Origin of the sequence: Streptomyces sp. NPDC088387 (assembly GCF_044753385.1) — a bacterium.
In the GTDB taxonomy this organism is placed as follows: domain Bacteria; phylum Actinomycetota; class Actinomycetes; order Streptomycetales; family Streptomycetaceae; genus Streptomyces.
Window position 1 is genome coordinate 57,672 of record NZ_JBIVNC010000007.1, and the last position, 226,803, is coordinate 284,474.

The window sequence follows — 226,803 nt, forward strand, 5'->3', positions numbered from 1 at the left end:
GAAGGTCCTCCAGGGCGCCCTGGACGGCACGGGTCAGCCAGGGTTCGGGCGCGGGCAGTGCCGCGCAGCCGAGGTCGATCATCGAGCCGAGCGCCTCGGGCGGGAGCGGTTCGAGTCCCCGCGCGGGAAGTGGGTTACCGGCAGGTACGGCGGTCCAGCTGCCGGCGCCGCGCCGGGACTCCAGGAAGCCCTCGCTGCGCAGCGCCTCGTAGGCGGCGGCGACGGTGGTGCGGCTGACGGAGAGGGACAGGGCCAGTTCCCGCTCGGCGGGCAGCCGGGCGGCGACCGGGACGCGGCCTTCGAGGACCAGCAGCCGGACACCGTCGGCCAGCGCCCGGTAGGCGGGCGGGCGGCGGGTGCCGGGTCCCGCTGGGCGGTCCTGTTGCGACTGGAGCAGCCGGGCCAGCTGTGCCGGGCCCACCGCCGAGGTCCACTGCGCCATGACGACCAGTCCACCTTCCTCGAATTGGCCATGGATGGCCGTACTTCTCAAGCCACAGAGTGGCACGCGGCAGTCCACGAGCACCACATCAGGGGGAAAAATTGTCCGCAAAACCGCCCGAAGCGCCGGATCGGACACCAGTCGACCCGCCTCCCGCGCGGCGGCTCACCCGGCGTCTGTTCCAGCTCTACGCCGGTCTCGCCCTGTACGGCGCGAGTTCCGCGCTGCTGGTCGAGGCGGGCCTCGGGCTCGAACCCTGGAACGTGCTGCACCAGGGGCTCGCCGAGCGGACAGGGCTGACGATCGGTGTGGTGTCGATCGTCATCGGCGCGGCCGTACTGCTGCTGTGGATCCCGCTGCGCCAGCGCCCCGGTCTCGGCACGGTCTCCAACGTCTTCGTGGTCGGCGTCGCCATGGACGGCACACTCGCCGCGCTGCCCGCCGCGCACTCGCTCACCGCGCGCGTGCCGCTCATGCTGGCGGGGATCGTGCTCAACGGGGCCGCCACCGGCCTGTACATCGCCGCGCGGTTCGGACCGGGCCCGCGGGACGGCCTGATGACCGGCCTGCACCGGCTCACCGGACGCTCGATCCGTCTGATGCGCACCGCGGTCGAGGTGGCCGTGGTCGGCACCGGTTTCGCGCTCGGCGGCACGATCGGTGTGGGCACCCTGCTGTACGCGGTGTCGATCGGACCGCTCGCGCAGCTCTTCCTGCGGGTGTTCGCCGTCCCGTCGGCATCGAGCGGCAGCACGGTCGTTGCCGAGGGGTCACCGGGGCGGGCGATACTGCGGCGGTGAGCACGCTGATACGCCACCCCTACCTCGACCACCCGGGCCCCATCGCCTTCGCCCACCGGGGCGGCGCGGCGGACGGCCTCGAGAACACCACGGCGCAGTTCCGGCGTGCCGTGCAGACCGGCTACCGGTACATCGAGACCGATCTCCACGCCACGCGGGACGGCAGGCTGGTCGCCTTCCACGACTCCACCCTGGACCGGGTGACGGACGGCGCGGGCCGGATCGCGGACCTCGCCTGGGACGACGTACGGCAGGCGCGGGTGGCGGGCAAGGAGCCGGTGCCGCTGTTCGAGGAGCTCCTGGAGACCTTCCCCGAGGTGCGCTGGAACGTCGACATCAAGGCCGAGCCGGCCCTCCACCCGCTGCTCGGCCTGCTGGAGCACACGGGCGCCTGGGACCGTGTCTGCGTCGGCTCCTTCTCCGAGGCGCGGGTGATACGCGCCCAGCGGCTGGCGGGACCGCGCCTGGCCACCTCGTACGGCACCCGGGGGGTGCTCAACCTGCGGCTGCGCTCCTGGGGTGTGCCCGCGGCGCTGCGGGCCTCGGCGGTCGCCGCGCAGGTCCCGGAGACGCAGTCCGGCATCCAGGTCGTCGACCACCGCTTCGTACGGACCGCCCACGCGCGCGGGCTCCAGGTGCATGTCTGGACGATCAACGAACCGGAGCGGATGCACCGGCTCCTGGACCTCGGTGTCGATGGCATCATGACCGATCACATCGACACGCTGCGCAGGGTCATGGAGGACCGGGGCGTCTGGGTCTGACGGACCCGCGCCGGCGCCGCGGCCGCACGGGAAGACGAGGGCACGGGTGGGCACCGACACCCTGCGGGAACAGCCGGCCGACGAGGCCGCAGGGCGCCGCCGCGAACAGCGCGCCTGGTACATGTACGACTGGGCGTGCTCGGTCTACTCCACGAGTGTGCTCACGGTGTTCCTGGGGCCGTATCTCACCTCGGTGACGGAGTCGGCCGCCGACGCCGACGGCTTTGTGCACCCCCTGGGCATTCCGGTCCGCGCGGGCTCCTTCTTCGCGTACTCGGTGTCCCTGTCGGTGGTCGTGGCGGTGCTCCTGATGCCGGTGGTCGGCGCGATCGCCGACCGCGCGGGCAACAAGAAGCGGCTTCTCGGTGTCGCCGCCTACGTCGGCGCGGCGGCCACCACGGGCATGTTCTTCCTGGACGGCGACCGCTATCTGCTGGGCGGGCTGCTGCTGATCGTGGCGAACGCCGCGCAGTCCGTGGCGATGATGCTCTACAACTCCTACCTCCCGCAGATCGCCCCACCCGAGGAACGCGACGCGGTCTCCTCGCGCGGCTGGGCCTTCGGGTACGCGGCGGGCGCGCTGGTGCTGGTCGTGAATCTGGTGCTGTACCTGCGCCACGACGACTTCGGCGTCTCGGAGTCGACGGCCGTGCGGATCTGTCTGGCCATGGCGGGCCTGTGGTGGGGCGCGTTCGCGATCATTCCGCTGTGCCGGCTGCGCGACCGCAGGAGACCGCCGGGCGAGGTGACGGGCCCGGGTGGGCTGCGGCAGCTCGCGGCCACCGTCCGGGACATGCGCCGCCACCCGCTGACCCTGTCCTTCCTGCTCTACAACGACGGCATCCAGACCGTGATCAGCCAGGCGTCGGTGTACGGCTCGGAGGAGCTGGGCCTCGGTCAGGCCACGCTGATCGGCGCGGTGCTGCTGGTGCAGGTGCTCGCGGTGGCGGGCGCGCTGGCGCTCGGCCGGCTGGCCGCGCGGTACGGGGCCAAGCGCACGATCCTCGGTTCGCTGGTCGCGTGGACGCTGACGCTGTCCGCCGGGTACTTCCTGCCCGCCGGGGAGCCGGTGTGGTTCTTCGCACTCGCCGCGGCGATCGGTCTGGTCCTCGGCGGCAGCCAGGCGCTGTCCCGGTCGCTGTACTCCCATCTGGTGCCGCCCGGCAAGGAGGCGGAGTACTTCTCCGCGTACGAGCTGAGCGACCGGGGCATGAGCTGGCTCGGACCGCTGCTGTTCGGTCTGACGTATCAGCTGACGGGGAGCTACCGGGATGCGATCATCTCGCTCGTCGTCTTCTTCGTCCTGGGATTCACCCTGCTCGCGCGGGTACCCGTACGGTGTGCCGTCGCGGACGCGGGCAACGCGGTTCCGGAACGGATTTAGCACTGACGGCGAAAGGGCTGTAGTGTACGCGTTTGGCCTGCCAGGCGTACCGTTACTGCGCGTCAAAGATGCACAAACGCTGGGTGACATCTCCTAGCAGAGGTGACAAACCGGGCGACGGTGGGTACTGCACTGGTTGACAAGGCTGCGGCTACGACGGCGACGCACGACCCTGAACGGGACACGGGACGGGAATCTTTACCGCCGACCGGACGTTGACCGGATGACGACGACAGCGACACCTGTCCTGTGGGCGACAAGCCCGGGAGGCACGATTCATGAGTGAGCGAGCTCTTCGCGGCACGCGCCTCGTGGTGACCAGCTACGAGACGGACCGCGGCATCGACCTGGCCCCGCGCCAGGCCGTGGAGTACGCATGCGAGAAGGGGCACCGCTTCGAGATGCCCTTCTCGGTCGAGGCGGAGATCCCGCCGGAGTGGGAGTGCAAGGTCTGCGGTGCGCAGGCACTCCTTGTGGACGGCGACGGCCCGGAAGAGAAGAAGGCCAAGCCTGCGCGTACACACTGGGACATGCTGATGGAGCGGCGCACCCGAGAGGAACTCGAAGAGGTCCTTGAGGAGCGGCTGGCCGTTCTGCGCTCGGGGGCGATGAACATCGCGGTTCACCCCCGGGACAGCAGGAAGTCCGCATAACAGGCACCAGAGCACACAGCACGCACATGACCGCGGGCGCCGTACGTGAGAGTTACGTACGGCGCCCGCGGTCGTTCGCGTGTCAGCGGTTCAGCGGCGGTCGCGGGCCCTGTGGGTCCTGCGGGGTGTCGCCGGGCTCGTCCCGGACGACCTCGCCCTGGACGACCTTGCCGTCCGGGCGGTGCATCCGGGCCTGCTGGAACGCATCGCCGAGACTTCCTGGGTTCGCGGCGCGCAGCCTGCGCTCGAAGGTGCGCTCCGCGTAGTTGCTGAGGGCCTTCTGGACCGGCGGGATCAGCAGGAGCAGTCCGATCGCGTCGGAGATCAGACCGGGGATCAGCAGCAGCAGACCGCCCAGCATCAGCAGGCCGTTGCCCCCGCCGCTGGTCGGGGTGCCACCCCGCTGCATCGCCTCGTTGAGGTTCTGGAAGGCCCGCCGGCCCGCCTTCTTGATGACCGCGGCGCCGAGCACGAACCCGGCGACCAGCAGCAGGAACACGGTGAGACCGCCGGCGCTGCCCGCGACCACGGTCAGCAGCCAGATCTCCAGCACCACCCAGGCGGCGACACCCAGCGGCAGGAAGGTCCGCAGCCGGGAGCGCCTGGGCCGTGCGGGGTACGAAGGGGTCGATGCGCCAGTCGTCATACGTCCAGTGTGCCTGGAGCAGGCTCAGCGCGGGATAAGCCCACGGTCAGCCGGACCTGTGCGGCCCCGTGGGACTGCCGAAGGTCCGTACGGCGGGCTAGGGACGGGACGGGCGGTCGCCGCGGCCGATCACCTTGCCGACCCGCTCCCCCACACCCCAGGTCGTCACCCGCCACAGCGCCTCTACGAGGATGTCCCGGCTCATCTTGGAGTCGCCCAGCTCGCGCTCGACGAAGGTGATGGGGACCTCGACCACGTGGTAGCCGGCCTTGACCGCGCGGCGGGCGAGGTCGACCTGGAAGCAGTAGCCCTGCGAGGAGACCTCGGTCAGGCCGAGGCCCTCCAGCGTCTCGCGGCGGAAGGCGCGGTATCCGCCGGTGACGTCCCGGATCGGCACGTCCAGCAGGACACGGGAGTACATGCTGCCGCCGCGCGAGATGAACTCCCGGGTCCGCGGCCAGTTCACCACGCGCCCGCCGGGCACCCAGCGCGAGCCGAGCACGAGGTCGGCCCCCTTGAGCGCGGTGAGCAGCCGGGGCAGCTCCTCGGGCTGGTGGGATCCGTCGGCGTCCATCTCGATCAGTACGCCGTAGTCGCGCTCCAGGCCCCACTGGAAGCCCGCGAGATAGGCGGCGCCGAGGCCTTCCTTGCCCTTGCGGTGCAGTACGTGGACCCGGTCGTCCTCGGCGGCCAGCTCGTCGGCGAGCTTGCCCGTGCCGTCGGGGCTGTTGTCGTCGGCCACGAGGACGTGCGCCTCGGAGACCGACTCACGCACCCGGCCGACGATGGACTTGATGTTCTCGGCCTCGTTGTAGGTCGGGATGATCACCAGGGCCGTGCCGATTGGGCCGAAACGCCCGCTCTGGGCCGGTGTGCCCAGCACCCCGTCGCCGTCGTTCACTACTGCCCCTTCGAGTCCCGTACGCAGACGTCCACCATAGTGGCCGCGGCCTGCGATGACGTGACAGCACGTTCGTATGCTCGTCCCGATTGCACAAGAGAGGGGCAAGAGTCCGTCGTAAATTCTCGACAGGAATCCGCGGAATCTGCGGATGGGGGCCCGGCGCCCTTCGGGCCGACCTGGGACCCGCTGGCTGCGGATCGACCAAAAGCCGTTGTCTACTGAGCACCCGGGCCCCATCCGGGTCACACCTGCCGACCGGCTGGAACGTTCCCTCGCCGTGGCGCGGGCGCTGAGCCTGGCTCCCAGTGGCGGTGCTCCGGTGCGGTGCACCGTCCCTGACCCAGCAGCGCCGCGACGAGCGCGCGGACGTTCGCCGGTCGGGCGTCCGGTGGTGGACTCGGCCGAACCTACCGGCCCCGGACCGCCGCGTGTCAACACTTCGCCCGACCTGCGGGTCCGCCACGATTCCGGCGGCCGTGGCGGAGGATGCCCAGGTCGCGAGACGGGGCGGCGGGCGGGGACCGGCGCCGCGCCGCCCCGGGAGATCACTCGCCCGGCCGTACGAACACCGTCCGTCCGCCCACGACCGTGCGCAGACAGACCGGAAGGCCGTTGCCCGGGGTCAGGTCGGGCAGTCCCGGGGTGCCGGAGCGCGGGTCGGTGGACCAGCGCGCGACCCGGTCGTCGGGGGCCTGGACCACCAGTTCGCCGGTGCGCCACACGGCGTAGTCGGCGGGTGCTCCGGGGACCAGGACGCCGGCGTCGTCCCGGCCGACGGCCCGCCAGCCGCCCCGCGTGTGCGCCGTGAACGCGGCGCGGACGGAGACCCGGTGCTCGGGCGTGTGATGGAACGCGGCGGCGCGGACGGTGCCCCAGGGGTCGACCGGGGTGACCGGGCTGTCCGACCCGAGGGCGAGCGGGACGCCGGCCTTCAGCAGGGCCGCGAAGGGGTTGAGCGTCCGGGCCCGCCCGGCACCCAGGCGCCGCGCGTACATACCGTCCTCGCCGCCCCACAGGGCGTCGAAGGCGGGCTGCACGGACGCGGTCAGGCCGAGTTCGGCGAACGCGGCGACGGTGTCCGGGGTGAGCATCTCCGCGTGTTCGACGCGGTGCCGGGCGGCGCGGACGCGGGCGAGCCCGACCTTCTCGGCGGCGGCGCGCACGCCCTCCACCACGGTCGTCACGGCGGCGTCGCCGATCGCGTGGAAGCCCGCCTGGATCCCGGCCTCGGTGCAGGCCACGACATGGGCCGCCACCGCGTGGGCGTCGTGGTAGGCGATGCCGGTGTGGTCGGCGTCGGCGTACGGCTCGCGCAGGCACGCGGTGTGCGAGCCGAGGGCGCCGTCGACGAAGAGGTCACCGGCGGCGCCCGCCGCGCCCAGCTCGCGCGCCCTCGCGACCCCCTCCTCGGCCCACTCGGCCCAGTACCCGACGACCCGCGGGCCGGCCTCCTCGGCGGCGAGCCGCAGCAGGCCGGCGAAGTCGTCCTCGGAGGAGATGTCGGGTCCCGCGCACTCGTGCAGCGAGCCGATGCCGAGCGAGGCGGCGTGCGCGAGGGCGGCGCGCTGCGCCTCGGTGCGCTGGGCCGGGGTGACGGCGCCCAGGGCGGCGGCGCGGACGGCGTGGTGGGCGTCCGCGGTCAGCGGGGCGTCGCCGCGCGGGACGGCGCCGCCGACGAGGTCCAGGAGGGCCGTGCTCACCACCGCCGAGTGGACGTCGATCCGGCTGAGGTAGAGCGGGCGGTTGCCGGTCGCCTCGTCGAGCTCCGCGCGGGTCGGGGGGCGGCCGCCGGGCCAGCGGGCCGCGTCCCAGCCGTGGCCGAGCAGGACCCGGTCGTCCGGGCGGGCGGCCGCGAAGTCCCGTACGAGGGCGAGGGCCGCGTCCAGGGTGGGGGCCGTGGTCAGGTCCAGGCCGGTGAGGGCGAGGCCGGTGGCCGTGGTGTGTACGTGGGCGTCGGTGAAGGCCGGGGTGACCAGGGCGCCGTCGAGGTCGACCACCTCGTCCGCGCCGTCCGCGAAGGCGTCTGCGGCGCCCTCGGAGCCGACCCAGGCGATGTGGCCGTGTTCGACGACCATCGCGGTGGCGAAGGGGTCGGCGGGGCTGTGGACCTCGCCTCGGCGGAGGAGGACCGTGTGGTCGGGGGCGGGGCGGGCTGTCATGCCGACAGTTTCTCGTGTCGTCCACTCTGCGTTGCGCCTGGGGCCGGTTTCGCCGCGCCCGGCGTTGTGGGCTGTGCCCGCCCTCCCCCGTCGCACTGCGGAACGCCTGCCCACAGCCAGGCGGGGTCAGATGCGTGGGGGGCGGGACTCGTACGGGGTGGAGAGGACGACTGTGGTTCTGGTGGAGACGCCGGCCAGGGAGCGGAGGCGGGCCAGGAGTTCTTCCAGTTCGTGCGGGGTCGAGACGCGGACCTTGAGGATGTAGTTCTCGTCGCCGGCGACGCTGTGGCAGGCCTCGATCTCGGGGACGTCGGCCAGCCGGTCGGCGATGTCGTCGGGGGCGCTGGGGTCGAACGGCTTCACCGAGATGAAGGCGGTCATCGGCAGCCCCACGGCCTCGGGGTCCACCACCGCGGCGTACCCGCGGATGACGCCACGCTGTTCCAGCCGCCGCACCCGCTGGTGCACGGCCGACGTGGACAGGCCGGTCGCCTTGCCCAGGTCTGTGTAGCTCATCCGCCCGTCCTTGACGAGCAGCTGCACGATTTGACGGTCCAGCTCCTCCATGAAGTTGAAACTACCGTGCTCTTGATCTCCACGGATACCTCGAAGGCCCGGTGAGTCACCCGGAGGTCACCCGTGGGTCGTTTCCGCGGGTTCGGGCACCTGCGGACGGCATGTGACGAACGCCACAACACCTGGGCGGCCTTCGTGATGGTCTCGTGATTACCCCGGAGAGCGGACGGGAAGTGCTTGCTGTGGTCGAGGCCGCAGTGCCTTCACGGCCCAGCCCTAGGGGGAGTACCCATGCAGAGTCTTAAGCGCCCAGGTCGCACCGCGTCCAAGCGGCAGCCGGTCGTCGAACTCGTTCCGGAGGGCGTCGAATCCGACGACCTGACCGCCGAGGAGTTCGACGCGTACGACACCTTCGAGATGTACCGGGTCTTCTGCCCGGACTGCGCGCAGCCCATCGCCCTGCTGGCGGACGAGGAGTTCCTGCCGGAGCACGCGCTGTGCGCCTCGCCGTGGAACCCCTTCGGGCTCACGGTCTGTGCCGGCACCGGCCGGCAGGCCGTCGACGCCCGTCCCGCCGACGAGTCCGTCGAGCCCCAGGAGCAGGACACCGCCCTGCTGTTGACGCTCCCTCAGGGCCTGGACTGGCGGACGCAGCCCTTCTCGCACGTGGGCGGTCCGGGCTCGCGCCCGATGCGCGTCCCCGTGATGCGCGGTCACGCCGCCTGAGGGCTCGGACGCGGCGTCCCGCCGTAGGAGCGGGCGTTGTGTTGGCCGTCGCTCAATCCCAGTAGCTGCCCTGCACCATGGCTCGCAGGCTGCCGTGGTGCAGGATCAGTGTGTCCGGGTCCGCCGGGACGGCGACCTCGCCGAAGTGGACCTGGCGGTAGGCGATCCGCAGCATGACGATCGCGTGCCGCAGACAGGCGTAGAGCGTGTAGAAGTCCATGTCGCGGGGTGTGTGTCCGGTGAGTTCGGCGTAGCGGGCCTCGATCCGGTCCCGGCGCAGGAACTCGGGCAGTCCTGGCTGTCCGGTGGAGGCGGTCAGGTCCTGGAAGAAGCGGTGCAGGTAGACCGTCCAGCCGAGGTCGACCTCGCGCGGGGCCGGTGCCGCCATCTCCCAGTCGAGGACGGCGGCGGGGCGGAAGCCGTCGTAGACGATGTTCCCGATGCGCGCGTCGCCCCAGTTGAGCACCGGTGTGCCCGGGTCGTCCGGCCAGAGTTCCTCCAGGTGGTCGAAGGCCGTCTCGATGAGCGGTGAGCGGGCGAGTCCGTCCACCACCCAGGCGTAGTAGGCGCGTTGGGCGGTGACATGGCGGCGCAGTGCGTCGCCGGGGCCCGGCAGGGAGAGGAACTCGGCCTCCTTGACGGGCACTTGATCGTGGAGGCGGGCCAACAGACCGATGCTGGCGGCCTCCAGCTCCTCGCGTTCGGCATCGGTCGCCGCGTGCAGCCAGTTGCCCTCGTAGGTGTACGGCATGACGTCCGGCGGGACGCGGCCCTCGACGCGCTCCATGACGAAGAAGGGGGCGCCGAGCGGCTCCGGATCCTCCTCCAGCCACAGCACGCGCGGTACCGGTACGTCGGAGTGCTCGGCGACCAGCCGCAGGGTGCGGTACTGGCGGGTCATGTCGTACTCGGGGAAGACCGTGTACGCCGCCGGGTCGGCCGCGAGCCGCAACACGCAGGCGCGCAGCGGGGGTTGTGGGTGGTCGACGGCGAAGAGCAGGGTCTCGCTGGACAGGCCGTTGGAGGCGGGCACGGTGACATCGACGGCGCGGGCGCCGGGCAGCCTGGTGTCGAGCCAGGCGGTGAGCCGGTGGGTGAGATGCTCAGGGATGGGGGTGCCCCCGCGCGAGCGAAGCCGAGCGTGGGGGAGGTTTGTCGTACGGGGACGGGGTGCCGTGGCCATGGTATTCCCCCCTCTTGGGCGTGCCGTCAGGGCGCGACGGAGTCGAAGGCGCTGAAGCCGCTCGGGTCGTGCCGGCCGAAGCTGCCGTGCTCGAAGATGCCGTGGCCGACGCGCCCTTCGAGGCGGAAGCGGGCCGCGTGGTCGGTGACGCCGTATCCGGCGAGGGGGTGGGCGGCCGGGTCGGAGAGGTCGTAGGTGCGGCGGTCGGTCCAGCCGCGGCCGCGCCAGGTGCCGTGCTGCCAGTCGTCGGCAGGCGGATAGCCGGCGCCGATCGCGAGTGGTGAGGAGATGAGGATCTCCGCCTCGAGCTCGACGGGTTTGCGCAGGTCGCCGAGGAGGATCAGGGCGCGTTCAGGGTGCCGGGTGCCGGAGCGGTAGGCGATCTCCGGCTGGGGCCAGCCGAGTTGGCGGTCGCGGTGGCCGGGACGGACCAGGGTGGCGTCGTTGAGGGTGCGGTGGCCGTCGGCGTCCTCCTGGACGACGACCATCAGGAACCGGTCCTCGAACCGCACCGGGCACCAGATCCAGTGGAAGCCCTCGGTGGGCCGCTCCTCGGCGAACCGTCCGCCCTCCTCCCCCGGCACCGGCCGCACACCCCAGCTGCGGTCCCGGGTGCCGGTCCAGCCGTCCGCGGTGACGTCCAGCTCGCGGCCCGCCGCCCGGATCACCCCGCTCACCCCGCCCGCCTGGACGAACCGCCGCCCCTCCAGCGTGAGCCGGTCGCCGCGCCGCTGGACGTGGTGGGGCTCCCAGAGCGCGGGGAACTCCGCGGTCCAGGTGAGGTCGTACGACAGCAGGTCGTCGGTGCAGCGCAGGTGCAGCCGGCGCAGGGGTTCCTCGACGTCGATGGTCAGCGGACCGACGGTGAGGCGCATGCGGTCGTCGCCGAGGGCGTCGGAGGCGCGGACGGCGTGCAGGGGGTCGCCGAGGCGGAGGGTGGCGTAGGCGTCGATGACCCCGAGGTTGGGGTAGACGCCCAGGCCGAGGATGAGCAGTGCCTCGCCGTGGTGGTCGAGGACGTGGAAGATGCAGCGGTCGTAGGCGTTGCGGTCGCCGGTGGCCACGTGCTTCATCGACAGGGGCACCTGGTGCACGGGGTACTCGTCGAGCGGTACGGGACGGTCGTCGGCCACGGCAGCCCTCCCTGGAGACGGAGTGGGCTGACGGTACGTCAGATGCCGTGAGTCGGCCAGAGGCGCGGCGCGAACTCACGGTCGAATCCGGCAGGGGGTGACCTGTCCGCGGGCGGGCGCGTTGCCCTGGTATGACCCCCACATATTCCCGCACCGGGCGTCAGCGCCAGCTCTATGTGCCGGCCCCCGCAGAATCGGTTCGGCCCGCGCCGCCCGCGTACCAGGACCCGCCCATCTATCGGGAGTTGATGCGCGCGTGGGCCCACCGCGGGCGCACCCTGCCGGGGCGCCACGACCCGGAGTGGGTCCGGCTCGCGGCGCCGATGGTGAGACCCGGGCAGTTCAGCGCGTCTCTGGACCCGCTAGGTGGCGGGCGATGACCATCCGCTGAATCTGGTTGGTGCCCTCCACGATCTGTAGCACCTTGGCCTCGCGCATGTAGCGCTCGGCCGGGAAGTCGGCGGTGTAGCCGTAGCCGCCGAGGATCTGTACGGCGTCCGTGGTGACCTTCATGGCCGTGTCCGTGCAGTGCAGTTTGGCCATGGCCGCCTGCTTGGCGAACGGGCGTCCGGCGTCACGCAGCCGCGCGGCCGCCAGATACAGGGCACGGCCCGCCTCGATCTGCGTCGCCATGTCGGCGAGCATAAAACGCAGCCCCTGGAAGTCGGCGATCGGCCGCCCGAACTGCTGCCGCTCCCGCGCGTACCCCACCGCCTCGTCGAGCGCGGCCCGGGCCAGGCCGATCGCGCAGGCCGCGATGCCGAGCCGCCCGGAGTCGAGGGCGGACAGGGCGATCGCGAAGCCCTGGCCCTCCTCGCCGATCCGGCGGGCGTCGGACACCCGGACGCCGTCGAGATGGATCTGGGCCGTCGGTGAGCCCTTCATGCCCATCTTCCGCTCCGGCGCCGCAGCGCTCAGCCCCTCGGCGTCGCCGGGCACCAGGAAGGCGGTGATCCCGCGTGAACCCTCCTCGCCGGTGCGGGCCATGACGGTGTAGAAGTCGGCGACCCCGCCGTGCGTGATCCAGGCCTTGGTGCCTGTGATCACCCAACCGTCGCCCTCCCGGACGGCCTTGGTGCGCAGGGACGCGGCGTCGGAGCCGGAGGACGGTTCGGAGAGGCCGTACGCGCCGAGCAGGCCGCCGCCGAGCATCCGGGGCAGATGCTCGACCTGCTGCTCCTTGGTGCCGTAGGCCGCGACGGCGTAGGAGGCGAGGGTGTGGACGCTGACACCGAGACCCACGGTGAGACGGGCCGCGGCGAGCTCTTCCAGGACCTGGAGGTAGACCTCGTAGGGCTGGTCCCCGCCGCCGTACTCGCTGTCGTAGGGCAGGCCGAGCAGTCCGGCGCGGGACAGGAGGGTGAAGACGTCGCGCGGGAAGCGGCCGGCGTCCTCCTCCTCGGCCGCCTTCGGGGCGATCTCGCGCTCGGCGATGTCGCGGACGAGCGAGATCAGCTCCCGGGCCTCGTCCGTGGGCAGTTGCCGGTCCACCGGCTGCGGGGCGCGGTCGGGCATGCGACGCTCTCCTCCCTTTCGGGCGCTGCGGCCGGGCCGCCCTCGGGTGGTGGCGGCTCTGCCGGGGTCGTTCCTGTGCGCTCGCCAGGGGCAGGGCTTCCGGGTCTCGGAAGCGGCTGACCAGCGGCTGCGCGCTGTGAGTATGCCCGATCGGACAGAGCAAGTCACTTGTTAACGACCGCTTACTTCAATAAATCATCTCACGCGGAAATTGGTCCGAACCATTGACCGAAGTGGTCTAGTCCTCCTAATCTTGCCGACCAGTCGACGCATCATCGCGTTCATGCCAATTGGCGCGCGGTCCCTTCCCCCACCAGGAGACACCCGATGCGAACTCTCCCCCGTCCCCGCGCCCGGTTCCGGGCGCTCGTGGCAGCGGTGTGTACCACCGTGCTCGGTGCCGGTCTGCTCGCCGGCGCGGGTACCGCCACCGCCAAGGCGGAGCCGGACGCCGCGAAGGCGCCGGCCGCCCAGGCGGCCGCCGGTTCCAAGGTGCTCGGTTACTTCACCGAATGGGGCACGTACGACCGCAAGTACCTCGTCAAGAACATCGACACCTCGGGCTCCGGGTCGAAGCTCACCCACATCAACTACGCCTTCGGCAACGTGACCGGCGGCAAGTGCGCGATGGGTGACGCCAACGCGGCGACCGACCGGATCTACACGGCCGCCGAGTCGGTGGACGGCGTCGCGGACACGTGGGACCAGCCGCTGCGCGGCAACTTCAACCAGCTGCGCGAGCTGAAGAAGAAGCACCCGAACATCAAGGTGCTGTGGTCCTTCGGCGGCTGGACCTGGTCCGGCGGCTTCGGCGAGGCCGCCAGGAACCCGGCCGCCTTCGCCCAGTCCTGCTACGACCTGGTCGAGAACTCCAAGTGGGCCGATGTCTTCGACGGCATCGACATCGACTGGGAGTACCCGAACTCCTGCGGCCTGTCCTGCGACACCAGCGGCCGCGAGTCCTTCAAGAACCTGATGCAGGCGCTGCGGGCCAAGTTCGGCACGGGCAACCTGGTCACCGCGGCGATCACCGCCGACGCCAACCCCGGCGGCAAGATCGACGCGGCGAACTACGCGGGCGCCGCCCAGTACGTCGACTGGTACAACCCGATGACGTACGACTTCTTCGGCGCCTGGGACGCGGCCGGACCGACCGCCCCGCACTCCGCGCTGAACTCGTACAGCGGCATCCCGATCGCCAACAACTACTCCTCGGCGACCATCGCCAAGCTGAAGGGCCTTGGCATCCCGGCCTCCAAGCTGCTGCTCGGCATCGGCTTCTACGGCCGCGGCTGGACCGGTGTGACCCAGTCGGCGCCCGGTGGTACGGCGACCGGCGCGGCCGCCGGCATCTACGAGGCCGGCATCGAGGACTACAAGGTGCTCAAGACCAAGTGCCCCGTGACCGGCACGGTGGCCGGTACGGCCTACGCCAAGTGCGGCAGCAACTGGTGGAGCTACGACACCCCGTCGACCATCGCCACCAAGATGACGTACAAGAACCAGCAGGGCCTCGGCGGCACCTTCTTCTGGGAGCTGAGTGGTGACACCGCGAACGGTGAGCTGATCAAGGCCATCAACTAGCGGTAGCCGCGAGGGACTTGGGGCGGGGATCGGCGGATCCCCGCCCCTTGGTCATGTCCGGACCGGTCGGGTCACGCCCGGTCCGGCCCGGTCAAGTCCGGTCGGGTGCCGTGGGGTCGTCGCGGCGGGCGGGCGCGGGGGCCGGGTGGGCGGGGTCCATCTCCTCCACCGCGCGCATGGTTCCGCCGAGTGTCTTGACCAGCAGCAGGCACATCGACTCGCGGTCGAGGCCGGGCCGGTCGATCCATTCGAGGACGGCTCCCTCGACCCCGCACACCCAGCTGAACAGCCCCATCCGGGCCACCGGTGAGATGTCCCGGCGGCCGTAGGCGCCGTCCGCGATGGTGTCCACGATCGCCTCGCGCACCCCGGACCGAATGGCCTGTACCTCGGTGTCGAAGCCGACGCCGCCACTGACGACCGTCCGGTACGCGGCGTGGTTGTGCTCGGCGTAGCGCAGATAGCCGTCGATCGTGCGGTGGACGCGGTCCACGGGGTTCAGATCGAGCCCGCCGGACGCGAAGGTGATCAGGTCGACGACCGAGTCCTGGACGATCGCCAGGTAGTAGCCGCGCTTGGACTGGAAGTAGTAGTAGATCAGTCCCTTGGCGACCTGGGCGTGGCGGGCGATGTCGTCCATCGACAGCGCGTCGTAGGACGTGTCGGCGAACAACCTCCGCCCGATGGCGATGAGTTCGGCACGACGTGCCACCGAGCGCTCCGTGCCGCGCGCCCGGGGACGGGTCGCGGCGTCGCGCTGTTGACTGATACTCACATTCGACCCTGGTCTCCGGCGGGCGGGAGTTGGCAGTATGCCAGGTCGGTGCATGGGTGGGGCCGCGGAGGCCGAATGGGGCGGATCACACGTCCCGGACGGGCAACCGCCGCTCAGAGGCCCCGCGACGCCGGCGGGACGCGCCGGACGAGAGGGGCGGAACGGTTCCTCACCCGGGCGACCGGAGCCGCGCGGCGGGTCCGGCACCGGCGGAGCGCCGGGCGGCGAATGGCTGGATCAGGTCGGTCGGACCGAGGCGGTCAGACCAGTCCGAGCTGGGTGATCAGCATCGCGACGACCACCACGAGCGTCCAGCCCATGAGGTGCTCGACGAGCTTCGGGCCGTCTTCCTTCGGGCCGCCGGTGCGGACGCGGGTGGCGGTGGCGGAGTTCGTGGTCATAGGTGTCTCGCAGAGGTCGTGCGTGCGGTGGATCCCCCTCGGCTGCTCGCCGACCCGTCCACCTTGCCACCGGTCGCGGCTTTTGCGGCCGAGACCTTGGTCACAGGCACCGGGGCACAGGCACGGGGTCATCGGCACCGGGTCATCGGCACCGGGCCACTAAGGAACGGCCCCCGACCGGAGCCGGGGGCCGTGGGAGTGCGCGGTCGGCGCGCGCCGCCGTCAGCGCACGCCGACCGCCGTGAGTGCCGCGCGCTGGCGCGCGGTCGGAGCGGCCGGGAAGTAGAGGTAGCAGACGCCGCCGGTGCCCGAGGCCACCGCGCCGGAGGCGTTGTACCGCTTGGTCCGCAGCCAGATGTTCTCCCACTCCCGCCGCTTGTAGACCCGCCGCACCGCCGCGTTGCTGGGTGAGTTCGGGTCGTTGGCGATCACGTCGCCCGCGGCCGTGAAGCCGATCACGGTCATCAGGTGCCCGGCCGTGCCGTACCCGGCGCCCGTCAGCTCCTTCTCCAGGAACGACTGGGACGTGATGACCGGGATGCCGGCCGCGATCAGCGTCTCGACGTCGGTGAGGGAGCCCAGCCGGGTCACCACACCCTGGAGGTTCTTGAAGGTGGCCGCGTAAGCCGCGTTGAACGGCCAGTTGCCGCAGCCGGAGTACTGGTAGTCGAAGGTATGGCGGGCCGCGTGGCACACCTGCGGGTCCGCGAAGGCCGGGTCGACCCAGGCCAGCTGGTCCTCGGTGAGCCGGCCGCCCCAGTACTCGATGATCATCTGCGAGGAGGTGGGGCTGCACCAGGCCTCCCCGCCGTTGTCGTACTCCGGGTACTGGCCCTTGTGGATCTCCTGCGAGTACCTCGGCACACCCAGCTCCGCGGTCACGCCGGGCGTGGAGGCCGGGACGGTGAAGCGGTCGGGGACGTCGGAGCCCATCGCGCCGGTGCGCCAGACGGTCGGGGTGAGCTTGGTGCCGGGCTTCCGGTGGAGCGTGAGGCGGAGCCGGTAGGAGGCGAGGCGCAGCCCGGACGCCGGGTCGTCGATCGCGAACGTGTCGGTCCAGACACTGCTCTTGTCGTCGCTCTGGTCGTCGACCGAGGTCCGGCGGATGTCCCCGTCGCCGGCGGCCCAGCGGCCCATGACGTACCAGGGTGTCGCGGTGCCGTCCGAGTAGGTGCCGTTCAGCTCGATCTGGAGCCAGGTGCCGGCCGGGGTGTGCGCGTTCCAGGAGGCGATGACCTCGGTGGCGGGCACGGTGAGCCGGTGGACGGGCGAGGTCCAGGTCCCGTACTCCCAGGCGGCGGTCGTGCCGGTGTGCGGGTCGGTGTAGTCGCGGGTGCCGGTGGGGGTCGCGATCACCACGCCCGGCCGGGCACCCGCCACGGCCTTGGTGCCGCGTGCCGTTCCGCCGCACCAGTCGGTGTACGAGGTCCAGGCGCGGTTGTCGACGGGGCGGGCCGGGGCCCGGCCGCGGCGTCCGGTGCCGGTCACGGGCGCGGCGTCCGCGGGCCCCGCGCCGCCCACGACGGCGGCGGCGACGGTCGCGGCCAGCAGCGTGCGGCGGGACGGCTGATCGGCTCTGCTCATGGGCGTGGAACCCCCCAGGTGTCCGGGTCGGGCGGGCGGATACGTGGCTGTGTGGGCCAACTATGGACGCGGGCGCGTGGTCCTGCCAGCACTTGCGCCCGTGCCGCGGAAAGCAATATTGGTCCACTCCATTGGCACGGCCCGCTCCCCCGGCAACCCTGCCACCAGCGCCCTCGCCACGATCCGCTCCCCCGGCAACCCTGCCACCTGCGCCCTCGCCGCGATCCGCTCCCCCCGGCAACCCCTGCCACCTGCTTCCTTGCGCGGACCGGCGAAGATGGAGGGATGTCCAGCAACCGCGCCGCCGGCTCCGGCGCCGACGCCCTGTCCGCCCTCGCCCGTGGTCTGCGCGCCCTGCCGCCGTCCTGCGGTCCGGTGCGGCTGGTCGCGGTCGACGGGCACGCCGGCTCGGGGAAGACCACGTTCGCCGGGCGGCTGGCCGCGGAACTGGGCGGTGCGCCCGTACTCCACCTCGACGACCTCGCGAGCCACGCCGAGTTGTTCGCCTGGACGGGGCGGCTGCTGGAGCAGGTGGTCGCGCCGCTCTCGCAGGGCGAGGACGCCCACTACGCCCCCTACGACTGGCGGACCCGGCGCTTCGGCGCGCCCCGGGTGCTGCCGTCCGCGCCGACGGTGCTCGTCGAGGGGGTCGGGGCGGGGCGGGCCCGGCTGCGGCCGCATCTGGCGGGGCTGCTGTGGATGGACGTACCGCGGGAGGAGGCCTGGGCGCGCGGGAGGTCGCGGGACGGCGCGGAGCAGCGGGAGTTCTGGGAGGGGTGGGTCGTCGAGGAACGCCGACACTTCGCCGTGGACCCCTCGCGGCCCTTCGCCGACGTGTTGGTGCAGCAGGGCGCACAGGGGTACGTGATGCTCCCGGGGCCCTCGGGAATCGCAGGTACAGACCAGCCCGTGACACACGGTGACGGGCCATCGGCAATGTGCTGAACCTGTGAAGACCCCTGCACGCCAACTTAACCGAGTGCCTCAACTCGGCTTGACCCGGGGGCCGTACAGGACTTACGTTCTCAATGTGCGGCCAATCGAGGCCGCCCCAGGACGCGAAGCCCCCGGTTGTTCCCCCGTGATCGGGGGCTTCGTTCTGCCCTCAGCCCCCTTTTTGTGGCGCCCAGAGACGCTGTTCGCTCACCCTCGGTCACCGTGCCGCCGTGCGCCCCGTCTGCTCCCACCTCGTCAAACGGCCTGTGCGGCACCCTTCGGTGCGCCCCACCGCCGCAGGTACGATGCCCTCGGTGCGAACCTACGGACGGCTGCTTCGCGCACCTTTCAACTCCGGTCCGCGGCCCAGTGGTTGACGAAGGCGGCCGCCGGGCACCGGCCCGGTGGGACACCGACGGGGGCACGGTTTGTGGGGGGACGCGATGGACTTCGGCACGCAGGGCCCCGAGGCCCCGGCCGACCTGGCCTGGCTGCGAGGTGTGGACGCCTACACGATGGGCGCCTATCCGCAGGCGGAGGACGAGTTCCGCACCGCGGTGCGGATCGACCCCGGGATGGCCGACGGCTGGCTCGGACTGCACGCGCTGCGGGTCGACACCACGACCGCGCTGCTCAGGATGTTCCGGCACCGCGACCGCTTCGGGGAACAGCGCAGCCGACACCGGCGCACCCTCAACTCCTGGTACTGGCTGGGCTGGTGGGTCCAGCCGGTGCTGGAAAGCCCGCGTGATCTGCTGCTCGCGCACGCCTCGCACTGGCTCGACGGGCGGCACGTACCGGAGTTGGACCGCGCGCTCGCCGGTCTGCCACCGGTCGACGCCGACGCGCAGGTGCGCTTCCTGCACGCGTGCCGCTCCTATCTCGTCAAGGACTGGGAGCAGTTGGTACGGCACACCGACCCGCTGCTCACCGATCCGCTGCTCGGTATCGAGGCGGGGCTGTTCGGCGGGATGGCCCGGGTCCGCCTGGAGATGTACGGACAGGCCGAACCACTGCTGTCCGGCGCCCTGATGCGCTGCCGCAGCGAGCAGCCGCAGCGCAAGGAGCTGCGGTACTGGCTGGCGCGGGCGCACGAGGGCACCGGCCGCAGTGCGGCGGCGCTGCCGCTGTACCGGGCGGTGCACCGCGTCGACCCGGCCTTTATGGACACCTCGGCCCGGCTCGCCGCGATCTCCGAGGGCGACGGCTACGACGACGCCGACGGCCTCACCGCCCTCACCCTCGCCGGCGCGGCCGGGGACGGTATCGACGGGCCGGACGGCCTCGACCCGCTGTTCGACTCCGAGGACCGCAATCTGAAGCTGTCGGAGCCCGGCCTGCCGCCCACCGGGCCCATGCCGTCCGTACCCGACCCGACGGTACGGATGAAGACCGTGCCCGAGCAGTCGCTGCCGGCCGGTCCGACCGATCCGGCGCTCCTTGAGGAGGCGCTCGCCGAACTGGAGCGCATGGTCGGCCTTGAGCCGGTGAAACGCCAGGTGAAGGCGTTGTCGGCACAGCTGAACATGGCGCGGCTGCGGGCCGGTCAGGGGCTGCCGGTGCAGCCGCCCAAGCGGCACTTCGTCTTCTCCGGCCCCTCCGGGACGGGCAAGACGACCGTCGCCCGGATCCTGGGCCGTGTCTTCTACGCCCTCGGGCTGCTCGGCGGCGACCATCTCGTGGAGGCGCAGCGGGCCGATCTGGTCGGCGAGTATCTGGGGCAGACCGCGGTCAAGGCCAACGAGCTGATCGACTCCGCGCTCGGCGGGGTGCTCTTCGTCGACGAGGCGTACTCGCTGTCCAACTCGGGCTACGGCAAAGGGGACGCGTACGGGGACGAGGCGCTCCAGGTGCTGCTGAAGCGGGCCGAGGACAACCGGGACCATCTGGTGGTGATACTCGCCGGGTATCCGGAGGGCATGGACCGGCTGCTCGCCGCGAACCCCGGGCTGTCCTCGCGTTTCACCACCCGCGTGGACTTCCCGTCCTACCGGCCGCTCGAACTCACCTCGATCGGTGAGGTGCTGGCGGCGGAGAACGGGGACGCGTGGGACGAGGAGGCGCTGGACGAACTGCGGTCGATCGCCGGGCATGTGGTCGATCAGGGGTGGATCGACGAGCTCGGGAACGGGCGGTTTCTGCGGACGCTGTACGAGAAGAGCTGCGCGTACCGAGATCTGCGGTTGTCGGCGTATCCCGGGGCGTTGTCCCGCGACGACCTCGCCACGCTCCGGCTCCCCGACCTGATGCAGGCCTACGGCGAGGTCCTCTCAGGCCGAGGCCCCCAGGACCCCTCACCGATGTGACCTGCCGGTACGGCGGTGGTGCGGGCGGGGGACGTTGCGCAACCCGGCGCGACGGGGCGCCGCCACGCCCACCCGTGCCGCCCCAGGCGGCACGCATGCCCGCGGCGGCGGTGGGTGAGAGCGAGCAAGCTTCGCGCAGCGGCACACACGCCCGCGGCTGCGACACGTGGGAGGGCAGCACCCTGCGGCACGCCTGCCCGCGGCGGTGGGTGAGGGTGCGTGGGTGGGCAGCGTGCCGCGGTGCGCTTGCAGCGTGGGGGAGCCGCAAGGCTTTTAGGGGCGCGGGGAACTGCGCGACCAGCCCCCACCGGGCCGCAGCCGAATCCGCGCCCCCGCCGGTAGGCGTTACGTGGCCAGGGCCTGTTCCGGGACCTTCACCTCCCGGTGGGCCGGGTCGGTTACCTCGCCGACCAGGAGTTCGAGGACGTCCTCGAGGGCGACCAGGCCCAGTACCTTGCCGGAGGCATCCGCCACCTGGGCGAGATGCGTCGCCGCACGCCGCATGACCGTCAGGGCGTCGTCCAGCGGCAGATCCGGACGCAGCGTCGTCATCGGGCGCCACACATGCTGCGGCACCGCCCGGCCCGACTCCTCCAGATCGAGTACGTCCTTGACGTGGACGTACCCCATGAAGGCACCGCTGTCCGCCGCGACCGGAAAGCGGGAGTACCCGGTCCGGGCCGTCAGCTCGACGATACGGCCGGGCGTGACCGACGGGTCGACCGTCACCAGCGACTCCCGGCCCAGGAGCACGTCGGTGACCGGACGCGACCCCAGTTCCAGCGCGTCCTCCAGCCGCTCCTGCTCCTCGGGGTCGAGCAGTCCCGCCTGCCCGGAGTCCTCGACGAGCCGGTTGAGCTGCTCGCTGGTGAAGACCGCCTCGACCTCGTCCTTGGGCTCGACCCGGAAGAGCCGCAGCACCCCCTGGGCGCAGGCGCCGAGGGCCACGGTGATCGGCCGGCACAGCCGCGCGAACGCGACCAGACCGGGGCTGAGCCACAGCGCCGCCCTCTCGGGCGCGGCCATCGCGAGGTTCTTCGGAACCATCTCGCCGATGACGAGGTGGAAGAAGATGACCGTCGCGAGGGCGATGACATAACCCAGCGGGTGGATCATCGCGTGCGGAAGATGCACCCACTCGAAGACCGGCTCCAGCAGATGCGCCACCGTCGGTTCGGCGACCGCGCCGAGCGTCAGCGAGCACACCGTGATGCCGAACTGGGCCGCCGCCATCATCTGCGGCAGCCGCTCCAGGCCGTACAGCACCTGGCGGGCCCGCGCGGTGCCGAGCGGTTCGATCTGGCTGCGGCGGACTGAGACCAGGGCGAACTCGGCGCCGACGAAGAACCCGTTGGCGAGGACGAGCAGCGCGGCGAACAGGAGTTGGAGCACGCTCATCGGGCCGCCTCCAGGACGGATGCGGTCCTGACCAGCCGTACCCGCTCGGCGCGGTAGTGCCCGACCTGGCGCACGGCCAGCTTCCAGCCGGGCAGCTCGGTGCGGTCGCCGACGGCCGGGATACGGCCGAGCAGGTCGGCGACGAGTCCGGCGACGGTCTCGTAGGGCCCCTCGGGCACGTCCAGGCCGATGCGCCGCAGGGTGTCGACGCGGCAGCTGCCGTCGACGTCCCAGGCCGGCCTGCCGTCCTCGGGCGGCGCCGGGGAGAGTTCGGGCAGGTCGTGCCCGTCGTGCTCGTCACGGACCTCGCCGACGATCTCCTCGACGATGTCCTCCAGGGTGACGACCCCGGCCGTGCCGCCGTACTCGTCGACGACGACGGCGATGGGCTGCTCCTTGCGCAGCCGGGCGAGCAGCGGCCGTACCGGCAGGGTCTCCGGGACGAGCAGTGCCGGGCGCGCGATGTGCGAGACCGGGGTGCGCAGCCGCTCGTGCGCCCGTACCGCGAGGGCGTCCTTGAGGTGCGCCATGCCGACGATCTCGTCGATCTTCTCCCGGTAGACGGGGAAGCGGGACAGGCCCGTGGCGCGGGTCAGGTTGACGACGTCCTCGGCGGTCGCCGAGGCCTGGAGCGCGCTCACCTTCACGCGGGGGGTCATGACGTGCTGCGCGGTGAGCTCACCGAGGGACAGGGTGCGTACGAAGAGGTCCGCCGTGTCCTGTTCCAGGGTGCCGGCCTGCGCGGAGTGCCGGGCCAGGGAGACGAGTTCGCCGGGGGTGCGGGCGGAGGCCAGCTCCGCGGTGGGTTCGATGCCCAGGGCGCGGACCAGCCGGTTGGCGACCGCGTTGAGGCAGGCGATCACCGGCCGGAACACCCGCGCGAACACATGCTGCGGGCCGGCCACGAACCGGGCGACCTGGAGCGGGCGGGAGACCGCCCAGTTCTTGGGCACGAGTTCGCCGACCACCATCTGCACGGCCGAGGCCAGCAGCATGCCGACGACCACGGCGACGCCCGACACGGCGCCCTCGGGCAGTCCGGTCGCGAGCAGCGGGCCGTCGAGGAGCTGGGCGAGGGCCGGTTCGGCGAGCATGCCGACGACGAGGGAGGTGATGGTGATGCCGAGCTGGGTGCCGGAGAGCTGGAAGGACAGCTCCTTGAGCGAATCGACGACCTTGGCGGCTCGTCGGTCGCCGTCGGCGGCGGCCCGTTCGGCGTCGGGGCGCTCGACAGTCACGAGGCCGAACTCGGCGGCGACGAAGAAGCCGTTGGCGAGAATCAGCAGGAACGCGGCTGCGAGCAGCAGCAAGGGGATGGTCATGATGCCGCCGCCTCGACGCTGTGTCGGCAGGGGGCGGCGCAGGTACTACAGGACGATCCGTCCATCGCCGGAGGGGGTCACTCCTCGGGTAGCAGGAACCCCCGTGCGCCGGGCGGCGCCACAGGGGCGGAGGCGCAGCGACACACCTCCGCCACCAGATTAATCAAGACACCGGCGACTGCGGCAGGGTGGACGCCCCCGAGTCAGTCGCGGTCTTCTCCGGCGGCCCGTCCGGAGCGGGCCTCGACGAGGGCGCGCAGGGCGCGCGCGTCGGCGATGGCGTGCTGCTTCGCGATGCCCGGCTGGATTCCGATGACGGCAAGGCTGGTGCCGTCGCTCAGGTCGAGGAAGACCCAGGGATCGCCGACGCGCAGATTGACCCGGACGATCTGGGCCCAGTCCAGCCGGCGGCTGCTCGCGAAGTTGGTGACGGTGACCCCGGACTCCTCGGCGACGACTTTCGGCCGCGCGAGGACCAGCACCACCCCGGACAGCAGCAGCGCCGTGAAGACGAAGCTGATCCGCTCGGGGGTGCTGAGCCGGTCGAGGAGCAGCGCCATCACCGACACGACCACGAAGATCGCGGCCGCGGCGGTGAGCAGCACGGCCCGGGTGCGGCCCGGTCGGAAGGTGACGGGCAGTGTGGGCGGTTCGTCCGGTACGGACGCTTCCGGTGCGGGCGTCGGCACGGTGGTCTCCTCCGGCATCGGTACGTCCCTCAGAGCCGGCAGGCGTGGATGGCGGTGGTCAGGATGGCGCGGGCGCCGATCTCGTAGAGGTCGTCCATGAGCCGCTGGGCGTCCTTCGAGGGCACCATGGCGCGTACGGCGACCCAGCCCTCGTTGTGCAGCGGGGAGATGGTCGGGCCCTCCAGGCCGGGTGTGATGGCGACGGCCTCTTCGAGGTGCTCGGCGCGGATGTCGTAGTCCATCATCACGTAGGTCCTGGCCACCAGGACTCCCTGGAGTCGGCGCAGGAACTGCTGCACCTTGGGCTCGTCGGCCTCGGCCCCGCTGCGGCGGATGACCACGGCCTCGGACTTCATGATGGGTTCGCCGATGACCTCCAGGCCGGCGTTGCGCAGGGAGGTGCCGGTCTCGACGACGTCCGCGATGACCTCGGCGACGCCGAGTTCGATGGCGGTCTCGACGGCGCCGTCGAGGTGGACGACGGAGGCGTCGATGCCGCTGTCGGCGAGGTGCTTGGCGACGATGCCCTCGTAGGAGGTGGCGACCGTCATGCCGCCCAGGTCCTCGACGCCCTGGGCGGTGCCGGGCTTGGTGGCGTAGCGGAACGTGGAGCGGGCGAAGCCGAGCGGGAGGATCTCCTCCGCGTTGGCGGCGGAGTCGATCAGCAGGTCGCGGCCGGTGATGCCGATGTCGAGGCGGCCGGAGGAGACGTAGATCGCGATGTCGCGGGGGCGGAGGTAGAAGAACTCGACCTCGTTGACCGGGTCGACGATCCGCAGTTCCTTGGACTCGCGGCGCTGCTGGTAGCCGGCCTCATGCAGCATGTCCGCCGCAGGGCCGGAGAGGGAACCCTTGTTGGGGACGGCGATGCGCAGCATGAGGTCGGCTTCCTTTGTTCGGAGGGGCGTGCGGGGGGAGTGTGCCGGCTTACAGGTGGGCGTAGACGTCGTCGAGGGAGATCCCACGGGCGACCATCATCACCTGGACGTGGTACAGCAGCTGGGAGATCTCCTCGGCCGCGGCGTCCTTGCTCTCGTACTCGGCGGCCATCCAGACTTCGGCGGCCTCCTCGACGACCTTCTTGCCGATGGCATGGACGCCCTTGTCGACCAGTTCCGCGGTACGGGAAGTGGCGGGGTCGGCGTGGGCGGCCTTGTGCTGGAGCTCGGTGAAGAGCTCCTCGAAAGTCTTCTTGGGCATGGTGAGGACCACCCTATGACAAGAGGTGCTGTCCCTATCGCCACGGTTCGGATACTGAGCGGAGGGTGGCCGCGGTGGCCACCGCGGCGGTCACCGCCTCGTGTCCCTTGTCCTCGTTCGAGCCCGGCAGGCCGGCGCGGTCCAGGGCCTGTTCCTCGGTGTCGCAGGTCAGTACGCCGAAGCCGATGGGGACGCCGGTGTCCACGGAGACCTGGGTGAGGCCCTGGGTGACGCCCTGGCACACGAACTCGAAGTGCGGGGTGCCGCCGCGGATGACGACACCGAGGGCGACGACCGCGTCGTAGCCGCGGCCCGCGAGGACCTTGGCGACGACCGGGAGCTCCCAGCTGCCGGGGACCCGGAGCAGGGTCGGCTCGTCGATGCCCAGGTCGTGCAGGGCGCGCAGGGCGCCGTCGACCAGACCGTCCATCACCTTCTCGTGCCACTGCGCCGCGATCACGGCGACCCGCAGGTCGCCCACGTTGCGTACGGACAGTTCCGGTGCGCCCTTGCCGCTCACGTTCTTCTTCTCCTCGGGGAATCGCTGTGTTCGGTGTACTGGATGGCTGTGCGGTGACTACTGGTTTCCGCAGCCGGCCGGGGTGGCCGGTGTGACGGTCTCGGCGGCGGGGGTGTCGAGCCACGGCAGGTCGTGGCCCATCCGGTCCCGCTTGGTGCGCAGGTAGCGGAGGTTGTCCTCGCCCGCGGTGACGGGCATCGGCTCGCGTCCGTGGACGTCCAGGCCGTGCCGGACGAGCGCGTCGGTCTTGTCGGGGTTGTTGGTCATCAGCCGTACGCTGCGCACGCCCAGGTCGCTGAGGATCTGCGCCCCGGCCGCGTAGTCGCGGGCGTCGGCGGGCAGGCCGAGTTCGAGGTTGGCGTCCAGGGTGTCGCGGCCGCGCTCCTGGAGCTCGTAGGCGCGCAGCTTGGACAGCAGGCCGATGCCGCGGCCCTCGTGTCCGCGCAGGTAGACCACGATGCCCCGGCCCTCGGTCCGGATCCGCTCCAGGGACGTCTGGAGCTGGGGGCCGCAGTCGCAGCGCAGGGAGTGGAAGACGTCGCCGGTGAGGCATTCGCTGTGCAGGCGGACGAGGACGTCCTCGCCGTCCCCGATGTCACCGTGGACGAGCGCGACGTGCTCGACGCCGTCGACGGTGGAGCGGTAGCCGTACGCGGTGAAGGTGCCGTGCGCGGTGGGCAGCCGGGTCTCCGCCTCGCGGCGGACGGTCGGCTCGGCGGTGCGGCGGTAGGCGATCAGGTCCTCGATGGAGATGATCGTCAGGCCGTGCTTGCGGGCGAACGGGATCAGCTCGGGCAGTCGCAGCATCCTGCCGTCCTCGCCGGCGATCTCGACGATCGCGCCGGCCGGGCGCAGCCCCGCGAGACGGGCGAGGTCGACCGCGGCCTCGGTGTGGCCGTTGCGGACGAGGACGCCGCCGGGCCGGGCGCGCAGCGGGAAGATGTGGCCGGGGCGCACGAAGTCGCCGGGCCCGGTGTCACCGCTCGCGAGCAGTTGGAGTGTGGTGGCGCGGTCGGCGGCGGAGATGCCGGTGGTCACGCCGTGCGCGCCGGAGGCGTCGACGGAGACGGTGAACGCGGTCTTCATCGACTCGGTGTTGTCGTCGACCATCTGCGGCAGCCGCAGCCGGTCGAGCTCCTCGCCCTCCATGGGCGCGCAGATCAGACCGCGGCACTCGCTCATCATGAAGGCGACGATCTCGGGGGTCGCCTTCTCGGCCGCGATGACGAGGTCGCCCTCGTTCTCGCGGTCCTCGTCGTCGACGACCACGACCGGGCGGCCGGCCGCGATGTCGGCGATCGCCTGTTCGACCGGGTCGAGTGCCAGGTCCTCGTAGCCGTCGGTGCTGTAGAGGGTCGGTGCCGTGGTCATGCCGGCGCTCCTTCCAGGACGGGCCGCGTGTCCCTGCGGGAGCGCAGCCACCAGTCGCGCATGCCCCACAGGACGAGTGCGCCGTAGATGACGTAGACGAAGCCGGAGAAGGCGTAGCCGTTGGCGAAGTTGAGGGGGACGCCGACGAGGTCGACGAGCAGCCACGCGAACCAGAACTCGACCATGCCGCGGGCCTGCGCGTACATGGCGACGACCGTGCCGACGAAGATGTAGGCGTCCGGCCAGGGGTCCCAGGACAGGCTGGGGTAGGCCGTGAAGAGCAGGGCGACCGCGACCGTGCCGGCGGCGGCCGCCGCGACCATGGCCGCCCGCTCGCGCCGGCTGGCGAACCGGACGGATATCCGGCCGTCGGCGGCCCGGCCCCGGCCGCGGTTCCACTGCCACCAGCCGAAGAGGGCGACGGCCATGACGACGGCCTGCTTGCCGGCGCTGCCGGTGAGGTGGCCGTAGAACGCGCCGAAGAGGATCAGGCCGGACAGGAACTGGACGGGCCAGGTCCACAGCGAGCGGCGCCAGCCGAGGGCGAGCGCGATCAGGCCGAGGGTGTTGCCGATCATGTCCGACCAGATGATGTGCTGGCCGAAGAGGACGAACGCCTCGGAGTTCAGCGAGTTCACCGGTCCGCTCCCCGGCCCGACGCGAGCAGCCGCTCGACGTACTTGGCGATGATGTCGACCTCGAGGTTGACCGGGTCGCCGGGCTGCTTGCGGCCGAGCGTGGTCAGGTCGAGCGTGGTGGGGATGAGGCTGACCGTGAAGTAGTCGGCGCCCGCCTCCACGACCGTGAGGCTGATGCCGTCGACGGTGATGGAGCCCTTCTCGACGACGTAGCGCGTGAGGTCGGCGGGCAGGGAGATCCTCACGATCTCCCAGTGCTCGGAGGGGGTGCGGTCGAGGACCGTGCCCGTGCCGTCCACGTGGCCCTGCACGATGTGGCCGCCCAGGCGGGCACCGACGGCGGTGGGGCGTTCGAGGTTGACGCGCGAGCCGACGGCGAGGGCGCCCAGGCTGGAACGCTTGAGGGTCTCGGCCATCACGTCGGCGGTGAACTCGTCGCCCTCGTGGTCGACGACCGTGAGGCAGACTCCGTTGACGGCGATGGAGTCGCCGTGCTGTGCGCCCGCGGTGACGACGGGGCCACGCAGTCGGAAGCGACAGGCGTCGTCGAGGTTCTCGACGGCGGTGATCTCGCCCAGCTCTTCGACGATTCCGGTGAACACTTCCCGGGTCCTCCTGCCTCTTCGGGCACGGACTCCGGGGCTGTCGATGACGACAGGATCTACGGACGAGAACACCGCTGGCGACGCCGGAAGCGACCCGTCCGTCGATCATGGACGAGCCCGAATACGGCGACGCGCACGAATGCCCGTCCGCCGCGCACTGCCTCCCATCCGGACTTTAACCGTCGGTCCAGGAATTTCACCTGGTCAACCGGTCGCTGGAGGCGACCGGGTCGCGGACTGTAACCGCCGGTTCGGACTTTCACCGACCCCGGAGTGCGCTGCTATTGGTACACGGCCAGTGTGCCACGGCCGCATGCGGTCCATACGGGTGAACGATGTGTCGTGACTCACAAGAGGGTGGGCTGGACTTCGCGGGGCCCGTGTTCTGGGGGTAACTCCCCCGCGTTGGCCTTGTGTTCAGAAAGGTCCATACCTATTGACTCAGTGGTCTAGTCCTCTTTATCGTCGGCGCACTGGTTCCATGACCGGTCCGGCGGCGGTGACGACGGCCCTTGCCCGCCGCCGGGCCTCCCAGGTGGGCCTGGGGTCTCTCTTCGGTGGGGGGCCACTGGGCCCGGGGTGGGCGGCTTTCCCGTCGTCGTGGCTTGTCGCGCAGTTCCCCGCGCCCCTTCACCGGGTTGCTCAGCCCGGTGTTTCTATGTGCCGGCTTTCGGGGCGAAGACCTCGTTCTGGGCGTGGGTTCTTGCTGTGAGGAGGGCTCCTCTCAGGACTGCCGTGCCGCCGAGGGGGCTCGGGCGGACCTCCGTGGGGAGCGGGGAGAGGGCGCTGATACGGGTGGCCACCCGGGTCGCCAGTTCCGTCGCGCCGGCCTGGCCCACTTCGCCGCCCAGCACCACACAGCCCGGGTCCAGGACGGCCACGACCGAGGCGACTCCGACGGCGATACGGTCGGCCAGCGTGTCGAGGAAGGCGCTCGCGGAGGCGTCTTCCGGGTGCTGCGCGGCGGCTCTGACCAAGGTCGCCGCTTGTGGCTCACCCGGGACCAACTCGGTTGTCGCCAGGCCGTGTTCGCGGGCCAGCCGCTCGATCGCCGCCGCTCCGGCCAGGGAGTGGAAGCCGCCCTCGCAGTCCGTCGCCGCGGGCAGACCGCTGGTGCCCGGGACCGGGAGGAAGCCGATCTCTCCGGTGCCGCCCGAGGCACCGCGACGCAGGACGCCGTCGAGGACCACCGCGGCGCCGGTGCCGTGGCCGAGCCACAGCAGGACGAAGGTGTCGCGGTCGTGGGCGGCGCCGTCGCGCTGTTCCGCGAGTGCGGCGAGATTGGTCTCGTTCTCGACCGTGACACGAGCCTGCGGCAAGCGGTCCTGGAGTACCGCCACCAGCTGACGGTGCCACTCGGGCAGACCGCTGGAGCCGCGCAGTTCGCCGGTGGCCGGGTCGATGAGACCGGGCGCCCCGATCCCGACGGTGTGCAGCCGCCCCTCCGCGCCCGCCTCCTTCGCCGTCCGCTCGACCAGCGCCGCCGCCTGCTCCACCGCGGGCCCGGTCCCCCAGTTGCCGTCGACCGGCATCGCGGCCTCCGCGAGCACCCGCCCGACCAGGTCGGAGACGGTCACGGAGACGCTCTCGGTACGCACGTCGACCGCGGCGAGATGGGCGAGGTCGGCGACGATCCCGTACAGCCGGGCGTTCGGGCCGCGGCGCTGCTCCCCCGCCTCCCCCACCACGTCGATCAGTCCGGCGGCGGTGAGCCGCTCGACGAGGTCGGCGACGGTGGGCCGGGAGAGTCCGGTCAGCTGCTTCAACTGCCCCGCCGTCAACGGGCCTTCGTCCTGTAGCAGACGCAGTGCGAGCCGGTCGTTGATGGCTCGGGCGGTGCTCGGGGATGCGGGCATGCCGGGATCCTCCCAGACGGCGGGGCCGCGCCGATCGCGGCCGCCGGTAGCCTCTATCTATCAGGAAGGGACCCTGATAGTTTACGGCGGCGAAGCGGGACCATCACCGACCGGGAGGGGCCGGAGCATGAGTGGGGCGGAGACGAAGGTCCTCGATCAGCGCACGTTGCGGCGCGCCCGGTACGCGGTGGCCGCCGCGTTTATGGTGCACGGTTCCGTGACCGGCTCGTTCGCGACCCGGGTGCCCTGGATCCAGGACCATGCCGGGGTGAGCGCGGGCCAGTTGGGACTCGCCCTCGCCTTCCCGGCGCTCGGCGCGTCCCTGGCGATGCCGCTGGCGGGCCGCCTCAGTCACCGGTACGGCGCCAGGACGGCCCTGCGTACGCTGCTCGCCCTGTGGACGCTCTCACTCACGCTGCCGTCCCTCGCGCCGAACCTGCCCACCCTGTGCTTCGCCCTGTTCGTGTTCGGCGCCACCTCGGGCATGGCCGACGTCGTGATGAACGCGCTGGGTGTGGAGGTGGAGACGCGGCTCGGCCGGTCGATCATGTCCGGCTTGCACGGCATGTGGAGCGTCGGCGCCCTGCTCGGCTCGGCGGGCGGCACCCTCGCCGCGCACCTCGGTACGGACGCCCGGCTGCATCATGTGATCGTGGCCGCCGTCCTGACCACGCTCGGGCTGGTCTGCTGCACGTGGGTGCTGGATGTGCAGGCCGCCGAGGACGAGGAGCCGCCGCCGCGGTTCGCGCTGCCGCCGAAGTCGGCGGTGCTGATCGGCGCGGTCGGGTTCTGCGCGGTGTTCGCGGAGGGCGCGAGTCTCGACTGGTCGGCGATCTATCTCAAGGACGAGCTCGGCACCTCCGCCGGGCTCGCGGCGGCCTGCACGACCGGCTTCACCCTCACCATGGCCCTGGCCCGGATCGCCGGCGACAAGGTCGTGGACCGCTTCGGCTCGGTCCGCACGGTCCGCCACGGCGGTGTGCTCGCCGGGTTCGGCGGGCTGCTGATCGTCTTCGGCGGGCATCCGGCGGTCGCCATGACGGGGTTCGCGCTGATGGGTCTCGGCATCGCGGTGGTCGTGCCGCTGTGCTTCGCCGCGGCCGGGCGCAGCGGGCCCAACCCGAGCCAGGCCATCGCGGGTGTCGCGACGATCACGTACACCTCGGGTCTGGTCGCGCCGAGCGCGATCGGCGGCCTTGCGCAGGCGACCAGCCTGGTCGTGTCGTTCGCTCTGGTGACCGTGCTGTCCGGCGGCCTCGCCGTGTTCGCGGGCGTGCTGCGCTCCGGCGACCGCGACCGCCCACGGGTGACCGCCCCGAGCCCGGCGGTCTCCGAGCCGCGGGTCTGAGCCGGAGCTACAGCTCGCCGGCGCGCCAACTTGCCTCCTCGGCGGCCAGGTTCACGGGGTCCGGCAGCCGGTCGCCGGTGGTCGCAAGCCAGTTGAGGACCAGGGCCGCCCACTCCTGCGGGCAGTGGGCGGCGAGCACGCGCCTTCCCGCCGGGTCGCAGGTACCGCACAGCAGCGACTCCCTGACGCCATGGACCGGGGTTCCGGCACGGTTGTGCCAGGTGTGCGGACGGGTGACGGAGAGGACGGCCGGGGCGCGGCAGCTCGGGCACACGGCCCTCCGGGAGATCCCCGTCACGTGAGACCCACCCATGCCTCCGCTCCGAAGGTGCCCTTGACGTCGGAGGCGAGGGCCGTGGCGTCGACGGTCGCGGGGAGGGCGTAGACCGTGGTCCTGCGGGCGCCGCGGACGGTGAGGCGGACGGGGCTGTCGCCCGGATGGTCGGCGAGCAGCCGCTTCAGCTCGACGACGGACCGTTCGGTGATCCGGTGCGCGGGGAGGGCGAGCCGGACCGGTGGCCGGCCGCCGTGTTCGGCCGCCGAGACGTCCAGTACGGCGATCTCCTTGCCGAAGACGCCGAGTGTGCCGTCGCGGTCCTCGATCCGGCCGGTGACGGAGACGACGGCGTCCTCGGCCAGGGTGTGCTGGACGAGCTGGAAGACGGCCGGGAAGAACAGCACCTCGATCGTCGCGTCCCGGTCGGCGAGCTGGACGACGGCCCAGGCGTTGCCCTGCTTGGTGAGTTTGCGCTGGACGCCGGTGATCAGGCCCGCGAGGCGGACGTCTCCGCCGGTGCGGCCGGAGGTGAGCAGGTCGGTGACCGTGCGGTCGCGGGCGGCGGCGAGGAGGTGCTCGGCGCCGTCCAGCGGGTGGGCGGAGACGTAGAGGCCGAGCATCTCGCGTTCGATGGACAGGAGTTGGCGGCGTGGCCATTCGGTGCTGTCGTCCACGGGGAGGTCCAGGCCCGCGACGGTCTCGCGTCCGGCGCCGAGCCCCGAGAACAGGTCGTCCTGCCCGAAGCCGGCCGCCTTCTTCACCGGGGTCACGGCGTCGATCGCTGCCTCGTGGACGGCGGTCAGGCCCTTGCGGGTGTGGCCGAGGGAGTCGAAGGCGCCGGCCTTGATCAGGGACTCCACGGCCCGCTTGCCGAGGGCGGGCAGCCCGGCCTTGTCCAGGAAGTCGGCGAACGACGTGAAGCGCCCCCTGGCGCGGCGGGCGTCCACGATCGCCTCGATCACCCCGTCGCCGACGTTGCGAACCGACCGCAGTCCGAACCGCACGTCGTCGCCGACGGCCGTGAACTCGCCGACGGACGCGTTCACATCGGGCGGCAGCACCCGTACGCCGTTCTTGCGGGCGTCGGCGAGATAGACGGCTGCCTTGTCCTTGTCGTCGCCGACCGAGGTGAGCAGCGCGGCCATGTACTCGGCGGGGTGGTTGGCCTTGAGGTAGGCCGTCCAGTAGGAGACGAGGCCGTATCCGGCGGTGTGGGACTTGTTGAAGGCGTAGCCGGAGAACGGCAGCATCACGTCCCACAGCGCCCTGACCGCCTCGTCGGAGAAGCCGTTGGCCCGCATTCCGGCGTGGAACTTCTCCCACTCCGCGGCCAGTACCTCGGGCTTCTTCTTGCCCATGGCCCGGCGCAGCATGTCGGCGCCGCCGAGGGTGTACCCGGCGAGCTGCCGGGCGATGGCCATGATCTGCTCCTGGAAGACGAGGAGTTGGTGGGTGGAGCCGAGGATCGGGTCGAGGGCCTCCTTCAGCTCGGGGTGGATCGGGGTGGGTTCCTGCTTGCCGTTCTGCCGCAGGGCGTAGTTGGTGTGGGCGTTGGCGGCCATCGGCCCCGGCCGATAGAGGGCGTTGGCGGCGGCAATGTCCTCGAAGCGGGTGGGTTCCATCAGCCGGAGCAGGGCGCGCATGCCGCTGCCGTCGAGCTGGAAGACGCCGAAGGTGTTGCCGTCGGCGAGCAGCCGGTAGGTGCGGGCGTCGTCGAGCGGGATGACGACGGTGTCCGGGTCGCCGTCCAGGGGGTCGACGGTGGCGAGCCGGATGCCCCGGTTCTCCCGGACGTTGGCGAGCGCCTGGTCGATGACGCCCAGGTTGCGCAGGCCCAGGAAGTCCATCTTGACCAGGCCCATCGCCTCGCACGACGGGTAGTCGAAGCCGGTGATCCGCACCCCGTCGGCGGCCCTCATGTGCAGCGGGATCCGGTCGGTGAGGCGGGTCTTGGAGAGGATCACCGCGGCGGCGTGCACGCCGGTGCCGCGGGTGAGTCCCTCGACTCCGCGCGCGGTGTCGACGACCCGGCGCACGTCGGGCTCGGTGTCGTAGAGCCGGCGGATCTCGCCGGTCTCGGCGTGCCGCGGGTGGGCGGGGTCGAAGAGGGCGTCCAGCGGGGCGGAGTTGCCGTTCTGGTCGGGCGGGAGGGCCTTGGTGATGCGCTCGCCGTGGGCGTAGGGGTAGCCGAGGACGCGGGCGGAGTCCTTGATGGCGTTCTTGGCCTTGATCCGGCCGAAGGTGTTCACGAGGGCCGTGTACTCGTCGCCGTACTTCTCGGTGACGTAGCGGACCATGCGGTCGCGTCTGCGGTCGTCGAAGTCGAGGTCGACGTCGGGCGGGTTGATGCGCTCGGGGTTGAGGAACCGCTCGAAGAGCAGGCCGTGTTCCAGCGGGCAGAGTTCGGTGATGCGGGTGGCGTAGGCGACGAGGGAGCCGGTGGCGGAGCCGCGTCCCGGGCCCACCGGGACGCCGTTCTCGCGGGCGTACCGGCAGATGTCGGCGACGACCAGGAAGTACGAGCTGAAGCCCATCGGCCCGATGACGGACATCTCGGTCTCGAAGCGGTCCATGACCCGGTCCGGGACGGGGTCGCCGTAGCGGAGCGCGAGGCCCTTGAGGACCTCCTTGCGCAGCCAGGACTCCTGGGTCTCGCCCTCGGGCACGTCCGGGAAGCGGGGCATCTCGTCGACGTGGTCGAAGACCTCGTCGTAGGACTCGACGCGCTCGGCGATCAAAAGGGTGTTGTCGCAGGCCTCGGGGAGTTCGGCGAACAGGGTCCGCATCTCGGCGGCCGAACGCAGGTAGTAGCCGGAGCCGTTGAAGCGGAAGCGGGCGGGGTCGTCCTTGTTCCTGCCGACGCCGATGCAGAGCAGGCTGTCGTGGGCGTCGGCCTGGTCCTCGGTGATGTAGTGGGCGTCGTTGGTGGCGAGCAGCGGGATCGCGAGGTCGCGGGCGAGGCGCAGCAGGTCCGCGCGGACCGTGCGCTCGATGTCGAGGCCGTGGTCCATCAGCTCCAGGAAGTAGTTCTCGTGGCCGAAGATCTCCTGGTAGGCGCCCGCCGCCGCCCTGGCCTCGGGGTACTGGCCGAGCCGCAGCCGGGTCTGGATCTCGCCCGAGGGACAGCCGGTGGTGGCGATGATGCCCTCGGGCCGCTCGGCGATCAGCTCCCGGTCCATCCGCGGTTTGCCCGCCGGGAACTGGCCCTCGTAGCTGGCCCGGGTGCTGAGCAGGAAGAGGTTGCGCAGCCCCTGCGCGTCGCGTGCCCACATCGTCATGTGGGTGAAGCGTCCGCCGCCGGAGACGTCCTTGGAGCCCTCGCCGTCGTCGCCGGTCGCCCGGCGTCCGCCCAGCCCCCAGAACTCCCGCTTGCGCGCGAACCGCGACGACGGCGCCACATACGCCTCGATGCCGATGACCGGCCGCACTCCGGCGAAGTCCTTGGCGACGCGGGCGAATTCGTGGGCGCCGAACATGTTGCCGTGGTCGCTCATCGCGATCGCGGGCATACCCTGCCGGGCGACCTCGCCGAACATCGGCCGCAGCTTCTGCGCGCCGTCGAGCATGGAGTACTCGGTGTGGTTGTGCAGATGGACGAAGGAATCCGGCACGGGACTCATCACCTCCGGGGACGTACAACCAGGGGTTGACCGGAGAGCGGATCGTTCCGGTCGCGCTCATCAAAGACGCTGGTGGATGGTGAGATCAAACAACCGGTCCCCCGTCGTGCCACAACCACCTGTTGTACGTCTAGGGTGGGCGCCGTGGATCTCAACGCCGTGCGCACCTTTGTCGCCGTCGCCGACGCCGGGCAGTTCCAGAAGGCGGCCGTCGACCTGGAGCTGACCCAGCAGGCCGTCTCCAAGCGGATCGCCGCGCTGGAGCGGGAGCTCGGGGTGCGGCTCCTGACCCGGGCGCCGCGCGGCGCCGAACTCTCCATCGACGGGCAGGCGTTCCTGCCGCACGCCCGCGCCCTGCTGCTCGCCGAGGAGCGGGCCGCGGCGGCCGTACGGCCCGGCAGCCGTGCCCTGCGGGTCGATGTGATCGGGCGCCGGATCTCGCTCGCCGGCGCGCTGCGCGCCTTCCACCGGGACCGGCCCGAGATCCCCCTCGACGTGGTGACGCTGTCCGGCGCCGAGGCGGCCGTCGCCGCGTTGCGGGACGGGTCCATCGACGCGACCTTCCGGGCGGTGACCATGCCGGGGATGCGGCTGCCGGACGAGATCGAGACCGAGCCGGTGCTGGACGAGCCGCTGCATCTGTTCACGGGGCCGGACCACGAGTTCGCGGGACGGCCCTCGGTGCCCCTCGCCCAGCTCGCCGGGCACCGGATCTGGATGCCCGGCAACGCGCCCGGGACCGAGTGGACCGCGTACTACGACGCCCTCGCCGCGGACTTCGGGCTGACCATCGACACCATCGGCCCCAACTGGGGCGTCGAGGCCCTCATCGACACCATCGCGAGCTCCTCGACGCTGGCGACCTTCCTCGGCCCGCAGACCCCGCTGGTGTGGCCCGCCGGCTACGACATGCGCCTCGTGCCGCTGCGCGACCCGGCCCCGGTCTACCCGCACTCCCTGCTCTGGCACAGGGACAACCCCCACCCGGCGCTGGCCGCGCTGCGCGCCCATCTCGCCACGGTCCAGCCGGACCGCGACGAGACGGGGACGTGGCGCCCGGCATGGGCCCGCCGCCCGCGCGGCTCGCGGGGCTGATGGTCCGGATCACGCCACCCCACCCCGGACAATGGTCCGGACCCGCACGCTCGACGAAAGCGACACCCCATGGATCTCGGCGTCCGCTGGAAACTGCACGGCGACGGACGCACCCCGGCCCCCGGCGCGGTGGTCCGGCCCGACGAACGGCTCTCGTGGCCGCGTACCGCCGGACTCGGCGCGCAGCACGTGGTGGCGATGTTCGGCGCCTCGTTCGTGGCGCCGGTGCTGATGGGTCTCGACCCCAACCTGGCGATCATGATGTCGGGTGTCGCGACCGTCGTCTTCCTGCTGGCGACCCGCGGCAAGGTGCCCAGCTACCTGGGCTGTTCCCTGTCGTTCGTCGGCGTCGCCGCGGTCATCCGCGCGCAGGGCGGCAGCAGCGCCACGGTGACCGGCGCGGTCTTCGTGGTCGGTGCCGCGCTGTTCCTGGTGGGGCTCGCGGTGCAGCGGTTCGGGGCGCGGATCATCCACGCGGCGATGCCCCCGATCGTCACGGGCGCGGTCGTGATGCTGATCGGCTTCAACCTCGCCCCGGTGACCGCGTCCACGTACTGGCCCCAGGACCAGTGGACGGCCCTGCTCGTGATGGCCTTCACCGGTCTCGCGGTGGTCTGTCTGCGCGGCTTCTGGTCCCGCATCGCGATCTTCCTCGGCCTGCTCTTCGGCTACGGGATCTCCTGGGCGTTCGACAGGATCTTCGGCCGCATCCACTCGGTCGACGCCTCCGGCAAGCTGACCGATCACTGGCGGCTGGACCTGACCGCCGTCGGCGACGCCGACTGGATCGGGCTGCCCTCCTTCCACGGCCCGTCCTTCGAGTGGTCGGCGATCCTCGTCGCGCTGCCGGTGGTGATCGCGCTGGTCGCGGAGAACGCGGGACACGTCAAGGCGGTCGGCGAGATGACCGGCGACAACCTCGACGGCAGGCTGGGTACGGCGATCTCCGCGGACGGCGTCGGTTCGATGCTGTCCACCGCGCTGGGCGGGCCGCCCAACACCACGTACTCCGAGAACATCGGTGTGATGGCCGCGACCCGGGTCTACTCCACCGCCGCCTACTGGGCCGCCGCCGGTTTCGCGCTGCTCTTCGGTCTGTGCCCGAAGTTCGGCGCGGTGGTGGCCGCGATCCCGGGCGGCGTCCTCGGCGGCATCACGGTCATCCTCTACGGCATGATCGGCCTGCTCGGCGCGCAGATCTGGATCAACGCCAAGGTGGACCTGCGCAATCCGCTCAACCTGGTGCCGGCCGCCGCGGGCATCATCATCGGCGTCGGCAACGTCTCCCTGGAGATCACCGACACCTTCTCCCTCAGCGGCATCGCGCTGGGCACGCTGGTCGCCGTCATCGGCTACCACACCCTGCGCGCCTTCGCCCCGGCCCACCTCAGAACGCAGGAGCCCCTGCTGGACGAGGGCACCAGCTCCTACGACGGCGATGGTTCCGGCGCCGACGACGGCACCGGCTCCGGCGCCCACGACGATCAGACGCCGCGCGCCAGGTCGTAGGCGTAGGACGGGGTGAAGGTGCCCGGTGTGCCCTTGCAGCCGTCGGACTCGCCGGGCAGCTTCACCCACAGATAGGCGTCGATCCGGTCCTCGCCGGTGTCGAGGGTAGGCGCCCGCCCGATCCGCCGCCCGGCGGGATCGCACCACTCGCCGTCCGGCGGGGCGCCGTTGCCGTTGCGGCTGGTGTCGATCACCGCGCCGAGGGAGTCCGGGCCGCCGAGCGCGTCCAGTACCCGGCGGTCGTAGGCGATCTCGTCGGCCGTGTGGTGGAAGTTGGAGACGTTGCTGAAGATTCCGTCGGAGGAGGCGGGTGAGGCGGCGCCCGCCTGCCGCAGCAGGGCGGCCTGTTCGGCGGGGGTGTGCCAGCCGGAGTGGCCGGCGTCGTAGTAGACGCGGGCCCTGGGGTTGGCGGACTTCAGCACCCGGCCCGCGCGGGCCAGCGCGGCGAACCGGTCGGCCCGCTGCCCTTCGCTCAGACAGTCGGACTGGGCTATCGAGTCCGGCTCCAGGATCACCACGACCTCGCCGGAGCCGAGTCCGGCCGCGAACGCGTCGATCCAGGCACCGTAGGCCGCGAGGTCCGGTGCCCCGCCCTGGGAGTGGCCGCCGCAGTCGCGGTCGGGCACGGCGTAGGCGACAAGGACCGGCACCCGGCCCGCCCCGGCGCCGCCCGAAGTCACCGCGCGCACACGGCCGGTGAGGGTGTCCGGCGAGTGGTCGGCGAACCAGACCGCGGCCGGACGATCCGCGATCCGGGACGCGATCAGGTCGCCCCGCGGGTCGTCGGGGTGGTCGCGGACCCAGTCGAGGACCTGGGACTCGGGGTGGCGGTAGAGCCGGCCGCCGGCCGGGGCGGAGCGCGGCCGCGGCTCGGTCGTGCGCGGCGCGGGCGTGGGAGTCACCGTCCTCCTCGGGGTGGGCCGGATCAACGGGGAGGCGGTCGGGGACGGTGTGGCGGAGGGCGCCGGGAGGACCGGGAGCCGTTCGACGCGCGGGGTGCCGGTGACCTCGGGCCTCGCCCGGTCCGAGCCGCGGTCCCGGTCGCCCGCGGCGACCAGCCCGGCCACCGTCGCGACCGTCACCACCACGGACGCGACCGCCACCATGGCGCCCCGTCCGACGGCGCGTCTGCGCGCGGACCTGCGTGCGGCGAGCCGCCGCGCACGTAGCCCTGCCACCGTGCTGTTCCCCCCCCCAAAGGCCGTCCGGCACGACCGCGGCTCACCCCACCGCGGTGACCCGTTCCCCCGTTCTGGGGAAGCGACGGGCTCGCCGGCACCCGGGCCAGCCTAGGACTGGGACCCTGCCTCCATGGCGCAGTTGGAACACTTCACCACCCCCGTCGACACCGTCGTCGCCCGGATGCGCACGCTCGACGAGACCCTCCCCGCACGTGACGGGGTCGCGGTCTTCAACCGTGTCTACCTCGCCGTCACCGAGGCCGTGGACCGGCGTATCGACAGCGGCCGGTTCGCCGACCCGCGGGCCGCGATCACGCTGGACGTACGGTTCGCGGAGCGCTATCTGGCGGCGGTCGACGCGGCCGTGCGCGAGGGCCGCCCGCCGGCCTGCTGGCGCCCGCTGTTCCAGCTGCGCAGGCATCCCGGCGTACGACCGCTTCAGTTCGCGCTGGCCGGTATCAACGCGCACATCGGCCACGACCTGGCGCTCGCCGTGGTGGACGCCTGTCGTACGCTCGACTGCGAACCCGCCGACCTGGAGGACGAGTTCGACCGCGTGGGTGATCTCCTCGTGACGCTGGAGGAGCGGGTCCGCGAGGAGCTGATGCCGGGGCCCGATCTGCTCCAGATCGCCGACCCGCTGACCCATCTGCTCGGCGCGTGGAGCCTGGACCGGGCGCGGGACGCCACCTGGTCGGCGGCCCGGGCCCTGTGGGCGCTGCGCCGGATGCCGGACGTGGCGGGCGAGTTCACCGACCGGCTGGACGCGGCCGTCGGCTTCGCGGGCCGCATGATGCTCACCCCGCTGCCGGACTGAGCGGGGCCCGTGGGCCGGGCCGTAAGCCGGGCCGTGGGCGGGGTGAGCAGTGAGCGGGGCCGTGGGCCGGGCTCAGTCCTCCGGCAGTTCGACCGGTGCGATCTCGTCGTAGACGTCACCGGGGCCGGGGTTGGTCCGGTCGGTGGCCCCGCCGAAGTGGTGCATCACGCCCCAGACGGCGTTCAGCGCGGTCTGCACGGCGCCCTCGGCCCAGCCCGCCGTCCAGGAGATGTCGTCGCCGGCGAGGAAGACGCCCCGCTTGTCCTCGGGCAGCCGGTCCTGCATGAAGTGCGTGAACAGGCGCCGCTGGTAGCGGTAGTGGCCGGGCAGGTTGGCCTTGAACGCGCCCATGAAGTAGGGCTCGTTCTCCCAGGACACGGTCACCGGGTTGCCGATGATGTGCTTGCGGATGTCGACCCCGGGATAGATCTCGCCGAGCGACTTGAGCATGACCTCCATCCGCTCGTTCGCGGACAGCGGCAGCCACTTCAGACTGTCGTCGCACCAGGTGTACGAGAGACAGATGACGGCCGGCTTGTCGGGACCGTCGTCGAGGAGGTAGGTCCCGCGGGTCATCCGGTCGGTGAGGGTCATCGACATCACGTCACGACCCGTCGGATTTCCCCTGTCGTCGACGGCCTTGTCCAGCCAGAACGGCCGGTCCACGGGGACGAACAGCTTCGACGACTCCATGTAGTGGGTGCGCTCGATCGCCGTCCAGTGGTCGATCGGGAAGAGCGAGTCGTCGCACTGGATCTTGGAGAGCAGCATCCAGGACTGGGCCGTGAAGACCGCCGCCCGGTAGGTGCGGATGTCGCCGTTCGCGTCCGTCACCGTGATGTGGTCGCGGGCGGTGCGGTGCAGCCGGGTCACGGCCGGGCGCGGCTCGCCGCCCTCGTGCAGCGCGGCCAGCGACGTGCCGAGCGCCCAGTGCACGATCTTCTGCGGCTCACGCTCCCACAGACGCAGCGGCAACTGCTGGGAGCCGCCGACGATACCGCGGTGGTGGTCGTCGGCCTCGGTGTAGACGACCCGCAGGATCTCCAGGATGGAGTTGGGGAAGTCGGTGTCCCAGCCGCCGGTGCCGAAGCCGACCTGGCCGAAGATCTCGCGGTGCCGGAACGACTTGAAGGCCTCCGAGTCGCAGAGGAAGCCGTAGAAGGTCTGGTTGTCGAGCTTCTCCACGAGCCGGGACCAGATCTCGCGGATGCGGGGCACGTCCCGCTCGCGCAGGGCACGGTTCATGTCGGTGAAGTCGGCGCCCTCTTCGAGGCACCGGTTCCAGGCGTCGGCGACATCCCGGTAGACCTGCGGGAGGTCGCCGACCGTCTCGGCGTAGTGCGACTCGCCCTTGAGGTCGACGACCGTCGAAGGGGTGGTCTCGGCAAGGGGGTTGGGGAACGGGCTGGTCTCCAGTCCCACCAGGTCGATGTAGTGCTGGAGGGCCGTCGAGGACGGCGGGAAGCGCATCGCGCCCATCTCGGCGGTGAGTGAGGGGTCGCAGCCGTCGAAGCCGACCGTGCGCAGCCGTCCGCCGATCCGGTCGGCCTCGTACACGACCGGCTTGAGGCCCATCTTCATCAGCTCGTACGCGGCGACGATGCCGGAGAGTCCGCCGCCGATGACGGCGACCTCGGTGCCGTGCTCGGTGGCGGGTATCTGGCCGAGGCCCGCCGGGTGCGCGAGGAAGTCGTCGTACGCGTAGGGGAAGTCCGGGCCGAACATGGTGATCGGCGGCTGCTGCCCGTCGGCGTGCTCGACGGCGTTGGGCACGGTGGACGTCATGGGGTACGGACTCCTTGCGCAATGCGGAAGATCAGGGGGCGGGTGTCAGACCAGGGACCCGTAGAGGCCGGGGCGACGGTCCCGCAGATACGGGTTGGCCTCGCGCGAGGCGGCGAGGAAGGCCGGGTCGACGTCGGCGAGGACCAGCTCCTCGCCCCGGCCGGCGCGGGTGCGCGCGATGCCGTCGGGGCCGGCGAGGGTGGACAGGCCGACGAACTCGAACTCGCCCTCGGGACCGACCCGGTTGACGTACGCGACGTACATCTGGTTCTCGAAGGCGCGCACCGGCACCAGGGACTCGGCGACGAACTGGAACGGGTGCATCTGCGCGGTCGGCACCAGCAGCAGATCGGTGCCGGCGAGGGCGTGCGCGCGGACGTTCTCCGGAAACTCCACGTCGTAGCAGATCATCAGGCCCACGGTGAGGCCGTGCAGCCGCGCCTGGACGACCGGCTGCTCGCCGGGGGTGAAGTGGTCGCGTTCGAAGCAGCCGAAGAGATGGGTCTTGCGGTAGTTCGCGAGCCGGGTGCCGTCGGCGGAGATCAGCTGGGCGGAGTTGAAGACGGCGTCGCCCGCGCGCTCCGGGTAGCCGTAGGCGATCGCCAGGCCGTGCCGTGTCGCGATGTCGGCGACCGCGTCCGCGCCGTCGCCGTCGGCGGGCTCCGCGAGCCGGGCGATGTCGTCGCCGATCGCGTAGCCGCTGAGGAACATCTCCGGCGCGGTGAGCAGCGCGGTCCCGGCCGCGGCGGCGCGGCCCGCGGCCTCGTCGAGGACCTTGAGGTTCTCGACGGTCGAGCCGGGGCGGCCGGAGCTCTGGAGCAGGGCGGTGCGCATGCGGGGTCCTCGCCGGAGGGGTGGGTGGGTGTGGGGGCCACCTAGACGGTACGGGGGGTTGTCCTGGGCGGACAAGGAGGAGCCGTTGCGCGTCGGCGGAGCGTTTGTTGCGCTCGGGGCGCGGGGGGCGACGATTCGTTGCGTGCGATGGTCGGGGCGCTTGGCCGGGGTGCTTGGCCGGGCCAGGAGGGGGTTCGTCGTCGTGTGCGGGACGGTGGGGGCCGATCGCGCAGTTCCCCGCGCCCCTGAGGGGGTGCGGGTGGGGTCTCGCCCTGGAGGTGGACGGGGCTGCGAGGCCTCCCCCCGCGCGGCGGAGGACGGGTGACGTCCAGGGTGCGATGTGGTGCGGGGTCCCGGGCGCGAGAGTGAGGGATGTCCGTCCGACCTGCTGAAAGGAACGCGATGAATCGCCGTACGAAGATCGTCGTGCTGGGCTCCGCCGTGCTGCTCACCGCCGGAGCGGCCGCCACGGCCTCCGCCGCCGGGTCCCACGGGCCCCGCGAGGGCGCGGCCCTGACCGGTACCGCCAAGCTGTACCGCTCCGCCGGGGACGACATCACGTTCTCGTTCGACGCGCATCTCGCCGCCGCCGACAAGGCCGACCCGATGAAGGCGACCGGCACCTTCGAGTGGAGCCACTATCTGGACGGCGAGGGCGCCTACGGGAAGGCGAAGGTCGACTGCCTCGTCACCGGCGGCAAGGTCGCCGTGGTCTCCGGCATTGTCACCGACACGGACCTGCCCGGCGAGAAGGGCAAGCGGGTCGGCATCTCGGTGCACGACCTCGGCCGCTCCGACCGGCTGGGCTACAGCTGGGCGACGACCGAGGACCTGGGCCCGAAGGACCTGCCGAAGTGCATCAGCTCGGCGCCCTTCGAGAAGGTGAAGAAGGGGACGGGGGACTTCAGGGTCGTCCCCTGGCAGCCGGAGTTCTGAGCCCCCCGCACTCCCCCGCACTCCGCCCGCGCTCCGCACTCCGCCCGCACCCCGCGAGCCGCCCGTCAGCCGGCGCCCGGCAGCGCGAAGGTCGTGACCACCGCCGCGTGGTCCGACGGCCAGTCGTTGCCGGCCACGTCGGGCCAGGCACGCGGTGTACCGGCCACATGGGTGCGGGAGTCCAGCGTCCGCAGGCCGCGGTGCAGGACGTAGTCGATCCGGTCCTGCGGCTCGACGCGGCCGCCGGCGTCCTCGTGGAGGGGATGGATGGGCGACCAGGTGTGGCCGGGGGCCTCGGCCGGGTCGGGGTGTGCCTCGCGGTAGGAGTCGCACAGGCCCGCCTCCTCGGCCGCCTCCGTCACCGGCCACCGGACGTCCGGCCAGTCCAGGTGGGAGGGGCAGTTGAAGTCGCCGACGAGCACCACGGGGACGCCGTCGTCGCCGGACCGCGCGATCCACCGCAGGGTCTCCCGCATCTGGGCGAGCCGGACCTCCTCGTGGGCGATCAGCGCGGGGGCGGCCAGCCCGTCGAAGGCGGACTCGTAGGGCCCGTACGGCGTGTAGTGCAGATGGGCCGTCCATACGTCGATCTCCAGGCCGGGGCCTACGAGGATCCGGGCACCGGCCGCCCCGTAGAAACCGACGTCCGGGTCGCCGTGGCGGGCGGTGATGGGGTGGCGGCTGATGATGCCGAGGTTCTCGCCGGCGGTGTGGTGGTGCCAGCCGAGGGCCTCGGCGAGTTCCCGGGTCGCGGTACCGGCGGTCTCCTGGAGTCCGACGACGTCGACGCCCGTGTCGAGCACGGCCTTGACCTGCTTGGCCCGGTGATCCTCGACGGGACTGCCACCGAGCCAGAGGTTCCAGCTCATGACACTGAGTTGGGGGGTGGTCGGTGTCTGCTCTCGTACGACCATCGCCTTGAGCTCCTCCGTCGTGACGCCGACGAGGCTGGACCGTACCCGGCGGCCCGGGGCCGGTGCTATCGGTGCCAGTGACGGTACCGCGAGGACCGCGCAGCCGGCCGCCTCGGCGGAGGTGACGCCGGTCTGGGTGTCCTCGACGGCGACGCAGGCGGCGGGCTCGGCGCCGAGGGCGTAGCAGGCGGCGAGGTAGGGGTCCGGGGCGGGCTTGCTGCGGGCGGTGTCGTCGGCGGTGACGGCGACCGCGAACCGGTCGGCGCCGAGCACGGCGAGGACACTGCCGGCGACCGCCCGTGGGGAGGCGGTGACCAGCGCGGTGGGGACACCGTCCCGGGCGAGCGCGTCCAGCAGGTCGAGGGCGCCGGGACGGGGCACGATGCCGGTGCGCACCCGCTCGGCGAACTCCCGGTGCAGCGCGGCGGACAGGTCGTCGAGCGGACGGCCGGTGGTGTGTGCCAGCCAGTCGGCCGTGTACTCGACGGGCCGGCCCAGTACCTCGGGCCGGTCGGCGTCGGTGAGCGGCCGCCCGGCGACGTGCTCCACCGCCTCCCACCACAGCCGCTCGGTGTCGACGAGCGTTCCGTCCATGTCGAACAGGACGGCCTGGAGCGGGAGTCGGGGGTGGGGGGTCACGTGTGGTTCTCTTTCGGTCGTGGGTGGATTGCCGGTGCGGGGAACCGGACCAGGAGGGTGCCGCGGTCCGCTCAGTCGGCCTTGCGCCCGGCGACCAGCACGGCCCGCTCCGGCAGCGACACGCCGACGGGGGCTCCGGTGCCGAGCCCGGCCGCCTCGTGCGTGGGCAGGTCGGCCTTGACCTCGGTGCCGTCGGCGAGCCGTACGCTCACCCGGACGACGGCGCCGAGGAAGGCAGTCGCGACGATCCGCGCCGTACCGCCCGCGTCGGCCGTGACCCGCACGGCCTCGGGCCGCACCAGCACGTCGACGTCCGTGGCGCCGTCGGCCGGCAGGGGCCCGTCGACCGGCAGCCTTTGCCCGAGCACCTCGACGTCCGTGCCCCGGAGCGTGCCCGGGATCCGGCTCATGGTGCCGACGAACTCGGCGACGAACGGCGTCGCGGGACGGCCGTACAACTCGGCGGGCTCGGCGCACTGTTCGAGCCGTCCGGACCGCATGACCGCGACCCGGTCGGAGACGGAGAGCGCCTCCTCCTGGTCGTGTGTGACGAACAGTGTGGTGATGCCCAGCTCCTGCTGGAGCCGCCGGATCTCCTCGCGCAGCGACAGCCGCACCTTGGCGTCGAGCGCGGACAGCGGCTCGTCGAGGAGCAGGACGCGTGGGCGCAGGGCGAGGGCGCGGGCCAGCGCGATGCGCTGCTGCTGGCCGCCGGACAGCTGGTGCGGGAACCGCTCGCCCTTGTCGGCGAGCCCGACCAGCTCCAGCAACTCGGCGGCGCGGGCCCGGCGTTCAAACGTACGGACCTTGCGCATCCGCAGTCCGAAGGCCACGTTGTCGAGCGCGCTCAGATGCGGGAAGAGGCTGTACGACTGGAAGACCATGCCGGCGTCCCGGCGGTGGGCGGGGACGCGGGTGACGTCCTGCCCGTCGACGAGGACGGCACCGGAGTCGGGATGCTCGAACCCGGCGAGCATCCGCAGGGCGGTGGTCTTGCCGCAGCCGGACGGGCCGAGCAGGGCGAGGAACTCACCGGGACGCACGGTCAGGCCGAGCCCGTCGAGGGCGACGGTGGGCCCGAACTCCCGGCGCAGGTCCCGGAATTCGACGGTGGCGGCCTGGTTGGCGGCGGCCTTCTCAAGGGTGGAGGCGGTCATGGTCATCCCCGGGATGCGGTACGGGTACGTCCGCCGGCACCGGCGAGCGCGAGAAGCAGGACCCATGTCACGAGCAGACTGAGCACGGACACGGCGACGGACAGCTGGGCCTGGGAGCCGCTGATGTTCACGATCCACACGGCGAACGGCTGGAAGCCGAGCAGCTGCGCCACCGTGAACTCGCCGAGGACCAGGGCGAGGGTGAGGAACGCGGAGTTGAGCAGCGCGCCCCGCAGGTTCGGCAGGACAGCCTGGACCAGGGCCTGCGGCCAGCCGGCCCCGCAGGAGCGGGCGGCCTCGACGAGGGTCGGTACGTCGACGGCGCGCAGTCCGGCGTCCAGCGCCCGATACACGAACGGCAGTGCCATCACGACGTACGCGAGCACCAGCACGAACGGGAAGTCCGGGTTCTGGATCGCCACGAACGTCTGGAACAGCGGGGTGGTCGACAGGTGTTCGGGTCCCCACTTGAGGACGGTCCCGATGCCCGCGACGAACGCGATCGGCGGGACGACCAGTGGCAGCGAGCAGACCACCTCGACCACCGGCCGCAGCCGGGGCGCGCCGAGCCGCAGCGCGACCATGGCGGGCACCATGAGCAGCAGCACGATCGCGATGGTGGCGGCGGCCAGGCCCAGCGAGAGCAGCAGGCTGGTGGTGAAGCCCTCGGTGGAGAAGATCTGTGTGTAGGCGTCGAAGGTGACGCCCTGGCCGGGCACGTCGACGGTGAAGACGACCGACGCGGCCAGCGGCACCAGGAAGTACAGTCCGGCGAGGCCGAGCACGCCCCACCGCCACAGGACCGGGCGGGCGGCGGCCCGCGGTCCGGCCATCGGGTTCAGGCGAGCCATCGGGCACTCCGGCGTTGCAGGGGCAGGTACACGGCCATGACGAGTCCGGCGACGAGGACCATGTCGAGGCTGAGCGCGAGCGCCACGTTCTCCTGGCCGACCAGGACGTTGCCGGAGATGGCGTCGGCGATCTGAAGGGTGACGAGGGGGACCGAACTGCCCACCATGGCCGCGGCGGTGGCGTACGCGGCGAACGCGCTGCCGAAGAGCAGCACCAGGCCGCCGAGCAGGGAGGGCAGCAGTACGGGCAGGGCGACGTGGCGCCAGTACTGGACGTTGGTGGCGCCGTTGTTCTGGGCGGCCTCGCGCCACTGGGAGCGCAGTCCGTCCAGCGCCGGGGTGATGGTGAGCACCATGAGCGGGATCAGGAAGTACAGGTAGACGAGGACGAGTCCCCAGAAGCTGTACAGGTTCCAGCCCGTGCCGCCCAGGCCGAAGTGGCGGGTGAGCACACCGGCGTTGCCGAGCGTGGCGACGAACGCGAAGGCCAGCGGGACGCCGCCGAAGTTGGCGAGCACCCCGGACGCGGTGAGCACGGCCTCGCGCAGACCGCGGAACCGGGAGGTCACCACGGCCTGCGCGATGGGCAGGCCGAGGAGCGCGCCGAGGGCGGCGGTGACGGCGGACAGCTTGACGCTGCCGAGGAGCGCGGTGAGGTAGGCGCCCTTGAGGGACGCCGACAGGTTCTCGCCGCTGTAGCCGGTCGCCCCGGTCGCCGGGTCCTTGACGGTGAAGGCGCCGTTCAGCATGGCCACGGCGGGCAGTCCGAAGGCGACCGCGGTGAAGACGAGCAGCGGGAGGACGGCGAGCCATCCGGGGGCGCGGCGCCGCCGCTTCTGGGAAGCGGCGGGCACCACGTCCGCCCGCGTGAGGGTGGCGGTCATCCGGAGACGGCCTTCGCCCAGCCCTCGGCGAGCACGGTCTTGGCCGTGCTCTGCTGCTCCTCTGTCGGGAAGGTCGGCGTGCCGGAGACCTCGGGCAGCTTGGCGGCGGCCGTCTTGTCGAGGGTGCCGGCCTTCTCCATGGAGGTCATCAGCGCGGGCCGGGCGTAACCGGCGAGCCACAGGTTCTGGCCCTCGGCGCTGTAGAGGTACTCCTGCCACAGGCGGGCGGCCGCGGGGTGCGGGGCGTCCTTGTTGATGGCCTGGGAGTAGTACTGGGAGAACTGGCCGTCGGCCGGGACCGCGACCTTCCAGTCGACGCCCTTGGACTTGAACTCCTCGGCGTAGCCCGCGTTGAGGTAGTCCCAGTCGATGCTGATCGGCGTCTCGCCCTTCTCGACGGTGGCCGGGGTGGACTCGACGGGCGTGTAGTTGCCGTTCTTCTTCAGCTCGGCGAAGAAGTCGAGGCCGGGCTGGATGTCGTCGAAGGAGCCGCCGTTCGCGAGGGCGGCCGCGTAGACGCCGCCGAAGGCCGCGGCGGACTTGGTGGGGTTGCCGTTGAGCGCGACCTGGCCCTTGTACTCGGGCTTGAGGAGGTCGTCGAAGGTGGTCGGGCACGTCTTGACGCGGGCCGCGTCGCAGCCGATGGAGATGTAGCCGCCGTAGTCGTTGTACCAGCGGGCCTGCGCGTCCTTCTGCGACGCGGGAATGTCGTCGAACGCCTCGACCTTGTAGGGCGCCAGCAGGTCCTGCTGGGCGGCGCTGATGGCGAAGGAGGAGCCGAGGTCCAGGACGTCGGGGGCGCGGTCCTGGCCCTTGCGCGAGGTGACGGCGTTGATCTCGTCCTGGCTGGAGCCGTCGGGGTTCTCGACCTCGATCTTGATGCCGTACTTCTTCTGGAAGCCGTCTATGAGGGCGCCGTAGTTGGCCCAGTCGCGGGGCAGCGCGATGGCCTGGAGCTTGCCCTCCTTCTTGGCGGCTTCGACCAGCTTGTCCAAGCCGCCGAAGTCGGCGGCGGAGCCGGCGGTGGCCGCGGACTTGCCGTTGGCGGTGGTGGACGCGTTGTCGGGAGCGGCGCCGCAGGCGCTGAGGGCGAGCGCGGCGACGACGGCGAGGGAGCCGCCGAGAACGGCTGATCGCGGCAGGGGGACGGACACGGTCTCTCCAGGGGTGCGCACGAGGGTGGGTGCTGCGGAGTATGGGGCCGCGAAGCAGTCCGCGGCAAGAACTTGTCTGAACAAGTCGGCCCCAGTACGCCCGGCCCGTATGACGCGAAGGTGAACGTAAACCGAATGAGAGCCCGCTGTTGCCTGCACAATTTCGGCCCGCCCGATCCGCTGCGGATATCGATTAGGCTGCTCACGCTGTGCACACCAATCAATGCAGAGGGGCGGCATGACGGCGCGACACGAGGAGATCGCCGAGGCACTGCGACGGGCGATCGACCACGAGGAGTACACAGTCGGCAGCCGGCTGCCCTCCGAGACGGATCTCGCCGCGCAGTACGCCGTCTCGCGCGGCACCGTCCGCCAGGCCGTCGCGAGCCTCACCGCCGAGGGTCTGATCGGTTCCCGGCAGGGCGCGCGCCGGGTGGTGCTCGCCAGCCGCCGCAGCCAGAGCTTCGCCGAGCTGCGCAGCTTCGCCCAGTGGGCGCGCGCGATGGGCCGCGAGGCGACCGGACACGTGGTGGAGCAGGGGTACCGCCCGGCCACGACGGAGGACGCGGTCCGGCTGCAACTCCCCTCGGGTTCAAGGGTGTTGCACGTCCTGCGGGTGCGCGGGCTGGACGGCGAGCCGGTGTTGCTGGAGCGGACGGTGTACGCCGACTGGATCTCACCGGCGGTCGAGGACATCGAGCCCGACTGTCCCTCGGTCACCCAACGCCTTTACGAGGCCACCGGGTTGGTGTTCGCCTACGGCGAGCATCTCATCGACGCGGTGGCGGCGGGCGCGCAGGACGCCGAGTTGCTGGGGATCCGCCGGACCGGTCCGCTGCTGCGGGTCCGCCGGGTGACGACCACGCACGAGGGGCGCCCCGTGGAGTGGTCGGACGACCGCTACCGGTCGGACGCGGTGAGCTTCAGTGTGCACAATTCGATAGGCAACAACGCGCTGGCCCGGAAGACGGCGGAGTAGCGCTTCGGGGGCCGCGGCACGTGGAGCGCCGGTTCAGGTGGGCGAGCCCGACGAGAAGCGCCTGAGCAGCGGGGACAGCACCAGCACGGACTTGGTGCGCTCCACGAACGGCTCCCCCGCGATGCGCTCCAGGACCTGCTCGAAGTGGCGCATGTCGGAGGCGAAGACCTGGGCGACCGCGTCCGCCTCACCGGTGACGGTGGAGGCGGCCACGACCTCCTGGTAGCGCTCCAGGCCCCGCCGGATGGTCTCCGGCGAGGTGTTGCGCCGGCAGTGGATCTCGACGAACCCCTCGGTCTCCCAGCCGAGCGCCGACGGGTCGACCCGTACGGTGAAGCCGGTGATGGCGCCGGTGGCGCGCAGCCGGTCCACGCGCCGTTTGACGGCCGGCGCGGACAGGCCGACGAGCTGCCCGATGTCCGCGTAGGAGCGGCGGGCGTCCTCGGCGAGGGCGTGCACGATGCGTTCGTCGAGATCGTTCAGCACTGCGGGTGGTTCACTTCACTTCTGGTGTGGCAAGGGCGTCCGGCGCGTTGAGCCGGGAGCGGCGATGGCCGTACAGGAAGTAGACCACGAGACCCGCGGCCATCCAGCATCCGAAGACCACCCAGGTCACGGTGTCGAGGCTGAACATGTTGTACGCGCAGAAGGCGAAGCCGAGCAGCGGCAGGACCGGTCCGAACGGCACCCGGAACGTCCGTTCCAGCTCGGGCCGGCGCCGGCGCAGCACGATCACCGCGATGTTGACCAGGGCGAACGCGAACAGCGTGCCGATGCTGGTGGCGTCGACGAGCTTGCCGAGCGGGATCATCGCGGCGAGCACACCGCAGAAGAGGGACACGATCACGGTGTTGAGCCGGGGCGCGCCGGTCCTGGGGTGGACCTTGCCGAGCGCCTTGGGCACCAGTCCGTCGCGGGACATCGCGAAGAGGATGCGGGTCTGGCCGTAGAGCACGGTGAGGACCACGCTGGCGATGGAGATGACCGCGCCGAGCGCGAGCAGGGTGCCCCAGAAGCTCTGGCCGCTGACGTCGTTCATGATGGCGGCGAGGGAGGCCTCGGAACCCTCGAACTTCGTCCAGTTCCAGGCACCGACGGCGACCGCCGCGACCAGCACGTACAGCGCGGTCACGATGACCAGCGACAGCATGATGGCCCGCGGCAGGTCCTTCTTGGGGTTCTTCGCCTCCTCACCGGCGGTGGAGGCGGCGTCGAAGCCGATGTACGAGAAGAACAGCGTGGCGCCCGCGGCGCTGACCCCGGCCATGCCGAGCGGCATGAAGTCCGCGTAGTTGCCGGACTTGAACCCCATGAAGCCGACCGAGCAGAACAGCACCAGCGCGGCGATCTTCACGGCGACCATCACGGTGTTGGCGCGCGCGGACTCGCGGACCCCGCCGAGCAGAAAGACCATCGCGAGCAGTACGACGATCAGGGCGGGCAGGTTGATGATGCCGCCCTCGCCGGGCGCCGACGACAGCGCACCGGGGATGGTGACGCCGATCGTGCCGTCGAGCAGTTCGTTGAGGTACTCGCCCCAGCCGACGGCGACGGCGGCCACGGACACGCCGTACTCCAGGACCAGACACCAGCCGCACACCCAGGCGACGAGTTCGCCCATCGTTGCGTACGCGTACGAGTACGAGGAGCCGGCGACCGGGATGCTGCCGGCCAGCTCGGCGTAGGACAGGGCCGAGAAGAGGGCCGTGAGTCCGGCTATGACGAAGGCCAGCGTGACGGCGGGACCGGCCTCCGGGACGGCGTCGCCGAGGACGACGAAGATGCCGGTGCCGAGCGTGGCACCAATGCTGATCATCGTCAGCTGCCACATCCCGAGGGAGCGCCGCAGCGAGCCTCCCTCCCCCTGGCCACCCTCCGCGACCAGGAGTTCCACGGGCTTGCGGCGCAACAGGCGCGCGCCGACACCCGGGGGCGCGGGGGCGGTCGGCCTGTCGTCGTGCGGGGGTGCGCCTTGGTCGAGCACGCGCTGGCTCCTTCATCGCTGCCGGTCGGGGCGACGGGGACCGGCAGCACCCCTTCGGACAGGGGACCCACCGAGCGGGGTCCCCGCCACGCCACGTACGAGGCGACAGCCTACGAGCTCTGACGTTGCCGCTGTAATGCAGCAACCTTGCGTATGCCCGCAAGATCATTGCGTTCCGGGGGTACGGGCGCGTGATCGTTGCACAACGGCTGTGGACCGTTGCGCGAGCCGTCCCGGAAACGCCGAAAGCCCCCGTGCTGCCCGGCGGGCGGGCAGCGGGGGCTTCGGAGAGGGGGACGGCGGCGGGGAGCGCGTCAGCTCCAGCTGGCGTGCAGTGGCTTGCCCTCGGCGTAGCCGGCCGCGCTCTGGATGCCGACGATGGCCTTCTCGGCGAACTCCTCCAGGGAGCCCGCGCCGGCGTAGGTGCACGAGGAGCGGACGCCCGCGATGATCGAGTCGATCAGGTCCTCGACGCCCGGGCGGGCCGGGTCGAGGAACATCCGGGACGTGGAGATGCCCTCCTCGAACAGCGCCTTGCGGGCCCGGTCGTAGGCCGACTCCTCGGACGTGCGGTTGGCCACCGCGCGGGCGGACGCCATGCCGAACGACTCCTTGTAGTAACGGCCGTCGGCGTCCTGCTGGAGGTCGCCGGGCGACTCGTAGGTGCCCGCGAACCAGGAGCCGACCATCACGTTGGAGGCGCCGGCGGCCAGCGCCATCGCGACGTCGCGCGGGTGCCGGATGCCGCCGTCGGCCCACACGTGCTTGCCGTACTTCTTCGCCTCGGCCGCGCACTCCAGGACGGCCGAGAACTGCGGCCGGCCCACGCCGGTCATCATGCGCGTGGTGCACATCGCGCCGGGACCCACACCGACCTTGATGATGTCGGCGCCGGCCTCGATCAGGTCCTTCACACCCTCGGCGGAGACGATGTTGCCGGCCACGACCGGCACCCGCGGGTCGAGGTCGCGGACCAGCTTGACCGCGCTGATCATCGACTCCTGGTGGCCGTGCGCGGTGTCGATGACCAGTGTGTCGACGCCCGCCGCGAGCAGTTGCTCGGCCTTGCTCGCGACATCGCCGTTGATACCGACGGCGGCGGCGATGCGCAGCTTGCCGTCCGCGTCGACGGCCGGGGTGTACAGCGTGGCGCGCAGGGCGTTGGTGCGGGTGAGGATGCCGGCGAGCCTGCCGTCCTTGTCCACCGCGGGCGCGTAGCGCCGGTTGGCGGCGTCCAGGCGGTTGAAGGCCTCGCGCGGGTCGATGTCCGCGTCGAGCAGCAGCAGGTCCCTGGACATGACCAGGGCGAGCTGTGTGAAGCGGTCGACGCCGGTCAGGTCCCGGTCGGTGACGACCCCGACGGGCCGGTCGTGCTCGTCGACGACGACACCCGCGTTGTGCGCGCGCTTGGGCAGCAGGGCCAGCGCGTCGGCCACGGTCTGGTGGGGGGCCAGCACGATCGGGGTGTCCAGGACGAGCGGGCGGCTCTTCACCCAGGAGACGACATCGGTGATCACGTCGATCGGGATGTCCTGCGGGATGACCACGAGCCCGCCGCGACGGGCCACCGTCTCGGCCATCCGCCGGCCGGCGATGGCGGTCATGTTGGCGACCACGAGCGGAATCGTGGTGCCCGTGCCGTCCGGGGAGCTGAGGTCCACGCCCTGCCGCGAGCCGACCGCGGAACGCCGCGGCACCATGAACACGTCGTCGTACGTCAGGTCGTACGAGGGCTGGATGTCGTTGAGGAAACGCACGTGCTGCACATCCCAGTCGATCAGAGGTGGCCCCCGGACAGGTCAGCCAGGGGGAAGAGCACGTACTTCATTGTCCCACGCCACCCGGAACGCGCTGCCCGGTCACATCGTCCAGGCTGGTCAGGGGCGTCTTAGGAGGTTCCTCCAAGGGCCAGTGCCACGGTCAGCGCGGGGGCCGTGTCGGCGGACTGCCCGAAGACCTCAAGTGCGGTCTCCCACTCGGCGGGACGCGCGGCGGCGTACGCCCGCCAGTTCCGTACGACGACGAGCAGCCCCCGTTCGACGGAGTCGCCGGGCCACAGGTCGTGGTCGGTGAGGCTGTCGGCGAGCGCGTCCCAGTTCCGGCCGAACCAGTCGGGCAGTGCCAGGTTCGTGACGCAGCGGTCCATCAGTCCCGCCTTGTCCGTCACCCCGTCGAGGTCCAGCGTGACCACGACTTCCGTCATCTCAGTACCGCCCTGAAGGATTCGTAGTGATCGTCCGTGTAGTAGATCTCGCCGCCGTCCCCGGTGACGATCCGCCGGGCCCCGCGATCGCGCGAGCCGGGCGTGGGGACGGTGTACTCGTGGTAATACCCACGATCGCGCGCGGGCAGCAGTCCTTCGAGGTTCCCGAAGACCGCTCCGTCCTTGGCGTACGGGAACGGCCCGCCGGCATCGATGAGCCGGAGCGTCTCACGCGCTTCGGCGGGCAGGTCGGCCACCGGGACGGTGGCCGTGTCGCGGGCCCACGAGGGCGTCGCGGGACCCGACGCGGCACCGGCCGTCTCCGTGACGTCGGCCGCGTCCGTGGTGGCGCATCCGGCCACGAGGACCAGGACCGCACAGGCGAGCATCCGGAGGACCCACCGCAGCAGCATGTCGCCCACGCTGCCACGGCGGCCCCCTCATGACCCGCTGTCAGGGGCCGTCCGGGTCCGCCCGGTTCAGCGCCGGCCGCGGCGCGGGGCCGGCCGTCATCAGGTAGTCGGCCGCGGAGGTGTCCGTGACCAGGCTGGTGACGAGACCCGACCGCAGTACGGCGTCGATCGCGGCCGCCTTGCGCTGTCCGCCGGCGATCGCGACGACCTCCGGTACGCGGCGCAACTGGTCGGTCTTGACCGTGATGCAGCGTTCCCCGAGGTCCCGCCCGACCCGGCGGCCGTCGGAGTCGAAGAGGTGCGCGGACATCTCGGCGGCGACACCGAGCGAGGCGTAGTGCGCGCGCTCCTCGTCGCTGAGCATGTCGTGCACGGTCGAGATGCCCGGCTCCCAGGAGCCGATGGAGACACAGGCGACCGTGACCTTGTCGAAGTAGCCGAAGGCGCGGGCGATGCCGGTCTGGTTGCGCAGCGCCGCCGCGGTGGCCGCGTCCGGCAGCAGCATCGGCGCGTAGATCGGGTGGGCGTCCCCGCCGGACACCTCGGCCGCGCGCCGGACGGCCTCCACCGAACCGCGCTCGGCGGTCCCGGCGTCGTACACACCCGTCAGCTGCACCACCGTGCACGGCGGCAGCTTGTCGAGCGCGGCGGCCATGTGGATCGTCGACCGGCCCCACGCGAGGCCCAGTACGTCGCCCTCGTCGAGGAGTTCACCGAGCAGGTCCGCGGCGACCTCGCCGAGGTTCTCGGGATCGGGGGTCTCCTCCGCGTCGGCCGGGGACTCCACGACCACGGCGTGCCGCAGTCCGTACCGGGCCCGGAGCGCGTCGGAGCGATCCGCGTCCAGTTCGGCAGGGACCCGGATCTCGATACGTACGAGATCCCGTTCGAGGGCGGTCTCCAGGACGCGGGCCACCTTGAAGCGGCTGACGCCGAACTCCTCGGCGATCTGGATCTTGGACTTGCCCTCCAGGTAGAAGCGGCGGGCCATGGCCGCCGCCTGCACCAGCTCAGCGGGTCCCATCCGCATGGCTGACCGGCCCGCCGACATACCCGACACGGCGATCTCCTCACTGCTGTTCACACTCTGGATTCGCCGTTCATCCTTGCAGATACGGCGGACTTGATCGCCCCTGATGGGAGCCGTTCACGTTCCCTTGGCCCGGTGTCTGCCCGCTCGGGCAAGCCTTGGCCGAAGGCTTCGACCTTAGTGATCTCAGGCCAAAGAAGCACGGACCGTTGCCTCCTCCGCCTGTGTGCGCAATGCACGTACCGCCGCTGCCGGGTCCGATGCGCCGTACACCGCCGATCCGGCGACGAAGACGTCGGCGCCGGCCTCGGCGCACTGTTCGATGGTGGCCGCCGAGACCCCGCCGTCGACCTGCAACCACAGCTCCAGACCGTGCTTGCTGATCAACTCGCGGGTCCGGCGAATCTTCGGGAGCATGATGTCGAGGAACGCCTGGCCGCCGAAGCCCGGCTCGACGGTCATGATCAGCAGCATGTCGAGCTCCGCGAGCAGATCCTCGTACGGCTCGATCGGGGTCGCGGGCTTGAGCGCCATCGAGGCGCGGGCGCCCTTGGCCCGGATCTCACGGGCCAGCCGGACCGGCGCCGCGGCCGCCTCGACATGGAAGGTGACGGAAGAGGCACCCGCCTCTACGTACTGCGGGGCCCATCGATCGGGGGCCTCGATCATCAGATGGCAGTCCAGCGGAGTGTCCGTCGCACGGGCCAGCGACTCTACGACCGGCACCCCGAGCGTGAGGTTCGGGACGAAATGGTTGTCCATCACGTCGACGTGGAGCCAGTCGGCTCCCTCCACCGCCTTGGCCTCGTCGGCGAGACGGGCGAAGTCGGCGGACAGAATGCTGGGGTTGATCTGCGCGGCCATGCCCTAAGCGTCCCATGCCGCCCGGGGGTGGGCCCAATGGGTCCCGGATGCGGGCGCCCGCGCCAAGGGGAAGCACCACCCACCCGCGCCGCAGGGCCCCTCCGTACCGACCCGGCACGGCCCCCGCGTACCGGCACCGCACAGCCGGACAGTTCGACGCCCCGCGCCCCTGTCGGCCCGGCCCGCGGCATGCCATGCTTTTCGGCCAACCGGCTACGGGGGTGGCCATGACCGGCAACAGAGGCATCGGGCATCTGGTCTGCGGACGGCGGGCCAAGTGGGTCGTACTCGCCCTGTGGGTCGCGGTGCTCTTCGTCGCCGCGCCCTTCGCGCAGAAGCTCACCGACGCCCAGGACAACGACGCGGCCTCCTGGCTGCCCGGTTCGGCCGAGTCCACGCAGGTACTGGAGATCTCCGAGGACTTCCGGCCCGAGCAGATCCCGGCGATCGTCGTGTACGCGCGCGAGAGCGGACTGACGGCCGCCGACCGGGAGCGGATCGCCGACGACGTACAGGCACTCAAGGAGCTGCGGGACCACGGGATCCGCGGCACCGAGACCCGCGGCCCCGTCTTCGACCGCGAGGCCGACCCTCGCGCGGCCCAGGTCTTCGTGCCGATCACCATGGACGAACAGGGCTGGGAGCGGATCGGCCCGGCCGTCGACTCGATCCGCGAGGACGTCGGGGACAGCGAGGGCGGCCTCGCCGTCCACATCACCGGCCCCGGCGGCACCTCCGCCGACTTCGCCGAGGCCTTCGAGGGCATCGACTCCACCCTGCTCCTCGCGGCCATGGGCGTCGTCGTCGTGATGCTGCTCATCACCTACCGCAGCCCGACCCTGCTGCTGGTCCCGGTCCTCGCCGTGGTCTGCGCGCTGTTCACCGCCCAGGCCCTGATCTATCTGCTGGCCGAGCACGCGGGCCTGACGGTCAACGGGCAGAGCGCCGGCATTCTCACCGTGCTCGTCTTCGGCGCGGGGACGGACTACGCCCTCCTCCTGGTCGCCCGCTACCGGGAGGAGCTGCGCCGCCACGAGGACCGGCACGAGGCGATGGCCCTCGCCCTGCACCGCGCGGGACCGGCCGTGATCGCGTCCGGCGCCACCGTCGTCCTGAGCATGCTGGTGCTGCTCGCCGCCGAGATGAACTCCACCAGCGGCCTCGGCCCGGTCGCCGCCATCGGCGTCGCCGTGGCCCTGCTCGCCATGATGACCCTCTTCCCGGCCCTGCTGGTGATCTTCGGCCGCTGGATCTTCTGGCCCGTGATCCCGCACAACGGCTCGCCCGACCCGACCGAACGCGGCCTGTGGGCGCGTGCCGGGCGGCGTATGTCGCACCGGCCCCGCATGGTCTGGGGTGTGACGGCGCTGATCCTGGCGGTCTGCTCACTGGGGCTGATCCAGCTGCGCGCGGAGGGCATCGGCAACGCGGACGCGTTCACCGGGAAACCGGACTCGATCACCGGCCAGGAGATCTCGGCCCGCTACTTCGCGGCGGGCAGCGGCGACCCGCTCGTCGTCATCGCCAACCAGGCGCAGGCGCAGGAGGTCGGCCGGGCGGTCGCCGGCACCGACGGTGTGGTGCCCGAGTCGCTCGGGCTGCCACCTGGCGCAAAACCGTCGTTCGAGGGCCGGGTGATGTTCGAGGCGACGATGTCCGACCCGGCCGACAGCGAGGCGGCGAAACAGACCGTGGAGCGGGTCCGTGACGCCGTGCACGCGGTGCCGGACGCCGACGCGCTCGTGGGCGGCGGAACAGCGGCGCTGCTCGATATGGACGAGGCGACCACCCACGACAACATCCTGATCATCCCGCTGGTGCTGGTCGTGGTCCTGCTGATCCTCTGTGTGCTGCTGCGCGCCCTGATCGCCCCGCTGCTGCTGATCGGGACGGTGATCCTGTCCTTCGCGGCGGCCCTGGGCATCAGCGCGCTCGCCTTCCGGTACGTGTTCGACTACGCCGGCGAGTCGACGGACTTCCCGCTCTTCGTCTTCGTCTTCCTGGTTGCCCTGGGCATCGACTACAACATCTTCCTGACCACTCGCATCCGGGAGGAGGCGGCCCGTCTGGGCACCCGCAAGGGCGTGGTCACCGGCCTCGCGGCCACCGGCGCGGTCATCACCTCGGCCGGCCTGGTCCTGGCCGGCACCTTCGCCGCCCTGGGCACCCTCCCCATGGTCGCCTTCGCGGAGATCGGCTTCGCGGTGGCCCTGGGCGTACTCCTCGACACCTTCGTCGTCCGGTCCGTCCTGGTCACGTCCCTGTTCCTGGACGTCGGCCCAAAGGTGTGGTGGCCACACCGGCTGGCACGGGAGGACGGCGAGGGCGTGCCCCGGGAGCCCGAGCCGGCGGGCCCACCGGACACCTGACGACCGGGAAGCGCCCCTCGGCGCGCGCCCGGGCCCCCGGACACCGCCTCCGGGCCGGCCGGCCGGCCCGAGGGACGGTGCGTGGGCGGACAGCCGACCCGACCGACGGTCCGTGGGCGGACAGCCGACCCGACCGACGGTCCGTGGGCGGACAGCCGGCCCGACCGACGGTCCGGGAGCGGACAACCGGTCCGAGGGACGGTCCGGGAGCGGACAGCCGGCCCCGAGGGACGGTCCGGGAGCGGACAGCCGGCCCGACCGACGGTCCCGCGGCGGACTGCCGGTCCGACGGACAGTCCCGGAGCGGACTGCCGCTCCGCCGGACCTCCGGGCCGTCAGGCGGTGCGGCGGAAGTCCAGGCCGTCGGGCGGTGCGGCGGAAGTCCGGGCCGTCGGGCGGTGCGGCGGAAGTCCGGGCCGTCGGGCGGTGCGGCGGAAGTCCGGGCCGTCAGGCGGTGCGGCGGAAGTCCGGGCCGTCAGGCGGTGCGGCGGAAGTCCGGGCCGTCAGGCGGTGCGGCGGATCAGGGCCAGGTACATCGCGTCCGTGCCGTGCAGATGCGGCCACAGCTGGATGTCGGGACCGTCGCCGAGGTCCGGTACGCCGGGCAACAGGGGCCGCGCGTCGAGGAGTTCGGCCTGCGGGAACTGCTTGAGCGCGTCGGCCACCACCGCACGCGTCTCGGCTAGATGCGGCGAGCAGGTCGCGTAGCCGACGACCCCGCCGACGCGCACGGACTCCAGCGCGGTCCGCAGCAGCCCCCGCTGAAGCGGCGCGAAGCCCTCCAGGTCCTCGGGACGGCGGCGCCAACGGGCCTCGGGACGGCGACGCAGCGCACCGAGCCCGGTGCACGGTACGTCCATCAGGACCCGGTCGAAGGTGCCGGGCCGCCACGGCGGCCGGGTCCCGTCGGCGGTGATCACCTGATACGGACCGGGGTTGCCCGCGAGCGCCTTGGCGACGAGCCCGGACCGGTGCGGCTGCCGCTCGGCGGCCAGCAGCGTGGCGCCCCGCTGCGCGGCGAGCGCGGCGAGCAGCGCGGCCTTGCCGCCGGGACCCGCGCAGCCGTCCAGCCACTTCTCGTCGGGTCCGTCGAGCGGCGCGGCGGCGAGCGCCAGCGCGACGAGCTGACTGCCCTCGTCCTGCACCCCTGCCCGGCCCTCGCGCACGGCACCGACCGCGCCGGGTTCCCCGCCCTCGGCCATCCGCACGGCATACGGCGACCAGCGCCCCGGCACGGCGGACTCGACGTCCAGCAGCTCCTCGGTCGTGGCCCGCCCCGGCCGCGCGACCAGCGTCACCTCGGGCCGCTCGTTGTCGGCGGCGAGCAGTTCCTCGATCCCGGCGCGGCCACCGCCGAGCGAGTCCCACAGCGCGGAGACGACCCAGCGCGGATGGGAGTGGACGACGGAGAGATGGTCCTCGGGGTCCTCGTCGTAGGGCGGCGCGACCTTGGCCAGCCATCCGTCGAGATCGTCCTGCGCGACCTTCCGCAGCACGGCGTTGACGAACTTCGCCCGCCCGTCACCGAGCACCACCCGGGCCAGCTCCACGGTCGCGGACACCGCCGCGTGGGAGGGGATCCGGGTGCCGAGCAGCTGGTGCGCGCCGAGACTCAGCACGTCGAGCACCGGCGGGTCCACCTCGCGCAACGGCCGGTCCACACAGGCCGCGACGATCGCGTCGTACGTCCCCTGCCGGCGCAGCGTCCCGTACACCAGTTCCGTCGCCAGCGCCGCGTCCCGGTCGTCGAAGTCGCCCTTCGCGCGCGCCTTGCGCAGCAGCGGCGGCAGTACGAGGTTGGCGTACGCGTCCCGCTCGTCCACCGCCCGCAGCGCGTCGAACGCGAGGATGCGGACGGGGTCCTTCTTGGGACGGCGATAGGGCTTGTGGGGCCGGCGGGCGGTCTCGCTCACGAAAAGGTGCTCCGGATGTCTGAAAAACAGTGTGCGTTCAGCGTACGTCGGGAGGCGCGGACCGGGGTCCCGGCGGACACCCGGCTGCCGTACGCCGGCGGAGGGCCCCTGCGGGCTCCCGCGGGCTCCCCGCTCAGCTCCCGAGAACCTCGGCGTCGGCGATCCGCACCCCGCGTGCCCAGTCCGCCGCCCGCATCGGCTTCTTGCCCTGGGCCTGGACCCACAGCAGTTCGACGGCGTGCGACCCGGTGCCGACATGAACGGTGTTCTTGCCCACCGCCAGGTGACCCGGCGCGAGGTCCTTGCGGTCCGGTGTGAGGGTGACCTGGATCAGCTTCAGCCGCTCACCGCGGAAGACCGTCCAGGCGCCGGGCGCCGGCGTGCAGCCGCGCACCACACGGTCGACGCGCAGCGCGGGCGCCGCCCAGTCGACGTGCGCGTCCTCGACGGAGATCTTGGGTGCGACGGTGACGCCGTCGGCGGGCTGCGGTACGGCGGTGAGGGTGCCGTCCTCGATGCCGTCCATGGTCGCGGCGAGTAGCCCGGCGCCCGCGAAGGCGAGCCGGGTCAGCAGGTCGCCGCTGGTGTCGGTGGGGCGGATCTCCTCGGTCACCGTGCCGTACACCGGGCCGGAGTCCAGCCCCTCCTCGATGAGGAAGGTGGACGCGCCGGTGATCTCGTCGCCGGACATGATGGAGTGCTGCACGGGCGCGGCACCGCGCCAGGCCGGCAGCAGCGAGAAGTGGAGATTGACCCAGCCGCGCGCGGGCACGTCGAGGGCGACACGGGGCAGCAGGGCGCCGTACGCCACGACCGGGCAGCAGTCGGGAGCGATCTGCCGCAGCCGCTCCAGGAAGTCCGGGTCCCTCGGCTTCGCCGGCTTCAGCACCTCGATACCGGCCTCCTGCGCCCGCTCGGCCACCGGTGAGGCGACCATCCTGCGACCCCGCCCGGCCGGTGCGTCCGGCCGCGTGACAACGGCGGCGACCTCGTGCCGCCCGGAGGCGAGCAGGGCGTCCAGGGCGGGAACGGCGACCTCGGGGGTACCGGCGAAGACAAGCTTCATAGGTGGGTTCGGGCCTCTCGGGCGGGGGTTGCTACGGGCAGCGCACCAGTCTATGGGGCGGTACCGCCCGCGCGCGCGGCGCCATCGGGGGCGTACGCATATGCCCTTACGCCCCTGGAGCGTGACCCGGGGCCCGAAGACGCGTTGGTCAAGAAAGAGTTGACTCAACGGGCCGCGGTCGCGGCCCGGTCCTTTCTCCTCAACGCCGGTTCGAGAGGCTTGTTCATGGCCGACCACGCAACCCACGACGCCCAGGCTCGGGCCAGCCTGCACCTGCTGGTGCGGGACATCGAGCGGGTCCGCCGGCAGGTGGACGCGCTGCGCACGCTCACCGCCCAGCTGGGCAACGTCTACCGCCCGCGCCGCTCCGGCTCCTCCACGGGCTTCGTCGTCTACGGACGCGCTCCGGCGCCGACGGTCCGTCTCGCCCAGGAGCTGCGGGACAGCGTCGAGACCCTGGTCACGGCAGCGGTCGACTTCGACCGCTCGCTCGGGTTCTCGTGGGACGCGGTGGGCTCCGCGCTCGGCGTCACCAAGCAGGCCGTCCACCGTCGTTACGGGTCGCGCCGGGCCACCGCCCAGGCGGCCGCCGAGGCCGAGCGCGCCACGGACACGTCGGGTACGCGCGCGGTCAACGTCCCCGCCGGTCTGCCGACCGTACCGGCGGCCAGGACGATGCCGACGCAGCCGACGGGCAGCCCGACCCTGCGCGAAGAGGTCCGCCCAACGGCCTTCCCCGGCCCCCGCAACGGCTGACAGCCCCCTCCTGCCCTCCCGCCCACCATCCGGGAGGGCAGACATCTGTCCACACCCGGCCCGGCCCACATCACCCGCCCCGCGCAGCCCGCACCACGCGCGCCCCTCGCACACCACACCCACCAAGCCGCGAGCACGCACGCCACACCCACCAAGCCCGCGGGCACCCGGACGCCGCCGCTCCGCGTAGACCGCGGGCATGCGTGCCGCCTGGGGCGGCACGGGTGGGCGCGGGCGGCACCCGGCCAACGCCGGGCAGTGCAACACCCCCCAGCACAACGCCGGGCACCCGACACCCGACGGACGCGAAACGCCGACGCCCCGTCAGCCGATGTCCCCGGGGTCCACCCGCACCCGTACCGCCCCCGCGTCCCCACCCCCCCGAGCCATCCGCGCAGCCTGCGCAGACTTCAACGCGGCAGCCAACGCCGCCCCACTCCCCGGCGGCACCCGCACCAACGCCCGCTCCCACCGCTCCCCCGCCGGCGGCGCCCCCGTCCGACGCGGCCGGCCGGTCGGCGTCACCGGCAGCGGCACCGGCCCGAGCACCTCGGCATCCCCCGGCAGCGAGGCCGTACCGAGGAACTCGGCAACCGCCTCCGGCGGACCGGACACCGACGCCATCCGCGACACCGGCGGAAACCCCAGCTCGGCCCGCTCGGCCAGCTCGCGCACCGCATGCCCCACGGGATCCCACCGCACCAACGCCTGCACGGGCCGCAGCGTCGGCTCGGCGACGACCACGACCGTCCCCCCCGACGGCTGATCCCGGACCAGCGCCGCAGCCGCGATCCAACGCCGCAACGCGTCCTCCCCCGCCCGCAGATCGGGCCGCCCCACCATCGCCCACCCGTCGAGCAGCAACGCCGCCGCGTACCCGCCCTCGGCGACCGGCTCGGCCCCCGGCGTGCTCACCACCAGCGCGGGCGCCCCCGGCACGGTGTCCAGCACATGCTCACGCCCCGACGTCCGCACCGGCACCGCCGGAAACGCCCGCCCCAGCTCCTCCGCGGTCCGCCGCGCGCCCACCACCTGCGCCCGCAGCCGGAACGACCCGCACTCCGGACAGTGCCAGCCGGTCTCCTCCCGCCCGCACCACCCGCACGCCAACGCCCCCGCGTCGCGCCCCTCCAGCGGCCCGGCACAGTGCCGGCACCGCGCGGGCTCCCGGCACTGCGCACACGCCATCCGCGGCACATACCCGCGCCGGGGCACCTGCACCAGTACCGGCCCGTGCTTCAGCCCCTCCCTGACCACCTGCCAGGCGAGCGTCGGCAACCGGGCGGCACGCGCGGCCTCGTCACGGGCCAGATCGCCGTCCCCGACGGTCCGTACGAGCGGCGCCGCGGCCCGCACCCGTTCCCTGGACGCGACAATCGGCCGGGCCCAGCCACTCTCCACGAGCTGCGCGGCCTCGACCGTGCAGCTCCAACCGCCCAACAGGAACGCACACTTGTCCTGCGCCGCCCGCAGCAGCAGCACCTCGCGCGCGTGCGGCTGCGGGGCATGCAGTTCGCTGTGGCTGTCGTCGCCGTCGTCCCAGATGGCCACCAGCCCGAGATCCCGGACCGGCGCGAACATCGCGGCCCGCGTCCCGACCACGGCCCTTACGGAGCCGCGCCGCACGGCCAGCCACTCCCGGTACCGCTTCTCGGGCCCGGCCTCAGCCGTGAGCACCGCGTGCCGCCCCGCCCCCAGCAGGTCGGTCAGCGCGGCGTCGACCCGGGCGACCGCCCGCCCGTCCGGTACGACGACCAGCGCGCCGCGCCCCGAGGCGAGCGTGGCGGCGACGGCCCGGGCGATCTCCTCGCTCCACAGCGGGCCCGGCAGCGCGTTCCACACGGCGCGCGGGGAGCCGCCCGAGGCCAGTGCCTCGACGAACGCCGTCCCGTTCTCGTACCGCCCCCAGGACCCCGCCTCCGGCGCCTCCGGCGGGGGCAGCGGCTCGGGTGACGGCCGGCCCTCCGCCCGTGCGTTGCGCGGCGGTACGGCGAGCTGGAGTACGTCGGCGAGGCTTCCGGCGTAGCGGTCGGCGACGGCACGGGTCAGTGCGAGCAGTTCCGCGTCGAGGACGGGCTCGGGGGAAACGACCTGTGCCAGTGCGGCCAGCGGCCCGGAGTAGTCGGACTCGGCCCGCCGCTCCACGAGGAACCCGTCGATGAGCCCTCCGCCCTCGCGGCGCCCTTCCCGCACCCGGTGCCGTCCGGCCCCGAAGCGCACGCGCACCCGCACGCCGGGCTGCGCGTCGGCGTCCAGCTCCTGCGGGACCGCGTAGTCGAAGTACCGGTCGAGGTGGAGTACGCCCTTGTCGACGAGCACGCGCGCGACGGGCAGCTCCTCGGCGAGATCCGCCCCACGCCACGTCCGTGGCTTCGCTTTCGGCGTTTTGGCCTGTCGCACGCTCTCCCGAATGAGCGCGAGCTGTTCCGGCGGCGCCCCCGCGGCCCCACCGTCCACTGACTCATCCTCGCTGCTCACGCCAACATTTCTACCAAACCCCACCGACAACGCCCCCGCCCACAGCCGCGTAGCCCAGTAGCCGCGCGGCCGCACAGCGGCGGCAGCCGCACAGCCGCGGGCAGTCGTGCCGCTGGGGCGGCACGGGTGGGCGCGGCGGCACCCCGCCAACGCCGGGCCGCGCAAACGCCCCACCCCGCACCCCCACGCCGTGTGCGGCCCCAGTGGGGGCTGAGCGCGCAGTTCCCCGCGCCCCTCCCGGGAGACCGCCGTCGTCACAGCCCGGGCCCGGTGGGGGCCAAGCGCGCAGTTCCCCGCGCCCCTCCCGGGTAACCGCCGCCGTCACAGTCCGGGCCCGGTGGGGGCTGAGCGCGCAGTTCCCCGCGCCCCTCGGGGGTGACCGTCGTCGTCACGGCTTGGGCTCTGCGGGGTTGGGCGCGCAGTTCCTCGCGCCCCTGGCGGGGTTGCCCATGGGCGGCACAAGTTCGGCCCGCGAGGGGGCCGGTGCCGTGTCGGTCGGGGCGGCGTCGCGGATCGCACCGCGCCCCACGCCCCGCACCCCGCACCCCGCACCCCGCACCCCGCACCCCGCACCCCGCACCCCACAGGGATCCCCGCACGGGTGCCACCCACACACAGACCCCCCGCCCGGAGGGCTGACGCAGTGAGGCCCGGCTCCCCACCAGGAAACCGGGCCTCGACCAACTCGCGCGGGCTCGCCCGCGAACGTCCCTACAGGCCCGCGGCCTTGCGCAGCGCGTCCACCCGGTCAGTCCGCTCCCACGTGAACTCGGGCAGCTCACGCCCGAAGTGACCGTACGCGGCGGTCTGGGCGTAGATCGGGCGCAGCAGGTCCAGGTCACGGATGATCGCGGCCGGGCGCAGGTCGAAGACCTGCTCGATGGCCTTCTCGATCTTCTCGGTCTCGACCTTGTGCGTGCCGAAGGTCTCGATGAAGAGGCCGACCGGCTCGGCCTTGCCGATCGCGTACGCGACCTGCACCTCGCAGCGGGAGGCCAGACCGGCCGCCACCACGTTCTTCGCGACCCAGCGCATCGCGTACGCCGCCGAACGGTCCACCTTGGACGGGTCCTTGCCCGAGAAGGCGCCGCCGCCGTGGCGGGCCATGCCGCCGTACGTGTCGATGATGATCTTGCGGCCGGTGAGGCCCGCGTCACCCATCGGGCCGCCGATCTCGAAGCGGCCGGTCGGGTTCACCAGCAGGCGGTAGCCGTCGGTCTCCAGCTTGATGCCCTCGTCGAGCAGCGCCTTGAGCTCCGGCTCCACGACGAACTCGCGGATGTCGGGGGCGAGCAGCGACTCCAGGTCGATGTCGGAGGCGTGCTGCGAGGAGACGACGACCGTGTCGAGGCGGACGGCCTTGTCACCGTCGTACTCGATGGTGACCTGCGTCTTGCCGTCGGGGCGCAGGTAGGGGATCGTGCCGTTCTTGCGGACGTCCGACAGGCGCTTCGACAGACGGTGCGCGAGGAAGATCGGCAGCGGCATCAGCGTCGGCGTCTCGTCCGAGGCGTAGCCGAACATCAGGCCCTGGTCGCCGGCGCCCTGCTTGTCGAGTTCGTCATCCTTGTCCCTCTGGGAGGCACCCTCGACCCGGGACTCGTACGCCGTGTCGACGCCCTGCGCGATGTCCGGGGACTGCGCGCCGATCGACACCGACACACCACAGGACGCGCCGTCGAAGCCCTTCTTGGAGGAGTCGTAGCCGATCTCCAGGATCTTCTCCCGGACCAGCTGCGGGATCGGCGCGTAAGCCTTGGTGGTGACCTCACCGGCCACATGCACCAGACCAGTCGTGATCAGCGTCTCGACCGCGACCCGGGAGGTCGGGTCCTCGCGCAAGAGCGCGTCGAGAATGGTGTCACTGATCTGGTCAGCGATCTTGTCGGGGTGGCCCTCGGTCACAGACTCCGAGGTGAACAGACGACGGGACACAACGCTCCCTGGGGTTGCAGCGGCTGCTGGCTGATCATTGGATGATCATTGGCGGACGGGCCGGGAGCTGCGCCCGGCCCGCGTCCGAGAACAGTTTATCGGTCGCGCTCCACCACAGGCCCATCCGTCTCGCCTCTCGGGAGCGCTGTGACCTGCGGCACGGGCATTCTGCCCAATGGCGGGCGGCATTGGCCAGGGGCGCCACGCGTCAATGTGCGAGGGACGAAGATCCCGCAAAACGCCTGAAACATTCAGCGCAGGCGTCCCACGACCAGATCCCACACGATGTCGGCCAGGGCTTCCTTGGGCCCGTGCGGCACCGGGGTCTCCGAGCCGTCGGCGCCCAGCACCACGGCCTCGTTCTCCTCGGAACCGAAGGTCTTGCGCTCCCCCACCTCGTTGACGACGAGCAGGTCGCAGCGCTTGCGCTCCAGCTTGGCGCGGCCGTGGGCGAGGACGTCGTCGGTCTCCGCGGCGAAGCCGACGACCACCTGGCCGGGCCGGGCGCGGTCGGCGGAGATCTCCGCGAGGATGTCCGGGTTCCGTACGAGCACGATGGGGTCGGGCTCGTGGTCGTCCCGCTTCTTGATCTTCCCGGCGGCGTAGGCGGCCGGGCGGAAGTCGGCGACGGCGGCGGCCATGACCACCGCGTCGGCGTCCGCTGCCGCCTTCAGTACCGCTTCACGCAGTTGTACGGCCGTGCCGACCCGGACGACGTCCACGCCGGCCGGGTCGGGCAGGGAGGTGTTGGCGGCGAGCAGCGTGACGCGGGCGCCGCGGGCGGCGGCGGTGCGGGCGAGGGCGTAGCCCTGCTTGCCGGAGGAGCGGTTGCCGAGGAAGCGGACCGGGTCGAGGGGTTCGCGGGTGCCGCCGGCGCTGATCACGACGTGCCGTCCGGCGAGGTCGGGCCCGGCAACGCCGCGGGCGAGCACCCGGCGGCAGACCTCGAAGATCTCCGCGGGGTCGGGCAGCCGGCCCTTGCCGGTGTCGACGCCGGTGAGGCGGCCGACGGCGGGTTCGACGACGACGGCGCCACGGCGGCGCAGTGTGGCCACGTTCTCCTGGGTGGCCGGGTGTTCCCACATCTCGGTGTGCATCGCGGGTGCGAAGACGACCGGGCAGCGGGCGGTGAGCAGGGTGTTGGTGAGCAGGTCGTCGGCGAGGCCGTGCGCGGCCTTGGCGAGCATGTCGGCCGTGGCGGGGGCGACCACCACCAGGTCGGCGTGCTGGCCGATGCGGACGTGCGGGACCTCGTGGACGTCGTCCCAGACCTGGGTGGAGACGGGGTTGCCGGAGAGCGCGGACCAGGTGGCGGCGCCCACGAAGTGCAGCGCGGAGTCGGTCGGGACGACGCGGACGTCGTGCCCGGACTCGGTCAGTCTGCGCAGCAGCTCACAGGCCTTGTACGCGGCGATGCCACCGCTGACCCCCAGCACGACCTTGGGCTTGGACACCGTCTCTCCCCGGACTCGACCAGTTTCGCGTGCGCGGCGACGACACCGCGTACGGGTCTATGACACACCACAGGCCCGGCGGACGCGCCGCCGGGCCTGTGGACAAGTCTGCTGCGAGCGGAGAAGCACGCAGAGAGAACGACTACTGCGCCGGGCCCTCTACGGCCTCGGACGTCAGCAGCCCCGCGTTGATCTCGCGAAGGGCGATCGACAGGGGCTTCTCGTGCACGTGGGTGTCCACGAGCGGACCGACGTACTCGAGGAGGCCCTCGCCGAGCTGCGAGTAGTACGCGTTGATCTGGCGAGCCCGCTTGGCCGCGTAGATCACGAGGCTGTACTTCGAGTCGGTGGCTTCGAGAAGCTCATCGATCGGCGGGTTGATGATGCCCTCGGGCGCGGAGATGGAAGAGGACACGCTCTACCTTCCGATGGGTGGGAAAAGATCGGTCGTGATCACATCACTCGTGATCACACAACATCCATCAAGGCTAGCAGCTCGCGCGACACATCCTCGACGGAGGTGTTGACCAGGGTCATGTCGAACTCCGGCTCGGCCGCCAGTTCGATCTTCGCGGCGTCCAGCCGGCGCTCGATCACCTCGGGCGGCTCGGTGCCCCGCCCGGTGAGTCTGCGCACCAGCTCCTCCCAGGAGGGCGGGGCCAGGAACACCAGCTGGGCCTCCGGCATGGAGTCACGGACCTGCCGGGCGCCCTGGAGGTCGATCTCCAGCAGGACGGGCTCGCCCGCCTCAAGACGCTGGAGCACGGCCCCGCGCGGCGTGCCGTACCGGTTGCCGGCGAATTCCGCCCACTCCAGCAGCTCGCCGTTGGCGATCAGCTTGTCCATCTCCTCGTCGCTGACGAAGAAATAATGGACCCCGTGCTTCTCACCGGGGCGTGGCCTGCGGGTCGTCGCCGACACCGAGAGCCAGACCTCGGGGTGTTCCTTGCGCATATGAGCGACGACCGTGCTCTTGCCGACCCCTGAGGGGCCGGAGAGCACGGTCAGCCGCGGACGTACGTCCGGGGGCTCGGGGGTCGTCCCCCGGAATGTTGCAGCCATGCAGCGATTATTCCAGCAAACCCGGAGTGGTCCGGACTCAGCTGCCGGTGCTGCCGAACTCGCGCTCCAGCGAGGCGATCTGGTTGGAGCCGAGGCCGCGCACGCGGCGGCTCTCGGAGATGCCGAGTCGCTCCATGATCTGCTTGGCACGGACCTTGCCCACGCCGGGCAGGGATTCGAGCAGGGCGGAGACCTTCATCTTGCCGATGACGTCGTTTTCCTGGCCCTGCTTGATGACCTCGTGAAGGGAGGCGCCGGAGTGCTTGAGTCGATTCTTGACCTCGGCCCGCTCCCGGCGAGCCGCGGCGGCCTTCTCGAGCGCGGCTGCGCGCTGTTCGGGGGTAAGGGGCGGAAGAGCCACGCCTACGTCACCTCGGATGTCGAACTGTCGGATACGGACCGGTGAGGAACCTAGTCGCCCCACACCTGGGGAGCCACGAGCAACACGCTCTGCCCGTTGACTCTCGTCGGAGACTAGCGGTCAAGTCCGCCAGAGTCAGCGAGAACAGCGGAAAAGTCCTGGTCAGCCTTGGCCAGCACTGGACATTTCAGTCATATTGCCCCGGATTTGAGAATGTATCCAGCCTCAAGCGCGTTATCGGGCAGTCGTCGGAGGTTTATTCGGCCCTCACAACGGCTGCCTGGACCTCCTTCGCGAACCGCTCCGCGGCCGTCCGCAGGGCGCCCGTGTCCGGCCCGTGCCGCAGCACGCCCCGGCTCACGTTCGGCACCACGTTGTGCACGGCGGCGCCGAACACGTTCGGCAGATCGGCGGGCGTGGCGCCCTGGGCCCCGATGCCGGGCGCGAGCAGCGGACCGTTGACGGCGAGGTCGTACGAGGAGAGGTCGCCGAGCGTGGCGCCGACCACCGCGCCGAAGGAGCCGAGCGGCTCCTCCCCCGCGTTCTCGGCCGCCAGATGGGCCAGCATCGTCGCGGCCACGTCCCGGCCGTCCGCGCGGACGGCGTGCTGGACCTCGCCGCCCTCCGGGTTGGACGTCAGGGCGAGCACGAACAGTCCCGCGCCGTTCTCGCGCGCGAGCGCGACGGCCGGGCTCAGCGAGCCGTAGCCGAGATACGGCGAGACGGTCAGCGCGTCCGAGAACAGCGGCGCGTCCTTGTGCAGGAAGGTCTCCGCGTACGCCGCCATGGTGGAGCCGATGTCGCCGCGCTTGGCGTCCATCACGACCAGGGCGCCGGCCGCGCGGGCCGCCGCCACCGTCCGCTCCAGCACCGCGACACCGCGCGAGCCGAACCGCTCGAAGAACGCGCTCTGCGGCTTCAGCACGGCGACCCGGTCGGCCATGGCCTCCACGACCGTGCGGCTGAACCACTCCAGGCCCGCCACGTCGTCGTTCAGTCCCCACTCGGTGAGCAGCGAGGCGTGCGGGTCGATGCCGACGCAGAGCGGTCCGCGTTCGTCCATGGCGCGGCGCAGCCGGGCACCGAAGGGTTCGGGTGAGCTCATGCGGCCTTCCTCACGTCGGCGCCGACCGCGTCGGCGAGGGTCTTGTACGGGCTCGTGCGCAGCCGGGCGGCCAGGCCCTTGTGGATCGCGCGGGCGTAGAAGGGGCCCTCGTAGACGAAGGCGCTGTAGCCCTGGACCAGGGTGGCGCCGGCCATGATGCGCTGCCAGGCGTCCTCGGCGTTCTCGATGCCGCCCACGCCGACCAGGGTGATGCGGTCGCCCACGCGCGCGTAGAGGCGGCGCAGCACCTCCAGGGAGCGGGCCTTGAGGGGGGCGCCGGAGAGGCCGCCGGTCTCGGCGACCAGAGCGGGTTCGGACGTCAGACCGAGTTCCTCGCGCGCGATGGTGGTGTTCGTGGCGATGATGCCGTCCAGGCCCAGCTCCACGGCGAGGTCGGCGACGGCGTCGACGTCCTCGTCGGCGAGGTCGGGTGCGATCTTGACCAGCAGCGGGACCCGCCGTGCGGTGACTGTGCGGTCGGCGGCCTCGCGGACGGCGGTCAGCAGCGGTCGCAGCGCCTCGGTGGCCTGGAGGTTGCGCAGGCCGGGTGTGTTCGGCGAGGAGACGTTCACCACGAGGTAGTCGGCGTGGGGCGCGAGCCGCTCGGTCGACTTCACGTAGTCGGCGGCGGCCTCGGCCTCCGGTACGGCCTTCGTCTTGCCGATGTTGACGCCCACGACGGTCCTGAAGACGGCCGTGCGGGCCGCCAGCCGGGCCGCCACGGCGAGCGAGCCGTCGTTGTTGAAGCCCATGCGGTTGATGAGCGCGCGGTCCGGCACGAGGCGGAACAGCCGCGTCCTGGGGTTGCCGGGCTGTGCCTCGCCGGTGACCGTGCCGATCTCGACGTGGTCGAAGCCCAGCATCGACATGCCGTCGATCGCCACGGCGTTCTTGTCGAAGCCGGCGGCGAGCCCGAAGGGGCCGTGCATCCGCAGTCCGAGGGCCTCGGTGCGCAGCTCCTCGTGGCGGGGGGCCAGCGCGGCGGCGAGGAAGGTGCGCAGCACGGGCACCCGGACCGCGAGGCGGATCCAGCGGAAGGCCAGGTAATGGGCCTGCTCGGCGTCCATGCGGCGGAAGACGAGCCGGAAGAAGATCTTGTACATGGTGTCCTTGACCGAGAGGGGTCCTTCGCGCCGGAGCGCGAAGGGTGTGCTCAGCAGGAGGGGAACACCGTTTCCGGTGTCCCCCTCGGGACTGCTAGTCGCGGGCCGCGGTCAGATGTTCCGCGTGTTCCTGGAGGGAACGCACGCCCACGCCGCCGTGGTTGAGGGCGTCGATGCCCTGCACGGCCGCGGCGAGCGCCTGGACCGTGGTCAGACAGGGCACGGACCGGGCCACCGCCGCCGTACGGATCTCGTAGCCGTCGAGGCGGCCGCCGGTGCCGTAGGGGGTGTTGACGATGAGGTCGACCTCGCCGTCGTGGATGTACTGGACGATGGTCTTCTCACCGTCTGGGCCGGGGCCCTCGGACTGCTTGCGCACGACGGTGGCGTTGATGCCGTTGCGCTTGAGGACCTCGGCGGTGCCGGAGGTGGCGAGCAGCTCGAAGCCGTGGGCGACCAGCTCGCGGGCCGGGAAGATCATCGACCGCTTGTCGCGGTTGGCGACGGAGATGAAGGCGCGGCCCTTGGTGGGCAGCGGGCCGTAGGCGCCGGCCTGCGACTTGGCGTAGGCCGTGCCGAAGACCGAGTCGATGCCCATGACCTCGCCCGTGGAGCGCATCTCCGGGCCGAGGACGGTGTCGACGCCGCGCCCGTGGATGTCCCGGAAGCGGGACCAGGGCATCACGGCCTCCTTGACGGAGATCGGCGCGTCCAGCGGCAGTTCGCCGCCGTCGCCGGTGGCCGGGAGCATGCCCTCGGCGCGCAGCTCGGCGACGGTCGCGCCCAGCGAGATACGGGCCGCTGCCTTGGCGAGCGGCACGGCGGTGGCCTTGGAGGTGAAGGGGACCGTGCGGGACGCGCGCGGGTTGGCCTCCAGGACGTAGAGGATGTCGCCGGCCATCGCGAACTGGATGTTGATCAGGCCGCGCACTCCGACGCCCTTGGCGATGGCCTCGGTCGACGCCCGCAGCCGCTTGATGTCGAAGCCGCCGAGCGTGATCGGGGGCAGGGCGCACGCCGAGTCGCCGGAGTGGATGCCGGCCTCCTCGATGTGCTCCATGACCCCGCCGAGGTACAGCTCCTCGCCGTCGTACAGGGCGTCGACGTCGATCTCGATGGCGTCGTCGAGGAAACGGTCCACCAGCACCGGCCGGGAGGGGCTGATCTCGGTGGACTCGGCGATGTAGGACTCCAGCCGGGTCTCGTCGTAGACGATCTCCATGCCGCGTCCGCCGAGCACGTAGGACGGCCGGACCAGGACCGGGTAGCCGATCTCGTCGGCGATGGCCTTGGCGCCGGCGAAGGTGGTGGCGGTGCCGTGCTTGGGGGCCGGCAGACCCGCCTCGGCGAGGACCTGGCCGAAGGCGCCGCGGTCCTCGGCGGCGTGGATGGCCTCCGGGGGGGTGCCGACGATCGGTACGCCGTTGTCCTTGAGCGCCTGGGCCAGGCCCAGCGGGGTCTGGCCGCCGAGCTGCACGATCACGCCCGCGATGGGGCCGGCCTTCGCTTCCGCGTGGACGATCTCCAGCACGTCCTCCAGCGTGAGCGGCTCGAAGTACAGCCGGTCGGAGGTGTCGTAGTCGGTGGAGACTGTCTCCGGGTTGCAGTTGACCATCACCGTCTCGTACCCGGCGTCGCTCAGCGCGAAGGAGGCGTGGACGCAGGAGTAGTCGAACTCGATGCCCTGGCCGATCCGGTTCGGCCCGGAGCCGAGGATGATGACGGCCGGCTTCTCTCGCGGCGCGACCTCGGTCTCCTCGTCGTAGGAGGAGTAGAAGTACGGCGTGCGGGCGGCGAACTCGGCGGCGCAGGTGTCGACCGTCTTGTAGACCGGGCGGATGCCGAGCGCGTGCCGCACCTCGCGGACGACGTCCTCACGCAGCCCGCGGATCTCGCCGATCTGCTGGTCCGAGAAGCCGTGCCGCTTGGCCTCGGCGAGCAGTCCGGCGGTCAGCTCGGGCGCCTCGGCCAGTTCGTCGGCGACCTCCTTGATCAGGAAGAGCTGGTCGACGAACCAGGGGTCGATCTTCGTGAACTCGAAGACCTCCTCGGGGGTGGCACCCGCGCGAATGGCCTGCATGACGGTGTTGATCCGGCCGTCGGTGGGACGGACCGCCTCCGCCAGCAGGGCGCCCTTGTCTCCGGGCTCGCCGACGAAGGTGAACTGGCTGCCCTTCTTCTCCAGCGAGCGCAGCGCCTTCTGGAAGGCCTCGGTGAAGTTGCGGCCGATGGCCATGGCCTCGCCGACCGACTTCATGGTGGTGGTCAGCGTGGAGTCGGCCTGCGGGAACTTCTCGAAGGCGAACCGCGGCGCCTTGACGACGACGTAGTCCAGGGTCGGCTCGAAGGAGGCCGGGGTCTCCTGGGTGATGTCGTTGGGGATCTCGTCGAGCGTGTAGCCCACGGCCAGCTTGGCGGCGATCTTGGCGATCGGGAAACCGGTCGCCTTGGACGCCAGGGCGCTCGACCGGGACACGCGCGGGTTCATCTCGATGACGATGACACGGCCGTCGACCGGGTCGATCGCGAACTGGATGTTGCAGCCGCCGGTGTCGACGCCGACCTCGCGGATGATGGCGATGCCGACGTCGCGCAGCACCTGGTACTCGCGGTCGGTGAGCGTCATCGCGGGCGCGACGGTGATGGAGTCGCCGGTGTGCACGCCCATCGGGTCGAAGTTCTCGATGGAGCAGACGACCACGACGTTGTCGTTCTTGTCGCGCATCAGCTCCAGCTCGTACTCCTTCCAGCCGAGGATGGACTCTTCCAGGAGCACCTCGGTGGTCGGGGAGAGCGTGAGGCCCTGGCCGGCGATGCGGCGCAGCTCGTCCTCGTCGTGGGCGAAGCCGGAGCCGGCGCCGCCCATGGTGAAGGAGGGACGGACGACGACGGGGTAGCCGCCGAGCGTGTCGACGCCCGCGATCACGTCGTCCATGGTGTGGCAGATGACCGAGCGGGCGGACTCGCCGTGCCCGATCTTGGCGCGGACGGCCTCGACGACGTCCTTGAAGAGGTCGCGGTCCTCGCCCTTGTTGATGGCCTCGACGTTGGCGCCGATCAGCTCGACGCCGTACTTGTCGAGGGTGCCGGACTCGTGCAGCGAGATCGCCGTGTTGAGGGCCGTCTGGCCGCCGAGGGTGGGCAGCAGGGTGTCCGGCCGCTCCTTGGCGATGATCTTCTCGACGAACTCCGGGGTGATCGGCTCGACATAGGTGGCGTCGGCGATCTCCGGGTCGGTCATGATCGTCGCCGGGTTGGAGTTGACGAGGATGACGCGCAGGCCCTCGGACTTGAGCACCCGGCACGCCTGGGTGCCGGAGTAGTCGAACTCGGCTGCCTGGCCGATGACGATCGGGCCGGAGCCGATGACCAGGACGGACTGGATATCGGTGCGCTTAGGCACGCTGGCCCTCCATGAGCTTCACGAAGCGGTCGAACAGATAGGCGGCGTCGTGCGGACCGGCCGCCGCCTCGGGGTGGTACTGGACGCTGAAGGCCGGCCGGTCGAGCAGCCGCAGCCCTTCGACCACGTTGTCGTTGAGGCAGACGTGGGAGACCTCGGCACGGCCGTAGGGGGTGTCGGAGACGGCGTCGAGCGGGGCGTCCACGGCGAATCCGTGGTTGTGCGCGGTGACCTCGACCTTGCCGGTCGTCCGGTCCTGCACGGGCTGGTTGATGCCGCGGTGGCCGTACTTCAGCTTGTAGGTGCCGAAGCCGAGGGCGCGGCCCAGGATCTGGTTGCCGAAGCAGATACCGAACAGCGGGGTGCCGCGGTCCAGTACGGCCCGCATGACGGCCACCGGGTGGTCGGCGGTGGACGGGTCGCCGGGCCCGTTGGAGAAGAAGACGCCGTCGGGCCGGACCGCGTAGACGTCCTCGACGCTCGCGGTGGCGGGCAGCACGTGCACCTCGATGCCGCGCTCGGCCATCCGGTGCGGGGTCATGCCCTTGATGCCGAGGTCGACGGCGGCGACGGTGAACTTCTTCTCGCCGACCGCGGGGACGACGTACGTCTCCTCGGTGGCGACCTCGGCGGAGAGGTCGGCGCCGGTCATCTCGGGCGCCTGGCGGACCTCGGCGAGCATGGTGGCGTCGTCGGGCAGGGCGTTGCCGGAGAAGATGCCGACGCGCATGGCGCCGCGCTCGCGCAGATGGCGGGTGAGGGCGCGGGTGTCGATGCCGGAGATCCCGACGACGCCCTGCTCGGTCAGCTCGTCGTCCAGCGAGCGCCGGGAGCGCCAGTTGGACGGCACGCGCGCGGGGTCGCGCACCACGTAGCCGGCGACCCAGATGCGGCGGGACTCGGGGTCCTCGTCGTTGACGCCGGTGTTGCCGATGTGCGGGGCGGTCATCACCACAACCTGGCGGTGGTACGACGGGTCGGTGAGGGTCTCCTGGTAACCGGTCATGCCGGTGGAGAACACGGCCTCGCCGAAGGTCACCCCCACGGCCCCGTAGGCACGGCCGCGGAAGATCCGGCCGTCCTCAAGGACGAGTACGGCGGGATCCGCCTTTGTCCTCTTCGAGGGGCTCCCCGGATTGGAGGTCGTCATCGCTCGGCGCCTTCCGTGCTGCTCGTGTTGATCATGGAGTTGAGTGCCTCGACCCAGTCGGTGTGCTCGGCCGCGTGGTCGGAGCGGAAGCCGGAGTCGATCAGCCGGTCGCCGTGCGCCCAGGTGACGATCAGCAGACCGCCCTCGGTGAGCACCTTTCCGGCGATGCCCTTGTCGAGCCGGGCCTCGCGCAGCCGGTCGGCCGGGACGAAGAAGTCGGTCGCGCCGGGGCGTACGACGTCGAGTCCCTCGTCCGTCAGCGTGAGCTCGACCCGGCTGCGGGAGCCGAGGCCGTGCGCCACGATGCGGTCGAGCCACTGCCCGGCGGTGGTGGAGCCGTGGTAGCGGCCACTCAACACGGCCAGTTTCGCCGGGCCGGTCCCGTCCGGCGCGGTGGGCAGCTCGGGGAGGTCGCCCTGGAGGGTGCCGCGCCACTTCCAGCCCTCGCGCATCAGCCAGTAGACGAGCGCGATGAACAGGGCGAGGCCCACGACCCAGCCGACGCGGGCGGCCCAGTCGGTCACTTCGGCCGACTTCTGGTCGGCGGCCAGAACTTGCAGAGTTGTCACGTGAGCTTCCCGTCGACGAGCGTCGCCTTGCCCCGGAGCCAGGTGTGTGTGACACGGCCCGGCAGCTCGCGTCCCTGGTAGGGGGTGTTGCGGCTGCGCGAGGCGAAGCCCGCGGGGTCCACCTGGCCACGGTATGCCGTGTCGACGAGCGTGATGTTGGCGGGCTCACCCACCGAGACGGGACGGCCCTGGTTCTCCGCCCGGCCGATACGGGCGGGCGCGAAGGACATCCGGTCGGCGACTCCGGCCCAGGTCAGCAGGCCGGTGTCGACCATCGTCTCCTGGACCACCGACAGCGCGGTCTCCAGACCGACCATCCCCATGGCGGCCGCGGCCCACTCGCAGTCCTTGTCCTCGTGCGGGTGCGGGGCGTGGTCGGTGGCGACGATGTCGATCGTGCCGTCGGCGAGCGCCTCGCGCAGGGCGAGCACGTCGCGCTCGGTGCGCAGCGGCGGATTGACCTTGTAGACCGGGTTGTACGACCGCACCAGCTCGTCGGTGAGGAGCAGGTGGTGCGGGGTGACCTCGGCGGTGACCTGGATGCCGCGGGACTTGGCCCAGCGGACGATCTCGACGGACCCGGCGGTCGACAGGTGGCAGATGTGCACGCGGGAGTCGACGTGCTCGGCGAGCAGGACATCGCGGGCGATGATCGATTCCTCGGCCACCGCGGGCCAGCCGCCGAGGCCCAGCTCGGCGGAGACGACCCCCTCGTTCATCTGGGCGCCCTCGGTCAGCCGCGGCTCCTGGGCGTGCTGGGCGACGACCCCGCCGAAGGCCTTCACGTACTCCAGCGCGCGGCGCATGATCACGGCGTCGTCGACGCACTTGCCGTCGTCGGAGAAGACGGTGACACCGGCCGCGGACTCGTGCATGGCGCCGAGCTCGGCGAGTTTGCGGCCCTCCAGGCCGACGGTGACGGCGCCGATGGGCTGCACGTCGCAGTAGCCGTGCTCCTGGCCGAGCCGGTAGACCTGCTCGACCACGCCGGCGGTGTCGGCGACGGGGAAGGTGTTGGCCATGGCGAAGACGGTGGTGTAGCCGCCGGAGGCCGCCGCGCGGGTGCCGGTCAGTACGGTCTCGGAGTCCTCGCGGCCCGGTTCGCGCAGGTGGGTGTGGAGGTCGACGAGGCCCGGCAGCAGCACCTTGCCGGCCGCCTCGACGACCGTGGCGCCCTCGTCGGACAGCCCCTCGCCGACGGCGGCGATCTGGGAGCCGTCGATCAGCACGTCCTGCGCGTCGCCGCCGAGCACCTTCGCACCACGGATAAGGATCTTGCTCATCTGTCTTACTTCTCCTCGGTGGTGCGGGCGGGGGTGACGGCGGGCTCGTTGCCGCCGAGCAGCAGATAGAGAACGGCCATCCGGATGGAGACTCCGTTTGCGACCTGCTCGATCGCGGTGCAGCGGTCGGAGTCGGCGACCTCGGCGGTGATCTCCATGCCGCGGACCATCGGACCGGGGTGCATCACGATGGCGTGCTCGGGCATCCGGGCCATCCGGTCGCCGTCGAGTCCGTAGCGGCGCGCGTACTCGCGCTCGGTCGGGAAGAAGGCCGCGTTCATCCGTTCGCGCTGGACGCGGAGCATCATCACCGCGTCGGACTTGGGCAGCGTGGCGTCGAGGTCGTAACTGACCTCGCAGGGCCAGGCCTCGACGCCGACCGGCAGCAGGGTGGGCGGGGCGACGAGGGTGACGTCGGCGCCGAGCGTGTGCAGCAGATCGACGTTGGAGCGGGCGACCCGGCTGTGCAGGACGTCGCCGACGAGCGTGATCCGCTTGCCCGCCAGGTCCTGGCCGAGCCCGGCGTCCCGGCCGACGAGCCGGCGCCGCATGGTGAAGGCGTCGAGCAGCGCCTGCGTCGGATGCTGGTGGGTGCCGTCCCCGGCGTTGATGACGACGGCGTCGATCCAGCCGGAGTTGGCGAGCCGGTACGGGGCTCCGGAGGCGCCGTGCCGGATGACGACGGCGTCGACGCCCATCGCCTCCAGGGTCTGGGCGGTGTCCTTGAGGGACTCGCCCTTGGAGACGCTGGAGCCCTTGGCGGTGAAGTTGATGACGTCCGCGGACAGCCGCTTCTCGGCGGCCTCGAAGGAGATCCGGGTCCGGGTCGAGTCCTCGAAGAACAGGTTGACGACGGTGCGGCCGCGCAGGGTCGGCAGCTTCTTGATCGGCCGGTCGGCGACCCGGGCCATCTCCTCGGCGGTGTCGAGGATCAGGACGGCGTCGTCGCGGGTGAGGTCGGCGGCCGAGATGAGATCACGCTGCATCTTTCAGGCTCCGTAAGGCAGTTCAGTATCGGGAGAATCCGGGCAGGCCGGGGCGCAGTCGCGCGGGCGTACGACCGGGTCGTACGCCGTCGGCTTCGCTACTGCTGCTCGCCCGGGGAGGCCGGCTTGACGCCGAGCAGCACGGTGTCGCGACCGTCCTCCTCGGCGAGCTGGACCTTGACCGTCTCCCGCAGCGACGTGGGGAGGTTCTTGCCGACGTAGTCGGCGCGGATGGGCAGTTCGCGGTGGCCGCGGTCGACGAGGACCGCGAGCTGTACGGCACGCGGGCGCCCGATGTCGTTCAGCGCGTCGAGCGCGGCACGGATGGTGCGGCCGGAGAACAGCACGTCGTCGACGAGCACCACGAGTCTGCCGTCGATGCCGTCGCCGGGGATCTCGGTGCGGGCCAGCGCACGCGGCGGGTGCATCCGCAGGTCGTCGCGGTACATGGTGATGTCCAGCGAACCGCAGGGGACTTTGCGCTCGGTGATCTCTTCGAGCTTGGCGGCGAGGCGCTGGGCGAGGAAGACGCCCCGCGTCGGAATGCCGAGGAGCACCACGTCGTCGGCGCCCTTGGCGCGCTCGACGATCTCATGTGCGATACGGGTCAGAACCCGCGCGATGTCGGGGCCCTCGAGAACGGGCCGGGCATCGGAAGCTGCTGTGTCCATACGAAACGGACCTCCTTCTCCGCCTCACGGGACGGACCTTAAAGGACGTCGAGATTGCGCCATACACGTTAGCAGGCCCTGGAGACACCCCCGATCGCCCCCCTGTCACTCTTCTGGCTCAACGGGTCGCCACTACCACGGAAGAGTCGGTGCGGACCATTCGGCTTGACGCGCCGGAGTAACGCTGCGTAACCTCACAGTGAGTTACCAGCCGCGCGGCATGGCACCGAGCCAGTCGCGTCGACACAGTGCCGGGGAGCTATATGTCCAGCGAATACGCCAAACAGCTCGGGGCCAAGCTCCGGGCCATCCGCACCCAGCAGGGCCTTTCCCTCCACGGTGTCGAGGAGAAGTCCCAGGGCCGCTGGAAGGCCGTGGTGGTCGGTTCGTACGAGCGCGGTGACCGCGCCGTCACCGTGCAGCGCCTCGCCGAGCTTGCGGAGTTCTACGGCGTGCCGGTTCAGGAGCTGCTTCCGGGCACCACGCCCGGCGGTGCCGCCGAGCCCCCGCCGAAGCTGGTCCTCGACCTTGAGCGGCTGGCCACGGTGCCGGCCGAGAAGGCGGGCCCGCTACAGCGCTACGCGGCGACGATCCAGTCCCAGCGCGGCGACTACAACGGCAAGGTGCTGTCGATCCGCCAGGACGACCTGCGCACACTGGCCGTCATCTACGACCAGTCCCCCTCGGTCCTCACCGAGCAGCTGATCAGCTGGGGCGTCCTGGACGCGGACGCCCGCCGAGCGGTCTCCCACGTGGAGGACTGACCCTCCACAGGCCAAGCAGAAACGTGCCGCCGCCGAGCGGCCAGGCACATGGAAGGGCCCCCAGCGACACGCTGGGGGCCCTTCGACGATCAGGCGTGGCTCCTGGCAGCCCCGGGTACGGCAACGCCGCCAGGGGCGCGGGGAACTGCGCGAGCAACCCCCACGAACCGCCGGCCGACCAACGACCCGTTCCGCCCCTTGCCGCGAAGCCGTACGCGCTACACCTCGCGGCGAAGCGAAGGCTTCAGCTCCTTGAGGCGGCCGAGCAGACCGTTGACGAACGACGGTGAGTCGTCCGTCGAGAACTCCTTCGCGAGCTGCACCATCTCGTCGAGCACCACGGCGTCCGGGGTCTCGTCGACCCAGATCAGCTCGTAGGCCCCGAGGCGCAGGATGTTGCGATCCACGACCGGCATCCGGTCCAGCGTCCAGCCGACGGCGTACTGCGCGATCAGCTCGTCGATCCGGGTCGCGTGCTGCGCGTACCCCTCGACGAGCTGCATCGTGTACTCGCTCACCGGCGGCTGCCGCGTGTCGGTCCGGGAGTGCCGGATCCAGTCCGCGAGGACCGTCTGGACGTCGGCGTCGCGCTGGTCGCCCTCGAAGAGGATCTGGAAGGCACGCTTGCGGGCCGTGTTGCGGGCAGCCACGGTTAGCTGTTCACCCGGCCGAGGTAGTCGCTGCTGCGCGTGTCGACCTTGATCTTCTCGCCGGTGGTGATGAAGAGCGGGACCTGGATCTGGTGGCCGGTCTCCAGGGTGGCGGGCTTGGTGCCGCCCGTGGAGCGGTCGCCCTGGACGCCGGGCTCGGTCTCCTGGACGACGAGCTCGACGGCGGCCGGCAGCTCCACGAAGAGCACCTCGCCCTCGTGCTGCGCGACGGTGGCCGTGAAGCCCTCGATCAGGAAGTTGGCGGCGTCGCCGACGGCCTTGCGGTCGACCATGAGCTGGTCGTAGGTCTCCATGTCCATGAAGACGAAGTACTCGCCGTCCATGTAGGAGAACTGCATGTCGCGCTTGTCGACAGTGGCCGTCTCGACCTTGACACCGGCGTTGAAGGTCTTGTCGACCACCTTGCCGGAGAGCACGTTCTTGAGCTTGGTGCGCACGAAGGCCGGGCCCTTGCCGGGCTTGACGTGCTGGAACTCGACGACGGACCAGAGCTGGCCGCCTTCGAGCTTGAGCACCAGGCCGTTCTTGAGGTCGTTCGTGGAAGCCACGGTTGCGGAATCTCCTGGACTGACGTGGACGACCCCGGGGCACGCCGCTTCCTAGAGGGCGAGCAGCTCCTTGGTCGTGATGGTGAGTAGCTCGGGTCCGCCGTCCGCCTCGGGGCGGACGACGAGCGTGTCATCGATCCGGACGCCGCCCCGCCCGGGGAGGTGGACCCCCGGTTCGACGGTGACCGGCACGCAAGCGTCCAGTTTACCCATGGCCGCGGGGGCAAGCTGCGGGTCCTCGTCGATTTCGAGTCCGACCCCGTGTCCGGTGAGGCTCGGCAGCCCCGCTCCGTACCCCGCGGAGTCCAGTACCTGGCGGGCCGCGCGGTCCACGTCACGATAGGCGGCACCGGGCATCAGCATCTCCCGGCCGGCCCGCTGAGCGGCGAAGACGAGGTCGTACAGCTCGATCTGCCACTCGGCGGGCGAGGTGCCGATGACAAACGTACGACCGATCTCGCAGCGGTATCCGCGGTACGTCGCGCCCAGGCAGACGGAGAGAAAGTCGCCCTCCTCGACCCGGCGGTCGGTGGGCCGGTGGCCCCGGCGCCCGGAGTTGGGGCCGGTGGCGACGGAGGTCGCGAAGGCGGGGCCGTCGGCGCCGTGGTCGACGAGCCGGCGCTCCAGCTCCAGCGCGAGGTGGCGTTCGGTGCGGCCGACGAGGATCGACTCCAGCAGTTCGCCGAGGGCCTGGTCGGCGATCTCGGCGCCGATGCGGAGGTACGAGATCTCCTCCTCGTCCTTCACGACCCGCAGCTGCTCCACGGCTGCGCCGACGTCGGCCAGCCGCAGCCGGGGCGCGACCGAGCGGATGGCGCGGTGCCGGGAGACGGTGAGGTGGTGCTCCTCCACGGCGAGGGAGTCGGCGCCCTGGCCGACGGCGAGGTCGGCGGCCGCTACGGCGGGGTCGCCGCCGGGGCCGGGCAGGGTGTGCAGGGACAGGTTCTCGTCGGGGCGTCCGTCGCCGGCTCGCTCGTCCGGTGGACCGGCGCAGACCAGCAGGTCCTCGCGCTTGCCCAGCAGCAGCACGGAGCCCTGGGGGGCCGCGCCGGCGAGGTAGCGCACGTTGGCGGGGCGGGTGACGAGCGCCGCGGCGCTCCCGCCGGCGTTGCTGCGTTCCCTCAGCCGGTTTCGCCGGCTCGCGTACACCTCTGACATGAGACGAGCGTAGGAGCGTTGGGGGGATCGTGCCGTTCGACGAGGGCCGAATGGCTCCGCCGGTCAGCGAGGTCGAGCGCGGGCCGGTGGGGGCTGGTCGCGCAGTTCCCCGCGCCCCTGAGTGGGCTGAGGTGGGTGGTGCTGGTGACGCGTGGCGATATGGACACCGCGCAGTGGACCCACCTGAGGGGCGCGGGGAACTGCGCGACCAGCCCCCACGCACCCGCACCCGGCGATGGCGCTCTTCAGACCCCCGACACGGCCCACCTCAGGGGCGCGGGGAACTGCGCGACAAGCCCCCGCCGACCCGCGCGTCACCACTTCGGCGGGCTCGCGATCGACCGTGCCAGCACCTCGTCCAGCACCCGCGCCGTCTGCGCGACATCAAGCTGCGAGTTGTCGATGATGGGCAACCCCGACCCGTACCACCCGGCCATCCGGCCGTGGATCCGGGCGACCTCCTCGTCACTGAGCCGGCGGTTCCCGCTGCGCTCTGCGTTCCGCTCCAGGACGATCTCGAGCCCCGGCAGCAGCACGACCGGCAGCAGACCGGGCCCCACGTGCCGCTTCCAGCCGCCGAGGCCCACCACGGGCCGGTCGGGGAAGACGGCGTCGTCGAGGATGCACGAGATGCCGTTGGCGAGGAAGTTGCGCGCGGCGAACCCGCAGGTGCGGCGCGCCAGCCGGTACTGAGCCTCCGAGTGGTCGTTCCACCCGGACTGCGGGTCGGCGAAGCCGGAGCGGACCCATTCGCGGACGTCGTCGAGGCTGATGTGGGCGGTGGGCACACGGCGGTGGTCCGCCCAGTACTTGGCGACGCTGGTCTTGCCGGCTCCGGCGGGGCCGATCAGGAGTATCGCGAGTGTGGTGATCCCGGGATCCGGCAGGGCCGCGGCGGGCGGTGCGCTGGGCATCCCGACGGGCCCGCCGGGCGGCAGCGTCATGTGACCGGTGGTCTCCGGCGCGGGCGGGGCGTGGTGCGGGGCCGGCCGGTGCGAGGCGGGCGGCACCGGCCCGGGCGGCGGCGCGTTGAACCCCGGCGCGGGCGGTGGCGGAGGTACCGGGGCGGGCGGTGGCGGCGGCACGGGCGCGGACGGCGGCGGGGGTACGGGCGCGGCCCCGGTGCCGTGTGGCGGGTGCGGGGGCACATGAGGCGCCCCCTGCGGGCCGCTGCCTGGACCGTGCGGAACCGGGTGGTGTGCGGACGGCGGCGACCATGCGGCCGGCCCCTGCCCCGGCCGGGGTCCTTCTCCCGGCTGATGGGGCGGCAGCGGAGACCCCACTGCGTGCTGCATCCGGTGCCACTCCGTCTCGTCGTTCTCGGCTCGCTCGCCTCCGGGCGGTTTCCGTCGCCCTCCGGCTCACTCGCGACAGGCAATTGGCGCTGGCGGCGGGGCGCGAACCCCGTCGCTACCGAACGGTACCGTCCCCGGCCACCGTTTGGTGAACGGCCGGGGACGGCCCCGAGTGCCCATCGCCACAAGGAGAAACGGACGGAAGGAGCACGCGAGGACTTACTGCCCCACCTCGCCGTACGCGGCGAGCAGCACGGCCGGATCGGGCCCTTCCAGCACGGTCGGCTTGGCCAGTCCGTCGAGCACGATGAAGCGCAGCAGGTTGCCGCGCGACTTCTTGTCGACCTTCATGGTCTCCAGCAACTTGGGCCACTGGTCGTGCCGGTAGTACAGAGGCAGCCCGACCGACTCCAGGACCGTGCGGTGCCGGTCGGCCGTGACGTCGTCAAGGCGGCCCGCGAGCCGCCCGAGTTCGGCGGCGAAGTGCAGGCCGACGGAGACGGCGGCGCCGTGCCGCCACTTGTACCGCTCGTTCTTCTCGATGGCGTGGGCGAGCGTGTGACCGTAGTTGAGGATCTCCCGCAGGCCCGCTTCCTTCAGGTCGGAGGAGACCACCTCGGCCTTGACCTTGATGGACCGCTCGATCAGTTCGGCGGTGTGCGGTCCGGCCGGGGTGCGCGCCGCCTCGGGGTCGGCCTCGATGAGCTCCAGGATCGCCGGGTCGGCGATGAAACCGGCCTTGATGATCTCGGCGAGCCCGGAGACGTAGTCGTTGACCGGGAGGGAGTCCAGCGCCGCCAGGTCGCACAGCACTCCGGCCGGCGGATGGAAGGCGCCGACGAGGTTCTTGCCCTCGGCGGTGTTGATGCCGGTCTTGCCGCCGATGGCCGCGTCGACCATGCCGAGCACGGTGGTCGGTACGGCGATCCAGCGCACCCCGCGCAGCCAGGTCGCGGCGACGAAGCCGGCCAGGTCGGTGGTGGCGCCGCCGCCGACGCCGATGAGGACGTCGGAGCGGGTGAAGCCCGACTGCCCGAGCGCCTTCCAGCAGTAGGCGGCGACCTCGGCGGTCTTGGCCTCCTCGGCGTTGGGCACCTGGACGGCGATGGCCTCGTAGCCCTGTCCGGCCAGGTCGGCGCGGAGCGCCTCCCCGGTCTCGGCGAGTGCCTCGGGGTGCAGCACGGCCACCCGCTTGGCCTGCTCGCCGATCAGCCCGCCGAGTTCGCCGAGCAGCTGACGGCCCACCAGGACCTCGTAGGGCTCGCTGCCCGCCGTACCGCCGACCTGGATCCGTGTGACCGACTCGCTCATGCTTCCTTCAACTCCAGGACGTTCAGCACCTCTTGGGCGACTTCTTCGGGCGTACGGTCGTCGGTGGCCACGACACAGCGGGCCACCTCCTCGTACAGATGGCGCCGGGCGTCCATCAGTTCCCGCCACTGCTTGCGCGGGTTCACGGCGAGCAGCGGCCGCGCGGTGTTCAGGCCCGTGCGCTTGACCGCCTCCTCGACGTCCATCGCCAGGTAGACGACCTGGTGGCCCGCGAGCAGGGCGCGGGTGCCGGCGTCGAGGACGGCGCCGCCGCCGAGGGCGAGGATGCCGGTGTGTTCGGTGACAGCGGTGCGCACGGCCTGCTTCTCGATCGCACGGAAGGCGGCCTCGCCCTCGTCGACGAAGATGTCGGCGATCTCCCTGCCCTGCGCGGCGACGATGTCCGCGTCGCTGTCGCGGAAGGCGGTACCGAGCCGCTCGGCGAGCAGCTCGCCGACGGTGGTCTTGCCGACGCCCATGGGGCCGACGAGCACCACCAGGGGGCCGCTCACCGGATCGCCAGGTGCTCGAGGTACGAGGTCACGTTGCGGCGGGTCTCGGTGACGTTGTCGCCGCCGAACTTCTCGGCCACCGCGTCCGCGAGGACGAGCGCCACCATGGCCTCGGCGACGATGCCCGCGGCCGGCACGGCGGAGACGTCGGAGCGCTGGTGGTGCGCCTGCGTCGCCTCGCCCGTCGACACGTCCACCGTCTGGAGCGCGCGCGGCACGGTCGCGATCGGCTTCATCGCGGCCCGTACCCGCAGCAGCTCACCCGTGGTCAGACCGCCCTCGGTACCGCCGGAGCGGCCGGAGACCCGGCGGATGCCCTCGGGTGTGTTGACGATCTCGTCGTGCGCCTTGGAGCCCGGCACCCGGGCCAGCTCGAAGCCGTCGCCGATCTCGACGCCCTTGATCGCCTGGATGCCCATCAGGGCACCGGCCAGACGGGCGTCCAGCTTGCGGTCCCAGTGCACGTGCGAGCCGAGGCCGACCGGCACGCCGTACGCCAGCACCTCGACCACACCGCCGAGGGTGTCGCCGTCCTTGTGGGCCTGGTCGATCTCGGCGACCATCGCCTTCGACGCGTCGGCGTCCAGGCAGCGCACCGGGTCCGCGTCCAGCTTCTCCACGTCGGCCGGGATCGGGTACACGCCGTACGGGGCCTTCGCGGAGGCCAGTTCCACCACGTGGGAGACGATCTCGATCCCCGCGGTCTCCTTCAGGTACGACCGGGCGACCGCGCCCAGCGCCACCCGGGCCGCCGTCTCGCGCGCCGAGGCCCGCTCCAGGATCGGCCGGGCCTCGTCGAAGCCGTACTTCTGCATCCCCGCGAGGTCGGCGTGGCCGGGCCGGGGCCGGGTCAGCGGGGCGTTGCGGGCGAGGCCGGCCAGGACCTCCGGGTCGACCGGGTCGGCCGCCATGACCTGGTCCCACTTCGGCCACTCGGTGTTCCCGACCATGATGGCGACGGGCGAGCCCAGCGTCAGACCGTGCCGGACCCCGCCGAGGAAGGTGACCTCGTCCTTCTCGAACTTCATCCGGGCACCGCGCCCGTAGCCGAGCCGGCGCCGCGCCAGGTGGTCCCCGACCATCTCCGTGGTGATCGGCACGCCGGCGGGAAGGCCCTCCAGCGTCGCGACGAGTGCGGGACCGTGGGACTCCCCCGCGGTCAGCCAGCGCAACCTGCTCAACGGTGCTCCTCAGTGCTCGCGCCTGGTACTGCCCTGCGTACACGCGTCCTCGCGTACGGCGACGGCGCGTCCGGGTGCGCGGCCCGAGCCCGCCACCCCGATCCTCCCATGTCCGGGAGGCGATCCCGGCCGCCGGTCCATCTGGCGGACGGACAATGTCAGGTGCGGCACACCGGCCGCGTCACCCCGCCCCCTCAGACCGCCCCGTCCCGCCGGGCCTCCGGCGCGTAGGACCCGAGGAAGTCGGCCCCGCTCGGCTGCGGCTGTGCCGGTGCCTGCGTGCGCTGCGGGGCGTACTGCCCCAGGTGGTCCGCGCCGCTTCCCTGCCCGTACTGGGCCGCCGCGTTGACCGGCTGCCCGCCGCGCACGGCACGGCGGCGGACGATCCTGCGCCTGATCTTGAGAACCCAGGACGCGACGACGGCGAGCACGATCAGCCCGAGCACCGCCATCTGCACCCAGTCCGGCAGGAACCACAGGACCGCTTCGAGTATCTCGCCCTTGCCGGACGCCACGGACATGCCCATGGACATGAAGATGTTTCCCCTCCCGAGCCCCGCCCCCTGCGGAACCCAGCGGATCTTAGCGTTCGGCGAGCGCCCGTTCTCCCGCTTTTCGCATCGCCGCCAGCGGGGCCGGGGCACGGCCCGTCATCTGCTCGACCTGGAGTACCGCCTGGTGCACGAGGAGGTCGAGGCCGCTGACGACGGCGCCGCCGTACGCCGACCAGCGGGCGGCGAGGGTGGTGGGCCAGGGGTCGTAGAGAACGTCGAAGAGGGCGGCGGGGCGTTCCGGGAGGGCTGGGGCCAGTTCGTCGGTCGCGCCGGCGGGGGTGGTGGCGATCACCAGGGGGGCGCGCAGGGCCTCGTCGGCCTGGGACCAGTCCGCCGTCCGTACGTCCACCTGGAGCCGCTCGGCCCATTCGCGCATCTCGGCGGCGCGGGCCGCGGTGCGTACGTAGACGGTGATCTCGCCGGTGCAGATCCGGGCGAGCGCGGCGAGCGCGGAGGAGGCGGTGGCGCCGGCGCCGAGGATCGCGGCGGAGTCGACCGTGTTGATGCCGTGCTCGGCGAGGGCGGCGATCATGCCGGGGATGTCGGTGTTGTCGCCGGTGCGGCGGCCTTCCTCGGTGAGGACGACGGTGTTCACGGCGTCGACCGAGGCGGCGGTGTCGCTGATCTCGTCGAGCAGGGGTATGACCGCGCGCTTGAGCGGCATGGTCAGCGAAAGACCCGCCCACTCGGGACCGAGGCCGTCGAGGAAGCCCGGCAGCGTCGCCTCGTCCACCTCGAAGCGGTCGTACGTCCACTCCTCCAGGCCCAGCTGGGCGTACGCGGCACGGTGCAGCACCGGGGAGAGGGAGTGGGCGATCGGAGAGCCGAGTACGGCGGCCCTTCGAGGTGCGGTCATCAGTTGTCGTCCCTCGACGCGTTGAACTCGTCGACCAGCCGCTGGTGTTCCTCGATCGTCTTCGCGAACTCGGTGTTGTTCACACCGTCGGTGGCGACGAAGTACATCCAGCCGTCCTTCGTCGGGTTCAGCGCGGCCTTCAGGGCGTCCGCGCCGGGGTTCCCGATCGGTCCCGGCGGCAGTCCCGTGTTGGTGTACGTGTTGTACGGGTCCTGGTTGCTGTTGATCTCCGACTCGGAGATGTCGATGTTGCTCTGGCCCTTGAGGTAGTTGAACGTCGAGTCGAACTGGAGCAGCTGGTTCGTCTCGGTGTTGGTCGGCTTCAGCCGGTTGTAGACGACCTCCGCCATCTTGCGGTAGTCGTCGTGCGTCTTGCCCTCGGCCTGGACGAGGCTGGCGACGGTGATGACCTGGAGCGGCGTCTTGAGTTTCAGCGTCTTCGCCTTGGCCGCGAAGTCGTACTTGTCGTACTCCTCGTTGGCCTGCTCGACCATCGCCTTCAGCACCGCCTCGGGCTTCATGCCCTTGGCCGCGGGATAGGTGCCCGGATAGAGGAAGCCCTCCAGCGGGTCCTTGATCTCGTCGTTGTCGTCGGCCCAGTCCGGGAGTCCGAGACTGCCGCTGCGCTCCTCGGCCACGTCCGCGGTGGAGCCGTCGTCCAGGCCGAGCTTGGCGTCGATCGCCGCGTAGACGCTCGCGTTGCGCTCGCCTGGCCTGACCAGCACGTTGTTCTGGCTCTTGGGGTCGAGCATCATGTCGACCGCGCTCTCGGCGGACATCTCTTTCTTGAGCAGGTAGGCGCCGGCCTGGATCGACTCGCCGTCGGGATTCTGCACCTGCGCGGCGACGAACGCGTCCACGCTCTTGACGACGCCGGCCTCCTTGAGCCGGCGGCCGATCTCGGCTCCGCTCGCGCCCTTGGGTACCTCGATGGTCACCTGCTGGCTCGTGCCGTCGCCCGCGAAGTCCGGGGCCTCGCCGAAACGATCCTGGTAGAACTGGTAGCCGAAGTACGCGACGCCCGCGAGACCGCCGCCGAAGACCAGCACGACCACCAGGCACGCGGCGCCGTTGCGGCCCTTCTTGCCTTTGCCCTTGCCGCCTTTGCCGCCGGCGCGCCCCCGCCGGTCGCCACGGCCGCGCCGGTCGCCCGGACCGTCGTCATCGTCCTCGGCGTCGTCGTCGGAGAAGAACGCGTGTTCGCCCTGGTCGGGGCCCGGGTCCCAGTCGGTCTCCGGTTCCGGTTCCGCGCGCCGCCTGCTCGGCGGCTCGGGCGGCGGATAGGCGTCCGGCGTGTTGTAGAAGTCGGGCTGTTCACCGCCGTACGCCGGCGCCTGCTGCCCGTAGGGGTCGACGGGGTCGGCGGGATACGGCATCTGCTGGTGGTTGCCGGTGCCCCACTGGGGGTCGTACTGCTGCTGGTGCTGCTGGCCCTGACCGGCGTACTGCTGCTGCTCGTACTGCTGCTGGTACTGCTGTTGCTGGTGAAGCTGCTGGTCGTACTGCTGCTGCGGGTACTCGCCCTGCTGCTGGGCGTAACCGTTCCCGCCGTCGTTCCACTCGCCGTACTGCTGCTGCGGCTGCTGCGGATAGTGCTGCTGCTGGCCGCCGTAGGCAGGCTGCTGGGCCACATGGGCCTGCTGCTGCTCTCCCCATCCGCCGTCCCCGTACAACGGGTCCTCCGGATGCCACGGTTCGGAGCCTTGGCCCCGGCCATACTCAGTCATCAAACCCCTTGAGCCGCGAGGTGGTGGTGGCGCGGCCCGAAGGCCCCGGTCCCGTTCCGCCTCTTGCTGTGCGGAGGCTGTTCGAATGCCGCCGCCCGCGCGGAACGTTACCGTATCGCGATCAGATGACCACTTCGACGCCCTCGCCCGGGGCTTTACCTGACACCCGTTCGGATTCCAAGGCCTGCTGGAGGATGATCACGGCGGCTGCCTGGTCAATGACCGATCTGCCCTTTTTTGTCTTCACCCCGGAAGCGCGCAGTCCCTGACTGGCCGTCACCGTGGTCATCCGCTCGTCGACCAATCGGACCGGGACGGGCGCGATGCCCTTCGCCAGCTCCCCGGCGAAGCCGCGGACCTTGACCGCCGCCGGACCCTCGCCCCCCTTGAGGGAGCGAGGGAGGCCGACGACCACCTCGATCGGTTCGTACTCCTCGACCAGCTGCTTCAGCCGACGATGGGCCGCCGGGACGTCCCGGCCGGGGACCGTCTCGACCGGTGTGGCGAGGATCCCGTCGGGGTCGCACGAGGCGACCCCGATCCGGGCGTCCCCGACGTCGATCGCGAGGCGGCGTCCTCGTCGCATTACTTGGCGGTCTCCGCGACCAGGCGCTCGACGGCGTCGACGGCGTCACCGACGGCGGCCGCGTTCTGGCCGCCGCCCTGGGCGACGTCCGGCTTGCCGCCACCGCCGCCGCCGAGGGTCTTGGCGGCCGTACGGACCAGGTCGCCGGCCTTCAGACCGCGCTCGCGGGCGGCCTCGTTGGTGGCGATGACCGTGAGCGGCTTGCCGTTGGCCACGGTGAACAGGGCCACCACGGCGGCCCGGCCGCCCTGGATGCGACCGCGGACGTCGAGCACCAGCCGGCGCAGGTCGTCGGGGGTGGTGCCGTCCGGGACCTGGCCGGTCACCAGGGCGACACCGCGGACGTCCTTGGCGGACCCGGCGAGCCCGGCGGCGGCCTGGAGGACCTTCTCCGCGCGGAACTTCTCGATCTCCTTCTCGGCGTCCTTCAGCTTGCCGAGCATGGCGGAGACCTTCTCCGGAAGCTCCTCGGGACGGCCCTTGATCAGCTCCTGGAGCTGGGCGACGACCGTGTGCTCGCGGGCCAGGAAGTTGTAGGCGTCCACACCGACGAGGGCCTCGATACGGCGTACGCCCGAACCGATCGACGACTCGCCGAGCAGCTTCACCAGGCCCAGCTGGGAGGTGTTGTGCACATGCGTGCCGCCGCACAGCTCCTTGGAGAAGTCGCCGATGGTGACGACCCGCACCCGGTCGCCGTACTTCTCGCCGAACTCGGCGATGGCGCCCTGCTTCTTGGCGTCGTCGATGCCCATGACCTCGGCGTGCACGTCCAGGTCGCGGGCCAGCACCTCGTTGATCTTCTGCTCGACGTCGGTCATCACGGCCGTCGGGACGGCGGCGGGCGAACCGAAGTCGAAGCGGAAGCGGCCCGGCTGGTTCTCGGAACCGGCCTGGGCGGCCGTGGGGCCGAGGGCGTCGCGCAGGGCCTGGTGGGTCAGGTGGGTGGCCGAGTGGGCGCGGGCGATGGCCGTGCGGCGCCGGTTGTCGATCGAGGCCTGGGCCTTGGCGCCGACGGTGACCTCGCCGACCTGGACGACGCCCTTGTGGACGTACACCCCGGGGACCGGCTTCTGGCAGTCGCGGACCTCGATGACGGCGCCGGTGTCGACCCGGATGCGGCCGGTGTCGCCGATCTGGCCGCCGCCCTCGGCGTAGAACGGGGTGCGGTCGAGGACGATCTCGACCTCGTCGCCCTCGGTGGCGGCGGGCGAGGAGAGACCGTCGACCAGGATGCCGACGACCGTGGACTCGCCCTCGGTGTCGGTGTAGCCGATGAACTCGGTCTCACCGGCGCTGTCGGCGATCTCCCGGTAGGCGCCCATGTCGGCGTGGCCGGTCTTCTTGGACCTGGCGTCGGCCTTGGCGCGCTCCCGCTGCTCCTTCATCAGACGCCGGAAGCCGTCCTCGTCCACGGACAGGCCCTGTTCGGCGGCCATCTCCAGGGTGAGGTCGATCGGGAAGCCCCAGGTGTCGTGGAGCAGGAACGCCTTGTCGCCGGCCAGGACGGTGCCGCCGGCGGACTTGGTGTCGGTGACGGCGGTGTCGAGGATGTTGGTGCCGGCCTTCAGCGTCTTGAGGAAGGCGTTCTCCTCGGCGACGGCGACCTTCTCGATGCGCTCGCGGTCGGTGACCAGCTCGGGGTACTGCCGGCCCATCATCTCGATGACGACGTCGATGAGGTCCTTGACGACCGGGCCGGTGGCACCGAGCAGGCGCATGTTGCGGATGGCGCGGCGCATGATGCGGCGCAGCACGTAGCCGCGGCCCTCGTTGCCGGGGGTGACGCCGTCGCCGATGAGCATCACGGACGTCCGCATGTGGTCGGTGACCACGCGCAGGGAGACGTCCGAGCCGTGGGCGGCGCCGTAGTGGACACCCGTCAGTTCGGTGGCCTTCTTGATGACGGCCATGGAGGTGTCGATCTCGTACATGTTCTGCACACCTTGCAGAATCATGGCGAGCCGCTCCAGGCCGAGGCCCGTGTCGATGTTCTTGCTCGGCAGGTCGCCGAGGATCTCGAAGTCCTCCTTCGAGGTGCCCTCGCCCCGCTCGTACTGCATGAAGACGAGGTTCCAGATCTCCACGTACCGCTCGTCGTTGACGGCCGGGCCGCCCTCGACACCGAACTCGGGACCGCGGTCGTAGTTGATCTCGGAACACGGGCCGCAGGGGCCCGGGACGCCCATGGACCAGTAGTTGTCCTTCTTGCCGAGGCGCTGGATGCGCTCCTTGGGCACGCCGACGACGTCGTGCCAGATGCGCTCGGCCTCGTCGTCCTCCAGGTACACGGTGATCCAGAGCTTCTCCGGCTCCAGACCGTAACCGCCCTTGTCCTGGGGGCTGGTGAGCAGCTCCCAGGCGTACTTGATGGCGCCTTCCTTGAAGTAGTCGCCGAAGGAGAAGTTGCCGCACATCTGGAAGAACGTGCCGTGCCGGGTGGTCTTGCCGACCTCTTCGATGTCCGGTGTGCGCACGCACTTCTGCACGCTGGTGGCGCGGGCGTAGGGCGGCTTGACCTCGCCCAGGAAGTAGGGCTTGAAGGGGACCATGCCGGCCGGGACGAGGAGCAGAGTCGGGTCGTCCGCGATGAGCGACGCCGAAGGGACGACGGTGTGCCCGCGCTCCTCGAAGAAGCTCAGCCAGCGACGGCGGATCTCAGCCGACTCCATCAGTGGTCCTCATTCCGGTTGTACGAGTTCTTCTTGTACGCGTACGACGTGCTGTCGATGACGTACGTCTTGGGGTTGCTGCGGTTCTCGATGGCGGGGTAGCGCCGGGGTGCGGGGAGTTCGGGGTCCTCGCGGATCCCCAGGGCGTCGCCCAGCTCGGCCTCGCGCTGGGCCATGCCGTCGCGGACGTCGAGCGCGAATCCCACCGCGCGGTCCTTGAGCTGACGGCCGGTCTCCAGCGCCTTGTTCGCCGCGGACGCGGCGAGGTTCTCCGGCGTGAGCTGCTTCAGCTTGCGGTTGACCTTGGTGGTGGCCCACACACCGGCGGCGACGCCCGTGGTGAACCAGAACGTACGACGGAACATCGCTGGGTCTCAGTCCTTCTTGTCGCGGAGGTCTCGCCTGCCCCACCGCGAGGCCGAAACCGTGCGGCCCACGATGACGGTACGCCGGGACGCCCTGGCGGGCGCCTCGTCCTTGCGGCCGCCCAGTGCGCGCCGCACGCCGTACCCGAACGCGGCGACCTTGACCAGCGGGCCGCCGAAGGTGGAGGCGACGGTGGTGGACAGCGCGGAGGCGTTGGAGGTGACCTCCTGGACGTCCGAGGCGATCGCGTCGACCCGCTCGATCTGGGTCTGTGCGGAGCGCACCGCCGCGGAGGCGTCGGCCAGCAGCGGGACCGCCTGGTCGGTCACGTCCGCCACGAGCTTGGTGGTCGCCCTGAGCGTCTGGGCCAGCCTCGCGAGTGCCACCGCGAGGAAGGAGACCAGGATCGCCCAGAAGACGGCCACCAGGATCCCGGCCACCTCTCCACCGGACACTGCGCACCCGCTCCCTAAACGTGCCTGAACATCGAAAAAGTCGTGCACCGAGCCTATCGCGCCGGGCGCGCGGCTCCGTACCGGATTACGGCCCGCCGTGCAGGGGAGTTCGCGAAGCGATTGTACGCAGTGAATACGGTTCAGTACGCTCCGTGTCTCATGCGACCCGATCAGTCCGGCGGTGACCGAGTGGACGGCAATCTTCCTCTGGAGGTCGACGCGTTCGTGGGGCGCGCGGCCGAACTCGCCGGGCTGGCGCAGGCGCTCGCGGACACACGGCTGGTCACCGTGACGGGGCCGGGCGGGGTCGGCAAGTCCCGGCTGGCGGCCCGCGCCGCGCCGCTGTCGGCGCCGCGCGACGGGGTCTGGCGGGTGGAGCTGGCGACGCTGCGCGATCCGGAGTTCGTGGAGTACGCGGTCGTGGAGGCGCTGGGCCTGACCGACCACACGACGCGGCTGCCGCGCGAGACGCTGCTGGCCCGGCTCGCCGACCGTCAACTCCTGCTGGTGCTGGACGGGTTCGAGCATCTGGTGGACGTGTGCGCGCCGCTGGTGACCGAACTGCTGCGCCGGCTGCCCGGACTCCGGGTGCTGGCCACGGGGCGCAGGCCGCTGGGCGTCGCGGGCGAGCGGCTGTTCCCGCTGGCGCCGCTCACCGAGGACGACGCGGTCGCCCTGCTCGTCGACCGGGCCGCGCAGCGGGCAGCGGCTCCGGACGACGAGACGGTCGTACGGGAGGTCTGCCGGCGTCTTGAGGGGATTCCGCTGGCGATCGAGCTGGCGGCGGGGCGGCTGGGGGCGCTGTCGGCCGGGCAGCTGCTGGAGCGGCTGGACGACCGGTTCCGGCTGCTGACCGGTGGTGGGCGGGACGCGCTGCCCCGGCACCGGGCGCTGCGGACGGCGGTCGGCTGGAGCCACGAGCTGTGCGCGCCGGAGGAGCGGCTGCTGTGGTCGCGGCTCTCGGTGTTCGCCGGGTCGTTCGACCTGGAGGCCGTCGAGTACGTGTGCAGCGGCGACGGCCTGCACGCCGACGACGTCCTCGACGTCCTGACCCAGCTGGTGGCGCAGTCGCTGGTGGGCCGGGAGGAGACGCCGGCCGGGACGCGCTACCGGATGCTCGACACGGTCCGGGCGTACGGCGCCGACTGGCTGGAGGCCATGGGCGACGCGACGCGGATGCGGCGGCGGCACCGCGACTGGTATCTGGGCCTGGCGACCTGGTGCGAGCTGGACTGGTTCTCGCCGCGCCAGGCCGAGGTGGCCGCCCGCGTCGAGGCGGAGCTGCCGAATCTGCGCTGGGCGCTGGAGTACTGCCTGACCGATCCGGAGGACGCGCATCTCGCGCTGTGTCTGGCGGGCTGCCTGTGGTTCTGCTGGGTGGGCTGCGGCCGGCTGTCGGAGGGGCGGCGCTGGCTGGAGCGGAGCCTGGAGCTGCCGCCGGAGGACCTGGTCCATGAGCAGTCCCGGCTGAAGGCGCTGTGGGTGCTCGGCTATGTGGCGGTGCTCCAGGGCGACCGGGTGCCCGCGCTGGCGGCGCTCCAGGAGTGCCGGGACGAGGCGGAGCGGCTCACGAGCGCCACGGCCGTGGCGTACGCGGAGCACCGCACCGGCTGTCTGGCGCTGGTCACCGACGACATGCCGCGTGCGGAAACGCTGCTGCGCTCGGCGCTCGAGCGCTATCAGAAGATCGGGGAGCTGAACAGCAACGTCCTGATGGGCCAGGTCGAACTGGCGATGGCCCGCGCCTTCCGGGGCGACCTGGCGGAGGCGGTGCGGCTGTGCGAGGACGTGCGGCGGGTCTGCGAGGACCACGGCGAGCGCTGGGCGCGGGCGTACGCGCTGTACGTGCTCGGCTACGCCGCCTGGAGCGAGGGCGATCTGTCCGTCGCGCGGAGTCTGCTCAGCGACTGTCTCGGCACCGCCCACACCTTCCACGATCTGCTGGGCTCGGTGCTCGCGATGGAGCTGCTCGCGCTGATCACGGTCACGGAGGGCGATCCGGCGGAGGCGGCGGTGCTCCAGGGCGCGGCCGCCGCCGTCTGGCCGTCGGTGGGGCTGCCGCTGTTCGGCTCGGCGTACTACAACCGGCCGCACGAGCTGTGCGAGGCGGCGGCCCGGGAGCGCCTGGGCGACGAGCGGTACGAGGACCGCGTACGGCTCGGCGGGCGGCTGGACCGGGAGGCGGCGGTGGCACGCGCGCTGGAGCGGTGTCCGGCGCGCTCGCCGGAGCTGCCGCCGGCCCCGCGCGGTCCGGCCCGGCACACGCGTGGCGCCGCCGACATGCACAGACCCGCCGCCTCCCCCACCCGGAAGGGCGGGGAGACGGCGGGCTGAGTACCGCGGGAAGTACTGCGTCCGGCTGGGGTCAGCGGGCGTAGTACTCGACGACGAGCTGCTCGTCGCAGATCACCGGGATCTCCTTGCGGTTCGGCTCACGGTCCAGGCGGAACGCCAGGGCCTTGAGGTTCACCTGGAGGTAACGCGGGGTCTCGCCGTCCGGGGCGAAGCCGCCCTCGCGGGAGATCTGGAACAGCGTCTTGTCCTTGCTGCGGTCACGGACCTGGACGACGTCGTCCGGGCGCACGACGAAGGACGGCTTGTCGACCTTCGTGCCGTTGACCTGGATGTGACCGTGCACGACCATCTGGCGGGCCTGGTAGATCGTGCGGGCGATGCCCGAGCGCAGGACGAGGGCGTCAAGACGCTTCTCGAGCTCGACGATCAGGGCCTCACCGGTCTTGCCCTGCACCTTGGACGCGCGGTCGTAGGCGCGGACCAGCTGGCGCTCGGAGATGTCGTACTGCGCGCGCAGACGCTGCTTCTCCAGCAGACGGACCTTGTAGTCCGAGTTCTGCTTGCGGCCACGGCCGTGCTCACCCGGCGGGTAGGGACGGGCCTCGAAGTACTTGACGGCCTTCGGGGTCAGCGCGATGCCGAGGGCACGCGACTTCTTGACCTTGGGGCGGGACTGGTTCGCCATGAACCAAACACCTCGTTCTGTGTACGAATACGGCTTCACCAGGGTTAAGGGAGGTCGCATCCGCAGCCGGGGAAACCCCGCGGGTCCGTGACGGACCTGCCGGGCAGCCGCTCCCTGGTCTGGGCACATACGTGCAGCACGCGAGTTGCCCACCGCCGGTCCCGGGAATCCGGGGGGTGGTGGGCTGCCCGCGACACCTATCGACGGTGCGCGACGCTCCTGGAATCCTGCGCCTTGCGGCGACGGGGTTCCGGCTGGATGTCCCGTTCTGGTGGTGCCGGCTGCCCTTTCGGGTGCCGGACACGGGACTCAGCGCTTCGAGGGATTCTACAGGGTGCTCAGGACCGCTTTCGACCGAGGTGCTTTCTGGTCCACTCCACGGCGTCCGCGTACCGCGCCTCGGAGCCGTGCCGGGTCGGGGTGTAGTACTCGCGGTCCTTGAGGGCGTCCGGCGCGTACTGCTGCTCGGCGATGCCCTCCGGCACGTCGTGCGGGTACACGTACCCCTGCGCGTGGCCCAGCTTGGCGGCGCCCTTGTAGTGACCGTCGCGCAGATGCGGCGGCACGGACCCGGCCAGCCCCTTGCGTACGTCCTCCAGGGCGGCGCCGATCGCGGTCGTCGCGGCGTTGGACTTGGGGGCGAGCGCGAGGGCGATGGTGGCGTGGCTGAGGGTGAGCGCGGCCTCCGGGAAGCCGATCATCGCGACGGCCTGGGCGGCGGCGACGGCGATCGGCAGGGCGGTCGGGTCGGCGAGGCCGATGTCCTCGCTGGCGGAGATCATCAGACGGCGGGCGATGAACCGGGGGTCCTCGCCGGCCTCGATCATCCGGGCCAGGTAGTGCAGGGCGGCGTCGACGTCGGAGCCGCGGATGGACTTGATGAGGGCGCTCGCCACGTCGTAGTGCTGGTCGCCGTCGCGGTCGTACTTGACCGCCGCGCGGTCCACGGTCTCTTCCAGCGTGGTGAGCGCGATCTCCGCCTCGCCCTTGTCGAGGGCGGCTCCGGCGGCCGCCTCCAGGGCGGTGAGGGCGCGGCGGGCGTCTCCGCCGGCGATGCGCAGCAGATGGTCCTCGGTGTCCTCGGGGAGGGTCACCGTGCTCTTCAGCCCGCGCTCGTCGGTGAGCGCGCGGCGGAGCAGGCCGCGCAGGTCGTCGTCGGTGAGGGGTTCGAGGGTGAGCAGCAGGGAGCGGGACAGCAGCGGCGAGATGATCGAGAAGTACGGGTTCTCGGTGGTGGCCGCGATGAGGGTGACCCAGCGGTTCTCGACGGCCGGGAGGAGGGAGTCCTGCTGGGCCTTGCTGAAGCGGTGGATCTCGTCGAGGAAGAGGACGGTCTCCTTGCCGTACCCGCCGGTCGCGCGGCGGGCGCCGTCGATGACCGTACGCACCTCCTTGACGCCGGCGGTGATCGCGGAGAGCTCCACGAACCGCTTGTTGGTCGCCTTGGAGACGACGTAGGCCAGGGTCGTCTTGCCGGTGCCGGGCGGGCCCCAGAGGATCACCGAGGACGGGCCGGCCGGGCCGCCGGCACCCTCGCCGACCAGCCGGCGCAGCGGAGAGCCGGGCTTGAGCAGGTGCTGCTGCCCCACGACCTCGTCGAGGGTGCGCGGGCGCATGCGCACCGCCAGGGGACTCGCGGAGGGGTCCTTCTCCTGGCGTTCTTCTGCTGCGGCGGTGAACAGGTCGGGTTCCACTCTGAAACCCTAAGTCACGGCACTGACAACGCCGGACGGGTGCCGGTCCGCGGGGCTCAGGCCCAGAGGTCGGCGCCCCAGCGGGTGAGGATCAGCATGGCGATGATGCCGATGTGCGTGGCGGGCAGGACCCAGGTGAACTCGGCGAGGAACCGCTTCACGGCGCCGGGGGCGCGCAGGAATCCGTTGCGGATGTTGAACGACGTGACGTACCAGAACATGACGATGGTGGCGACCCACGCGAGCGAGCACCACAGGCACAGGGCGTTGATCCGGTACAGCGACTGGAACTGGAGCCAGGTGCAGAAGCCGACCCCGAAGAGTGTGCCGAAGTTGAAGGTCAGCCAGTACCAGCGCGGGAAGCGGGCGCGGGCGAGCAGGCTCATGCCGACGCAGATCACGATGCCGTAGGCGACGAGACCGAGCATCGGGTTGGGGAAGCCGAAGGCCGAGGCCTGGTCGCTCTCCATGACGCTGCCGCAGGACACCACGGGGTTGACGCTGCACCCGGGGACGAAGGTCTCGCCGGCCACCTTCGCTTCGAGGATCTTGAACTTGTCGATCGTGATGACCCAGGAGGCCAGCAGTCCCAGGGCGCCCGTGATCACCAGCAGCAGCGCGAAGGCGCGGCCGCCGCCGAGGGTGCGCGGCTCGGCCGACGACGGGCTCAGCGGTTCGGGCTCGGGGTCCGTCGAGACGTCCTTCACTGTCGTCTTGCTCATCACGCCGATCCGTCACTTGAGAGTTTGACCATCTTCGGGCAGGGCCATTGTGCCGCACCCGCACGCGTGCTCACCGTTCACTTTGCATAAGGTTGTCCAGGCTCTCACCCGGGAGCATGGGGTTCCGGACACGTCTTCGATCACGCTCTGCGGCCCGCCGCCAAGACAGCGGGGCGCCCGGTGCCGTACGACACCGGGCGCCCCTCGCACTGTCCGGCACGTCAGCCGAGCCGGGACTCCAGCTCCGCGACGATCTCGCCCACGCCGATCGCCGACTGCTCGCCGGACTCCATGTCCTTGAGCTGCACGACGCCCTCGGCGAGATCGCGTTCACCGGCCACGATCGTGTACCGGGCACCACTGCGGTTGGCGCTCTTCATCGCGCCCTTCAGACCCTTGTGCCCGTACGAGAAGTCGGCGGCGACGCCGACCTTGCGCAACTCGGTGACCTTGGCGAACAGCACCCGTCGGGCCTCCTCGCCGAGCGGCACCGCGAACACACTGGTGGTGGCGGGGAGTTCGAGCTCGACGCCCTCCGCCTCCAGGGCGAGGACCGTGCGGTCGACACCCAGCGCCCACCCGACGGACGGCAGCGCGGGGCCGCCGATCATCTCGGAGAGCCCGTCGTAGCGGCCGCCGCCGCCCACCGCGGACTGCGCGCCCAGACCGTCGTGGACGAACTCGAAGGTCGTCCGCGTGTAGTAGTCCAGGCCGCGGACCAGCTTCGGGTCGTCCTCGAAGGAGACGCCCGCCGCCGAGATCAGCTCACGGACCTCCTCGTGGTACGCCTTGCAGGCGTCGCAGAGGTAGTCGCGCAGCAACGGGGCGTCGGTGAGCTGCTTCTGGACGTCCGGGCGCTTGTCGTCGAGGACGCGCAGCGGGTTGAGCTCCGCGCGGCGCAGGGTCTCCTCGTCGAGGTCGAGGCCGCGCAGGAAGTCCTGGAGCGCGGCCCGGTAGACCGGACGGCACTCCTGGTCGCCCAGGCTGTTGAGCAGGATGCGGAAGTCGCGCAGGCCCAGCGAGCGGTACGCCTGGTCGGCCAGGATGATCAGCTCGGCGTCGAGCGCCGGGTCCTCGGCCCCGATCGCCTCGGCGCCGACCTGCGAGAAGTGGCGGTAACGGCCCTTCTGCGGGCGCTCGTAGCGGTAGTAGGAGCCCGAGTACCAGAGCTTGACGGGGAGGTTGCCCGCCTTGTGCAGGTTGGCCTCCAGGGCGGCGCGCAGGACGGACGCGGTGCCCTCGGGGCGCAGCGCCAGCCGGTCGCCGCCCTTGGTCTCGAAGGCGTACATCTCCTTGCTCACGATGTCGGTGGACTCGCCGACCCCGCGCGCGAACAGCTCGACGTTCTCGAAGCCGGGTGTCTCGACGTAGCCGTAGCCGGAGTTGCGCAGCGGGGCCGCGATGGCCTCGCGGACGGCCAGGAACCTGGCGCTGTCCGGCGGGATCAGGTCGTACGTGCCCTTGGGGGCCTGAAAGGTACTCACGGAAGGTTCTCTCGTCACATTCCTCGTCGGGGAGCGTCGACGTCCGCTCCCTGGCCGGGCGCCGCCACCTGCCGCAGATACGGGTTGGTGGCGCGCTCCTGGCCGATGGTGGTCTGGGGGCCGTGTCCGGACAGCACCACGGTCGAGTCGTCGAGCGGCAGGCACACGCGGGCCAGCGAGTCGAGCATCTCGGCCATGTCACCGCCGGGCAGGTCGGTGCGTCCGACGGAGCCGGCGAACAGCAGATCCCCGGAGAAGAACACCGACGGCACGTCGGAGGTCTCGGGCATCCGGAAGGTCACCGACCCCTTGGTATGCCCCGGCGCGTGCGCCACGGAGAAGTCCAGGCCCGCCAGCCGCAGTCTCTCGCCGTCGGCCAGTTCTCTGACGTCGTCCGGTTCCCCCACGGTCAGTTCGCCCATCAGCGGCATCCCGATGGAACGCCCGATGCCCTTCTCGGGGTCGCTCATCATGTAGCGGTCCGCGGGATGGATCCAGGCGGGCACGTCGTGCGCGCCGCACACCGGGACGACCGAGGCGACATGGTCGATGTGACCGTGGCTCAGGACGACGGCGACGGGCTTGAGCCGATGCTTCTTGAGCGTTTCCTCGACTCCGGCGGTGGCCTGGTGGCCCGGATCGATGATCACGCACTCCTCACCGGCGGCGGGGGCGACGAGATAACAGTTCGTCCCCCAGGCCCCGGCGGGGAACCCGGCAATGAGCACGATCGTCCTTCGTTGTGTCGGTTTCGGGAGGGGTCGCGAGCGGCTGCGCCCGCGGTCAGAGCCTACCGGCGCTGCCGATTCCTCAGGTAACCCATATACGGTACGGGGCACACGCAGGCGGTCGGCTCACCAGACGCACGTGCACCCGCGCCGACGTTCGAGACGTATGAGGAGAAACCCGGTGGTCAGCCAGGAGCAGCGGCGGCGTCAGCTCGCCCGGGAGAAGTTCTTGCGCCAGCAGCAGAGGCGCACGGACGCACGACGCAAGACACGTACGCGCACCGCGGCCATAGCTTCGGCGGTCGCCGTGGTGCTGATCGGCAGCTTCGCCCTGTACACGACGGACGCCTTCAAGAGCGACGACGACAAGGCGAACGCGAGCTCGGAGACGACGCCCAGCGCGACGCCCACGAGCAAGGCGCCCGACCCGTGCGACAAGCCGGCGGACGGCAAGGCGAAGACGGAGACATGGAAGAAGGAGCCGGCGATGTCCATCGACAAGTCGGCCGACTACACGATGAAGCTGGCCACGACCTGCGGCGACATCGACATCGACCTGAAGGCGTCGGCGGCACCGCGCACGGTGAACTCGTTCGCGTTCCTCGCCGGCAAAGGCTACTTCGACCACACGAACTGCCACCGGCTCACCAACAGCGGCATCTTCGTGCTCCAGTGCGGCGACCCGCAGGGCACCGGCATGGGCGGTCCCGGCTACACGATTCCGGACGAGAACCTGAAGGACACGACCCTCAAGGGCGACGTCTACCCGGCCGGCACGGTCGCGATGGCCAACCAGTACAACTCCCAGACGAAGGAGGGCCGCAACACCGGCGGCAGCCAGTTCTTCCTCGTCTACCAGGACAGCCCGCTGCCGCCCGACTACACACCGTTCGGGACGGTCACCGAGGCCGGCATGAAGGTCCTCAAGAAGATCTCGGACGCCGGCGCCCAGGCGGCGGACCCCACGACCGGCAACACCGCACCCAACGCGACGGTCGTGATCAACAAGGCAACGGTCGCGAAGTCCTGACGACCAGGGCGGCCAACTGCGAAATTTCGGTCGTGCGGGATGCGGACAGGCAACCCGCTGGTCGCCTATGTTGGCCGTGACGAAACTGTGGACGATGCCCGGGGGCGCCGAAGCCTCACGGCGGCATCATGTGGAGGAGGCGCTGTGAGCAGCGACCCGTGGGGCCGCGTCGACGAGACGGGGACCGTGTACGTGCGTACGGCCGACGGCGAGCAGGTCGTCGGTTCCTGGCAGGCCGGCTCTCCCGACGAGGCACTGGCCTACTTCGAGCGCAAGTACGAGGGCCTGGTTGTCGAGATCGGCCTCCTCGAGAAGCGAGTCAAGACCACCGATCTGTCGGCCAAGGACGCCAAGCTCGCCGTGGACCATCTGCGCGAGCAGGTGGACGCGCACCACGCGGTGGGTGATCTGGACGCGCTGCGGGGCCGCCTCGACAAGCTCGTGGAGCAGGTGGAGGCCCGCCGCGAGGAGCGCAAGGCGCAGCGGGCGAAGCAGACCGACGAGGCCCGGCACGCCAAGGAGGCCCTGGTCACGGAGGCCGAGGAGCTGGCCCAGTCCGACCAGTGGCGGGCGGCCGGTGAGCGGCTGCGCTCGCTGGTCGACACCTGGAAGGGTCTGCCCCGGCTCGACCGCAAGTCGGACGACGAGCTGTGGCACCGCTTCTCGCACGCGCGGTCGGCGTTCTCCAAGCGGCGCAAGGCGCACTTCGCGCAGCTGGACGCGCAGCGCGAGGACGCCCGCAAGACCAAGGAGCGGCTGGTCGCCGAGGCCGAGGCACTGTCGAACTCGGTCGACTGGGGTCCGACGGCGGCCCGCTACCGCGAGCTGATGTCGGAGTGGAAGGCGGCGGGCCGCGCCCAGCGCGAGCACGAGGACGACCTGTGGAACCGCTTCCGCGGCGCCCAGGACGTCTTCTTCGCCGCCCGCAGCTCGGTCTTCGCCGAGCGGGACGCGGAGCAGACGGAGAACCTCAAGCTCAAGGAGGAGCTGGCCGGGGAGGCCGAGAAGATCCTCCCGGTCACCGATCTGCGCACCGCGCGGGCGGCGTTCCGTACGGTCAACGAGCGCTGGGAGGCCATCGGCCACGTACCGCGTGACGCGCGGCCGAAGGTCGAGGGCCGGATGCACGCGGTGGAGCGGGCCATCCAGGAGGCCGAGGAGGCCGAGTGGCGCCGGACCAACCCGGAGGCACGCGCGCGTGCCGAGGGTCTGACCGGTCAGCTCCAGGCCGCCGTGGACAAGCTCCACCAGCAGATCGAGCAGGCACGCGCCCAGGGCAACAACTCCAGGGCCGACAAGCTCCAGCGGGAGCTGGACGGCCGCCAGGCGCTGCTCGACCAGGCGCTGAAGGGCCTCCAGGAGTTCGGCGGCTGACCCAACGGCCGGCCGTCGCCTGTCGCACGTGAAAGGGGCTCCCCGCGCGGGGAGCCCCTTTCGTGTGCGGCCGTGGTGTGCCGGCTACGACCTGCTGCGCGCCGACGTCACGCGGTACACGTCGTACACGCCCTCCACTCCCCTGACCGCCTTCAGGACGTGGCCCAGGTGTTTCGGGTCGCCCATCTCGAAGGTGAAGCGGGACGTGGCGACACGGTCGCGGGACGTCTGGACGGCCGCCGAGAGGATGTTGACGTGCTGGTCGGACAGGACGCGGGTGACGTCGGAGAGCAGCCGCGAGCGGTCCAGCGCCTCGACCTGGATGGCGACGAGGAAGACCGACGACTGGGTGGGCGCCCACTCGACCTCGAGGATGCGCTCGGGCTCCCGGGACAGTGACTCCACGTTCACACAGTCGCTCCGGTGAACCGATACACCACTACCGCGGGTGACGAACCCGATGATCGGGTCACCGGGTACGGGCGTACAGCAGCGGGCCAGCTTGACCCAGACGTCGTCGACGCCCTTGACGACCACACCCGGGTCGGCGTTGGAGCGGCGTTTGCGGCTGCGTCCGGTGGTGGGCGGGACGCTCTCGTCGATCTCCTCGGTGGCGGCCTCCTCGCCGCCGAACGCCTGGACGAGCTTCTGCACGACGTTCTGCGCGGAGACATGGCCCTCGCCGATCGCCGCGTACAGCGCGGAGATGTCCGGGTAGCGCATCTCGTGGGCGAGCGTGACGAGCGAGTCGCCGGTGAGGATCCGCTGGATCGGCAGGTTCTGCTTGCGCATCGCGCGGACGATGGCGTCCTTGCCCTGCTCGATCGCCTCGTCGCGGCGCTCCTTGGAGAACCACGCCCGGATCTTGTTGCGGGCACGCGGCGACTTCACGAACCCGAGCCAGTCCCGGGAGGGTCCCGCGCCGGCCGCCTTGGAGGTGAAGACCTCCACCAGGTCGCCGTTGTCCAGGGTGGATTCGAGGGGTACGAGCCTCCCGTTGACCCGTGCTCCTATGGTGCGGTGGCCGACCTCGGTGTGGACCGCGTAGGCGAAGTCCACCGGAGTGGCGCCCGCGGGCAGCGCTATGACGTCGCCCTTCGGGGTGAAGACGAAGACCTCGTTGCGCGACAGGTCGAAGCGCAGGGACTCCAGGAACTCGCCGGGGTCCTCGGTCTCCTTCTGCCAGTCGAGTAGCTGGCGCAGCCACGCCATGTCGTTGAGGTGGTCGTCCTTGCCGGTGCTCCTGGGGGCGTCCGAGCGCACCTTGGAGGCGCCGGCGACGGCCTCCTGCTTGTACTTCCAGTGCGCGGCGATGCCGTACTCGGCGCGGCGGTGCATGTCGAAGGTGCGGATCTGGAGCTCGACCGGCTTGCCGTTGGGTCCGATGACCGTCGTGTGCAGCGACTGGTACATGTTGAACTTGGGCATCGCGATGTAGTCCTTGAACCGGCCGGGGACCGGGTTCCATCGCGCGTGCACGGTGCCGAGCGCCGCGTAGCAGTCGCGGACGGTGTCCACGAGGACGCGGATGCCCACCAGGTCGTAGATCTCCGCGAAGTCACGGCCGCGGACGATCATCTTCTGGTAGACGCTGTAGTAGTGCTTCGGGCGGCCGGTGACGGTGGCCTTGATGCGGGCGGCCCGCAGGTCCTGCTGGACCTCGTCGGTCACTATGGCCAGGTACTCGTCACGCTTGGGTGCCCGCTCGGCCACCAGCCGGACGATCTCGTCGTACATCTTGGGGTAGAGGATCGCGAAGGCGAGGTCCTCCAGTTCCCACTTGATGGTGTTCATGCCGAGGCGGTGGGCGAGCGGCGCGTAGATCTCCAGCGTCTCGCGCGCCTTCTTCTCCTGCTTCTCGCGCTTGAGGTACCGCATGGTGCGCATGTTGTGCAGCCGGTCGGCGAGCTTGATGACCAGGACGCGCGGGTCCTTCGCCATCGCTACGACCATCTTGCGCACGGTCTCGGCCTGCGCGGCCTCGCCGAACTTGACCTTGTCCAGCTTGGTGACACCGTCGACGAGCAGGGCGACCGAGTCCCCGAAGTCGCGGCGGAGCTGGTCGAGGCCGTACTCGGTGTCCTCGACGGTGTCGTGCAGCAGGCCGGCCATAAGAGTCGCCGGGTCCATGCCCAGCTCGGCCAGGATCGTCGTCACGGCGAGCGGGTGCGTGATGTACGGGTCGCCGCTCTTGCGCTTCTGGCCGCGGTGCCAGCGCTCGGCGACCTGGTAGGCCTTCTCGATCTGGCGGAGGGTGGCGGTCTCGATCTTCGGGTCGTTGCTGCGGACTATCCGCAGGAGCGGTTCCAGGACCGGGTTGTACGGGTTGGAGCGCTGGACACCGAGGCGGGCGAGGCGGGCACGGACGCGGTTGGAGGAGCCGGTGCGGGCGGGCTGGGGCGCGGCCGGGCGGATCGCGGGGGTCGCCGGGCGCTCGGCCGGGTCCGGCTTGGGGCGGGCCGCCTCCGCGGGCCGGTCGGCCGGCGCGGACTGGGCGTGCTCGACCGCCCCACGCGTGGTGTTCTTCGTGTCCGGCGCGGGCTTGGCCGCGGGCTCCGAGGGCTCCTCGGGCTTGGCGGCGGTCAGGTGCTGGGCCTCGTCTGGCAAGAGGGCTCCTCGTGCGCGATCCGGGTCCCCCGGTCAGGCTCCGGAGCCCCCATGGTAGCGATCCTGGGCTCCGGGATCGTCTTCAGGACGATCTGTGAACCTTTGCACGGAAAACACCGGCGGCCCGCCGCGGATTCCTGCCGGGCCCGCGGGGGCGGCGCACATCACCCGCCGCACATGCGAGAACGGGCGCCCCGGGCCGAAGCCCGGGGCGCCCGTCAGGTTCCGCGATCGCGCTCAGACCGTGAGCAGGACCTCCAGCGGAGCCCCCTGGAGGGAGGGCTCCAGGCGCCGGCGGCCACCGAGGAACGACAGCTCCATGAGGATCGCCACACCTGTCACCTCGGCTCCGGCACGGCGGATCAGCTGCACGGACGCCTCGGCGGTGCCGCCGGTGGCCAGGACGTCGTCGACGATCAGGACCCGGTCGTCGGCGGTCAGGTCCTCGGCGTGCACCTCGATCTCCGCCGAGCCGTACTCCAGCTCGTAGGACTGGCTCAGGGTGGCTCCGGGGAGCTTGCCCGCCTTGCGGACCGGGATGAAGCCGAGGCCCGCCCGGACGGCGACGGGGGCGCCGAGGATGAACCCGCGGGCCTCCAGACCGACCACCTTCGTGGCGCCCTGGCGGACGGCGATGTCCGCCAGGGCGTCGGTGAGGGCGCCGAACGCGGCGGGGTCCGCCAGGAGCGGGGTGATGTCCTTGAACACCACACCCGGCTCCGGGTGGTCCATCACGTCACGGATACGGCTGAGCAGCAGCTCCTTGAGGTCCGTCATCGGCGCTTGCCGGACGGGCGGCCCCGGCCGCGGTTGCGGGACGCCGGCTGGTTGCGCGGGCCCACCACCGCGGGAGTCGCGTCCTCCGGCACCTCGTCGTCGTAGGACTCCTCCTCGACGCGGGTCTCGGGGGCCTCGTTCTGGTCGGCGCCGCCCTGGGCCCGCTTGGCGAGGACCCGCTTGCGCAGCGCCTTCATCTGCGGCTCGAGCTCCTTGAGGTCGGCGACGAGCGGCGTGGCGATGAAGATCGACGAGTACGCGCCGGCCGCGAGGCCGACGAACAGCGACAGCGAGATGTCGTTGAGCATGCCGGCGCCCAGCACACCGCCACCGATGAACAGCAGGCCGCCGACCGGCAGCAGCGCGACCACCGTCGTGTTGACCGAGCGGACCAGGGTGCTGTTGATGGAGCGGTTGGCGATGTCGCTGTACGTCCAGCGGGTCTGTTTGGTGATGTCCCTCGTCTGTTCCTTGAGACTGTCGAACACCACGACCGTGTCGTAGAGCGAGTAACCGAGGATCGTCAGCAGACCGATGACCGTACCGGGCGTCACCTCGAAGCCGACCAGGGCGTAGATGCCGACCGTGATGGTGATGTCGTGGATCAGCGCGACCAGGGCCGCGATGGCCATCCGCCACTCGAAGGCGATGGCCAGATAGATCACGACGAGGACCATGAAGATCGCGAGGCCCTGCCAGGCCTTGGTGGCGATCTGGTCACCCCAGCTGGGGCCGACCAGATCGGCGCTGATCGCCTCGGCGTTCATGCCCAGGTCCTTGGCGATCTCCGTCTTGATCTCGCTCGCCTGAGCGGTGTCGATGTTGGAGATCTGGATGCGCAGCGCACCCGTGCCAAGACCCTGCACGATCGCGTCGTGGCCGGCCGCCCGCTCGGCGACCTCCTCCGCCTCGGACGAGGAGACGCTCGTCTTCGGGGTGGTGAAGACGGCTCCGCCCTGGAACTCGATGCCCATGTTCAGGCCGCGCACCGTCAGGCCGACGATGGCCGTGATGGTGATCAGGATGGAGATGCCGTACCAGAGCTTGCGGTTGCGGACGAAGTCGTAACCGACCTCGCCGCGGTGGAGCCGGGCGCCGAGGTTGCCGAGTTTCGACATCTCACGCCTCCTTCGGGTCGACAGGGGCGGCGGGGCGGCGGGTGCGGCGAAGCGGGGGCTTGGCGCCGAGCCTCTTCGGATCCAGGCCCGACCACTTGTGGCCGCTCGCGAAGAACCTCCTGCGCGCCAGCAGCGTGAGCAGCGGCTTGGTGAAGAGGAAGACCACCACGACGTCGAGCACGGTGGTCAGGCCCAGCGTGAACGCGAAGCCCTGGACCTTGCCGACGGTGACGATGAAGAGCACCGCGGCGGCGAGGAACGACACGAAGTCGGAGACCAGGATGGTGCGCCGGGCACGCGGCCAGGCACGCTCCACCGCGGGGCGCAGCGAGCGGCCCTCGCGGATCTCGTCCCGGACCCGTTCGAAGTACACGATGAACGAGTCCGCCGTGATGCCGATCGCGACGATGGCACCACAGACCGCCGGCAGGTTCAGCGCGAAGCCGATGGCCGGGCCGAGCAGCGACATGATCACGTAGGTGAGGGCCGCGGAGACCAGCAGCGAGGCGATCGCGATGAGCGCCAGGCCCCGGTAGTAGGCGAACAGGTAGATGATGACCAGCGCGAGGCCGATGGCGCCCGCGATCAGGCCGGCCTGGAGCTGCTCACCGCCGAGCGCCGGGTCGACCGTGGTGATGCTCGACTCGCGGAACGTCAGGGGCAGCGCGCCGTAGGACAGCATGTTCGAGAGGTCCTGGGCCTGCTGCTGGGTGAAGCTGCCGGAGATCTCGGCGTTGCCGCCCGTGATGGCCGTGCTGACGTACGGGTGGGAGACCACCTGGTCGTCCAGGACGATCGCGAACTCGTTGAGCGGGGAGGTCTGCGTGGCGAGCTGGCCGGTGATGTCGGCGAACTTCTTGGCTCCGGCGGAGTTGAAGTCCATCACGACCTTCCACCCGGCCGCGCTCTGCGTGTCGAAGATCGCCTCGGCCTTGTCGACCTCGGTGCCGTCGACGGCCACCGGGCCGAGCAGGAACTTCGTCCACACACCGCCGTCCTGGCCACAGGCGACCGTGGAGTCGCCGGGCTTGGCGGCCTTGCCGGCCTCGGACCGCTGGTCCGGGTCGGCGCAGTTCAGCGCGGCGTACTGGGCCTGGAGCTCGGTGTCCGACGCGGCGGCGTCACCGCTCGCGGAGGGCGAGGGGCTCCCGGAGGGGGTACCCGACGCGGAGCTGCTCGCGGACGGGGTCTCGTCGGCCTTGAGCGCGTCGGTGACGGCACGGCCCTGCGAGGTCGCCGAGGACGACGGGGACCCGGAGGAGCTGGGCTCGTCACTGCCGGACGCGGAGGTGCTGGCCGACGGGCTGCCGCTCGCCGAAGGAGAGGGGCTGCCGCTTCCCGAGGAGCTGGAGCTGGTCTCCGGCGTGGGCGCCGAGGCCTCACGCTGGAGCAGGGGGCGGAAGTACAGCTTGGCCGTGGTGCCGACCTGCTCCCGCGCCTGCTCGGAGTTGGTGCCCTTGGGGATGTTGACGATGATGTTGTTGTTGCCCTGCGTCTGGACCTCCGCCTCGGAGACACCGAGGCCGTTGACACGGCGCTCCATGATCTCGACCGCGGTGTCCATGTTGGTCTTGTTGATCGCGTTGGGCTGGCCCGGTTCGTTGACCGCCGTGAGTGTGATGCTGGTGCCGCCGGCGAGGTCGATGCCGAGACGCGGAGTGGTGTGTCCGGAGAGGAACATTCCTCCCGTGAGCGCCACGATGGCGATCAGGATCAGGACCAGCGAGCGCCCCGGCTTGCTCTGGGCGCTCGCGTTACGGCCCTTTTTAGGTGCTGCCACCTTCTCGTACTCCCTCTCGGGCCGCCTCGCCACGGGTCAGGGTGCGGGCGGCCATGACATGGTGTCGGGATGCCGTGCGAGCTGGGCGTACTCCAGGGTGTGAGGGCCGCGCCCGCACGCCCCGGCGCACGACTACTTCGCCTCGGACCCGCCGTCGGACTTCTTCGGCTCCGCGTCCGTCTTCGCCTCGGCGGCGACGTCGTCGGAGGTCTCCTCGTCGGCGTCCTTCTTGCCGAGGTCGACCGGCTTGTCGTCCTGGTCGGCGTCGGCGGCGGGCTCGTCGGTCTCCGTGAGGGAGGAGGCGTCGTCCGGGACGATGTCGGCGTCGGACTTCAGGTCGTGCTCGACACCGTGGACGATGCGGTTGTACTCGTCGTCGGTGAGAACGGCACCGATCGAGTTCTTCGCGAAGAGCAGTTCGACGCCGGGACCGGCGTCGAGGAGGACCGTGTCCTCGCCGACCTCCTTGACCGTCGCATACATACCCCCGATGGTGCGGACGCCGGAACCGGGCTGCATCTGGTTCCGCATGTCGGCGGCCTGCTGTTGCTTCTTCTTGGCCGACCGGGTCATCAGGAACATGGCCCCGATGAGCACAATGAACGGGAGGAGGGTCAGGAGACTCACGGGTCGGAACTTCCTTCGCGCGACCGCGATGTTGAACGGCCTGATGGTTGGGGGATTGTCGCCGCCGAGAATGGCGGCATCGGCGGAGTCTAAGCGAGTCCGCGCGCATGGAACAACGCTCAGCATGGCACTCGGGTTCCTGAGCGGGCCAATGCGCTCGCCGTCACGTCCCGAACAGGTCCCCTTGTCCGTTTCCCACAGGCCCCGTGCGGGGCGGTGTGAGGCCGAGATGCGCCCATGCCGCCGGGGTCGCGACCCGGCCGCGCGGCGTACGGGCCAGCAGGCCCTCGCGGACCAGGAAGGGCTCGGCGACCTCCTCGACGGTCTCGCGCTCCTCCCCCACGGCCACGGCCAGCGTCGACAGCCCGACCGGTCCGCCGCCGAACAGCTTGAGCAGCGCCTCCAGCACCCCCCGGTCCAGTCGGTCCAGGCCCCGGGCGTCGACCTCGTAGACCTTCAGCGCGGCACCGGCGATCTCGCGGGTGATGCTTCCGTCGGCCTTGACCTGCGCGTAGTCCCGGACGCGGCGCAGCAGCCGGTTGGCGATACGGGGGGTGCCGCGGGAGCGGCCGGCGATCTCGGCGGCGCCGTCGGTGTCGATCTCGACGTCCAGCAGGTTCGCCGAGCGGTGGATGACCCGCTCCAGCTCGGTGGGCTCGTAGAACTCCATGTGCGCGGTGAAGCCGAAGCGGTCGCGCAGCGGGGGCGGCAGCAGGCCCGCGCGGGTGGTGGCCCCGACCAGGGTGAACGGGGGCAGCTCCAGGGGGATCGCGGTGGCGCCGGGGCCCTTGCCGACGATCACGTCGACGCGGAAGTCCTCCATCGCCATGTACAGCATCTCCTCGGCGGGCCGGGACATGCGGTGGATCTCGTCGAGGAAGAGGACCTCGCCCTCCTGGAGGGAGGAGAGGATCGCGGCGAGGTCGCCGGCGTGCTGGATGGCGGGGCCCGAGGTGATGCGGATGGGGGCGCCCATCTCGGCCGCGATGATCATCGACAGGGTGGTCTTGCCGAGGCCCGGGGCGCCGGAGAGCAGGACGTGGTCCGCGGTGGCGCCCCGCGCGCGTGCGGCACGCAGCACGAGGTCGAGCTGCTCGCGGACCTTCTCCTGGCCGATGAACTCGTCCAGGTCCTTGGGGCGCAGCGCGGCCTCGACGGCCTGGTCCTCACGGTCGGCGACAGAGCCCACCAGCCGCTCCGCGTCGGAGCTGTCGGTCGGTTCGTCCCAGTTCACTGAAGGTCTCCTAGCAAGGGCGTGCCGGGCGGGGCCTGTCGGCCGGGTGCCGCCGCGCGGCGCCGGGTCCACGGTGGGCGCCGGGTCCCTGGTGAGCGGCGGGGCGCGCGGCGGGTGGTCAGCGGGCTCTGTTCAGGGTCTGGAGGGCCGCCTTGAGCAGGGCTCCGACCTGGGGTGTTCCCTCGGCGGCTTCGGCCTGCGGGGTGACGGCGGCGACCGCCTCGTCGGCCTCCCGTGTGGCGTAGCCGAGGCCGATCAGGGCGGCGTGCAGCTGGTCGCGCCAGCCCGAGGTGACCGGGGCGCCGATCGCGGGGGCGCCGATCGGCTCGCCGAGCCGGTCCCGCAGTTCGAGGAGGAGTTTCTGTGCGCCCTTCTTGCCGATGCCGGGCACCGCGGTGAGGGCCTTCTCGTCGGCGGTGGCGACGGCCCGGCGCAGTCCGTCGGGGCTGTGCACGGCGAGCATCGACTGGGCGAGCCGGGGGCCGACGCCACTGGCGGTCTGGAGCAGCTCGAACACCTGCCGCTCGTCGTCGTCCACGAAGCCGTAGAGCGTCAGGGAGTCCTCGCGGACGACCAGGGAGGTGGCGAGCTTGGCGGGCTTGCCGAGGCGGAGTGTGGACAGCGTGTTCGGCGTGCACTGGACGGCCATGCCGACCCCGCCGACCTCGACCACCGCGGCGTCCGGAGCGAGGGCGGCTACCGTGCCACTGACGAAGGCGATCATGCCGTACGGCCTTTCGATGCGGTGGTTGATGCGGTTGATGCGGTGTTTGATGCGGCGGCCGACGCGGCGGTGGCCGCGGCTGCCTTCGCGGTGTGCTGGGCGACGGCCTGCTGAAGGCGGTTCTGCGCGGGGGCGCGCCAGATGTGGCAGATGGCGAGCGCGAGGGCGTCGGCGGCGTCGGCCGGCTTGGGCGGTGCGTCGAGCCGCAGCAGGCGGGTGACCATGGCGCCGACCTGCGCCTTGTCGGCGCGGCCCGAGCCGGAGACGGCGGCCTTGACCTCGCTGGGCGTGTGCAGCGCCACGGGGATGCCGCGCCGGGCGGCGCACAGCATGGCGACCGCGCTGGCCTGGGCGGTGCCCATCACCGTACGCACGTTGTGCTGGCTGAACACACGCTCCACCGCGACGACTTCGGGGTGGTGGCGATCCAGCCATTCCTCGATGCCCTGCTCGATCGCGACGAGCCGGTGGCCGAGGTCGGCGTCCGGGGGTGTGCGGACGACGCCGACACCGAGCATGGTGAGCGGCCGGCCCGCGACCCCCTCGACGACACCAACACCGCACCGTGTCAGACCGGGGTCCACCCCGAGTACCCGCACCGGCCCCTCCCCTCTTCGCGGCTGAGCCGCCGCCGCTCTCGCGGACCTGGCTGAGCACCGCCAGGGTTCCTCCATCGACGGCTGGGGTCCGTGGGCGGTGATCTTCTGAGTCACGCCAGGCTATCTGCTGGCACTGACAACAGCGGCGGGCCGTGGGGACGTGTTGTCCCTCCGGCCCGCCGGATCCGCTCAGCCCGCGGCAGCGTTACGCGTCGACCTTCTCCATGACCTCGTCGCTGACATCGAAGTTGGCGAAGACGTTCTGCACGTCGTCGCTGTCCTCGAGAGCGTCGATCAGCTTGAAGATCTTCTTGGCGCCGTCCTCGTCCAGCTCGACCTGCATGGTCGGGACGAAGTTGGCCTCGGCGGAGTCGTAGTCGATGCCGTTGTCCTGGAGCGCGGTGCGGACCGCGACCAGGTCGGTGGCCTCGCTGATCACCTCGAAGTTCTCACCGAGGTCGTTGACCTCCTCCGCGCCCGCGTCCAGGACGGCACCGAGGACGTCGTCCTCGGACAGCTCGCCCTTGGGGACGATCACGACGCCCTTGCGGTTGAAGAGGTACGACACCGAACCGGGGTCGGCCATGTTGCCGCCGTTGCGGGTCATGGCGACGCGCACGTCGGAGGCGGCACGGTTGCGGTTGTCGGTGAGGCACTCGATGAGCACCGCGACACCGTTGGGGCCGTAGCCCTCGTACATGATCGTCTCGTAGTCGGCGCCACCGGCCTCAAGACCACCGCCGCGCTTGACCGCGGAGTCGATGTTCTTGTTCGGGACCGACTGCTTCTTCGCCTTCTGGATGGCGTCGTAGAGCGTCGGGTTGCCCTCGATGTCGACGCCCCCCATCCGCGCAGCGACCTCGATGTTCTTGATCAGCTTCGCGAAGAGCTTGCCGCGTTTGGCATCGATCACGGCCTTCTTGTGCTTCGTCGTGGCCCATTTAGAGTGGCCGGACATCTGCCTGTCTCCTTCGCGTAACCAATCTCTGTAGGAACGCCTGAGATCCTACAAGGACTCTGCCACCCGCTTGCCGCGCACCATCTCGACGAACAGCGCGTGCACACGGTGGTCGCCGGTCAGTTCCGGATGGAACGACGTGGCGAGCGCGTGGCCCTGGCGGACCGCGACGATGTGCCCCTCGTGCTCGGCGAGCACCTCGACCGCGGCGCCCACGGACTCCACCCAGGGGGCCCTGATGAAAACGCCCTCTACAGGATCGCCCCCGACGCCCCGGACGTCGACCGCCGCCTCGAAGGACTCGTTCTGGCGGCCGAAGGCGTTGCGGCGCACGATCATGTCGATGCCGCCGATCGTCTCCTGGCCGGAGCGCGGATCGAGGATCTTGTCGGCGAGCATGATCAGGCCGGCGCAGGTGCCGTAGACGGGCAGACCCTCCCGCACGCGCGTGCGCAGGGGCTCCATCACGCCGAAGAGCACGGCCAGCTTGGAGATGGTGGTCGACTCGCCGCCGGGAACGACCAGGCCGTCGACCTCGGCGAGTTCCTCGGGGCGCCGCACCGGCCTGGCCACGGCGCCGGCCGCGGCCAGGGCCAGCAGGTGCTCCCGTACGTCGCCCTGGAGGGCCAGGACCCCGATCACGGGTGTGCTCATCAGGGACTACCAGCCGCGGTTGGCGTAGCGCTCGGTCTCGGGGAGGGTGTCGCAGTTGATGCCGACCATGGCCTCGCCGAGGTTGCGCGACGCGTCCGCGATGATCTTCGGGTCGTCGTAGAAGGTGGTGGCCTTCACGATGGCGGCGGCGCGCTTGGCCGGGTCGCCGGACTTGAAGATGCCGGAGCCGACGAAGACGCCCTCGGCACCGAGCTGGCGCATCAGCGCGGCGTCGGCCGGGGTGGCGACACCGCCGGCGGAGAAGAGGACCACCGGGAGCTTGCCCAGCTCGGCGACCTCCTTGACGATCTCGTACGGGGCGCGCAGCTCCTTGGCGGCGGCGTACAGCTCGTTGTTGTCGTAGCCGCGCAGGCGGGCGATCTCGTTCTTGATCTGGCGCAGGTGGCGGACCGCCTCCACGACGTTGCCCGTGCCGGCCTCGCCCTTGGAGCGGATCATCGCGGCGCCCTCGGCGATACGGCGCAGGGCCTCGCCGAGGTTGGTCGCACCGCAGACGAAGGGGGTGGTGAACGCCCACTTGTCGGAGTGGTTGACCTCGTCGGCCGGGGTCAGCACCTCGGACTCGTCGATGTAGTCGACACCGAGGGACTGGAGGACCTGGGCCTCGACGAAGTGGCCGATGCGGGACTTGGCCATCACCGGGATCGAGACGGCCTCGATGATGCCCTCGATCATGTCCGGGTCGGACATCCGGGCCACGCCGCCGTCCTTGCGGATGTCGGCCGGGACGCGCTCCAGGGCCATGACGGCGACGGCGCCCGCGTCCTCGGCGATCTTCGCCTGCTCCGGCGTGACGACGTCCATGATCACACCGCCCTTGAGCTGCTCGGCCATCCCGCGCTTCACACGCGCGGTGCCGGTCTCGGGGGTCTGGGCGGAGTCGGGAAGCGTGGTGGACACGGGTATGACCTCACTCGGCGAAGTAGGACTGTGCTGGACCGAGGAAACGTGAGGCGAGCAGTCCACAGCAAGGGCCAATGAGGAGGCGGTGGATCGTTTTCCCGCGTGTCGCGCCGAAGTGGCCGCCCGTTCCGGTCAGGCCGCGCGGTCCACCAGTGCCGCCGGAGGCTCGTCGTCCATCTCGAAGGCCATCGGGAACGGGGCGTGGCCCGCCAGCCGGAACCAGCGCACCTTGCGGTGCTCCCGCAGCCGCCGCGCGGCGCCCACGGCGTCGTTGTGGAACCGGCGCGCCATCGGGACCCGCCGTACGGCCTCCGTCAGTTCGTGCGCCGCGGACTCCCCGCCGGGGGCCTCGCGTACGCCCTCGACCTGCTGCGGCTCCGCGAAGACGGCCCGCAGGGCCTGGCTCAGGTCGCTCTCGGCGACCTCGCGCTGTTCCTCCTCGGCCTGCCGGGCCGCGTGCGCGGACTCGTACAGGACGATCGACGCGGCCGGGTCGAGGACGCCGGACGTGGCCAACTCCTGTGCCACGGAGGCCCGGCGCAGCAGCTGGGCGTCCAGTGCGGCGCGGGTGGCGTCGATGCGCGCGTGCAGGCGGTCCAGCCTGCCGGCGGTCCAGCTCAGGTAGAGGCCGATCGCCACGAGGGCTACGAGGATCCAGATCAGGGTTGCCGTCACGGGCGGTTAGCCTATGCGCTGCCTGGGCCCTGGCGGTGCGGGTGATGTTGGCGGTGCCCTCGCCTCCGTCCGGGGGCTGCCGCCCCCGGGCCCCCGCCTCGGCCCTGGACGGGCCTCGTCCTCAAACGCGGGACGGGCTGGAAGTACCGCCCCCGGCCCGAGAAGCGGCGCCCTAGGTCTCGGTAGCGGCGCCCTCGGTCTCGGAAGCGGCGCCGTCAGTCTCGTACGAGGCCCAGCCGTGCCCTCAACCCCGTCCCCGGCGCCCGCTCGTCCGTCGCCACCGCCGCCGCGCCCGCCGTCACCGTCTCGTACACCGACAGGATGTCCGCGCCGACCGTCGACCAGTCGAAGCGGCGGACGTGGGCGCTGCCGCGTTCGCGGAGTTCGGTGCGGCGGGCCGGGTCGGACAGCAGGCGCAGGGCGTTCTTGGCCAGGGCCTCCGGGTCCTCGTTGGTGAAGAGTTCGCCGGCCGCGCCCTGGTCGAGGACCTGGGCGAACGCGTCGAGGTCGGAGGCGAGGACCGGTGCGCCCGCTGACATGGCCTCGACGAGGATGATGCCGAAGCTCTCGCCGCCGGTGTTGGGGGCGACGTACAGGTCGACGCTGCGCAGGAAGCGGGCCTTGTCCTCGTCGCTGATCATGCCGAGGAACTCGACGCGGGAGCGGAGTTCGGCCGGCAGCCCGGAGACGGCCTGCTCCTCGTCGCCGCGGCCGGCCACCAGCAGCCGGGTCTGCGGGCGCTCGGCGAGTATCCGCGGCAGGGCACGCATCAGCACCGGCAGGCCCTTGCGGGGTTCGTCGATCCGGCCGACGAAGCCGATCGTGTCGCCCTGCCAGGCGGGATTGGGCTCCGCGCGGGCGAAGAAGTCGACGTCCACGCCGTTCGGGATGACCACGGCGTCGCCGCCGAGGTGCTCGACGAGGGTGCGCCGCGCGTACTCGCTCACGGCGATCCGGGCGCTGATCTTCTCCAGCGCCGCCTGGAGGATGGCGTAGGCGGCGATCATCGCGCGCGAGCGCGGGTTGGACGTGTGGAACGTGGCCACGATCGGGCCCTGGGCCGCCCAGCAGGTGAGCAGGCCGAGAGAGGGCGAGGTGGGCTCGTGGATGTGCACGACGTCGAACGCGCCGTCGTGCAGCCAGCGCCGCACGCGCGTGGCGGACAGGAAGCCGAAGTTGAGCCGGGCCACCGAGCCGTTGTACGGCACCGGGACGGCGCGGCCCGCGGAGACGACGTACGGCGGCAGGGGGGTGTCGTCGTCGGCCGGGGCGAGGACGGAGACCTCGTGTCCGAGGCGGATGAAGTACTCGGCCAGATCGCGGATGTGGAACTGGACGCCGCCCGGCACGTCCCAGGAGTACGGGCAGACGATGCCGATTCTCACGTGCTCTCCCCGCCCGACGTACGGGGTTCGAGATCCTTGACCCACAACCGCTGAAGCATGTGCCAGTCCTCCGGATGCTCGGCGATCCCCGAGGCGAAGGCATCGGCCAGCGCCTGTGTCATGACAGACGTCTTCTCGGTGCGGGTACCTGACTCGGGTACCTCGATCGGGGGATGCACCTGCCCCCGCATGATGGGCGAGCCGTCGTACCAGAGGGTGACGGGCAGCAGGAGACAGCCTGTCTGCTGGGCGAGCAGTGCGGGTCCCGCGGGCATCCGCGCGGTCTCGCCGAAGAAGTCGACCTCGACACCGGACGCGGACAGGTCGCGGTCGGAGACCAGGCAGACCAGGCCGCCGTCGCGCAGCCGCCTGGCGAGCGTGCCGAAGGCCGTGCCGCCGCTGTGCGGCAGGACCTCCATGCCGAGGCCCTCGCGGTAGGCGACGAAGCGGTCGTACAGCGTCTCCGGCTTGAGCCGTTCGGCCACCGTGGTGAACGGGGTCTTCAGTTCGGTGGTGACCCAGGCGCCGGCCAGGTCCCAGTTGCCCAGGTGGGGCAGCGCGAGGATGACGCCCCGGCCGGAGGCGAGGCCGTCGGTGAGGTGGTGCACGTCCTTGACGGCGAAGCCGGTCCTGATCCGCTCCGGGCTCCAGGCGGGCAGCCGGAAGGACTCCATCCAGTAGCGCAGGTACGAACGCATGCCCGCGCGGGACAGTTGCGCGAGCCGCTCGGGGCCCGCGTCGGGCACCACGCGCGCGTAGTTGCTCTCCAGGCGCCTGACGCCCTTGCCGCGCCGCTTCCAGGCCAGGTCGGCGACCGCGTTGCCGAGCCGGACCGCGACGGGCTCGGGGAGCTTCTTCACGGTGCTCCAGCCGAGGCCGTACAGCGCGTCGGTCAGTCGCTCCCGTGTGCTCATTTCGCCGCCTCGCTCCCGTGGGAGGCGTTCTCCTGGGCCGTGGCGCCGGGCGCGGCGTCCTCGGCCGCCTCCGCCTCCGCCTCGGCCGACTCGCGGCGGACCGTGACGACCCGCTGGACGAGTGTCACCAGGCTGCCGACGGCCACGATCCACAGGGCGATGGGCAGCAGTACGTGGATGCCGGGCACACCGAACGTCTCGAAGCCGGCGAGACCGGCCGCGACCAGCGAGATCACCAGGCGCTCGGCGCGCTCGACAAGACCGTTGACGGCGACCGGCAGGCCGATCGACTCGCCGCGCGCCTTGGTGTACGACACCACCTGGCCGCTGGCCAGGCAGAAGATGGACACCGCGCACAGGACGTTGTTGTCCCCGTTGCCCGCGTACCAGAGGGCGAAGCCGCCGAAGACGGCACCGTCGGCGACCCGGTCGAGGGTGGAGTCGAGGAACGCGCCCCAGCGGCTGGAGCGGCCGAGCTGGCGGGCCATGTTGCCGTCGACCAGGTCGGAGAAGACGAAGAGGGTGATCACGATCGTGCCCCAGAAGAACTCTCCCCTGGGATAGAAGACCAGCGCGCCCGCCATCACGCCGGCGGTGCCGATCAGCGTGACCGTGTCGGGGCTCACGCCCCGCCGGATCAGAAACGCGGCGAAAGGAGTGAGGACACGCGTGAAGAATGCACGCGCGTACTTGTTCAGCATGGCCTTCCCGAGGGTCTCTGGCGCCGCCCGGCCCTGCTGGCCGCCGGCTGGCCCATCGTAGCCACGCGCGCGCTTGTACGACCGCCGGGCACCCACAGCGGGTGACGGTGTGCGGCGAGTGGCCCGCAGGGGGCGCCCGGAGGCGGGTTCGCGTCGCTTGTATGGACGCACCGTGACGGGAGTGGAAAGCTCGAAGGACCGCGGGCGTCGAAGGAGCCGCCACCGCACGCGGCCCCGCGTGTCCGCGCCCTCGACGACCTCACCGCGCACGGGAGGCAAGGCCATGGGCGACAAGGCGAACGCACATCCCGGAGCCGCCGGCAGAGCAGCGGCGGCCGACCACCCCACATCCGTACGGAATGTCGTGCTGGTCGGCCACTCCGGCTCGGGCAAGACGACTCTGGTGGAGGCTCTCGCGCTGACGGCGGGGGCACTGAACCGGGCGGGCCGCGTGGAGGACGGCGCGACCGTCTCGGACTACGACGAGATCGAGCACCGTCAACAACGCTCGGTACAGCTCTCCCTGGTGCCGGTCGAGTGGAACGGCATCAAGGTCAACCTCCTCGACACACCCGGATACGCCGACTTCGTCGGGGAACTCAGGGCCGGTCTGCGAGCCGCGGACGCGGCCCTTTTCGTTGTCTCCGCCTCGGACGGCGTGGACGGCTCGACCCGCATGGTGTGGGAGGAGTGCGCGGCCGTCGGTATGCCGCGCGCCATCGTGGTCACGCACCTGGAGTCCGCGCGGGCGGACTTCGGGGAGATGACGCGGATCTGCGCGGAGGCCTTCGGCGCGGACGACCCGGACGCCGTACTGCCGCTGTATCTGCCCCTGCACGGCCCCGCCGGTCCCGACGGACACGCCCCGGTGACCGGGCTGATCGGGCTGCTGTCACAGACCCTGTTCGACTACTCGTCCGGCGCGCGTACCGAGTCCCAGCCGGGCGCCGACCAGCTGCCGCTGATCGAGGAGGCCCGCAACCGGCTGATCGAGGGAATCATCGCCGAGAGCGAGGACGAGACCCTCATGGACCGGTACGTCGGCGGCGAGCCGATCGACGTCAAGACACTCGTCGACGATCTGGAGCGGGCCGTCGCGCGCGGCATCTTCTTCCCCGTCCTCGCCGCCGCCCCCGCGGCCGCCGGCGCCCGTCAGGGCCTCGGCACGGTCGAGCTGCTCGAACTGGTCACCGGCGGGTTCCCGACGCCGCTGGAGCGGCAGGCGCCCCGGGTCACCACGGTCGACGGCAGGCCGCGCGAGCTGAAGCTGTGCGATCCGGGCGGTCCGCTGGTCGCCGAGGTCGTGAAGACGGCGTCCGACCCGTACGTCGGCCGGGTCTCGCTGGTGCGGGTCTTCTCCGGGACGCTGCGGCCCGACGAGACGGTGCACGTCTCCGGGCACGGGCTCGCCGACCGCGGACACGAGGACCATGATGTCGACGAGCGCGTCGGCGCCCTGTCGGCCCCGTTCGGCAAGCAGCAGCGGGTGCTGTCGCACTGCATCGCGGGCGACCTGGCGAGCGTGGCGAAACTCAACCGCGCGGAGACCGGCGACACCCTGTCGGCCAAGGACGACCCGCTGCTGATGGAGCCCTGGCAGATGCCGGACCCGCTGCTGCCGCTGGCGATCCAGGCGCACAGCAAGGCGGACGAGGACAAGCTCTCGCAGGGCCTGTCCCGGCTGGTCGCCGAGGACCCGACCATGCGCCTGGAGCAGAACCAGTCCACCCACCAGGTCGTGCTGTGGTGCCTGGGCGAGGCGCACGCGGACGTGGCCCTGGAACGGCTGCGCACCCGGTACGGCGTCCAGGTGGACCTCGTACCGCACAAGGTGTCGCTGCGGGAGACGTTCGCGGACCGGTCGGCCGGGCGCGGGCGGCACGTGAAGCAGTCCGGCGGGCACGGGCAGTACGCGATCTGCGAGATCGAGGTCGAGCCGCTGCCGAACGGCTCGGGGATCGAGTTCGTCGACAAGGTGGTCGGCGGGGCGGTGCCGCGGCAGTTCATCCCGTCCGTCGAGAAGGGCGTACGCGCCCAGGCCGGCAAGGGGGTCGCGGCCGGCTATCCGCTGGTCGACGTACGGGTCACGCTGCTGGACGGCAAGGCGCACTCCGTGGACTCCTCCGACGCCGCGTTCCAGACGGCCGGCGCGCTGGCGCTGCGCGAGGCCGCGTCCGACACGAGGATCCATCTCCTGGAGCCGGTCGCCGAGGTGACCGTGCTGGTCGGCGACGACTACGTGGGCGCCGTGATGAGCGATCTGTCCGGGCGGCGCGGCCGGGTGCTGGGCACGGAGCAGACCAGCGGCGGGCGGACGCTGGTCCGGGCCGAGGTGCCCGAGATCGAGATCGGCCGGTACGCCGTCGATCTGCGCTCCCTGTCGCACGGCACGGCGCGCTTCGACCGCGCGTACGCCCGGCACGAACCAATGCCCCCGCAGGTCGCCGAACGGGTCCGCGAACAGGCCGGAGACGGCTAGGAGTTGGGCCCGGACGGGCACAAGTCCCTCTGGGGCGGGGGCTCGCGGCCCCACGCCACGGGGCGCGTTCCGGAACGCTCCGCTCCTGACCGGCGGGCGGCTTCGGTCGTCCGCCGACGGATGTCAGTGGCTGGGGATACGCTGATCACGTGATCGGGTGGGGTGATCGTGCGGAACGTACGACCGGCCAACAGGTGTGCGAGGCGCGGAAGTCGGGAAGTGCCGCAGAGGCGACAGTGCGCGGCGATCGGGGGCGGGAATGACCGTTGACGGCGGTTACGCGGACATCTTCGGACCACAGGTGCCCCGCACGGGCGACGGCGGGCAGGCACCGACGTCGGCGCTGGCCTCGGCCGCCTACCGGGACGGCCCGGTGGAGGACATCAAGAAGGCCGACAACGACTGGCACCAGTCGACGGTGAAGCCGGGCCGCAAGTGGGCGGCGATCTTCCGGCCCAACCTGGGCGAGGCGTTCTCCCGCGCGGTGGTGGACCGGATGCTGGGCAAGGGCCGTGCGCCGCTGATCCAGTCCTTCGGCGCCGAGCCCCAGGTGGTCGTCGAGCACTGCCTCGCGGCCAACCGGATCCGGCGCGAGCGGGACAACAGGCTGACCGCGATCACGGTGGTCTGCGGGCTGCTGTTCCTGCCCGGCATGCTGCTGTGGCTGCTGGTCTTCCAGATCCGCGCGACCATCGACCGGCGGGACGACAAGCGGGCGTCCGCGCTCGGCACCGCGTTGCTGGTGGCCGTGGGCGTGCTGGCCGTGATCTTCCTGGTCCGGATGCCGTTCGACGGCTTCTGGGGCTGGTACGCGCGGGCGACGGTCGTGATGCCGGTGATCGGCTGGTTCTGGGCCAAGCGGATCTGCGAGTACACCGCGAAGGACCTCCGCGAGCGCTGGGACAGCCTGCTCTCCGGCGGCAGCGTCGGCGCCAAGGTGCCCGAGGCGGTGCCGACCAACCCCGGCGAGACCGCGGCCGAGCAACTGCGCCAGTCGCTGGCCCGGCTCAGCGCCGAGCAGCAGTCCAACTCCGTGTTCTACGCCGGCCCCAAGGGCATACTCGGCATGGGCACCCGCTGGGGCGCCTGGCAGCTCGCCGAGGACCTGGTGCCGAAGGACTCCGACCGGGAGATCCACCCGTTCCGCAGCTGGGACGTCATACGCTCGATCCACGACCAGCTGCGCATGCTGGAGCGCGGCCCGCTCAACACCGGCGGTTTCCCCAAGCCTTCGATACGCCACTGGATCGTGACCCCGATCGGGGAGAACGCCAAGGGTGTGTCCCGCCCGGAGGGCACGGACGTCGAGGCCTTCCAGATCAAGCAGCACGCCATACAGGACATCTGCAACAAGCAGCAGTTCGGCGCCGGCGACCGGCACTACCTCGGTGTGCAGTGGACACTGTGGGACGGGCAGTTGGTCATCACCATGCTGATCACGGTGACCGTACTGCACGCGACCCTGCGCATCGAGGTGACCGGGCACGCGCTCGGCCCGGTGAACTCCCTGTTCACGACCAAGTCCGAGGCGCCCACCAAGCAGGTCCAGAAGTCGCTCAAGCCGTGGGAGAACCGCACGGTGAAGCTGCCCCTGGTCTCGACCAACGAGGTGGTACGGCTCGCGGTCCGCGCGCCCCTGACCTGGTATCCCCCGCTGCTGAACTGGCTGGGCGGCTCGGTGGGCCTGCCCGAGCCCTTCGGCCTCCGCCACGCCTGGGCCGACCAGCCCTGGCGCCACCGCTTCATGGCCGACGACGCGCTGCGCGCCGCGACCCCGGTCCTGCGTGTGGTCCACTCCGCGGCGATCCGCGTCCTGGAGGAGAACGGCGTGGACACCGACAAGTTCGGCGCCCGCTCGGCGTTCCTGTCCTCGGCGGTCCAAGACCCGTCACCGCGGAAGGCGGACCTGTACGACGCGTAGCACGAGGGGGCCCGGCGACCGCGCCGGGCACCGGCGTACCACGGTTCGCCTCAGGCCGCGGAGGGCCAGGCATCCGCCAGCATCTTGCGGGTGTCGGCCAGCAGTTGCGGCAGCACCCGCGTATGCCCCACGACGGGCATGAAGTTCGTGTCCCCACCCCAGCGCGGCACGATGTGCTGATGCAGATGCGCGGCGATCCCGGCCCCCGCCACACTCCCCTGGTTCATCCCGATGTTGAACCCGTGCGCGCCGGACGCCGTCCGCAGGGCGGTCATCGCCTGCTTCGTCAGCTCCGCCAGCTCCGCGGTCTCCTCGACCGTCAGATCGGTGTAGTCGGCGACGTGACGGTAGGGCACGGTCATCAGATGGCCGCCGTTGTACGGGTACAGGTTGAGCACCGCGTACACCTGCTCGCCGCGCCTGACGATCAGCCCGTCCTCGTCGGATTTGGCCGGCAGCGAGCAGAAGGGGCAGCCGTCCTCGGCACCCGGACCGCTCGGCTTGTTCTCGCCCTGGATGTAGGCCATCCGGTGGGGCGTCCACAGGCGCTGGAACGCGTCCTGCGTCCCCACTCCGATCTGCTGCTCCGGCTCACTGGTCATGCAGGAGAGCATATGGCTTCGCCCGTTCGCGGCGTGTCGCCGGGGCTCGCGGAAAGCCACCCCGGCCAAGCTGGCCCGATGGACGACACCGGCCGCGCGGCCCGCTGGGAGGACCGTACCGAGTTGCCGCTCGCCGTGGCGTCACTCGTCTACCTCGCCGCGTACGCGATCCGCGTTCTGGCGCCGGGTCTGGCCCCGGTGTGGCGGGACCTGTGCCTGGCCGTGCTGCTGGCGGCCTGGGCGCTGTTCGCCGTCGACTACGCGGTGCGCTGGCGGCTGAGCGGCCACGGCCCGGGCTTCGTACGGACCCATGGCCTGGACACCCTGGTCCTGCTGTTGCCGCTGCTGCGCCCGCTGCGGATCGTCCGGGTCTACGACGCCGTACAGCGCCGGCACGGCAGACCACGCCTCCCGCTGTACGGGCGGGTGATGGTCTACGCGGGCCTGGCCACCGGCCTGGTCGGATTCGCCGGCGCGCTCGCCGTCTACCACCAGGAGCGCGGCGCCCCGGGCGCGACGATGCGGACGTTCGGGGACGCGGTGTGGTGGACGTGCTCGACGCTGGCGACCGTCGGCTACGGCGACATCGCGCCGGTGACTCCGCTGGGCCGGCTGATCGCGGTCGCCATGATGGCCTGCGGCCTGGCCCTGCTGGGCACGGTCACGGGGTCGTTCTCGTCGTGGCTGATCCAGCGTTTCGCGCGCGGGAACGAGGAGAGGCCCCCGGGACGCTGACGTCCCGGGGGCCTGCTTCCCACCGGTGGCGGATCAGACCTGCGTCCGCTCCTCCACGACCTTCGCGATCTTCTCGATGGCCGCCTCGACGGGGATGCCGTTCTCCTGGGAGCCGTCGCGGTAGCGGAAGGACACCGCGCCGTTGGCCATGTCCTCGTCGCCCGCGATGACCATGAACGGCACCTTGGCCTTCTGGGCGTTGCGGATCTTCTTCTGCATCCGGTCCGAGGAGGAGTCGACCTCGATCCGCAGGCCCTTCTTCTTCGCGGCCGCGGCGAACTGCTCCAGGTACTCGATGTGCGCGTCGCCGATCGGGATGCCGACCGCCTGCACGGGCGCGAGCCACGCCGGGAACGCGCCCGCGTAGTGCTCGAGGAGCACCGCGAAGAAGCGCTCGATGGAGCCGAAGAGCGCGCGGTGGATCATCACCGGACGCTGCTTGGTGCCGTCGGCGGAGGTGTACTCCAGGTCGAACCGCTCGGGCAGGTTGAAGTCGAGCTGGATGGTCGACATCTGCCAGGTGCGGCCGATGGCGTCCTTGGTCTGCACGGAGATCTTCGGCCCGTAGAAGGCGGCACCGCCCGGGTCGGGCACCAGGGGCAGCCCCTGCTTCTCGGCGACCTGGCGCAGCGTCTCGGTCGCCTCTTCCCAGGCCTCGTCGGAGCCGACGAACTTCTCCGGGTCCTTGGTGGACAGCTCCAGGTAGAAGTCGGTCAGGCCGTAGTCCCGCAGCAGGCCGAGGACGAAGGTGAGTGTCTTGTCGAGCTCCTCCGACATCTGCTCGCGGGTGCAGTAGATGTGCGCATCGTCCTGCGTGAAGCCGCGGGCCCGGGTCAGGCCGTGCACGACGCCCGACTTCTCGTACCGGTACACGGTCCCGAACTCGAAGAGGCGCAGGGGCAGTTCACGGTAGGAACGGCCGCGTGCGTCGAAGATCAGGTTGTGCATCGGGCAGTTCATGGGCTTCAGGTAGTAGTCCACGCCCTCGTCGAGCTGCATGGGCGGGTACATGCCGTCGGCGTACCAGTCGAGGTGGCCCGACGTCTCGAAGAGCTTCCCCTTCGTGGCGTGCGGGGTGTAGACGAACTCGTAGCCCTCCTCCTCGTGGCGGCGGCGCGAGTAGTCCTCCATCACGCGGCGGACGATGCCGCCCTTGGGGTGGAAGACGGCGAGGCCGGAGCCGATCTGCTCCGGGATGGAGAACAGGTCCAGCTCGCTGCCCAGCTTGCGGTGGTCGCGCTTCTCGGCCTCGGCGAGGAAGTCCAGATACGCCTTCAGCTCGTCCTTCGACGGCCAGGCGGTGCCGTAGATGCGCTGGAGCATCGGGTTCTTCTCGCTGCCGCGCCAGTAGGCGGCGGCGTTGCGCATCAGCTTGAACGCGGGAATCAGGCGGGTCGAGGGCAGGTGGGGACCGCGGCACAGGTCCTTCCAGCACAGCTCGCCGGTCTTGGCGTCCAGGTTGTCGTAGATGGTCAGCTCACCGGCGCCGACCTCGACGTCCGCGCCGTCGTCGCTGGACGCCGAGCCCTTCAGCCCGATCAGTTCGAGCTTGTACGGCTCGTCGGCGAGCTCCTCGCGGGCGGCCTCGTCGGTCACCACACGACGCGAGAAGCGCTGCCCCCGCTTCTGGATCTCCTGCATCTTCTTCTCGACGGCCTTGAGGTCCTCCGGCGTGAAGGGCTTCTCGACGTCGAAGTCGTAGTAGAAGCCGTCCTTGACGGGCGGGCCGATGCCCAGCTTGGCCTCGGGGAAGAGCTCCTGCACGGCCTGCGCCATGACGTGCGCGGTGGAGTGCCGCAGGATGTTCAGCCCGTCCTCGGAGGTGATCTCGACGGGCTCGACCTCGTCGCCGTCGGCGACCACGTGGGCGAGGTCCTTCAGCTCACCACCGACCCGCGCGGCGATGATCGAGCGCTCGCCGGTGAAGAGGTCGGCGGCCGTGGTGCCCGTCGTCACCGTGCGCTCTTCCCGCTCGGAATCGCGTTGGATGATCACACGGACGTCTGACACCGGTCTCTCCTGACTGAAGGGGTCCCGCGCACACACGCAGGCACGGCAATGCCTACGGATCCTACCGACCCCCCACCCGCTACCGCGAAACGGTTAGCAGGCAGCCAAGTGGCCCCCCACCCCCAGGGGCGCGGGGAACTGCGCAACAAGCCCCCACCCACCCGCACCCTCAAACCGAAGCCCAGCCCCCACCCCCCAGGGGCGCGGGGAACTGCGCGACAAGCCACAACGCACCCGCACCCGACAACGCACCCCCCGCCGGCAAACCGCTCAGTCCCCTCCGCAGGCCTCCTCGAAAAACTCCAGGTTCTCCTGAAGCGACTTCATCAGCCGATCCCGCTCCGCCTCATCCACCTGCACCGGCACCACCCCACCCGCCCCACTCAACCGCCGAAACCCACCCCGACTCTCCAACCGCCCGTGCACACGAATCGGCAGCCCCACCAGATGCGCCTGCCCGGCGATCCGGTAGTCCTCCTCGTCCAGAGTCAGCCGCACCTGCGGAATCTCGGCACCGGCCAGCACTCGCAGCCGCACCATCCCGTCCCCCCGCGGCTCCGACCGCCGCATCCGCACCACGGTCCCCGTGATCCGCACCGGCACGGACGGTTCCTCCCGCAGATACCGCGCGCCGGCCTCCCGCAGCACGGGCAGGTCCCCGGGCGAGAACTCGACGGCCTCGGCCTGCGCGACCGCCCCTTCGGGCGCCCCGGCGGCCGGCGCCCACTCGACGGCGATACGCGCCCCCTCCGTACCCCTGACCAGCGCGATGAGCGCCTCGGTGAGCTCACGGCTCACACCCGCCTCGACGGCCCCGTCGAAGGCGTCCATGCCGCCGGTGGCCCGCTGGTAGTCGATGGCCTCGCGAGCCGCGTACAACGCCTGGTGCAGCCGTTCGGACAGCGCCCGCCCGCTGTCGACGGGCACAAACGCCGTCAGCCGACGGCCGCCCGCCGCGGCCCCGACCAGCACGTTGTCGAGCATCGTGGCGGCGGGCCGCTTGTGCCGGCTGCCGTAGTAGCCCGCACGCGCGCGCGTGGCGAGCGCCGCGGCCAGCAGGGTCTGCCGGGCGGCGCCCCGCAGCTGTTCCTCGACCGTCCAGGGCGCGGCCCCGGCGGGCCCGGTCGGTACGTCGCGCCACCAGCGGATCTCGTCGCTGGGCACGCTCAGCCCGACCAGCACCTCGCGGGCCGACGGCGACGCGCTGCGGGACAGCGCGACGAGCGCCTCGCCGAGCAGGTCGTCGCTGTCGGGGAAGGCGCGGCTCTCCGGCACCAGGAGGCTGGTGCCGTGGCCGCCGGGCCCGGGCGGGGTCCACCGGCCGTAACGTCCGGCGGCGCCGCCGCGTCGCTGCCAGCCGTGCCGGTGCAGCAGGGCGCTGAGCACGGCGGGGTCGACCTGGTCCGGCTCCGGCGGACGGTGCCAGGACGGGTCGACCGGGTGTGGTCGTACGGGGCGTACGGGCTCGTCGAGCGGACGGTGCGTCATGGTCTGCCTCCCGTCCCGACGCGCGTCATGATCTCGCACAGTGCCCGGTCGTCGAAGATCCTGGCGGTCGGTATCCGTACGTTGGTCCGGTGCCGGCCCGTGATGGGGTGTCCGGCCAGGTTGACCCAGTAGCAGCAGTGGCGCAGGTCGAGCCGGTCGTGGCTGGCGCGCAGCCAGTCGTCCTGGGACCGCGGCACCAGCATCACGACGAGGATCTTGTGCACCGAGACGGGTGTGCGCGCCAGCTTCCGCAGGTGCTCGTTGTCCAGCGTGAAGGAGAAGGAGCGGCCGGGCGGGTTGGGCGGGATCTGGTACGTCGCCTTGAGCTGCACCTTGATGGTGACCTCGTCGTCGACCGTGTGCCCCGGCGCGCTGTGACTGACGTGCCAGTCGATGCCGTTGTCCGGAAAGGGCTGCGAGAGCGAGCAGCCGGAGGCCGCCGCCACGGCGTGCAAGTAGCCCACCTGCAATGTCTCCATGCAGGCGGTGGTGGCGAGTGAACCGCGAGAGAGGCCCGTGCGTTCGGGCAGCAGCCCGCCCCGCTCGGGCTGCGCTATCGCCATGACCAACAGCCTTCCAGGCAAAGTGAATGTCCCCGCGTCGGGTCGCCGACCGCGTCGCTGAACTGCGGTGACCCGTACTCCTGTTGTCTCCTTCCGGCGTAGTGCGCAAACGGCCCGGGTATCACCAAACGGGCAGAAGACGGGACGTCAGCTGCCGCGGGTGAACGAGGAGTTGTGTACGTATGACGTACTGGTACGAGGGCCCATTGGCGGCATTCGACACGGAGACAACAGGCGTGGACGTCGAGACCGACCGCATCGTGTCGGCCGCCCTCGTCGTCCAGGACGGCCCGGGGAGCCGGCCGCGGCTGAGCCGCTGGCTGGTGAATCCGGGCGTACCGGTGCCCGAAGCCGCCACCGCGGTGCACGGGCTGACGGACGATCATCTCGCGCGCAACGGCCGCTGGCCTGCGCCGGTGATGCACGAGATAGCCACGGAGCTGGCCGAACAGGCCACCGCGGGACGCCCGCTGGTGGTCATGAACGCACCGTTCGACCTGACGCTCCTCGACCGCGAGCTGCGGCGCCACCGCGCGTCGTCGCTCGCCCACTGGTTCGAGGCCACCCCGCTGCTTGTGCTCGATCCGCGGGTCCTCGACAAGCATCTGGACCGCTACCGCAAGGGCCGCCGCACCCTGACGGACCTGTGCGCGCACTACGGCGTCGAGCTGGACGGCGCGCACGACGCGGGCGCGGACGCCCAGGCGTCACTGGATCTCGTACGGGCGATAGGGCGTCGTTTCGCCGCGCGCCTGGAGCGGCTGTCGCCCGCCGAGCTGCACCCGTTGCAGGCGATGTGGCACGCGGCTCAGGCGCGCGGCCTCCAGGCGTGGTTCGCGCGCAACGGCACCGAGGAGGCGGTGGATCCGGCATGGCCCCTGCGTCCGGGCCTGCCTGCGGCGGCCTGAAGTCCCACCGGGCACACCGGGGTCGCGCGCGAACAGGTCGCACAGTGGTCGCACTGTGGCCGCACACAACAAAAGAGCGACGTGGCCCGCACTGCTGCGGACTCACGTCGCTCTCCCGGACGTGGGCGATACTGGGTTCGAACCAGTGACCTCTTCGGTGTGAACGAAGCGCTCTCCCACTGAGCTAATCGCCCGGGAACGCACTGAACAATACAGGCCTGCGCACGGTTCCTTCAAACCGCTTCGAGGTGCGCGAGCAGTCCGCGCCGCCCCGACCGCATCATCAGCGCGTGGTTGGCCCGGAACACCGGCCGCCCCGGCACCGCGAGTCTCCGCAGCAGCGGCTTGCGCACATCGACCACCTGCTCGTACCGGGCGAGCGCCCCCGCCCCCGCCCCCTGTCCATGCCCCTGCCCCTGCCCCTGCCCCTGCCCGGTGACCGTCCACCGCGCCCAGCCGTCGATGTCCCCGGCCATGGCGATCTCCAGCACCCCGGCGTCCCGGTCGCGGCGCGTCTCCCGCGCGGTGAAGACCATGTCGTACGGCAGCAAGGAGCGGATCCTGATCACTCCCGAGGTGTCGTCGACGCGGTCGACCTCGCGGACCTGGCGCCACCAGCGCGGATACTCCTCGGCGTTCTCCAGCACGTCGTAGACCGTGCCGGGCGGCGCGGGCAGCGCCCAGAGGGTGCGGAAGCGGTAGTGGGTCCAGTCCACGGCGCACGTCTCCGTCCATCGGTGGAGGTCCACCGGTCGAGGTCCACCGGTCGAGGTCCACCGGTCGAGGTCCGGCGATCGAGGCCCGGCGATCAGGGTCGGTCACGCGGTCCGGATCTGAGTACCTCCTCTGAGTATGTGCGCTCATGCCGGGTGACGTGACGCGGACCACACTCCAGGGCATGACACGGATCCCGCCCCCGGCCGAGGAGTTGCGACTCCTGGACGCCGAGCTGTCGTGGCTCGACGCGCGCCGGACCCAGTTGCTGGTGCGCCGCGCCTGGCTGGTCGCACAGCTCACCCCGGAGAAGCGGCCGCACCCGGCCGCCGCCCCGTTCCCGCAGGCCGCCGTCGCACCGCGCCCCGAGGCCACCGCACCGCGCGTCCAGAACGTGCTGCTGCTCCTCGGCGGCGCCCTGCTCACCCTCGCCGCGGCGGCCTTCACCCTGGTCAGCTGGGGCGACCTGGGCATCGCGGGACGAGCCGCGGTGCTCGGCGTGATCACGGCGGCGACGCTCGCCGTGCCGGTCCCGCTGCTGAAGCGGGGCCTGCGCTCGACGGCCGAGTCGGTGGCGGGCCTGGGCCTCGCCCTGACCGTCCTGGACGCGTACGCGCTGCACGAGGCGGCGCTCGCGGACACGGACGGCACGGCGTACACGGCGGTCGCGTCCGCCGTACTGGCGGCCCTCTGGTCGGCCTACGCGCTGGGCCTGGCCCGGGTCGCGGAACCGGCGCTGCGCCTGCCGCTCCCCGCGGCCCTGGGCGCGGCCCAACTCCCCCTGCTGCTCGGGGTGGTGGCGGCCGGCGCGGATCCGTACGGCATCACGGCCGCGCTGCTGGTGACGGCGGGTCTCGACACAATTGTGGCGCTCCGCAAGACCGCCGCGTCCGTACGCATCGTCGCGGCGGTGGGTGCGTACGGCATGGGCGGCTGGGGCGTTCTGGCGGCCGGCTGGTTGTCCCTGACGGCCACCGGCCCGAGCGCCGCCGCCCGTGCGGCGGCGCTCCTCCTCCTCGCGGCGGCGATCGCGCTGGCCGCCGCCTGGTATTCCGCGACGCCCGGCCTGCCCCTGGCTCTCTCGATCGCCGGGGGCCTGCTGACGGTCTCGGCGCTCGCCGCGGTGCCGCGCGTGACGCTGCCGGAGATGTGGACGGTCCCGGTCCATCTGGTGTGCGGAATGGCCCTGTTGGCGGTCTGGCGGACCGACCGGATCCCCGCCGCGATCCGCGGTGGCCTCACCTGGGCCTCTGGTGCCGTCCAGGGAATCGCCCTGCTGTGGACCCTGCCGATGCTCGTCCTGGTGCTCCTGGGACCGGCCGGCTGGGTGGCACGCGCGTGGGAGGGCGCTCCGGCGGACGCGCGGGCCGCGGTGACGGAGGACGTGCCGTGGCCGTCGGACACCGCGACGGCACCACTCGTCCTGCTTCTGGTCGCCGCCCTCCTCGCCCTGACGGTCCGCGCCGAGCCCTGGCGCCCGCGCGCCCTCGACACCGCACTGGCCCTCACCTGGGCGGCCCTGCTCCTGACACCCGCCACCCTGCAACTTCCGTACGCCGCCGCCCTGCTGACCCTGGCCGCGGCCACGGCGGCCCTCCTCACCCTCAAGCGGGTCACACCGGTCACGCTCGCGGTGGTCACCTCGGCGAGCCTCGCCCTTCTCTCACTCGCCTCCGAGGCGGCGACCCTCGCGGTACTCGCCTTCCTGACGGTCCTGTTCGCCCTCGGCGCCCGCCGGCCGCTCCCGGCCGTCACGGCCCTGGCGTACGCGACCGGCCTCGTCTGCGCCACCGGCGCCTCGCTGGGCTGGGAGCCGCACCACATCGCACCGCTCGTGCTGCTGGTACCGGCGGGCGCGGCGCTGTCCGCCCCGCGCGTCGAGGGCGCGACGCGTCTCGCGGTGGAGATCGCGGGCGGTACGGCGGGACTGGTCGCCGTCGGACTCGCGGTCACCGACCCGCCGATGCTGGCGCTGGTCCTGGCCCTGTGCGGGGTGATCGTCGCGGGCACGGCCGTACGCGCGGACCGGCGCTCCGCCGGATATCTCGCCGTGGCCCTGTTCGTCCTGGCCTCCTGGGTGCGCCTCGGGGCGTCGGGAGTCGACACGCCCGAGGCGTACACGCTGCCGGTCAGCGTGCCGGCGCTGCTGGTCGGCGCCCTGCGCAGGCGCCGCGACCCGCAGGCGTCGTCCTGGACGGCGTACGGCCCGGGGCTCGCGGTCACGCTGGTGCCGAGCCTGCTCGCGGCCTGGGGCGACGCGCACTGGCACCGCCCGCTGCTGCTGGGCGCGGCGGCCCTGCTCGTCACCCTGCTCGGCGCCCGTCACCACCTGCTGGCGCCCCTGGTCGTGGGCGGCTCGGTGCTGCTCCTGGACACGCTGCACGAACTCGCCCCGTATCTGGTCCAGGTGGCCGGCGTCCTGCCCCGCTGGGTGCCGCCCGCGCTCGCCGGGCTGCTGCTGCTCGCGCTGGGCGCGACCTACGAGCAGCGGCGCCAGGACGTGCGACGGGCACGGGAGGCGCTGGGGAGGATGGAGTAGAGGTGACGCCGTTTCAGATATCGGGGCGCCGATCCGATACCTGACGTTCAGTAGGATGCGACGCCCGTCACACTTCCGAAGAAATGCAACGGAGTTCCGGGGAATGCCCGGGGATTTCCGTCGGCCGCGCAAGTCCGGAAGCCTTACGGAATGAAACGGAATACCGGAAGTCCGCCTTCCCTTTGATCTTCGCGTACTTCTTCTCGAAGAGCCGGATGTCCGATTGATCAGCTTTGATCGGCCACTGGCGGGTTGCTACACCTAACGGACCGTCACCATCCGTTTCAGCGACACCGAGCGGATGGTGTGAGATGCCGACCGGATGCCGTGAGACGTCCGGCGGATGCCGTGAATCGTTCCACGCGACCGCCCCCCACACACGCCTGCGGCCCGTCTGCATCTCACAGACGGGCCGCAGGTCCGGGTGGGCGATACTGGGTTCGAACCAGTGACCTCTTCGGTGTGAACGAAGCGCTCTCCCACTGAGCTAATCGCCCGGACGCAGAGAGAAGATTACCCCATGTCAGACGGTGCCCGTGACCACCGTCGGCCGGTCCCGCGCCCCCCGGGCCCGGCTCACTGGTCCTTGATGTCCCACGGCATCGTCAGGCCGAACTTCCACAGGTAGAAGCCGCCGATGGCCGCGACGATCACCAGGCCGATCGAGGTCAGGATGATGTTCCGGCGCCGCACCTTGGGGTCCAGCGCACGCTGCGCGGCCTCGGTGACCTTGCGCTTGGTCCAGCGCAGCACCAGCTGGGCCCAGACGAACTCGGTCGCCCAGATCGCCATGCCACCGAAGATCACCACCCAGCCGGGTCCCGGCAGCGGCAGCATCACGATGCCGGCCCCCACGACCGCCAGGCCGATCACGAAAACGCCGACCTGCCAGCTGACGTGCAGCAGCCGACGCGCCTTGATGAATTCCGGCGCCCTGGACCCGAGGGCCTGCTCGCCCTTCGCCCCGCCCGTCCCGATGTCGTCAGCGGCCACGGCAACCTCGCCCGGCTCGTCACTCCCCGTATTCATACAGCCAAACCTTACCCGAGCGAAACCGGTCACCGGAATGGTCGTACCCGGCGAAGAGGTTCTCGGCCGGAAGAGTTACGTAAAGACACGCAAAACACGCAGAGGGGTTTACAACGGCACCGTAGGTGGCATGTCGATTTCGCCGACGTGCGAATCCCCGAGCGCACACTGAGCGAAAGGCCCTGGCGCTTATGAACACCACGGTCAGCTGCGAGCTGCACCTGCGCCTCGTTGTGTCGAGCGAGTCCTCCCTGCCTGTCCCCGCAGGCCTGCGGTACGACACGGCCGACCCCTACGCCGTGCACGCCACCTTCCACACCGGAGCCGAGGAGACCGTCGAGTGGGTGTTCGCCCGCGACCTCCTCGCGGAGGGGCTGCACCGCCCCACCGGCACCGGCGACGTCCGTGTCTGGCCCTCGCGCAGTCATGGCCAGGGCGTCGTGTGCATCGCCCTGAGCTCTCCGGAGGGCGAGGCACTGCTCGAGGCGCCCGCGCGGGCGCTGGAGTCGTTCCTGAAGCGAACCGACGCCGCCGTGCCACCGGGCACGGAACACCGGCACTTCGATCTGGATCAAGAGCTCTCGCACATCCTGGCGGAGAGCTAGGGGCGAGACGCACACAGAGCCGCCCGGCGCCGTCCACTCGGGGAGACGGCTCGGGCCCGGACAACCGCATACGGCACACACCGGCGTCGTCGCCGCGGGTTTCCGCGGCGACGACGCCGGTTCACTGTGTGTGTCCGGGGAACGCATCCCGGCCGCTCGGCGTTGTAGAGCCAGGCCGTAGGTGGATCCGAGGCCGCCGGTCCCGGCGGCGGAGCCACTACCATCGGCCAGCATCGGCGGGCGCCCGCCCGACCACAGGCCAGGGAGCGAAACGTGCTGATCACCCACGACACCCGGTGTGCCCTCGACACCGTGGTGGATCTGGTGAACACCGCCCCGGACGACGACGGGACCTCGGACGGACTGTCCGACATCGCGTCCCTCGAGGAGTTCGTACGAAAGCACGACATGAGCGATGTCGGTGTGCTCTCCGCGTTCGACCTCGCCGCGGTCCGCAGGATCCGTGGCCGCTTCGCCGCGATCTTCTCGGCCCCGGACTCCCGGTCCGCCGCCGCGCTGATCAACGAGCTGGTCGCCGCCGCGGGCACCACCCCCCGGCTCACCGACCACGACGGCTACGACTGGCATGTGCACTACTTCGCACCGGGCGCGTCCGTCGCCGATCACCTGGCGGCGGACTGCGGGATGGCCCTTGCCTTCTTCGTGGTCGCCGGGGAGCAGGAGCGGCTGCGGCGCTGCGAGGCGCCGGACTGCCGGCACGCTTTTGTCGACCTGTCCCGCAACCGCTCGCGGCGGTACTGCGACAGCCGCACCTGCGGAAACCGGCTGCACGTGGCCGCGTACCGGGCCCGGCGCAAGGAAGCGACCGGCTGAGGACGGGCCGGCGGCCGGAAGGAAATCGCCGCCCGAGCGGAAACTGACCGAAAGTCGACGGACGGAACCGGCGACGCGGGCCGCCCGCGCGGAGGCCGCTGACGCTCCGTCTCCGCGCCGCGATCGGGGTGGATGCTTGTCGTGGCCCCCGGCGGGTGACGCCGGAGACCACGGGTACGGCTCACAGCAACAGCAGGTCGTGCAGCGCAGCCATGAGGAACAGACACCCGATCACCGCTAGGAAGATCATCAACGGTGGCTGGGAAAGGGCGAAAAGGCACCCGCGCGGCTCGTCCTGAGGCGGCTTGGTGTCGCTCTGTGTCGTGTCCAGCATCTCGCGGCCGATGATGGCGCAATCGCCACCTTGACACACCCAACATGCCCAGATCGAGCGGTAGTTCGTCGGAAACCGTGACGCCTCGCTCCGGCCGACGTTATGCGGCGGAGAACCGGCCGGTCACCGCCGCTGTGACGTTTCAGTCGGTCATGCGGGCGTCATATGCCGTGCTTCTTCAGGATGGCCTCGATGTCACTGAAGTCCTCCGAGGTCTCACCCCGCCCGGCGTTCCTCGGCTGTGCGGCGGGCCGGGAGCCCTGCCCCAGGGAGGGTGCCGAGGCGCGCGGCGCCACGGCGTCGGTCTGCGCGGCCGCGGCGGCGGCCTTGCGCTCCTTGCGCGTACCGCCCCGGCGCCGCTCCACCGCACGGGTGGTCATGAACAGCAACCAGGCGCCGCCGAGCACACCGAAGCCGATCCAGGCCGTTGGGCTGAACGCGGTGTCGGCGGCCCATTCGACGATGCCGGTCATCACCAGACCGAGCGGCACCAGTGAGTACGCGGCGATGCGGGTGGCCGCCAGGAAACGCTTGCGGTACGCCGTGACCGCGGCGATGCCGAGGCCGGCCGCGGCGACGGCGGAACAGACGGTCTCGGCAATCATCCGGTCCTCCAGGCAGGCCGAGTCGAACAGGAGTGGTTCGTCCCTTCCATCCTGCACCGCCCGCACCCCGTGCGGCCATGCTCTGGCCGGACATCAGGGACATCTCCGGGTCGACTCCTCCGAAGGTCCCGGTCAGCGCGCACGGAAGCGGTACGGCGGCCGCCGCCCCGATACCCGCAGTACCGGGGCGGTCACAGCCCGGCGCGACCGCCACCGCCGTAGCACCGCACTTCCCGCGTGGGCCCGGATTGGGTCGCTCCGCTCCCGGCTGGGAGACTGATCGCATGAGCGACTCCCCCGCCCCGGCGACCGCGCCCGTCCTCGAGTTCTGGTGCGACCTACAGTGCCCGGACTCCCGTGCGGCCCTGGACGACGTCCGCGCCCTGCGGGCCCGCTACGGCGACCGTCTGGAGCTGCGGCTGCGGCACTTCCCGCTGGAGAAGCACAAGCACGCGTTCGCCGCCGCCCAGGCCGCCGAGGAGGCGGTCGAGCAGGGCCAGGGCTGGCCCTACGCCGAAGCGGTGCTCGACCGTGCCGAGGAACTGGGACGCCGGGGCGAGCCCCTGCTGGTCGAGGTGGCCCGTGAACTCGGCATGGACGCCGAGGAGTTCGACACCGCGCTGATCGACGGCCGGCACATCCTCGTGGTCGACGCCGACCAGGCCGAGGGCAAGGCGATCGGGGTGACCGGCACCCCGACGTATGTCATCGGCGGCGAGCGGTTCGACGGCCGCAACAGCCCCGGTGGTCCGCGCGAGCGCGTCGAGGAGATCGCCGACCGGCTGCTGGCCGGGCGGGGCTGACGGCCGGTCCGGCACCCGTTCCCGTCAGAGCAGGCTCTTGTAGAGGAAGTGTCCCGTCGGGACGTAGCCGAGGGACTCGTACAGCCGCTCGGCCGGGGTGTTCCCGGCGAAGACGTTGAGGCCGACCGCGGGCCTGCCCGCCGCGAGGGCCTGCGCCTCCGCCAGGAGCATCAGGGCACGGCCGTGGCCCCGTCCGCGATGGGCCTCGTCGGCCTCGACGCGGTAGACGAACGCCCTGTCCTCCTGGATCGCCAGCCAGAGCATGCCGACCGGGGTGCCCTCGTGCTCCAGGATGCTGAGCAGTGTGTTCTCCGTGGCACGGCCCTGGGGCAGCAGCCGCTCGTGGTCCCGTACCGACTTGCGCCGCGCCTCCTCCTCCGACACACCGCGCTGGGTCCAGCTGAGCGCGTACTCCGCGATCGCGCTCTCGACCCAGGGGCCGAACTCGGCCTCGGTCATGGGCCGTCCGACGCTGCCGGCGGGCAGTTCGGGTGCGGTGGCGCCCAGCGTCTTGCTCATCAGCCGGTTGCGTTCGACGTAGCCGAGGGACGTGACCATGCGCAGCCCGTGGCCCTCCGCGGGCACCGAGATCTCGATGCGCCGGCAGCCCCAGCCGCGGGCCACCTCCTCGGTCGCCAGCGCCGCCACCGTGCCGCGTCCGCGTCTGCGGTCGGGCTCGTCGATGCGCAGGTCGCGGATCTCGGCGACGGACGGCCCGAAGACGGCGTGGGTGGCGAGGTGGACCGCGCCGACGGGACGGCTGTTCACGCACACCCGGAAGTGGCGGGACGGCGCCCCGTCGGCGTCGCGCTGAAGCGGCTCGGTCGGCCGCAGGGTGGTGGTCATCACCGTTGTTCTACCCGACCACGGCCTCGGGCTCCGCGGAATTTTCCGCGGTCGATGCGGTCGATGCGGTCGATACGGCCGGTGCGGTGGGTCAGGGATCGAGGTCGTCGCCCGAGCGCTCCTCGAAGACACGCATGGCCTTGGCGGTCACCGGGCCCGGGGCGCCCGGCAGTTCACGGTCGTCGACGCGGTGGACCGCCTGGACGTCGCGCAGTGTGGAGGTGAGGAAGACCTCGTCGGCGCGCTCCAGCACGTCCAGCGGCAGGTCCGTCTCCCTGGCGCCGGTCCACTCGACGGTCAGGGCGCGGGTGATGCCGGCGAGGCAGCCGGAGGCGATCGGCGGGGTGTGGATCTCGCCGTCGAGGACAACGAAGACGTTCGAGCCGGTGCCCTCGCAGAGCTGTCCGACGGTGTTCGCGAACAGCGCCTCGCTGGCGCCCCGTTCACGGGCACGGGCCAGCGCGACGACGTTCTCGGCGTACGACGTGGTCTTCAGGCCGGTGAGCGCGCCCCGCTCGTTGCGGGTCCAGGGCACGGTGATCACCGCGGTGGAGTCGGGGCGTGGGGCGGCCTCGCCGACCGCGACCACCAGGGTCGGGCCGTGCTCGCCGCGGTCAGAGCCGAGCGGGCCGTGGCCGCCGGTGTAGGTGATCCGCAGCCGGCCGAGCGGCATGGGGTTGGCGTCGAGCACGGCGGCGCAGGCGCGGCGGAGTTCGTCGGCGTCCGGGTCGGGCAGGCCTAGGCCGCGCGCGGAACGGGTGAGCCGGTCGAGGTGGCGGGTGAGCGCGAAGGCCCTGCCGTCCACCGCCTTCACCGTCTCGAAGATGCCGTCGCCCACGGTCAGTCCGTGGTCGAAGACGGACACACGGGCGGACTCGGTGTCCTGGAGCCCGCCGTCGAGCCAAAGCTTCACTGGTGCCTACCTCGTATGGAGAATTCCGGGGCGTCCCCTTCGTACTCCCCCGACGCTACCGCGAGCAGCCGGGACGCCTTCAGTTCGGTCTCCCGCCACTCGTGCTGTGGATCCGAGCCCCAGGTGATGCCCGCGCCCGTGCCGAAGCGCAGCAGCCCGGCGGCTCGGTCGATCCAGAACGTACGGATACCGACGGCCAGCTCAGCGGTGCCGCGGTCGGCGTCGACCCAGCCGATGCCGCCGCAGTACGGTCCGCGCGGTGCCGTCTCCAGCGCGTCGATGATCCGCAGGGCGCTGGACTTGGGGGCGCCGGTGACGGAACCGGGCGGGAAGGCGGCGGCGAGCAGCTCCGGCCAGCCGGTGTCCTCGGCGAGTTCGCCCCGGACGGCCGACACGAGGTGGACGAGGCCGGGGTGCTTCTCGACCGCGCAGAGGTCGGGGACGGTGACGCTGCCGGTGGCGCAGACGCGGCCGAGGTCGTTGCGGACCAGGTCCACGATCATCACGTTCTCGGCGTAGTCCTTCTCCAGCAGGTCCGCCTCGGTCCGGCCGGTCCCCTTGATGGGCCCGGACTCGACGGTCCGCCCGTCCCGGCGCAGGAACAGTTCGGGGGACGCGGTGGCGATCTCGACGCCGTGCGCGGGCAGGCGGATCGTTCCGGCATACGGCGCCGGGTTGCCGCGCGCGAGCAGTGCGGTCAGGGCGTCGACGTCGGCGCCGGGCGGCACGGGCGCGGACAGGACGCGGCAGAGGTTGGCCTGATAGACCTCGCCGGCCGCGATGTGCTCCCGTATCCGCCGCACACCCGCCGTGTACGCGGTGTCGTCGAGCGACGACGACCAGTCGCCGGCGGCCGGACCGCGCCATGCACCCGGCACGGGGGCGGGCACCGGCTCCTCGCGTACGTCAGCGAACCGGGCACAGGTCAGACGGCCCTCGAAGTCGGCGCAGACCGCCCAGAAGCCGGCGGACTCCAGGGCCGCCGGATCGCTGGTCACGTCGAGGAGCCGGGTGGCTGTACGGTCGCCGAAGCGGGCGAGGGGTGGGAGGTCGAGCACGCTGTCGAGTCTAGGGTGGGTGTCCTGCGGGTGGCATCGCCGTGACCTTTCGGGTGATCGCACCCGCGCCCTGACCAGGTGCAGGGCAGCACGCTGCGCAAACGCGTTTTTGTGCTGGCACCGGAATCCGCTAGAGTTCAACACGTCGCCGGGACGTGGGAGCGGACCGAAACGACAAGCGGACGTAGCTCAGTTGGTAGAGCGCAACCTTGCCAAGGTTGAGGTCGCCAGTTCGAACCTGGTCGTCCGCTCGCAGGAACAGGGGACTTCCCGGTCCCCTACACTCCTGGTGGAGTGGCCGAGAGGCGAGGCAACGGCCTGCAAAGCCGTCTACACGGGTTCAAATCCCGTCTCCACCTCCAAGGACGATTAGCTCAGCGGGAGAGCGCTTCCCTGACACGGAAGAGGTCACTGGTTCAATCCCAGTATCGTCCACTGGTCCGCAAGGACCTGATCCGCGAGGATCTCCGCGCGATTAGCTCAGCGGGAGAGCGCTTCCCTGACACGGAAGAGGTCACTGGTTCAATCCCAGTATCGCGCACGCAGTGCCCATGACCGGCTTCGGCGAGTGAGGACGGTTCTGGTCCCGAGGACGATTAGCTCAGCGGGAGAGCGCTTCCCTGACACGGAAGAGGTCACTGGTTCAATCCCAGTATCGTCCACACAGATCGAAGCCCCCGGCCGTCTTGAACGGCCGGGGGCTTCGTCGTGGTGCGGGGCGGGTCAGCTGGAGAACAGCATGTGCCCGAAGCCCTTGTTGCGGTGGCCGTGGCCGCCGTAGTGACCGCCGTGGCCGCCGTGCTGCGGGGCGCCCCAGGCGGGCGCGGGCGCGACCGGTGCCGCGGGGTACTGCGGGGCGGCCGGCGGGGGCGGCGGGCCGGGCTGGCTCCACTGGCCCTCCAGGCGGGTCAGGGCCTCCAGCTCGCCGTAGTCCAGGAAGATTCCACGGCAGTTGGTGCACTGCTCGATCTGAACGCCGTTGCGGTTGTACGTCTGCATCTGCCCACGACACTTCGGACACTGCATGGTCGGCTCAACTCCTCGCCGGTCGGTCCTGCTTCACGTCTCGCCAGGACAGACTCCGTCCGCCTGCCGTCGGTTGCACCCTACTTCGCGGAGCTTGCACCCAACTCCGTGGGGATGTCGCCCATTCTCGCCACGGCGTCCACAACCGACTGCTCCACCTCGTCCAACGGCCGGTCCGCGGTCAGGGCCTTCGCCAGCGCGGTCGCTGCGGTCTGGACGGTGAGGGCACGGGCCGGTACGTCGAGTACGGGCCAGGGGTCGCCGTCGGGCGGGACCGCGGGGCCGCGGGCGGTGCGGTAGGCGGTGAGGAAGCGGGTCCACTCGTCGGGGGTGAGCAGTCCGCACGCGTACCAGGCGGCCGGGCGGGCCAGGTCCCAGGCCGGGACGCCCACGCCGAGATCGTCGACGTCTATCAGCCGCCACGGGCCGTCCGGGGCGGGGTGCCGGACCAGCTGGCCGAGGTGGAAGTCGCCGTGGCAGAGGGTGGTGGTGTCGGGCATGGGGGTCTCGGCGCGGGTCCAGGGCGGCAGGGCGTGCCAGGCGTCGAGGATCGCGGGGGTGGCGGGGTGCGCGTCCGCCTTGGGGGCCTGGTGGAGGCGGGCGATCGCTCTTGCCGACTTCGCGGGACCGCGCATGGGGAGGTGAGTGCCGGATGGGGCGGGTGTGCGGTGCAGGTGGGCGAGGAGGGTGGCCGCGGCTTCCCAGGGGGCGGCGTCGGGGGCTTCCGGGTCGACGGGGGTGCCGTAGGGCCAGAAGGTCACCAGTCGCTTGTCCAGGGGGACCGGGTCCTGGCGCAGTGGGGGGACGAAGATCTCGGGGAGGTGGGCGGCCGTGGCGAGGAGGGTGGTGAGGTGGGCCTCGTCGGTGGCGGGGGCGTGGGCCTTGGCGACCGTGCCGGCGTGGCGGACGACTGTGGCGTCGGGGCGGTCGGCGAGGGTTGCGGCTCCGCAGGCGCAGCGGGGGTGGGGGGTTTGGTGGGCTGCGGTTCTGACCTTCGCGGTCAGGGCGGAGAGCAGGGTCACTGGGCGTGGGCCTTTGCGGAGGGTACGTGGGTGGGAGTGGCCGGTGTGCCGCCGCGCTCGGGCTGCGGCACGCCTGTCCTCGGCTCGGGTCAGTCGCCCGAGACGCCCCAGAAGTAGATCTCCCGCGGGGCGCCCTCCGCGGTGTGGAGTACCACGCACCTGCCGTGCCAGCGGTCGTCGGTCAGCGGAGCCAGGGCCGGGACGTGCGCGCGGGTGAGGCGGTCGGTGCCCACTCGCTCGGTTGCCTCGGCGGAACCGAGTGGCCGTACGGTGCCGTAGGTCGGCGGCTCACCCGGACGCCCGATTCTGTCCATGTCCAGGATCGAGTGCGTGCCTTCCTCCTGGGTCTGCTCGTCCTCCCAGAGCTCGTCGATCGTCGCCGGACGAAAACGGGGCTCGCCGTCGTCGTCGGCGGGGTCCCAGTAGTAGTCCTGCTCCTCGAAGATCTTCTCGCGGAGGGCGGTCAGCGCCGCTCCGAGATCCTCTTGGTAGGGAACGTAGTACTCCCAGCCCGACGCACCCATGGCAGCCCGCTTCCGCATCCGGTTCCAGCTCTGGATGCGGAAGCTAGCAGCAGCCACTGACAGGGCCCTCCCGGGCCCGTCAGGGAAAAGCAATGCCGGCGCAGCTCCCCAGCTGCGCCGGCATTTGTGCCGTCCGCCGCACCCCCGTCCCCACGGGGTTATGGGTGGATGTCCCCGCCCGGACCGCTCTTCCGGGCCTGGGGTCGCCGCTCAGCGCCCCAGCATCACGCCCACGGACGACGCCTGAGTGGCCACTGTCTCCCAGCCGTCGAAGACGACCAGCAGCAGGACCGCCAGAGGAAGGGCCATCGCCGTCGCCACCAGCGGGTGGCGCCGGCCGGTACGGCGCGGGCGGAACGCTGCAGCATGTGCCCTGCGTCCCTGTTCACGGATCATCGTCCGCGGTGCCGTGTAGGCCATGGTCCCTCTCCTGACCGTTCTCAGTTGTCTTGGCAGCGGCGGGTGTCTGACCTCGGGGGACGAGTGCTGCACCCGCCGCTTGACCTCAAATCTAGGTGCGCGGCGCTGTGCGGGCGTCATGCCCTCGTACCGATTGCCGGGCCTCCCGGAGGATGAGCCACCACCTGGGGCGTACTCCTCTGGGTGGAGACCACGTCCTACGTCTCGGGGTCTTCCCGGAGGGGGCGACCGGTCTGCCCGGACTTTTCCGAGCTGTCCTCCCGCGGGACGGGCTGCTCGACCAGGGCGAGGACCCGATTCGCCATGAACCGCGCCGTACGCACCACGGTGCCGTTTCGAGTGACTTCGCTCACTTCCACCACACCTCGGCGTACCGCCGTCTCCACCCGGCGGCCCGCCCTGCTCGCCACGACCTCGTACGTCCGTGTTGTGTCCCCTGCGTCCACGACTATCTCCACACGATCACCCTTCACGCGGCCAATCCCCCTTCTGTGAAGACCCGTTGGGATCATGCGGGGCGCCAAGCCGCCCTGCTCGCACGCTCCCTGACCACCTTTCAAGTCTCCCACCCGGCACTGACAATCCGTCGGGTCGAGAGGGCGCGGCCTCTGCGCGCGGGCGGCCGGGGAAACGTAAGCTGTGGCACGTCATACGGACCGGGCAGCGGGGATGAACATGGCGATGATGCGCCTGAGGCGCGAGGACCCGCGCGTCGTCGGCTCGTTCAAGCTTCACAGACGGCTCGGCGCGGGCGGGATGGGCGTTGTCTACCTGGGCTCCGACAAGAAGGGGCAGCGGGTCGCGCTGAAGGTGATCCGGCCCGATCTGGCGGAGGACCAGGAGTTCCGCTCGCGGTTCGCGCGGGAGGTGTCCGCCGCCCGGCGGATCCGGGGCGGGTGCACGGCGCGGCTGGTCGCGGCCGATCTGGAGGCCGAGCGGCCCTGGTTCGCCACGCAGTACGTGCCCGGGCCCTCGCTGCACGACAAGGTCGCCGACCAGGGTCCGCTGACCGCGGCCGAGGTCGCCATGGTGGGCGCCGCGCTCTCGGAGGGGCTCGTCGCCGTCCACGAGGCCGGTGTGGTGCACCGCGACCTGAAGCCGTCCAACATCCTGCTGTCCCCCAAGGGCCCGCGGATCATCGACTTCGGCATCGCCTGGGCGACCGGCGCCTCCACCCTCACCCACGTCGGTACGGCCGTCGGCTCCCCCGGTTTCCTCGCGCCCGAACAGGTGCGCGGCGCGGCCGTCACCCCGGCCACGGACGTCTTCTCGCTGGGCGCGACGCTCGCTTACGCGTCGACCGGCGACTCGCCCTTCGGGCACGGCAGTTCCGAGGTGATGCTGTACCGCGTCGTCCACGAGGAGGCGCACACGTACGGCGTGCCGGACGCGCTCGGCCCTCTCATCCGCGCCTGTCTGGCGAAGGACCCCGAGGAGCGGCCCAGCACGCTCGACCTGTCGCTGCGGCTGAAGGAGATCGCCGCGCGGGAGGCACAGGGCATGCTCGACGGGCGTCCGCCGGCGCCGCGTTCCGGTGAGGCGGACCGGCCGACCGGGCGGCTCGCCGAGACGTACCCGGAGCAGACGTATCCGGAGCAGCAGCGGGTGCAGCGGCGTCCGCAGGGTCCGCGCCCGGCACAGGGGGCGACACCCGCGCCGCGGGGTCCCGCGCCGTCCCGCGGATCGACTCCCGCGCGGGGCGGGACTCCGCCACGCGGTGCCGGCACTCCGCGCGGTGGCAGCACTCCGCGCGGGAACGCGGTCGGGACGGGAACCTCCCGGACCGGTTCCGGTTCGCGCCCCGCGTCCACCGGCCGCAACACGCCCGGCGGACGCAACACACCCGCCGCGCGGAACACAACCCGCTCCAACGGCTCACGGCCCACCCAGCGCGGAAGCGGCGGGCGCCCGGCCGGCCGCGGCAACGGCAGCTGGCTGCGGCCCGCCAACCCCCGGCTGCTGCGGCAACGGCTGTTCGTCTTTGTGGTCGTCACGCTGTTGGTGGCGGTGGGGATCGCGTTGGTGCAGGGGTGTACGGGGCCCACGCGCGGGCTCGGTCCCGGCAGTGGTGGCACCGGGATGGGTGTCGGTGAGCGGCACGCGCGCGTGGAGGGGACTCAGGCCCTGCCCGCCGACCTGTGACAAGTGACCGGTGAGGCCGGTCTACAGGTCGGGGCGGCCGGTGGCCACCGCGTAGAAGGCGACCGCCGCCGCCGCGCCGACGTTCAGCGAGTCGACGCCGTGGGCCATCGGGATGCGTACCCATTCGTCGGCCGCGACCAGGGCCTGGGTGGTGAGGCCGTCGCCCTCGGCGCCCAGCATGAGGGCCACCCGGTCCATGTGGTGCGGGGCTGCCTCGTCGAGGGACTTCGCCTTCTCGTCCGGGGTGAGGGCGAGCAGGGTGAACCCGGCCTCGCGGACCGACTCCAGCCCCTTGGGCCAGGTCCCGAGCCGGGCGTAGGGCACGGAGAAGACGGCGCCCATCGAGACCTTCACACTGCGGCGGTAGAGCGGGTCGGCGCAGTCCGGGGAGAGCAGTACGGCGTCCATGCCGAGCGCGGCGGCCGAGCGGAAGATCGCGCCGATGTTGGTGTGGTCGTTGACCGACTCCATGACGACGACCCGGCGGGCGGTCTGGAGCAGGTCGGCCGCCGTCGGGAGCGGCTTGCGCTGCATGGAGGCGAGGGCGCCGCGGTGCACGTGGTAGCCGGTGACACGTTCGGCGAGTTCGGGGCTGACCGCGTAGACGGGGGCGGGGAGTTCGTCGATGACGTCGCGCATGACGTCGACCCACTTGGCGGAGAGCAGCATCGAGCGCATCTCGTAGCCCGCGTCCTTCGCCCTGCGGATGACCTTCTCGCCCTCGGCGATGAACAGGCCCTCGGCGGGCTCGCGTTTGCGGCGCAGTTCGACGTCGGTCAGGCCCGTGTAGTCGCGCAGGCGCGGGTCGTCGGGGTCCTCGACGGTGATGAGATCGGCCACAGGGTGATACTGCCTTGTCGTACGTACGGTGCCAACGGCGCGGGACGGGTTGGGTTACCCGGAGTTACTCGGGATTACTCGGAGGGATCACCGGCCGGGGCCGGCCCGACCTTCACGACCTCGCCGATGACGATGACCGCGGGGGGCTTCACGTCATGGGTCCGTACGGCCTCGGCGGCCGTCGCGAGGGTCGCGTCGACGCGGCGCTGACCGGCCGTGGTGCCCTCCTGGACCAGGGCGACGGGGGTGTCCGGGGACTTGCCGTGCGCGATCAGCGTCTCGGCGACCTTGCCGATCGTGGCGACGCCCATGAGGATCACCAGCGTGCCGGTGAGCCTGGCGACGGACGGCCAGTCGACCAGCGAGCGTTCGTCGTCAGGGGCGATGTGACCGCTGACCACGGTGAACTCGTGTGCGACACCGCGGTGGGTGACCGGGATGCCGGCGGCGCCCGGGACGGAGATCGAGCTGGAGATGCCGGGGACGACCGTGCACGGGACGCCGGCCTCCGTGAGCGCCTGGACCTCCTCCATGCCACGGCCGTAGACAAAGGGGTCGCCGCCCTTGAGCCGTACGACGGACTTGCCCTGCTTGGCGTGTTCGATCAGGGCGTTGTTGATGGCCTCCTGGGCCATGAAGCGGCCGTACGGGAGCTTGGCCGCGTCGATCACCTCGACGTTCTGGGGGAGTTCCGCGAGGAGGTCGCGCGGGCCCAGGTGGTCGGTGATGACGACGTCGGCCTCGGCGAGCAGACGGCGGCCGCGGACGGTGATCAGGTCCGGGTCGCCGGGGCCGCCGCCGACCAGGGCGACGCCGGGGGTGCGGGTGCGGTGGTGGGGGGCGACCAGGGTGCCGTCGCGCAGGCCCTCGACGACCGCGTCCCGGACGGCCGCGGTGTGGCGGGGGTCGCGGGACTTGGAGTCGGTCGTGAGGATCGCGACCGTGACGCCCTCGCTGTGGCCGGTCGCCGGGGTCCAGGCGGTGGCCCGGTCGGCGTCGTCGGAGCGGACGGCCCAGACGCGGTGGCGTTCCGCTTCCGCGGAGGCGCGGGTGTTGGCGTCGGGGTCACTGGTGGCGATGAGGGCGTACCAGGCGTTCGCCAGGTCGCCGTCCGTGTAGGGGCGCTGCGCCCAGGTGATCTCACCCGCGTCGACCATGGCTTCGACGGAGGGGGTAGCCCGGGGGGAGACGAGGACGATGTCGGCGCCGGCCGCGATGAGCGCCGGGAGGCGGCGCTGGGCCACCTGGCCGCCGCCGAGCACAACGACCTTGCGGTCGGTGAGGCGGAGGCCTACGGGGTAGGCGGGGTGTTCTGCCATGAGGGGGCTCCCTTGTGCGGTGCAGTGCCCTGACGTGCGGATTTTATGTGGTGGGGGCGTTGGTGGGTGCCGGGGGCGTGGCCGGGCGTGCCTGGTCCGGTGTGCGAAACGGCCGCCCCCCCCCGAATCCGCGGGGCGGGTGCACGGTGGCCAAGGAGCATCGCCGACTGCGGGTGGCGGGGCTCCGCCCTGTGCAGCGCCTGCCCACAGCCCCGCGAGGGTCTGCCTGGGAGCCTGAAGAGAGGGGCTACTTCTCTGTTACTCCTGCTGAGTCGAAGGTGGCCACCTCGTGCATGGCTCTGGCTGTGCTCTGGACCATGGGGAGGGCCAGCAGGGCGCCGGTGCCTTCGCCGAGGCGGAGGTCGAGGTCGACCAGGGGGCGCAGGCCCAGTTTGTTGAGGGCGGCCACGTGGCCGGGTTCCGCGCTGCGGTGCCCGGCGATGCAGGCGGCCAGCACCTCGGGGGCGATGGCGCGGGCGACGAGCGCCGCGGCGCCCGCGCTGACGCCGTCCAGGATCACCGGCGTACGCAGGGACGCCCCGCCGAGGAGGAGGCCGACGATCGCCGCGTGTTCGAAGCCGCCGACCGCGGCGAGTACGCCGATGGGGTCGGCCGGGTCCGGCTGGTGGAGTTCGATGGCGCGGCGGACGACCTCGGTCTTGCGGGCGAGGGTCTCGTCGTTGATGCCGGTGCCACGCCCCGTGACCTCCGCCGGGTCGGTGTCCGTGAACACGGAGATCAGGGCGGCCGACGCGGTGGTGTTCGCGATGCCCATCTCACCGGTGAGCAGGGCCTTGTTGCCGGCCGCCACCAGGTCGCGGGCCGTCTCGATGCCCACCTCGATGGCCGCCTTGGCCTCCTCGCGGGTCATCGCGGGACCGGTCGTCATGTCGGACGTCCCCGCGCGGACCTTGCGCGGCAGCAGCCCCGGCGTGGCCGGCAGCTCCGTGGCCACACCGACGTCTACGACACAGACCTCGGCGCCGACCTGGCTCGCGAAGGCGTTGCAGACCGCTCCCCCGCCGAGGAAGTTGGCCACCATCTGGGCCGTGACCTCCTGCGGCCAGGGGGTGACGCCCTGGGCGTGCACCCCGTGGTCGCCGGCGAAGATCGCGACGGCCGCGGGCTCCGGGATCGGCGGCGGGCACTGCCGGGACAGCCCGGCCAGCTGGGCGGAGATGATCTCCAGCATGCCGAGCGAGCCCGGCGGTTTCGTCATCCGCTTCTGCCGTTCCCAGGCCTCGCCGAGCGCCTTGGCGTCCAGCGGGCGGATCTGGGCGACGGTCTCGCCGAGCAGGTCGTGCGGGTCCTCGCCGGGCAGGGCGCGACGGCCGTACGTCTCCTCGTGCACGACCCAGGACAGGGGGCGCCGCTTGGACCAGCCCGCCTGCGTCAGCTCGGGCTCGTCCGGGAACTCGTCGACGTATCCGACACAGAGGTAGGCGACGACCTCCAGGTGTTCGGGCAGGCCGAGGGTGCGGACCATCTCGCGCTCGTCGAAGAAGCTGACCCAGCCGACGCCGAGGCCCTCGGCGCGCGCGGCGAGCCAGAGGTTCTCGACGGCGAGCGCGGAGGAGTACGGGGCCATCTGCGGCTGGGTGTGGCGGCCGAGGGTGTGCCGGCCGCCGCGGGTCGGGTCGGCGGTGACGACGATGTTCACCGGGGTGTCGAGGATGGCCTCGATCTTCAGTTCCTTGAACTGCTTCGCGCGGCCCTTGGGCAGCGACTTGGCGTACGCGTCGCGCTGGCGCATCGCCAGTTCGTGCATCGCGCTCCGCGTGTCGGCGGAGCGGATGACCACGAAGTCCCAGGGCTGCGAGTGGCCGACCGAGGGCGCGGTGTGGGCGGCCTCCAGGACACGGAGCAGCACCTCGTGCGGGATGGGGTCGCCGCGGAAGCCGTTGCGGATGTCGCGCCGCTCGCGCATGACCTTCAGTACGGCCTCGCGCTCGGCGTCGTCGTAGGCGGGCGCGGCCGGGCCGGTGGACTGACGTGCTTCTGCCACGGGGGCCGTGCTCTCTTCGTCCTGGTCGGCGGCCCGGGTGTCCAGGTCCTCCGCGTGCTGTACGACCTCGTAGTCGGGCCCTTCCGCGGGAGCGGGGTCCGCCTCGCGCGGGGCGGGGACCATGACGTACGGCTCCTGCTGGGCAGGGGCGTCGACGGCAACCGGCCGCTCCGCCGGTGCCATGGGTTCCGGCTGCTCCTCGAAGGCCTCTACCGGTACGGAGAGCGGGTGCGGCGGGGTCGGGGCGAGGTGCGGGGTGGTCGGCACCTGGCCCTCCACCGGCACGAACTCGCCCAGCGGCTGGTCCGCTTGGGGCGCCATGCTCAGCGCGCCGGGCAGTTGGGTGGTGGCGTCCGCCGGTACGGGCTCCGCCACCCTCGCGGGCGGGAACGCCTCGTCGGAGACGGGGGCGGAAGCGGCGATCGGGGTGGGGGAAACCGGGATGGGGGCGACGGCCTGGACGGGGTCCGGCCGGTCGGTCGGCTCGTCCGGTGCCACGGCGGGCAACGGCTCCTGTACGACCTCGGGCACGGGCGTCCCGGCGGCCACGTCCCGGGCCGGTACGGCGACCGGCGCGTCCGGGATCTGGGCGCCCTGCGGAGCCTGGTTGGGGTCCGCCGTGTTCACCGGCGCCTGTACGGGGTCGGCCTGCGCGGGCTCGGCGTCCGGGGCTGCGGCGTGCGGCTGCGGCATCTCCGCACCGGCGTTGGCGGAGAAGGCGGCGTCGGAGTCGGTGACGGGAGCGAAGTCGGGTGTCCCGTCGAGCGGCGGGACGGGGGCGGAGGGAGCGACGGGCATCGGACCCGCGTCCTCAACGGGCAGAGCCTCCTGGCCCTGGCCCTGGTCCTGGCCTTGGTTCTGGCCTTGGTTCTGGCCCACATCCGCGACGGGCTCGGGCACCTGGACGGGCTGCGGCTCCAGAACAGGCTCGGGCGAGTGAGCGTACTGGGCCTCCACAGCAGGCTCGGGCGAGTGAGCGGACTCGGCCTCCAGAACAGGCTCGGGCAGCGGCGCGTGCTGCGGCTCCGTCACCGGCGCGGCAGCCGGCGGCGTACCGGACTCGTCGGCGGCGACGGCGGGCACGGTCACCGGCACCTGGCCGGACTCGCCCCCCGGCTCCGTCGCGGGAGCCGGTTCCGGCTCCGGCTCCGGGAATCCACCGGGGTCGACCGGGCCCGGGGCCTCGGCGGCCGACGAGGTGGCAGCGCCCTCCACCCCGGGCATCGGAGGCAACACCGGCTCCGCAATGGCCTCGTAGGCCTCCGCGGGCTCACCCGGCCCGTCCGGCCCGTCCGTCGTAACCGCCTGCGGGCCAACCGTTTCGGCAGGCTCCGCCTCCACGGCCACCGGGGCCGGAACGGTCATCGCGGCCGGAACAGTCACCGCGACCGGAACGGCCACCGGCGCCGGCACCTCGTGGGGCTGCGGTTCGACCGGAGCCTGCACCTGCACCTGTACCGCGGCCGGGACTTCGACCGGTACCTGCACCGGGGCCGCCGGAGCCTGTGCGGGGGCCGCCGCGGCACCCCAGGGCGCCGCGTTCTGCGGCGCCGACTCGCCCGGGCGCGGGACGTCCAGGTATTCGGGGCCCGCCGACGGACCCGGCTGGCGGGGCGGCAGGCCGGCGGGGCCGCGGTCGGCGAGGGAGCGGACCGGGCTCGCGGAGGCGTCGGGGGTGGGCGGGCCGAGGTGCAGCGGGCGGCGGGGCGGGGCGGGGGCCGGCGCGGACAGCCGTACGCCGGTGAGGTCGACGTTGCCGCTGTCGCGGCCGGCGGTCTCGTGCGGGCCCGGCTCGTGCACGGCCTCGACGACGGGGACGGGCGGGGGCGGTGCCACTTCGTTGCCCCATGCGCCCTGGGCACCCGGCAGCAGCAGGTCTTCGTCCTCGGCGGGGCTCTCGGAGAGGTAGGTGTACGCGCTGGGCGTGGGGACGCCCGGCTGCTCCACCGTGCCTGCGTTCTCCGGCAGCCCCTCGCCCGGGACCTGGCCGGTGTCGGTCATGCGAACCCCTCGCCCATCGGTTAGTGCTTCTACGGCCGGCTCACCCGGGAACGGCGCACCGACCGCCCCGTAGTGAAGAACGAGCGGGCATGCCCGGCGGCACGAAGGTCCCGCCGGAAAAGACGACAAAGCCACTCGGTGGCATTGTCGCGGCCGTTCCCCCGCCGCGACAGCTTGATCCGCGACGGCCCGCTGTGGACTGCGCCACGTTGCGCGTCCCCCGGTTTGTGCCGTACCACACCCACCTCAAATCGGGTGGGTTTTCCGGACATTGGCCGACGAAGCGACGGGTGCCCGAGTGCGGTACAACGATCGGCCAGCCTACCGCGCGCAGTACGACAACAGGATCACTGGGAGCACAATGACAGCCCTTTTGTTCGGTTTCGCACTCCCGCTGTCCCGACCCGTGCGATCGGTGGGTGCCCGTGCCCTACGAGCGGGTCAGTTCCCCGCTGAGCAGGAACGCGACGCTGCGTTCCGTCTCGGTCCAGGCCCTGGTGTCGAGGTCCACGGACTGAAGGAGGGCGCACTCGACGTGGTAGCCGTGCTCGCTCAGGTCGCGGCCGACGCGTTCGGCGGCGTCGCGCGTCCCGGCGTGGGTGACGATGCGCTGCGGACGGCGGTCGGCGACGGCGGAGACCACGGCCGCTCCCCCGCCGCCGATGCGGACGACGTCGGGTTCGGGGAGGTTCTCCAGGACGTGCGGGGCGGTGCCGAGGACGATCTGGAGCTGGACGCCGAAGCGTCGGGCCGCGGCCTCGGTGCGCGCGCAGGAACGGGGGTCGAGGTCGACGGCGATGACGGCGGCGCCCGCCGCGGCGGCCTCGGTGGCGAAGGCGCCGCTGCCGCAGCCGATGTCCCAGACGAGGTCGCCGAGCCGGGGGCCGAGGCGGGCGAGCTGGGCGGCGCGCAGCACGTCCCGTTCGCCTTCGCCGAGTTCGCCGCCGTAGACCTGGGCGGGCCGGGTCCAGCCGCGGGGGCCCGCGGCCGGGTCGCGGCCGGCGATCCAGCCGCCGCCCTCGGTCGCGCCGACGGGTCCGCCGACGACGATGACGACGTTGGGGTCGCGCCAGGTGTGGTCGGCGGCCTTGTCGGAGGTCAGGACGGTGACCTGCTCGTGGTCCGTGCCGAGTTCCTCGCAGATGACGAAGGTGCGGTGGACGCCCTCCATCAGCAGGCCGAGTTCGGCGGGGCCGGCGCCGGGTGAGGTGAGAACGGCGACCTTGGTGTGGGCGCGGCATACATTCACCGCGCGTCGCAGGGTGCGCGGGTGGGCGACGACCACGTGTGCGTCGTCCCAGGGCATTCCGGCGCGGGCGAAGGCGGCGGCGACCGGGGAGACCGCGGGGACGACTTCGACCTCCAGGCCGAACTCGGGTCCGCGCAGGGTCCGTACGACGCCGAAGAAACCGGGGTCGCCGTCGGCGAGCACCACCGCGGTGCCGCGGTGGCCGGCGATACGGCGGGCGGCGAGGTCGACGCTGCCGAGCCGGATCCGCTCGGCGCTCGCGGGCACCTCGGGCAGTGCGAGGTGGTGGGCGGCGCCGGCCACCAGCGTGGCGGCACCGAGGGCGCCGCATGCCGCGGCGGTCAGTGGCGAGCCGTCCCAGCCGATCACCGTGACCCGGTCGGCCATCGTCGTCAGTCTCCAGGGGTCTGCGCAGGTCGTCGGGGTGTACCCGCGGCGGAGCGGGCTCCGTGAGCGTACCTGGTGGCGGGGCGCGGGCGGCGGGTGGTGCCTCGTCGTACGGTCAGTTCCAGTCGGTGTACGAGGTGAAGCCGCCGGTGTCGGCGAGTTCCTCGGCGGCGCCCTCCAGGTCCTCCGGCAGCAGGCTCCAGACGATGTAGTCGGTACGCACCTCGGTCCAGCGGCCGTCCTCGGTGCGGGCGCGCGCTATGCAGGCGCCGCGCAGCACCCCTTCGCTGATGCAGCCGATCTTCTGCGCGACCTGCTGGGCGGCGGTGTTGTCGGCGGCCGTGCGCAGCTCGATACGTTCGAACTTCTGGTCGCCGAAGACCCATTGGGCGGTGGCGAGCGCGGCCTCGGAGGCGTAGCCCTCGCCGCGGGCCCAGGGGGCGACGATGTAGGAGAGCTCGGTGGAGCGGACGTGCCAGTCGGTCCTGACGAGGCGGATGATGCCGACGAGACGCTGGGTGAGGAACTCGGTGACGGCGAGGTCGAGGCCGCGGCCCGCGGTGCGTTCGGCGGGCGCGCCCTCGGTGATCCAGGCGCGGGTGGCGTCCCTGGTACAGGGGTGGGGTACGTCGATCCAGGCGACGACCTGCTCGTCGTTCATCATCTCGGTCAGGGCGGGCAGGTCCTCGTCCTCCAGGGGACGCAGCACCAACCGCTCCGTGCTGATGGAGATGGTGGGGAAGGTGCTCGTCATGCGCGCTCCGTAACCGTCGAAGGAATCTTCGAAACCGTCAGGTACTGCTGAACTGCCCAGCATGCAGCATGAAAGCACTGAACCGCACCACGGGGTCCACTCCGTTCTCGGGAGCGGACCCCGGTGCGGCGGGGTGGTGCCGGGGCGGCGCCGATGCGGTGTCAGGCGGTCGTGACCGGCAGGACCGAGCCCTGGTACTTGTCCTCGATGAACTTCCTGACGTCGGCGGACTTGAGCAGCTGTACGAGCTTCCCGACCCGCGGATCGTCCTCGTTCCCGCGTTTGACGGCGAGGATGTTGGCGTAGGGGTTGTCCTTCGCCGACTCCAGGAGGACGGCGTCCTTGGTGGGGCTGAGGCCCGCGTCCTGGGCGTAGTTGTTGTTGATGACCGCCGCGTCGAGGTCGTCGAGCGAGCGGGGCAGCTGGGCGGGGTCGAGTTCCTTGAAGGTCAGCTTCTTCGGGTTGGCCGTGATGTCCGCGGGGGACGCGTCCGTGCCGGCGTCCTTCTTGAGCGTGATGACGCCCTGCGCGGCGAGGAGTTTCAGGGCCCGGCCCTCGTTGGTGGTGTCGTTGGGCACGGCGACGGTGGCTCCGTCGGCGAGCTCGGTGACGTCCTTGACCTTCTTCGAGTACACGCCCATGGGCGGGAGGTAGGCGTCCACGACGGGGACCAGGTCGGTGCCCTTGGCCTGGTTGAAGTCGTCCAGGTAGGGCTTGTTCTGGTACAGGTTGGCGTCGAGCGTGCCTTCCTGGAGTGCCGTGTTGGGCACCACGTAGTCCGTGAACTCCTGGATCTCCAGGCGCAGTCCGGCCTTCTCGGCGAGGTTGTCCTTGATGTACGTCAGGACCTCGCCGGCCGGGACGGCGGTGGCGCCGACGACGAGGGTGTCGTCGGGGCCGTCGCCGCCGGAGCCGGAACCGCAGGCGGTCAGTGCGAGGGAGAGCGCGAGGGCGCTGGTCGCGAGGGGTGCTGTACGGCGCTTCATGGGATCAGAAGGCCGCGACGACGGCGCCGTCGTACTCGTCGTTGATGAACTTCTTCACCTCGGGCGAGGTCAGCAGCTTCGCGAGCTCCTTGACCCGCGGGTCGTCCTCGTTGCCCTTCTTCACGGCGAGGAAGTTGCCGTACGGGTTGTCCTTGGGGGACTCGGCCGCGATGGCGTCCTTCGCCGGGCTGAGGTCGGCCTCCAGGGCGTAGTTGCCGTTGATGACGGAGGCGTCGACGTCGGCGAGGGAGCGCGGCAGCTGGGCCGCCTCCAGCTCCTTGAACTGAAGGTCCTTCGGGTTGGACTCGATGTCCTTCGGGGTCGCCGCGTAGCCCGCGCCGGACTTGAGGGTGATCAGGCCGTTGGCTTCCAGCAGCTTCAGCGCGCGGGCCTCGTTGGTCGTGTCGTTCGGGACCGCGACCGTGGCGCCCTTCTTCAGTTCGTCGAGCTTCTTGACGCTCTGCGAGTAGACGCCGAGCGGCTCCAGGTGAACGGTGGCGCCGGGGACGGCGACGATGTCGGTGCCGTTCTTCTTGTTGAAGTCGTCGAGGTAGGGCTGGTGCTGGAAGTAGTTGGCGTCGACCTCGCCCTGCTGGACGGCCGTGTTCGGCGTCACGTAGTCGGTGAACTCCCTGACCTCCAGGTCAAGACCGGCCTTCTCGGCGAGGTTGTCCTTGACGAAATTCAGGATCTGGCCCTGCGGGGTGGCCGTGGCGGCGACGGTGAGCGGTCCGCTCGCGTCGGAGCCGGAGTCCTGCTCGGAGCCGCAGGCGGAGAGTCCGAGGGTGAGGGCTCCTGCGGCGAGCACGGCGGTGGTGATCTTGGCGGTGTTACGCACGAAAAGTGCCTTTCCTATGGGGTGGTGCGACCCCGCGTGGGTGTGCGGGGAGTCCGGGGAGGGGTTGCGCGACCTCAGGTGGTCCCGCGGATTCAGGGGCTACGCGACCTTGCCGACGTCGGCCGCCCGCGGCTGCCTGCCGCGCAGCAGGCGGAGCCCGGGGCCGGGGCCGGAGCGGCCGCCGCGCCGGTGCAGGGAGCGGGCCGCGTAGTCGCCGGCGAACTGGATGACGGAGATAGCGACGGCGAGGACGGCCACGGTGATCCACATCAGGCCGGTCTCGAAGCGCTGGTAGCCGTAGCGGACGGCGAGGTCGCCGAGTCCGCCGCCGCCGACCGTGCCGGCCATGGCCGAGTAGCCGATGAGGGCGATGACGGTGGTCGTGGTGGAGGCGATCAGGGACGGCAGGGCTTCGGGGACCAGGACCTTGCGGACGATGGTCCAGTTGCTGCCGCCCATCGACTGGACGGCCTCGACGAGCCCGTCGTCCACCTCGCGGACGGCCGTCTCGACCAGGCGGGCGAAGAACGGGATACCGCCGATGGCGAGCGGGACGATCGCGGCCTCGCTGCCGATGGTGGTGCCGGTGACCCAGCGGGTGAAGCTCATCAGGGCGACCATCAGGATGATGAACGGCATCGAGCGGCCGATGTTCACGATCTGCCCGATGACCTTGTTCACCACGGTGTTCTGGAGCAGTCCGCCGCGGTCGGTGAGGACGAGCAGCAGGCCGATGGGCAGGCCGAGGGCGACGGCGATCAGGGTGGACCAGCCGACCATGATCAGCGTCTCGGTACACGCCTGCTCCAGCAGGGGCTGCATCTCGGACCAGGTCACTTGGCACCTTCCTTCAGCAGAACGGGCTCCTGGCCCACCACGTCGATCTGGAGGCCCTGTTCACGCAGGAAGCCGACGGGTACGACGTTGTCCTCGTAGCGGCCGGGGAGTTCGATGCGCATCCGGCCGACCTGGAGGCCGCCGACGGTGTCGATGGCCGCGCCGAGGATCGAGATGTCGATGTTGTAGGTGCGGGACAGCTGCGAGATCACGGGCCGGGTGGCGGCCTCGCCCTGGAAGGTGACGTCGAGGACGGTCCGGTCATCCGCCGAGGGCTCGCCGCCGACCGGGAAGAGCGCGGCGGCCAGTTCGGAGCCGGGGGTCGCGAGCAGTTCGCTGACGGTGCCGGACTCGACGATGCGGCCGTCCGCCATCAGGGCGGCCGAGTCGCAGACGCTCTTGACGACGTCCATCTCGTGGGTGATGAGCAGGACGGTCAGTCCGAGCTGCTGGTTCAGGTCGCGCAGCAGCTGGAGGATCGAGCGGGTGGTCTCGGGGTCCAGGGCGCTGGTGGCCTCGTCGGAGAGCAGCACCTTGGGGTCGCCGGCCAGGGCGCGGGCGATGCCGACGCGCTGCTTCTGGCCGCCGGAGAGCTGGGCGGGGTAGGCCTTGGCCTTGTCGGCGAGGCCCACCAGGTCGAGCAGTTCGAGCGCCTTGCGGGATCGTTCCTTCCCCGACTTTCCGAGGATCTCCAGGGGCAGCTCCACGTTGTCCTGCACGGTCCGCGTGGACAGCAGGTTGAAGTGCTGGAAGACCATGCCGATCCGGGAGCGGGCCTGGCGCAGTTCGCGGCTCGCGCGGCTGCCGCGTCCGGCGAGTGCGGTCAGGTCCTGGCCGGCCACGGTGACCGTGCCCGCGGTGGGCCGTTCCAGGAGGTTGACACAGCGGATGAGGGAGGACTTGCCGGCGCCGGACTGGCCGATGACGCCGTAGACCTCGCCCTCGCGTACGTGCAGATCGACGCCGTCTAGGGCGGTGACCTCGCGGCCGCGTGAGCGGTAGACCTTGGTCAGGCCTGTTGTCGTGATCACTGGGGGGTTTCCGTCACTGTCGAGTGCCGGGGCGTGGGTGTGCGCCGGGCACGGGTGCATGCGGTCGGGAACGCAGCACGGCTCTTCGCGGTGGCGATGGGAACCGGGGAGAACGTGTGCGCGGGGCAGGCTCAGTCGCGTACGGCGGCGTACGGGCGGACGTGAGCGGTCTCGCTTCGGGGCGCGAGACGCGGGGTGGTGCGGGGGCCCTCTAGAAGGCGCACATTCGACACATACAGCGAGCACCGGGCGTCATGGTCGCCTCGGTCGCAAAGGTGCGGCTGCTCGTCGTGGTCATGCGATCAGTAAACCAGACGTACGGTCCTGACAGGTCACCGCTGTCCGGATACTGGACAGCGGTGGACACCCGTGGCGCGGGGCTCAGCCGCGGACCGAGATCTCCACGCCTGCGGCTGTGACCAGCACGGACAGCGCGGAGAGATCGTTCACGACCAGATCGGCGTCGAGTTCGTGGGCCTGGTGGGTTGTGGCCAACGCCACGGTGGTCATTCCGGCGGCGCGGCCCGACGCGAGACCGGCCGGGGCGTCCTCGAAGACGACACAGCGGGCCGGGTCGACACCCAGTTCGCGGGCGGCCAGGAGGTAGGGCTCGGGGTCGGGCTTGCCGCGGGTGATGTCGTCGGCGGCGATCAGGGTCTTGGGCAGGATGCCGACGGCTTCGAGCCGGGCCTCGGCGAGCCGGCGGGTGGCCGAGGTGACGACGGCCCAGCGGTCGGCGGGCAGTGCGTCGATCAGGTCGCGGGTGCCGGGGAGCAGCCGTACGCCGTCGTTGGGTACGTCCTCCACCTCCAGCAGTTCGATCCGCGCGACCGCCGCCGGGACCGTCTCGGCGGGCAGCAGGTCGGCGGCTATCTCGACGGCGGGGCGGCCGTGCAGTTCCACACGCGCGAAGTCCTCGGCGGGGATGCCGTACTCCGCGGCCCAGCGGGTCCAGCAGCGGTGGACGGAGTCGAGGGAGGAGACGAGGGTGCCGTCGTTGTCGAAGAGCAGGGCTTCAGCGCGGATGTTCATGGCCTCGACCCTACGGGGCACGGCGGGGGTGGCCGCGGCAGGCCTTTTGGGCCGTAATAGGGTCTCAGCATGCTTGATGCCCTGACCCTGGCGACCGGCGTCGCCGGGCTGCTGCTCGCCGCGTGGTGCGGCTGGGCCGCGTACCGGGACCAGCCGACGAAGGACTGGCACTTCATCGGGATGGCGGTGGTGTCGGTCCTGGCGCTGGTCCAGCTGGTGGTCGGGATCGTGCAGCTGGCGCGGGGCGAGAAGCCGGAGCAGGGGACGACGATCTTCGTGTCCTATCTGATCGGCGCGTTCTTCTGTGTGCCGGCCGCGGGGTTCATGTCGCTGGCCGAGCGGAGCAAGTGGGGGTCCGCGACGGTCGCCGCCGGCGGGGTCGTGCTGGCCGTTCTGGAGGTGCGGCTCTATGACATCTGGGCAGGCTGAGATGACGGCCACCAAGTCCCGGCTCATCGGCGGGCCCGGGATTCTGCTGGTGTGGCTGTACGGGGTGATGGTCGTCGGGGCGGTGTCGCGGTCCGCGTACCAGATCGCCACGGAGTTCGATCGGGCGCCGCTCGCTTATTCGCTGTCCGCGGTGGCGGGGGTGGTGTACGGGTTCATCACGTACTCGCTGGTGCGGGGTGGGGAGGCGGCGCGGCGCGCTGCGCTGGCCTGTTGTGTCGCCGAGTTGGTGGGGGTGCTGACGGTTGGCACCTGGACGTTGGTGGAGCCGTCTGCGTTTCCCGACGCGACCGTGTGGTCGGACTTCGGGATGGGGTACTTGTTCATTCCGGTGCTGTTGCCGGTCACGGCGATTTACTGGTTGCGGAAGGGTCGGCAGGGCTGAGCCTCGTCGGCGGGTGCGGGTGCGGGGCCGGTGGCGGTGCCAGTGCGGGTGCGGGTGCGTGGGGGCTGGTCGCGCAGTTCCCCGCGCCCCTTGGGTGGGTTCCGGGGAACCGGCGTCACCAACGCCCCGGTGCCTGACGGAGAAGCCCTGCGCGATGGTCGCGGCCACGCGGCGGAGCCGCAAATCGATACAGCCCCGCGCCCCTTGCGTGGGTTGCGGGGAGCGGCGTCACCAACGCCCCCAGCGTCTGGAGGCGAAGCCCTGCGCGATGGTCGCGGCCGCGCGGCGGAGCCGCGGCGCGCGCCCCGCCCGCGTTCGTTTCACGCCGTCTGGGCGTACGCCCCCGCGTGCTTCTCCAGGACGACCATGGGCACGCCGTCCTTGCCCTGTTCGGTGCCTACCGTTTCGTAGCCGACCTTGCGGTAGAGGCGGAGGTTCACCTCGCTGCGGTGGCCGGTGAGGAGGCGGAAGCGCTTCGCTCCGTGCTTGTCGGCCAGGTTGGCCTCGGCCGCGCCCAGCAGCCGGGCGCCGATACCGTGGCCCTGGAGGCGGGGGTGGACGCAGAGGCGGCCGATGAACGCGGCGCCGTCCTCGGTCACCGAGCCGCGTACGGAGCCGATCACCTCGTCGCCGAGCCGCGCCACGAAGACGCAGTCGCCGGCGACCTCCTCGCGGACCGAGTCCAGGGTCTGGACGAGCGGGTCGATGCGGTAGTTGCCGTACAGCGCGGCCTCGCTCTGGAAGCACAGGTATTGCAGCTTGAAGATCTGCTCGGCATCCTGGTCGGTCGCCTCGGAGATGATCACGCTCATGCCCATGTGTGCACGCCTCCCGCTCACCTGTCGCCTGTTGTCCCTCACTCCTATCCCCGTGCTCCGTGGGCCGCAACCTCCGGCGCAAGCAATCGCCGCAGACATCCCAGACATCTGGAGCGTTCCGGGCCGAGACTGCCCTGTGAGATACCCAACTCCCCCGCGATCTCCCGGTATGTCAGGTCCCTCGGGGACAGCAGCGCCTCCAGCAGCCGGGGGCAGCGGCCGGGCAGGCGGCGTACGGCGGCCCGCAGGGTGCGCCCGCGCGCGGCGGCGAGGGCGAGGTGTTCGGGGCCCGGCGTCATGACGTCCACGGGCTCACCCTCGTACGGCCGTTCGAGCGCGTTCGTACGGCGGCTGCGGCGGGCCTCCGAGCGGACCGCGTGGCGCAGCCAGCGCTGCCAGTCGGGCGGTGGGCCGTCGGTGTCCAGGCGCTCCAGGAGGCGCAGCCAGACCGCCTGCTCCAGGTCGGCGGGCTCGGTTCCGCAGGCGACGGCCTCGGCGGAGGCCTCCGCGGCGAGCAGCGGGCGTAGGACGGTGACCAGGTCGGGAGTCATATGCAGCGGGACGCGGCCGTCCGGGCTGCGGTTGCCCGGACGGCCGTTGTTCACCCCAACCGGGGTGGTGGAGCTCAGCCGTTGACGAATGCCTCGCGGGCCAGCAGGCCGGTGTCGGGCTGGTCGGTGAAGACACCGTCGATGCCGGTCTCGAAGTACGCCTGGTAGACGGCGAAGACATCGCCGTAGGCGTCCGCGTCGCTGCCCTTGCGGAAGGCCGGCGGCAGGAACGGGTTCTCGTTGCGCATCGTGTAGGGGTGCAGGATCAGACCGACCCGGTGCGCGTCGGCGACCAGGGTGGAGGGCTTGGTGAAGTTGCCCGCCGCGTCCTTCGGGATGATCAGGTCCACGGTGGGGCCGATGCCCTGGGCGTAGGAGGCGATCTCGCGCAGGCCGGCCGGCTTGACCAGGTCGGCGGTGGTGCGCGGGTCACCGGTCTCGACGAAGTCCCAGGGGCGGGTGGAGGCGCCGGAGAGCAGCACCACGAGCGGGTTGTCGACCAGCTTGTTCATCCGCTGGATGCTGGTCGGCTCGAAGGACTGGAGGATGACCGGCGAGTTCCACTTGTTGCGGCCGTACTTGCGCAGCACCTTCGCGACCCGCTCCTCCAGGGCGAGGCCCTGCTTGCGGAAGTAGGTGGGGTGCTTGAGCTCGGGGTAGATCCAGACCTGCTTGCCGCGCTTGCGGGTCTGCTCGTCCTGCCACTGGAGCACCTCCTCGAAGGTGGGGATCTCCCAGTGGCCGTTGTAGAGCGTGTTGTGCGGGCGGTTGGCCGGGATGCGCTCGATCGCGCGCAGCGTCTTCAGCTCGGCGAGCGTGAAGTCCTCGGTGAACCAGCCGGTGGTGGCGACCCCGTCGAGCTGCTTGGTCTTCTTGCGGTCGGTGAACTCCTTGTGGTCCGCGACGTCCGTGGTGCCGCCGATCTCCGGCTCGTGGCGGCAGACCAGATGACCGTCCCTGGTGGGGACCAGGTCGCCGGCCTCGACGATGTGGGCACCCATGTCGAGGGCCAGCTGGTAGGAGCCGAGGGTGTGCTCGGGGCGGTAGCCGCTGGCCCCGCGGTGACCGATGATGGTCGGCCTGGGCAGGCTCTTCAGGCCGCTGCCTCCGTGACGCGCGTCGGCTTGCGCCGTGCCGGACAGACCGAGGACTGCCCCACCCGCGCCGAACACGGCGGCCCCCAGCAGAGCCCGTCGCCCCGTGTTCGCCTGGTTCTTCGCCTGCTCGTTCGGCTCCTGCGATGCCATCAGCGGTCTCCTTGCCATCCGCTCCGCGTCGCGCTCCGCTCCGGGGCGCGCGCCCCTCCGGCCGAGCGCCGGGTGGTGCGCGCTGATCGTAGACGTGCGAACGTGACAGAAGGGCGGCCTCGACCCGAACACCGGGGTGATGCTGAATGTCGTGCCGACGCCGAGGAGTGACGGGCTGTCGGGTTGGGGTCCGCCCGCGGGGGCACCCGGGCGGTACGGGAGCCGCGAGATCCGTCACATCGCCCGGTGCGGGTTACGGGCGTGCTACGCGGCGCCACCGCAGGTGAACAGCGGTCAACACCACGTAATACCTCGGTGAACCCGATGTGCGTCACGCCGGGAACCGCGAGTATCGTCCTCACCTGCACAGACTCATACCGATTCCCCTGACAAACCCTTGACACCGGAGGGCCCGTTGTCCCGCTTCGCGCTCATCAAGGCAGTGCTCGGACCGATCATGCGCCTGATGTTCCGCCCCCGGGTGGAGGGAGTGGAGCACATTCCGGGCGACGGTCCCGTGATCCTGGCCGGGAACCACCTCACGTTCATCGACTCGATGATCCTGCCGCTGGTCTGCGACCGTCAGGTCTTCTTCATCGGCAAGGACGAGTACGTCACCGGCAAGGGGTTCAAGGGCCGGCTGATGGCCTGGTTCTTCACCGGCGTCGGCATGATCCCGGTCGACCGGGACGGCGGCAAGGGCGGGGTCGCGGCGCTGATGACCGGGCGCCGGATCCTGGAGGAGGGGCGGCTCTTCGGCATCTACCCCGAGGGCACGAGGTCGCCCGACGGACGGCTGTACCGGGGGCGTACGGGGATCGCGCGGCTCACGTTGATGACGGGGGCGCCGGTGGTGCCGTTCGCGATGATCGGCACGGACAAGATCCAGCCCGGGGGGTCGGGGATGCCGCGGCCCAGTCGGGTGACCGTGCGGTTCGGGGAGGCGCTGGAGTTCTCCCGGTACGAGGGGATGGACCGGGATCGGTATGTGCTGCGGGCCGTTACGGACTCGGTGATGACCGAGGTCATGCGGCTGTCCGGGCAGGAGTATGTGGACATGTACGCGACGAAGGCCAAGGAAGCGGCGTAGCGTTTCCGGTTGTCGGGTGCGGCGCCGTTGTGGCTGGTCGCGCCCACGCGGCGGAGCCGCACATCGCCACAGCCCCGCGCCCCTGGAACGTCGCCCCTTGCGGGGCGTGATCACCGGCTAGAGCGGTGCGTCGGGCGGAGGACCGCCGTTCTTGTCGCTTCCCGGCTCCGGGAGCCACAGGACGAAGGTCGAGCCCTCTCCTACTCGGGAGAAGAGGCGGACCTGTCCGCCGTGGGATTCGACGATCTGGCGGACGATCGCCAGGCCCAGGCCCGCGTGACGGTCGCGGGTGCCGCCGTTGGCCTTGGCGCGCCAGAAGCGGTCGAAGACGCGGGTCTGGTCGTCGTCGAGGATGCCGGGACCCTCGTCCCGTACGGCCGTCCAGAGCCAGCCCTCCGCGTGGCCGGCGGCGACCACGATGAGGGTGCCGGGCGGCGCGAGCCGTACCGCGTTCGACAGCAGGTTGCCGACGGCCCGGCGCAGGGCGTCGTGGTCGCCGATGACGGTGAGACCACCGGGCAGCCGGCGTTGCAGGTCGAGCCCGCGTTCGACAGCGAGCGGCCCGAACTCCTCGGACGCCTCGCGGGCCGCCGCCGCGAGATCGACGTCGGCGTCGGCGAGGGCGGGCGCGTTGCGCCGGGCGGTGGCGAGCAGGTCCTCGACGAGCCGGGTCATCCGGGTCGTGGCCCGGTCCACACCGCGTACGGCGGTCCGCCGCTCCGCCTCGTTGGACTCCTCCGAGTTCAGTACGGCGTCCAGGTTGGCGCGGATGATCGCCAGCGGGCTGCGCAGTTCGTGCGACGCGTCGTCGATGAGCTGGCGCTGGGCGCGGAACGCCTCGTCGAGCCGGTCCAGCATCGAGTCGACGGTGTCGGCGAGTTCGCGCAGTTCGTCCTTGGGGCCGGTGAGGCGGATGCGCTGGGAGAGGTCGGTGGCCTGGATCTCGGCGGCGGTCCGGGAGATGGACCGGACCGGGCGCAGGGCGCGGCCGGAGAGGATCCAGCCGATCAGCGGGCTGGCCACGGCGAGGACACCGAGCACCACGAAGGAGAAGTTGCGCAGGTTGCCGAGGGTCTCGTAGTTGACGGCCGCCTCGACCTCCTGGAGCTTCACGACGTCTATCTCGCCGATGTAGACGTCGTTGACGTACTTCTTGGCGCTGAACCCGTCGCTGACCGGGTGTGCCTCGCCGCTGCGTTCGACGGCCAGGTAGGTGGCGCCGAGGACGAGGGCCGTGAGGACGAAGAGCAGGCCGGAGTAGAGGACGGTGAGCCGGAAGCGGATGGTGTGGGTGAAGGCGGGGAGACGTACGCGGGGTCGTTTCATGTCATGTCCTTGAGCCGGTAGCCCTGCCGGATCACCGTCTCGATCAGCGGCTCGTCCTCTCCGGTGACCTTGCGGCGCAACGAGCCGACGGTGACCCGGACGGTGTTGGTGAACGGGTCGGCGTGCTCGTCCCAGACATGTTCCAGCAGCTCCTCGGCCGGTACGACCCTGCCGGGCCGGGTCATCAGATAGTGCAGGACGCTGAACTCCTTGGGCGTCAGCGGCAGCCGCCGCTCGCCCCGGTACGCCTCGAACCGGGCGGTGTCCAGGCGCAGTTCACCGACCTCGACGATCGCGGTGCCGCCGTCCTCGCGGCGCAGCAGGGCCCGGATGCGGGCCAGCAGTTCGGGCAGGGCGAACGGCTTGACCAGGTAGTCGTCGGCGCCCGCGTCGAGGCCCCGCACCCGGTCGGCGAGCCGGTCGCGGGCGGTGAGCATGAGGATGCGGGGCCCTCCGGGTGCGCTGCGGACGGCCCGGCAGACGGCGAATCCGTCGCCGTCGGGGAGGTTCAGGTCCAGCAGGACGAGGTCGTAGTCGTTGACGGCGAGTTTCTCGGTGGCCGTGTCGACGTCCGGGGCGACGTCGACGGCGTACCCGGCCCTGACCAGGCCGACCCGGAGCGCGACGACGAGGTCCTCCTCGTCCTCGACGACGAGCAGTCTCATGCCGGCCTCCAGCGCCCGAGATCCACCATGCCTGTCCCTATCCCCCGTCGATGATCGTCTGTGCCGCGTCCATGGCGTCCTCCACCGGGATCGCGAAGCCGATCCCTATGGAGCCGCCGCTCTCCTGGTTCAACGTGGCGATGGCCGTATTGATCCCGATGACCCGGCCCTCGTCGTCGACCAGCGGTCCGCCGGAGTTGCCGGGGTTGATCGAGGCGTCCGTCTGGAGGGCCCTGCGCTGTCCCCCACCGTCTCCCAGCCGCACGGACCGGTCCAGCGCGCTGACGATTCCGGAGGTCACCGTGCCGCTGAGGCCGAGCGGTGAGCCGATCGCGAGCACGGTGTCGCCGACGGCGGGGCGTACACCGGTGGCGAGGTCCGCGGCGTCCAGGCCGCGCGCGGTCTCGGGTTCGAGGACGGCGACATCGTTCGCGGGGTCGTCGCCGACCACCTGCGCGCTCAGCCGGCGCCCGTCCTGGAGCTCCAGGGTCACGCGCGAACTGCCGTCCACGACATGGGCGTTGGTGAGGACGCGGCCGCGCGCGTCGAAGATGAAGCCGGAGCCCTGTCCGCGGGACGTCTCCACGGAGACCACGCTGGGCAGCACCCGCGCGGCGACGGCCTCCAGGTCACCGGCCCGGACGGCGGCGGCCGGGGTCTCGCTCTCCTCGTCGCCGAACATCCCGGCGGCGTATCCGGCGAGCCCGCCCGCGAGGACGGCGGCGATCAGGGTGACGGCAAGGGAGCGGGAGGTGCGCGGCGGACGCTGCCCGGCCGGGGACGGGGGCTGCCGCACAGTCGTGTACGTGTACGAGGGGGTGGCCGGGTCGGTGGCGTACGGGGCCGGCTGCGTCGCCCTCTCCGGCGGGCGGCCGGCGAGAAAGCCGGGGCCGCGCGGGGCGCCGAGGCCGTACAGGGGGGCGTCCTCGGGGCCGGGGAGAGGGGTGCTGGGCGGCGGCGGGGGCGTCAGCGGGATGCCGTTGCTGTAAGGGGCGCCGGTGTCGGTGTCGGTGCCGGCGGGTGGCACGCCGAGGCCGGCCTCCGTCTTCTCCAGCCGTCCGCCGAGTCCGGGATAGCCGTTCTCCGTCACGATCTGCCTCCTTGGTCGGTGGGTGAGCCGGTCGGCATGTGATGGCGGGCCTCACGTGGTGCGGGCGCTCAGGGGATGCGGGAGAACCAGAGCAGGGACATCGCGGCCGCGGCCAGCGCGCTGATCAGACCGGCCGCCACGAACCACTGCCAGACCTCGCGTTCCTCGGTGCGGTAGCCGACGGAGCTGCCGATGTCCTCGTAGACGTCCTGGAGTTCCTCGCCCGTCGCGGCCTCGTGGAAGTCGCCGCCGGTGGCGGTGGCGAGCTGTTCGAGGGCGGCGCCGTCGGCCGGCACCTGGACGAGGTCGCCGGACGGGAGGGTGATCGTGCCCTCCTCGGTGCCGTAGGCGATGGTCGAGACGGGGATGCGGTCGGCCGCGATCTCGCCGGCTGCGGCCTCCACCGAGCGGCCGGAGGTGTTGGAGCCGTCGGAGAGCAGGACGACATGGGCGGGCGGCGGTTCGGTCTCGGCCTGTTCGTCGAGGGTGCGGATCGCGTCGCGGGCCGCCAGGACGGCCTCGCCGATGGCGGTGCCCTCCTCCGTCCGCAGCCGCCCGATCGCCGTGCGCAGCATCTCCCGGTCGGTGGTCGGCGGGACGGCGACGGACGCGGTGCCGCTGAAGGGGACCAGTCCGGCGTTGAAGCGTTCGGGCAGCCGTTCCACGAAGGCCAGGGCGGCCTCGCGGGCGGCCTCGAAGCGGTTCGGCTCGATGTCGGTGGCCTCCATGGACGCCGAGACGTCGAAGGCGACGACGATCGTGGCGCGCTCCCTGGGCACCTGTACGTCCGTGGTCGGGCGGGCGAAGCCCACGACGAGCAGGCCGAGGGTGGCGCAGAAGGCGGCGGCCGGGAGGTGGCGGCGCCAGCCGGGGCGGCTGGGTGCGACCTTGTCGAGCAGATCGAGGTTGGTGAACCGGACGGCGTACCGGCCGCGCCGGCGCTGCACCACCAGATAGGCGGCGATCAGTCCGGCGAGCGGCAGCAACAGCAGCAGCCAGCCGGGCGAGCGGAGATTCATCGCGTCTCCTTGGCCGGTGTCACGCGGCGCCGCCGCCCCGGCGCCGCTGTGCCTCGACGTACCGGGCGACGTCACGCACCCAGTCCCGGTCGGTGCGGAGCCTGAGGTGGGCGGCGCCGGCGCGGCGTATGGACTGTTTGATCAGGGCCCGCTGTTCCAGGGCGGCTTCGGCGTAGCGTTCGCGCAGTCGCCGGGTGTGGGTGGGGACTTCGCGGCGGCGGCCGGTCTCGGGGTCGACGAGGGTGAGCAGTCCGACGTCGGGGAGTTCCAGTTCGCGCGGGTCCACGGTCTCGACGGCGAGGATCTGGTGGCGGCGGGCGGCGACGCGCAGCGGCTGCTCCCAGCCGGTCTCCAGGAAGTCGGAGATCACCGCGACCATTCCTCTGGCGGGCAGGTCGCGCAGGGCGTGCACGGCCTCGCCGAGGGTGTGGTCGGGGATGCCGGCCGCGACCCGGGGCCGGTCGAGGGCGGCGCGCAGGATCGCCAGGAGGTGGTGCCGGCCGGCGCGGGGCGGGATGCGGCGGATGCCGTCCGGGCCGGTGATCTGGGCGCCGAGCCGGTTCCCGGCGCGTTCGGTGAGGAAGGCGACGGCGGCCGCGGCGCCCACCGCGAGATCCCGCTTCTCCATCCGTGCGGTGCCGAAGTCCATGCTGGCGGAGGCGTCGAGGACGATCCAGGTGGTGAGTTCGCGGTCGGCGAGGGTGCGGCGGACGTGCGGGACCGTGGTGCGGGCGGTGGCGTTCCAGTCCATCCGGCGGACGTCGTCGCCGATGACGTACGGTCGCGTCTCCGAGACCTCGCTGCCGGGTCCGGGGAGGAGGGACGTGTGGTCCCCCTGGAGCAGTCCGTCGGGGCGACGGGTGAAGAGCAGCTCCAGGTGTTTCAGGGCCTGTTCGGGGGAGAGCTCCCGCAGGCTCGGGGTGCTCATGCGGCGGTCTCCTCGGCGGCCTGGCGGGGGCTGATGCGGGGCTGCTCGACGGCGGCGAGGACCTCGTCGACGATCTGGCCGGCGGTGATGCCGTCGGCGAGCGCGTCGAAGGAGAGCACCAGCCGGTGGGCGATCACCTCGTGGGTGAGGTCGTGCATGTCCTCCGGCAGGACGTAGCCGCGGCCGCGCAGCAGGGCGAGCGCGCGGGCGGCGGCGACCAGGCCGAGGGTGGCGCGCGGTCCGGCGCCGTGGGCCACCCGGCTGCCGGGTCCGGCGAGTTCACGGGTGGCGACGACGAGCCGTACGGCGTACTCGGCGACCGCGTGGTGTACGAACACGTCGTCGGCGGAGCGCTGGAGTGTGGTGAGCGTGTCCGGGGTGAGGACGCGGCGCGGGCGCGGTGGGTCGACGCTCATCCGGTAGAGGATGGCGAGTTCCTCGGACTCGCTGGGCGCGGCGACGTCGACCTTCATCAGGAAGCGGTCGCGCTGGGCCTCGGGCAGCTGGTAGACGCCCTCGGACTCGATGGGGTTCTGGGTGGCGAGGACGAGGAAGGGTTCGGGGACGCGCAGGGTGGTGCCGCCGATGGACACCTGGTGCTCGCCCATGACCTCCAGGAGCGCCGACTGGACCTTCGCGGGGGCGCGGTTGATCTCGTCGGCGAGGACCACGTTGGCCATCACCGGGCCGGGTTCGATGTCGAAGGTCTCCCGCGACGGCCGGTAGATGCGGGTGCCGGTGATGTCGGAGGGGACCAGGTCGGGGGTGAACTGGAGCCGGGCGAAGTGTCCGCCGGCCACGTGGGCGAGGGTTTTGGCGGCCAGGGTCTTGGCGACGCCGGGGACGCCTTCCAGGAGGACGTGGCCGCGGGCCAGGACCGCGGTGAACATCCGTTCCACCATGCGGTCCTGGCCGACGATGACGCGCTTCACCTCGAAGAGGGCCTCTTCGAGGAGTTTCGCCTCGGGGGCGGTCACAGTGACGAGGCCGGGACGTCGGCCGACGGTTCGCCGGAGCCGCCGTTCTTCCAGGGGCAGTCCTCGTCGGCCGCGGTGCCGGTGCCGGTGTTGTCGGCGGTGCCGCCCTCTTCGACGATGTAGCTGATGCGCTCGCGGGTGGGGTTGTCGCCGTCCGCGGCCAGCGCGACGCCGCCGGTGGTGAGGCCGGCGGCGAGTGCGGCGGTTGCGAGGGCCAGGTTTCGGGTGCGGCGTGTCATGGTCGGTGACTCCTTCGCCCGGGTGGCTGGGTGGGGTACGGAGTCAGACCATCAGGTGGATGCGAAAAGGGACTTAAAGCGGAGGGGGTGGCTCTCTATCCATGCCGGTTGTCGCGTGCGGGTGGTGGGGGGCTGGTCGCGCCCGCGCGGCGGAGCCGCATGTCGATACGGGCCGCGCCCCTAAAACCCGTTTTCGGCTGACCGTCGCGGGTGGTTGCTCGCGCCGTTCCCCGCGCCCCTTAAGTGCTGGGTTGCTGCTCGGTGTCTTCCAAACGGCTGTCTCTCAGGAGGAACCAGGCTGCCGCTGAGGCGGTCAGGAGGACTGCTGCTCCTGTGCCCGCCGCCAGGGTGAGGCCGTCCGTGAAGGACTGGCGGGCCGCGTCCAGCATGGTCTCGGCCGTCTGTGCGGGCAGCGCGCCCGCCGCCTCCACCGCGCCGCCGAGGGACTCGTGGGCCGCCTCCGGGGTGCCCGGCGGGGCGGGGAAGCCGCGGTAGACGCCGGTGACGATGGAGCCGAGGAGGGCGATACCGAGGGCCGCGCCGAGTTCGTAGGCCGTCTCGGAGACCGCGGATGCCGCGCCCGCCTGGTCCTTCGGGACCGTGGCGAGGATGACGTCCGCCGTGACCGTGAACGAGAAGCCGGCGCCGATGCCGACGACCAGCAGGGCCGCGCCGAGCAGCGGGTAGCCGGTGGACTGGCCGATGAGGGTCAGCGCGGCCAGGGCGATACCTACCGCGGCCAGGCCGCCGGAGACCACGGTCCGTACCGAGAAGCGGCGGGCCGCGCGGCCGGCGATCAGACCGGCCGCCACCGCGCCCACGGCGGCGGGCAGTTCGGCGAGACCGGCCTCGAACGGCCGCCTGCCCTGCACGAGTTGCAGATACTGCGACAGGAAGAACACCAGGCCGGACAGGCCGAAGATGGTCAGCAGGTCGGCGAGGACCGCGCCGCTGAAGCCGCGGTTGCGGAACAGCCGCATGTCCAGCAGCGGCGACGGCAGGGTGAGCTGACGGCGTACGAACCCGTAGAGCGCCCCGGCGCCGAGCAGACCCGCCGCCAGCGTGGCCCACGCGAACCCGTGGCTGGCCGCCTCCTTGATGGCGTAGACCACGCCGATCATGCCGACGAGGGACAGCAGGACACTGGTCGTGTCCCAGGGGCCGGGCTTCGGATTGCGGGACTCGGGCAGCATCCTGATGCCGACGAGGACCAGGACCGCCATCACGGGCAGGTTGATCAGGAAGACCGAGCCCCACCAGAAGTGCTCCAGCAGGAAACCGCCCATGATCGGGCCGATCGCCGTGCCCGCGGAGGCCGTGGCGCCCCAGATGCCGATGGCGAGGCTGCGCTCGCGCGGGTCGTGGAAGATGTTGCGGATCAGGGCGAGCGTGGCCGGCATCAGCGTGGCGCCCGCGACGCCGAGCAGGGCCCTGGCGACGATCAGCAGTTCCGGGGTCGTCGCGTAGGCGTTGAGCACGGAGACCGCGCCGAAAGCCGTGGCGCCGATCAGCAGGATGCGCTTGCGGCCGATGCGGTCGCCGAGGCTGCCCATGGAGACCAGCAGACCGGCGATGACGAACGAGTAGACGTCACCTATCCACAGCAGCTGGGTGCCGGAGGGCTTGAGGTCCTCACTGATGTACGGGGTCGCGAGGCCGAGGACGGTCGCGTCGACGGCCACCAGCAGTACGGCGAGCACGAGGACGGAGAGCGCCAGCCAGCGTCCGGGGCGCTTCACCGCCTCGTCCGAGTGCGCCGACCGCAGGGTGCTGCTCATGGTTCCTCTCTCCGTAGTGCGCCGCCGAGCAACAGCTCGACGATCATGAACTGGAAGTCCTTCGCGGCGACCCTGCCGTCCAGTACGGCCCAGGCGGCAGCGCCGAAGAGGCCGTAGAGCGCCTCGGTGAGCCACGCCGGGGTCAGGTCGATCCGGAACTCGCCGCTGTCCTGTCCGCGGCGGAACAGCGCGGACATACGGGCGTCGAGCCGTTCCCAGCCGGCGTTGCGCTCCTCGCCCTCGAACAGCTGGTTCTCGGTGTAGAGGAACGCGAGGAGGCCGGCGGAGGGCTCCACCTCCCGGACCAGCCGGCGTACGGCGTCGCTCGCGGTGCCGTCGTCGAGGCGGGCGCGGTCCAGCGCGCCCTCGCACTCGGCGATGCCGAGCGCCTCCAGCGCCCGTACTAGGGCGTCGCGCCCGGCGAACTGGCGGTGCAGGGTGGCCCGGCTGATGCCGGCGGCCTTCGCGACCTCGTCCATGGTCGCGGTGGATTTGTGGGTGAGCAGGGCCGCGGCGCTGCGCAGCACGTGGTCACGATCGACAGCCATGAGACAACCATAACCCGAATGAGACACCACTGTCTCATTCAGGGCATGGGTGGATCAAGGAAGGGGGTGCGGGGTTCGTCAGTGCCAGGGCAGTGCGGCGCGCTCGCGCCAGTACTCCCGCGGGTCCTCGACCAGCGTGGCCAGGCGGGTCAGCTGGTCCTCGTCGAGGTCCACGACGGCCGCGTGCAGGTTGGCGGCGAGCTGGGTGACGGTCGCGGCGCCGGACAGGACCACGCCGGCCCAGGGCTCGCGCAGGACCAGGCCCAGCGCGACCGCGTCCGCGCCGAGGGCCGTCTCCCGGGCCACGGCCTTCAGCAGGTCCGGCGCGTGCGGCTCCGCGAGCCTGCCGTTGGCCATGCCCTCCTTGACGATCACCGTCAGGCCGGCGTCATGGGCCTCCGCGAGTGCGGGGCCGGCCGAGGTCTCCAGGGCGTTGTACGTCGACTGGACGGTACGGAAGAGGGGCTCGCCGTCGACGGTGACGCCGAGGGCGGCCCGGATGGCGTCGGCCTGGGCGGGGCCGCTGGTCGAGAAGCCGACGGTGACGCCCGCCGCTGCGGCTTCCGCCAGTTCGGCGTGCAGGGCCTTGTCCGTGAGGGCCGGGCTCTCCGGGGTCACGGAGTGGATCTGGTAGAGGTCGAGACGGTCGCCGAGCAGCTCGGCGGACTCGCGGCGCTGGCGTTCGTATGCGGCGAGGCCGTGGTCCTTGACCTCGTGTCGCTCGGCGTCGGTGGTCCAGTCGGCGGTGTAGGTGTAGCCCCACTTGCTGCCGACGACCACGTCGTCGATGTGGGGGTTGGCCGTGAGCCAGCCGGCGAGGAACTCCTCGGAGCGGCCGTAGGAGCGGGCCGCGTCGAAGTAGCGGACGCCCTGGGCGTAGGCGGCGTCGAGGAGTTCGTGGGTGCGGGTGCGGAGCGCTTCGGCGCTGCGGTCGTCTCCGAGGTCCGTCTCGCGGCCGAGGTTGATGTAGCCGGGGCGACCTACTGCGGCGAGGCCCAGGCCGATGTGGCAGGTGGGGGTTGTCGCTGTGGCCAGTCGGGCGAAGGGCATCGCGGGCTCCGTGGGGGTCGGCTCCGGTACGGTTCCTTACCAACGTAGCCCGCGGTGACCTTCGCTTCGGGAGCTCGGGTGGGTGCGGTGGTCTGGCGGGCGCGGGTGCGTCGTGGCTCGTCGCGCGGTTCCCCGCGCCCCTGAAAGCCTCTACCGCTTCGCCGTTGACCAAGCGTGCTGTGCCTCCACGTCCTGCTTCACCTCTGCCAGTTGGACCGCCACCGCGCTGGGGGCCGTGCCGCCCCGGGCGTTGCGGGAGGCGAGGGCGCCGGGGACGTTGAGGACGGTGCGGACCTCGGGGGTGAGGTGGGCGGAGATCTTCGCGAACTGTTCGTCCGTGAGGCCGTCCAGCTCCTTGCCCTCGGCCTCGGCGGCCTTCACGCACTCGCCGGCCACCTCGTGCGCCACCCGGAACGGGACGCCCTGCTTGACCAGCCACTCCGCGATGTCCGTCGCGAGGGAGAAGCCGGCCGGGGCCAGTTCCTCCATACGCTCCCGGTGCACGGTGAGCGTGGCCATCATGCCGGTGAACGCGGGGAGCAGGACCTCCAGTTGGTCGATGGAGTCGAAGACCGGCTCCTTGTCCTCCTGGAGGTCGCGGTTGTAGGCGAGGGGCAGCGCCTTGAGCGTGGCCATCAGGCCCGTCAGGTTGCCGATCAGGCGACCGGACTTGCCGCGCGCCAGCTCCGCGATGTCCGGGTTCTTCTTCTGCGGCATGATCGAGGAGCCGGTGGAGAAGGCGTCGTGCAGGGTGACGAAGGAGAACTCCTTCGTGTTCCAGATGATGACCTCCTCGGCGATCCGGGAGAGGTTCACACCGATCATCGCGGTGATGAAGGCGAACTCGGCGACGAAGTCGCGCGAGGCCGTGCCGTCGATGGAGTTGCCGACGCTGCCGTGCTCGAAGCCGAGGTCCTTGGCGACCGCCTCCGGGTCCAGACCGAGGGAGGAGCCGGCGAGGGCGCCCGAGCCGTACGGGGAGACCGCCGTGCGCTCGTCCCACTGGCGCAGCCGCTCCGCGTCCCGGGACAGGGACTGGACGTGCGCCAGGACGTGGTGGGCGAACAGCACCGGCTGGGCGTGCTGGAGGTGGGTGCGGCCGGGCATCGCCACGTCCGGGTGGGCCTCCGCGAGGCCGATCAGCGCGTCCTGGAGGTCGGCGATCAGGCCGCCGACCGTGCGGGCGTGGTCGCGGAGGTACATACGGAAGAGCGTGGCGACCTGGTCGTTGCGGGAGCGGCCGGCGCGCAGCTTGCCGCCGAGGTCGGGGCCGAGGCGTTCCAGCAGGCCGCGTTCCAGGGCGGTGTGGACGTCCTCGTCGGCGATCGTGCCGACGAACGAGCCGTCCGCCACGTCGGCCGCGAGCCGGTCGAGCCCGGCGGTCATCCGGGTCAGCTCGTCGTCGTCGAGCAGCCCCGCCTTGTGCAGCACACGCGCATGGGCACGCGAACCGGCGATGTCGTACGGCGCGAGCCGCCAGTCGAAGTGGACGGAGGCGGACAGCTTCGCCAGCGCCTCGGCGGGACCGTCGGCGAAACGGGCGCCCCAGAGCCGAACGTCACCACTGCTGCTGCTCACTTGCGTTGCTCCTCATGGCTGTCGTTGCGTCTACGGTACCCACCGGCCTGCCTGCATGATTATGCAGAGGTCCGTATGATTCGTCAATTCGGGGCCATCCCGCCGATCGGCTCAGCGTGCCCTGCCGCCGGCGCCGGGTCGCCCTAGCGTCGACGGCATGCGTACCGCTCTCGCCGCCGCCGTCGCCCTGCTGACCTCCGCCGCACTGCTCGGCGCCTCTCCCGTCGAAGCCGGTCCGGCTCCGCTGCCCGACCGGATGGCCGACACCGGCGGCGGGGACCAGTTGATCACCGCCGTGGCGCCGGACACGGGCTCGACCACGGGGACCGTGACCTGGTGGGACCGGCGCGGCGGGCGCTGGAGGAAGGCGGGCTCGGCACCCGCCCGGTTCGGCGCGCGCGGGCTCGTGGAGGGCCGGTCCCGCAAACAGGGCACCAACACCACACCCACCGGGCTGTACGACCTGCCGTACGCGTTCGGCATCAAGGCGGCGCCGCGTGGGACGACGTACCCCTATCGGCCGGTGCGGAAGTCGTCCTGGTGGTGTCAGGACAACGCGTCGAAGGCCTACAACCGCTGGAGCGACCCGCGCGCCGCCGACTGCCGGGCCGGACAGGCGGAGCACCTGGTCACCTATCCCGTGCAGTACGCGCACGCGCTCGTCGTCGGCTTCAACTACGACAAGCCGGTGCGCGGGCGCGGCGCGGGGATCTTCCTGCACGTCAACGGCAGCGGTCCGACCGCCGGTTGTACGTCGGTGCCGGAGAAAGCCATGCGCACCCTGCTGACCTGGGTGAATCCGGCGGCACGCCCGCACATCGCGGTCGGTACGGAACGCGGCGCCACTGCCGTCACCCGGTACTGAACGCATCGCCCACCCCACACGTATCTCTGGGCCAAGGGACTACGACACATCCGTTGCCCCCGTCCCCGGAGGAATCGTGACCAGCACGCTCGCAGGTGGCCGCGCCGCCCGGCGTCAGACCATGCGCCGCATCCGCCCGCGCCGCTCCCCCGCCGTCCCCCTGCTGCTCGCGGTGTGGGCCGGCGCCGCCGCCGTGCTGTGGCTGTGGTGGAACAACACGCCGTCGGTCGGCGACACCACGAGCCGGATCATCAACGCGGGCCGTATCACCGGACTGCTCGCGGGCTATCTGATGGCGCTGGTGGTGCTTCAGATGGCCCGCGTGCCCGCGTTGGAACGACGGGTCGGCTCGGACCGGGTGGCGCGCTGGCACGCGATGACCGGCCGGTACACGCTCTGCCTGGTCGTCGCCCACGTCTTCCTCATCATGTGGGGCTACGCGCTCCAGGCCGGCAAGACCCTCGGCGACATCGTCCAGCAGACCATCGACTCCGTGAACCAGCTGCCCGACATGGGCAAGGCCGCCGTCGGCACCGCCCTGCTGGTGGTCATCGGTCTGGTCTCGATCGGCCCGGTGCGCCGCCGGATGCCGTACGACACCTGGTACCACGTGCACCTGATGACGTACGCGGCGGTGTTCCTGACGTTCTGGCACCAGATCTCCGCCGGCAACGACTTCGCCGTCGAGCCGATCGCGAAGACCTTCTGGTACGGGCTGTACGGGGTGGTCACCGCGCTGGTGGTCTGGTTCCGCATCATCACGCCGATCCGGCTCAACCTGCGTCACCGGATGCGGGTCGAGGCGGTCATCGAGGAGACGCCGGGCATCGTGTCGGTGCTGATCAGCGGGCGCAAGCTGCACCGGATGGGCGCGGAGGCCGGGCACTTCTTCCGCTGGCGGTTCCTGGCGCCCGGCATGCGCTTCAGCTCGCACCCGTACTCCCTGTCGGCGGCGCCGCGGCCCGGTCTGCTGCGCATCACGGTGAAGGCGATCGGCGACCACAGCGCCGGGCTGCGCCGGCTGGAGCCCGGCACCCGCGTGTGGGCCGAGGGCCCGTACGGCGCGCTGACCGCGTCCCGGCGCAGCCGCGGCAAGGTGCTGCTGGTGGCCGGCGGGGTCGGCATCACCCCGATGCGGGCGCTGTTCGAGACGCTGCCCGGCGCGGCCGGTGACATCACCCTTCTCTACCGGGCCAACTCCACGCAGGACCTGGCCCTGTGGGACGAGCTGGCCGCCATCGCCGACGAGCGCGGGGCGCGGCTGATGTACGCGGTCAACGGCCCCGACGGCGCCCGCCCGGACATCTCCGCGGAGTCCCTGCAACGGAAGATCGGCGACATCGACCGGCACGACGTCTTCCTGTGCGGGCCGCCCGGATTCGCCCAGTCCGTGTACGAGTCACTGCGCGGCGCGGGGGTCCCCGCCCGCCGTATCCATCACGAGTCGTTCGAGATGTGAGCGACGGGTCACCAGGAGACCGGCAAACCATGAAGAAGAGTCACCCCGTTCGGCGTGCCGTGCTCGCCACCGCCGCCACCGTGTCCGGCGTTGTGCTGCTGCTGTCGCTGAAGCCCGGGTCCGACCCCGGCGCCGCGGCGGCCGGCGCCCAACCGCCCGTGTCCGCGCAGGAGTCGGCGCAGGGCGGCGCCCAGCCGGCCGGCACCACCACGGTCACCGGCGAACCCGCCCAGACGCAGTACGGTCCGGTGCAGGTCCGCCTGACCGTCACCAACGGAAAGATCACCAAGGCCGAGACGGTGCAGGCGCCCAGTGGCGGCCAGAGCACGCAGGTCACCGGGAACGCCGTGCCGAAGCTCAACCAGGCGGCGGTCGCGGCGGGCAGCGCGCAGATCGACGCGGTGTCGGGCGCCACGTACACCAGCGCCGGGTACAAGGAGTCGCTCCAGTCGGCGATCGACCAAGTGCCCGCCGGTGGCGGGGACGCCGGTCAGGACCCGGGCAACGCGCAGGCGGGCGGCGAGCAGCCGCCGGCCGCGGGGGACGCGCAGCCGCAGGTGCTCACGGGCGCCGCCGCGGACACCCAGTACGGCCCGGTCCAGGTGCGTATCACCCTCGCCGACGGAAAGATCACCGAGGCGGAGACCGTGCAGGCGCCCAGTGGCGGCCAGAGCACGCAGGTCACCGGGAACGCCGTGCCGAAGCTCAACGCGGCGGCCGTGGCGGCGAGCAGCGCGCAGATCGACGCCGTGTCCGGCGCCACGTACACCAGCGCCGGGTACAAGCAGTCGCTCCAGTCGGCCCTGGACCAGGCCGGTGGCTGAACCGGTGACCGAACCCGCGCCCGCGCCCGCCGTCACCCGGCACGCGGAGGAGGTGATGGGCACCGTGTTCTCCCTCGACGTGCGCGGGGGCGCGCCGGACGCCGTGCAGGCCGCGGTGCGGGAGGTGGTCGCGGGTCTGCACCGGGTCGACGCGGTGTTCAGCACCTACCGCGAGGACAGCCAGGTGTCACGGCTGGGCCGGGGGGAGTTGAGCGTCGAGGAGTGCGATCCGGAGGTCGCGGAGGTGCTGCGGCTCGGCGCGGAGGCGGAGCGGGTCAGCGAGGGCTGGTTCGACACGTCGTACGAGGGGCGGCTCGACCCGACCGGGATCGTGAAGGGGTGGGCCGTGGAGCGGGCCGCGTTGCGGCTGATGTCGGTCGCGGGGGTGAGCGGGGTGAGTGTCAACGGCGGGGGTGACGTGCAGTTGCTCGGCGTGCCCGCGGTCGGCCGGGCGTGGCGGGTGGGGGTGTCGGATCCGTTGCGGCCCGGGGGGCTGGCCGCGGTGATCTCGGCGGCGGGTGAGGAGGAGCTGGCCGTCGCCACGTCCGGGACGGCGGAGCGGGGGGCGCACATCGTGGATCCGCGTACCGGGAAGTCGGCGGTGACGGATCTGGTGGCGGTGACGGTGGTGGGGGCTCGGCTTACCTGGGCGGACTGCTGGGCGACGGCCGCGTTCGCGATGGGGTCCCGTGAGGGGCTCGCCTGGCTGGAGGCGCTACCGGGTGTGGAGGCGCTCCTGATCACCGCGGGCGACGAGGTCCGCTGCACCGGGGGGTTGGCGGCCCGCCTGGGCTGACGCCGGGTGCCCGCGGCGCGTCGAGGTGGGCGTCGGTGTGTCCGCCGGGCGACGCTGCGGATGCCGTACCGGCGTTGCGCAGCCCGGCGCGACGGGGTGCCGCCACGCCCACCCGTGCCGCCCTGCGGCACGCCTGCCCGCAGCGGCGGGGCTTTGAGGGGCGCGGGGAACTGCGCGACCGGCCACCACCGGAGCCGCACCCGGTGACGCACCAGCCCGCCCACAGCGGCGGGGGCTTTCAGGGGCGCGGGGAACTGCGCGACCGGCCACCACCGGAGCCGCACCCGGTCACATACCAGCCCGCCCGCGGCGGCGGGGCTTTCAGGGGCGCGGGGAACTGCGCGATCAGCCACCACCGGGCCCGCGCCCGACGACGTACCGCCGCCCGCGCAGCGGCTCAGTGGCCGTTCTGGGCCAGGCGGAGGAGGTGGTCCGCGAGTGCCTGCCCCCCGTCCGGGCGCCGGCTGATGAGCAGCAGCGTGTCGTCACCGGCGATCGTGCCGAGGATGTCATGGAGCTCGGCCTGATCGATGGCCGACGCCAAGAACTGCGCGGCACCTGGCGGCGTACGCAGGACCACAAGATTCGCCGAAGCCTCCGCGGAGATCAACAGCTCCGCCGACAGCCTCCGCATCCGCTCCTCCTTCGCCGACTCCCCCAGCGGAGCCCGGGGCGTCCGGAACCCCCCCTCACTGGGCACGGCGTAGATCAGATCCCCGTCGTTGTTGCGGATCTTCACCGCGTTCAGCTCGTCCAGGTCCCGGGAGAGCGTCGCCTGAGTGACGGTCAGCCCGTCGTCGGCGAGGAGCTTCGCCAACTGGCTCTGGGACCGGACCGGTTGCCGGTTGAGGATGTCCACGATCCGGCGGTGGCGGGCGGTGCGGGTCTGCGGCACGGCGGGCCCGTGAGGGTGCTCGTGATCCTGTGCCTGACTCATCGTCGTCTCATTCTCCCGCTCGTCCGTCCCCGTAAGCTGCGTCGAGGATGCCGGGAAGGGCCTGGAGCAGCGCCGCCACGTCGTCGTCGCCGAGGTTCAGCGCCGGCATCAGCCGTACGACGTCGGGAGCGGGCGCGTTCACCAGGAACCCGGCGTCCTGAGCCGCCTGCTGCACCTGGGGCGCGAGCGGCCTGGTGAGCACGATACCCAGCAGCAGGCCCGCACCCCGGACATGAGCGACCAGCGGATGGCCGAGCGACTCGATTCCGTCGCGCAACCTCTCGCTCTGCTGCTTGACGTTCTCCAGCAGGCCCTCGTTCGCGAGGGTGTCGACGACGGCGAGTCCGGCGGCACACGCGACCGGGTTGCCGCCGAAGGTGGTGCCGTGGTGGCCGGGCTGGAGCAGTTCGGCGGCGCGCCCGAAGGCGACGGTCGCGCCCAGCGGCAGCCCGCCGCCGAGCCCCTTGGCGAGTGTGACGACGTCCGGGAGGACACCCTCGTGGGCCTGGTACTCGAACCAGTGCCCGGTACGGCCGATGCCGGTCTGCACCTCGTCGAGCACCAGCAGACTGCCGGTGGCGGCGGTGATCGCGCGGGCGGCCTTGAGATAGCCGGGCGGCGGTACGACCACCCCGTTCTCGCCCTGGATCGGTTCGATGACGACCAGGGCCGTCTCGTCGGTGACCGCGGCGGCCAGCGCCTGCGGGTCGCCGTACGGGACGTGGGTGACGTCGCCGACCAGCGGGCGGAACGGTTCCTGCTTGGCGGGCTGCCCGGTGAGCGCGAGGGCGCCCATGGTGCGGCCGTGGAAACCGCCGTCGGTGGCGACCATGTGGGTCCGGCCGGTCAGCCGGCCGATCTTGATCGCGCCCTCGTTGGCCTCGGCGCCGGAGTTGCAGAAGTAGACCTTGCCGTCCCGGCCGAAGAGTTCGAGGAGCCGTTCGGCGAGCGTGACGGGCGGCTCGGCGACGAAGAGGTTGGAGACATGGCCGAGTGAGGCGATCTGCCGGGACACCGCCTCGACGACCGCCGGGTGGGCGTGGCCGAGCGCGTTGACCGCGATACCGCCGACGAAGTCGACGTACTCCCGGCCGTCGGCGTCCCACAGACGGGTGCCGGCGCCGCGGACGAGGGGCAGCCGCGGGGTGCCGTAGTTGTTCATGAGCGCGCCCTGCCAGCGGGCGGTCAGTTCCTCGTTGCTCACGGCTCCCCCTGTCCGTCCGGCACGACCATCGTGCCGATGCCCTCGTCGGTGAAGATCTCCAGCAGGATCGAGTGCTGCACCCGGCCGTCGATGACCCGGGCGGTGGTGACGCCGTTGCGCACGGCGTGCAGGCAGCCCTCCATCTTGGGGACCATGCCGGAGGACAACTCCGGCAGCAGCTTCTCCAGTTGGCGTGCGGTCAGCCGGCTGATGACCTCGTCGCTGTTGGGCCAGTCCTCGTAGAGGCCCTCGACGTCGGTGAGGACCATGAGGGTCTCGGCGCCCAGCGCAGCAGCGAGTGCCGCAGCCGCCGTATCAGCATTGACGTTGTAGACATGTCCGTCGTCCTGGGAGCGGGCGATCGAGGAGACGACCGGGATGCGGCCGTCGGCGAGCAGTGCCTCGATCGCGCCCGTGTCGATCGCGGTGATCTCGCCGACCCGCCCGATGTCGACGAGTTCGCCGTCGACGCGGGGCTGGTGCTTGGTGGCGGTCATGGTGTGCGCGTCCTCGCCGGTCAGTCCGACGGCGAGTGGTCCGTGCCGGTTGAGCAGCCCGACCAGTTCGCGCTGCACCTGGCCGGCCAGCACCATCCGTACGACGTCCATGGCGTCCTCGGTGGTGACGCGCAGGCCCGCCTTGAACTCGCTGACGATGCCGTGCCGGTCGAGGGCCGCGCTGATCTGCGGGCCGCCGCCGTGCACGACGACCGGCTTGAGGCCGGCGTGCCGCAGGAACACGACGTCCTGGGCGAAGGCCGTCTTCAGCTCGTCGTTCACCATGGCGTTGCCGCCGAACTTGATGACGACGGTCTTGCCGTGGTGCCGGGTCAGCCAGGGCAGCGCCTCGATGAGGATCTGCGCCTTGGGCAGCGCGGTGTGCTTGCGGGTGGCGCTCATGAGGCGTACGCGCTGTTCTCGTGGACGTAGTCGGCTGTGAGGTCGTTGGTCCAGATCGTGGCGGTCTCGGTGCCGGCGGCGAGGTCGGCGACGATGTGCACCTCGCGGTAGCGCATGTCGACCTTGTCGCGGTCCTCGCCGACCCCGCCGTTCTTGCAGACCCAGACGCCGTTGATGGCGACGTTCAGCCGGTCCGGCTCGAAGGCGGCGGACGTGGTGCCGATGGCGCTCAGGACGCGGCCCCAGTTGGGGTCCTCGCCGTGGACGGCGCACTTGAGGAGGTTGTTGCGGGCGATGGAGCGGCCCACCTCGACGGCGTCGTCCTCGGTCGCCGCGTTGACGACCTCGACCCTGATGTCCTTGCTCGCGCCCTCGGCGTCCCGGATCAGCTGCTGTCCGAGGTCGTCGCAGACGGTCCGTACGGCCTCGGCGAACTCCGTGTACTCCGGGGTGACTTGGGAGGCGCCGGAGGCGAGCAGCAGCACGGTGTCGTTGGTGGACATGCAGCCGTCGGAGTCGACGCGGTCGAAAGTGGTGCGGGTGGCGGCCCGAAGCGCCCGGTCGAGCACCTCGCTGTCGAGGTCGGCGTCGGTGGTGAGGACGACCAGCATCGTGGCGAGGCCGGGGGCGAGCATGCCGGCGCCCTTGGCCATACCGCCGACGGTCCAGCCGTCCTGGGTGACGACGGACGTCTTGTGGACGGTGTCGGTGGTCTTGATGGCGATGGCGGCCTTCTCGCCGCCGTGCGGGGTGAGTTGGGCGACCGCCTTGTCGACGCCGCGCAGCAGCCTGTCCATCGGGAGCAGCACGCCGATCAGGCCGGTGGAGCAGACGGCGACGTGACCGGGCGAGTGGCCGCCCGTCTCGTCGAGTCCGGCTGAGTTGAGCGACTCGGCGGTCTTCTCGGCCGTCGCATGAGTGTCCTGGAAGCCCTTCGGACCCGTACAGGCGTTGGCGCCACCGGAGTTGAGGATCACGGCGGACACCTGGCCGCCCTTGAGTACCTGCTCGGACCAGAGCACGGGCGCCGCCTTCACCCGGTTGGAGGTGAAGACGCCCGCGGCGGCGAGGCGGGGCCCGGTGTTGACCACGAGGGCCAGGTCCGGGTTGCCGTTCTCCTTGATCCCGGCGGCGACCCCGGCCGCCGTGAATCCCTGTGCTGCCGTGACACTCACTGCGTCTCCTTGTTCGCTTCTCCGCCCGTGCAGCGCAGAGGTGCGGCATTCGTCGTCGGCTGCGGCCCGGTGGCTGCACGCGCGTCGCTCACGGTGCGACTCCGATCGTGGAAAGCCCCGTGGTCTCGGCGAGGCCGAGGGCGAGGTTCATGCTCTGGAGGGCACCGCCCGCGGTGCCCTTGGTCAGGTTGTCGATGGCGCTGATCGCGATGATGCGTCCCACGGCCTCGTCGTACGCGACCTGCACCTGAACGGCGTTGGAACCGTAGATGGACGCGGTGACCGGCCACTGCCCCTCGGGGAGCAGCTGGACGAACGGCTCGTCGGCGTACGCCTTCTCGTAGACGGCGCGCAGCGACTCGGCGGTGACGCCGGGGCGGGCCTTGGCGCTGCATGTGGCGAGGATGCCGCGGGGCATCGGGGCGAGGGTCGGGGTGAACGAGACGGCGACCCGCTCGCCGGCGGCGGCGCTGAGGTTCTGGATCATCTCGGGGGTGTGCCGGTGGACGCCGCCGACGCCGTACGGCGACATGGAGCCCATGACCTCGGAGCCGAGCAGATGCGGCTTGGGCGACTTGCCCGCGCCGGAGGTACCGGAGGCGGCGACGATCAGCGCCTCGGGCTCGGCCAGGGCGGCGGCGTAGGCCGGGTACAGGGCGAGGGAGACGGCGGTGGGGTAGCAACCGGGTACCGCGATGCGCCTGGACCCCTCCAGCGCGGCGCGGGCACCCGGCAGTTCGGGGAGGCCGTAGGGCCAGGTCCCGGCGTGTGCGGAACCGTAGTATCGCTCCCAGTCGGCGGCGTCCCGGAGCCGGAAGTCGGCGCCCATGTCGACGACGAGGACGTCGGGTCCCAGCTGTTCGGCGACGGCGGCGGACTGTCCGTGCGGCAGGGCGAGGAAGACGACGTCGTGCCCGGCGAGCACCTCGGCGCTGGTCTCCTGGAGCACCCGGTCGGCCAGCGGCAGCAGATGCGGCTGGAGCGCACCGAGCCGCTGCCCGGCGTTGGAGTTGCCGGTCAGAGCGCCGATCTCGACCTCGGGGTGGGTGAGGAGCAGCCGCAGCAGCTCTCCGCCCGCGTAACCGCTCGCTCCGGCCACCGCCGCGCGTACCGTCATGGAACCCTCCTCATGGATGGCATGACTATACGTTCCGCCGCACTTTTATGCAATCAATGATCCGTCGGCCGGTGCCCGCATAGGATCGCCGCCATGGCGCTGCGTCCCGTTCAGGTCAACATCAAGGCTCTCGACCACTCGGCGGTCGGCCGGTTCTGGGCGGAGGCGCTCGGGTGGGGTGTCGCCGGTGACGGGGCGACGACGACCGCCGTCCAGCCCGCGGGCTTCGACTGGCTGGACCCGGACTCCCTCGCCCTCGACGTCATCGCGGTCCCGGACGGCAGGACGGCGGCGAAGAACCGGGTGCACATCGATCTCGCCACGACCTCCGCGGCCCATCGGGCGGAGCTGGTCGCCCGGCTGCGGGCGCTCGGTGCGACGCCCGTCGACGTGGGTCAGCGCGATGTGCCGTGGACGGTCCTCGCCGACCCGGAGGGCAACGAGTTCTGCGTGCTGGAACCCCGGGAGGTGTACAGGGACACCGGGCCGATCGCCGCCGTGGTGGTCGACTGCGCGGATCCGCGGGCGATGGCCCGGTTCTGGGACGCGGCCGTGGACTGGACCCTGCACGAGGTGAGCGACGAGCACGCGGTGCTCCGCTCCGACCGGGGCGTCGGACCGTATCTGGAGCTGCTCCGCGTGCCCGGCGGCAAAACCGCGCCGGACCGTGTCCATCTCGACCTGGTGCCGCGGGCCGGTGACGACAAGGCGGCCGAGGTGGCTCGGCTCAGGGCCCTCGGCGCCACCGATCTCGACGTCGGCCAGGGCGACGTTCCGTGGACGTGTCTGTCCGACCCGGAGGGCCACGAGTTCTGCGTCCTCGCCCGGCCCTGAGAAGGCCGTACCGGCACCGGGTGTCGCAACCGTCGGCTTGTGCGGATCGCCGAAGAGGCCCTCGTCCCGGCCGACCCGCAGCGGACCTGGCGGCCGGTGACCGAGGGGCCGGACTTCCGGCACGCCCCAGGACGCCGGAACGCTCGTCCGGGTCACCGAGACCGGCACCCCGGAGGACGCCGAGACCAGTGCCCTGGCCTGGTGCGACGCCCTCTCCCTGCTCTCCGAGCCGGCCCAGCGGGCCCGAGTCCCGGCACAACCGGGTCCCGGCCGGCGGTCCCCCGTTAGGCTCGCCGCATGGTGCAGAGCACGGCAGCGACGGTCGACGCGTATCTCGACGAGGCGCAGGAGGCGCAGCGCGACGCGCTGACGCGGCTGCGCGCGCTGTGCCGGGCCGAGCTGACGGGGTTCCGCGAGGTGATGGCGTACGGCATGCCCGTGTACGAGCGGGACGGCACCGGCGAGATCGCCTTCGCCGGGCAGAAGCAGTACGTCGCGTTCTATCTGATGCGCGGCGATGTGCGTGACGCCTTCGAGGCGCGGCTCGCCGGGCACGACATGGGCAAGGGCTGTCTGCGGTTCCGCCGGCCCGACCGGATCGACTACGACCTCGTGCGCGACCTGCTCAGGGCGACCGCGACCGCCCCCGGCCCCGTCTGCTGACACCCGGACCGCACAATGGCGGGGGCGGGGGCTCGAGGACGGACGGAGAGCGGTGCCGCGTGGGCGACTTGTGGCCGGTGCCGGAGGTGCTGGCGTATCTGGCCGGGGACTGGCGGGTCGAGCGGGTGGTGCGCGATCTCGGCGGCGGTGACGAGGGCCGGTTCACGGGGACCACGTCCTTCGAGACGCTGGACGGGGGCGGGCTGCTGCACCACGAGTCGGGCACGTTCGTCTGGCGCGGCGAGCCCCGGCGGGCCGAGCGGACGCTGCGGTTCCTGCCGGGCGCCGCGCCGGGCACGGCGGACGTACGGTTCGCGGACGGCCGCCCCTTCCATGACCTGGACCTGACGTCGGGACGGCACATCGCCGACCACCCCTGCTCGGCCGACCTCTACCGCGGCGAGTTCACCGTCACCGACGAGAACCACTGGCGCACGGTCTGGCGGGTGGGCGGCCCCGCGAAGGACCTGCTGCTCGTGACCGACTACGAACGTCAGGTCCGCTTGCGGCTCGCGATCTCGTCGGAGAGCTGCTGCACCTGAGCGGGGTCCGCGTCCCGGGCGAGGGCGACGCAGTGGTCCATGACGGCCGGCCGGTAGCGCACGGGCATCGTCTGTCCCTGGGCGAGTCGGGTGAGCTCGGTGATCGTGAGGCCCTCGTCCGCGATACCGCGGAACGAGATGCCGTCGACGGTCTCCACGTCGAACAGCATGACCACGCGTGGATTGCTGTTGACCTCCCGCCAGTCGACGAGAACGCCGAGCGCGAGCGCCCCCGTGCGCAGTTCCGCATTGCGCTTCCTTGCGTCACCGTTCAGGAGGGGGTTCGGGGCGATGCCCGGGAAGTCCGGCCCGACGCCGAGCGCTTCCCGACTCAGGTCGGGCCTGACCCGCGCCATCATCTCGATGCTCTTCTTCCTCGAACCGAACAACATCCCGACCCCTCCCTCACACCGGTGCCGGAATCCCGGCCCGGCGCTTCGCCTGGACCCGCGATTCTACGGCGTGGCCATTCCCGGCCTCCGTGGCATCGCCCCGCCTCGATGAGGTCGCCCTCCGCGGTCGCGGACGGCCCCGGTCGGCGCACCTGTCTGCCGGACGAGCCGGCCAAGTGATCATTTGTCAGCCACGCCCTAGATCGCCGAGCGGGCCGGGGACGCGTCGAAGCGGAGGTTCCAGCGGCCCGAGTGACCGGTGACGGTGGTCGTCGACAGGGGGCGGACGTCCAGGTTCCAGTACGTCGTCGGCGGGGCCTTGAGCGCGTAGACGAGGGCCGCGCGGATCACCGACGGCTCGGCGACGGCGACGATGCGGACGCCGTCCTCCACGGGCCGGGTGTCCAGCCAGCCGCCGACCCGGAGGATGAAGGTGATCAGGGACTCGCCGCCGTGCGGTGTGCTGCGCGGATCGGAGAGCCAGGCGTCGACCGCCTCGGGCTCGCGCGCCATCGCCTCGCCCAGCGTCAGCCCGCGCCAGCGGCCCATGTCGCAGTCCCGCAGGGCCGGTTGGACCAGCGGGGCGTAGCCGAGGGCGTCGCCGGTCGCGCGGCTGCGCGGGGTCGGTGAGCAGTAGCGCAGCTCGGCCGCCGCGAGGGGCACCAGGTCGCGGGCGACGCGCTGCACCTCGTCCCAGCCCGCGTGGTCGAGCGGCCGATCGTCCTCGAAGGCCTCGGCGAGCAGGGGGGAGCTGCGGGCGGCGGCGACGAAGGTGACCCGAAGTGCCATGCGGGGATCGTGTGCCTGGAATGTGCCCAGGTCAAGGTCCGGCGCCTATGAGCTACCGAGGGTACGCAAGGCCTTACTGGAAGGTCAGGACCAGGCCGACAAGAACCGCAAAACGGCCCACCGGCCGGAAGCCGCCAATGGCCGGTTCCGTGAGCCGCCCGCCGCTCAGAAGGTCAGCACCATCCACTGTTCCGGCTTCGCCAGCGCCTCGAACCCCACCCGCTCGTACACCTCGTGGGCGTCGTGCGTCGCCAGCAGGACCCGGCGCACGCCGTACGGCCGCAGCTCCTCGCGTACCGCCGCCACCAGCGCCGTGCCGATGCCCTTGCCGCGCACGCCGGGGTCGACGTACACGTCGCACAGCCAGGCGAAGGTCGCCCCGTCGGTGACGACCCGCGCGTAGGCGACCTGGTCGCCCGTCGCCGTGTTGTACACCCCGAAGTTGAGGGATCCCGCGATGGCGCGGTCCTGGGTCTCGCGGGGCCGTCCGATCGCCCAGTAGGCATCGGTGGACAGCCAGTGGTGGACGCGTCCGGCGTCGACGCGGTCGCGGTCGGTGGAGATCTCGTAGCCCTCGGCGAGGCCGGCGGCGGCGGTGGAGTCGGTGGAGTCGGTCATGGCGGGATCCTCACAGCCCCGGCGGGGTGTGTCGAACGGTTTCGGCGGCGCCGAGCGCCTCGTCGCAGGCGGTACGGAGCCGTCGCAGGCCCTCCGTGATCTCAGCGGTGCCGGCCACCGCGGCGAAGCTCAACCGGACGTGCGCGGCTGGTGGTTCGGCGCTGAAGTAGGCGCGGCCCGGGGTGAGGGCGACGCCCGCGCGCAGGGCCGCCGAGTGCAGGGCCGTCTCGTCGGCGCCCTCGGGCAGCCGCAGCCAGAGGTGGTAGCCGCCGGACGGGATGTGCGGCAGGGCGAGTTCGGGCAGGTGCAGCCGCAGGCCCGCGGTCATGGCGTCGCGGCGGCCCCGGAGTTCGGCGGACAGGGTGCGCAGATGGCGCGGCCAGGCGGGCGAGCCGACGAGTTCGAGCGTGGCCTCCTGGAGCGGCCGGGACACGAAGAAGGTGTCCACGACCTGGATGGCACGCAGCCGTTCCAGTACGGGTCCGCGCGCGGCGAGGGCGCCGACCCGGAAACTCGGCGAGGTCGCCTTGGTGAGCGAGGCGACGTGGACGACGACACCGTCGGGGTCGTCGGCGGCCAGTGGCCGGGGCAGCGGCCCGGAGTCCTCGTGCACCAGCCGCCGTACGAAGTCGTCCTCGACGACGAAGGCGCCGGCCGCGCGGGCGATGCGCAGCACCTCCGGGCGACGCTCGGCGGAGAGGACAGCGCCGGTGGGGTTCTGGAACAGCGGCTGGCAGACGAAGACCCGGGCGCCGGTGGCGCGGAAGGCGTCGGCGAGCAGGGCCGGCTTCACCCCGTCGGCGTCGACCGGTACGGGCACCGGACGCAGTCCGGCGGCGCGGGCGATGGCCAGCATGCCGGGGTACGTGGGCGACTCGACCAGCACCGGTGCTCCGGGCGGGGCGAGCGCGCGCAGTGCGGTGGTCAGCGCGGACTGGCCGCCCGCCGAGATCAGCACGTCGGCCGCGGTGACGGTGTCCCCGATGCCGCGCGCGAACCACGAGCGCAGCTCGGGCAGTCCGTCCAGCGGTGGCCGGCCCCAGGCACCGGGGCGCCGGCCGGCCCGGGACAGCGCCGCGGCCATCGCCTTCTCGGGCTGGAGCGTGGGATGCGGATAGCCGCCGCTGAACTCGATGACACCGGGCGGCGGAGCGGCGAGGCAGACGACGACGCCGGACGCGTCGACGGTCCGCGGTACGAGGTCGGCGGCGCCGTCGGCGCTCAGCGCGACCTCCTGCCAGGAGGTGTCGCCCTGTGCCACGAGCGGCGTGCGGGGCCCGGCACGGAAGGCGCCGGCCCCGGGCCGGGTCACCACCAGGCCCTCGGCGGCGAGCTGCGCGAGGGCGCGCGAGACGGTCACCGGGCTCACCCGGAAGCGCTCGACGAGCGCGCGGCTCGACGGGAGCTTTCCACCAGGCGAGTAGCGGTCCACTTCCCCGCGGAGCCGATTCGCCAGTTCAACGACGCTGCTACTCTCTTGCATGAGAGCACAGGATAGCGCTATCGCGTCGAGCCCGATAGCGGTCGGCAGTCACCGCGGCACCTCCTTCGGTACCGTCCAGGCCGCCCTCGCCGTCACCGTCTTCTCGCTCACCTTCCCGGCCACCGCGTGGGGCCTGGAGGGTTTCGGGCCGTGGTCGCTGGTGGCCGTACGCAGTGTCCTCGCGGCGCTGATCGCGGGCGCCTGTCTGCTGGTCCTGCGGGTACCGCCGCCCGCGCGGGCGCACTGGCCGGGCCTCGTCGTGGTGGCCGGCGGGGTCGTGATCGGCTTCCCGCTGCTGACCACACTCGCGCTCCAGACCTCCACCACCGCGCACGCGGCCGTGGTGGTGGGCCTGCTGCCGCTGACCACCGCGCTGGCGTCCGCGCTGCGGATGGGCCACCGTCCCTCACGCACCTTCTGGACGGCGGCCGTCGTGGGCGCCGCCGAGGTGCTGGCGTTCACCGTGCAGCAGAGCGGCGGCGCGCTCACCACCGCCGACGCCTGTCTCTTCGCGGCGCTGCTGGTGTGCGCCGCGGGCTACACCGAGGGCGGCCGGCTGGCCCGGGTGATGCCCGGCTGGCAGGTGATCGGCTGGGCCCTGGTGTTGTGTCTGCCGATCGGTGTGCCGGCCGCGGCGCTCGCCCTCGCGCAGGAGCCGGTGCGGCTGACCGCGCACAGCGTGACCGGGCTGGTCTGGGTGGCGGCGGGCTCGCAGTTCCTCGGCCTGGTGGTCTGGTACCGGGGCATGGCGGCCATCGGCATCCCCAAGGCCAGTCAGTTGCAGCTGGCCCAGCCGCTGCTCACGCTGGTGTGGTCGGTGCTGCTGCTCGGCGAGCAACTGACGCCCGCCGCCCCGCTGACGGCCGCCGCGGTCCTCGTCTGCATCGCCGTCACCCAACGGGCACGCGGCTGAAGCGGCGCTCACGGACCGGTGCCGGACGGTGATCCGGCGCGGCACGGTCGCCGACCGCCCGTGGTGGCCGGCGACCACCCGCGGCATCTCCGCACAGGCTCAACCCACGTGCCCCACAGACTCCTTATAGCGAAGTCGTGACAGAGCATCCCATTGAGGCACGTGATCCCCCCGGCATACTTCGAGGTCCGGGGGGTGCACAGACACGTGTACAAGACCACCCCCGGCCGGGTGAACGCCATCGCGCACCCGGAGAACCGTTTTCTGGGGGAGTTTTGCGCAGACAATTCAAGAGAGCGGGTGCGGCGACCGTCGCCGCGGCCGCCGCAGTGGCCCTCGCCGCGGGTCTGACCAACCCGGCGTCCGCAGAGGCCGAACCGAGTGCCACCCGTGCCGGACAGGCCGTGGCGAGGCACCATGTCACGCTGATCACCGGTGACCGGGTGGCGCTGGACGCGAAGGGCCGGGTCACCGGTCTGGAGCCCGCGAAGGGCCGTGAGGGGATACCCGTCCAGGTCCGCCGCGCCGACGGCCACACCCTGGTGATTCCCGCGGACGCGGCCCATCTGGTGGCCAACGGCACGCTGGACCAGCGGCTGTTCGACGTCACCGAGCTGAACAAGGCGGCGAACCGCAAGGCCCAGAAGAACGGCCTGAAGGTCATCGTCGGCTACAAGGGCGCCGCGAGCGCGGCCAAGTCCGACGTGCGCGACGCGGGCACGCTGCGGCAGTCGCTGAAGTCGCTGAACGCGGACGCGGTGCAGACGCCGAAGGACGACGCCCCGGACCTGTGGGCGGCCGTCACCAACGGCGACCGCAGCGCCTCGGGCATCGCCCACGTGTGGCTCGACGGGGTCCGCAAGGTGGCCCTGGACAAGTCCGTCCCGCAGATCGGTGCCCCGAAGGCCTGGTCCGCCGGGTTCGACGGCAAGGGCGTCAAGATCGCCGTCCTGGACACCGGTGTGGACACCACCCACCCGGACCTGAAGACGCAGGTCGTCGAGTCGAAGAACTTCACCGGGGCCGCCGACGCGAGCGACAAGTACGGCCACGGCACGCATGTCGCGTCGATCGCGGCGGGCACCGGCGCGAAGTCGGGCGGCAAGTTCAAGGGTGTCGCGCCCGGCGCGACCATCCTCAACGGCAAGGTCCTCGACGACACCGGCTTCGGTGACGACTCGGGCATCCTCGCGGGCATGGAGTGGGCGGCCGCACAGGGCGCCGACATCATCAACATGAGCCTCGGCCAGGAGGACACACCGGGGATCGACCCGGTGGAGGGCGCGGTCAACCGGCTGTCCGCCGAGAAGGACGTGCTGTTCGCCATCGCGGCCGGCAACGCCGGTCCCCAGGGCCTCGGTTCGCCCGGCAGCGCGGAGGCCGCCCTCACCGTGGGCGCGGTCGACGACAAGGACGAACTGGCCGACTTCTCCAGCACGGGTCCGCGTCTCGACGGTGCGATCAAGCCGGACGTCACCGCGCCCGGCGTCGCCATCACCGCCGCCTCGGCCAAGGGCAGCCTCCTGGCGAGTCAGTTCGGCGAGAACCCGGCCGGCTATCTGACGATCGACGGTACGTCGATGGCGACCCCGCATGTGGCCGGTGCCGCCGCGATCCTCAAGCAGCAGCACCCGGACTGGACGTACACCGAGCTGAAGGCCGCGCTGACCGCCTCCACCAAGGGCGGCAAGTACTCGGTGTTCGAGCAGGGTTCGGGCCGGATCCAGGTGGACAAGGCGATCAAGCAGACCGTGTTCGCCGAGCCGGTCTCGGTGAGCTTCGGCACCCAGTCCTGGCCGCACACCGACGACACCCCGGTCACCAAGAAGCTCACCTACCGCAACACGGGTACGGCGGCGGTGACGCTGAACCTGGCGTCCACGGCCACCAACCCCAAGGGCCAGGCCGCTCCGGCCGGCTTCTTCAAGCTCGGCGCGACCAAGGTCACCGTCCCCGCGGGCGGCACCGCCTCCGTCGACGTCACCGTCAACACCAAGCTCGGCGGCACGGTCGACGGCGCCTACTCCGCCTACGTCGTCGCGACCGGCGGCGGGCAGACCGTCCGTACGGCGGCCGGCGTGCAGCGCGAGATCGAGTCGTACGACCTCACCGTCAAGCACATCGGCCGTGACGGCAAGGAGGCCCGCAACTACAACAGCTTCCTCTCGGGTCTGAGCGGCCTTGCGCTGTACAAGGAGTACCCGGTCTGGAACGAGAACTCCGGCACGGTCAAGCTGCGCCTGCCCAAGGGTGTGTACGTCTTCGACTCCAGCGTCTTCGTGGACCCGGAGGACCTCACCAAGGGTGCCGACTGGATCGCGCAGCCGAAGCTGAACCTCAACAAGAACACCACGCTCACGGTGGACGCCCGCAAGGCCAAGCCGGTCGACGTCACCGTGCCCGACGCGGCCGCCAAGCAGCAGCTCGCGGTGGCGAGCTACGAGGTGGCCGAAGGTGACGCCGGGGCCAGCTTCACCTGGCTGCTGGACTCGTACACCAACGTCCGTACCGCGCACCTCGGTCCGCAGATCACCGACGGCACGCTTGTGCAGCAGTTCGACAACCACTGGCTCAAGGGTGCCGACAAGCAGTACTCGACCATCGCCGGCGGCAAGGTCAAGCAGCTGGCCACCGGCTTCACCAAGCACTACAAGGCCTCCGAACTGGCCACCGTCAAGGTGAACGCGGGCGCGCCGGCACCCGGCAAGACCGGCACCGTCATCGCGTACGGCTGGCTGCCCGACGTCTCGGGTGCCACCTCCCTCACTCCCGAGCAGAAGCTGCCCGGCACCCGCACGCTGTACCTGTCCGCGGTGAACGGCGCGAAGTGGGACCTGAGCTTCGACCAGAACGGCGGCCGCGACCCGGAGGGCGGGCCGATCGCCGAGGTGGGCTACGGGATCAGCTCCAAGGAAGCCTTCAAGGGCGGTCAGACCTACACGAAGACCGTCAACCGTGCCGTGTTCGGCCCGACTCTGAACAGCTCCTACGGACTGTTCCGTGAGGGCAACGACATCGTCGGTTCGATCCCGCTGTTCACCGACTCCAAGAAGAACGTCGGCTCGTCGGCGTACGACTCGGCGACGACCACCCTGTACCGCAACGGCACCAAGGTCGGCTCCAACTCCGACCCGCTGTTCGGCGGGGACCCCTTCAAGGTTCCGGCCGGTGACGCCGAGTACCGCCTGACCACCTCGGTCAAGCGCAGCGCCAAGGTCGCCGAGGCGTCCACCCGGATCGACGCCGGCTGGACGTTCCGCTCCAAGAAGACCTCGGGGCTGACGCACCTGCCGGCCTCCACGGTCCGCTTCCAGGCGGCCACCGGCGCCGACAGCAAGGTCACCGCGAACGCCACGGCCACCTTCCCGGTCGTCGTCGAGGGCGCCGCCAAGGGCAGCAACCTCAAGTCCCTTGAGGTGTACGTCTCCTACGACGCCGGCCAGACCTGGAAGAAGACCGAGGTCAGGAGCGGCAAGATCACCGTCAAGAACCCGGCCAAGGGGAAGAGCATCTCCCTCAAGGCCAACATCACCGACAAGAAGAACAACAAGTCGACGCTGTCGATCTACAACGCCTACTACGGCAAGTGACCGGGACGCCGGAACGGGACGGCTCGGCCGCCCCTGACTGAACCACCGGCGAGCGGCCCCGCGGAAGTCACGGCTTCCGCGGGGCCGTTCGTGTTCCACGCGGCCCGGCCGTCACCCTCGTAGACTCGGCGAGATCGACCAGGTGCGGGTGAGTTCACGGGGAGGCCACCGGTGGTGCTGCAAGTGCGCGGCGTTGTACTGCCCGAGCGGGAGGAGCGGTCCTTCTGGATCGACGGCGACCGGCTCAGGGCCGGTACCGCCCCGGACGCCGACCGTGTCGTCGACGGCGGCTGGCTGCTGCCCGGTCTGGTCGACGCGCACACTCACCCCGGCACCGAGGACACCGAGACCCCGTTCAGCGACGCGACGCTGCGGCGGCATCTGACCGAACACCGCGACGCCGGGGTGCTGCTGGTGCGCACGCCCGGGTCCGCGGCCCGCATCCCGGACTGGGTGGACGAGGACCCGGAGCTGCCCCGCGTCCGCTCGGCCGGACGGTGGCTGGCCACCCCGGGGCGGTTCTTCCCCGGCTTCGGGCGGGAGGTGAGCGAGGCGGACGTGGTCCGGGCGGCCGTCGAGGAGGCCACCGCGTCCTCCGGCTGGTGCAAGGTCATCGGGGACTGGAAGCACGACGAGCCCGCGCTGCCGCTGGAGATCCTGACCGCGCTCGTCGAGGCCGTGCACTCGATCGGCGGCCGGGTGGCCGTGCACTGCCAGACCACCGAGGGCTGCCACAACGCCGTCCTCGCCGGGGTCGACAGCCTGGAGCACGGTATGCACCTGGACCCGGACCTGATCGACCGGATGGCGGACCAGGGCACGGCGCTCGTCCCCACCCTCGGCGTCTTCGGCGCCGCGGCCGACCGGGCGCGGGCCGCCGAACCGAGCGCCCGCCGGGACTGGTTGCTCACCGGCTGGGACGGGATGCCGCCCAACGTACGGGCCGCCCACGAGGCCGGAGTCACGATCCTGGCCGGCACCGACAGCTTCCCGTGCGGCACGGTCACCTCGGAGATCGAGTGGCTGGTCCGCGCGGGCCTGCCGGCCGAGGCGGCCCTGGGCGCGGCCTCGTGGTCGGCCCGCTCCTACCTCGGCCTGCCCGGCCTGGTCGACGGCGCCCCCGCCGACCTGGTCGCCTACGACACCGACCCCACCCGGGACGCCGCCGCCCTGGCCCACCCCAGCCGCATCATCCTCCGCGGCCGGGTCGTGAGGTGAGGGTCAGAACTGCCGCGGCCGGGTCCTGAGGTGAGGCTCGCGATCGCCGCTGCCGGGTCATGAGCTGGGGGCAGGAGTCCTGAGGTAGGGGTCACGATCGCCGCTGCCGGGTCCTGAGGTGAGGCGCACGATCGCCGCGGGCGCCCTGTGGGCGACGACCGCCCCGCACTCACCGCGGCGCCTGCGCCCGCTCCCCGTAGTGGTCGGCGACCACCCGGGCCATCGCGCCGATCCGGTCCGTCCCCACCTCCTTGGCCGCGAAGAAGACATGTCCGCGGACCTCGGCGTGCTGTGCGGCGCGGGTGAGGTGCCGGGAGAGTTCGGCCGGATCCTGCCAGGCGGCCGGCTGCGCCGGGTCCCCCGCCTTGTACAGCGCCTCCCCCACGTACAGCCGGGTGCCGGTGCCCTTCGCGACGCCCGCCCACCAGGCCACGAGCTTGGCGTAGTCGGCGATCTCGTAGCCGATGTGCCAGTACAGCTGGGGGCAGATGTAGTCGACCCAGTTCTCCTTCACCCAGCGGCGGGTGTCCGCGTAGATGTCGTCGTACGCCTGCATGGCGCGGGTGTCGGAGCCGAGCGGGTCGGTGGACGCGTTGCGCCAGACACCGAAGGGGCTGATGCCGAACTGGGTGCCGGGCCGGACGCGTTCGATCCCCGCGGCCATCTCCCGCACCAGCTTGTTGATGTTGTCCCGGCGCCAGTCGGCGCGGGTGCGGAAGCCGCCGCCGTACGCGTCGAAGGCGGCGTCGTCGTCGAAGGTCTGCCCGGCCTGCGGGTACGGGTAGAAGTAGTCGTCCCAGTGCACGGCGTCGACCGGGTACCTGGCGACCGCGTCCAGCATCGCCTCCTGCACGAAGGCGCGGACCTCGGGCAGGCCCGGGTTGTAGAAGAGCTTGCCGCCGTAGGCCACGACCCAGTCGGGGTTGCGGCGGGCCGGGTGCGAGGCGACCAGCCGGGTCGGGTCGGTGTGCAGCGCGACCCGGAGCGGGTTGAACCAGGCGTGCAGTTGCAGCCCCCGCTGGTGCGCCTCCTCGACGGCGGTGCCCAGCGGGTCCCAGCCGGGGTTCTTGCCCTGGGTCCCGGTGAGGTACTGCGACCACGGCTCGTACGCCGAGGGCCACAGCGCGTCGGCCGACGGCCGCACCTGGAAGATCACCGTGTTGAGACCGGACCGGACGGCCCGGTCGAGGTGGGTGATCAGTTCGGTGCGCTGCTGGGCCGCGGTGAGGCCGGTGCGCGAGGGCCAGTCGCGGTTGGTGACGGTCGCCAGCCAGACACCCCGCATCTCCCCGGTCTCGGCGCGCGCCCGGCGAAGGGGCGCCGCGGCGCTCGCGTCCCCTCCCATCACCAGGGTCGACAACGCGGCCAGCGCGAACGCCCGTCGGGACAGCCGTCCCATGACTCACACCCCCATACGCTGCGGATCCGTGCGGTCACGGACCGTCCTCGGGTCCCAGAATGCCCGCACCCACGCGATCGATCATCGAAACTTGCGGGTAACGTGCTCGAACGGAGCAGACTGCCGGAACATGGCGGGCTGCCTACCTGCCGTAGATCAGCGAAGGGGACGAAGTGACGGACTTCCCCGCGGGAGACATCTCGCGCGTCGGAGTGGTCGGCTGCGGCCAGATGGGAGCGGGCATCGCCGAGGTGTGCGCCCGCGCCGGACTGGACGTGAAGGTGGCGGAGACCACCGGCGAGGCCCTGGAGTTCGGCCGCACCCGGCTGTTCAACTCCCTGGACAAGGCGGCCGAGCGCGGCAAGATCACGGAGGAGGAGCGGGACGCGACGCAGGCGCGGCTCACCTTCACCACCGACCTGGGCGAGTTCGCCGACCGCGATCTGGTGATCGAGGCCGTGGTGGAGAACGAGCAGGTCAAGACCGAGATCTTCCAGGTGCTCGACCAGGTCGTGACGCGCCCGGACGCGATTCTCGCCTCCAACACCTCCTCGATCCCGCTGGTCCGGCTCGCGGTGGCCACCTCCCGCCCCGACCAGGTCGTCGGCATCCACTTCTTCAACCCGGCCCCCGTGCAGCAGCTCGTCGAGCTGATCCCGGCGCTGACCACGTCCGAGGGCACGATCAGCCGGGCGCAGTTGTTCACCGAGAAGACCCTCGGCAAGCACGCCATCCGCGCCCAGGACCGCTCGGGCTTTGTGGTCAACGCGCTGCTGATCCCGTATCTGCTCTCCGCGATCCGGATGTTCGAGTCGGGCATCGCGAGCCGTGAGGACATCGACAACGGCATGGAGATGGGCTGCGCCCACCCGATGGGTCCGCTGAAGCTGTCCGACCTGATCGGTCTGGACACGGTCGCCTCGGTCGCGTACTCGATGTACGAGGAGTACAAGGAGCCGCTGTACGCCGCTCCCCCGCTGCTCCAGCGCATGGTCGACGCCGGCCGGCTGGGCCGGAAGAGCGGCTCGGGGTTCTATCCCTACGGCTGATTACCGACGGTCATTTTCCGGCCAGGAACGGGCCCGGCACCGCGATTCGGTGCCGGGCCCGCCGTATTCACACACCGTGTGCGCGCCCTGCTCGCATATGCCCGTCGCACACTCTCCCCACGTGCCCACCAGGCGAGTTCACTCGTGGTGCGCATGCAAGGGATGTGAACGACTACGGAAAGGAGCGGACACGTGACCGCCGATCCCGAGCATCCCGTGGTTCACGGGGAACTCGCAGAGTTACGACGCCGGCTCGACGTGGCCTACACCCGCGTCGAGGGCGGGCTGGCCCTGCTCAGCCACCGCACCGAGGAGACCGCCAAGGAGCTGGACGAACTGAACAGCCGTATCGCCACGTTGGAGCACACCCGCTGGCCGCTGCCCTCGATCGCGGTCATCGCGGCCCTGGGCGCCCTCGTGGTGACGGCCTGGCAGGTCTTCAAGGGCTGACCGGGCGCGGCCGGGACGTGGTGGGGGGCCTGACCCCGCCCTGGGGCAACACGTCCTGGCCGAGCCGGAGATGGTGCAACAGGAGCAGCGCGGCCGCCATGTTGGCGGCCGGGACCTCACCGCGGGCGACCATGTCGGGGACGAGCTTGAGGGGGACCCACTCCCTGCGGTCCGACTCGAAGTCGTCCACCGGGTGCCCGATGTACTCGCCCTCGTCGGCCCAGTAGATGTGGTGCCGGGCGTCGGTGAGTCCGTTGGACGGCTCCACGCTCATCAGGTGGCGCAGAGGTCCCGGCCGCCAGCCCGTCTCCTCCTCCAGTTCCCTGGCGGCCGCGAGGGCGATGTCCTCGCCGTCCTCGACCACACCCGCGGCCAGTTCCCACCCCCAGCTGTCGGTGATGAACCGGTGGCGCCACAACAGGAGGACCTCGTTGGCCTCGTTGACCACCGTGGCCACGGCAACGGGCCGCAGTCGTATGAGGAAGTGGTCGAGGTGCCGGCCGTCCGGCAGCTCGACATCTGCGAGATTGACGCTGAACCAGCGGTTTTCATACACAGTTTGTTCGCTCTGTTTCGTCCACTGCACGGTTCTGCCACCTTCCGCCGAGTAAGTGGCAATATCGCAGCAGGAGCGGTTCGGCAGCAGGCGCAGAAGGAGCGGCCGACGGTGCAGGGGCGGGCGCAGTCCCGCCCGGCGGGTACCCGGCGGGCCACGCCCCCCGCGGCCGTCTAGAGCGGTACGCGCAGGGCCCCGTCGATCAGTTCGGCGGCCTCGGAGGTGCCCGCGCCACCGCTGCGGACCAGGTACTCGCGCACCGCGCGGAGCCTGTCCCGCAGCCGTTGGGACTCCATCCCGCGCGCCTGCTCGGCCATCCGCACCGCGGTGGCCACGGCCTTGTCCGCGTTGCCCTGGCGCAGCTCGATCGTGCTGAGCATCGCGAGCCGGTGCACCCGGCCCCGGTCGTGCGCCGGATTGTCCACGGCCGCCGTCGCGTGTTCCGCGGCCGCCGCCAGCTCGCCGAGGCTGAGCAGCGCCTCCGCCACCTGGACGTTGACCAGGCCGGGTTGGACATAGCCCGTCTCGTCGGGTTCGTACCCGCGCCGAATGCGTTCGGCGGCCGTCTCCGCCCGCCGGATGCAGGACAGCGCGCTCGTGCCGTCGCCGAGGTGGGCGTACGCCTTCGCCTGCATCGCGTACAGGTCGGAGGCGAGCGCCGGCGTGATGTGCTTGCCCGCGGCGCGCAGCGCGGCCTCGGCGAAGGCGACCGCCTGGCGGTACTCCCGCATGAACAGCGCCTGGTTGACCAGCAGCGCGATCACATACGCGCCGAGTCCCCGGTCCCCGCTGGCCTTCGCCAGCCGCAGCGCCTGGTGGAAGTAGCGCTGGGCCAGGCCGTGCGCGTCGGAGTCGTAGGCGCAGATCCCGGCGATCGCCACCAGTCCTCCGGTGGCGCGGTGCAGTTGGCGGCCGGTCGCGTCGGTGTAGCTGCCGCGCAGCAGGGGGGCCGCCTCGGCGTTGAGGAATCCGACGATCCGGGTGCGGGTCGCCACCCCGCCGGCCTTGCGGTACATCTGCTCGTAGTGGGAGCGCGCGGAGCGCAGCATGTCGATGTCGGCCGGGGTGACCCGGTGCCGGCCGCCGCGCGAGACGTCGTTGTCCTCGGGCGGGTTCTCCCACTCCCAGACCGGCATCACCGCGGGCGTCCCGGTGACCGCGGGGGCGCCCAGTATGTGCGGCCGCTGCTGCTCGTCGGAGCGCCACAGCGCGGTGGCCCGCTCGACGAAACCGGACAGGGAACCGGCGTGCGGCGAGGCGGGTTCGCCGGGTACGCCCATGCCGATGTCGTCGAGGGTCACGGTCCGGTGCAGCCGGGCCGCAAGCACCTCGCAGATCAGGTCGGGCACCTGGCCGCGGGGCCGCTGGCCCTTCAACCACCGGGCGACGGCGGTGTGTTCGTAGCGCAGGGCCAGTCCGCGCGGGCGGCCGGCCTGGTTGACGTGGGCGGCGAGGCCGGCGTGCGAGATCCCGGCCTCGTCCAGGATCGCGTCCAGCAGAGTGTTGGGCTGCATTCGTGCCCCCCGGAGGCTCGGTGCCGACAGCGTAGCGAGAACGGATTCACACGGGGTGTGAAGCGAGTGCCCGTATTCGGGCTGTGTGCGCACTGTTGCGGAGAGTTTCCAACCGGTTGACTGAAATGCCTCGTCAAGAGGCCGGCTGGGCCGCCGGCTCCCCCTCGTACAGTGCGGCGGCCCGTTTCCGCGCCGTCCGCCCGGCCGCCTGCCCGACACTCCGTGGCGGGGCGGACGGCGCCGCCGCCGCTTCGACGGGGGACACACCGGTGACCGGGCGGGAGCGCCGGGCGCGCCGCGGGGGACCGCATGACGCTTCGCGGCCTCGACGTCATGTGACGCGGTGCGCCCGGTGTCCGACCGGTTCACCGGGCTGCCGTACGGCGGCGCTTATGCGGTCGTTGCGCAGCACCAGCATGGCCACGTCGTCGCCCGGCGAGCCGCCGGTGTGCCGCAACAGCCGGGTGTAGACCGCGCCGAGCACCCCCTGCGGGGTGCGTGGTCCGTCGCGTACGGCCGCGGTGAGCGCCTCGACGAGCGGAAAGAACCGGCCATGGGCGTCCCGGCCGTCCTCGGCACCGTCCGTGTGCAGGAACAGCGTGTCCCCCGGCAGCAGTTCGCCGACCGGTTCGGCGGGCAGTTCGGCCGGCAGCGGGAACGGCCCGAGCGGGGGCAGCGGTTCGGCGACGGCGAGTGGCTCGACCCGGGAGCCGCGCAGCAGATACGGCCACGGGTGCCCGCAGTTGAGCGCGGACACCGCACCGTCCGGCCGGATCTCCAGCAGCAGTACGGTGACGAACTCCTCGGCGACCGGGGAGTCCGGGTCACCACCGGCCGAGGGATGCCCGGCACGGGCCCGCTCGCACAGATGCCGGGCCAGCGCCCGCTCCAGCCTGCGCAGCACACCGCCGAGTTCGCACTCGTCGTGCACGGCCTCCCGGAAGCTGCCCAGCACGGCCGCGACGGTCCCGATCGCGGCCAGCCCGTGCCCGCGGACATCACCCATGACGACCCGGACGCCGTGCTCGGTGGCGATCACCTCGTACAGATCGCCGCCGACGAACGCGCCCCGCTCGGCGGAGAGTTGGGCCGCCGCGACGGCCAGCCCGTCGACCCGCGGCGGCAGCGGCCGCAGCAGCGCCTCCTGGGCCGCGCCGGCCACCTTGCGGACCTGCCTCAGCTCGACCAGCACACTGCGGCGGACATGGAGCACCAGCCCCGTGCCGACCGCGAAGAACACCGCACTCGTGACGATCCGCGCACCCAGCTCCGTGTGCTGCGCAAGCGGGCAGGTGAGTTTGTACGTGATCGCCACGGCACCCCATGCCGCCGGCAGCCCCAGCGCGAGCGAGCGCCGCAGCCGCCGTCGGTAGGGCACCCCGACCCTGATCCGGATCATGCCGATGGCCCCCCATGTAGGCCCTGACAGCGCAGACGGCCCAGAAAGGCCGGTCCGATTCTGTCGACCACATGCCCCGATAGGCCCACATCGCCCGACCTTGTCACCCGATCGAGTGAGGTGACCATCCACGCCGCGCATTTATGCACGCGGTCCACGGCTGGAGAAGGGGCAACCGCACGCTGCCAGGGGCACGGGGAACTGCGCCCAGGGGCGCGGGGAACTGCGCGACAAGCCACAACGAACCCGCAGCCGCGACCAGTCACACAACTCCCCGCCCCTCGGGCGCACCCCACAAAGGGCAAGCCCTAGCCCCGAAGGACGGCCCCGACCCGCTCACCGGCAAGGGCAACCGCGGCGTCACGAGCGGCAGAAGCCTCATCCACGGTCAACGTCCGATCCCCCGCACGGAACCGCAACGCATAGGCCAGCGACTTCTTCCCCTCCCCCAACTGCTCGTCATTCACGTACACGTCGAACAGCCGGATCCCCTCAAGGAGTTCCCCCGCACCCTCACGCAACGCGGCCTCGACCTCGTCGTGCGGCACGGGCCGGTCCACGACCAGCGCGACATCCTGCGTGGCGACGGGGAACGACGAGATCCGGGGCGCCTGAAGCACACCGTCCCCGGCGGCGGCGACCGCGTCCAGGTCCAGCTCCATCGCACAGGTCCGCTCCGGCAGACCCAGCGCCTTGACGACCCGCGGGTGCAGCTCACCGGCGTGTCCGACGACCCGCTCGGTGCCGTCCGCGACGACCACGAACTCGGCGCACCGGCCCGGGTGCCACGGCCCGTACTGCCCCTTGCGGACGGCCAGTTCGACCCCGGCCTCGCGGGCGGCGGCGCGCCCCGCCTCGACGGCGTCGGCCCAGTCCGCGGGACGGCCCCGGCCCCACCAGCCGGCCTGCTCGCGGGCGCCCGCGAGGACAACGGCGACATGGCGCGGCTGCTCGGGCAGGGTGCCGTTCAGCGACGCAATCTCCTCGTCCGTCGGGCGGCGGTCCACCGTGAGGTGCACGGCGGCGCCGGGCTCCTCGCGCGGCAGGAAGACCAGCCCGGTCTCGAACAGGGCCAGATCGTGCGAGCCACGCCCGTCGTTGCGCCGCAGCGCGCCGAGCAGGCCCGGCAGCAGCGACGTACGGAGCGCGGGCTCCTCGTCGTTGAGCGGGTTGGCCAGCTTCACGACCCGGCGGGCCGGGTCGTCGGCGTCGAGGCCGAGCTGGTCGAAGACCTGCTCGGAGACGAACGGGTAGTTCGGCGCCTCGACATAGCCCGCGCCGGCCAGCGCCCGGCCGACCCGGCGGTGCAGCCGCTGCCGGTCGGTCAGACCACGGCCCGACGTGGGCCGGGGCAGTGTGGAGGGCAGGTTCTCGTAGCCCTCCAGGCGGATGACCTCTTCGGCCAGGTCGTTGCGCTCCAGCAGGTCCGGCCGCCACGACGGCACAGTGACGATCAACTCGTCCTGCCCGTACACGTCACAGCCCACCTGCTGAAGGCGGCGTACGACGGTCTCGCGGCCGTACTCGACACCCGCGACCTTGTCGGGGTGGTCGGCCGGCAGCGCGATGGTGTGCGGCGCGGACGGCGCGATGACCTCGGTGACACCGGCCTCGGCGGTGCCGCCCGCGAGCAGCACCAGCAGATCGACCGTGCGCTGGGCGGCGGCCGACGCGGCCTGCGGGTCGACGCCCCGCTCGAAGCGCCGGGACGCCTCGGAGGACAGCTTGTGGCGGCGGGCCGTGCGCGCGATCGACACCGCGGCGAAGTGCGCGGCCTCGATCACCACGTCCGTAGTGGTGCTCTCGGTGTCGTGGTCGGCGATCTCGGTGTCGGCGCCGCCCATGACGCCGGCGAGGCCGATGGGCCCGCGGTCGTCGGTGATGACCAGGTCCTCGGCGTGCAGCTTCCGCTCGACGCCGTCGAGGGTGACGATCTTCTCGCCCTCGGCCGCCCGGCGGACGCCGATGGTGCCCTGGACCAGTCCGCGGTCGTAGGCGTGCAGCGGCTGGCCGAGCTCCATCATCACGTAGTTGGTGACGTCGACGGCGAGTGAGATCGGGCGCATGCCGACCTTCTGCAACCGGCGCTTCAGCCAGATCGGGGAGCGGGCCTCGGGGTGCAGGCCGGTCACCGTGCGGGCGGTGAAGCGGTCGCAGCCGAGCGGCTCGTCGACCTTCACCGGGTAGCCGAAGGCGTTGGGCGCGGGCACGTCGAGCAGCGCCGGGTCGCGCAGCGGCAGACCGTAGGCGATGGCGGTCTCGCGGGCGACGCCGCGGATGGACAGACAGTCGCCGCGGTTGGCGGTGACGGCGATGTCCAGCACCTCGTCGACGAGTTCGAGCAGCTCGATCGCGTCCTTGCCGACCTCGGTCTCGGGCGGCAGCACGATGATGCCCTTGGTGCCGTCGTCGCCCATGCCCAGCTCGTCGCTGGAGCAGATCATGCCGTGGGACGTCTTGCCGTACGTCTTGCGGGCGGAGATCGAGAAGCCGCCCGGCAGGGTGGCGCCGGGCAGGACGACGACGACCTTGTCGCCGGCGGCGAAGTTCCGGGCGCCGCAGACGATCTCCTGCGGCTCACCGGTGCCGTTGGCCCGTCCGACGTCGACCGTGCAGAAGCGGATCGGCTTCTTGAAGCCCTCCAGCTCCTCGATGGTCAGGACCTGTCCGACGACCAGGGGGCCCTTGAGGCCGTCGCCGAGGTGCTCGACCGTCTCGACCTCGAGGCCGGCCGAGATGAGCCTGGCCTGGACGTCACGACCGGTCTCGGTGGCCGGCAGGTCGACGTACTCCCGCAGCCAGGAAAGCGGGACCCGCATCAGATCTCCATCCCGAAGGGCCGGGTGAACCGGATGTCACCCTCGACCATGTCTCGCATGTCTTCGACGTTGTGGCGGAACATCAGCATCCGCTCGATGCCGAACCCGAAGGCGAAGCCGCTGTACTTCTCCGGGTCGACACCGCAGGCGGCCAGCACCCGCGGGTTGACCATGCCGCAGCCGCCCAGCTCGATCCAGCCCTCGCTGGAGCAGGTGCGGCAGGGCCGGTCGGGGTTGCCGACGGACTCGCCGCGGCACACGTAGCACACCATGTCCATCTCGGCGGACGGCTCGGTGAAGGGGAAGAAGTTCGGCCGCAGCCGGGTCTTCATGTCCGCGCCGAACAGCGACTGCACCATGTGGTCGAGGGTGCCCTTGAGGTCCGCCATGGTCAGGCCCTCGTCGACGGCGAGCAGCTCGACCTGGTGGAAGACCGGGGTGTGCGTGGCGTCCAGCTCGTCGGTGCGGTAGACGCGGCCGGGGCAGATCACGTACACCGGCAGCTCACGGTCGAGCAGCGAGCGGATCTGCACGGGCGAGGTGTGGGTGCGCAGCACCACACCGGACTCGGTGCCGCCCTTCTCCCCGCGGACGAAGAACGTGTCGGCCTCGCCGCGGGCCGGGTGGTCCGGCCCGATGTTCAGCGCGTCGAAGTTGAACCACTCGGCCTCGACCTCGGGGCCCTCGGCGACCTCGTAGCCCATGGCCACGAAGACGTCCTCGATGCGCTCCGAGAGGGTGGTCAGCGGGTGGCGGGCGCCGGCCGGTACGCGGTCGTACGGCAGGGTGACGTCCACGTCCTCCTCGACCAGCACGCGGGCGTCCCGCTCGGCCTCCAGTTCGCTCTGGCGCACGGCCAGGGCCTTGTTGACCGCGCCCCGGGCCTGGCCGACCAGCTTGCCGGCGGCGGCCTTGGCGTGCGGGGGCAGGGCGCCGATCTCGCGGTTGGCGAGGGACAGCGGGGAGGTGCCGCCGGTGTGGGCGACCTTCGCCTCCTGGAGCGCGTCGAGGGAGCCCGCGGCGGCGAAGGCGGCGAGCGCCTCGTCCCGCATGCGCTCGATCTCTTCCGGTTTCAACGCCTCTACCTCGACAGGGTCGTACGACTTATTCGGTGCCGACATCTCTTCCCGTGCTTCCGATTGGCTGGCTGGAGGTCCCCGTCATCGACTCGGGAATCCGACGCGATGGGCCGTCTGTGGGACACAAAGGTGCCAAAGGCCGAGTCTAACGGGGTGTGGATATCCGAATGCGCCCGTGGCCGTCAGACGAGATACGCCGGGGTGGCCACGGGCAACGTAAATCGGAACTCGGCGCCGCCCTGGGGGCCGCGGCCGACCGTGATGGTGCCGCCGTGGGCCTCGACGATGCCCTTGACGATGTACAGCCCAAGGCCCGTGCCGCCGCGCTTGCTGCCCCGCCAGAAGCGGGTGAAGACGCGGTTCATGGACTCCTCCGGGATGCCGGTGCCCTCGTCGCTCACGGTGACCGACGTGCCGGCCTCCTCCCCCTCACGCGGGGATTCGGCGGGCGTGACGTCAATGGTGACGGTTCCCTCGCCGTGGCGCACCGCGTTTTCGATGAGGTTGCTGAGCACCTGGTCGACCTTGTCGGGGTCGGCCCACAGCATGGGCAGCGGCTGCTCGACCCGGAGCAGGAACCGGTCGGCGGACAGTCCCGCGGCGACGTACGCCTGGATGTGCCGGCCGACGGCGGCGCCCATGTCGACCGGCTGGCGCCGCACCTCCAGGCGTCCGGAGTCGATGCGGGAGATGTCGAGCAGCTCGGCGATGAGCCGGGTGACCCGGTCGGCGTCGGCGTCGACGGTTTCCAGCATCAGCCGCTTCTGGTCGTCGGTGAACCGTTCCCACTTCGCCAGCAGGGTGGCGGTGAAGCCCTTCACCGAGGTGAGCGGGGACCGCAGTTCGTGCGCGACGGTCGCGATGAGTTCGGCGTGGCTGCGCTCGGTGCGGCGGCGGGCCTCGGTGTCGCGCAGCGAGACGACGAGGCGGCGCACCGGTCCGGTGGGCGCCTCGCGCACGTACCGCGCGGAGACCAGGACTTCCCGGCCGCCGGGCAGCAGCAGGTTGCGTTCGGGCTGGCGGACCCGGATGGCGAGGCCGCCGTAGGGGTCGGTCAGCTGCCACCAGCGGCGCCCCTCCAGGTCCTCCAGGGGCAGCGCCTTGTCCAGCCGGCGGCCGAGGGCGTCGGCCGCGGCGAGGGCGGTGATCCGCTCGGCGGCGCGGTTGAAGCAGACGACCTGGCCGTTTTCGTCGGCGACGACGAGCCCGTCGGGCAGTTCGTCGGGGTCGATGCCGAGGCCCGCCGGGTCCGCGGCCGGCCGGGACGCGGCGGAGCGCCGCAGGGGTGCTCCCGGCGCGCTGCTCGTACCGACACTCATCCCCGTACCCCACCTCTCAGCCGGCGCAGGAGGCCTCCGAGCTGGTCACCCTACTAGCTTCCGGTTACGGTCCGGCAGCCTCTGGGGGCACGCTGTGCACGGGCCGACGCGTAGAGACATACGGCTGCGGCGGTGGCCAGGTTCAGGCTCTCGGCCCTGCCGTGGATGGGGACGCTCACGACGGCGTCGGCGAGCGCGCGGGTCTCCTCCGGGAGCCCCCAGGCCTCGTTGCCGAAGACCCAGGCGGTCGGGCCGCCCATGGTGCCGTTGTCCAGCTCCTCGTCGAGGTCGTGCGACCCGGCGCCGTCGGCGGCGAGCACCCGCACGCCCACCCCCCTGAGCCCGTCGACGGCCTCCTCCACGGGGACGCCCACGGCGACGGGCAGGTGGAACAGCGATCCGACGGAGGCGCGGACGGCCTTGGGGTTGTAGAGATCGACGGACGCGTCGGTCAGTACAACGGCCTCGGCGCCGGCGGCGTCCGCGCAGCGCAGGACGGTGCCGGCGTTGCCGGGGTCGCGGACGTTCGCGAGTACGGCGACGAGCTTGGGCCGGGCCCGGAGGATCTCCTCGAACGGGGTGTCGACGAACCGGCACACCCCGACGAGGCCCTGCGGGGTCACTGTCGTGGAGATGTCGGCGATGACCTGCTCGTCGGCGAGGTGGATCCGGACGCCGGTGTCGCGGGCGGCACCGACGATGTCGGCGTAGCGCTCCGCGGCGTCGAGGGTGGCGAACAGCTCGACGAGTGTGCGGGGCTGCGCCCCGGCTTCCCTCACCGCCTGCGGTCCCTCCGCGAGGAACAGCCGGTCCTTCCCCCGGAAATTCCGCTTGGCCAGCCGGCGGGCGGCGGCGACGCGCGGAGACCGGGGCGAGATGAGATCGGGACTGCCGGAAGCCATGGTTCACCTTCGAGGTTCGGATGTTCTGATCGAGGGGCCGGGTGCCGCTACGGGTTTTCAGGGGCGCGGGGAACTGCGCGACCAGCCCTCACCGGGCCGCACCCGAAGAACAACCCCGTCCCCAACCCCCGCAACAACAGAACCCGCAGGCATCAACCTGCGGGTCCCGAACTCACCGGCAAAAGCCAGCGCAGCGTCACGCGGCCTTGGGCGCGTTCACATCCGCCGGCAGCGCCTTCTGCGCGACCTCGACGAGCGCGGCGAACGCGTTCGCGTCGTTGACCGCCAGCTCGGCGAGGATCTTGCGGTCCACCTCGACGTTCGCGGCCTTCAGACCCTGGATGAAGCGGTTGTAGGTGATGCCGTTGGCGCGGGCAGCGGCGTTGATGCGCTGGATCCACAGCTGACGGAAGTCGCCCTTGCGCTTCTTGCGGTCGTTGTAGTTGTAGACCAGCGAGTGGGTGACCTGCTCCTTGGCCTTGCGGTACAGGCGCGAACGCTGACCGCGGTAGCCGGAGGCCGCCTCGAGGATCGCCCGGCGCTTCTTGTGGGCGTTGACTGCCCGCTTGACGCGTGCCACTTGTTAACTCCTTGTAGCGGGGCCGCGGTTGGACTCACGCGACCCGGAAACGTTTTGGGTCCCGGTCAGAGGTCGGGCGCGGATCGCGCGCCCGGCATCACTTGCCGAGAAGCTTCTTGATCTTCTTGGCGTCGCCCGGGGCCATCTCGGCGTTGCCGGTGAGACGGCGCGTCAGACGGGACGACTTGTGCTCGAGCAGGTGGCGCTTGCCGGCGCGCTCACGGAGCACCTTGCCGGAGCCGGTGATCTTGAAGCGCTTGCTGGCACCGCTGTGCGACTTGTTCTTCGGCATAGCGCCGTTCTCTCCTCGTCGGTGGCGCTCCGGTGCCCGGTTGTGAAAACCGGGCACGGTGGAGCGTCGCTTGTTTCGGTTACGTCCTGGGGACTCGCGTCCCCCGGGATCACGCTTCGGCGGTGGCCTCGGCGGGAACCTCGACCTCGGCCTCGTCCTCGACGGCGTCGGTCTCCGCGGCGTTCTGCGAGCGGCCCGGGTTGGCCTTCGCTTCCGCCTTGCGGGCTTCCTGCGCCTGGCGGGCTTCGGCCATCGCTTCGGTCTTCTTCTTGTGCGGACCGAGAACCATGATCATGTTTCGGCCGTCCTGCTTCGGGTTCGACTCGACGAAACCGAGGTCCTGGACGTCCTCCGCGAGCCGCTGCAACAGCCGGTAGCCCAGCTCGGGCCGGGACTGCTCGCGACCACGGAACATAATCGTGATCTTGACCTTGTCGCCCTGCTTGAGGAACCGAACGACGTGACCCTTCTTGGTGTCATAGTCGTGCGGGTCGATCTTCGGCCGGAGCTTCATCTCCTTGATGACCGTGTGCGCCTGGTTCTTGCGCGCCTCACGGGCCTTCATGGCCGACTCGTACTTGAACTTCCCGTAGTCCATGAGCTTGCAGACGGGCGGGCGAGCGTTCGCCGCCACCTCGACCAGGTCGAGGTCGTACTCCTGAGCAAGCTCAAGGGCCTTGGCAAGCGGAACAATCCCGACCTGCTCGCCGCTGGGACCGACAAGTCGCACTTCGGGAACGCGAATCCGGTCGTTGATGCGGGGCTCGGCGCTGATGGATCCTCCTCGGTAGCACCACGCGACGGTCTGGCGGACTGCCGCGTAACGTCTCTTTTCGTAAGACCTAACCGCGCCGACGCACAAAAAATGCCCCGGACGATCACGGGCGGGGCTCCTCGAACTACCGGAACACCGCCGCGGAGACCGCGGGGCGCGCTTTCGGACGGACCGCGCCGGAAGGGCGATGCCGTCTGACCGGTGACCCGACACCCGTGAGGGCGGTCAGGTGGGAGTTCGAAAGCCTCCACTTGTGGGCCGGGCTCGTGCGCCGTGAGGCATACGTGTCCGACCGGTCGTTACACAAGGTTAGCAGCTCCCCGGGAGTACGGCTAACCGAGGCCCTCTGGGGCCCTGCTCCGCCCTGGCCCTATCGTGTGGGCCATGAGTGAAGAGACTCCCGACTTCAACGCCATGACCCGCGACATCGCGGAGGTCCCCGCGGTCGAGGTGATCGTGACGGTCGCCGTCAATCTGATGAGCGCCGCCGCGGTGAAGCTCGGTCTCACCGAGGAGGGCGAGAAGCACAAGGACCTCGACGAGGCCCGCAAGCTGATCCACGCCCTCGCGGGGCTGATGGACGGCTCGGCGACGGAGATCAGCTCGTTCCACGCGGCCCCGCTGCGCGACGGTCTGAAGTCGCTCCAGCTGGCGTTCCGCGAGGCGTCCGTGGTGCCGGACGAGCCGGGCCAGGGCCCGGGCGAGAAGTACACCGGCCCGATCTACGGCTGACCCGCACCCGGACTCGTACGCACACCCGGGCTCGTAAGCACACCCGGACTCGCACGCACACCCGGGTTCGTACGCACACCTGACCCCGCGCCCACACTCATACCCGCTCGTACAAGGGCTCGCCCGCGGGCGCCGTCCCGGCCGGCAGCAGTGCCAGGTCGAGGCCGCGCACCAGGCGGGCCCTCAGTGTTTCGTCGGCGGCGATCCGCCGGGCGACGGACTGCCCGGCCTCGGCCGGACTCACGGCCGGATCGAGTACGAGGGCGAGGGTCCCGTCGGCCCCGCCGGGACCGAGGTACGCGCGTACGATGCCGGGTTCGGCGGACACCGCGGCCCGTACCGCCTCCCTGACCGCCGGATCGGCGAGCGGGTCGACGCTGGTACGGCCCTCGGCCAGCGCGAGCAGCGCCGGTCCCGTCAGTTCGAAGGTGACGGGACCGGCCAGGTCCAGCACCACCGTGTCCGCGTTCTCGTGCGCCGCCGCCCGCAGCGCCTGGTGCAGCGGTACGGCCACCGGGCGGGCCTCGGGGTCCCAGCGGGCCAGTGTGCCGGTCGAGGTGAAGGCGGGCAGGGCGGTGCGGCCGCCGGCCTTCAGGGTCGGTACGGCCATGTCGCTGGTCTTCTCGCGGCGCAGCCCGTTCGTGTCCTCCTCGACCTCACCCAGGACGGCCACGACCGGGACGAGCAGCCGGGCGTCCCGGAGCGCCGCGAGGACCGGCCCGACGGCGGTGCGGTCCCCGGCCCAGGCCGCCAGCGCCGCGCTCAGCCGGGGATCGGCGGAGCCGTCGTCGTCGGAGAAGCCGGAGTCGGGAATGTTCTTGTTCGCCACGGTCCCCGACCCTATCGGCGGGGGTTCCGCCGGGATTGTGCGGCCCCGTTAACGCGGGGTTCACAGCCTCACCGGAATCTCAGAATTCTCTGACGCAGATATCACGTGCGTCTAACAGACGGCACAGTCGGCGCCCGGAGCATCGCGGGCATGAAGTCTCCGGGAAGCCACCGCTGGGTCATCGGCACGGTCGTCGCCTCGACGGTCGTGATGGCCGGTGCGGCGGCCGGGACGGCGTTGGTGAAGCCACAGGCGGGTCCGGCGGTGCGGGCCGTATCGTCGGCCGCGTCGCCGTCGGCCCCGACGGCGGGTGAGGAGACGGTGGATCCCGTGACGGAGCCCGCGCCGGTGGATCGCGACGCGTTGCTGGCCGACGCCCTGGCCGGCGTGCAGGTGCCGGACGGTGTGCGGCTGTCGGTGGGGGTGCTCGATGTGGCGTCGGGCGAGTCGGCAACATTCGGCGAGGACTCCTTCGACACCGCGAGCATCGTCAAGGTCGACATCCTGGCGACCCTGCTGCTCCAGGCGCAGGACGCGGACCGGGGGCTGACGGCGACGGAGAAGTCGTACGCCACCACGATGATCGAGCAGAGCGACAACGACTCCGCGTCGGCGCTGTGGCGGACGATCGGCGAGGCGGCGGGGCTGGACGCGGCGAACGTACGGTTCGGGCTGACCGGGACGAAGGGCAGTGACGGCGCCACCTGGGGGCTCACGCAGACCACGGCCGCCGATCAACTCACCCTGCTCCAGCAGGTGTTCGGGGACGGCTCCGAGCTGAGCGCGGAGTCGCAGACGTATCTCCAGGGGCTGATGGAGGAGATAGCGGCCGATCAGCACTGGGGGGTGTCGGCCGTCGCGGACGGTTCCTCGTGGGCGCTGAAGAACGGCTGGCTGCCGCGTACCGCCACCGGGTTGTGGGACATCAACAGCGTCGGGCGGGTGACGGTGGCGGGGCGGGAGTTCCTGGTCGCGGTCCTCTCGGACGGCAACGCGAGCCAGGCGAAGGGGATTTCGCTGGTGGAGGCCGCGGCGCGGGTCGCGGTCACGGCGTTCGGAGCGGAACCGGAGGCGACGGCGAGCGGGGCGGCGGCGGCAGCCGCAGGCTGAGGGCCGCCGGGGGTACGGAGTGCCGTCCAGCGCCTAGAAGCGGTCGTACTCCCGGCGTCCGCGCCACAGGACGACCGCCGCGACCAGCAGGACCCCGCCCGCGCCGCCGGCCAGGAGGCCCGCCCAGCTCGCGGTGGAGTCCTGCGACTCGTCGGCGTCGGGGCCCGGACCGAAGTACTCGTTGCCGTAGGCCGCCGCGCGCAGGTCCCCGGGGTCGAGCCGGTCGGCCTGCTCGATGGCGGCCACCGGGTCGACGAAGCCGAAGCCGCGGGAGTCGTCGCGGCCGTCGGCGGGCGCGTTGCGGGCGGTGTCCTCCAGCACCTTCTTGACCTGGGCCGGGGTGAGGCCGGGGTGCGCCGACTTGAGGAGGGCGACCGCGCCGGAGACGAAGGCCGCGGCGGCGCTTGTGCCCCAGCCCTCGTAGTACTTGCGGTCGGGATCGGCGATCACCACGTCGACGCCGGGAGCGCTGACCGTGGCGTACCAGCGGCGGGTGGAGAAGGAGGCGCGGGTGCCGAACTTGTCCACGGCGGTCGCGGCTATGACGCCCGGGTAGGCGGCCGGGTAGGAGATGTGGTCGCCCTTCTCCCCGCCGTTGCCCGCGGAGGCGACGACGACCGAGCCCTTCTTGAGGGCGTACTGGACGGCCTCGTCCTCGGCGGGCTCGGGGTGCGCGGAGGCGGAGTCGTCGCCGAGGGACATGTTGATGACGTCGACACCCTGGTCGGCGGCCCAGCGGATGCCTTCGGCGAGGGCGTTGCCGCGGGTCTTGCGGGCCTTGCTGCGGGCGGTGTCGCCGTCCTCCAGGATCACCCGGACCGGGAGGATCTTCGCCGCCGGGGCTATGCCGAGGACGCCGTCCGCGCCGTCGACGCCATGGCCGTGACCCGCGATGATCCCGGCCATCGCGGTGCCGTGCCGGGCCCAGGCGCGGTCGCCCTGCTTGGCCCCGAAGCCGACCATGTCCTTGGTGGCGAGGACGTTGCCGACGAGGTCGGGGTGGTCGGCGTCGACGCCGGTGTCCAGGACGGCGACGGTGACGCCCTCGCCCTTGGTGGTCTGCCAGACCTCGTCGGTGTGCATGGCTTCCAGGGCCCACTGCTGGGCCCGGATGGTGTCGGCGTGCGCGGCGGTCGGCGGCACGAGGGCGACCGAGGCGGCCACCAGACACGCGAGAAGTCCGGCCCTGCCGGTTGTGCGGCGGCTCATGACGGCTGCTCCGAGGCCGAGGTGACGTTCTTGCGCAGACTCCGCTCGATGCGGTCGGCGAGGCCCTTGGCCTCGTGTCCGAGGCCGGCCTGGGCGACCGAGCTGGTGGTCTCGGGCGCCACGGCGACGGTGGCGGGCTGCGGGGTGTCGACGGTCCGTCCGTCGGCCCAGCCGCTGACGGAGTAGACGACGACGGGCGCGTCTGTGAGGACACGCACCGTCCAGGAGGCGCGTTGCGCGTTGCCGAACCCGGCCGCCGCGGTGCCCTTCGCGGCGTACGGGCGGGGCATCAGGTCGGTACGGCTGTCCAGGCCGTCCAGCTTGAACCGTTCGGCCAGCGCGCGCATGGCCGCGTCGTCGGCGTCGGTGAACAGCAGGCCGACGGTGGTGACGAAGCTCTGGGTGGCGTCGGTGTAGGTGGCGCGCAGCAGACGTGCGCAGCCGGCCGGCGCGAGGGCCTTGCGCAGCAGCGGGTCGAAGGCGTTGGTGCATCCGCTGTCCGGGGCAACGGCGATCCGGGTCCAGGTGCGGTCCGCCTCGCCGGGGCCCGCGCCCTTGCCGTCGACGGTCCGCGGGAAGAGGCCGTCGACCGGCACGCTGTGCCACAGGTCTCCGGCCGCGACGAACGCGCTGTGCTCCTGCTCGGAGTCCGAGCCCCCGACGAGCCAACTGCCGGTCGCCGCACCGCCGATGAGTCCCAGTCCGAGGACCACACAGGCGGCCGCGGCAACGGTCCGGTTCCGCATCCGCCCGCCGAGCACCCGTGGCCGGGCATCGGCGTCATACCCCTCCGGCCGCCCAAAACTCACCACAGGCCGCTCGTCCCCACCCCCGGAAAGCGCACTCCAGGAGAGAGCGGGATCGGGGGTCACGACGGGGGCGGGCGGTGCGCCGGGGGCGGGCGGAGCGGGGTGCCGAGAGGCATCGGTGGCTCGGGCGCCGGAGGCGGGCGGAGCCGGGTGACGGGGCGCGTCGGTGGCTCGGGCGCCGGGGGCGGGCGGGGCCGAGTGACGGGAAGCGTCGGGAACGCGAGCACCAGGGGCGGGCGGAGCCGGGTGACGGGGCGCGTCGGTGGCTCGGGCGCCGGGGGCAGGCGGGGCCGAGTGACGGGAAGCGTCGGGAACGCGAGCACCAGGGGCGGGCGGAGCCGGGTGACGGGGCGCGTCAGTGGCTCGGGGGCCGGGCGGGGTGCCGGGGGTGGATGGGGCGGGGTGACGGGGGGCGTCCGCGGGCCGGGCGGGCGCGGGCGGAGCCGGGTGACGGTGCGAACCGTCGGGGATGCGGGAGCCAGGCTGGGGCGGGGCCGGGTGACGGGGGGTGTCGGTGGTGTGGGCGCCGGGGGCCGGGGGGCGGCCTGTATTCGTGGCGCGGGCGGCGGCGGGCGTGCTGCCGGGCACGGGCGGGACGGGACGTCCGGGCGTCTCCGTGACGCGGGTGGGCGGCATGCCCGGCACCGGCGGTACGGGGCCGCGGACCGTCTCCGTGGCGCGGGCGGCGGGCTGTGCCGGGCGTTGCGGGCGGTCCGTGAGAGGTGGGCTCGGGAGACGGAAAGGGCGGGTGGTGGGGCCGTCCGGTGGGATCGGGCGCAGGCGCCGGGTCTTCTCCGCGGGTGTCTCGGCGGGCGGGGTCGTACGGCGAGGGCCGGGGGCCGGGAAGCGGGCGCGGCCCGCCGTGGGCGCGGTGTCCGGGAAGCGGGCGGAGGCGGGGGGCGGAGGCGGGCCGAAGAGACCGCTGCCGGGGGCGGACCGGCCGGTGTTCGGGGTGTTCGGGCCATCGACCGGGGTGGACGGGCCTTCGCCCGTCGGGTCGGGGGCTTCGCTGTCGCGACCGTCCGCGTCCCGCGCCGGGCCGGCGAAACGAGCACCGCGGGCCCGGTCACCGATCCGCGAGCCGCCCGCCGGAGCGCCACCGCGCGGACCCTCCGTCCGATCACCGCCGCGCGGAGCGTCCGTCCGGTCGCCGCCGCGCGGTTCGGGCGCCGGAACCCGGTCCCCCGTGTCGCCGGTGTCGCCGGTCGACGGCCCCTCCGGCCTCGACGAACGGTCGGTCGAGTCCGTCGGAACCTCCGGAGGAAACGGGTGGCGATCGACGCCGACCGTGGGGGGCTGGGCGGGGGGCGGCGGTGCCGTGGGACGTGGCGGGACGGGGGTGCGCCGTGCCTCGGTGCTCATGCACCCCCCGTTTCCTCGTGTCCCGGGCCCGCTCCCACTCGCGCGGGGCCTTACGTCGTACGCGTGTGCCCGTGCGATCCTCCCCGGGCAGGCATACCCGTACGGCCCGACCGCCATCCTCGCGCGCGTGCGCGACAGGCGGCGTTCCCCGTACGTGCGCGTCACTCTACGGGCTGACACGGCTCGAACGGGAACCAGTCCGCGACCCCGGGGCATCTGCCCGGATCGTCCCCCTACCCTGCGGTAATCGCGTCTGGCAGGCTTCGTTCATGACCGCACGCGCCGCTGACCGCGCCCGATACGACCGGGCCACCGCCCATCTCGACGCCCCGCTCGCGATCGTGGACCTGGATGCCTTCGACGCCAACGCGGACGACCTGCTCCGCCGGGCGGCCGGCAAACCGATCCGCGTCGCCAGCAAGTCCGTCCGCTGCCGTGCCCTGCTCGAACGGGTCCTGGCCAGGGACGGTTTCGCGGGCATCATGTCGTTCACGCTGGCCGAGTCGCTGTGGCTGGCGCGTTCCGGTTTCGAGGACGTGCTGCTGGCGTACCCGTCCGCCGACCGGGCCGGGTTCGCCGAGCTGGCGGCCGATCCGAAGCTCGCCGCCGCGGTGACCGTGATGGTCGACGACCCGGCGCAGCTCGACCTGATCGACGCCGCGCGCGACGGCGGCGGTGAAGTGGTGCGCGTCTGCCTGGAGTTGGACACGTCACTGAAGCTGCTCGGGGGCCGGGTACGCGTCGGGGCGCTGCGCTCTCCCCTCTACTCCCCCGCCCAGGTCGCGGACATGGCACGGGCAGTGGCCCGCCGCCCGGGCTTCAAGGTCGTCGGGATCATGGGGTACGAGGGCCACATCGCAGGCGTCGGCGACGACGTCGCCGGGCGGCCGCTGCGGTCGCGGGCGATCCGGCTGATGCAGGCCACCGCGCGGCGTGAACTCGCCGAGCGGCGCGCCGCGGTGGTGCGTGCGGTCCGGGCGGTCGCGCCGGACCTGGAGTTCGTCAACGGCGGCGGCACGGGCAGTGTGCAGCAGACGGCCGCGGAGGACGCGGTCACGGAGATCGCGGCCGGTTCGGGGCTGTACGTACCGCGGCTGTTCGACAACTACACGTCGTTCACCGGCCGTCCGGCCGCGCTGTTCGCCCAGCCCGTGGTGCGCCGCCCCGGCGTCGGGGTGGTGACCGTGCTCGGCGGCGGCTATCCGGCGTCCGGCGCGGCCGGCCCCGACCGGCTCCCGGTGCCGTATCTCCCCGAGGGGCTGCGCTACGACGGCCAGGAGGGGCCCGGCGAGGTGCAGACACCGCTGCTGGGCTCGCCCGCCGACGATCTGCTGATCGGCGACAAGGTGTGGTTCCGGCACGCGAAGGCCGGTGAGCTGTGCGAGCGGTTCGACGAACTGCACCTGATCGAGGGCGAGACGGTGACGGCGACCGTGCCGACGTACCGCGGCGAGGGCCGTACGTTCCTGTAGCGCGGCGGGTTCTCTACTAGGGGCCGACGCTGCTGCCGACTCCGCCTCCCGTGGCCGCGTCGTCGATGGACCGGATGCCCTTGGTGATCCGGTCCATGTCGGAGAGCGGCGGGGCGTCCTCGCCCGCGTCGAACACGTAGCGGACGAGGACGGGGGTCTCGGTGCCGGTGCTGGACTGGAAGGCCAGGGACTGGACGTAACCGCCCTCGCCCAGTTCGGTCTTGACGCGCCAGCGCACGTAGTAGCCGGCGCGGCCCGCCACGGCGACCGGGCCGGCGGCGACCTGCTTGTGGGACTCGATGCCGCCGAACGGCAGTTGTCCGACGGCGTCACGGTCGTAGGCGTCGTCGGCGGCGCTCTGGATGTCGCCCTTGGCGATGGCCTCGGGGGAGGTCGCGGTGTTCTCGGTGACCGTGCGGGACAGGACGGTGCCGTACCGGCAGACGGACCCGGCGCCCGGACAGTCGTAGGTGCCGTCGGTGGTCATGACGGCGTCCTCCTGCGCCACGTGCTCGGCCCGCTCCCAGCCGTCGAGCAGCGGGAACGTGATGCCGTTGAGCTGGTCCACCACCACGGACGGGTCCTCGGGCGCGGGAGATGCCTCGGGAGTGCTCGGGGGCGCCGACGGCTCGCTCGTGGTGGCCGTGGGGCCGGGCTCGGCCTGGGTGTCGGCGCCGCCGGTGTCTCCGTCGCGCAGCACGACCGCGCCCGTGACGATCGCCGCGACGAGTACGGCACCGGCGACCGTCATCGCGATGGCCTTGGCCCGCGTGGACGCCCCGTCGGCCACGGCGGGCGCCAGGGGGAGCGTCGAGGCCGGCGTCGGCTGACCGGACGGGTACGGTCCCGGGGTGTACGGCCCCTGTGTGTACGGGCCTTCCGCGTACGGCCCCGGTGCCGGGGTGTCGGGCACCGCGGGTCCCGGCACCGGCGGCGTCACGGGTTCAGGCGCGCGCCGGTGCTCGGTCCAGGAGACGCCGTCCCACCACCGTTCGAGGTGCGGGGCCGACGGATCGCGGTACCAGCCGGGCGGAGGTGTCATGCTCACCCCGGCACTCTAGGACAGCCTCCGGGTGGGCCGTCGGCTACAGCGGTGTGACGTACGCCCCCGCGATCCCGCCGTCCACCAGGAAGTCGGTGGCGTTGACGAACGAGGAGTCGTCGCTGGCCAGGAAGGCGACGGCGGCGGCGATCTCGTCGGCCTCGGCGAACCGGCCGACCGGGATGTGCACCAGGCGCCGGGCCGCGCGCTCGGGGTCCTTCGCGAACAGCTCCTGGAGCAGCGGGGTGTTGACCGGCCCGGGGCACAGGGCGTTGACGCGGATGCCCTCGCGGGCGAACTGCACACCCAGTTCACGGGACATGGCGAGGACGCCGCCCTTGGAGGCGGTGTACGAGATCTGGCTGGTGGCGGCGCCCATGCGGGCCACGAACGACGCGGTGTTGATGATCGAGCCCTTCCCCTGGCTGCGCATGTAGGGGATGGCCGCCTTGCAGCAGAGGTAGACGGAGGTGAGGTTGACCTCCTGGACCCGCTTCCAGGCCTCAAGTCCCGTCTCCAGGATGGAGTCGTCGTCGGGCGGCGAGATGCCCGCGTTGTTGAAGGCGATGTCGACACTGCCGTAGGTCTCGAAGGCCGTCCGGAACAGGGTCTCGACCTGCTCCGGGTCGGTGACGTCGACCTTGACGAAGACTCCGCCGACCTCGTCGGCGGCGGCCTTGCCGCGTACCTCGTCGACGTCGCCGCAGACGACGTGCGCGCCCTCGGAGGCGAGCCGGCGGGCGGTCGCGAGGCCGATGCCGCTGCCGGCGCCGGTGATGACGGCCGTACGGCCGACGAGGCGGCGGCAGATGTTCTCTTCGGTCACTGTGCGGGGCCTTCCGTGCTGATGAAGACGTTCTTGGTCTCGGTGAACGCGGTGAGGGCGTCCGGGCCCAGCTCCCGGCCGATGCCGGACTGCTTGAAGCCGCCGAACGGGGTCCAGTAACGGACGCTGGAGTGGGAGTTGACGGACAGGTTGCCGGCGCGGACGGCCTGGGAGACGCGCAGGGCGCGGCCGACGTCCCGGGTCCAGATGGAGCCGGCGAGACCGTAGTCGGTGGCGTTGGCGAGCCGGATCGCGTCCGCCTCGTCGTCGAAGGGCAGGACGACGGCGACGGGGCCGAAGACCTCCTCGACGGCGACGCGGGCGGCCGGGTCGACGCCGGTGAGGACGGTGGGCGCGAACCAGAAGCCGGGGCCTTCGGGGGCCTTGCCGCGGATGCCGGGCAGGTCGTCGGTGACGTAGGAGCGGACGCGGTCGAGCTGGGTCCTGGAGATCAGCGGGCCCATGTCGGTGCCGGCGTCGGCGGGGTCGCCGACGGTGACGGCCTCGATCGCCGGGGCGAGCAGCTCCAGGAACCGGTCGTGGGCGGACCGTTGGACGAGGATACGGGTGCGGGCGCAGCAGTCCTGGCCGGAGTTGTCGAGGAACGACATGGGTGCGGCGGCCGCGGCGGCTTCGAGGTCGGCGTCGGCGAAGACGATGTTGGGGCTCTTGCCGCCGAGTTCGAGGGTGACGCGCTTGAGCAGCGCGGAGCCCCTGGCCAGTACCTGCTTGCCCACGGCGGTGGAGCCGGTGAACACGATCTTGGCGACGTCCGGGTGCTCGACGAGCGCGTTGCCCGCGACCGGCCCGTGGCCGGGCAGCACCTGGAACAGGCCCTCGGGAAGGCCTGCCTCCAGGGCGAGTTCGGCCAGGCGCAGGGCGGTCAGCGGGGTGGTCTCGGCGGGCTTGAGGAGGACCGCGTTGCCGGCCGCGAGCGCGGGGGCGGTGCCCCAGGCGGCGATCGGCATCGGGAAGTTCCAGGGCGCGATGACACCGACGACGCCGAGCGGTTCGAGGATGGTGACGTCGAGGCCGCCGGGGACGGGGATCTGACGGCCGGTGAGCCGCTCCACTCCCCCGGCCGCGTAGTCGAGCAGGTCACGGACGTTGCCCGCCTCCCAGCGGGCGTTGCCGATCACATGCCCGGCCTCGCGGACCTCCAGTTGCGCGAGTTCTTCGAGGTGTTCGTCGACGACGACGGCGAACCGGCGCAGCAGCCGGGCGCGGTCGCCGGGGGCGAGGGCGGCCCAGACGGCCTGGGCGCGGACGGCCCGTACGACCGCCGCGTCGACGTCGGCGGCGGTGGCGGCCGGGACCGTCGCGACGACCTCCTCGGTCGCCGGGTTCAGTACCTGGAGCGTGTCGGACGGGAGCTGGTCGGACAAGAAGGGCCTCACAGACGTTCGAAGGAGCGGCGCAGCTCCCAGTCGGTCACTGCGGCGTCGAAGGCGTCGAGTTCGACGCGCGCCATGTTGCGGTAGTGGGCGACGACCTCGTCGCCGAAGGCGGACCGCGCGATCTCGCTGTGCTCCCAGAGCTCGGCGGCCTCGCGCAGGGTGGTGGGGACGTGCGCGTAGTCGCCGGTGTAGGCGTTGCCGGTGCAGGGCTCGGGCAGTTCGAGCTTGTGCTCGATGCCGTACAGGCCTGCGGCGACCAGTCCGGCGACGGCGAGGTGCGGGTTGACGTCACCGCCGGGCAGCCGGTTCTCGAAGCGCAGGGAGCGGCCGTGGCCGACGACCCGCAGGGCGCAGGTGCGGTTGTCGTGGCCCCAGGCGGCGGCGGTCGGCGCGAAGGAGCCGGGCTGGAACCGCTTGTACGAGTTGATGTTCGGGGCGTAGAGGAGGGCGAAGTCCCGCAGTGCGGCGAGCTGTCCGGCGAGGAAGTGGCGCATCAGCTCGGACATGCCGCCGGGCTCGTCGCCGGATCCGGCCATGGCGTTGTTGCCGGCGGCGTCGGTGAGCGAGAGGTGGATGTGGCAGGAGTTGCCCTCGCGCTCGTTGTACTTGGCCATGAAGGTGAGCGAGCAGCCGTCCTGGGCGGCGATCTCCTTGGCACCGGTCTTGTAGATCGTGTGCTGGTCGCAGGTGACGAGGGCCTCGTCGTAGCGGAAGACGATCTCGTGCTGGCCGGGGTTGCACTCGCCCTTGGCGGACTCGACGGTGAGCCCGGCGGCCGACATCTCGTTGCGGATGCGGCGCAGCAGGGGTTCGATCCGGCCGGTGCCGAGGACGGAGTAGTCGATGTTGTACTGGTTGGCCGGGGTGAGCCCCCGGTAGTGCGCGTCCCACGCCTGCTCGTAGGTGTCCTTGAAGACGATGAACTCCAGCTCGGTGCCGACCTGCGCGGTCAGTCCGTGTTCGGCGAGGCGCTCCAGCTGGCGGCGGAGGATCTGGCGGGGCGCGGCGACGACGGGTGAGCCGTCGTTCCAGGCGAGGTCGGCGACGACCATGGCGGTGCCCTCGTTCCAGGGCACGCGGCGCAGGGTGCTCAGGTCGGGGTGCATGGCGAAGTCGCCGTAGCCACGCTCCCAGGACGACATGGCGTAGCCCTCGACGGTGTTCATCTCGGTGTCGACGGCGAGCAGGTAGTTGCAGCCCTCGGTGCCGTGGTGGAGGACCTCGTCGAGGAAGAAGCGCGCCGCGAACCGCTTGCCCTGGAGGCGCCCCTGCATGTCGGGGAAGGCCAGGACGACGGTGTCGACGTCACCCGCCGCGACGAGGGCGTGCAGTTCCTCGATGCTCAGCGGGGGTGTGCGGTCTGCCACGGAGAGCCTCCTTCATGCTTCTCAGGGCTTCTTCGGTCGGCCGGGAGCCATAAGGTATTGCGGAAGACCTTTGCTTGGGAAGGGGGCACGGCCGGATGACGGTGGATCGTGCGGACGGGCCCGCCGACGGGTTGACGCCGGTGCTGCGCCCGGTGCGGGCGGGCAACGGCTTCGAGGAGGCGCTGGAGCAGATCCTCCAGATCGTCCGGCTCGGCCTGGTGCCCGGCGGCGGAAGGCTGCCCGCCGAGCGGGAACTGGCGGAGCGGCTGGGGATCAGCCGGGTGACCCTGCGCGAGGTGCTGAAGGTGCTCCAGGACCAGGGCCTGGTGGAGTCGCGGCGGGGGCGGTACGGCGGCACGTTCGTGCTGGCGCGCTCGGACGCGGGCGGCGAGGACGAGCTGCGGCGGCGGGTCGCCGGGGTGGACGTCGAGGACGTACTGCGGTTCCGGGAGGTCCTGGAGGTGGGCGCGGCCGGTCTGTGCGCGGCGCACGGGCTGGAGTACGAGCGGGCGGAGCGGCTGCGCCAGGCCCTGGCCCGCACCCGGGACGCGCCGCTCGGCGACTACCGCCGTTTGGACACCCTGCTCCATCTGACCCTGGCAGAGCTGTGCGGCTCACCCACCCTGACCGCGCAGTACGCGGCCGTACGGGCCACGGTGAACGAACTGCTGGACTGCATCCCGCTCCTGGTGCGCAATCTGGAGCACTCCCAGCGCCAGCACACCGCGCTGGTGGAGGCGGTCCTGGACGGGGACGCGGACGGGGCACGGGAGATCATGCGGGAGCACTGCGCGGGCACGGCGGCGCTGTTGCGCGGTTTCCTGGCGTGAGCGGGCCCGGCCTTGCATTGGACCGCCGTGACGGCAAAGGTATGGGGACGAGCCTTTGTGCGCGGCGGGAGGACGGATGACCGGCAGGCCGTTGATCGGCGTCAGTACGTATCTGGAGTCGGGGACGCGCTGGGGCGTGTGGGAGCTGGAGGCAGTGCTGCTGCCGGCCGGCTATCCACGGCTCGTGCAGCGCGCGGGGGGCCTCGCCGCGCTGCTGCCGCCGGACGCCCCGGCGCTCGCGGCGGCGGCCGTGGCCCGCGTGGACGGACTGGTCGTCGCGGGCGGCCCGGACATGGATCCCCAGTGGTACGGCGCCGAGCGCCATCCCCGGACCGGCCCGCCGGCGCCCGAGCGGGACGCCTGGGAACTGGCCCTGATCGACGCCGCGTTGGCGGCCGGTGTGCCGCTGCTGGGCATCTGCCGGGGGATGCAGCTGCTGAACGTCGCCCTCGGCGGCACCCTCGTCCAGCACCTCGACGGGCATGTGGAGCAGGTCGGCGTCTTCGGCTCGCACCCGGTCAAGCCGGTGCCGGGGACGCGGTACGCGGCCGTGGTGCCGGAGGAGGTCGACGTGCCGACGTACCACCACCAGGCAGTGGACCGCCTCGGTACGGGCCTGGTGCCGTCGGCGTACGCGGCGGACGGCACGGTCGAGGCGATCGAGATGCCGTCCGCGCAGGGCTGGTTGCTCGGCGTGCAATGGCATCCGGAGATGGGCCGGGACGTACGGGTGATGCGGGCGCTGGTGGAGGCGGCCGACGCGCGGAGGGGTTAGCGGACCTGCTGGACCGGCGCCCGTCAGCCCAGTCTCCGTCTGAGCCAGGCCAACGCCGCGTCCGCCTGGGCGCGTTGGAACGGCCGCAGGGTGGGCAGGCCGGGCGGGGCCGGGCGCAGGGAGTTGCGCAGGAAGTAGCCGGCGAGGGCTGCAAGTCCCGCGGTGACGGCGTCCGGGTCGGCGTCCCTGCCGAGGACGTGCTCGGTGAACACCTCCTCCGGGTCGGGGCCGCCCTGCGCGCCGACGCACGGCAGCATCACGAGCAGGTCGAACCAGGGGGCGGCACGGACGGCGTGCGGCCAGTCGACGAAGACGACCCGGCCGTCGCCGGTGAGCAGCATGTTGTCGGCGCGCAGATCGGCGTGGGCGAGGGTGTCACCGGCTGTGGCCTCGGCCCAGGGCGCGGCGAGTTCGGCGAGCCGGGACAGGTGGCTGAAGGTCCAGTCGTCGACGTGCTCGGCGAGGGCGGGATCCTCGCCGGCGAGCAGCCGGTTCCAGCCGCTGAAGTTGCCCTTGAGGGCGTCGGCGGCACTCGGGGCGTCGACGGGGGACGGTGTGAGGCCGCGCGCGAGCTCCGCGACGGCGTCGAGCACCCGGTCCAACTCCTCCGCACGCCAGGGGACTTCGGGCTGACGTCCGTCGACGTCCTCGAGGACCAGGGCGACCCAGGTGCCGTCGTCGTACGTACCGAGGAGGCGGGGCGCCGGGACGTGGGGCGGAAGGGCGGCGGTGTTACGGGCCTCGGCGCGGTGGAGCAGCGGGCTGACCGGGTTGGTGTCCGCGCTGACCGCCTTCACGAAGGCACGGCGGCCGTCGGCGGTGCGCACGCGGGCCGCCGCACCCGGGGAGAAACCGCCGCGCTGGGTCTCGGCGCGGACGACCGGAGCGCCGAGGACGTCGGCGACGGCGGCGCGCAGGGGTGCGGGGAGGTCCTCCCACGGGGTACGCAGGCCGGTGGCGGGCGGCATCATGCAGGGCATCGTGCCGGGCGTGGGCGCGGGGCGCCACGGATTTCTGGCGCCCGTGGTGCGAGGCGCCCGTGGTGCGAGGCGTCCGTGGTGCGAGGCGCGCGGGGTGAGCGGGCGCGGGGCGCGCATGGGGTGAGCACAGGGCGAATAGGCGCCGGGAGCGCACACGCTCAGCTCCGCACCGCGTCCCGCCAGATGGTCATGTCCAGCAGCAGGAAGCTGGATCCCTTGATGTCCCACAGCGCGGTGTTCTTCACCTGGACGACCAGCAACGCCATGTCCCCGTTGCGGTGCTGGACGCAGAACTCGCTGCCCGCCGCCGCGGCGCTCAGCGGGAAGGTGTGGGCCGTGGCGCCCTCCATGATGATCCGGCACTCGTCGAGGGTGGTGCCCTGCGCGCCCATCATCTGCGTGATCGTGCTGGTGTCGCTCTCCAGCGCGCAGCCGAGGTTCTCGCAGGTGAACCGGATGTCACCCGTGCGGTCCTTGCGCTGGTCGGGTGAGGAGAAACTCAGGGAGTTCCCCTCGTCCAGCCGCATCTGCGCGTGGTCCTCGGGCCGCGGCGCCCGGGACCCGGTACCCGCACCGTCGACGCCCGACGCGTCCTCGGACTGCTGTCCACCGGCCGCCGACGCCCCGTCACGGGCCCCGCCGCCTTCGGCCGCGTCGGACCCGTCGGACCCGTTGGACGCAGACGCCTTCGGCCCCGCGGAGCCCGCCGCCGCCCCGCCCCTGTCCCCGCCGCCGTCCGGGACCCACCCGTCCCGCGTCGTCCACGCGAGGCCGCCCACCAGCACGACGCCCGCCGTCACCAGAGCGGCCGTCACGAGTGCCGTGCGTCTGCGGCGGGCCGGGCGCGCGACCGCCACCGGCCGGTGCGTCGGCGCGATCAGGGGCGCGGTGTGCGCCAGGGTCCGGTTGTGGGCGGGGACGCGGTTCTGGGGCGTGGTGCGGGCTTCGGCCACGGTCGGCGCGTCGGCCGGAGTGACGTCGGGGGCCGGCGTCGAGGCGACCGGTGCCGGAACGCTCCGCTCGGGCCCGGTGATCTCCGGCCAGGCCGTCGGCCGTGCGTCCGTGCCGAGTTGGTCCCGGCACCACTCCACGATGTCGGTCAGGGTGGCCCGTTCCGCCGGGTCGTGGGCCAGGCAGCGGGCGATCAGGGGGCGGAGCCCGTCGGGCAGTCCGGAGAGGTCGGGCCGGGTGTGCACGATGCGGTACAGGACGGTCGCCGAGGGTCCGTCGCCGTAGAGCGGTCTGCCCAGGAGGGCGAAGGCGGCCGTCTGGGCGAGGGCGAAGACGTCGGTCGCCGCCGTGACCTCGCCCGCGGTGGCCTGCTCGGGCGCCATGTACTGGGGTGTGCCGAGGGTGGCGCCGGTCGCGGTGTGCGAACTGACGTCGGCGGCCATGGATATGCCGAAGTCGATCACGCGTGGGCCGTCGGAGGCGAGCAGTACGTTCGACGGCTTGAGGTCGCGGTGCACGATTCCGGCGCCGTGGACGGCCTGGAGGGCCTCGGCGATCCCGGCCGTCAGCCACAGCACCGCGGGCACCGGCAGCGGACCGCGCCGGGCGACCGCCTCGGAGAGGGCGGGGCCGGGGACGTAGAGCGTGGCCAGCCAGGGCGGGGTGCCGTCGGCGTCGGCGTCGATCAGCTCGGCGGTGTAGGCGCCTCGGACGCGCTGCGCGGCCGTGATCTCGCGCCGGAACCGGCGCCGGAAGTCGGCGTCGTCGGCGAGCTCCGGGCGCACCACCTTGATCGCGACGGGCCGGCCGCCCTGTGTGTGGGAGAGGTAGACGCGTCCCATGCCGCCGGCGCCGAGCCGGGCCGCGAGGCGGTAACCGGCCACCTGGCGCGGGTCGTCCGCCTGGAGTGGCTGGAACGCCTCCGTCGCATGCCGCATCCCCGAGCCCCCGTTTTCCCCACCCCTACGTGCAACAACGACCCGAATCCTAAGCCACTTCCGCCCCACGCCTCCCGGCTGCCGGGTCGCCCCCC

At 71.7% G+C, this 226,803-nt stretch carries 206 protein-coding genes, 7 tRNA genes and 1 riboswitch (1 of these 214 cut by a window edge); of the genes, 54 read left to right on the top strand and 159 right to left on the bottom strand.

Translation table 11 applies throughout. The annotated features are described in order from the left end of the window. On the bottom strand, window positions 1-442 hold the beginning of the coding sequence (locus ACIQAC_RS19685; RefSeq protein WP_402192797.1) for a PLP-dependent aminotransferase family protein. The gene continues 1,058 nt to the left of window position 1, outside the view; only the first 442 of its 1,500 coding nucleotides appear in the window; its start codon is at window positions 440-442; its stop codon lies beyond the left edge, outside the window. Between the two features lie 101 nt (window positions 443-543). On the opposite strand from ACIQAC_RS19685, the gene ACIQAC_RS19690 reads away from it, so the two are divergent. The 4 genes from ACIQAC_RS19690 to ACIQAC_RS19705 all read left to right on the top strand — a co-directional run bounded on the left by ACIQAC_RS19690 (window position 544) and on the right by ACIQAC_RS19705 (window position 4,043). Further along, window positions 544-1,242, top strand: a complete 699-nt coding sequence (locus ACIQAC_RS19690; protein WP_402192799.1) for a YitT family protein — start codon at window positions 544-546, stop codon at window positions 1,240-1,242. Continuing rightward, window positions 1,239-2,006: a glycerophosphodiester phosphodiesterase gene (locus ACIQAC_RS19695; RefSeq protein WP_402192802.1), complete on the top strand. Its 768-nt coding sequence runs from the start codon at window positions 1,239-1,241 to the stop codon at window positions 2,004-2,006. The genes ACIQAC_RS19690 and ACIQAC_RS19695 overlap by 4 nt, the downstream gene beginning before the upstream one ends. Before the next feature lie 46 nt (window positions 2,007-2,052). Beyond that, window positions 2,053-3,390, top strand: coding sequence for an MFS transporter (locus tag ACIQAC_RS19700; protein ID WP_402192804.1), 1,338 nt, complete (start codon window positions 2,053-2,055; stop codon window positions 3,388-3,390). A gap of 278 nt (window positions 3,391-3,668) precedes the next feature. Further along, window positions 3,669-4,043, top strand: coding sequence for an RNA polymerase-binding protein RbpA (locus tag ACIQAC_RS19705; RefSeq protein WP_003977404.1), 375 nt, complete (start codon window positions 3,669-3,671; stop codon window positions 4,041-4,043). Between the two features lie 82 nt (window positions 4,044-4,125). Here ACIQAC_RS19705 and fxsA read toward each other — a convergent pair whose 3' ends face one another. The 4 genes from fxsA to ACIQAC_RS19725 all read right to left on the bottom strand — a co-directional run bounded on the left by fxsA (window position 4,126) and on the right by ACIQAC_RS19725 (window position 8,319). Continuing rightward, window positions 4,126-4,689 carry an FxsA family membrane protein gene (gene fxsA / locus ACIQAC_RS19710; RefSeq protein WP_402192807.1) on the bottom strand — a complete coding sequence of 188 codons (564 nt, stop codon included), beginning with the start codon at window positions 4,687-4,689 and terminating at the stop codon, window positions 4,126-4,128. 97 nt (window positions 4,690-4,786) lie between these two features. Next, window positions 4,787-5,590, bottom strand: a complete 804-nt coding sequence (locus ACIQAC_RS19715; RefSeq protein ID WP_402192809.1) for a polyprenol monophosphomannose synthase — start codon at window positions 5,588-5,590, stop codon at window positions 4,787-4,789. Between the two features lie 548 nt (window positions 5,591-6,138). After that, window positions 6,139-7,752 (bottom strand): amidohydrolase, encoded by a 1,614-nt coding sequence (locus tag ACIQAC_RS19720; RefSeq protein WP_402192811.1) that lies wholly within the window; start codon window positions 7,750-7,752, stop codon window positions 6,139-6,141. Window positions 7,753-7,878: 126 nt separating this feature from the next. Further along, on the bottom strand, window positions 7,879-8,319 hold the full coding sequence (locus ACIQAC_RS19725) for an Lrp/AsnC family transcriptional regulator (protein ID WP_402192812.1): 441 nt from the start codon (window positions 8,317-8,319) through the stop codon (window positions 7,879-7,881). 240 nt (window positions 8,320-8,559) lie between these two features. Between ACIQAC_RS19725 and ACIQAC_RS19730 the strand changes: the two genes are divergently transcribed. Then, window positions 8,560-8,994, top strand: coding sequence for a hypothetical protein (locus tag ACIQAC_RS19730; protein ID WP_402192814.1), 435 nt, complete (start codon window positions 8,560-8,562; stop codon window positions 8,992-8,994). A 52-nt stretch (window positions 8,995-9,046) separates the two neighbouring features. Here the strand turns inward: ACIQAC_RS19730 and ACIQAC_RS19735 are convergent, their stop codons facing one another. From ACIQAC_RS19735 to ACIQAC_RS19745, 3 genes are all read right to left on the bottom strand, one after another. After that, the gene (locus ACIQAC_RS19735) at window positions 9,047-10,177 is read right to left on the bottom strand and encodes a phosphotransferase family protein (RefSeq protein ID WP_402192816.1); all 1,131 of its coding nucleotides are present in this window, start codon (window positions 10,175-10,177) and stop codon (window positions 9,047-9,049) included. 26 nt (window positions 10,178-10,203) lie between these two features. Next, the gene (locus ACIQAC_RS19740) at window positions 10,204-11,310 is read right to left on the bottom strand and encodes a hypothetical protein (protein ID WP_402192819.1); all 1,107 of its coding nucleotides are present in this window, start codon (window positions 11,308-11,310) and stop codon (window positions 10,204-10,206) included. 342 nt (window positions 11,311-11,652) lie between these two features. Further along, on the bottom strand, window positions 11,653-12,825 hold the full coding sequence (locus ACIQAC_RS19745) for an acyl-CoA dehydrogenase family protein (RefSeq protein ID WP_402192822.1): 1,173 nt from the start codon (window positions 12,823-12,825) through the stop codon (window positions 11,653-11,655). Window positions 12,826-13,152: 327 nt separating this feature from the next. Between ACIQAC_RS19745 and ACIQAC_RS19750 the strand changes: the two genes are divergently transcribed. Then, the gene (locus ACIQAC_RS19750) at window positions 13,153-14,409 is read left to right on the top strand and encodes a glycoside hydrolase family 18 protein (RefSeq protein WP_402192823.1); all 1,257 of its coding nucleotides are present in this window, start codon (window positions 13,153-13,155) and stop codon (window positions 14,407-14,409) included. Window positions 14,410-14,500: 91 nt separating this feature from the next. On the opposite strand, the gene ACIQAC_RS19755 is transcribed toward ACIQAC_RS19750, so the two are convergent. The 3 genes from ACIQAC_RS19755 to ACIQAC_RS19765 form a co-directional block, all read right to left on the bottom strand. Then, a complete protein-coding gene (locus ACIQAC_RS19755; RefSeq protein ID WP_402192826.1) occupies window positions 14,501-15,184 on the bottom strand; it encodes a TetR/AcrR family transcriptional regulator in 684 nt (227 codons plus the stop codon). A 260-nt stretch (window positions 15,185-15,444) separates the two neighbouring features. Continuing rightward, a complete protein-coding gene (locus ACIQAC_RS19760) occupies window positions 15,445-15,585 on the bottom strand; it encodes an SCO1431 family membrane protein (RefSeq protein ID WP_402192828.1) in 141 nt (46 codons plus the stop codon). Between the two features lie 222 nt (window positions 15,586-15,807). After that, entirely contained in the window at window positions 15,808-17,169 is a 1,362-nt protein-coding gene (locus ACIQAC_RS19765) for a peptidase C39 family protein (RefSeq protein ID WP_402192830.1), read from the bottom strand. Window positions 17,170-17,454: 285 nt separating this feature from the next. Between ACIQAC_RS19765 and ACIQAC_RS19770 the strand changes: the two genes are divergently transcribed. Continuing rightward, a complete protein-coding gene (locus ACIQAC_RS19770) occupies window positions 17,455-18,114 on the top strand; it encodes a uridine kinase (RefSeq protein ID WP_402192832.1) in 660 nt (219 codons plus the stop codon). A gap of 434 nt (window positions 18,115-18,548) precedes the next feature. Next, on the top strand, window positions 18,549-20,411 hold the full coding sequence (locus ACIQAC_RS19775) for an AAA family ATPase (RefSeq protein WP_402192834.1): 1,863 nt from the start codon (window positions 18,549-18,551) through the stop codon (window positions 20,409-20,411). Between the two features lie 345 nt (window positions 20,412-20,756). Here the strand turns inward: ACIQAC_RS19775 and ACIQAC_RS19780 are convergent, their stop codons facing one another. The 10 genes from ACIQAC_RS19780 to ACIQAC_RS19825 all read right to left on the bottom strand — a co-directional run bounded on the left by ACIQAC_RS19780 (window position 20,757) and on the right by ACIQAC_RS19825 (window position 30,010). Beyond that, on the bottom strand, window positions 20,757-21,809 hold the full coding sequence (locus ACIQAC_RS19780; RefSeq protein ID WP_402192836.1) for a hemolysin family protein: 1,053 nt from the start codon (window positions 21,807-21,809) through the stop codon (window positions 20,757-20,759). Further along, window positions 21,806-23,131: a hemolysin family protein gene (locus ACIQAC_RS19785; RefSeq protein WP_402192838.1), complete on the bottom strand. Its 1,326-nt coding sequence runs from the start codon at window positions 23,129-23,131 to the stop codon at window positions 21,806-21,808. The genes ACIQAC_RS19780 and ACIQAC_RS19785 overlap by 4 nt, the downstream gene beginning before the upstream one ends. Before the next feature lie 203 nt (window positions 23,132-23,334). Further along, window positions 23,335-23,838 carry a PH domain-containing protein gene (locus ACIQAC_RS19790; protein WP_402192840.1) on the bottom strand — a complete coding sequence of 168 codons (504 nt, stop codon included), beginning with the start codon at window positions 23,836-23,838 and terminating at the stop codon, window positions 23,335-23,337. A gap of 11 nt (window positions 23,839-23,849) precedes the next feature. Continuing rightward, complete coding sequence (gene hisG, locus ACIQAC_RS19795) at window positions 23,850-24,698, bottom strand: ATP phosphoribosyltransferase (protein WP_402192842.1); 849 nt, start codon at window positions 24,696-24,698, stop codon at window positions 23,850-23,852. 49 nt (window positions 24,699-24,747) lie between these two features. Continuing rightward, entirely contained in the window at window positions 24,748-25,020 is a 273-nt protein-coding gene (locus ACIQAC_RS19800) for a phosphoribosyl-ATP diphosphatase (RefSeq protein WP_402192844.1), read from the bottom strand. A gap of 34 nt (window positions 25,021-25,054) precedes the next feature. Then, complete coding sequence (ribH, locus tag ACIQAC_RS19805; RefSeq protein ID WP_402192846.1) at window positions 25,055-25,540, bottom strand: 6,7-dimethyl-8-ribityllumazine synthase; 486 nt, start codon at window positions 25,538-25,540, stop codon at window positions 25,055-25,057. A gap of 57 nt (window positions 25,541-25,597) precedes the next feature. Next, window positions 25,598-26,911, bottom strand: coding sequence for a bifunctional 3,4-dihydroxy-2-butanone-4-phosphate synthase/GTP cyclohydrolase II (locus ACIQAC_RS19810; protein ID WP_402192849.1), 1,314 nt, complete (start codon window positions 26,909-26,911; stop codon window positions 25,598-25,600). After that, window positions 26,908-27,549, bottom strand: coding sequence for a nicotinamide riboside transporter PnuC (locus tag ACIQAC_RS19815; RefSeq protein ID WP_402192851.1), 642 nt, complete (start codon window positions 27,547-27,549; stop codon window positions 26,908-26,910). Before ACIQAC_RS19815 ends, ACIQAC_RS19810 begins: the two co-directional genes overlap by 4 nt. Further along, window positions 27,546-28,151, bottom strand: coding sequence for a riboflavin synthase (locus tag ACIQAC_RS19820; RefSeq protein WP_402192853.1), 606 nt, complete (start codon window positions 28,149-28,151; stop codon window positions 27,546-27,548). The genes ACIQAC_RS19815 and ACIQAC_RS19820 overlap by 4 nt, the downstream gene beginning before the upstream one ends. Before the next feature lie 153 nt (window positions 28,152-28,304). Then, window positions 28,305-28,435: riboswitch (FMN riboswitch) on the bottom strand. Between the two features lie 375 nt (window positions 28,436-28,810). Further along, window positions 28,811-30,010, bottom strand: coding sequence for an ROK family transcriptional regulator (locus ACIQAC_RS19825; protein WP_402192856.1), 1,200 nt, complete (start codon window positions 30,008-30,010; stop codon window positions 28,811-28,813). A 127-nt stretch (window positions 30,011-30,137) separates the two neighbouring features. On the opposite strand from ACIQAC_RS19825, the gene ACIQAC_RS19830 reads away from it, so the two are divergent. After that, on the top strand, window positions 30,138-31,358 hold the full coding sequence (locus tag ACIQAC_RS19830) for an MFS transporter (protein ID WP_402192859.1): 1,221 nt from the start codon (window positions 30,138-30,140) through the stop codon (window positions 31,356-31,358). A gap of 7 nt (window positions 31,359-31,365) precedes the next feature. Here ACIQAC_RS19830 and ACIQAC_RS19835 read toward each other — a convergent pair whose 3' ends face one another. Together ACIQAC_RS19835 and dnaE are read right to left on the bottom strand one after the other, a co-directional pair. Continuing rightward, on the bottom strand, window positions 31,366-31,656 hold the full coding sequence (locus ACIQAC_RS19835; protein WP_402192861.1) for a DUF6300 family protein: 291 nt from the start codon (window positions 31,654-31,656) through the stop codon (window positions 31,366-31,368). Next, window positions 31,653-35,246 (bottom strand): DNA polymerase III subunit alpha, encoded by a 3,594-nt coding sequence (dnaE, locus tag ACIQAC_RS19840; protein ID WP_402192864.1) that lies wholly within the window; start codon window positions 35,244-35,246, stop codon window positions 31,653-31,655. The genes ACIQAC_RS19835 and dnaE overlap by 4 nt, the downstream gene beginning before the upstream one ends. Window positions 35,247-35,399: 153 nt before the next feature. Between dnaE and ACIQAC_RS19845 the strand changes: the two genes are divergently transcribed. Continuing rightward, window positions 35,400-36,350 (top strand): LysR family transcriptional regulator, encoded by a 951-nt coding sequence (locus ACIQAC_RS19845; RefSeq protein ID WP_402192867.1) that lies wholly within the window; start codon window positions 35,400-35,402, stop codon window positions 36,348-36,350. A gap of 69 nt (window positions 36,351-36,419) precedes the next feature. Next, window positions 36,420-37,859, top strand: a complete 1,440-nt coding sequence (locus tag ACIQAC_RS19850; RefSeq protein ID WP_402192869.1) for a uracil-xanthine permease family protein — start codon at window positions 36,420-36,422, stop codon at window positions 37,857-37,859. On the opposite strand, the gene ACIQAC_RS19855 is transcribed toward ACIQAC_RS19850, so the two are convergent. Beyond that, window positions 37,835-38,965: a glycoside hydrolase family 6 protein gene (locus tag ACIQAC_RS19855; protein ID WP_402193398.1), complete on the bottom strand. Its 1,131-nt coding sequence runs from the start codon at window positions 38,963-38,965 to the stop codon at window positions 37,835-37,837. The two genes, ACIQAC_RS19850 and ACIQAC_RS19855, sit on opposite strands and share 25 nt — an antisense overlap. A 205-nt stretch (window positions 38,966-39,170) precedes the next feature. Here ACIQAC_RS19855 and ACIQAC_RS19860 point away from each other — a divergent pair, with 205 nt between their 5' ends. Beyond that, window positions 39,171-39,857: a DUF5995 family protein gene (locus ACIQAC_RS19860; RefSeq protein ID WP_402192871.1), complete on the top strand. Its 687-nt coding sequence runs from the start codon at window positions 39,171-39,173 to the stop codon at window positions 39,855-39,857. Between the two features lie 72 nt (window positions 39,858-39,929). Here the strand turns inward: ACIQAC_RS19860 and ACIQAC_RS19865 are convergent, their stop codons facing one another. After that, window positions 39,930-41,642, bottom strand: coding sequence for a flavin monoamine oxidase family protein (locus ACIQAC_RS19865; protein ID WP_402192872.1), 1,713 nt, complete (start codon window positions 41,640-41,642; stop codon window positions 39,930-39,932). Between the two features lie 45 nt (window positions 41,643-41,687). Further along, window positions 41,688-42,476 (bottom strand): carbon-nitrogen hydrolase family protein, encoded by a 789-nt coding sequence (locus ACIQAC_RS19870; protein WP_402192874.1) that lies wholly within the window; start codon window positions 42,474-42,476, stop codon window positions 41,688-41,690. A 402-nt stretch (window positions 42,477-42,878) separates the two neighbouring features. Between ACIQAC_RS19870 and ACIQAC_RS19875 the strand changes: the two genes are divergently transcribed. Then, on the top strand, window positions 42,879-43,412 hold the full coding sequence (locus ACIQAC_RS19875; protein WP_402192877.1) for a Repetin: 534 nt from the start codon (window positions 42,879-42,881) through the stop codon (window positions 43,410-43,412). A 65-nt stretch (window positions 43,413-43,477) separates the two neighbouring features. On the opposite strand, the gene ACIQAC_RS19880 is transcribed toward ACIQAC_RS19875, so the two are convergent. The 5 genes from ACIQAC_RS19880 to ACIQAC_RS19900 form a co-directional block, all read right to left on the bottom strand. After that, window positions 43,478-44,965, bottom strand: coding sequence for an HAD-IA family hydrolase (locus ACIQAC_RS19880; RefSeq protein WP_402192879.1), 1,488 nt, complete (start codon window positions 44,963-44,965; stop codon window positions 43,478-43,480). A gap of 71 nt (window positions 44,966-45,036) precedes the next feature. Then, on the bottom strand, window positions 45,037-46,122 hold the full coding sequence (locus ACIQAC_RS19885) for an ABC transporter ATP-binding protein (RefSeq protein ID WP_402192881.1): 1,086 nt from the start codon (window positions 46,120-46,122) through the stop codon (window positions 45,037-45,039). Between the two features lie 2 nt (window positions 46,123-46,124). Then, complete coding sequence (locus ACIQAC_RS19890; protein WP_402192884.1) at window positions 46,125-46,973, bottom strand: ABC transporter permease; 849 nt, start codon at window positions 46,971-46,973, stop codon at window positions 46,125-46,127. Next, window positions 46,961-47,857 carry an ABC transporter permease gene (locus tag ACIQAC_RS19895; protein WP_402192886.1) on the bottom strand — a complete coding sequence of 299 codons (897 nt, stop codon included), beginning with the start codon at window positions 47,855-47,857 and terminating at the stop codon, window positions 46,961-46,963. Before ACIQAC_RS19895 ends, ACIQAC_RS19890 begins: the two co-directional genes overlap by 13 nt. Beyond that, window positions 47,854-49,011 carry an ABC transporter substrate-binding protein gene (locus ACIQAC_RS19900; RefSeq protein ID WP_402192889.1) on the bottom strand — a complete coding sequence of 386 codons (1,158 nt, stop codon included), beginning with the start codon at window positions 49,009-49,011 and terminating at the stop codon, window positions 47,854-47,856. Before ACIQAC_RS19900 ends, ACIQAC_RS19895 begins: the two co-directional genes overlap by 4 nt. A gap of 238 nt (window positions 49,012-49,249) precedes the next feature. Here ACIQAC_RS19900 and ACIQAC_RS19905 point away from each other — a divergent pair, with 238 nt between their 5' ends. Continuing rightward, a complete protein-coding gene (locus ACIQAC_RS19905; RefSeq protein ID WP_402192891.1) occupies window positions 49,250-49,990 on the top strand; it encodes a GntR family transcriptional regulator in 741 nt (246 codons plus the stop codon). Window positions 49,991-50,023: 33 nt separating this feature from the next. On the opposite strand, the gene ACIQAC_RS19910 is transcribed toward ACIQAC_RS19905, so the two are convergent. From ACIQAC_RS19910 to rpe, 7 genes are all read right to left on the bottom strand, one after another. After that, entirely contained in the window at window positions 50,024-50,476 is a 453-nt protein-coding gene (locus tag ACIQAC_RS19910) for an Lrp/AsnC family transcriptional regulator (protein ID WP_402192893.1), read from the bottom strand. 10 nt (window positions 50,477-50,486) lie between these two features. Continuing rightward, window positions 50,487-51,974 carry an amino acid permease gene (locus tag ACIQAC_RS19915; RefSeq protein ID WP_402192896.1) on the bottom strand — a complete coding sequence of 496 codons (1,488 nt, stop codon included), beginning with the start codon at window positions 51,972-51,974 and terminating at the stop codon, window positions 50,487-50,489. Window positions 51,975-52,288: 314 nt separating this feature from the next. Beyond that, a complete protein-coding gene (locus tag ACIQAC_RS19920; RefSeq protein ID WP_402193399.1) occupies window positions 52,289-53,731 on the bottom strand; it encodes a GuaB1 family IMP dehydrogenase-related protein in 1,443 nt (480 codons plus the stop codon). A 131-nt stretch (window positions 53,732-53,862) separates the two neighbouring features. Continuing rightward, window positions 53,863-54,177: a barstar family protein gene (locus ACIQAC_RS19925; protein ID WP_402192899.1), complete on the bottom strand. Its 315-nt coding sequence runs from the start codon at window positions 54,175-54,177 to the stop codon at window positions 53,863-53,865. Continuing rightward, window positions 54,174-54,590 (bottom strand): ribonuclease domain-containing protein, encoded by a 417-nt coding sequence (locus ACIQAC_RS19930; RefSeq protein WP_402192901.1) that lies wholly within the window; start codon window positions 54,588-54,590, stop codon window positions 54,174-54,176. The genes ACIQAC_RS19925 and ACIQAC_RS19930 overlap by 4 nt, the downstream gene beginning before the upstream one ends. A gap of 40 nt (window positions 54,591-54,630) precedes the next feature. Further along, window positions 54,631-55,674 carry a sugar-binding transcriptional regulator gene (locus ACIQAC_RS19935; RefSeq protein ID WP_402192903.1) on the bottom strand — a complete coding sequence of 348 codons (1,044 nt, stop codon included), beginning with the start codon at window positions 55,672-55,674 and terminating at the stop codon, window positions 54,631-54,633. A gap of 132 nt (window positions 55,675-55,806) precedes the next feature. Beyond that, window positions 55,807-56,484 carry a ribulose-phosphate 3-epimerase gene (gene rpe / locus ACIQAC_RS19940; RefSeq protein WP_402192905.1) on the bottom strand — a complete coding sequence of 226 codons (678 nt, stop codon included), beginning with the start codon at window positions 56,482-56,484 and terminating at the stop codon, window positions 55,807-55,809. A gap of 227 nt (window positions 56,485-56,711) precedes the next feature. On the opposite strand from rpe, the gene ACIQAC_RS19945 reads away from it, so the two are divergent. After that, on the top strand, window positions 56,712-58,853 hold the full coding sequence (locus ACIQAC_RS19945) for an MMPL family transporter (protein WP_402192907.1): 2,142 nt from the start codon (window positions 56,712-56,714) through the stop codon (window positions 58,851-58,853). 503 nt (window positions 58,854-59,356) lie between these two features. Here the strand turns inward: ACIQAC_RS19945 and ACIQAC_RS19950 are convergent. Both ACIQAC_RS19950 and fmt read right to left on the bottom strand, forming a co-directional pair. Beyond that, a complete protein-coding gene (locus tag ACIQAC_RS19950) occupies window positions 59,357-60,766 on the bottom strand; it encodes an RsmB/NOP family class I SAM-dependent RNA methyltransferase (protein ID WP_402192910.1) in 1,410 nt (469 codons plus the stop codon). Window positions 60,767-60,899: 133 nt separating this feature from the next. Next, on the bottom strand, window positions 60,900-61,832 hold the full coding sequence (gene fmt, locus ACIQAC_RS19955; RefSeq protein WP_402192913.1) for a methionyl-tRNA formyltransferase: 933 nt from the start codon (window positions 61,830-61,832) through the stop codon (window positions 60,900-60,902). Between the two features lie 225 nt (window positions 61,833-62,057). On the opposite strand from fmt, the gene ACIQAC_RS19960 reads away from it, so the two are divergent. After that, entirely contained in the window at window positions 62,058-62,588 is a 531-nt protein-coding gene (locus ACIQAC_RS19960; RefSeq protein ID WP_402192916.1) for a hypothetical protein, read from the top strand. Window positions 62,589-62,912: 324 nt separating this feature from the next. Here the strand turns inward: ACIQAC_RS19960 and ACIQAC_RS19965 are convergent, their stop codons facing one another. The 14 genes from ACIQAC_RS19965 to pyrR form a co-directional block, all read right to left on the bottom strand. Next, the gene (locus ACIQAC_RS19965; RefSeq protein ID WP_402192917.1) at window positions 62,913-65,066 is read right to left on the bottom strand and encodes a primosomal protein N'; all 2,154 of its coding nucleotides are present in this window, start codon (window positions 65,064-65,066) and stop codon (window positions 62,913-62,915) included. 711 nt (window positions 65,067-65,777) lie between these two features. Next, a complete protein-coding gene (gene metK / locus ACIQAC_RS19970) occupies window positions 65,778-67,001 on the bottom strand; it encodes a methionine adenosyltransferase (RefSeq protein WP_402192918.1) in 1,224 nt (407 codons plus the stop codon). 251 nt (window positions 67,002-67,252) lie between these two features. Continuing rightward, window positions 67,253-68,455, bottom strand: a complete 1,203-nt coding sequence (gene coaBC / locus ACIQAC_RS19975) for a bifunctional phosphopantothenoylcysteine decarboxylase/phosphopantothenate--cysteine ligase CoaBC (protein WP_402192920.1) — start codon at window positions 68,453-68,455, stop codon at window positions 67,253-67,255. A gap of 142 nt (window positions 68,456-68,597) precedes the next feature. Beyond that, window positions 68,598-68,870 carry a DNA-directed RNA polymerase subunit omega gene (gene rpoZ, locus ACIQAC_RS19980; protein ID WP_003988945.1) on the bottom strand — a complete coding sequence of 91 codons (273 nt, stop codon included), beginning with the start codon at window positions 68,868-68,870 and terminating at the stop codon, window positions 68,598-68,600. 53 nt (window positions 68,871-68,923) lie between these two features. After that, window positions 68,924-69,517, bottom strand: a complete 594-nt coding sequence (gmk, locus tag ACIQAC_RS19985; RefSeq protein WP_402192921.1) for a guanylate kinase — start codon at window positions 69,515-69,517, stop codon at window positions 68,924-68,926. A gap of 37 nt (window positions 69,518-69,554) precedes the next feature. Beyond that, window positions 69,555-69,878, bottom strand: a complete 324-nt coding sequence (locus ACIQAC_RS19990; protein WP_003977346.1) for an integration host factor — start codon at window positions 69,876-69,878, stop codon at window positions 69,555-69,557. Window positions 69,879-70,134: 256 nt separating this feature from the next. Then, entirely contained in the window at window positions 70,135-70,983 is an 849-nt protein-coding gene (pyrF, locus tag ACIQAC_RS19995) for an orotidine-5'-phosphate decarboxylase (protein WP_402192923.1), read from the bottom strand. After that, window positions 70,980-72,086 (bottom strand): quinone-dependent dihydroorotate dehydrogenase, encoded by a 1,107-nt coding sequence (locus ACIQAC_RS20000; protein ID WP_402192924.1) that lies wholly within the window; start codon window positions 72,084-72,086, stop codon window positions 70,980-70,982. The genes pyrF and ACIQAC_RS20000 overlap by 4 nt, the downstream gene beginning before the upstream one ends. A gap of 94 nt (window positions 72,087-72,180) precedes the next feature. Continuing rightward, the gene (gene carB / locus ACIQAC_RS20005; RefSeq protein ID WP_402192925.1) at window positions 72,181-75,489 is read right to left on the bottom strand and encodes a carbamoyl-phosphate synthase large subunit; all 3,309 of its coding nucleotides are present in this window, start codon (window positions 75,487-75,489) and stop codon (window positions 72,181-72,183) included. Continuing rightward, the gene (carA, locus tag ACIQAC_RS20010) at window positions 75,482-76,639 is read right to left on the bottom strand and encodes a glutamine-hydrolyzing carbamoyl-phosphate synthase small subunit (RefSeq protein ID WP_402192927.1); all 1,158 of its coding nucleotides are present in this window, start codon (window positions 76,637-76,639) and stop codon (window positions 75,482-75,484) included. The genes carB and carA overlap by 8 nt, the downstream gene beginning before the upstream one ends. Next, a complete protein-coding gene (locus ACIQAC_RS20015) occupies window positions 76,636-77,208 on the bottom strand; it encodes a hypothetical protein (protein WP_402192928.1) in 573 nt (190 codons plus the stop codon). The genes carA and ACIQAC_RS20015 overlap by 4 nt, the downstream gene beginning before the upstream one ends. Next, window positions 77,205-78,491, bottom strand: coding sequence for a dihydroorotase (locus tag ACIQAC_RS20020; RefSeq protein WP_402192930.1), 1,287 nt, complete (start codon window positions 78,489-78,491; stop codon window positions 77,205-77,207). Before ACIQAC_RS20020 ends, ACIQAC_RS20015 begins: the two co-directional genes overlap by 4 nt. 5 nt (window positions 78,492-78,496) lie before the next feature. Next, window positions 78,497-79,477, bottom strand: coding sequence for an aspartate carbamoyltransferase catalytic subunit (locus ACIQAC_RS20025; protein ID WP_402192932.1), 981 nt, complete (start codon window positions 79,475-79,477; stop codon window positions 78,497-78,499). Between the two features lie 98 nt (window positions 79,478-79,575). Further along, window positions 79,576-80,148: a bifunctional pyr operon transcriptional regulator/uracil phosphoribosyltransferase PyrR gene (pyrR, locus tag ACIQAC_RS20030; RefSeq protein ID WP_402192933.1), complete on the bottom strand. Its 573-nt coding sequence runs from the start codon at window positions 80,146-80,148 to the stop codon at window positions 79,576-79,578. A gap of 263 nt (window positions 80,149-80,411) precedes the next feature. On the opposite strand from pyrR, the gene bldD reads away from it, so the two are divergent. Continuing rightward, entirely contained in the window at window positions 80,412-80,912 is a 501-nt protein-coding gene (gene bldD / locus ACIQAC_RS20035) for a transcriptional regulator BldD (RefSeq protein WP_402192934.1), read from the top strand. Between the two features lie 218 nt (window positions 80,913-81,130). On the opposite strand, the gene nusB is transcribed toward bldD, so the two are convergent. The 14 genes from nusB to ACIQAC_RS20105 form a co-directional block, all read right to left on the bottom strand. Beyond that, entirely contained in the window at window positions 81,131-81,562 is a 432-nt protein-coding gene (nusB, locus tag ACIQAC_RS20040) for a transcription antitermination factor NusB (RefSeq protein WP_402192935.1), read from the bottom strand. A 2-nt stretch (window positions 81,563-81,564) separates the two neighbouring features. Further along, the gene (efp, locus tag ACIQAC_RS20045; protein WP_345618740.1) at window positions 81,565-82,131 is read right to left on the bottom strand and encodes an elongation factor P; all 567 of its coding nucleotides are present in this window, start codon (window positions 82,129-82,131) and stop codon (window positions 81,565-81,567) included. Window positions 82,132-82,182: 51 nt separating this feature from the next. Next, window positions 82,183-83,289, bottom strand: a complete 1,107-nt coding sequence (locus ACIQAC_RS20050; RefSeq protein ID WP_402192936.1) for an aminopeptidase P family protein — start codon at window positions 83,287-83,289, stop codon at window positions 82,183-82,185. A gap of 314 nt (window positions 83,290-83,603) precedes the next feature. Beyond that, the gene (locus tag ACIQAC_RS20055; protein ID WP_402192937.1) at window positions 83,604-84,584 is read right to left on the bottom strand and encodes an AAA family ATPase; all 981 of its coding nucleotides are present in this window, start codon (window positions 84,582-84,584) and stop codon (window positions 83,604-83,606) included. Between the two features lie 219 nt (window positions 84,585-84,803). After that, window positions 84,804-85,895 carry a 3-dehydroquinate synthase gene (aroB, locus tag ACIQAC_RS20060; RefSeq protein ID WP_402192939.1) on the bottom strand — a complete coding sequence of 364 codons (1,092 nt, stop codon included), beginning with the start codon at window positions 85,893-85,895 and terminating at the stop codon, window positions 84,804-84,806. Further along, window positions 85,892-86,407, bottom strand: coding sequence for a shikimate kinase (locus tag ACIQAC_RS20065; protein ID WP_402192940.1), 516 nt, complete (start codon window positions 86,405-86,407; stop codon window positions 85,892-85,894). The genes aroB and ACIQAC_RS20065 overlap by 4 nt, the downstream gene beginning before the upstream one ends. Beyond that, entirely contained in the window at window positions 86,404-87,588 is a 1,185-nt protein-coding gene (gene aroC / locus ACIQAC_RS20070; protein WP_402192942.1) for a chorismate synthase, read from the bottom strand. The genes ACIQAC_RS20065 and aroC overlap by 4 nt, the downstream gene beginning before the upstream one ends. Window positions 87,589-87,782: 194 nt before the next feature. Further along, window positions 87,783-88,115, bottom strand: coding sequence for a hypothetical protein (locus ACIQAC_RS20075; protein ID WP_402192943.1), 333 nt, complete (start codon window positions 88,113-88,115; stop codon window positions 87,783-87,785). Window positions 88,116-88,170: 55 nt separating this feature from the next. Further along, window positions 88,171-88,998 carry a shikimate dehydrogenase gene (locus tag ACIQAC_RS20080; protein ID WP_402192945.1) on the bottom strand — a complete coding sequence of 276 codons (828 nt, stop codon included), beginning with the start codon at window positions 88,996-88,998 and terminating at the stop codon, window positions 88,171-88,173. After that, window positions 88,998-90,725: an endolytic transglycosylase MltG gene (gene mltG / locus ACIQAC_RS20085; RefSeq protein WP_402192947.1), complete on the bottom strand. Its 1,728-nt coding sequence runs from the start codon at window positions 90,723-90,725 to the stop codon at window positions 88,998-89,000. The genes ACIQAC_RS20080 and mltG overlap by 1 nt, the downstream gene beginning before the upstream one ends. A 121-nt stretch (window positions 90,726-90,846) precedes the next feature. Further along, window positions 90,847-91,311, bottom strand: a complete 465-nt coding sequence (gene ruvX / locus ACIQAC_RS20090; protein ID WP_402192949.1) for a Holliday junction resolvase RuvX — start codon at window positions 91,309-91,311, stop codon at window positions 90,847-90,849. Beyond that, window positions 91,311-93,983 carry an alanine--tRNA ligase gene (alaS, locus tag ACIQAC_RS20095; RefSeq protein WP_402192950.1) on the bottom strand — a complete coding sequence of 891 codons (2,673 nt, stop codon included), beginning with the start codon at window positions 93,981-93,983 and terminating at the stop codon, window positions 91,311-91,313. Before alaS ends, ruvX begins: the two co-directional genes overlap by 1 nt. Next, the gene (locus ACIQAC_RS20100) at window positions 93,983-94,348 is read right to left on the bottom strand and encodes a hypothetical protein (protein WP_402192952.1); all 366 of its coding nucleotides are present in this window, start codon (window positions 94,346-94,348) and stop codon (window positions 93,983-93,985) included. The genes alaS and ACIQAC_RS20100 overlap by 1 nt, the downstream gene beginning before the upstream one ends. Before the next feature lie 9 nt (window positions 94,349-94,357). Further along, window positions 94,358-94,804 (bottom strand): DUF948 domain-containing protein, encoded by a 447-nt coding sequence (locus ACIQAC_RS20105; RefSeq protein WP_402192953.1) that lies wholly within the window; start codon window positions 94,802-94,804, stop codon window positions 94,358-94,360. Between the two features lie 159 nt (window positions 94,805-94,963). Here ACIQAC_RS20105 and ACIQAC_RS20110 point away from each other — a divergent pair, with 159 nt between their 5' ends. Then, on the top strand, window positions 94,964-97,138 hold the full coding sequence (locus ACIQAC_RS20110) for an ATP-binding protein (protein WP_402192955.1): 2,175 nt from the start codon (window positions 94,964-94,966) through the stop codon (window positions 97,136-97,138). 31 nt (window positions 97,139-97,169) lie between these two features. Here the strand turns inward: ACIQAC_RS20110 and rpsD are convergent, their stop codons facing one another. The 5 genes from rpsD to ACIQAC_RS20135 all read right to left on the bottom strand — a co-directional run bounded on the left by rpsD (window position 97,170) and on the right by ACIQAC_RS20135 (window position 102,412). Beyond that, window positions 97,170-97,784 (bottom strand): 30S ribosomal protein S4, encoded by a 615-nt coding sequence (gene rpsD, locus ACIQAC_RS20115; RefSeq protein WP_402192956.1) that lies wholly within the window; start codon window positions 97,782-97,784, stop codon window positions 97,170-97,172. 338 nt (window positions 97,785-98,122) lie between these two features. Further along, on the bottom strand, window positions 98,123-99,478 hold the full coding sequence (locus ACIQAC_RS20120) for a replication-associated recombination protein A (protein ID WP_402192958.1): 1,356 nt from the start codon (window positions 99,476-99,478) through the stop codon (window positions 98,123-98,125). A 56-nt stretch (window positions 99,479-99,534) separates the two neighbouring features. Then, the gene (locus ACIQAC_RS20125; protein WP_402192959.1) at window positions 99,535-100,200 is read right to left on the bottom strand and encodes a vitamin K epoxide reductase family protein; all 666 of its coding nucleotides are present in this window, start codon (window positions 100,198-100,200) and stop codon (window positions 99,535-99,537) included. A gap of 221 nt (window positions 100,201-100,421) precedes the next feature. Beyond that, entirely contained in the window at window positions 100,422-101,684 is a 1,263-nt protein-coding gene (gene hisS / locus ACIQAC_RS20130) for a histidine--tRNA ligase (RefSeq protein WP_402192960.1), read from the bottom strand. Window positions 101,685-101,698: 14 nt separating this feature from the next. Beyond that, a complete protein-coding gene (locus ACIQAC_RS20135; protein ID WP_402192961.1) occupies window positions 101,699-102,412 on the bottom strand; it encodes an MBL fold metallo-hydrolase in 714 nt (237 codons plus the stop codon). 181 nt (window positions 102,413-102,593) lie between these two features. On the opposite strand from ACIQAC_RS20135, the gene ACIQAC_RS20140 reads away from it, so the two are divergent. Continuing rightward, complete coding sequence (locus tag ACIQAC_RS20140) at window positions 102,594-103,442, top strand: peptidylprolyl isomerase (RefSeq protein WP_402193400.1); 849 nt, start codon at window positions 102,594-102,596, stop codon at window positions 103,440-103,442. A gap of 144 nt (window positions 103,443-103,586) precedes the next feature. Continuing rightward, window positions 103,587-104,816, top strand: coding sequence for a DUF349 domain-containing protein (locus tag ACIQAC_RS20145; RefSeq protein WP_402192963.1), 1,230 nt, complete (start codon window positions 103,587-103,589; stop codon window positions 104,814-104,816). 84 nt (window positions 104,817-104,900) lie between these two features. On the opposite strand, the gene ACIQAC_RS20150 is transcribed toward ACIQAC_RS20145, so the two are convergent. The 15 genes from ACIQAC_RS20150 to pgsA all read right to left on the bottom strand — a co-directional run bounded on the left by ACIQAC_RS20150 (window position 104,901) and on the right by pgsA (window position 120,493). Further along, window positions 104,901-107,423, bottom strand: coding sequence for a RelA/SpoT family protein (locus ACIQAC_RS20150; protein WP_402192964.1), 2,523 nt, complete (start codon window positions 107,421-107,423; stop codon window positions 104,901-104,903). 237 nt (window positions 107,424-107,660) lie between these two features. Then, window positions 107,661-108,200: an adenine phosphoribosyltransferase gene (locus ACIQAC_RS20155; protein WP_402192966.1), complete on the bottom strand. Its 540-nt coding sequence runs from the start codon at window positions 108,198-108,200 to the stop codon at window positions 107,661-107,663. Then, window positions 108,197-109,318 carry a protein translocase subunit SecF gene (secF, locus tag ACIQAC_RS20160; RefSeq protein WP_402192968.1) on the bottom strand — a complete coding sequence of 374 codons (1,122 nt, stop codon included), beginning with the start codon at window positions 109,316-109,318 and terminating at the stop codon, window positions 108,197-108,199. The genes ACIQAC_RS20155 and secF overlap by 4 nt, the downstream gene beginning before the upstream one ends. A 1-nt stretch (window position 109,319) precedes the next feature. Then, a complete protein-coding gene (gene secD, locus ACIQAC_RS20165; protein WP_402192969.1) occupies window positions 109,320-111,098 on the bottom strand; it encodes a protein translocase subunit SecD in 1,779 nt (592 codons plus the stop codon). A 132-nt stretch (window positions 111,099-111,230) separates the two neighbouring features. Further along, a complete protein-coding gene (gene yajC, locus ACIQAC_RS20170) occupies window positions 111,231-111,725 on the bottom strand; it encodes a preprotein translocase subunit YajC (RefSeq protein WP_402192971.1) in 495 nt (164 codons plus the stop codon). Between the two features lie 163 nt (window positions 111,726-111,888). Then, window positions 111,889-112,959, bottom strand: coding sequence for a Holliday junction branch migration DNA helicase RuvB (gene ruvB, locus ACIQAC_RS20175; RefSeq protein ID WP_402192972.1), 1,071 nt, complete (start codon window positions 112,957-112,959; stop codon window positions 111,889-111,891). A gap of 118 nt (window positions 112,960-113,077) precedes the next feature. After that, the gene (gene ruvA / locus ACIQAC_RS20180; protein ID WP_402192974.1) at window positions 113,078-113,683 is read right to left on the bottom strand and encodes a Holliday junction branch migration protein RuvA; all 606 of its coding nucleotides are present in this window, start codon (window positions 113,681-113,683) and stop codon (window positions 113,078-113,080) included. After that, complete coding sequence (gene ruvC / locus ACIQAC_RS20185) at window positions 113,680-114,282, bottom strand: crossover junction endodeoxyribonuclease RuvC (RefSeq protein WP_402192975.1); 603 nt, start codon at window positions 114,280-114,282, stop codon at window positions 113,680-113,682. Before ruvC ends, ruvA begins: the two co-directional genes overlap by 4 nt. Window positions 114,283-114,487: 205 nt before the next feature. Then, complete coding sequence (locus ACIQAC_RS20190; protein WP_402192977.1) at window positions 114,488-115,240, bottom strand: YebC/PmpR family DNA-binding transcriptional regulator; 753 nt, start codon at window positions 115,238-115,240, stop codon at window positions 114,488-114,490. Between the two features lie 48 nt (window positions 115,241-115,288). Beyond that, complete coding sequence (pdxT, locus tag ACIQAC_RS20195) at window positions 115,289-115,894, bottom strand: pyridoxal 5'-phosphate synthase glutaminase subunit PdxT (RefSeq protein WP_402192979.1); 606 nt, start codon at window positions 115,892-115,894, stop codon at window positions 115,289-115,291. A gap of 6 nt (window positions 115,895-115,900) precedes the next feature. Then, window positions 115,901-116,815: a pyridoxal 5'-phosphate synthase lyase subunit PdxS gene (gene pdxS, locus ACIQAC_RS20200; protein ID WP_402192980.1), complete on the bottom strand. Its 915-nt coding sequence runs from the start codon at window positions 116,813-116,815 to the stop codon at window positions 115,901-115,903. A gap of 135 nt (window positions 116,816-116,950) precedes the next feature. Next, window positions 116,951-117,493, bottom strand: coding sequence for a hypothetical protein (locus ACIQAC_RS20205; protein WP_402192982.1), 543 nt, complete (start codon window positions 117,491-117,493; stop codon window positions 116,951-116,953). A 215-nt stretch (window positions 117,494-117,708) separates the two neighbouring features. Then, on the bottom strand, window positions 117,709-118,878 hold the full coding sequence (locus tag ACIQAC_RS20210) for a glycosyltransferase family 4 protein (RefSeq protein ID WP_402192984.1): 1,170 nt from the start codon (window positions 118,876-118,878) through the stop codon (window positions 117,709-117,711). After that, window positions 118,875-119,792: a phosphatidylinositol mannoside acyltransferase gene (locus ACIQAC_RS20215; RefSeq protein WP_402192985.1), complete on the bottom strand. Its 918-nt coding sequence runs from the start codon at window positions 119,790-119,792 to the stop codon at window positions 118,875-118,877. Before ACIQAC_RS20215 ends, ACIQAC_RS20210 begins: the two co-directional genes overlap by 4 nt. Beyond that, a complete protein-coding gene (gene pgsA, locus ACIQAC_RS20220; protein WP_402192987.1) occupies window positions 119,789-120,493 on the bottom strand; it encodes a phosphatidylinositol phosphate synthase in 705 nt (234 codons plus the stop codon). Before pgsA ends, ACIQAC_RS20215 begins: the two co-directional genes overlap by 4 nt. A 283-nt stretch (window positions 120,494-120,776) precedes the next feature. Here pgsA and ACIQAC_RS20225 point away from each other — a divergent pair, with 283 nt between their 5' ends. Further along, complete coding sequence (locus tag ACIQAC_RS20225; protein ID WP_402192988.1) at window positions 120,777-122,972, top strand: elongation factor G-like protein EF-G2; 2,196 nt, start codon at window positions 120,777-120,779, stop codon at window positions 122,970-122,972. 259 nt (window positions 122,973-123,231) lie between these two features. Next, on the top strand, window positions 123,232-124,893 hold the full coding sequence (locus tag ACIQAC_RS20230; RefSeq protein WP_402192989.1) for a hypothetical protein: 1,662 nt from the start codon (window positions 123,232-123,234) through the stop codon (window positions 124,891-124,893). A 50-nt stretch (window positions 124,894-124,943) separates the two neighbouring features. On the opposite strand, the gene ACIQAC_RS20235 is transcribed toward ACIQAC_RS20230, so the two are convergent. Next, window positions 124,944-125,507: an HIT family protein gene (locus ACIQAC_RS20235; protein WP_402192991.1), complete on the bottom strand. Its 564-nt coding sequence runs from the start codon at window positions 125,505-125,507 to the stop codon at window positions 124,944-124,946. Window positions 125,508-125,573: 66 nt separating this feature from the next. Between ACIQAC_RS20235 and ACIQAC_RS20240 the strand changes: the two genes are divergently transcribed. Beyond that, entirely contained in the window at window positions 125,574-126,230 is a 657-nt protein-coding gene (locus ACIQAC_RS20240) for a potassium channel family protein (protein WP_402192993.1), read from the top strand. Window positions 126,231-126,263: 33 nt separating this feature from the next. Here the strand turns inward: ACIQAC_RS20240 and thrS are convergent, their stop codons facing one another. The 3 genes from thrS to ACIQAC_RS20255 all read right to left on the bottom strand — a co-directional run bounded on the left by thrS (window position 126,264) and on the right by ACIQAC_RS20255 (window position 130,291). Beyond that, entirely contained in the window at window positions 126,264-128,240 is a 1,977-nt protein-coding gene (gene thrS / locus ACIQAC_RS20245) for a threonine--tRNA ligase (protein WP_402192995.1), read from the bottom strand. Between the two features lie 270 nt (window positions 128,241-128,510). After that, window positions 128,511-129,728 (bottom strand): hypothetical protein, encoded by a 1,218-nt coding sequence (locus ACIQAC_RS20250; protein ID WP_402192996.1) that lies wholly within the window; start codon window positions 129,726-129,728, stop codon window positions 128,511-128,513. After that, complete coding sequence (locus ACIQAC_RS20255; protein ID WP_402192997.1) at window positions 129,725-130,291, bottom strand: DUF4365 domain-containing protein; 567 nt, start codon at window positions 130,289-130,291, stop codon at window positions 129,725-129,727. Before ACIQAC_RS20255 ends, ACIQAC_RS20250 begins: the two co-directional genes overlap by 4 nt. A gap of 182 nt (window positions 130,292-130,473) precedes the next feature. Here ACIQAC_RS20255 and ACIQAC_RS20260 point away from each other — a divergent pair, with 182 nt between their 5' ends. Further along, window positions 130,474-131,199, top strand: a complete 726-nt coding sequence (locus tag ACIQAC_RS20260; protein ID WP_402192999.1) for a 3'-5' exonuclease — start codon at window positions 130,474-130,476, stop codon at window positions 131,197-131,199. 122 nt (window positions 131,200-131,321) lie between these two features. On the opposite strand, the gene ACIQAC_RS20265 is transcribed toward ACIQAC_RS20260, so the two are convergent. Further along, a tRNA-Val gene (locus tag ACIQAC_RS20265) sits at window positions 131,322-131,393 on the bottom strand. Window positions 131,394-131,432: 39 nt separating this feature from the next. Next, the gene (locus ACIQAC_RS20270) at window positions 131,433-131,915 is read right to left on the bottom strand and encodes an SRPBCC family protein (protein ID WP_402193000.1); all 483 of its coding nucleotides are present in this window, start codon (window positions 131,913-131,915) and stop codon (window positions 131,433-131,435) included. A gap of 182 nt (window positions 131,916-132,097) precedes the next feature. Between ACIQAC_RS20270 and ACIQAC_RS20275 the strand changes: the two genes are divergently transcribed. Beyond that, window positions 132,098-134,452: an SCO7613 C-terminal domain-containing membrane protein gene (locus ACIQAC_RS20275; protein ID WP_402193001.1), complete on the top strand. Its 2,355-nt coding sequence runs from the start codon at window positions 132,098-132,100 to the stop codon at window positions 134,450-134,452. Window positions 134,453-134,877: 425 nt separating this feature from the next. Here the strand turns inward: ACIQAC_RS20275 and ACIQAC_RS20280 are convergent. Beyond that, window positions 134,878-134,949: transfer RNA gene (locus tag ACIQAC_RS20280), tRNA-Val, on the bottom strand. Between the two features lie 79 nt (window positions 134,950-135,028). Continuing rightward, window positions 135,029-135,481, bottom strand: a complete 453-nt coding sequence (locus tag ACIQAC_RS20285) for a TIGR02611 family protein (protein WP_402193002.1) — start codon at window positions 135,479-135,481, stop codon at window positions 135,029-135,031. 191 nt (window positions 135,482-135,672) lie between these two features. Here ACIQAC_RS20285 and ACIQAC_RS20290 point away from each other — a divergent pair, with 191 nt between their 5' ends. Together ACIQAC_RS20290 and ACIQAC_RS20295 are read left to right on the top strand one after the other, a co-directional pair. Then, entirely contained in the window at window positions 135,673-136,086 is a 414-nt protein-coding gene (locus ACIQAC_RS20290; protein ID WP_004002642.1) for an SsgA family sporulation/cell division regulator, read from the top strand. A 273-nt stretch (window positions 136,087-136,359) separates the two neighbouring features. Further along, on the top strand, window positions 136,360-136,920 hold the full coding sequence (locus ACIQAC_RS20295; protein ID WP_402193003.1) for a CGNR zinc finger domain-containing protein: 561 nt from the start codon (window positions 136,360-136,362) through the stop codon (window positions 136,918-136,920). Between the two features lie 181 nt (window positions 136,921-137,101). On the opposite strand, the gene ACIQAC_RS20300 is transcribed toward ACIQAC_RS20295, so the two are convergent. Continuing rightward, the gene (locus ACIQAC_RS20300; protein WP_402193004.1) at window positions 137,102-137,254 is read right to left on the bottom strand and encodes a hypothetical protein; all 153 of its coding nucleotides are present in this window, start codon (window positions 137,252-137,254) and stop codon (window positions 137,102-137,104) included. A gap of 161 nt (window positions 137,255-137,415) precedes the next feature. Then, window positions 137,416-137,859, bottom strand: coding sequence for a hypothetical protein (locus ACIQAC_RS20305; protein ID WP_402193402.1), 444 nt, complete (start codon window positions 137,857-137,859; stop codon window positions 137,416-137,418). A gap of 284 nt (window positions 137,860-138,143) precedes the next feature. On the opposite strand from ACIQAC_RS20305, the gene ACIQAC_RS20310 reads away from it, so the two are divergent. Next, on the top strand, window positions 138,144-138,662 hold the full coding sequence (locus tag ACIQAC_RS20310) for a DsbA family protein (RefSeq protein WP_402193006.1): 519 nt from the start codon (window positions 138,144-138,146) through the stop codon (window positions 138,660-138,662). 24 nt (window positions 138,663-138,686) lie between these two features. Here ACIQAC_RS20310 and ACIQAC_RS20315 read toward each other — a convergent pair whose 3' ends face one another. The 3 genes from ACIQAC_RS20315 to ACIQAC_RS20325 form a co-directional block, all read right to left on the bottom strand. Beyond that, on the bottom strand, window positions 138,687-139,508 hold the full coding sequence (locus tag ACIQAC_RS20315; protein WP_402193007.1) for a GNAT family N-acetyltransferase: 822 nt from the start codon (window positions 139,506-139,508) through the stop codon (window positions 138,687-138,689). 91 nt (window positions 139,509-139,599) lie between these two features. Further along, window positions 139,600-140,421: an aminotransferase class IV gene (locus ACIQAC_RS20320; protein WP_402193008.1), complete on the bottom strand. Its 822-nt coding sequence runs from the start codon at window positions 140,419-140,421 to the stop codon at window positions 139,600-139,602. After that, the gene (locus ACIQAC_RS20325) at window positions 140,418-141,479 is read right to left on the bottom strand and encodes a chorismate-binding protein (RefSeq protein ID WP_402193010.1); all 1,062 of its coding nucleotides are present in this window, start codon (window positions 141,477-141,479) and stop codon (window positions 140,418-140,420) included. Before ACIQAC_RS20325 ends, ACIQAC_RS20320 begins: the two co-directional genes overlap by 4 nt. A 178-nt stretch (window positions 141,480-141,657) precedes the next feature. On the opposite strand from ACIQAC_RS20325, the gene ACIQAC_RS20330 reads away from it, so the two are divergent. From ACIQAC_RS20330 to ACIQAC_RS20350, 5 genes are all read left to right on the top strand, one after another. Next, window positions 141,658-141,730: transfer RNA gene (locus ACIQAC_RS20330), tRNA-Gly, on the top strand. A gap of 37 nt (window positions 141,731-141,767) precedes the next feature. Beyond that, window positions 141,768-141,841 (top strand) — tRNA-Cys (locus ACIQAC_RS20335). A gap of 1 nt (window position 141,842) precedes the next feature. Next, a tRNA-Val gene (locus ACIQAC_RS20340) sits at window positions 141,843-141,914 on the top strand. Between the two features lie 34 nt (window positions 141,915-141,948). Continuing rightward, window positions 141,949-142,020: transfer RNA gene (locus ACIQAC_RS20345), tRNA-Val, on the top strand. A 49-nt stretch (window positions 142,021-142,069) separates the two neighbouring features. After that, window positions 142,070-142,141 (top strand) — tRNA-Val (locus ACIQAC_RS20350). A gap of 61 nt (window positions 142,142-142,202) precedes the next feature. Here ACIQAC_RS20350 and ACIQAC_RS20355 read toward each other — a convergent pair. The 5 genes from ACIQAC_RS20355 to ACIQAC_RS20375 all read right to left on the bottom strand — a co-directional run bounded on the left by ACIQAC_RS20355 (window position 142,203) and on the right by ACIQAC_RS20375 (window position 144,944). After that, a complete protein-coding gene (locus tag ACIQAC_RS20355; RefSeq protein WP_402193011.1) occupies window positions 142,203-142,505 on the bottom strand; it encodes a zf-TFIIB domain-containing protein in 303 nt (100 codons plus the stop codon). Between the two features lie 80 nt (window positions 142,506-142,585). After that, complete coding sequence (locus ACIQAC_RS20360; RefSeq protein ID WP_402193012.1) at window positions 142,586-143,527, bottom strand: phosphotransferase family protein; 942 nt, start codon at window positions 143,525-143,527, stop codon at window positions 142,586-142,588. Between the two features lie 89 nt (window positions 143,528-143,616). Continuing rightward, window positions 143,617-144,108 carry a hypothetical protein gene (locus ACIQAC_RS20365; RefSeq protein ID WP_402193013.1) on the bottom strand — a complete coding sequence of 164 codons (492 nt, stop codon included), beginning with the start codon at window positions 144,106-144,108 and terminating at the stop codon, window positions 143,617-143,619. 153 nt (window positions 144,109-144,261) lie between these two features. Then, on the bottom strand, window positions 144,262-144,471 hold the full coding sequence (locus tag ACIQAC_RS20370) for a hypothetical protein (protein WP_402193015.1): 210 nt from the start codon (window positions 144,469-144,471) through the stop codon (window positions 144,262-144,264). A 197-nt stretch (window positions 144,472-144,668) separates the two neighbouring features. Beyond that, window positions 144,669-144,944 (bottom strand): hypothetical protein, encoded by a 276-nt coding sequence (locus ACIQAC_RS20375; RefSeq protein WP_402193017.1) that lies wholly within the window; start codon window positions 144,942-144,944, stop codon window positions 144,669-144,671. A 196-nt stretch (window positions 144,945-145,140) separates the two neighbouring features. On the opposite strand from ACIQAC_RS20375, the gene ACIQAC_RS20380 reads away from it, so the two are divergent. Continuing rightward, on the top strand, window positions 145,141-146,613 hold the full coding sequence (locus ACIQAC_RS20380; RefSeq protein WP_402193404.1) for a protein kinase: 1,473 nt from the start codon (window positions 145,141-145,143) through the stop codon (window positions 146,611-146,613). Between the two features lie 21 nt (window positions 146,614-146,634). Here the strand turns inward: ACIQAC_RS20380 and ACIQAC_RS20385 are convergent, their stop codons facing one another. The 10 genes from ACIQAC_RS20385 to ACIQAC_RS20430 all read right to left on the bottom strand — a co-directional run bounded on the left by ACIQAC_RS20385 (window position 146,635) and on the right by ACIQAC_RS20430 (window position 159,892). Beyond that, window positions 146,635-147,453, bottom strand: a complete 819-nt coding sequence (locus tag ACIQAC_RS20385) for a TrmH family RNA methyltransferase (RefSeq protein WP_402193018.1) — start codon at window positions 147,451-147,453, stop codon at window positions 146,635-146,637. A 74-nt stretch (window positions 147,454-147,527) separates the two neighbouring features. Next, complete coding sequence (cobA, locus tag ACIQAC_RS20390; RefSeq protein ID WP_402193019.1) at window positions 147,528-148,772, bottom strand: uroporphyrinogen-III C-methyltransferase; 1,245 nt, start codon at window positions 148,770-148,772, stop codon at window positions 147,528-147,530. A 247-nt stretch (window positions 148,773-149,019) separates the two neighbouring features. Further along, window positions 149,020-152,778 carry a nicotinate-nucleotide--dimethylbenzimidazole phosphoribosyltransferase gene (gene cobT / locus ACIQAC_RS20395; protein ID WP_402193020.1) on the bottom strand — a complete coding sequence of 1,253 codons (3,759 nt, stop codon included), beginning with the start codon at window positions 152,776-152,778 and terminating at the stop codon, window positions 149,020-149,022. A gap of 430 nt (window positions 152,779-153,208) precedes the next feature. Continuing rightward, window positions 153,209-154,414 carry a precorrin-6y C5,15-methyltransferase (decarboxylating) subunit CbiE gene (cbiE, locus tag ACIQAC_RS20400; protein ID WP_402193022.1) on the bottom strand — a complete coding sequence of 402 codons (1,206 nt, stop codon included), beginning with the start codon at window positions 154,412-154,414 and terminating at the stop codon, window positions 153,209-153,211. A 115-nt stretch (window positions 154,415-154,529) separates the two neighbouring features. After that, entirely contained in the window at window positions 154,530-155,168 is a 639-nt protein-coding gene (locus ACIQAC_RS20405) for a GNAT family N-acetyltransferase (RefSeq protein WP_402193023.1), read from the bottom strand. A 161-nt stretch (window positions 155,169-155,329) separates the two neighbouring features. Next, window positions 155,330-156,154, bottom strand: a complete 825-nt coding sequence (locus tag ACIQAC_RS20410; RefSeq protein ID WP_402193025.1) for a MetQ/NlpA family ABC transporter substrate-binding protein — start codon at window positions 156,152-156,154, stop codon at window positions 155,330-155,332. 4 nt (window positions 156,155-156,158) lie between these two features. After that, entirely contained in the window at window positions 156,159-156,992 is an 834-nt protein-coding gene (locus ACIQAC_RS20415; RefSeq protein ID WP_402193027.1) for a MetQ/NlpA family ABC transporter substrate-binding protein, read from the bottom strand. 99 nt (window positions 156,993-157,091) lie between these two features. Next, window positions 157,092-157,829, bottom strand: coding sequence for a methionine ABC transporter permease (locus ACIQAC_RS20420; protein ID WP_402193028.1), 738 nt, complete (start codon window positions 157,827-157,829; stop codon window positions 157,092-157,094). Beyond that, window positions 157,826-158,860: a methionine ABC transporter ATP-binding protein gene (locus tag ACIQAC_RS20425; protein WP_402193029.1), complete on the bottom strand. Its 1,035-nt coding sequence runs from the start codon at window positions 158,858-158,860 to the stop codon at window positions 157,826-157,828. Before ACIQAC_RS20425 ends, ACIQAC_RS20420 begins: the two co-directional genes overlap by 4 nt. A gap of 381 nt (window positions 158,861-159,241) precedes the next feature. Further along, the gene (locus tag ACIQAC_RS20430; RefSeq protein ID WP_402193031.1) at window positions 159,242-159,892 is read right to left on the bottom strand and encodes an HAD family hydrolase; all 651 of its coding nucleotides are present in this window, start codon (window positions 159,890-159,892) and stop codon (window positions 159,242-159,244) included. Between the two features lie 69 nt (window positions 159,893-159,961). Between ACIQAC_RS20430 and ACIQAC_RS20435 the strand changes: the two genes are divergently transcribed. Then, window positions 159,962-160,321: a hypothetical protein gene (locus ACIQAC_RS20435; protein WP_402193032.1), complete on the top strand. Its 360-nt coding sequence runs from the start codon at window positions 159,962-159,964 to the stop codon at window positions 160,319-160,321. After that, window positions 160,302-160,724, top strand: coding sequence for a hypothetical protein (locus ACIQAC_RS20440; RefSeq protein WP_402193033.1), 423 nt, complete (start codon window positions 160,302-160,304; stop codon window positions 160,722-160,724). The genes ACIQAC_RS20435 and ACIQAC_RS20440 overlap by 20 nt, the downstream gene beginning before the upstream one ends. Window positions 160,725-161,044: 320 nt before the next feature. Here the strand turns inward: ACIQAC_RS20440 and ACIQAC_RS20445 are convergent, their stop codons facing one another. From ACIQAC_RS20445 to ACIQAC_RS20455, 3 genes are all read right to left on the bottom strand, one after another. Continuing rightward, the gene (locus tag ACIQAC_RS20445) at window positions 161,045-161,542 is read right to left on the bottom strand and encodes a GNAT family N-acetyltransferase (protein WP_402193035.1); all 498 of its coding nucleotides are present in this window, start codon (window positions 161,540-161,542) and stop codon (window positions 161,045-161,047) included. Window positions 161,543-161,586: 44 nt separating this feature from the next. Beyond that, window positions 161,587-162,093: an RNA polymerase sigma factor gene (locus tag ACIQAC_RS20450; RefSeq protein ID WP_402193406.1), complete on the bottom strand. Its 507-nt coding sequence runs from the start codon at window positions 162,091-162,093 to the stop codon at window positions 161,587-161,589. A 74-nt stretch (window positions 162,094-162,167) separates the two neighbouring features. After that, window positions 162,168-163,340, bottom strand: a complete 1,173-nt coding sequence (locus ACIQAC_RS20455; protein WP_402193036.1) for a glycerophosphodiester phosphodiesterase — start codon at window positions 163,338-163,340, stop codon at window positions 162,168-162,170. Window positions 163,341-163,755: 415 nt separating this feature from the next. On the opposite strand from ACIQAC_RS20455, the gene ACIQAC_RS20460 reads away from it, so the two are divergent. Then, on the top strand, window positions 163,756-164,430 hold the full coding sequence (locus ACIQAC_RS20460; RefSeq protein ID WP_402193037.1) for a lysophospholipid acyltransferase family protein: 675 nt from the start codon (window positions 163,756-163,758) through the stop codon (window positions 164,428-164,430). A gap of 117 nt (window positions 164,431-164,547) precedes the next feature. On the opposite strand, the gene ACIQAC_RS20465 is transcribed toward ACIQAC_RS20460, so the two are convergent. The 11 genes from ACIQAC_RS20465 to argH form a co-directional block, all read right to left on the bottom strand. Next, window positions 164,548-165,756: a sensor histidine kinase gene (locus ACIQAC_RS20465; RefSeq protein WP_402193039.1), complete on the bottom strand. Its 1,209-nt coding sequence runs from the start codon at window positions 165,754-165,756 to the stop codon at window positions 164,548-164,550. Further along, the gene (locus ACIQAC_RS20470; protein WP_402193040.1) at window positions 165,753-166,421 is read right to left on the bottom strand and encodes a response regulator transcription factor; all 669 of its coding nucleotides are present in this window, start codon (window positions 166,419-166,421) and stop codon (window positions 165,753-165,755) included. The genes ACIQAC_RS20465 and ACIQAC_RS20470 overlap by 4 nt, the downstream gene beginning before the upstream one ends. Before the next feature lie 37 nt (window positions 166,422-166,458). Continuing rightward, window positions 166,459-167,511, bottom strand: coding sequence for a S1C family serine protease (locus ACIQAC_RS20475; RefSeq protein ID WP_402193042.1), 1,053 nt, complete (start codon window positions 167,509-167,511; stop codon window positions 166,459-166,461). Window positions 167,512-167,579: 68 nt separating this feature from the next. Then, window positions 167,580-168,530 carry a VWA domain-containing protein gene (locus tag ACIQAC_RS20480; protein WP_402193043.1) on the bottom strand — a complete coding sequence of 317 codons (951 nt, stop codon included), beginning with the start codon at window positions 168,528-168,530 and terminating at the stop codon, window positions 167,580-167,582. Window positions 168,531-168,549: 19 nt separating this feature from the next. Beyond that, entirely contained in the window at window positions 168,550-169,458 is a 909-nt protein-coding gene (locus ACIQAC_RS20485; protein WP_402193044.1) for a DUF58 domain-containing protein, read from the bottom strand. Next, window positions 169,455-170,435 (bottom strand): AAA family ATPase, encoded by a 981-nt coding sequence (locus tag ACIQAC_RS20490; protein ID WP_402193045.1) that lies wholly within the window; start codon window positions 170,433-170,435, stop codon window positions 169,455-169,457. Before ACIQAC_RS20490 ends, ACIQAC_RS20485 begins: the two co-directional genes overlap by 4 nt. Beyond that, complete coding sequence (locus ACIQAC_RS20495) at window positions 170,432-170,674, bottom strand: hypothetical protein (protein WP_402193046.1); 243 nt, start codon at window positions 170,672-170,674, stop codon at window positions 170,432-170,434. Before ACIQAC_RS20495 ends, ACIQAC_RS20490 begins: the two co-directional genes overlap by 4 nt. Window positions 170,675-170,913: 239 nt before the next feature. Beyond that, window positions 170,914-172,452, bottom strand: a complete 1,539-nt coding sequence (locus ACIQAC_RS20500) for an MFS transporter (RefSeq protein WP_402193047.1) — start codon at window positions 172,450-172,452, stop codon at window positions 170,914-170,916. Continuing rightward, window positions 172,449-173,000 carry a TetR/AcrR family transcriptional regulator gene (locus ACIQAC_RS20505; protein WP_402193048.1) on the bottom strand — a complete coding sequence of 184 codons (552 nt, stop codon included), beginning with the start codon at window positions 172,998-173,000 and terminating at the stop codon, window positions 172,449-172,451. The genes ACIQAC_RS20500 and ACIQAC_RS20505 overlap by 4 nt, the downstream gene beginning before the upstream one ends. A 78-nt stretch (window positions 173,001-173,078) precedes the next feature. Continuing rightward, window positions 173,079-174,050: an aldo/keto reductase gene (locus ACIQAC_RS20510; protein ID WP_402193049.1), complete on the bottom strand. Its 972-nt coding sequence runs from the start codon at window positions 174,048-174,050 to the stop codon at window positions 173,079-173,081. Window positions 174,051-174,200: 150 nt separating this feature from the next. After that, complete coding sequence (gene argH, locus ACIQAC_RS20515; protein ID WP_402193050.1) at window positions 174,201-175,628, bottom strand: argininosuccinate lyase; 1,428 nt, start codon at window positions 175,626-175,628, stop codon at window positions 174,201-174,203. Window positions 175,629-175,785: 157 nt separating this feature from the next. Between argH and ACIQAC_RS20520 the strand changes: the two genes are divergently transcribed. The 4 genes from ACIQAC_RS20520 (at window position 175,786) to ACIQAC_RS20535 (ending at window position 179,572) form a co-directional block, all read left to right on the top strand. Beyond that, window positions 175,786-176,493: a L,D-transpeptidase gene (locus ACIQAC_RS20520; protein WP_402193051.1), complete on the top strand. Its 708-nt coding sequence runs from the start codon at window positions 175,786-175,788 to the stop codon at window positions 176,491-176,493. Window positions 176,494-176,569: 76 nt separating this feature from the next. Next, complete coding sequence (locus tag ACIQAC_RS20525; protein WP_402193052.1) at window positions 176,570-177,952, top strand: ferric reductase-like transmembrane domain-containing protein; 1,383 nt, start codon at window positions 176,570-176,572, stop codon at window positions 177,950-177,952. Window positions 177,953-177,981: 29 nt separating this feature from the next. Next, the gene (locus ACIQAC_RS20530) at window positions 177,982-178,776 is read left to right on the top strand and encodes an FMN-binding protein (RefSeq protein ID WP_402193053.1); all 795 of its coding nucleotides are present in this window, start codon (window positions 177,982-177,984) and stop codon (window positions 178,774-178,776) included. Further along, window positions 178,769-179,572 carry an FAD:protein FMN transferase gene (locus tag ACIQAC_RS20535; RefSeq protein ID WP_402193054.1) on the top strand — a complete coding sequence of 268 codons (804 nt, stop codon included), beginning with the start codon at window positions 178,769-178,771 and terminating at the stop codon, window positions 179,570-179,572. Before ACIQAC_RS20530 ends, ACIQAC_RS20535 begins: the two co-directional genes overlap by 8 nt. 397 nt (window positions 179,573-179,969) lie before the next feature. Here ACIQAC_RS20535 and ACIQAC_RS20540 read toward each other — a convergent pair whose 3' ends face one another. The 5 genes from ACIQAC_RS20540 to argC form a co-directional block, all read right to left on the bottom strand. Then, window positions 179,970-180,509, bottom strand: coding sequence for an arginine repressor (locus ACIQAC_RS20540; protein WP_402193055.1), 540 nt, complete (start codon window positions 180,507-180,509; stop codon window positions 179,970-179,972). 7 nt (window positions 180,510-180,516) lie between these two features. Next, window positions 180,517-181,713, bottom strand: coding sequence for an acetylornithine transaminase (locus tag ACIQAC_RS20545; protein WP_402193057.1), 1,197 nt, complete (start codon window positions 181,711-181,713; stop codon window positions 180,517-180,519). Beyond that, window positions 181,710-182,612: an acetylglutamate kinase gene (gene argB / locus ACIQAC_RS20550; protein ID WP_402193059.1), complete on the bottom strand. Its 903-nt coding sequence runs from the start codon at window positions 182,610-182,612 to the stop codon at window positions 181,710-181,712. Before argB ends, ACIQAC_RS20545 begins: the two co-directional genes overlap by 4 nt. Beyond that, complete coding sequence (gene argJ / locus ACIQAC_RS20555; RefSeq protein ID WP_402193060.1) at window positions 182,609-183,787, bottom strand: bifunctional glutamate N-acetyltransferase/amino-acid acetyltransferase ArgJ; 1,179 nt, start codon at window positions 183,785-183,787, stop codon at window positions 182,609-182,611. The genes argB and argJ overlap by 4 nt, the downstream gene beginning before the upstream one ends. Window positions 183,788-183,875: 88 nt before the next feature. Then, window positions 183,876-184,904, bottom strand: a complete 1,029-nt coding sequence (argC, locus tag ACIQAC_RS20560) for an N-acetyl-gamma-glutamyl-phosphate reductase (protein ID WP_402193062.1) — start codon at window positions 184,902-184,904, stop codon at window positions 183,876-183,878. A gap of 93 nt (window positions 184,905-184,997) precedes the next feature. Here argC and ACIQAC_RS20565 point away from each other — a divergent pair, with 93 nt between their 5' ends. From ACIQAC_RS20565 to ACIQAC_RS20575, 3 genes are all read left to right on the top strand, one after another. Then, window positions 184,998-185,738: a VOC family protein gene (locus tag ACIQAC_RS20565; RefSeq protein WP_402193063.1), complete on the top strand. Its 741-nt coding sequence runs from the start codon at window positions 184,998-185,000 to the stop codon at window positions 185,736-185,738. A 297-nt stretch (window positions 185,739-186,035) separates the two neighbouring features. Next, the gene (locus ACIQAC_RS20570; RefSeq protein WP_402193064.1) at window positions 186,036-186,401 is read left to right on the top strand and encodes an iron chaperone; all 366 of its coding nucleotides are present in this window, start codon (window positions 186,036-186,038) and stop codon (window positions 186,399-186,401) included. A 59-nt stretch (window positions 186,402-186,460) separates the two neighbouring features. After that, window positions 186,461-186,943 carry a DUF6314 family protein gene (locus ACIQAC_RS20575; RefSeq protein WP_402193066.1) on the top strand — a complete coding sequence of 161 codons (483 nt, stop codon included), beginning with the start codon at window positions 186,461-186,463 and terminating at the stop codon, window positions 186,941-186,943. On the opposite strand, the gene ACIQAC_RS20580 is transcribed toward ACIQAC_RS20575, so the two are convergent. From ACIQAC_RS20580 to ACIQAC_RS20595, 4 genes are all read right to left on the bottom strand, one after another. Next, on the bottom strand, window positions 186,895-187,335 hold the full coding sequence (locus tag ACIQAC_RS20580; RefSeq protein ID WP_402193067.1) for a hypothetical protein: 441 nt from the start codon (window positions 187,333-187,335) through the stop codon (window positions 186,895-186,897). The genes ACIQAC_RS20575 and ACIQAC_RS20580 overlap by 49 nt on opposite strands. Before the next feature lie 198 nt (window positions 187,336-187,533). Further along, window positions 187,534-188,124: a histidine phosphatase family protein gene (locus tag ACIQAC_RS20585; protein WP_402193068.1), complete on the bottom strand. Its 591-nt coding sequence runs from the start codon at window positions 188,122-188,124 to the stop codon at window positions 187,534-187,536. Window positions 188,125-188,289: 165 nt separating this feature from the next. After that, window positions 188,290-188,742, bottom strand: a complete 453-nt coding sequence (locus ACIQAC_RS20590) for a GNAT family N-acetyltransferase (RefSeq protein WP_402193070.1) — start codon at window positions 188,740-188,742, stop codon at window positions 188,290-188,292. 10 nt (window positions 188,743-188,752) lie between these two features. Beyond that, on the bottom strand, window positions 188,753-190,225 hold the full coding sequence (locus ACIQAC_RS20595) for a PLP-dependent aminotransferase family protein (protein ID WP_402193071.1): 1,473 nt from the start codon (window positions 190,223-190,225) through the stop codon (window positions 188,753-188,755). Between ACIQAC_RS20595 and ACIQAC_RS20600 the strand changes: the two genes are divergently transcribed. The 3 genes from ACIQAC_RS20600 (at window position 190,224) to ACIQAC_RS20610 (ending at window position 195,946) form a co-directional block, all read left to right on the top strand. Next, a complete protein-coding gene (locus ACIQAC_RS20600) occupies window positions 190,224-191,138 on the top strand; it encodes a DMT family transporter (protein WP_402193072.1) in 915 nt (304 codons plus the stop codon). The two genes, ACIQAC_RS20595 and ACIQAC_RS20600, sit on opposite strands and share 2 nt — an antisense overlap. 275 nt (window positions 191,139-191,413) lie before the next feature. Next, window positions 191,414-194,728 carry a S8 family peptidase gene (locus tag ACIQAC_RS20605; protein ID WP_402193073.1) on the top strand — a complete coding sequence of 1,105 codons (3,315 nt, stop codon included), beginning with the start codon at window positions 191,414-191,416 and terminating at the stop codon, window positions 194,726-194,728. A 171-nt stretch (window positions 194,729-194,899) separates the two neighbouring features. Beyond that, window positions 194,900-195,946 carry an amidohydrolase family protein gene (locus tag ACIQAC_RS20610; protein ID WP_402193075.1) on the top strand — a complete coding sequence of 349 codons (1,047 nt, stop codon included), beginning with the start codon at window positions 194,900-194,902 and terminating at the stop codon, window positions 195,944-195,946. Between the two features lie 169 nt (window positions 195,947-196,115). On the opposite strand, the gene ACIQAC_RS20615 is transcribed toward ACIQAC_RS20610, so the two are convergent. Further along, window positions 196,116-197,345, bottom strand: a complete 1,230-nt coding sequence (locus ACIQAC_RS20615; protein WP_402193076.1) for a glycoside hydrolase family 10 protein — start codon at window positions 197,343-197,345, stop codon at window positions 196,116-196,118. Between the two features lie 173 nt (window positions 197,346-197,518). Here ACIQAC_RS20615 and ACIQAC_RS20620 point away from each other — a divergent pair, with 173 nt between their 5' ends. Both ACIQAC_RS20620 and ACIQAC_RS20625 read left to right on the top strand, forming a co-directional pair. Beyond that, the gene (locus ACIQAC_RS20620) at window positions 197,519-198,394 is read left to right on the top strand and encodes a 3-hydroxybutyryl-CoA dehydrogenase (RefSeq protein WP_402193077.1); all 876 of its coding nucleotides are present in this window, start codon (window positions 197,519-197,521) and stop codon (window positions 198,392-198,394) included. 192 nt (window positions 198,395-198,586) lie between these two features. Then, the gene (locus tag ACIQAC_RS20625) at window positions 198,587-198,844 is read left to right on the top strand and encodes a hypothetical protein (protein ID WP_402193078.1); all 258 of its coding nucleotides are present in this window, start codon (window positions 198,587-198,589) and stop codon (window positions 198,842-198,844) included. On the opposite strand, the gene ACIQAC_RS20630 is transcribed toward ACIQAC_RS20625, so the two are convergent. The 10 genes from ACIQAC_RS20630 to infC form a co-directional block, all read right to left on the bottom strand. Continuing rightward, window positions 198,834-199,430, bottom strand: coding sequence for an NUDIX hydrolase (locus ACIQAC_RS20630; protein ID WP_402193080.1), 597 nt, complete (start codon window positions 199,428-199,430; stop codon window positions 198,834-198,836). The genes ACIQAC_RS20625 and ACIQAC_RS20630 overlap by 11 nt on opposite strands. A gap of 143 nt (window positions 199,431-199,573) precedes the next feature. Beyond that, window positions 199,574-200,914 (bottom strand): transcriptional regulator, encoded by a 1,341-nt coding sequence (locus ACIQAC_RS20635; protein WP_402193081.1) that lies wholly within the window; start codon window positions 200,912-200,914, stop codon window positions 199,574-199,576. A gap of 331 nt (window positions 200,915-201,245) precedes the next feature. Then, entirely contained in the window at window positions 201,246-202,313 is a 1,068-nt protein-coding gene (locus tag ACIQAC_RS20640) for a PP2C family protein-serine/threonine phosphatase (protein WP_402193083.1), read from the bottom strand. A gap of 308 nt (window positions 202,314-202,621) precedes the next feature. Beyond that, on the bottom strand, window positions 202,622-205,132 hold the full coding sequence (gene pheT / locus ACIQAC_RS20645; RefSeq protein ID WP_402193084.1) for a phenylalanine--tRNA ligase subunit beta: 2,511 nt from the start codon (window positions 205,130-205,132) through the stop codon (window positions 202,622-202,624). Then, window positions 205,132-206,253 carry a phenylalanine--tRNA ligase subunit alpha gene (gene pheS, locus ACIQAC_RS20650; protein WP_402193086.1) on the bottom strand — a complete coding sequence of 374 codons (1,122 nt, stop codon included), beginning with the start codon at window positions 206,251-206,253 and terminating at the stop codon, window positions 205,132-205,134. The genes pheT and pheS overlap by 1 nt, the downstream gene beginning before the upstream one ends. A 140-nt stretch (window positions 206,254-206,393) precedes the next feature. After that, window positions 206,394-207,530, bottom strand: coding sequence for an ATP-binding protein (locus ACIQAC_RS20655; protein WP_402193087.1), 1,137 nt, complete (start codon window positions 207,528-207,530; stop codon window positions 206,394-206,396). A 53-nt stretch (window positions 207,531-207,583) separates the two neighbouring features. After that, window positions 207,584-208,432, bottom strand: a complete 849-nt coding sequence (locus ACIQAC_RS20660; protein ID WP_402193089.1) for a TrmH family RNA methyltransferase — start codon at window positions 208,430-208,432, stop codon at window positions 207,584-207,586. 196 nt (window positions 208,433-208,628) lie between these two features. Continuing rightward, window positions 208,629-209,012 carry a 50S ribosomal protein L20 gene (gene rplT, locus ACIQAC_RS20665; protein WP_010350261.1) on the bottom strand — a complete coding sequence of 128 codons (384 nt, stop codon included), beginning with the start codon at window positions 209,010-209,012 and terminating at the stop codon, window positions 208,629-208,631. Between the two features lie 97 nt (window positions 209,013-209,109). Next, the gene (rpmI, locus tag ACIQAC_RS20670) at window positions 209,110-209,304 is read right to left on the bottom strand and encodes a 50S ribosomal protein L35 (RefSeq protein WP_003947156.1); all 195 of its coding nucleotides are present in this window, start codon (window positions 209,302-209,304) and stop codon (window positions 209,110-209,112) included. A gap of 109 nt (window positions 209,305-209,413) precedes the next feature. Further along, window positions 209,414-210,079 (bottom strand): translation initiation factor IF-3, encoded by a 666-nt coding sequence (gene infC / locus ACIQAC_RS20675; RefSeq protein ID WP_402193407.1) that lies wholly within the window; start codon window positions 210,077-210,079, stop codon window positions 209,414-209,416. A 384-nt stretch (window positions 210,080-210,463) separates the two neighbouring features. On the opposite strand from infC, the gene ACIQAC_RS20680 reads away from it, so the two are divergent. Beyond that, complete coding sequence (locus tag ACIQAC_RS20680) at window positions 210,464-210,811, top strand: DUF1844 domain-containing protein (protein ID WP_402193091.1); 348 nt, start codon at window positions 210,464-210,466, stop codon at window positions 210,809-210,811. 97 nt (window positions 210,812-210,908) lie between these two features. Here the strand turns inward: ACIQAC_RS20680 and ACIQAC_RS20685 are convergent, their stop codons facing one another. Further along, entirely contained in the window at window positions 210,909-211,640 is a 732-nt protein-coding gene (locus ACIQAC_RS20685; protein ID WP_402193093.1) for an SseB family protein, read from the bottom strand. 150 nt (window positions 211,641-211,790) lie between these two features. Here ACIQAC_RS20685 and ACIQAC_RS20690 point away from each other — a divergent pair, with 150 nt between their 5' ends. Continuing rightward, complete coding sequence (locus tag ACIQAC_RS20690; protein WP_402193094.1) at window positions 211,791-212,750, top strand: serine hydrolase; 960 nt, start codon at window positions 211,791-211,793, stop codon at window positions 212,748-212,750. A 33-nt stretch (window positions 212,751-212,783) separates the two neighbouring features. Here ACIQAC_RS20690 and mycP read toward each other — a convergent pair whose 3' ends face one another. Next, a complete protein-coding gene (gene mycP / locus ACIQAC_RS20695) occupies window positions 212,784-213,959 on the bottom strand; it encodes a type VII secretion-associated serine protease mycosin (protein WP_402193096.1) in 1,176 nt (391 codons plus the stop codon). Beyond that, window positions 213,956-214,705, bottom strand: coding sequence for a hypothetical protein (locus ACIQAC_RS20700; protein WP_402193097.1), 750 nt, complete (start codon window positions 214,703-214,705; stop codon window positions 213,956-213,958). The genes mycP and ACIQAC_RS20700 overlap by 4 nt, the downstream gene beginning before the upstream one ends. Before the next feature lie 1,694 nt (window positions 214,706-216,399). Between ACIQAC_RS20700 and ACIQAC_RS20705 the strand changes: the two genes are divergently transcribed. Beyond that, on the top strand, window positions 216,400-217,602 hold the full coding sequence (locus ACIQAC_RS20705) for an amino acid deaminase/aldolase (RefSeq protein WP_402193099.1): 1,203 nt from the start codon (window positions 216,400-216,402) through the stop codon (window positions 217,600-217,602). A 16-nt stretch (window positions 217,603-217,618) separates the two neighbouring features. On the opposite strand, the gene ACIQAC_RS20710 is transcribed toward ACIQAC_RS20705, so the two are convergent. Genes ACIQAC_RS20710 through ACIQAC_RS20725 form a run of 4 tightly spaced genes read right to left on the bottom strand, consistent with a single transcriptional unit; the run spans window position 217,619 to window position 222,234 of the window. Continuing rightward, window positions 217,619-218,644, bottom strand: coding sequence for a DUF2510 domain-containing protein (locus ACIQAC_RS20710; protein WP_402193409.1), 1,026 nt, complete (start codon window positions 218,642-218,644; stop codon window positions 217,619-217,621). A 43-nt stretch (window positions 218,645-218,687) separates the two neighbouring features. Then, entirely contained in the window at window positions 218,688-219,470 is a 783-nt protein-coding gene (locus tag ACIQAC_RS20715) for a 3-oxoacyl-ACP reductase (protein ID WP_402193101.1), read from the bottom strand. Continuing rightward, window positions 219,467-220,855: an aldehyde dehydrogenase family protein gene (locus tag ACIQAC_RS20720; protein WP_402193102.1), complete on the bottom strand. Its 1,389-nt coding sequence runs from the start codon at window positions 220,853-220,855 to the stop codon at window positions 219,467-219,469. The genes ACIQAC_RS20715 and ACIQAC_RS20720 overlap by 4 nt, the downstream gene beginning before the upstream one ends. A gap of 8 nt (window positions 220,856-220,863) precedes the next feature. Next, on the bottom strand, window positions 220,864-222,234 hold the full coding sequence (locus ACIQAC_RS20725; protein ID WP_402193103.1) for a glutamine synthetase family protein: 1,371 nt from the start codon (window positions 222,232-222,234) through the stop codon (window positions 220,864-220,866). Window positions 222,235-222,329: 95 nt separating this feature from the next. Here ACIQAC_RS20725 and ACIQAC_RS20730 point away from each other — a divergent pair, with 95 nt between their 5' ends. Together ACIQAC_RS20730 and ACIQAC_RS20735 are read left to right on the top strand one after the other, a co-directional pair. After that, entirely contained in the window at window positions 222,330-223,064 is a 735-nt protein-coding gene (locus ACIQAC_RS20730; protein WP_402193104.1) for a FadR/GntR family transcriptional regulator, read from the top strand. A gap of 76 nt (window positions 223,065-223,140) precedes the next feature. After that, window positions 223,141-223,839, top strand: a complete 699-nt coding sequence (locus ACIQAC_RS20735) for a gamma-glutamyl-gamma-aminobutyrate hydrolase family protein (protein WP_402193106.1) — start codon at window positions 223,141-223,143, stop codon at window positions 223,837-223,839. Between the two features lie 23 nt (window positions 223,840-223,862). Here ACIQAC_RS20735 and ACIQAC_RS20740 read toward each other — a convergent pair whose 3' ends face one another. Together ACIQAC_RS20740 and ACIQAC_RS20745 are read right to left on the bottom strand one after the other, a co-directional pair. Beyond that, window positions 223,863-224,819 (bottom strand): phosphotransferase, encoded by a 957-nt coding sequence (locus ACIQAC_RS20740; protein WP_402193108.1) that lies wholly within the window; start codon window positions 224,817-224,819, stop codon window positions 223,863-223,865. A gap of 158 nt (window positions 224,820-224,977) precedes the next feature. Further along, entirely contained in the window at window positions 224,978-226,708 is a 1,731-nt protein-coding gene (locus ACIQAC_RS20745; protein ID WP_402193109.1) for a protein kinase, read from the bottom strand. Between the last annotated feature and the right edge of the window lie 95 nt (window positions 226,709-226,803).

Excerpts from the sequence above, each read along its gene's own strand:
- ACIQAC_RS20680 (WP_402193091.1), top strand. The coding sequence starts at position 210,464 with ATGAGTGAAGAGACTCCCGACTTCAACGCCATGACCCGCGACATCGCG.
- ACIQAC_RS20690 (WP_402193094.1), top strand. The coding sequence starts at position 211,791 with ATGAAGTCTCCGGGAAGCCACCGCTGGGTCATCGGCACGGTCGTCGCC.
- ACIQAC_RS19735 (WP_402192816.1), bottom strand. The coding sequence starts at position 10,177 with ATGGCCACGGCACCCCGTCCCCGTACGACAAACCTCCCCCACGCTCGG.
- argB (WP_402193059.1), bottom strand. The coding sequence starts at position 182,612 with ATGAGCGCCACCCGCAAGCACACCGCGCTGCCCAAGGCGCAGATCCTC.
- ACIQAC_RS20450 (WP_402193406.1), bottom strand. The coding sequence starts at position 162,093 with ATGACTCCCGACCTGGTCACCGTCCTACGCCCGCTGCTCGCCGCGGAG.
- mltG (WP_402192947.1), bottom strand. The coding sequence starts at position 90,725 with ATGACTGAGTATGGCCGGGGCCAAGGCTCCGAACCGTGGCATCCGGAG.
- ACIQAC_RS20215 (WP_402192985.1), bottom strand. The coding sequence starts at position 119,792 with ATGAGCACACGGGAGCGACTGACCGACGCGCTGTACGGCCTCGGCTGG.
- ACIQAC_RS20590 (WP_402193070.1), bottom strand. The coding sequence starts at position 188,742 with ATGACCGACTCCACCGACTCCACCGCCGCCGCCGGCCTCGCCGAGGGC.
- ACIQAC_RS19860 (WP_402192871.1), top strand. The coding sequence starts at position 39,171 with ATGGCGCAGTTGGAACACTTCACCACCCCCGTCGACACCGTCGTCGCC.
- ACIQAC_RS20080 (WP_402192945.1), bottom strand. The coding sequence starts at position 88,998 with ATGACCGCACCTCGAAGGGCCGCCGTACTCGGCTCTCCGATCGCCCAC.
- ACIQAC_RS19890 (WP_402192884.1), bottom strand. The coding sequence starts at position 46,973 with ATGGCTCGCCTGAACCCGATGGCCGGACCGCGGGCCGCCGCCCGCCCG.
- ACIQAC_RS19885 (WP_402192881.1), bottom strand. The coding sequence starts at position 46,122 with ATGACCGCCTCCACCCTTGAGAAGGCCGCCGCCAACCAGGCCGCCACC.
- rpmI (WP_003947156.1), bottom strand. The coding sequence starts at position 209,304 with ATGCCGAAGAACAAGTCGCACAGCGGTGCCAGCAAGCGCTTCAAGATC.
- ACIQAC_RS20640 (WP_402193083.1), bottom strand. The coding sequence starts at position 202,313 with ATGATCCGGATCAGGGTCGGGGTGCCCTACCGACGGCGGCTGCGGCGC.
- ACIQAC_RS19720 (WP_402192811.1), bottom strand. The coding sequence starts at position 7,752 with ATGACAGCCCGCCCCGCCCCCGACCACACGGTCCTCCTCCGCCGAGGC.
- hisG (WP_402192842.1), bottom strand. The coding sequence starts at position 24,698 with ATGCTGCGCATCGCCGTCCCCAACAAGGGTTCCCTCTCCGGCCCTGCG.
- pheT (WP_402193084.1), bottom strand. The coding sequence starts at position 205,132 with ATGCGGGTCCCGCTTTCCTGGCTGCGGGAGTACGTCGACCTGCCGGCC.
- ACIQAC_RS19765 (WP_402192830.1), bottom strand. The coding sequence starts at position 17,169 with ATGAGCAGAGCCGATCAGCCGTCCCGCCGCACGCTGCTGGCCGCGACC.
- ACIQAC_RS20100 (WP_402192952.1), bottom strand. The coding sequence starts at position 94,348 with ATGTTCCGTCGTACGTTCTGGTTCACCACGGGCGTCGCCGCCGGTGTG.
- alaS (WP_402192950.1), bottom strand. The coding sequence starts at position 93,983 with ATGGAGTCGGCTGAGATCCGCCGTCGCTGGCTGAGCTTCTTCGAGGAG.
- ACIQAC_RS19745 (WP_402192822.1), bottom strand. The coding sequence starts at position 12,825 with ATGCCCGACCGCGCCCCGCAGCCGGTGGACCGGCAACTGCCCACGGAC.
- ACIQAC_RS20740 (WP_402193108.1), bottom strand. The coding sequence starts at position 224,819 with ATGCCCTGCATGATGCCGCCCGCCACCGGCCTGCGTACCCCGTGGGAG.
- ACIQAC_RS20300 (WP_402193004.1), bottom strand. The coding sequence starts at position 137,254 with ATGCTGGACACGACACAGAGCGACACCAAGCCGCCTCAGGACGAGCCG.
- ACIQAC_RS20530 (WP_402193053.1), top strand. The coding sequence starts at position 177,982 with ATGAAGAAGAGTCACCCCGTTCGGCGTGCCGTGCTCGCCACCGCCGCC.
- cobT (WP_402193020.1), bottom strand. The coding sequence starts at position 152,778 with ATGACCGACACCGGCCAGGTCCCGGGCGAGGGGCTGCCGGAGAACGCA.
- ACIQAC_RS20290 (WP_004002642.1), top strand. The coding sequence starts at position 135,673 with ATGAACACCACGGTCAGCTGCGAGCTGCACCTGCGCCTCGTTGTGTCG.
- ACIQAC_RS20380 (WP_402193404.1), top strand. The coding sequence starts at position 145,141 with ATGAACATGGCGATGATGCGCCTGAGGCGCGAGGACCCGCGCGTCGTC.
- ACIQAC_RS19875 (WP_402192877.1), top strand. The coding sequence starts at position 42,879 with ATGAATCGCCGTACGAAGATCGTCGTGCTGGGCTCCGCCGTGCTGCTC.
- ACIQAC_RS20580 (WP_402193067.1), bottom strand. The coding sequence starts at position 187,335 with ATGTTGTTCGGTTCGAGGAAGAAGAGCATCGAGATGATGGCGCGGGTC.
- ACIQAC_RS19760 (WP_402192828.1), bottom strand. The coding sequence starts at position 15,585 with ATGACCACGAACTCCGCCACCGCCACCCGCGTCCGCACCGGCGGCCCG.
- ACIQAC_RS20440 (WP_402193033.1), top strand. The coding sequence starts at position 160,302 with ATGACATCTGGGCAGGCTGAGATGACGGCCACCAAGTCCCGGCTCATC.
- ACIQAC_RS20110 (WP_402192955.1), top strand. The coding sequence starts at position 94,964 with ATGCGACCCGATCAGTCCGGCGGTGACCGAGTGGACGGCAATCTTCCT.
- carA (WP_402192927.1), bottom strand. The coding sequence starts at position 76,639 with ATGACGACCTCCAATCCGGGGAGCCCCTCGAAGAGGACAAAGGCGGAT.
- ACIQAC_RS20075 (WP_402192943.1), bottom strand. The coding sequence starts at position 88,115 with ATGGGCATGTCCGTGGCGTCCGGCAAGGGCGAGATACTCGAAGCGGTC.
- ACIQAC_RS20745 (WP_402193109.1), bottom strand. The coding sequence starts at position 226,708 with ATGCGGCATGCGACGGAGGCGTTCCAGCCACTCCAGGCGGACGACCCG.
- ACIQAC_RS19850 (WP_402192869.1), top strand. The coding sequence starts at position 36,420 with ATGGATCTCGGCGTCCGCTGGAAACTGCACGGCGACGGACGCACCCCG.
- ACIQAC_RS19825 (WP_402192856.1), bottom strand. The coding sequence starts at position 30,010 with ATGCCCGCATCCCCGAGCACCGCCCGAGCCATCAACGACCGGCTCGCA.
- ACIQAC_RS20310 (WP_402193006.1), top strand. The coding sequence starts at position 138,144 with ATGAGCGACTCCCCCGCCCCGGCGACCGCGCCCGTCCTCGAGTTCTGG.
- ACIQAC_RS20660 (WP_402193089.1), bottom strand. The coding sequence starts at position 208,432 with ATGGCTTCCGGCAGTCCCGATCTCATCTCGCCCCGGTCTCCGCGCGTC.
- ACIQAC_RS19705 (WP_003977404.1), top strand. The coding sequence starts at position 3,669 with ATGAGTGAGCGAGCTCTTCGCGGCACGCGCCTCGTGGTGACCAGCTAC.
- ACIQAC_RS19870 (WP_402192874.1), bottom strand. The coding sequence starts at position 42,476 with ATGCGCACCGCCCTGCTCCAGAGCTCCGGCCGCCCCGGCTCGACCGTC.
- ACIQAC_RS20495 (WP_402193046.1), bottom strand. The coding sequence starts at position 170,674 with ATGACACGCCGCACCCGAAACCTGGCCCTCGCAACCGCCGCACTCGCC.
- ACIQAC_RS20125 (WP_402192959.1), bottom strand. The coding sequence starts at position 100,200 with ATGAGCAAGACGACAGTGAAGGACGTCTCGACGGACCCCGAGCCCGAA.
- ACIQAC_RS20500 (WP_402193047.1), bottom strand. The coding sequence starts at position 172,452 with ATGAGCAGCACCCTGCGGTCGGCGCACTCGGACGAGGCGGTGAAGCGC.
- ACIQAC_RS20455 (WP_402193036.1), bottom strand. The coding sequence starts at position 163,340 with ATGGCATCGCAGGAGCCGAACGAGCAGGCGAAGAACCAGGCGAACACG.
- ACIQAC_RS19960 (WP_402192916.1), top strand. The coding sequence starts at position 62,058 with ATGGCCGACCACGCAACCCACGACGCCCAGGCTCGGGCCAGCCTGCAC.
- ACIQAC_RS19830 (WP_402192859.1), top strand. The coding sequence starts at position 30,138 with ATGAGTGGGGCGGAGACGAAGGTCCTCGATCAGCGCACGTTGCGGCGC.
- ACIQAC_RS20710 (WP_402193409.1), bottom strand. The coding sequence starts at position 218,644 with ATGACACCTCCGCCCGGCTGGTACCGCGATCCGTCGGCCCCGCACCTC.
- fmt (WP_402192913.1), bottom strand. The coding sequence starts at position 61,832 with ATGAAGCTTGTCTTCGCCGGTACCCCCGAGGTCGCCGTTCCCGCCCTG.
- ACIQAC_RS20655 (WP_402193087.1), bottom strand. The coding sequence starts at position 207,530 with ATGAGTGTCGGTACGAGCAGCGCGCCGGGAGCACCCCTGCGGCGCTCC.
- ACIQAC_RS20250 (WP_402192996.1), bottom strand. The coding sequence starts at position 129,728 with ATGACGCACCGTCCGCTCGACGAGCCCGTACGCCCCGTACGACCACAC.
- mycP (WP_402193096.1), bottom strand. The coding sequence starts at position 213,959 with ATGAGCCGCCGCACAACCGGCAGGGCCGGACTTCTCGCGTGTCTGGTG.
- ACIQAC_RS20480 (WP_402193043.1), bottom strand. The coding sequence starts at position 168,530 with ATGAATCTCCGCTCGCCCGGCTGGCTGCTGCTGTTGCTGCCGCTCGCC.
- secF (WP_402192968.1), bottom strand. The coding sequence starts at position 109,318 with ATGTCGAAACTCGGCAACCTCGGCGCCCGGCTCCACCGCGGCGAGGTC.
- aroB (WP_402192939.1), bottom strand. The coding sequence starts at position 85,895 with ATGAGCGAGTCGGTCACACGGATCCAGGTCGGCGGTACGGCGGGCAGC.
- ACIQAC_RS20355 (WP_402193011.1), bottom strand. The coding sequence starts at position 142,505 with ATGCAGTGTCCGAAGTGTCGTGGGCAGATGCAGACGTACAACCGCAAC.
- pyrR (WP_402192933.1), bottom strand. The coding sequence starts at position 80,148 with ATGGACACAGCAGCTTCCGATGCCCGGCCCGTTCTCGAGGGCCCCGAC.
- ACIQAC_RS20505 (WP_402193048.1), bottom strand. The coding sequence starts at position 173,000 with ATGGCTGTCGATCGTGACCACGTGCTGCGCAGCGCCGCGGCCCTGCTC.
- ACIQAC_RS20600 (WP_402193072.1), top strand. The coding sequence starts at position 190,224 with ATGAGAGCACAGGATAGCGCTATCGCGTCGAGCCCGATAGCGGTCGGC.
- ACIQAC_RS20050 (WP_402192936.1), bottom strand. The coding sequence starts at position 83,289 with ATGTCAGAGGTGTACGCGAGCCGGCGAAACCGGCTGAGGGAACGCAGC.
- ACIQAC_RS20470 (WP_402193040.1), bottom strand. The coding sequence starts at position 166,421 with ATGAGACTGCTCGTCGTCGAGGACGAGGAGGACCTCGTCGTCGCGCTC.
- ACIQAC_RS20435 (WP_402193032.1), top strand. The coding sequence starts at position 159,962 with ATGCTTGATGCCCTGACCCTGGCGACCGGCGTCGCCGGGCTGCTGCTC.
- ACIQAC_RS19855 (WP_402193398.1), bottom strand. The coding sequence starts at position 38,965 with ATGGTGGCGGTCGCGTCCGTGGTGGTGACGGTCGCGACGGTGGCCGGG.
- ACIQAC_RS19810 (WP_402192849.1), bottom strand. The coding sequence starts at position 26,911 with ATGACCACGGCACCGACCCTCTACAGCACCGACGGCTACGAGGACCTG.
- ACIQAC_RS19925 (WP_402192899.1), bottom strand. The coding sequence starts at position 54,177 with ATGACGGAAGTCGTGGTCACGCTGGACCTCGACGGGGTGACGGACAAG.
- ACIQAC_RS19930 (WP_402192901.1), bottom strand. The coding sequence starts at position 54,590 with ATGCTGCTGCGGTGGGTCCTCCGGATGCTCGCCTGTGCGGTCCTGGTC.
- ACIQAC_RS20225 (WP_402192988.1), top strand. The coding sequence starts at position 120,777 with ATGGGCGACAAGGCGAACGCACATCCCGGAGCCGCCGGCAGAGCAGCG.
- ACIQAC_RS20615 (WP_402193076.1), bottom strand. The coding sequence starts at position 197,345 with ATGGGACGGCTGTCCCGACGGGCGTTCGCGCTGGCCGCGTTGTCGACC.
- ACIQAC_RS20410 (WP_402193025.1), bottom strand. The coding sequence starts at position 156,154 with ATGAAGCGCCGTACAGCACCCCTCGCGACCAGCGCCCTCGCGCTCTCC.
- ACIQAC_RS19725 (WP_402192812.1), bottom strand. The coding sequence starts at position 8,319 with ATGGAGGAGCTGGACCGTCAAATCGTGCAGCTGCTCGTCAAGGACGGG.
- ACIQAC_RS20595 (WP_402193071.1), bottom strand. The coding sequence starts at position 190,225 with ATGCAAGAGAGTAGCAGCGTCGTTGAACTGGCGAATCGGCTCCGCGGG.
- ACIQAC_RS20445 (WP_402193035.1), bottom strand. The coding sequence starts at position 161,542 with ATGGGCATGAGCGTGATCATCTCCGAGGCGACCGACCAGGATGCCGAG.
- rpe (WP_402192905.1), bottom strand. The coding sequence starts at position 56,484 with ATGGCCGCGCAGATCAACCCCAGCATTCTGTCCGCCGACTTCGCCCGT.
- cobA (WP_402193019.1), bottom strand. The coding sequence starts at position 148,772 with ATGGCAGAACACCCCGCCTACCCCGTAGGCCTCCGCCTCACCGACCGC.
- ACIQAC_RS20000 (WP_402192924.1), bottom strand. The coding sequence starts at position 72,086 with ATGTACAAGATCTTCTTCCGGCTCGTCTTCCGCCGCATGGACGCCGAG.
- ACIQAC_RS20275 (WP_402193001.1), top strand. The coding sequence starts at position 132,098 with ATGACACGGATCCCGCCCCCGGCCGAGGAGTTGCGACTCCTGGACGCC.
- ACIQAC_RS19945 (WP_402192907.1), top strand. The coding sequence starts at position 56,712 with ATGACCGGCAACAGAGGCATCGGGCATCTGGTCTGCGGACGGCGGGCC.
- ACIQAC_RS20635 (WP_402193081.1), bottom strand. The coding sequence starts at position 200,914 with ATGCAGCCCAACACTCTGCTGGACGCGATCCTGGACGAGGCCGGGATC.
- ACIQAC_RS19775 (WP_402192834.1), top strand. The coding sequence starts at position 18,549 with ATGGACTTCGGCACGCAGGGCCCCGAGGCCCCGGCCGACCTGGCCTGG.
- ACIQAC_RS20520 (WP_402193051.1), top strand. The coding sequence starts at position 175,786 with ATGCGTACCGCTCTCGCCGCCGCCGTCGCCCTGCTGACCTCCGCCGCA.
- ruvA (WP_402192974.1), bottom strand. The coding sequence starts at position 113,683 with ATGATCGCCTTCGTCAGTGGCACGGTAGCCGCCCTCGCTCCGGACGCC.
- ACIQAC_RS19750 (WP_402192823.1), top strand. The coding sequence starts at position 13,153 with ATGCGAACTCTCCCCCGTCCCCGCGCCCGGTTCCGGGCGCTCGTGGCA.
- ACIQAC_RS20405 (WP_402193023.1), bottom strand. The coding sequence starts at position 155,168 with ATGACGAGCACCTTCCCCACCATCTCCATCAGCACGGAGCGGTTGGTG.
- ACIQAC_RS20510 (WP_402193049.1), bottom strand. The coding sequence starts at position 174,050 with ATGCCCTTCGCCCGACTGGCCACAGCGACAACCCCCACCTGCCACATC.
- ACIQAC_RS20540 (WP_402193055.1), bottom strand. The coding sequence starts at position 180,509 with ATGAGTCAGGCACAGGATCACGAGCACCCTCACGGGCCCGCCGTGCCG.
- ACIQAC_RS19800 (WP_402192844.1), bottom strand. The coding sequence starts at position 25,020 with ATGCCCAAGAAGACTTTCGAGGAGCTCTTCACCGAGCTCCAGCACAAG.
- argC (WP_402193062.1), bottom strand. The coding sequence starts at position 184,904 with ATGACGGTACGCGCGGCGGTGGCCGGAGCGAGCGGTTACGCGGGCGGA.
- ACIQAC_RS20025 (WP_402192932.1), bottom strand. The coding sequence starts at position 79,477 with ATGCAGCGTGATCTCATCTCGGCCGCCGACCTCACCCGCGACGACGCC.
- ACIQAC_RS19895 (WP_402192886.1), bottom strand. The coding sequence starts at position 47,857 with ATGACCGCCACCCTCACGCGGGCGGACGTGGTGCCCGCCGCTTCCCAG.
- ACIQAC_RS20285 (WP_402193002.1), bottom strand. The coding sequence starts at position 135,481 with ATGAATACGGGGAGTGACGAGCCGGGCGAGGTTGCCGTGGCCGCTGAC.
- ACIQAC_RS20705 (WP_402193099.1), top strand. The coding sequence starts at position 216,400 with ATGACCGCACGCGCCGCTGACCGCGCCCGATACGACCGGGCCACCGCC.
- ACIQAC_RS19730 (WP_402192814.1), top strand. The coding sequence starts at position 8,560 with ATGCAGAGTCTTAAGCGCCCAGGTCGCACCGCGTCCAAGCGGCAGCCG.
- pyrF (WP_402192923.1), bottom strand. The coding sequence starts at position 70,983 with ATGAGCTCACCCGAACCCTTCGGTGCCCGGCTGCGCCGCGCCATGGAC.
- ACIQAC_RS20260 (WP_402192999.1), top strand. The coding sequence starts at position 130,474 with ATGACGTACTGGTACGAGGGCCCATTGGCGGCATTCGACACGGAGACA.
- ACIQAC_RS19790 (WP_402192840.1), bottom strand. The coding sequence starts at position 23,838 with ATGCCGGAGGAGACCACCGTGCCGACGCCCGCACCGGAAGCGTCCGTA.
- ACIQAC_RS20730 (WP_402193104.1), top strand. The coding sequence starts at position 222,330 with ATGACGGTGGATCGTGCGGACGGGCCCGCCGACGGGTTGACGCCGGTG.
- ACIQAC_RS19780 (WP_402192836.1), bottom strand. The coding sequence starts at position 21,809 with ATGAGCGTGCTCCAACTCCTGTTCGCCGCGCTGCTCGTCCTCGCCAAC.
- fxsA (WP_402192807.1), bottom strand. The coding sequence starts at position 4,689 with ATGACGACTGGCGCATCGACCCCTTCGTACCCCGCACGGCCCAGGCGC.
- ACIQAC_RS20020 (WP_402192930.1), bottom strand. The coding sequence starts at position 78,491 with ATGAGCAAGATCCTTATCCGTGGTGCGAAGGTGCTCGGCGGCGACGCG.
- pheS (WP_402193086.1), bottom strand. The coding sequence starts at position 206,253 with ATGTCGGCACCGAATAAGTCGTACGACCCTGTCGAGGTAGAGGCGTTG.
- ACIQAC_RS20700 (WP_402193097.1), bottom strand. The coding sequence starts at position 214,705 with ATGCGGAACCGGACCGTTGCCGCGGCCGCCTGTGTGGTCCTCGGACTG.
- ACIQAC_RS20315 (WP_402193007.1), bottom strand. The coding sequence starts at position 139,508 with ATGACCACCACCCTGCGGCCGACCGAGCCGCTTCAGCGCGACGCCGAC.
- ACIQAC_RS20565 (WP_402193063.1), top strand. The coding sequence starts at position 184,998 with ATGGCGCTGCGTCCCGTTCAGGTCAACATCAAGGCTCTCGACCACTCG.
- ACIQAC_RS20055 (WP_402192937.1), bottom strand. The coding sequence starts at position 84,584 with ATGCAGCACGCAGTGGGGTCTCCGCTGCCGCCCCATCAGCCGGGAGAA.
- ACIQAC_RS19865 (WP_402192872.1), bottom strand. The coding sequence starts at position 41,642 with ATGACGTCCACCGTGCCCAACGCCGTCGAGCACGCCGACGGGCAGCAG.
- pgsA (WP_402192987.1), bottom strand. The coding sequence starts at position 120,493 with ATGCTGAACAAGTACGCGCGTGCATTCTTCACGCGTGTCCTCACTCCT.
- ACIQAC_RS20255 (WP_402192997.1), bottom strand. The coding sequence starts at position 130,291 with ATGGCGATAGCGCAGCCCGAGCGGGGCGGGCTGCTGCCCGAACGCACG.
- ACIQAC_RS20370 (WP_402193015.1), bottom strand. The coding sequence starts at position 144,471 with ATGGCCTACACGGCACCGCGGACGATGATCCGTGAACAGGGACGCAGG.
- ACIQAC_RS20305 (WP_402193402.1), bottom strand. The coding sequence starts at position 137,859 with ATGATTGCCGAGACCGTCTGTTCCGCCGTCGCCGCGGCCGGCCTCGGC.
- ACIQAC_RS20230 (WP_402192989.1), top strand. The coding sequence starts at position 123,232 with ATGACCGTTGACGGCGGTTACGCGGACATCTTCGGACCACAGGTGCCC.
- ACIQAC_RS19770 (WP_402192832.1), top strand. The coding sequence starts at position 17,455 with ATGTCCAGCAACCGCGCCGCCGGCTCCGGCGCCGACGCCCTGTCCGCC.
- ACIQAC_RS20735 (WP_402193106.1), top strand. The coding sequence starts at position 223,141 with ATGACCGGCAGGCCGTTGATCGGCGTCAGTACGTATCTGGAGTCGGGG.
- ACIQAC_RS20190 (WP_402192977.1), bottom strand. The coding sequence starts at position 115,240 with ATGTCCGGCCACTCTAAATGGGCCACGACGAAGCACAAGAAGGCCGTG.
- gmk (WP_402192921.1), bottom strand. The coding sequence starts at position 69,517 with ATGGCTGCAACATTCCGGGGGACGACCCCCGAGCCCCCGGACGTACGT.
- ACIQAC_RS19905 (WP_402192891.1), top strand. The coding sequence starts at position 49,250 with ATGACGGCGCGACACGAGGAGATCGCCGAGGCACTGCGACGGGCGATC.
- ACIQAC_RS19785 (WP_402192838.1), bottom strand. The coding sequence starts at position 23,131 with ATGACCATCCCCTTGCTGCTGCTCGCAGCCGCGTTCCTGCTGATTCTC.
- ACIQAC_RS20430 (WP_402193031.1), bottom strand. The coding sequence starts at position 159,892 with ATGAACATCCGCGCTGAAGCCCTGCTCTTCGACAACGACGGCACCCTC.
- cbiE (WP_402193022.1), bottom strand. The coding sequence starts at position 154,414 with ATGGCCGACCGGGTCACGGTGATCGGCTGGGACGGCTCGCCACTGACC.
- ACIQAC_RS20485 (WP_402193044.1), bottom strand. The coding sequence starts at position 169,458 with ATGAGCACCCCGAGCCTGCGGGAGCTCTCCCCCGAACAGGCCCTGAAA.
- pdxT (WP_402192979.1), bottom strand. The coding sequence starts at position 115,894 with ATGAGCACACCCGTGATCGGGGTCCTGGCCCTCCAGGGCGACGTACGG.
- ACIQAC_RS20585 (WP_402193068.1), bottom strand. The coding sequence starts at position 188,124 with ATGGCACTTCGGGTCACCTTCGTCGCCGCCGCCCGCAGCTCCCCCCTG.
- ACIQAC_RS20240 (WP_402192993.1), top strand. The coding sequence starts at position 125,574 with ATGGACGACACCGGCCGCGCGGCCCGCTGGGAGGACCGTACCGAGTTG.
- ACIQAC_RS20235 (WP_402192991.1), bottom strand. The coding sequence starts at position 125,507 with ATGCTCTCCTGCATGACCAGTGAGCCGGAGCAGCAGATCGGAGTGGGG.
- rpsD (WP_402192956.1), bottom strand. The coding sequence starts at position 97,784 with ATGGCGAACCAGTCCCGCCCCAAGGTCAAGAAGTCGCGTGCCCTCGGC.
- ACIQAC_RS20570 (WP_402193064.1), top strand. The coding sequence starts at position 186,036 with ATGGTGCAGAGCACGGCAGCGACGGTCGACGCGTATCTCGACGAGGCG.
- ACIQAC_RS20465 (WP_402193039.1), bottom strand. The coding sequence starts at position 165,756 with ATGAAACGACCCCGCGTACGTCTCCCCGCCTTCACCCACACCATCCGC.
- ruvX (WP_402192949.1), bottom strand. The coding sequence starts at position 91,311 with ATGCGACGAGGACGCCGCCTCGCGATCGACGTCGGGGACGCCCGGATC.
- ACIQAC_RS20155 (WP_402192966.1), bottom strand. The coding sequence starts at position 108,200 with ATGACGGACCTCAAGGAGCTGCTGCTCAGCCGTATCCGTGACGTGATG.
- bldD (WP_402192934.1), top strand. The coding sequence starts at position 80,412 with ATGTCCAGCGAATACGCCAAACAGCTCGGGGCCAAGCTCCGGGCCATC.